General features: G+C 65.2%; 206 protein-coding genes, 2 tRNA genes, 1 other RNA gene and 6 pseudogenes (2 of these 215 only partly in view). 106 read left to right on the top strand and 109 right to left on the bottom strand.

The window, feature by feature from the left end; genetic code table 11:
- The 8 genes from tolQ to FAZ69_RS07025 all read left to right on the top strand — a co-directional run.
- A protein-coding gene (tolQ, locus tag FAZ69_RS07060; RefSeq protein ID WP_136893234.1) for a protein TolQ crosses the window boundary here: on the top strand, positions 1 to 526 show its 3' portion. Its footprint begins 152 nt before the window's first position; 526 of the gene's 678 nt are visible here — the last part of the coding sequence; the start codon falls outside the window, past its left edge; its stop codon occupies positions 524 to 526.
- Positions 527 to 536: 10 nt separating this feature from the next.
- Positions 537 to 986 (top strand): protein TolR, encoded by a 450-nt coding sequence (gene tolR, locus FAZ69_RS07055; protein ID WP_136893233.1) that lies wholly within the window; start codon positions 537 to 539, stop codon positions 984 to 986.
- A complete protein-coding gene (gene tolA, locus FAZ69_RS07050) occupies positions 983 to 1,993 on the top strand; it encodes a cell envelope integrity protein TolA (RefSeq protein ID WP_136893232.1) in 1,011 nt (336 codons plus the stop codon). The genes tolR and tolA overlap by 4 nt, the downstream gene beginning before the upstream one ends.
- Positions 1,994 to 2,119: 126 nt before the next feature.
- A complete protein-coding gene (gene tolB, locus FAZ69_RS07045; RefSeq protein WP_136893231.1) occupies positions 2,120 to 3,412 on the top strand; it encodes a Tol-Pal system beta propeller repeat protein TolB in 1,293 nt (430 codons plus the stop codon).
- 19 nt (positions 3,413 to 3,431) lie between these two features.
- Entirely contained in the window at positions 3,432 to 3,941 is a 510-nt protein-coding gene (pal, locus tag FAZ69_RS07040; RefSeq protein WP_136893230.1) for a peptidoglycan-associated lipoprotein Pal, read from the top strand.
- Between the two features lie 15 nt (positions 3,942 to 3,956).
- Positions 3,957 to 4,706 (top strand): tol-pal system protein YbgF, encoded by a 750-nt coding sequence (gene ybgF, locus FAZ69_RS07035; protein ID WP_136893229.1) that lies wholly within the window; start codon positions 3,957 to 3,959, stop codon positions 4,704 to 4,706.
- A 193-nt stretch (positions 4,707 to 4,899) separates the two neighbouring features.
- Positions 4,900 to 4,975 (top strand) — tRNA-Lys (locus FAZ69_RS07030).
- 413 nt (positions 4,976 to 5,388) lie between these two features.
- A complete protein-coding gene (locus FAZ69_RS07025; protein ID WP_136893228.1) occupies positions 5,389 to 6,846 on the top strand; it encodes a sensor histidine kinase in 1,458 nt (485 codons plus the stop codon).
- Here FAZ69_RS07025 and FAZ69_RS07020 read toward each other — a convergent pair.
- Positions 6,843 to 7,340: an acyl-CoA thioesterase gene (locus FAZ69_RS07020; protein ID WP_136893227.1), complete on the bottom strand. Its 498-nt coding sequence runs from the start codon at positions 7,338 to 7,340 to the stop codon at positions 6,843 to 6,845. The genes FAZ69_RS07025 and FAZ69_RS07020 overlap by 4 nt on opposite strands.
- 266 nt (positions 7,341 to 7,606) lie before the next feature.
- On the opposite strand from FAZ69_RS07020, the gene FAZ69_RS07015 reads away from it, so the two are divergent.
- Entirely contained in the window at positions 7,607 to 8,566 is a 960-nt protein-coding gene (locus FAZ69_RS07015; RefSeq protein ID WP_136893226.1) for a response regulator, read from the top strand.
- A 244-nt stretch (positions 8,567 to 8,810) separates the two neighbouring features.
- Positions 8,811 to 10,094, top strand: coding sequence for an alpha-hydroxyketone-type quorum-sensing autoinducer synthase (gene cqsA / locus FAZ69_RS07010; RefSeq protein WP_136893225.1), 1,284 nt, complete (start codon positions 8,811 to 8,813; stop codon positions 10,092 to 10,094).
- Positions 10,095 to 10,122: 28 nt separating this feature from the next.
- Here cqsA and FAZ69_RS07005 read toward each other — a convergent pair whose 3' ends face one another.
- Together FAZ69_RS07005 and FAZ69_RS07000 are read right to left on the bottom strand one after the other, a co-directional pair.
- A complete protein-coding gene (locus FAZ69_RS07005; protein ID WP_240702130.1) occupies positions 10,123 to 11,151 on the bottom strand; it encodes a response regulator in 1,029 nt (342 codons plus the stop codon).
- Between the two features lie 2 nt (positions 11,152 to 11,153).
- The gene (locus FAZ69_RS07000) at positions 11,154 to 12,497 is read right to left on the bottom strand and encodes a sensor histidine kinase (RefSeq protein ID WP_240702129.1); all 1,344 of its coding nucleotides are present in this window, start codon (positions 12,495 to 12,497) and stop codon (positions 11,154 to 11,156) included.
- A gap of 519 nt (positions 12,498 to 13,016) precedes the next feature.
- Between FAZ69_RS07000 and FAZ69_RS06995 the strand changes: the two genes are divergently transcribed.
- Positions 13,017 to 13,331 carry a hypothetical protein gene (locus FAZ69_RS06995; RefSeq protein ID WP_136893223.1) on the top strand — a complete coding sequence of 105 codons (315 nt, stop codon included), beginning with the start codon at positions 13,017 to 13,019 and terminating at the stop codon, positions 13,329 to 13,331.
- Between the two features lie 52 nt (positions 13,332 to 13,383).
- Here FAZ69_RS06995 and FAZ69_RS06990 read toward each other — a convergent pair whose 3' ends face one another.
- Positions 13,384 to 14,448: an aldose epimerase family protein gene (locus FAZ69_RS06990; RefSeq protein WP_136893222.1), complete on the bottom strand. Its 1,065-nt coding sequence runs from the start codon at positions 14,446 to 14,448 to the stop codon at positions 13,384 to 13,386.
- A 55-nt stretch (positions 14,449 to 14,503) separates the two neighbouring features.
- Positions 14,504 to 15,715: a XylR family transcriptional regulator gene (locus tag FAZ69_RS06985; RefSeq protein WP_136893221.1), complete on the bottom strand. Its 1,212-nt coding sequence runs from the start codon at positions 15,713 to 15,715 to the stop codon at positions 14,504 to 14,506.
- A 326-nt stretch (positions 15,716 to 16,041) separates the two neighbouring features.
- Here FAZ69_RS06985 and xylA point away from each other — a divergent pair, with 326 nt between their 5' ends.
- From xylA to FAZ69_RS06960, 5 genes are all read left to right on the top strand, one after another.
- Positions 16,042 to 17,364, top strand: a complete 1,323-nt coding sequence (gene xylA, locus FAZ69_RS06980; protein ID WP_136893220.1) for a xylose isomerase — start codon at positions 16,042 to 16,044, stop codon at positions 17,362 to 17,364.
- A 51-nt stretch (positions 17,365 to 17,415) separates the two neighbouring features.
- Positions 17,416 to 18,897 (top strand): xylulokinase, encoded by a 1,482-nt coding sequence (gene xylB / locus FAZ69_RS06975; protein ID WP_136893219.1) that lies wholly within the window; start codon positions 17,416 to 17,418, stop codon positions 18,895 to 18,897.
- Positions 18,898 to 19,053: 156 nt separating this feature from the next.
- Positions 19,054 to 20,082 carry a D-xylose ABC transporter substrate-binding protein gene (gene xylF / locus FAZ69_RS06970; protein ID WP_136893218.1) on the top strand — a complete coding sequence of 343 codons (1,029 nt, stop codon included), beginning with the start codon at positions 19,054 to 19,056 and terminating at the stop codon, positions 20,080 to 20,082.
- A gap of 89 nt (positions 20,083 to 20,171) precedes the next feature.
- On the top strand, positions 20,172 to 21,731 hold the full coding sequence (xylG, locus tag FAZ69_RS06965; protein ID WP_136893217.1) for a D-xylose ABC transporter ATP-binding protein: 1,560 nt from the start codon (positions 20,172 to 20,174) through the stop codon (positions 21,729 to 21,731).
- Positions 21,728 to 22,927, top strand: a complete 1,200-nt coding sequence (locus FAZ69_RS06960; protein WP_136893216.1) for a sugar ABC transporter permease — start codon at positions 21,728 to 21,730, stop codon at positions 22,925 to 22,927. The genes xylG and FAZ69_RS06960 overlap by 4 nt, the downstream gene beginning before the upstream one ends.
- 3 nt (positions 22,928 to 22,930) lie before the next feature.
- Here the strand turns inward: FAZ69_RS06960 and FAZ69_RS06955 are convergent, their stop codons facing one another.
- The 3 genes from FAZ69_RS06955 to FAZ69_RS06945 form a co-directional block, all read right to left on the bottom strand.
- Positions 22,931 to 23,461, bottom strand: a complete 531-nt coding sequence (locus FAZ69_RS06955) for a cytochrome b (RefSeq protein WP_136893215.1) — start codon at positions 23,459 to 23,461, stop codon at positions 22,931 to 22,933.
- Between the two features lie 99 nt (positions 23,462 to 23,560).
- Positions 23,561 to 24,187, bottom strand: coding sequence for a ParB-like protein (locus FAZ69_RS06950; protein WP_136893214.1), 627 nt, complete (start codon positions 24,185 to 24,187; stop codon positions 23,561 to 23,563).
- An 89-nt stretch (positions 24,188 to 24,276) separates the two neighbouring features.
- Positions 24,277 to 24,966, bottom strand: coding sequence for a VTT domain-containing protein (locus tag FAZ69_RS06945; RefSeq protein WP_136893213.1), 690 nt, complete (start codon positions 24,964 to 24,966; stop codon positions 24,277 to 24,279).
- 225 nt (positions 24,967 to 25,191) lie between these two features.
- Here FAZ69_RS06945 and mutL point away from each other — a divergent pair, with 225 nt between their 5' ends.
- Both mutL and miaA read left to right on the top strand, forming a co-directional pair.
- Complete coding sequence (gene mutL / locus FAZ69_RS06940) at positions 25,192 to 27,279, top strand: DNA mismatch repair endonuclease MutL (RefSeq protein WP_136893212.1); 2,088 nt, start codon at positions 25,192 to 25,194, stop codon at positions 27,277 to 27,279.
- A gap of 13 nt (positions 27,280 to 27,292) precedes the next feature.
- On the top strand, positions 27,293 to 28,246 hold the full coding sequence (gene miaA / locus FAZ69_RS06935) for a tRNA (adenosine(37)-N6)-dimethylallyltransferase MiaA (RefSeq protein WP_136893211.1): 954 nt from the start codon (positions 27,293 to 27,295) through the stop codon (positions 28,244 to 28,246).
- A gap of 119 nt (positions 28,247 to 28,365) precedes the next feature.
- Here miaA and purM read toward each other — a convergent pair whose 3' ends face one another.
- Entirely contained in the window at positions 28,366 to 29,427 is a 1,062-nt protein-coding gene (purM, locus tag FAZ69_RS06930) for a phosphoribosylformylglycinamidine cyclo-ligase (RefSeq protein ID WP_136893210.1), read from the bottom strand.
- A 147-nt stretch (positions 29,428 to 29,574) separates the two neighbouring features.
- Between purM and FAZ69_RS06925 the strand changes: the two genes are divergently transcribed.
- The 7 genes from FAZ69_RS06925 to panB all read left to right on the top strand — a co-directional run bounded on the left by FAZ69_RS06925 (position 29,575) and on the right by panB (position 35,898).
- Positions 29,575 to 30,651, top strand: a complete 1,077-nt coding sequence (locus FAZ69_RS06925) for an AI-2E family transporter (RefSeq protein ID WP_136893209.1) — start codon at positions 29,575 to 29,577, stop codon at positions 30,649 to 30,651.
- 17 nt (positions 30,652 to 30,668) lie between these two features.
- Positions 30,669 to 31,427 carry a DnaA regulatory inactivator Hda gene (hda, locus tag FAZ69_RS06920; protein ID WP_136893208.1) on the top strand — a complete coding sequence of 253 codons (759 nt, stop codon included), beginning with the start codon at positions 30,669 to 30,671 and terminating at the stop codon, positions 31,425 to 31,427.
- A 25-nt stretch (positions 31,428 to 31,452) separates the two neighbouring features.
- A complete protein-coding gene (locus tag FAZ69_RS06915; protein ID WP_136893207.1) occupies positions 31,453 to 32,139 on the top strand; it encodes a histidinol-phosphatase in 687 nt (228 codons plus the stop codon).
- Positions 32,136 to 33,713 carry a polynucleotide adenylyltransferase PcnB gene (gene pcnB, locus FAZ69_RS06910; protein WP_136893206.1) on the top strand — a complete coding sequence of 526 codons (1,578 nt, stop codon included), beginning with the start codon at positions 32,136 to 32,138 and terminating at the stop codon, positions 33,711 to 33,713. The genes FAZ69_RS06915 and pcnB overlap by 4 nt, the downstream gene beginning before the upstream one ends.
- A 90-nt stretch (positions 33,714 to 33,803) precedes the next feature.
- Complete coding sequence (gene folK / locus FAZ69_RS06905; RefSeq protein WP_136893205.1) at positions 33,804 to 34,358, top strand: 2-amino-4-hydroxy-6-hydroxymethyldihydropteridine diphosphokinase; 555 nt, start codon at positions 33,804 to 33,806, stop codon at positions 34,356 to 34,358.
- The gene (locus FAZ69_RS06900) at positions 34,355 to 35,041 is read left to right on the top strand and encodes a deoxynucleoside kinase (RefSeq protein WP_136893204.1); all 687 of its coding nucleotides are present in this window, start codon (positions 34,355 to 34,357) and stop codon (positions 35,039 to 35,041) included. The genes folK and FAZ69_RS06900 overlap by 4 nt, the downstream gene beginning before the upstream one ends.
- A gap of 41 nt (positions 35,042 to 35,082) precedes the next feature.
- Positions 35,083 to 35,898 carry a 3-methyl-2-oxobutanoate hydroxymethyltransferase gene (gene panB, locus FAZ69_RS06895; RefSeq protein WP_136893203.1) on the top strand — a complete coding sequence of 272 codons (816 nt, stop codon included), beginning with the start codon at positions 35,083 to 35,085 and terminating at the stop codon, positions 35,896 to 35,898.
- A gap of 184 nt (positions 35,899 to 36,082) precedes the next feature.
- On the opposite strand, the gene pabB is transcribed toward panB, so the two are convergent.
- The 4 genes from pabB to grpE form a co-directional block, all read right to left on the bottom strand.
- On the bottom strand, positions 36,083 to 37,996 hold the full coding sequence (gene pabB / locus FAZ69_RS06890; protein WP_136893202.1) for an aminodeoxychorismate synthase component I: 1,914 nt from the start codon (positions 37,994 to 37,996) through the stop codon (positions 36,083 to 36,085).
- A 49-nt stretch (positions 37,997 to 38,045) separates the two neighbouring features.
- On the bottom strand, positions 38,046 to 39,182 hold the full coding sequence (gene dnaJ / locus FAZ69_RS06885) for a molecular chaperone DnaJ (protein ID WP_136893201.1): 1,137 nt from the start codon (positions 39,180 to 39,182) through the stop codon (positions 38,046 to 38,048).
- 228 nt (positions 39,183 to 39,410) lie between these two features.
- Positions 39,411 to 41,369, bottom strand: coding sequence for a molecular chaperone DnaK (gene dnaK, locus FAZ69_RS06880; protein WP_136893200.1), 1,959 nt, complete (start codon positions 41,367 to 41,369; stop codon positions 39,411 to 39,413).
- A 238-nt stretch (positions 41,370 to 41,607) separates the two neighbouring features.
- Positions 41,608 to 42,183, bottom strand: a complete 576-nt coding sequence (grpE, locus tag FAZ69_RS06875; RefSeq protein ID WP_136893199.1) for a nucleotide exchange factor GrpE — start codon at positions 42,181 to 42,183, stop codon at positions 41,608 to 41,610.
- Positions 42,184 to 42,560: 377 nt separating this feature from the next.
- On the opposite strand from grpE, the gene FAZ69_RS33210 reads away from it, so the two are divergent.
- Complete coding sequence (locus FAZ69_RS33210; protein WP_169708582.1) at positions 42,561 to 42,722, top strand: hypothetical protein; 162 nt, start codon at positions 42,561 to 42,563, stop codon at positions 42,720 to 42,722.
- Here the strand turns inward: FAZ69_RS33210 and FAZ69_RS06870 are convergent.
- From FAZ69_RS06870 to hrcA, 3 genes are all read right to left on the bottom strand, one after another.
- Positions 42,694 to 43,101, bottom strand: a complete 408-nt coding sequence (locus FAZ69_RS06870) for an RNA-binding S4 domain-containing protein (RefSeq protein WP_136893198.1) — start codon at positions 43,099 to 43,101, stop codon at positions 42,694 to 42,696. The genes FAZ69_RS33210 and FAZ69_RS06870 overlap by 29 nt on opposite strands.
- A 64-nt stretch (positions 43,102 to 43,165) precedes the next feature.
- On the bottom strand, positions 43,166 to 44,233 hold the full coding sequence (gene hemH / locus FAZ69_RS06865) for a ferrochelatase (RefSeq protein ID WP_136893197.1): 1,068 nt from the start codon (positions 44,231 to 44,233) through the stop codon (positions 43,166 to 43,168).
- Between the two features lie 137 nt (positions 44,234 to 44,370).
- Positions 44,371 to 45,390 carry a heat-inducible transcriptional repressor HrcA gene (gene hrcA, locus FAZ69_RS06860; protein ID WP_136893196.1) on the bottom strand — a complete coding sequence of 340 codons (1,020 nt, stop codon included), beginning with the start codon at positions 45,388 to 45,390 and terminating at the stop codon, positions 44,371 to 44,373.
- Positions 45,391 to 45,686: 296 nt separating this feature from the next.
- Between hrcA and FAZ69_RS06855 the strand changes: the two genes are divergently transcribed.
- Together FAZ69_RS06855 and recN are read left to right on the top strand one after the other, a co-directional pair.
- On the top strand, positions 45,687 to 46,589 hold the full coding sequence (locus tag FAZ69_RS06855; RefSeq protein WP_136893195.1) for an NAD kinase: 903 nt from the start codon (positions 45,687 to 45,689) through the stop codon (positions 46,587 to 46,589).
- Between the two features lie 12 nt (positions 46,590 to 46,601).
- On the top strand, positions 46,602 to 48,260 hold the full coding sequence (recN, locus tag FAZ69_RS06850) for a DNA repair protein RecN (protein ID WP_136893194.1): 1,659 nt from the start codon (positions 46,602 to 46,604) through the stop codon (positions 48,258 to 48,260).
- Positions 48,261 to 48,283: 23 nt separating this feature from the next.
- On the opposite strand, the gene glnE is transcribed toward recN, so the two are convergent.
- Positions 48,284 to 51,073, bottom strand: coding sequence for a bifunctional [glutamate--ammonia ligase]-adenylyl-L-tyrosine phosphorylase/[glutamate--ammonia-ligase] adenylyltransferase (glnE, locus tag FAZ69_RS06845; protein WP_136893193.1), 2,790 nt, complete (start codon positions 51,071 to 51,073; stop codon positions 48,284 to 48,286).
- Between the two features lie 147 nt (positions 51,074 to 51,220).
- On the opposite strand from glnE, the gene FAZ69_RS06840 reads away from it, so the two are divergent.
- From FAZ69_RS06840 to aroG, 5 genes are all read left to right on the top strand, one after another.
- Positions 51,221 to 55,462 (top strand): YhdP family phospholipid transporter, encoded by a 4,242-nt coding sequence (locus tag FAZ69_RS06840; protein WP_136893192.1) that lies wholly within the window; start codon positions 51,221 to 51,223, stop codon positions 55,460 to 55,462.
- Between the two features lie 87 nt (positions 55,463 to 55,549).
- Positions 55,550 to 56,377, top strand: a complete 828-nt coding sequence (locus tag FAZ69_RS06835; protein ID WP_136893191.1) for a carbon-nitrogen hydrolase family protein — start codon at positions 55,550 to 55,552, stop codon at positions 56,375 to 56,377.
- Between the two features lie 140 nt (positions 56,378 to 56,517).
- Positions 56,518 to 57,984, top strand: coding sequence for a metalloprotease TldD (tldD, locus tag FAZ69_RS06830; protein ID WP_136893190.1), 1,467 nt, complete (start codon positions 56,518 to 56,520; stop codon positions 57,982 to 57,984).
- Between the two features lie 15 nt (positions 57,985 to 57,999).
- On the top strand, positions 58,000 to 58,221 hold the full coding sequence (locus FAZ69_RS33205; RefSeq protein WP_240702128.1) for a hypothetical protein: 222 nt from the start codon (positions 58,000 to 58,002) through the stop codon (positions 58,219 to 58,221).
- 180 nt (positions 58,222 to 58,401) lie between these two features.
- Complete coding sequence (gene aroG, locus FAZ69_RS06820; RefSeq protein ID WP_136893189.1) at positions 58,402 to 59,475, top strand: 3-deoxy-7-phosphoheptulonate synthase AroG; 1,074 nt, start codon at positions 58,402 to 58,404, stop codon at positions 59,473 to 59,475.
- Positions 59,476 to 59,496: 21 nt separating this feature from the next.
- Here the strand turns inward: aroG and FAZ69_RS06815 are convergent, their stop codons facing one another.
- On the bottom strand, positions 59,497 to 60,042 hold the full coding sequence (locus FAZ69_RS06815; RefSeq protein WP_136893188.1) for a cob(I)yrinic acid a,c-diamide adenosyltransferase: 546 nt from the start codon (positions 60,040 to 60,042) through the stop codon (positions 59,497 to 59,499).
- A gap of 156 nt (positions 60,043 to 60,198) precedes the next feature.
- Here FAZ69_RS06815 and FAZ69_RS06810 point away from each other — a divergent pair, with 156 nt between their 5' ends.
- From FAZ69_RS06810 to glcF, 4 genes are all read left to right on the top strand, one after another.
- Positions 60,199 to 61,614 carry an FAD-binding oxidoreductase gene (locus FAZ69_RS06810; RefSeq protein ID WP_136893187.1) on the top strand — a complete coding sequence of 472 codons (1,416 nt, stop codon included), beginning with the start codon at positions 60,199 to 60,201 and terminating at the stop codon, positions 61,612 to 61,614.
- 28 nt (positions 61,615 to 61,642) lie between these two features.
- Complete coding sequence (locus FAZ69_RS06805; protein ID WP_136893186.1) at positions 61,643 to 63,136, top strand: FAD-linked oxidase C-terminal domain-containing protein; 1,494 nt, start codon at positions 61,643 to 61,645, stop codon at positions 63,134 to 63,136.
- Positions 63,137 to 63,285: 149 nt separating this feature from the next.
- Positions 63,286 to 64,374, top strand: a complete 1,089-nt coding sequence (gene glcE / locus FAZ69_RS06800; protein ID WP_136893185.1) for a glycolate oxidase subunit GlcE — start codon at positions 63,286 to 63,288, stop codon at positions 64,372 to 64,374.
- An 8-nt stretch (positions 64,375 to 64,382) separates the two neighbouring features.
- The gene (glcF, locus tag FAZ69_RS06795; protein ID WP_136893184.1) at positions 64,383 to 65,609 is read left to right on the top strand and encodes a glycolate oxidase subunit GlcF; all 1,227 of its coding nucleotides are present in this window, start codon (positions 64,383 to 64,385) and stop codon (positions 65,607 to 65,609) included.
- A 17-nt stretch (positions 65,610 to 65,626) separates the two neighbouring features.
- On the opposite strand, the gene FAZ69_RS06790 is transcribed toward glcF, so the two are convergent.
- Genes FAZ69_RS06790 through FAZ69_RS06780 form a run of 3 tightly spaced genes read right to left on the bottom strand, consistent with a single transcriptional unit; the run spans position 65,627 to position 67,409 of the window.
- Entirely contained in the window at positions 65,627 to 66,013 is a 387-nt protein-coding gene (locus tag FAZ69_RS06790) for a DUF7079 family protein (protein WP_136893183.1), read from the bottom strand.
- A complete protein-coding gene (locus tag FAZ69_RS06785; RefSeq protein WP_136893182.1) occupies positions 65,998 to 66,795 on the bottom strand; it encodes a hypothetical protein in 798 nt (265 codons plus the stop codon). Before FAZ69_RS06785 ends, FAZ69_RS06790 begins: the two co-directional genes overlap by 16 nt.
- Positions 66,795 to 67,409 carry a PAAR domain-containing protein gene (locus FAZ69_RS06780; RefSeq protein WP_136893181.1) on the bottom strand — a complete coding sequence of 205 codons (615 nt, stop codon included), beginning with the start codon at positions 67,407 to 67,409 and terminating at the stop codon, positions 66,795 to 66,797. Before FAZ69_RS06780 ends, FAZ69_RS06785 begins: the two co-directional genes overlap by 1 nt.
- Before the next feature lie 305 nt (positions 67,410 to 67,714).
- On the opposite strand from FAZ69_RS06780, the gene FAZ69_RS06775 reads away from it, so the two are divergent.
- A complete protein-coding gene (locus FAZ69_RS06775; protein ID WP_136893180.1) occupies positions 67,715 to 68,413 on the top strand; it encodes a YggS family pyridoxal phosphate-dependent enzyme in 699 nt (232 codons plus the stop codon).
- Between the two features lie 58 nt (positions 68,414 to 68,471).
- Positions 68,472 to 69,284, top strand: coding sequence for a pyrroline-5-carboxylate reductase (gene proC / locus FAZ69_RS06770; RefSeq protein WP_136893179.1), 813 nt, complete (start codon positions 68,472 to 68,474; stop codon positions 69,282 to 69,284).
- Between the two features lie 12 nt (positions 69,285 to 69,296).
- Here proC and ubiA read toward each other — a convergent pair whose 3' ends face one another.
- The 6 genes from ubiA to recG form a co-directional block, all read right to left on the bottom strand.
- On the bottom strand, positions 69,297 to 70,160 hold the full coding sequence (ubiA, locus tag FAZ69_RS06765; RefSeq protein WP_136893178.1) for a 4-hydroxybenzoate octaprenyltransferase: 864 nt from the start codon (positions 70,158 to 70,160) through the stop codon (positions 69,297 to 69,299).
- Positions 70,161 to 70,274: 114 nt separating this feature from the next.
- A complete protein-coding gene (locus tag FAZ69_RS06760; protein ID WP_136893177.1) occupies positions 70,275 to 70,763 on the bottom strand; it encodes a Dps family protein in 489 nt (162 codons plus the stop codon).
- Positions 70,764 to 70,895: 132 nt separating this feature from the next.
- On the bottom strand, positions 70,896 to 71,057 hold the full coding sequence (locus FAZ69_RS33200) for a hypothetical protein (RefSeq protein ID WP_169708581.1): 162 nt from the start codon (positions 71,055 to 71,057) through the stop codon (positions 70,896 to 70,898).
- Between the two features lie 34 nt (positions 71,058 to 71,091).
- Positions 71,092 to 71,232, bottom strand: a complete 141-nt coding sequence (locus tag FAZ69_RS33195) for a hypothetical protein (protein WP_169708580.1) — start codon at positions 71,230 to 71,232, stop codon at positions 71,092 to 71,094.
- A 122-nt stretch (positions 71,233 to 71,354) separates the two neighbouring features.
- The gene (locus FAZ69_RS06755; protein WP_136893176.1) at positions 71,355 to 72,314 is read right to left on the bottom strand and encodes a hydrogen peroxide-inducible genes activator; all 960 of its coding nucleotides are present in this window, start codon (positions 72,312 to 72,314) and stop codon (positions 71,355 to 71,357) included.
- A gap of 136 nt (positions 72,315 to 72,450) precedes the next feature.
- Positions 72,451 to 74,661, bottom strand: coding sequence for an ATP-dependent DNA helicase RecG (recG, locus tag FAZ69_RS06750; RefSeq protein WP_136893175.1), 2,211 nt, complete (start codon positions 74,659 to 74,661; stop codon positions 72,451 to 72,453).
- A gap of 197 nt (positions 74,662 to 74,858) precedes the next feature.
- Here recG and queA point away from each other — a divergent pair, with 197 nt between their 5' ends.
- The 5 genes from queA to secF all read left to right on the top strand — a co-directional run bounded on the left by queA (position 74,859) and on the right by secF (position 81,002).
- Entirely contained in the window at positions 74,859 to 75,914 is a 1,056-nt protein-coding gene (gene queA / locus FAZ69_RS06745; RefSeq protein WP_136893174.1) for a tRNA preQ1(34) S-adenosylmethionine ribosyltransferase-isomerase QueA, read from the top strand.
- Between the two features lie 107 nt (positions 75,915 to 76,021).
- On the top strand, positions 76,022 to 77,209 hold the full coding sequence (gene tgt, locus FAZ69_RS06740) for a tRNA guanosine(34) transglycosylase Tgt (RefSeq protein WP_136893173.1): 1,188 nt from the start codon (positions 76,022 to 76,024) through the stop codon (positions 77,207 to 77,209).
- A 354-nt stretch (positions 77,210 to 77,563) separates the two neighbouring features.
- Positions 77,564 to 77,893, top strand: a complete 330-nt coding sequence (gene yajC / locus FAZ69_RS06735; protein WP_136893172.1) for a preprotein translocase subunit YajC — start codon at positions 77,564 to 77,566, stop codon at positions 77,891 to 77,893.
- Positions 77,894 to 77,999: 106 nt separating this feature from the next.
- Positions 78,000 to 80,036, top strand: coding sequence for a protein translocase subunit SecD (gene secD / locus FAZ69_RS06730; RefSeq protein ID WP_136893171.1), 2,037 nt, complete (start codon positions 78,000 to 78,002; stop codon positions 80,034 to 80,036).
- Positions 80,037 to 80,051: 15 nt separating this feature from the next.
- Positions 80,052 to 81,002 (top strand): protein translocase subunit SecF, encoded by a 951-nt coding sequence (secF, locus tag FAZ69_RS06725; protein ID WP_136893170.1) that lies wholly within the window; start codon positions 80,052 to 80,054, stop codon positions 81,000 to 81,002.
- 94 nt (positions 81,003 to 81,096) lie between these two features.
- Here secF and FAZ69_RS06720 read toward each other — a convergent pair.
- The 4 genes and pseudogenes from FAZ69_RS06720 to FAZ69_RS06705 all read right to left on the bottom strand — a co-directional run.
- Positions 81,097 to 81,343: pseudogene (locus tag FAZ69_RS06720) on the bottom strand (MFS transporter); the annotation flags it as partial.
- A 196-nt stretch (positions 81,344 to 81,539) separates the two neighbouring features.
- Positions 81,540 to 82,106 (bottom strand): YceI family protein, encoded by a 567-nt coding sequence (locus FAZ69_RS06715; RefSeq protein ID WP_169708590.1) that lies wholly within the window; start codon positions 82,104 to 82,106, stop codon positions 81,540 to 81,542.
- A gap of 75 nt (positions 82,107 to 82,181) precedes the next feature.
- Complete coding sequence (locus FAZ69_RS06710; protein ID WP_136893168.1) at positions 82,182 to 82,745, bottom strand: YceI family protein; 564 nt, start codon at positions 82,743 to 82,745, stop codon at positions 82,182 to 82,184.
- 8 nt (positions 82,746 to 82,753) lie between these two features.
- Positions 82,754 to 83,311 (bottom strand): cytochrome b, encoded by a 558-nt coding sequence (locus FAZ69_RS06705; protein WP_136893167.1) that lies wholly within the window; start codon positions 83,309 to 83,311, stop codon positions 82,754 to 82,756.
- Between the two features lie 328 nt (positions 83,312 to 83,639).
- On the opposite strand from FAZ69_RS06705, the gene FAZ69_RS06700 reads away from it, so the two are divergent.
- The 8 genes and pseudogenes from FAZ69_RS06700 to FAZ69_RS06665 all read left to right on the top strand — a co-directional run.
- On the top strand, positions 83,640 to 84,278 hold the full coding sequence (locus tag FAZ69_RS06700; protein WP_136893166.1) for a paraquat-inducible protein A: 639 nt from the start codon (positions 83,640 to 83,642) through the stop codon (positions 84,276 to 84,278).
- Positions 84,279 to 84,286: 8 nt separating this feature from the next.
- A complete protein-coding gene (locus tag FAZ69_RS06695) occupies positions 84,287 to 84,949 on the top strand; it encodes a paraquat-inducible protein A (protein ID WP_136893165.1) in 663 nt (220 codons plus the stop codon).
- Positions 84,942 to 86,633: a PqiB family protein gene (locus tag FAZ69_RS06690; protein ID WP_136893164.1), complete on the top strand. Its 1,692-nt coding sequence runs from the start codon at positions 84,942 to 84,944 to the stop codon at positions 86,631 to 86,633. Before FAZ69_RS06695 ends, FAZ69_RS06690 begins: the two co-directional genes overlap by 8 nt.
- Positions 86,630 to 87,448, top strand: a complete 819-nt coding sequence (locus tag FAZ69_RS06685; RefSeq protein WP_136893163.1) for a PqiC family protein — start codon at positions 86,630 to 86,632, stop codon at positions 87,446 to 87,448. The genes FAZ69_RS06690 and FAZ69_RS06685 overlap by 4 nt, the downstream gene beginning before the upstream one ends.
- Positions 87,449 to 87,596: 148 nt before the next feature.
- Entirely contained in the window at positions 87,597 to 89,735 is a 2,139-nt protein-coding gene (locus tag FAZ69_RS06680) for a site-specific recombinase (protein WP_136893162.1), read from the top strand.
- 52 nt (positions 89,736 to 89,787) lie between these two features.
- Entirely contained in the window at positions 89,788 to 91,083 is a 1,296-nt protein-coding gene (locus tag FAZ69_RS06675) for a THUMP domain-containing class I SAM-dependent RNA methyltransferase (protein WP_136893161.1), read from the top strand.
- A 133-nt stretch (positions 91,084 to 91,216) separates the two neighbouring features.
- A complete protein-coding gene (locus tag FAZ69_RS06670) occupies positions 91,217 to 91,615 on the top strand; it encodes a VOC family protein (RefSeq protein ID WP_136893160.1) in 399 nt (132 codons plus the stop codon).
- Positions 91,616 to 91,635: 20 nt separating this feature from the next.
- A pseudogene (locus tag FAZ69_RS06665) lies at positions 91,636 to 92,386 on the top strand (helix-turn-helix transcriptional regulator); the annotation flags it as partial.
- Between the two features lie 26 nt (positions 92,387 to 92,412).
- Here FAZ69_RS06665 and FAZ69_RS06660 read toward each other — a convergent pair.
- Genes FAZ69_RS06660 through FAZ69_RS06650 form a run of 3 tightly spaced genes read right to left on the bottom strand, consistent with a single transcriptional unit; the run spans position 92,413 to position 95,351 of the window.
- Positions 92,413 to 93,867, bottom strand: a complete 1,455-nt coding sequence (locus FAZ69_RS06660) for an NAD(P)(+) transhydrogenase (Re/Si-specific) subunit beta (RefSeq protein WP_136893158.1) — start codon at positions 93,865 to 93,867, stop codon at positions 92,413 to 92,415.
- Positions 93,868 to 94,197, bottom strand: coding sequence for an NAD(P) transhydrogenase subunit alpha part 2 (locus FAZ69_RS06655; RefSeq protein ID WP_136893157.1), 330 nt, complete (start codon positions 94,195 to 94,197; stop codon positions 93,868 to 93,870). It lies immediately after the preceding gene.
- A gap of 11 nt (positions 94,198 to 94,208) precedes the next feature.
- The gene (locus FAZ69_RS06650; RefSeq protein ID WP_136893156.1) at positions 94,209 to 95,351 is read right to left on the bottom strand and encodes a Re/Si-specific NAD(P)(+) transhydrogenase subunit alpha; all 1,143 of its coding nucleotides are present in this window, start codon (positions 95,349 to 95,351) and stop codon (positions 94,209 to 94,211) included.
- 195 nt (positions 95,352 to 95,546) lie between these two features.
- On the opposite strand from FAZ69_RS06650, the gene FAZ69_RS06645 reads away from it, so the two are divergent.
- The 3 genes from FAZ69_RS06645 to FAZ69_RS06635 all read left to right on the top strand — a co-directional run bounded on the left by FAZ69_RS06645 (position 95,547) and on the right by FAZ69_RS06635 (position 99,166).
- A complete protein-coding gene (locus tag FAZ69_RS06645) occupies positions 95,547 to 96,059 on the top strand; it encodes an NUDIX hydrolase (RefSeq protein ID WP_136893155.1) in 513 nt (170 codons plus the stop codon).
- Between the two features lie 61 nt (positions 96,060 to 96,120).
- On the top strand, positions 96,121 to 97,320 hold the full coding sequence (gene mnmA, locus FAZ69_RS06640; RefSeq protein WP_136893154.1) for a tRNA 2-thiouridine(34) synthase MnmA: 1,200 nt from the start codon (positions 96,121 to 96,123) through the stop codon (positions 97,318 to 97,320).
- Positions 97,321 to 97,552: 232 nt separating this feature from the next.
- Positions 97,553 to 99,166, top strand: coding sequence for an FMN-binding glutamate synthase family protein (locus FAZ69_RS06635; protein ID WP_136893153.1), 1,614 nt, complete (start codon positions 97,553 to 97,555; stop codon positions 99,164 to 99,166).
- 175 nt (positions 99,167 to 99,341) lie between these two features.
- On the opposite strand, the gene FAZ69_RS06630 is transcribed toward FAZ69_RS06635, so the two are convergent.
- Entirely contained in the window at positions 99,342 to 99,953 is a 612-nt protein-coding gene (locus FAZ69_RS06630; protein ID WP_136893152.1) for a glutathione S-transferase family protein, read from the bottom strand.
- 241 nt (positions 99,954 to 100,194) lie between these two features.
- Here FAZ69_RS06630 and FAZ69_RS06625 point away from each other — a divergent pair, with 241 nt between their 5' ends.
- The 8 genes from FAZ69_RS06625 (at position 100,195) to ruvB (ending at position 108,333) form a co-directional block, all read left to right on the top strand.
- On the top strand, positions 100,195 to 101,598 hold the full coding sequence (locus FAZ69_RS06625; protein ID WP_136893151.1) for an aminopeptidase P N-terminal domain-containing protein: 1,404 nt from the start codon (positions 100,195 to 100,197) through the stop codon (positions 101,596 to 101,598).
- 16 nt (positions 101,599 to 101,614) lie between these two features.
- Positions 101,615 to 102,871 carry a UbiH/UbiF/VisC/COQ6 family ubiquinone biosynthesis hydroxylase gene (locus FAZ69_RS06620; RefSeq protein WP_136893150.1) on the top strand — a complete coding sequence of 419 codons (1,257 nt, stop codon included), beginning with the start codon at positions 101,615 to 101,617 and terminating at the stop codon, positions 102,869 to 102,871.
- A 125-nt stretch (positions 102,872 to 102,996) separates the two neighbouring features.
- On the top strand, positions 102,997 to 104,073 hold the full coding sequence (gene dusB / locus FAZ69_RS06615; protein ID WP_136893149.1) for a tRNA dihydrouridine synthase DusB: 1,077 nt from the start codon (positions 102,997 to 102,999) through the stop codon (positions 104,071 to 104,073).
- Positions 104,070 to 104,303 carry a Fis family transcriptional regulator gene (locus FAZ69_RS06610; RefSeq protein ID WP_136893148.1) on the top strand — a complete coding sequence of 78 codons (234 nt, stop codon included), beginning with the start codon at positions 104,070 to 104,072 and terminating at the stop codon, positions 104,301 to 104,303. Before dusB ends, FAZ69_RS06610 begins: the two co-directional genes overlap by 4 nt.
- Before the next feature lie 37 nt (positions 104,304 to 104,340).
- The gene (gene purH, locus FAZ69_RS06605; RefSeq protein ID WP_136893147.1) at positions 104,341 to 105,906 is read left to right on the top strand and encodes a bifunctional phosphoribosylaminoimidazolecarboxamide formyltransferase/IMP cyclohydrolase; all 1,566 of its coding nucleotides are present in this window, start codon (positions 104,341 to 104,343) and stop codon (positions 105,904 to 105,906) included.
- A 137-nt stretch (positions 105,907 to 106,043) separates the two neighbouring features.
- On the top strand, positions 106,044 to 106,586 hold the full coding sequence (gene ruvC / locus FAZ69_RS06600) for a crossover junction endodeoxyribonuclease RuvC (protein ID WP_136893146.1): 543 nt from the start codon (positions 106,044 to 106,046) through the stop codon (positions 106,584 to 106,586).
- Between the two features lie 71 nt (positions 106,587 to 106,657).
- Positions 106,658 to 107,239: a Holliday junction branch migration protein RuvA gene (gene ruvA, locus FAZ69_RS06595; protein WP_136893145.1), complete on the top strand. Its 582-nt coding sequence runs from the start codon at positions 106,658 to 106,660 to the stop codon at positions 107,237 to 107,239.
- A 29-nt stretch (positions 107,240 to 107,268) separates the two neighbouring features.
- Positions 107,269 to 108,333, top strand: a complete 1,065-nt coding sequence (gene ruvB / locus FAZ69_RS06590) for a Holliday junction branch migration DNA helicase RuvB (RefSeq protein ID WP_136893144.1) — start codon at positions 107,269 to 107,271, stop codon at positions 108,331 to 108,333.
- A gap of 24 nt (positions 108,334 to 108,357) precedes the next feature.
- On the opposite strand, the gene FAZ69_RS06585 is transcribed toward ruvB, so the two are convergent.
- The 3 genes from FAZ69_RS06585 to tyrS are packed head-to-tail and all read right to left on the bottom strand — an operon-like array spanning position 108,358 to position 110,803.
- The gene (locus FAZ69_RS06585) at positions 108,358 to 109,029 is read right to left on the bottom strand and encodes a histidine phosphatase family protein (RefSeq protein WP_136893143.1); all 672 of its coding nucleotides are present in this window, start codon (positions 109,027 to 109,029) and stop codon (positions 108,358 to 108,360) included.
- A gap of 6 nt (positions 109,030 to 109,035) precedes the next feature.
- Positions 109,036 to 109,494, bottom strand: coding sequence for a D-aminoacyl-tRNA deacylase (gene dtd / locus FAZ69_RS06580; protein ID WP_136893142.1), 459 nt, complete (start codon positions 109,492 to 109,494; stop codon positions 109,036 to 109,038).
- A 58-nt stretch (positions 109,495 to 109,552) separates the two neighbouring features.
- Positions 109,553 to 110,803 carry a tyrosine--tRNA ligase gene (tyrS, locus tag FAZ69_RS06575; protein WP_136893141.1) on the bottom strand — a complete coding sequence of 417 codons (1,251 nt, stop codon included), beginning with the start codon at positions 110,801 to 110,803 and terminating at the stop codon, positions 109,553 to 109,555.
- A 187-nt stretch (positions 110,804 to 110,990) separates the two neighbouring features.
- Between tyrS and FAZ69_RS06570 the strand changes: the two genes are divergently transcribed.
- On the top strand, positions 110,991 to 112,151 hold the full coding sequence (locus tag FAZ69_RS06570; RefSeq protein ID WP_304571685.1) for an anhydro-N-acetylmuramic acid kinase: 1,161 nt from the start codon (positions 110,991 to 110,993) through the stop codon (positions 112,149 to 112,151).
- Positions 112,152 to 112,238: 87 nt separating this feature from the next.
- On the opposite strand, the gene erpA is transcribed toward FAZ69_RS06570, so the two are convergent.
- From erpA to rplM, 3 genes are all read right to left on the bottom strand, one after another.
- Positions 112,239 to 112,604, bottom strand: coding sequence for an iron-sulfur cluster insertion protein ErpA (erpA, locus tag FAZ69_RS06565; RefSeq protein WP_136893140.1), 366 nt, complete (start codon positions 112,602 to 112,604; stop codon positions 112,239 to 112,241).
- Positions 112,605 to 112,793: 189 nt separating this feature from the next.
- Positions 112,794 to 113,186, bottom strand: a complete 393-nt coding sequence (gene rpsI / locus FAZ69_RS06560; RefSeq protein WP_136893139.1) for a 30S ribosomal protein S9 — start codon at positions 113,184 to 113,186, stop codon at positions 112,794 to 112,796.
- An 11-nt stretch (positions 113,187 to 113,197) separates the two neighbouring features.
- Complete coding sequence (gene rplM, locus FAZ69_RS06555) at positions 113,198 to 113,626, bottom strand: 50S ribosomal protein L13 (RefSeq protein ID WP_136893138.1); 429 nt, start codon at positions 113,624 to 113,626, stop codon at positions 113,198 to 113,200.
- 448 nt (positions 113,627 to 114,074) lie between these two features.
- Between rplM and FAZ69_RS06550 the strand changes: the two genes are divergently transcribed.
- The 5 genes from FAZ69_RS06550 to FAZ69_RS06530 all read left to right on the top strand — a co-directional run bounded on the left by FAZ69_RS06550 (position 114,075) and on the right by FAZ69_RS06530 (position 118,256).
- Positions 114,075 to 114,506 carry a DUF1090 family protein gene (locus tag FAZ69_RS06550; RefSeq protein ID WP_136893137.1) on the top strand — a complete coding sequence of 144 codons (432 nt, stop codon included), beginning with the start codon at positions 114,075 to 114,077 and terminating at the stop codon, positions 114,504 to 114,506.
- A gap of 79 nt (positions 114,507 to 114,585) precedes the next feature.
- Positions 114,586 to 115,230: a LuxR C-terminal-related transcriptional regulator gene (locus FAZ69_RS06545; protein WP_136893136.1), complete on the top strand. Its 645-nt coding sequence runs from the start codon at positions 114,586 to 114,588 to the stop codon at positions 115,228 to 115,230.
- Between the two features lie 52 nt (positions 115,231 to 115,282).
- On the top strand, positions 115,283 to 116,716 hold the full coding sequence (locus tag FAZ69_RS06540) for a transporter substrate-binding domain-containing protein (protein ID WP_240702142.1): 1,434 nt from the start codon (positions 115,283 to 115,285) through the stop codon (positions 116,714 to 116,716).
- The gene (locus tag FAZ69_RS06535) at positions 116,713 to 117,558 is read left to right on the top strand and encodes a fimbria/pilus outer membrane usher protein (protein ID WP_136893134.1); all 846 of its coding nucleotides are present in this window, start codon (positions 116,713 to 116,715) and stop codon (positions 117,556 to 117,558) included. Before FAZ69_RS06540 ends, FAZ69_RS06535 begins: the two co-directional genes overlap by 4 nt.
- Positions 117,559 to 117,833: 275 nt before the next feature.
- Positions 117,834 to 118,256 carry an OsmC family protein gene (locus tag FAZ69_RS06530; protein ID WP_136893133.1) on the top strand — a complete coding sequence of 141 codons (423 nt, stop codon included), beginning with the start codon at positions 117,834 to 117,836 and terminating at the stop codon, positions 118,254 to 118,256.
- Between the two features lie 67 nt (positions 118,257 to 118,323).
- On the opposite strand, the gene rnpB is transcribed toward FAZ69_RS06530, so the two are convergent.
- From rnpB to pyrC, 3 genes are all read right to left on the bottom strand, one after another.
- Positions 118,324 to 118,738: RNase P RNA component class A (gene rnpB, locus FAZ69_RS06525), an RNA gene on the bottom strand.
- 67 nt (positions 118,739 to 118,805) lie between these two features.
- Positions 118,806 to 119,630, bottom strand: a complete 825-nt coding sequence (locus FAZ69_RS06520; protein ID WP_240702127.1) for a DUF3025 domain-containing protein — start codon at positions 119,628 to 119,630, stop codon at positions 118,806 to 118,808.
- Positions 119,627 to 120,700 carry a dihydroorotase gene (gene pyrC, locus FAZ69_RS06515; protein ID WP_136893132.1) on the bottom strand — a complete coding sequence of 358 codons (1,074 nt, stop codon included), beginning with the start codon at positions 120,698 to 120,700 and terminating at the stop codon, positions 119,627 to 119,629. The genes FAZ69_RS06520 and pyrC overlap by 4 nt, the downstream gene beginning before the upstream one ends.
- A 221-nt stretch (positions 120,701 to 120,921) precedes the next feature.
- Here pyrC and FAZ69_RS06510 point away from each other — a divergent pair, with 221 nt between their 5' ends.
- Positions 120,922 to 121,827, top strand: coding sequence for a class II glutamine amidotransferase (locus tag FAZ69_RS06510; protein ID WP_136893131.1), 906 nt, complete (start codon positions 120,922 to 120,924; stop codon positions 121,825 to 121,827).
- Between the two features lie 93 nt (positions 121,828 to 121,920).
- Here FAZ69_RS06510 and FAZ69_RS06505 read toward each other — a convergent pair whose 3' ends face one another.
- The 6 genes from FAZ69_RS06505 to FAZ69_RS06480 form a co-directional block, all read right to left on the bottom strand.
- Positions 121,921 to 122,646 carry an amino acid ABC transporter ATP-binding protein gene (locus FAZ69_RS06505; protein ID WP_136893130.1) on the bottom strand — a complete coding sequence of 242 codons (726 nt, stop codon included), beginning with the start codon at positions 122,644 to 122,646 and terminating at the stop codon, positions 121,921 to 121,923.
- Positions 122,643 to 123,320 (bottom strand): glutamate/aspartate ABC transporter permease GltK, encoded by a 678-nt coding sequence (gene gltK, locus FAZ69_RS06500; protein ID WP_136893129.1) that lies wholly within the window; start codon positions 123,318 to 123,320, stop codon positions 122,643 to 122,645. The genes FAZ69_RS06505 and gltK overlap by 4 nt, the downstream gene beginning before the upstream one ends.
- Positions 123,320 to 124,060, bottom strand: coding sequence for an amino acid ABC transporter permease (locus FAZ69_RS06495; RefSeq protein WP_136893128.1), 741 nt, complete (start codon positions 124,058 to 124,060; stop codon positions 123,320 to 123,322). Before FAZ69_RS06495 ends, gltK begins: the two co-directional genes overlap by 1 nt.
- A 75-nt stretch (positions 124,061 to 124,135) precedes the next feature.
- Positions 124,136 to 125,029 carry a glutamate/aspartate ABC transporter substrate-binding protein gene (locus FAZ69_RS06490; RefSeq protein ID WP_136893127.1) on the bottom strand — a complete coding sequence of 298 codons (894 nt, stop codon included), beginning with the start codon at positions 125,027 to 125,029 and terminating at the stop codon, positions 124,136 to 124,138.
- A gap of 212 nt (positions 125,030 to 125,241) precedes the next feature.
- On the bottom strand, positions 125,242 to 126,546 hold the full coding sequence (locus tag FAZ69_RS06485) for a Glu/Leu/Phe/Val family dehydrogenase (protein ID WP_136893126.1): 1,305 nt from the start codon (positions 126,544 to 126,546) through the stop codon (positions 125,242 to 125,244).
- Between the two features lie 144 nt (positions 126,547 to 126,690).
- On the bottom strand, positions 126,691 to 127,650 hold the full coding sequence (locus FAZ69_RS06480; RefSeq protein ID WP_136893125.1) for a LysR substrate-binding domain-containing protein: 960 nt from the start codon (positions 127,648 to 127,650) through the stop codon (positions 126,691 to 126,693).
- A gap of 170 nt (positions 127,651 to 127,820) precedes the next feature.
- On the opposite strand from FAZ69_RS06480, the gene purB reads away from it, so the two are divergent.
- A complete protein-coding gene (gene purB / locus FAZ69_RS06475; RefSeq protein WP_136893124.1) occupies positions 127,821 to 129,209 on the top strand; it encodes an adenylosuccinate lyase in 1,389 nt (462 codons plus the stop codon).
- A 146-nt stretch (positions 129,210 to 129,355) separates the two neighbouring features.
- Here purB and FAZ69_RS06470 read toward each other — a convergent pair whose 3' ends face one another.
- From FAZ69_RS06470 to edd, 5 genes are all read right to left on the bottom strand, one after another.
- Positions 129,356 to 129,778: a hypothetical protein gene (locus FAZ69_RS06470; protein ID WP_136893123.1), complete on the bottom strand. Its 423-nt coding sequence runs from the start codon at positions 129,776 to 129,778 to the stop codon at positions 129,356 to 129,358.
- Between the two features lie 109 nt (positions 129,779 to 129,887).
- Positions 129,888 to 130,379: a gluconokinase gene (locus FAZ69_RS06465; RefSeq protein ID WP_136893122.1), complete on the bottom strand. Its 492-nt coding sequence runs from the start codon at positions 130,377 to 130,379 to the stop codon at positions 129,888 to 129,890.
- A gap of 29 nt (positions 130,380 to 130,408) precedes the next feature.
- A complete protein-coding gene (locus FAZ69_RS06460) occupies positions 130,409 to 131,770 on the bottom strand; it encodes a GntT/GntP/DsdX family permease (RefSeq protein ID WP_136893121.1) in 1,362 nt (453 codons plus the stop codon).
- 243 nt (positions 131,771 to 132,013) lie between these two features.
- On the bottom strand, positions 132,014 to 132,649 hold the full coding sequence (gene eda / locus FAZ69_RS06455; protein ID WP_136893120.1) for a bifunctional 4-hydroxy-2-oxoglutarate aldolase/2-dehydro-3-deoxy-phosphogluconate aldolase: 636 nt from the start codon (positions 132,647 to 132,649) through the stop codon (positions 132,014 to 132,016).
- A gap of 12 nt (positions 132,650 to 132,661) precedes the next feature.
- Positions 132,662 to 134,527, bottom strand: coding sequence for a phosphogluconate dehydratase (gene edd, locus FAZ69_RS06450; RefSeq protein ID WP_136893119.1), 1,866 nt, complete (start codon positions 134,525 to 134,527; stop codon positions 132,662 to 132,664).
- A 337-nt stretch (positions 134,528 to 134,864) separates the two neighbouring features.
- On the opposite strand from edd, the gene FAZ69_RS06445 reads away from it, so the two are divergent.
- On the top strand, positions 134,865 to 135,707 hold the full coding sequence (locus FAZ69_RS06445; RefSeq protein WP_136893118.1) for a MurR/RpiR family transcriptional regulator: 843 nt from the start codon (positions 134,865 to 134,867) through the stop codon (positions 135,705 to 135,707).
- 178 nt (positions 135,708 to 135,885) lie between these two features.
- Here FAZ69_RS06445 and FAZ69_RS34535 read toward each other — a convergent pair.
- From FAZ69_RS34535 to FAZ69_RS06395, 11 genes and pseudogenes are all read right to left on the bottom strand, one after another.
- Positions 135,886 to 136,425, bottom strand: a pseudogene (locus FAZ69_RS34535) (YadA family autotransporter adhesin); the annotation flags it as partial.
- Positions 136,426 to 136,653: 228 nt separating this feature from the next.
- A pseudogene (locus tag FAZ69_RS34530) lies at positions 136,654 to 136,773 on the bottom strand (hypothetical protein); the annotation flags it as partial.
- Between the two features lie 698 nt (positions 136,774 to 137,471).
- Positions 137,472 to 137,888 carry a CopD family protein gene (locus FAZ69_RS06435; protein ID WP_136893116.1) on the bottom strand — a complete coding sequence of 139 codons (417 nt, stop codon included), beginning with the start codon at positions 137,886 to 137,888 and terminating at the stop codon, positions 137,472 to 137,474.
- A gap of 21 nt (positions 137,889 to 137,909) precedes the next feature.
- Entirely contained in the window at positions 137,910 to 139,190 is a 1,281-nt protein-coding gene (locus tag FAZ69_RS06430) for a glutamate-5-semialdehyde dehydrogenase (RefSeq protein ID WP_136893115.1), read from the bottom strand.
- Positions 139,191 to 139,378: 188 nt separating this feature from the next.
- Positions 139,379 to 140,488: a DNA polymerase III subunit delta gene (holA, locus tag FAZ69_RS06425; protein WP_136893114.1), complete on the bottom strand. Its 1,110-nt coding sequence runs from the start codon at positions 140,486 to 140,488 to the stop codon at positions 139,379 to 139,381.
- Between the two features lie 39 nt (positions 140,489 to 140,527).
- Positions 140,528 to 141,073: an LPS-assembly lipoprotein LptE gene (locus tag FAZ69_RS06420; protein WP_136893113.1), complete on the bottom strand. Its 546-nt coding sequence runs from the start codon at positions 141,071 to 141,073 to the stop codon at positions 140,528 to 140,530.
- A 64-nt stretch (positions 141,074 to 141,137) separates the two neighbouring features.
- Complete coding sequence (gene leuS / locus FAZ69_RS06415; RefSeq protein ID WP_136893112.1) at positions 141,138 to 143,732, bottom strand: leucine--tRNA ligase; 2,595 nt, start codon at positions 143,730 to 143,732, stop codon at positions 141,138 to 141,140.
- 218 nt (positions 143,733 to 143,950) lie between these two features.
- Entirely contained in the window at positions 143,951 to 144,397 is a 447-nt protein-coding gene (locus FAZ69_RS06410) for an ExbD/TolR family protein (protein WP_136893111.1), read from the bottom strand.
- Between the two features lie 18 nt (positions 144,398 to 144,415).
- Positions 144,416 to 145,123: a MotA/TolQ/ExbB proton channel family protein gene (locus FAZ69_RS06405; RefSeq protein ID WP_136893110.1), complete on the bottom strand. Its 708-nt coding sequence runs from the start codon at positions 145,121 to 145,123 to the stop codon at positions 144,416 to 144,418.
- A gap of 49 nt (positions 145,124 to 145,172) precedes the next feature.
- Entirely contained in the window at positions 145,173 to 145,985 is an 813-nt protein-coding gene (gene dapB / locus FAZ69_RS06400; protein ID WP_169708577.1) for a 4-hydroxy-tetrahydrodipicolinate reductase, read from the bottom strand.
- 113 nt (positions 145,986 to 146,098) lie between these two features.
- Complete coding sequence (locus tag FAZ69_RS06395) at positions 146,099 to 146,935, bottom strand: outer membrane protein assembly factor BamE (RefSeq protein ID WP_169708576.1); 837 nt, start codon at positions 146,933 to 146,935, stop codon at positions 146,099 to 146,101.
- A 163-nt stretch (positions 146,936 to 147,098) separates the two neighbouring features.
- Here FAZ69_RS06395 and fur point away from each other — a divergent pair, with 163 nt between their 5' ends.
- Positions 147,099 to 147,527, top strand: coding sequence for a ferric iron uptake transcriptional regulator (gene fur, locus FAZ69_RS06390; RefSeq protein WP_136893107.1), 429 nt, complete (start codon positions 147,099 to 147,101; stop codon positions 147,525 to 147,527).
- Positions 147,528 to 147,642: 115 nt separating this feature from the next.
- Here the strand turns inward: fur and FAZ69_RS06385 are convergent, their stop codons facing one another.
- The 3 genes from FAZ69_RS06385 to FAZ69_RS06375 all read right to left on the bottom strand — a co-directional run bounded on the left by FAZ69_RS06385 (position 147,643) and on the right by FAZ69_RS06375 (position 150,660).
- Positions 147,643 to 148,149, bottom strand: a complete 507-nt coding sequence (locus FAZ69_RS06385; RefSeq protein WP_136893106.1) for an ureidoglycolate lyase — start codon at positions 148,147 to 148,149, stop codon at positions 147,643 to 147,645.
- Positions 148,150 to 148,183: 34 nt separating this feature from the next.
- The gene (alc, locus tag FAZ69_RS06380; RefSeq protein ID WP_136893105.1) at positions 148,184 to 149,194 is read right to left on the bottom strand and encodes an allantoicase; all 1,011 of its coding nucleotides are present in this window, start codon (positions 149,192 to 149,194) and stop codon (positions 148,184 to 148,186) included.
- Between the two features lie 122 nt (positions 149,195 to 149,316).
- Positions 149,317 to 150,660: a C4-dicarboxylate transporter DctA gene (locus tag FAZ69_RS06375; protein WP_136893104.1), complete on the bottom strand. Its 1,344-nt coding sequence runs from the start codon at positions 150,658 to 150,660 to the stop codon at positions 149,317 to 149,319.
- Positions 150,661 to 150,892: 232 nt separating this feature from the next.
- On the opposite strand from FAZ69_RS06375, the gene FAZ69_RS06370 reads away from it, so the two are divergent.
- Positions 150,893 to 151,624: a FadR/GntR family transcriptional regulator gene (locus FAZ69_RS06370; protein ID WP_136893103.1), complete on the top strand. Its 732-nt coding sequence runs from the start codon at positions 150,893 to 150,895 to the stop codon at positions 151,622 to 151,624.
- Positions 151,625 to 151,728: 104 nt separating this feature from the next.
- On the opposite strand, the gene gap is transcribed toward FAZ69_RS06370, so the two are convergent.
- Together gap and tkt are read right to left on the bottom strand one after the other, a co-directional pair.
- A complete protein-coding gene (gap, locus tag FAZ69_RS06365) occupies positions 151,729 to 152,739 on the bottom strand; it encodes a type I glyceraldehyde-3-phosphate dehydrogenase (protein WP_136893102.1) in 1,011 nt (336 codons plus the stop codon).
- Between the two features lie 114 nt (positions 152,740 to 152,853).
- Positions 152,854 to 154,884: a transketolase gene (tkt, locus tag FAZ69_RS06360; protein ID WP_136893101.1), complete on the bottom strand. Its 2,031-nt coding sequence runs from the start codon at positions 154,882 to 154,884 to the stop codon at positions 152,854 to 152,856.
- A 439-nt stretch (positions 154,885 to 155,323) separates the two neighbouring features.
- Between tkt and FAZ69_RS06355 the strand changes: the two genes are divergently transcribed.
- Both FAZ69_RS06355 and FAZ69_RS06350 read left to right on the top strand, forming a co-directional pair.
- Entirely contained in the window at positions 155,324 to 155,740 is a 417-nt protein-coding gene (locus FAZ69_RS06355; protein WP_136893100.1) for a VOC family protein, read from the top strand.
- Positions 155,741 to 155,770: 30 nt separating this feature from the next.
- On the top strand, positions 155,771 to 156,511 hold the full coding sequence (locus FAZ69_RS06350; protein ID WP_136893099.1) for a 16S rRNA (uracil(1498)-N(3))-methyltransferase: 741 nt from the start codon (positions 155,771 to 155,773) through the stop codon (positions 156,509 to 156,511).
- Positions 156,512 to 156,629: 118 nt separating this feature from the next.
- Here FAZ69_RS06350 and FAZ69_RS06345 read toward each other — a convergent pair whose 3' ends face one another.
- From FAZ69_RS06345 to FAZ69_RS06335, 3 genes are all read right to left on the bottom strand, one after another.
- Positions 156,630 to 157,190, bottom strand: a complete 561-nt coding sequence (locus FAZ69_RS06345; RefSeq protein WP_136893098.1) for a barstar family protein — start codon at positions 157,188 to 157,190, stop codon at positions 156,630 to 156,632.
- 16 nt (positions 157,191 to 157,206) lie between these two features.
- Positions 157,207 to 157,641 carry a ribonuclease gene (locus tag FAZ69_RS06340; RefSeq protein ID WP_136893097.1) on the bottom strand — a complete coding sequence of 145 codons (435 nt, stop codon included), beginning with the start codon at positions 157,639 to 157,641 and terminating at the stop codon, positions 157,207 to 157,209.
- Positions 157,642 to 157,992: 351 nt separating this feature from the next.
- Complete coding sequence (locus FAZ69_RS06335) at positions 157,993 to 160,290, bottom strand: NADP-dependent malic enzyme (protein WP_136893096.1); 2,298 nt, start codon at positions 160,288 to 160,290, stop codon at positions 157,993 to 157,995.
- Between the two features lie 218 nt (positions 160,291 to 160,508).
- Between FAZ69_RS06335 and thiL the strand changes: the two genes are divergently transcribed.
- The 3 genes from thiL to FAZ69_RS06320 are packed head-to-tail and all read left to right on the top strand — an operon-like array spanning position 160,509 to position 162,607.
- Entirely contained in the window at positions 160,509 to 161,522 is a 1,014-nt protein-coding gene (gene thiL / locus FAZ69_RS06330) for a thiamine-phosphate kinase (protein ID WP_136893095.1), read from the top strand.
- Positions 161,512 to 162,057: a phosphatidylglycerophosphatase A family protein gene (locus tag FAZ69_RS06325; protein WP_169708575.1), complete on the top strand. Its 546-nt coding sequence runs from the start codon at positions 161,512 to 161,514 to the stop codon at positions 162,055 to 162,057. Before thiL ends, FAZ69_RS06325 begins: the two co-directional genes overlap by 11 nt.
- 49 nt (positions 162,058 to 162,106) lie before the next feature.
- Entirely contained in the window at positions 162,107 to 162,607 is a 501-nt protein-coding gene (locus FAZ69_RS06320; RefSeq protein WP_136893094.1) for a CinA family protein, read from the top strand.
- A gap of 126 nt (positions 162,608 to 162,733) precedes the next feature.
- Here the strand turns inward: FAZ69_RS06320 and pyrF are convergent, their stop codons facing one another.
- From pyrF to FAZ69_RS06265, 11 genes are all read right to left on the bottom strand, one after another.
- Positions 162,734 to 163,558: an orotidine-5'-phosphate decarboxylase gene (pyrF, locus tag FAZ69_RS06315; RefSeq protein ID WP_136893093.1), complete on the bottom strand. Its 825-nt coding sequence runs from the start codon at positions 163,556 to 163,558 to the stop codon at positions 162,734 to 162,736.
- A gap of 89 nt (positions 163,559 to 163,647) precedes the next feature.
- Positions 163,648 to 164,724: an aldose 1-epimerase gene (locus FAZ69_RS06310; RefSeq protein WP_136893092.1), complete on the bottom strand. Its 1,077-nt coding sequence runs from the start codon at positions 164,722 to 164,724 to the stop codon at positions 163,648 to 163,650.
- Positions 164,725 to 164,895: 171 nt separating this feature from the next.
- Positions 164,896 to 165,795 carry an SMP-30/gluconolactonase/LRE family protein gene (locus tag FAZ69_RS06305; protein ID WP_136893091.1) on the bottom strand — a complete coding sequence of 300 codons (900 nt, stop codon included), beginning with the start codon at positions 165,793 to 165,795 and terminating at the stop codon, positions 164,896 to 164,898.
- Positions 165,796 to 165,797: 2 nt separating this feature from the next.
- Positions 165,798 to 166,598 carry an SDR family NAD(P)-dependent oxidoreductase gene (locus FAZ69_RS06300; protein ID WP_136893090.1) on the bottom strand — a complete coding sequence of 267 codons (801 nt, stop codon included), beginning with the start codon at positions 166,596 to 166,598 and terminating at the stop codon, positions 165,798 to 165,800.
- 40 nt (positions 166,599 to 166,638) lie between these two features.
- Positions 166,639 to 167,655: an L-arabinose ABC transporter permease AraH gene (gene araH / locus FAZ69_RS06295; RefSeq protein ID WP_136893089.1), complete on the bottom strand. Its 1,017-nt coding sequence runs from the start codon at positions 167,653 to 167,655 to the stop codon at positions 166,639 to 166,641.
- A 31-nt stretch (positions 167,656 to 167,686) separates the two neighbouring features.
- On the bottom strand, positions 167,687 to 169,210 hold the full coding sequence (gene araG, locus FAZ69_RS06290; protein ID WP_136893088.1) for an L-arabinose ABC transporter ATP-binding protein AraG: 1,524 nt from the start codon (positions 169,208 to 169,210) through the stop codon (positions 167,687 to 167,689).
- Positions 169,211 to 169,298: 88 nt separating this feature from the next.
- A complete protein-coding gene (locus tag FAZ69_RS06285; RefSeq protein ID WP_136893087.1) occupies positions 169,299 to 170,297 on the bottom strand; it encodes an arabinose ABC transporter substrate-binding protein in 999 nt (332 codons plus the stop codon).
- 101 nt (positions 170,298 to 170,398) lie between these two features.
- Positions 170,399 to 171,178, bottom strand: a complete 780-nt coding sequence (locus FAZ69_RS06280; protein WP_136893086.1) for an SDR family oxidoreductase — start codon at positions 171,176 to 171,178, stop codon at positions 170,399 to 170,401.
- Complete coding sequence (locus FAZ69_RS06275) at positions 171,175 to 171,855, bottom strand: 2-dehydro-3-deoxy-6-phosphogalactonate aldolase (protein WP_136893085.1); 681 nt, start codon at positions 171,853 to 171,855, stop codon at positions 171,175 to 171,177. Before FAZ69_RS06275 ends, FAZ69_RS06280 begins: the two co-directional genes overlap by 4 nt.
- A gap of 62 nt (positions 171,856 to 171,917) precedes the next feature.
- Positions 171,918 to 172,970, bottom strand: coding sequence for a 2-dehydro-3-deoxygalactonokinase (locus FAZ69_RS06270; RefSeq protein ID WP_136893084.1), 1,053 nt, complete (start codon positions 172,968 to 172,970; stop codon positions 171,918 to 171,920).
- Positions 172,967 to 173,905 (bottom strand): IclR family transcriptional regulator, encoded by a 939-nt coding sequence (locus FAZ69_RS06265; protein WP_136893083.1) that lies wholly within the window; start codon positions 173,903 to 173,905, stop codon positions 172,967 to 172,969. The genes FAZ69_RS06270 and FAZ69_RS06265 overlap by 4 nt, the downstream gene beginning before the upstream one ends.
- Before the next feature lie 1,206 nt (positions 173,906 to 175,111).
- On the opposite strand from FAZ69_RS06265, the gene FAZ69_RS06260 reads away from it, so the two are divergent.
- Both FAZ69_RS06260 and FAZ69_RS06255 read left to right on the top strand, forming a co-directional pair.
- Positions 175,112 to 175,741, top strand: a complete 630-nt coding sequence (locus FAZ69_RS06260; RefSeq protein WP_136893082.1) for a hypothetical protein — start codon at positions 175,112 to 175,114, stop codon at positions 175,739 to 175,741.
- 5 nt (positions 175,742 to 175,746) lie between these two features.
- Complete coding sequence (locus FAZ69_RS06255) at positions 175,747 to 177,357, top strand: ORC-CDC6 family AAA ATPase (RefSeq protein ID WP_136893081.1); 1,611 nt, start codon at positions 175,747 to 175,749, stop codon at positions 177,355 to 177,357.
- Positions 177,358 to 177,706: 349 nt separating this feature from the next.
- Here the strand turns inward: FAZ69_RS06255 and FAZ69_RS06250 are convergent, their stop codons facing one another.
- From FAZ69_RS06250 to mpl, 6 genes are all read right to left on the bottom strand, one after another.
- Positions 177,707 to 177,931: a SymE family type I addiction module toxin gene (locus tag FAZ69_RS06250; protein WP_136893351.1), complete on the bottom strand. Its 225-nt coding sequence runs from the start codon at positions 177,929 to 177,931 to the stop codon at positions 177,707 to 177,709.
- Between the two features lie 492 nt (positions 177,932 to 178,423).
- Complete coding sequence (mtgA, locus tag FAZ69_RS06245; RefSeq protein WP_136893080.1) at positions 178,424 to 179,146, bottom strand: monofunctional biosynthetic peptidoglycan transglycosylase; 723 nt, start codon at positions 179,144 to 179,146, stop codon at positions 178,424 to 178,426.
- Between the two features lie 69 nt (positions 179,147 to 179,215).
- Positions 179,216 to 180,082: a shikimate dehydrogenase gene (gene aroE, locus FAZ69_RS06240; protein ID WP_136893079.1), complete on the bottom strand. Its 867-nt coding sequence runs from the start codon at positions 180,080 to 180,082 to the stop codon at positions 179,216 to 179,218.
- Between the two features lie 9 nt (positions 180,083 to 180,091).
- Positions 180,092 to 182,212: a ribonuclease catalytic domain-containing protein gene (locus FAZ69_RS06235; RefSeq protein ID WP_136893078.1), complete on the bottom strand. Its 2,121-nt coding sequence runs from the start codon at positions 182,210 to 182,212 to the stop codon at positions 180,092 to 180,094.
- Positions 182,213 to 182,364: 152 nt separating this feature from the next.
- Positions 182,365 to 182,949 carry a YqiA/YcfP family alpha/beta fold hydrolase gene (locus tag FAZ69_RS06230; protein WP_136893077.1) on the bottom strand — a complete coding sequence of 195 codons (585 nt, stop codon included), beginning with the start codon at positions 182,947 to 182,949 and terminating at the stop codon, positions 182,365 to 182,367.
- Complete coding sequence (gene mpl, locus FAZ69_RS06225) at positions 182,946 to 184,343, bottom strand: UDP-N-acetylmuramate:L-alanyl-gamma-D-glutamyl-meso-diaminopimelate ligase (protein WP_136893076.1); 1,398 nt, start codon at positions 184,341 to 184,343, stop codon at positions 182,946 to 182,948. The genes FAZ69_RS06230 and mpl overlap by 4 nt, the downstream gene beginning before the upstream one ends.
- A gap of 143 nt (positions 184,344 to 184,486) precedes the next feature.
- Between mpl and FAZ69_RS06220 the strand changes: the two genes are divergently transcribed.
- The 11 genes and pseudogenes from FAZ69_RS06220 (at position 184,487) to FAZ69_RS06175 (ending at position 192,845) form a co-directional block, all read left to right on the top strand.
- Positions 184,487 to 185,131, top strand: a complete 645-nt coding sequence (locus tag FAZ69_RS06220) for a UDP-N-acetylmuramate--alanine ligase (RefSeq protein WP_136893075.1) — start codon at positions 184,487 to 184,489, stop codon at positions 185,129 to 185,131.
- Positions 185,132 to 185,138: 7 nt separating this feature from the next.
- A complete protein-coding gene (locus FAZ69_RS06215; protein ID WP_169708573.1) occupies positions 185,139 to 185,705 on the top strand; it encodes a TlpA family protein disulfide reductase in 567 nt (188 codons plus the stop codon).
- A 194-nt stretch (positions 185,706 to 185,899) separates the two neighbouring features.
- Positions 185,900 to 186,364: a type II 3-dehydroquinate dehydratase gene (gene aroQ / locus FAZ69_RS06210; protein WP_136893073.1), complete on the top strand. Its 465-nt coding sequence runs from the start codon at positions 185,900 to 185,902 to the stop codon at positions 186,362 to 186,364.
- A 66-nt stretch (positions 186,365 to 186,430) separates the two neighbouring features.
- Positions 186,431 to 186,895 carry an acetyl-CoA carboxylase biotin carboxyl carrier protein gene (gene accB / locus FAZ69_RS06205; protein ID WP_136893072.1) on the top strand — a complete coding sequence of 155 codons (465 nt, stop codon included), beginning with the start codon at positions 186,431 to 186,433 and terminating at the stop codon, positions 186,893 to 186,895.
- 133 nt (positions 186,896 to 187,028) lie between these two features.
- Complete coding sequence (gene accC, locus FAZ69_RS06200) at positions 187,029 to 188,396, top strand: acetyl-CoA carboxylase biotin carboxylase subunit (protein ID WP_136893071.1); 1,368 nt, start codon at positions 187,029 to 187,031, stop codon at positions 188,394 to 188,396.
- 3 nt (positions 188,397 to 188,399) lie between these two features.
- Positions 188,400 to 189,302 carry a 50S ribosomal protein L11 methyltransferase gene (gene prmA / locus FAZ69_RS06195; protein ID WP_136893070.1) on the top strand — a complete coding sequence of 301 codons (903 nt, stop codon included), beginning with the start codon at positions 188,400 to 188,402 and terminating at the stop codon, positions 189,300 to 189,302.
- Between the two features lie 53 nt (positions 189,303 to 189,355).
- Positions 189,356 to 189,421: pseudogene (locus tag FAZ69_RS34420) on the top strand (MJ0042-type zinc finger domain-containing protein); the annotation flags it as partial.
- A 276-nt stretch (positions 189,422 to 189,697) separates the two neighbouring features.
- Positions 189,698 to 190,708 (top strand): DUF3426 domain-containing protein, encoded by a 1,011-nt coding sequence (locus FAZ69_RS06190; protein ID WP_369407733.1) that lies wholly within the window; start codon positions 189,698 to 189,700, stop codon positions 190,706 to 190,708.
- Positions 190,709 to 190,800: 92 nt separating this feature from the next.
- Positions 190,801 to 191,301, top strand: coding sequence for a thiol peroxidase (gene tpx, locus FAZ69_RS06185; RefSeq protein ID WP_136893068.1), 501 nt, complete (start codon positions 190,801 to 190,803; stop codon positions 191,299 to 191,301).
- A 106-nt stretch (positions 191,302 to 191,407) separates the two neighbouring features.
- The gene (locus FAZ69_RS06180) at positions 191,408 to 192,346 is read left to right on the top strand and encodes a carbohydrate kinase family protein (RefSeq protein ID WP_136893067.1); all 939 of its coding nucleotides are present in this window, start codon (positions 191,408 to 191,410) and stop codon (positions 192,344 to 192,346) included.
- Between the two features lie 19 nt (positions 192,347 to 192,365).
- Entirely contained in the window at positions 192,366 to 192,845 is a 480-nt protein-coding gene (locus FAZ69_RS06175; RefSeq protein ID WP_136893066.1) for an outer membrane lipoprotein, read from the top strand.
- Between the two features lie 248 nt (positions 192,846 to 193,093).
- Here the strand turns inward: FAZ69_RS06175 and FAZ69_RS06170 are convergent, their stop codons facing one another.
- From FAZ69_RS06170 to FAZ69_RS06140, 7 genes and pseudogenes are all read right to left on the bottom strand, one after another.
- Positions 193,094 to 193,699, bottom strand: coding sequence for a histone H1-like DNA-binding protein (locus FAZ69_RS06170; protein ID WP_136893065.1), 606 nt, complete (start codon positions 193,697 to 193,699; stop codon positions 193,094 to 193,096).
- 30 nt (positions 193,700 to 193,729) lie between these two features.
- Positions 193,730 to 194,093 (bottom strand): annotated as a pseudogene (locus tag FAZ69_RS06165) (hypothetical protein).
- Positions 194,094 to 194,176: 83 nt separating this feature from the next.
- Positions 194,177 to 195,409 carry a ribonucleotide-diphosphate reductase subunit beta gene (locus FAZ69_RS06160; protein ID WP_136893064.1) on the bottom strand — a complete coding sequence of 411 codons (1,233 nt, stop codon included), beginning with the start codon at positions 195,407 to 195,409 and terminating at the stop codon, positions 194,177 to 194,179.
- A 469-nt stretch (positions 195,410 to 195,878) separates the two neighbouring features.
- Positions 195,879 to 198,902, bottom strand: a complete 3,024-nt coding sequence (locus tag FAZ69_RS06155) for a ribonucleoside-diphosphate reductase subunit alpha (protein WP_136893063.1) — start codon at positions 198,900 to 198,902, stop codon at positions 195,879 to 195,881.
- Positions 198,903 to 199,430: 528 nt separating this feature from the next.
- Positions 199,431 to 200,018 carry a 1,6-anhydro-N-acetylmuramyl-L-alanine amidase AmpD gene (gene ampD, locus FAZ69_RS06150; RefSeq protein WP_136893062.1) on the bottom strand — a complete coding sequence of 196 codons (588 nt, stop codon included), beginning with the start codon at positions 200,016 to 200,018 and terminating at the stop codon, positions 199,431 to 199,433.
- Complete coding sequence (locus FAZ69_RS06145; RefSeq protein WP_136893061.1) at positions 200,015 to 200,344, bottom strand: PP0621 family protein; 330 nt, start codon at positions 200,342 to 200,344, stop codon at positions 200,015 to 200,017. Before FAZ69_RS06145 ends, ampD begins: the two co-directional genes overlap by 4 nt.
- 7 nt (positions 200,345 to 200,351) lie before the next feature.
- A complete protein-coding gene (locus FAZ69_RS06140; RefSeq protein WP_136893060.1) occupies positions 200,352 to 201,272 on the bottom strand; it encodes a cytochrome C assembly family protein in 921 nt (306 codons plus the stop codon).
- An 85-nt stretch (positions 201,273 to 201,357) separates the two neighbouring features.
- Here FAZ69_RS06140 and ffh point away from each other — a divergent pair, with 85 nt between their 5' ends.
- Positions 201,358 to 202,725, top strand: a complete 1,368-nt coding sequence (gene ffh, locus FAZ69_RS06135; protein ID WP_136893059.1) for a signal recognition particle protein — start codon at positions 201,358 to 201,360, stop codon at positions 202,723 to 202,725.
- A gap of 98 nt (positions 202,726 to 202,823) precedes the next feature.
- The gene (locus FAZ69_RS06130; protein ID WP_136893058.1) at positions 202,824 to 203,375 is read left to right on the top strand and encodes a hypoxanthine-guanine phosphoribosyltransferase; all 552 of its coding nucleotides are present in this window, start codon (positions 202,824 to 202,826) and stop codon (positions 203,373 to 203,375) included.
- Between the two features lie 96 nt (positions 203,376 to 203,471).
- Here the strand turns inward: FAZ69_RS06130 and FAZ69_RS06125 are convergent, their stop codons facing one another.
- Entirely contained in the window at positions 203,472 to 204,074 is a 603-nt protein-coding gene (locus FAZ69_RS06125) for a MarC family protein (RefSeq protein ID WP_136893057.1), read from the bottom strand.
- A 12-nt stretch (positions 204,075 to 204,086) separates the two neighbouring features.
- Positions 204,087 to 205,823: a proline--tRNA ligase gene (locus FAZ69_RS06120; protein WP_136893056.1), complete on the bottom strand. Its 1,737-nt coding sequence runs from the start codon at positions 205,821 to 205,823 to the stop codon at positions 204,087 to 204,089.
- A 269-nt stretch (positions 205,824 to 206,092) separates the two neighbouring features.
- On the opposite strand from FAZ69_RS06120, the gene FAZ69_RS06115 reads away from it, so the two are divergent.
- Positions 206,093 to 206,779, top strand: a complete 687-nt coding sequence (locus FAZ69_RS06115) for an RNA pyrophosphohydrolase (RefSeq protein WP_136893055.1) — start codon at positions 206,093 to 206,095, stop codon at positions 206,777 to 206,779.
- 107 nt (positions 206,780 to 206,886) lie between these two features.
- Positions 206,887 to 207,435 (top strand): CNP1-like family protein, encoded by a 549-nt coding sequence (locus FAZ69_RS06110; RefSeq protein WP_169708572.1) that lies wholly within the window; start codon positions 206,887 to 206,889, stop codon positions 207,433 to 207,435.
- Between the two features lie 77 nt (positions 207,436 to 207,512).
- Here FAZ69_RS06110 and proB read toward each other — a convergent pair whose 3' ends face one another.
- From proB to rplU, 4 genes are all read right to left on the bottom strand, one after another.
- The gene (proB, locus tag FAZ69_RS06105) at positions 207,513 to 208,631 is read right to left on the bottom strand and encodes a glutamate 5-kinase (RefSeq protein WP_136893054.1); all 1,119 of its coding nucleotides are present in this window, start codon (positions 208,629 to 208,631) and stop codon (positions 207,513 to 207,515) included.
- 72 nt (positions 208,632 to 208,703) lie between these two features.
- Positions 208,704 to 209,819: an Obg family GTPase CgtA gene (gene cgtA, locus FAZ69_RS06100; protein ID WP_136893053.1), complete on the bottom strand. Its 1,116-nt coding sequence runs from the start codon at positions 209,817 to 209,819 to the stop codon at positions 208,704 to 208,706.
- A gap of 167 nt (positions 209,820 to 209,986) precedes the next feature.
- Positions 209,987 to 210,250, bottom strand: a complete 264-nt coding sequence (gene rpmA, locus FAZ69_RS06095) for a 50S ribosomal protein L27 (RefSeq protein ID WP_136893052.1) — start codon at positions 210,248 to 210,250, stop codon at positions 209,987 to 209,989.
- Positions 210,251 to 210,274: 24 nt separating this feature from the next.
- Positions 210,275 to 210,586, bottom strand: coding sequence for a 50S ribosomal protein L21 (gene rplU / locus FAZ69_RS06090; protein ID WP_006025184.1), 312 nt, complete (start codon positions 210,584 to 210,586; stop codon positions 210,275 to 210,277).
- A 241-nt stretch (positions 210,587 to 210,827) separates the two neighbouring features.
- Here rplU and FAZ69_RS06085 point away from each other — a divergent pair, with 241 nt between their 5' ends.
- From FAZ69_RS06085 to FAZ69_RS06045, 9 genes are all read left to right on the top strand, one after another.
- Positions 210,828 to 211,820, top strand: a complete 993-nt coding sequence (locus tag FAZ69_RS06085) for a polyprenyl synthetase family protein (protein WP_136893051.1) — start codon at positions 210,828 to 210,830, stop codon at positions 211,818 to 211,820.
- A 30-nt stretch (positions 211,821 to 211,850) separates the two neighbouring features.
- A tRNA-Pro gene (locus FAZ69_RS06080) sits at positions 211,851 to 211,927 on the top strand.
- A gap of 168 nt (positions 211,928 to 212,095) precedes the next feature.
- Complete coding sequence (locus tag FAZ69_RS06075; RefSeq protein WP_169708571.1) at positions 212,096 to 213,400, top strand: HlyC/CorC family transporter; 1,305 nt, start codon at positions 212,096 to 212,098, stop codon at positions 213,398 to 213,400.
- Positions 213,401 to 213,483: 83 nt separating this feature from the next.
- A complete protein-coding gene (locus FAZ69_RS06070) occupies positions 213,484 to 214,857 on the top strand; it encodes a GspE/PulE family protein (protein ID WP_439654750.1) in 1,374 nt (457 codons plus the stop codon).
- Between the two features lie 79 nt (positions 214,858 to 214,936).
- Positions 214,937 to 216,154: a type II secretion system F family protein gene (locus FAZ69_RS06065; protein ID WP_136893048.1), complete on the top strand. Its 1,218-nt coding sequence runs from the start codon at positions 214,937 to 214,939 to the stop codon at positions 216,152 to 216,154.
- 26 nt (positions 216,155 to 216,180) lie between these two features.
- Positions 216,181 to 217,110, top strand: a complete 930-nt coding sequence (locus FAZ69_RS06060) for a prepilin peptidase (protein WP_136893047.1) — start codon at positions 216,181 to 216,183, stop codon at positions 217,108 to 217,110.
- 39 nt (positions 217,111 to 217,149) lie between these two features.
- Complete coding sequence (gene coaE / locus FAZ69_RS06055) at positions 217,150 to 217,761, top strand: dephospho-CoA kinase (protein ID WP_136893046.1); 612 nt, start codon at positions 217,150 to 217,152, stop codon at positions 217,759 to 217,761.
- Between the two features lie 165 nt (positions 217,762 to 217,926).
- Positions 217,927 to 218,682, top strand: a complete 756-nt coding sequence (gene zapD / locus FAZ69_RS06050; protein ID WP_136893045.1) for a cell division protein ZapD — start codon at positions 217,927 to 217,929, stop codon at positions 218,680 to 218,682.
- 22 nt (positions 218,683 to 218,704) lie between these two features.
- Positions 218,705 to 218,896 carry a DNA gyrase inhibitor YacG gene (locus FAZ69_RS06045; RefSeq protein WP_136893044.1) on the top strand — a complete coding sequence of 64 codons (192 nt, stop codon included), beginning with the start codon at positions 218,705 to 218,707 and terminating at the stop codon, positions 218,894 to 218,896.
- A gap of 85 nt (positions 218,897 to 218,981) precedes the next feature.
- Here FAZ69_RS06045 and FAZ69_RS06040 read toward each other — a convergent pair whose 3' ends face one another.
- From FAZ69_RS06040 to secA, 4 genes are all read right to left on the bottom strand, one after another.
- Positions 218,982 to 219,413 carry an NUDIX domain-containing protein gene (locus FAZ69_RS06040; RefSeq protein WP_136893043.1) on the bottom strand — a complete coding sequence of 144 codons (432 nt, stop codon included), beginning with the start codon at positions 219,411 to 219,413 and terminating at the stop codon, positions 218,982 to 218,984.
- Complete coding sequence (locus tag FAZ69_RS06035) at positions 219,410 to 220,279, bottom strand: ATP-binding protein (protein WP_136893042.1); 870 nt, start codon at positions 220,277 to 220,279, stop codon at positions 219,410 to 219,412. Before FAZ69_RS06035 ends, FAZ69_RS06040 begins: the two co-directional genes overlap by 4 nt.
- Before the next feature lie 57 nt (positions 220,280 to 220,336).
- Positions 220,337 to 221,578, bottom strand: coding sequence for a bifunctional glutamate N-acetyltransferase/amino-acid acetyltransferase ArgJ (gene argJ, locus FAZ69_RS06030; RefSeq protein ID WP_136893041.1), 1,242 nt, complete (start codon positions 221,576 to 221,578; stop codon positions 220,337 to 220,339).
- Positions 221,579 to 221,783: 205 nt separating this feature from the next.
- Positions 221,784 to 224,591: a preprotein translocase subunit SecA gene (secA, locus tag FAZ69_RS06025; RefSeq protein ID WP_136893040.1), complete on the bottom strand. Its 2,808-nt coding sequence runs from the start codon at positions 224,589 to 224,591 to the stop codon at positions 221,784 to 221,786.
- Between the two features lie 264 nt (positions 224,592 to 224,855).
- Between secA and FAZ69_RS06020 the strand changes: the two genes are divergently transcribed.
- On the top strand, positions 224,856 to 225,341 hold the full coding sequence (locus tag FAZ69_RS06020; protein WP_136893039.1) for a DciA family protein: 486 nt from the start codon (positions 224,856 to 224,858) through the stop codon (positions 225,339 to 225,341).
- Between the two features lie 76 nt (positions 225,342 to 225,417).
- On the opposite strand, the gene lpxC is transcribed toward FAZ69_RS06020, so the two are convergent.
- Positions 225,418 to 226,127, bottom strand: partial view of a UDP-3-O-acyl-N-acetylglucosamine deacetylase gene (lpxC, locus tag FAZ69_RS06015; RefSeq protein ID WP_136893038.1) — the 3' portion only. The gene runs 208 nt beyond the window's last position; the window shows 710 of its 918 coding nt (coding positions 209-918); its start codon lies off the right edge, out of view — the gene reads right to left on this strand; it ends in the stop codon at positions 225,418 to 225,420.

The following is a 226,127-nucleotide window of genomic DNA, read 5'->3' as shown; positions in this document are numbered from 1 at the left end:
AACTGAACGTTTCGAACGCGACTTCTGGTCGGGCGGCGACCTGCAGGCGCTCTACCAGAGCGCCGCGAACAACCGTCACACGATCGGTGCACTCGAACGCATTTTCGAGTCCGGCATGCGCGAGTTCCTGAAAGGCAAGGAAAAACGCCTGAACGATCCCGGTGCGATCCTCGACGGCGCACGCCGCGCGATGCGCGCCGCGTTCCAGCGCGAGATGGACGTGCTCGAGGCCAACCTGGCGTTTCTCGCGTCCGTCGGCTCGGTCAGCCCGTATATTGGTCTGTTCGGTACGGTGTGGGGGATCATGAACGCCTTCCGCGGCCTCGCCAACGTGCAGCAGGCGACGCTCGCCAACGTCGCGCCCGGCATCGCCGAAGCGCTGACCGCCACCGCGATCGGCCTGTTCGCCGCGATCCCGGCGGTGGTTGCCTATAACCGCTACGCGCACGACATCGATCGCCTCGCGATCCGCTTCGAGACGTTCATCGAAGAGTTCTCGAACATTCTGCAGCGCCAGGCGCATTAAGGAGTACTCGATGGCCGGCTCCACCAACCGTTCCAGCATGCGCGGCGGCCGCTCGCGCCGCGCGATGGCCGACATCAACGTCGTACCTTACATCGACGTGATGCTGGTGCTGCTCGTCATCTTCATGGTGACGGCGCCACTCGTGGCCCCCTCGATCGTGAACCTGCCGTCCGTCGGCGGCGCGGCCCCGCAGCAGCAGACACCGCCCGTCGTCGTCAACATCCGTGCCGACGGCAAGATGAGTGTCAAATACAAGGACGACTCGGGCGCGACGCAACAGGAAGACATGACGCGAGCCGACCTCAACAGCTTCGTCACCGATCGAGAGCAGTCGCATCCCGACCAGCCGGTCGTGATCGCCGCCGACAAGACCGTGCAGTACGAAACCGTCATGAACGTGATGTCCGACCTGAAGACACGCGGCGTGAAGCGCGTGGGCTTGCTGGTCAAATCGCAATGAACCGGAAGAAGTCCGTTTATCCATTCCAGCCGCCGCGCGAGCGCGGCACATGGCGAGCGTTCGGACTCGCCGCGCTGATGCACGTCCTGCTCGGGCTGTTTCTCTATCACGGCATCCATTGGCAGAACAGCACACCCTCCGGCGCCGAAGCCGAGCTGTGGACCGAGATTCCGAATCAGCCGGCGCCCGCCCCGGTCGAGACGCCGCCCGTGAAGGTCGCGCCCGCGCCGCCGGTGAAGGACGAGCAAGCCGATATCGCGCTGCAGGAAAAGAAGCGTCAGCAGCAAGAAGCAGCGGCAAAAGCGGCGTTGCTCGCCGAGCAGCAGCGTCTGAAGCTGCAGGCCCAGCAAGAAGCCGAAGCCAAGCGGCAGCAGCAGCTGGCCGAACAGCAAGCGGCGCAGCTCGCTGCGCAGAAGGCAGCGGCGGAGAAGCTGAAGCAACAGCAGGCCCAGGCCGAGAAGCTCAAGCAACAACAGCTGGCCGAGCAGCAAAAGCTGAAACAGCAGCAGCTCGAGCAGCAGAAAGCCGCGCAGCAGGCGCAGCTCGAAGCGCAGCAGAAGGCTGATGCCGACAAAGCCGCGAAGGCCAAGCAGCTGGCGCAGCAGCAGGCAGCCGCCAAGAAGCAGTTGGATCAGGAACGGCGTACGCGTCTTGCGCAGCTGCAAGGCTTGGCGGGCGATAGTCCGACCGGCAACGGGCTCGCGAAAAGCGGCACCGGCAGCGGATCGGGTGGCACGGCGGCGTCGCCAGGGTATGCGGACAAAGTGAAGCGCCGGGTGCGTCCGAACATCGTGTGGGCGGGTGACACAGACGGCCTCGAAACTGTCATTGCGGTACGCTGCTCGCCGACCGGCACGCTGCTGTCCGCGACGGTCCAGCGCCCGAGCAGCAATCCCCAGTGGGACGCCGCGGCGCTGCGCGCGGTCCAGCGCTCGGACCCGATGCCGCTCGACACGGACGGCCGCGCGCCTGCGAGCTTCACGATCACCATGCGGCCAGCGGACTGATCGGGGCCCGCCCCCCCCTGTCCCGCCTGAGCGGGGGGAACGGCCCGGGAACGATTCGAAGGTTTGCCGGTCTCTCTGCTGTTGTGCAGTGGTTGTTACATATCGTTATTCGGGAATTGATCAAGTATGAGTTTGATGACGAAGCTAGGCCTGAGAACACTTGTGGCGTCGTGCCTGATTACGGCGGGCGCTTCCGCCCACGCCCAACTCAATGTCCTCGTGACGGGCGTCGGTTCCACCCAGTTTCCGATCGCCACGGCGAATTTCGCCAGCGAAGTGAATTCCCCCCAGCAGATCAGCACGATCGTGCGCCAGGATCTGGCCCGCAGCGGCAAATTCACGAACGTCGATGCCGGTAGCGCGCCCGTATCCGAAACCGATTCCGTCGATCTAGGCAGCTGGAAGGCCAAGGGCGCCGACGCGTTCGTGTCGGGCAGCGTCACGCGCCTCGCAAACGGCCAGTACGAAGTCCGCTTCAAGCTCTACGACACGGTCAAGCAGCAAAGCCTCGGCGGCCTGTCGCTCGTGAGCCCGGAAAGCGGCCTGCGGATGAGCGCGCACAAGATCGCCGACTACATCTACCAGCAGTTGCTCGGCTCGCGCGGCGTGTTCGCGACACGCCTGTCGTATGTGATCAAGAGCGGCAACAAGTATCTTCTGCAGATTTCCGACTCCGACGGCCAGAACGCGCAATCCGCTCTGACGAGCCCCGAGCCGATCATCTCGCCCGCCTGGTCGCCCAGCGGCACGAAGGTCGCGTACGTCTCGTTCGAAAAGAAAAAGCCGATCGTCTACATCCACGACCTGCCGACGGGCCGCCGCGTCATCGTCTCCGATCAGAAGGGCAACAACAGCGCGCCGGCCTGGTCGCCTGACGGCAACACGCTCGCGGTCGCGCTTTCGCGTACCGGCAATACGCAAATCTTCGCAGTCAACGCCGACGGAAGCGGCCTGCGGCGCCTGACGCAAGGCAGCTCCATCGATACCGAACCTTGTTACTCACCTGACGGACAGTCGATCTACTTCACGAGCGACCGCGGCGGCCAGCCTCAGATCTACAAGATGCCGGCCCAAGGCGAAAACGCCGGCGCGGCGCAGCGCGTGACCTTCAACGGCAACTACAACACGAGCCCGCGCATCAGCGCCGACGGCAAGCAGCTCGCGTACATCTCGCGAGTGGGCGGCGCCTTCAAGCTGTACGTCCAGGACCTGCAGAGCGGCGTGGCAACGGCGCTCACCGACACGACACATGACGAATCGCCGAGCTTCGCGGCGAATGGTCAGTACATTCTTTACGCCACTCAGGTGAACGGCCGTGGCGTGTTGGCCGCAGTATCGACCGACGGTCGGACGCGGCAGGTCCTGTCCGTTCAGGGCGGCAGCGTGCGCGAGCCGTCCTGGGGCCCGTTTATGCAATGACACACAAGGAGAGTAATCAATGATGTCCAAACTTCGTATGGCGTTTGCCGTGTTGCTGGTCGGTGCATTGGCTGCATGCCATTCCGGCGTTAAGCTGAACGAGAATCCGAATCAGGGCGGCGCGGTCAGCACCCAGCCGAACCCGAACGCAGTGGCGCCGGTAGTGGTCGACGAGTTGAACAACCCGAACAGCCCGCTCGCCAAGCGCAGCGTCTACTTCGATTTCGACAGCTATTCGGTGAAGGACGAGTACCAGTCGCTGCTGCAAGTGCACGCGAACTACCTGAAGAGCCACCCGGACCGTCACGTCCTGATCCAGGGCAACACCGACGAGCGCGGCACGAGCGAGTACAACCTGGCTCTCGGCCAGAAGCGTGCTGAAGCCGTGCGTCGCGCGCTGTCGACGCTCGGCGTGCAGGATTCGCAAATGGAAGCCGTGAGCCTCGGCAAGGAAAAGCCGCTGGCGACCGGTCATGACGAAGCGTCGTGGGCGCAGAACCGCCGCGCGGACCTCGTCTATCAACAGTAACGGATGACTAGGCGTATGACGCACCGTTTCCCCTGGCTGCGGATTGCCGCAGCCGTATGCGTGGCCGGCTCGGCGCTTGTCGCGGCGCCGGCGCACGCGGGTTTGTTCGATGACGATCAGGCGCGCCAGGCGATCCTCGATCTTCGCAGCAAGACCGACAGTCTTGCGAGCCAGCTCTCGGCCGCCCAGCGCTCTATCCTCGACCAGCAAAACCGGCTCGACCAGCTCAACCAGCAGGTCGCCACGCTGCGCGGACAGAACGAGGACCTGACGAACCAGGTCGCAACCCTGCAAAAGCAGCAAAAGGACTACTACACCGATCTCGACACGCGCCTCAAGAAGTTCGAGCCGCAGCAGCAGACGGTGGACGGCGTCCAGGGCACGGTGCAGCCGGGTGAAACGGAAGCGTTCAACGCCGCGTCGCAGCAGTTCCGCAGCGGCGACTTCAAGAGCGCGGCCGCGTCGTTCCGCGACTTCATTCAGAAGTATCCGCAAAGCCCCTACCAGCCGACCGCGCAATACTGGCTCGGCAACGCGCTGTATGCACTGCGCGACTACAAGGGCTCGACGGCCACCTGGCAGAGCGTCGTGAAGAACTACCCGCAGCACCCGCGTGCGCCCGAAGCGCTGCTGGCAATCGCAAACAATCAGCTGGAACAAGGCCAGAAGGCGGCTGCCCGCAAGACTTTGCAGCAGATCGTCGACCAGTACGGTTCGTCGGACGTCGCACAGACGGCACAAAGCAAGCTGTCGCAAATCAAATAAACGAAGCCGTTATGACCGTTATGCGCGTGTGGCCTGGCTGATGCAGCCGGTACACACAAGCGCGCCTCTCGCGAGAAAGCCCGGAGCAGTCGATGCTTCGGGCTTTCTTTTTTGCGGCCGTGGACGCGCGCCGTACGCTGAGCCGCTAGCTCTTGACAAAGCCATGATTACGTCGTTATAATTTTGCCTCTTTGGGTCGTTAGCTCAGCTGGTAGAGCAGCGGACTTTTAATCCGTTGGTCACAGGTTCGAATCCCGTACGGCCTACCAAAACAAAGAAGCGAAAAAGCCCGGTCAACGCGACCGGGCTTTTTGCTTTTGAGCTCCGCACAAGCATCATCGCCCGCCAAATCCTACGATTTGGATTTTGGCGAATCGAATCACTTGGTCGCATGCAAAACGAACCGGGAATAATATCGATCAACCGCCGATTACCCTGCTTTGTGTCGCCGCTTTCAGGACAACACGACGCTAGAGAGCGGGCTCTAGACAAACCCGACTACCTAAAAGCGATGGCCGCGGTTAATCGAATATCTGGCAAAATTCGTGATTCCCGAAGGTATTCGGACATTCCGTCGCAATATATCGGGCGCATAACGCAATTTGAAATTTCCCGATTTTCCGGCTGCCGACTTAAGCGGCGACGCCCATCACCTTAAGCAGCGAAACGCGAAACGAGCATCATGTATGTGATCCTGCCTGCGTTCGTATCGGCGATGTTCCTGGGGTTCGGCCTGTATGTGCTGCTGACCGAGGGCATCACGCGCTTGTCCGTGCCGTTCGCGTTGATGTGCATGACCACGTTCGCTTGGCAGGGAACATGGGCTTTCCTGTTCCAGACCTCCAGCCCCGAACTAGCGCATGTGCTCGTCAAGTCGGGCTATCTTTTCATCCTGTTTCTGCCGACCACCTTTTATCACTTCGTAACCGAAGTCGCGGAGCGGCGGCGGGAGCGGCCGCTGCTGATCGCCTCCTACGCGCTGAGCCTTGTCCTGGCCATATTGCTGCTGACCACTGGCGACGTAGTGGCCGGTTTCGGAAGGTACTTTTTCGGCGACTACCCGAAGGCCGGGACGCTGCATCCCGTACACGTCCTGCAGACCCTGTTGCTCGCCGCGAGAAGCGGCTGGCTGCTGCTTGCGGCGAGGCGTCACGCCCGGGTCCGCGAGAAACGCAGGCGCCTCGATCTCTGTCTGCTCAGCCTTTGCGTGTATTCGCTCGCGGCCGCCGACTACGCAGTGAACTACGGCTACGTCTTCTATCCGCCGGGCGCCATTTTCATCGCGACGAGCCTTGGCATTCTTGCCGTAACCATCATCCGCTACGGCTTGATGCGCCCGTTCCTGCTTGCGGCGACAGTCGCGCACGAAGTGACCACACCACTCGCGACGATCGGCCTGCATGCCGAGGAACTCGCCCGTGCTCTGCCCGAGGTGTTGCACGGGTATCAGTTGGCCGTCAAACACCGGCTATGCGCCGATAACCTCTACCCCGGCCAATCCGAGCGGCTCGCCAGCCTCGCGGCGGCGATCCGGCGTCAGGTCGACAGCACTAGCGCGGTAGTCGAGATGTCCCTCGCATCGTTCACGCTGGACCGCCTGGACCGCGAAAGCGTCGCCCCCCATTCGATCCGCCATTGCGTCGATACGGCACTGGACCGCTTCCCGTTCGCGCCGGGCGAGAAGAGCCGGGTGTCCGTGGCGCCGATCGATCCGTCGCTGCACTTTTCGGGCTCCGACTCGCTGATCGTCTTCGTCATCTTCAATTTGCTGAAGAACGCGCTGTATGCGATCAAGACGACCGGCGTGGGCAAGATCGCGATCAGCGCCCATCGCGAAGGAAATTTCTGCGTGCTGCGCTTTTCCGATAGCGGCCCAGGCATTGCACCCGACGTGCTGCCGCACATATTCGATGCTTTCTATTCGACCAAATCGCATGGACGCGGCGCGGGCATGGGGCTCGCATTTTGCCGCCGGGTGGCGGAAATGCTCGGTGGAAGCATTTCATGCGAGTCCTCGCCTGGCGTGCAAACCACCTTCACGCTGCGATTGCCGGTGCCCAAATCGGAGGCGGACCGCGCGCCGCGCGATCCGCCAGGCGAATCCCGGCGCTCACGCGCCGGACGGGACTACGTCAGCTAGTTCGCGAGCGACGGCATCGTCACCTCATATTCCTTGACGCGCTCGATGATTCCGGGCGGGAAACGCCGGATCCGCTTATCCGTGCCTGCGAACAGAATCTGCTGGTAACCCAGCGACACGGGTTTTCCGTCCACGCAGAAGCGAAACAAGAGATACGCCGAGCACTGCCGGACCTGGAACGTGTTGAGATAGCAATCGACACGCTGAAAAGGAAAGGTCTCCCGCACATATTCCTGGTGAGCGCGCTTCGTCACGAACGTGCCGCCGGCGGCGAGCAGGTTGTTATGAATGCACTCGTGAAACCAACGCTCCCGGCACACCCCCTGCCATTCGAAATAACGCGCGAAATAAGTGTTCATGAACGCATTCGAGTCCTTGAGGTAAATATCGATTACATGGTGGAAGGTTTTCTGTGGAGGGGTCTCCAAAACTTCCCCCGAAAACAGTTCGGTCCCGAGGGAAAGCATTTGGGGGATGGCATCTCGCATGAACATGGAAAACTCCGGAGCAGAAATGGCCGCAGGCGGCGGCCTCGCATTCCACCGTTAAATGGAGGAATGCCCCATTCTGTTCTGCCTGCATGCCGCCCCAATGCCCCTCGACGCGAGGCTGCGCTCATGCGATTGAACGCGCCGCGAGGCGTGTGCGGCACAAAGCCGCCAACAGTTGCGAACTCCACGAGTATCACCAGATAATCTGACTCATCCGATCATTTCGCTCAAGCGGGCGCCATGCGTTCGTTACATTCTTCGGGGCACTTATGACTTTCTTTGTCAGACAGCCGGTGTTTTACCCTGTGTCCGTCGTTTTCCTAGACGATAATCCCGACTTCCTGAATGCACTTCGCGGACTTTTTCCTGACGGCCGCACGAACCGTTTTTTTACGAAACCCCAAGCGGCCCTGAGTTTCATGTCGGCCCGCCATCACGAACAGCTGCGCCGCATGCCGAGCCTGGGTTTTTCCGATTTCGAGCAAAACGGCACAACCGCCATCGGACAAGACGTACTGATCGACGATTCGCGGTTTGAGGAGGTGGCGGCGATCGTGGTGGACTACGAAATGCCGGAGATGAACGGTATCGAATTCCTTTCGTCGATCAACAACGTCGCCTGCACAAAGATATTGCTTACGGGGATCGCAGGAGACTCCGAAGCGGTAGACGCCTTCAACTCGGGGCTGATCGATTTCTACTTGAAAAAATCCGATCCGCGGATGGCCGAAAAACTCGCCGCCTATCTCGCGGATGCCCAAACCAAGCACTGCGTCGCGAGGGGCCACATCAGCCTTCACAGTGTCGGCGCCACGTACTGCGATCCGACAACGGTGGCGGTATTGAATGAAATCGTGACGCGTGAACGCATTGCCGAGTACTACTGGCGTCCCGAGCAAAACGCGATCCTGATGTTCGACTTTGCCGGCAATCCAAGCATTTTTCTCGCGTGGGGCAACGCCGACTGGTTGTTCCAGTGCGACATCGTGACTGACGAAGGTGGGCCTGCCACGCTCCGGCAGGAAATGGAGGCGCGTCGAATCATGCCGCTATTTTGGCCACTTCAGGCATATCGACACGGAATGACCAATATGCGATCTGCATCGCCAATCCCCATTCCCGGGCGTAGCGACGCTTTCTATAGCTGGACCAGACTCGATTCGTCTGGACCCAAGCCGGAACCACTTACGTTTGCGAGGTGGAGAGAAAACCGAGACGTCGATCGATGAGCGGATATCGGCATGCTCGGGCAATGCCACGCATGCCGCGATGAATCGTAGTTTCGACTGACATCTCAATAGTCAACCGTGACGAACACACGGCCGCCAGCCAGTTAAGTCAAGTCGATACTCCAAGCATTCGCGATGTCGCAATCGAAATTTTATTAACCCGTATTTGGACTGCCCCCCTCAGAGGCTCACTATCAAAACGCTGCATGCACTCGGCATACAGCCAATTGAAAGGAGCCAAAGAATGAAAGATTTAATCGAACAACACGCGGGGCAATACATTTCCACGACGCCGCTTCCGGCCTTCGTTGCCGCGAGAGTCGCGCGATATTATCGAGAGCGGGTTCAGGAAACCTGGGCTGGCGGTCATATCATGAAGGGACGCATCCCCGGTACGGATGCCCTCCACTTGTCGAGCAACGACTATCTTTCGATTGCCAAGCACCCCGAGATTCTGCGGGCGATGTATGAAAGCATTTGCGAAAACGGTAACGGCTTGTTGATGTCGGCCATTTTCCTGCACGGGGAGTGCCCTCTGCTGCAATTCGAAAAGCGGCTTGCCTGTTTCATGGGCGCCGAGTCCGGCGTTCTTTGCCAGTCCGGATACGCAGCGAACACGGGCCTGATTCAATCCATCGCATCGCCAAGCACCCCTGTCTATACGGACATGATGGCGCACATGTCGCTTTGGGAGGGTATTCGCAGTGCGGGCGCAACCGCTGTCGGCTTCGTCCATAACGACGCCGAGCATCTTGAGCGGCAGATCTGTCGCAACGGGCCCGGTGTCGTCGTGGTGGACTCGGTGTACAGCACGAACGGCAGCGTTTGCCCGCTAGTCGATGTCGCCGATGTCTGCGCAGCGCACGGTTGCGTGCTCGTCGTTGACGAGTCTCACTCCTTGGGGACGCATGGCCCGAAGGGGAGCGGTCTTATCGTAGAGTTGGGACTTGCAGATCGCGTGCACTTTCGCACTGCGAGTCTCGCAAAGGCGTTCGCTGGACGGGCCGGCTTCATAGCCTGCTCCCGCGAATTTCAAGAGTATTTCAAGTTCGAATCCAATCCGGCGATCTTCAGCTCGACGCTGCTTCCGCACGAAATCACAGGGCTCGACGCCACGCTCAGCGTGATCGAGCGTGAGCACTGGCGGCGGACCAAGGTTGCGGAAAACGCGAAGTACCTACGCGACAGCTTGAGTGAACTCGGGTACAACCTCAACGGCAGCCAGAGCCAGATCATTGCGCTCGAGGCCGGCACCGAGCAGCGAACCATCGTCCTACGCGATGCGCTCGAATCCCGCGGGATTTTCGGCTCGGTCTTTTGCGCGCCGGCTACCGCCAAGAATCGCGCGCTGATTCGCCTATCGATCAATGCGACGTTGTCGGCGCAGGAGCTTGAAAAAATCGTCCGCGTCTGCGGTGAGATCCGGCAGCAGGTGGAGCTGGATAAATGGCCGTCGACACGCCGTATGGTCGACAGGCCTCCCGTGCGTAAACAAAGTGGTCGTGAGGTTGTAAGCATGGCCGCCTGATCGCGAAGTCCATGGCTGTTAGTGGGGTTCACAGCTGTGAACCCCACTTTGCAGGCGATCCCCCGTCGAGCACCTCCAGATAGTCCTCGTAGGAAAAAATCGCGTCGAGGTCGAAGCCGGCCGGTTTCTTGACGACGGCATACACATAGCGGCGCTCCCCCTGAAACACGGTTGCCGAGTGCATATAGCTCTTCCATGCCGTGCCGTCTGTCGGATAGTGGCCGTCTGTCCGCCAGAAATAGGGAACGCTACGATGGCTATCGAGCTCCGCCAGGAAATCCACCGAAGCGCCCAGCTCCATCGCGATTTCCCGCACGCTGCGCAACGTCTCGTCTGAATGGACGATCAGCAAGTACGCTGCGCCAAGGCCGTCGAGCATCAGCAACCCGTTAGGCCGGTACGACAAGTAACGCTCGACGATGCCCAACTCGCGGAAGATTTCCGTCACCCGCGCAGCGAATTGCGAGTCCTTGAGAAACGCGTACTCCGTGCCCGTCAGCGTGTCGAGCACGGTTTGACACACCTTGTCGAAATAGGCGTTTTGCATCTCCCCGATCGCGCGGTTGAGGGCAGGAATCGCGTCGACATCATGCTTGCGTATGAATCGATCAATCAGGCCTTCGTTGAAGCTTTTGACAGCAACGTGTTCGTTTGCCTTGCCAGTCAGGATGATCTTCCGGACCGCAGGGTTCTCGATGCGCCGGCAAAACTCCAGGCCGTTCATTTCGGGCATGTCATAGTCGACCACCACCACCGAGGTCGAATCGAACCGCCGTGCGTTGTGAACCTGCCGCCCAATCGCCTCGAAACTCATTGCGATCACGTGATGCGCATCGTTGCCGTCAGCTCGGTCGTGGTACGTGGAAAAAAGCGGTTGGCACTTTTGTGCAGCAGACGAAGAAGAATCGTTCAGCACTTTCAGAGCCTGAGAAGGCGAATTGAAGAGCCGGAAAGCCAGTTGCGAGTCGAGTTGGAGGGTGAGGTTGGCGAGAAACGTCTCGCTGTCGTCGACAAAACCAACCGTCGTCGGAAAAAAGAAAGGTTTGATCGTGTCCATCGTCATGGCTGAGGAAAGGTAAGCACAAATTCGGTGTACTCGCCCTTGACCGACGAGCACGCTATGGTTCCACCCAACCCTCGCATGACGTCGTGGCAAAACGCCAGCCCGATACCAGCACCGAGCGCGACGTCGTCATTGAAGGTCGAGGAGGTGTAAAAGCGAGTGAAGATGTGAGGCAATGCCTCCGGGGCGATGCCCACGCCCGAGTCGCGGAAAATCAGGCAATTGGTACGAATCGAGGCTGCAAACCGTATCGATATCTCAGCGTGCCCGATGCCGCCGATTCCTCGCAGGGCGTTCTTCAGCAGGTTGAACAGCACATGCACCATCAGCATTTCCGAACCCTGGAACGCGAAGTCCGTGCCGGGATCGCACCAAACGCGTGAGCGCTCCTGCTCCCTGAACGGATAGCGTTCGAGCGCTTGTTGTACGCACCGAGCCATCGAACATAGGGTTGAATTGGGCGGACACCCCCCCGTGAACCGTGCATTCGCGAGCAACATGTCGATCATGGTGTTCGAATGCAGCGCTTCTTGTTCGATCCGCTCAAGGACGCCCTGCATCGATTGCAAATGGGTGCCTCGAATCTTTGGGACATCGAGCCCCCGATCTTTGGCAAGCGCGTAACTGTCGATCAGAAGCGGAAGATAGCGAGTCAGCCCGGCAGCCCCGACGCGAATCGCAAGCAAAGGCGTGCGCAATTCATGGGCGACGCTTCCGGCAGTGGCTAGCATCGCGCGCTCCTGCTCGAAGCGGATTCGCTCCTTGTCATAATTTGCGATGGCGCCGATGGCTATCGCAAACGAAAAAATGGCCAATTGCGCGAGATAAGACGTTACGGGTACGGCTGGAGTGGTAGTCAAACAATATGCAAGCACAGCCAGGCCGATCCCTACGGCAAAGTGGAGCAGCAGCATGAACCAGTCCAATAGCAGGACCATCACGAACACCGCAATCAGCGCGCTTTCCACCCATACCTCCGAGCCGTTATTCTTTAGCAGCATGAAGGTAAAGAAGAATGGAAGCGCATAGAGCAGCGCGATATACCAATAGTACGGCAAGTATTTTTGTGAGGCGGCAGGCCAGCGCCGAGGAAAGAGAATCGGGACAAAAAGCGCCGACCCGATGAGCCGCAAAGTGAGATTTTCGTACGGTTGCGGAAAGAGAGAGTGCCAAACGTAGTAGTAAAGCGGAAATCCGACGATCGCCACCACGGCGAACGGCGGAAGGCGCCGCGCGAAATAATGCATATTGAGTAATGCGGGACCGAAGGCCTGAATCAGGCGTGACCTTGCCCAAACACCCGTGCGCGTCATCCACGACAAAACTTTCGGTACACTCATGAGATTCGATTCATCAGCAGCTGAATTTGATTTGCATACTGCGGAGTCATTGCAATCCCAGCCGTCGGAAAAGGCATCGCCAACCACAGCTTGACGAATCGAACAAACCCATTTTCAGTCTCCGTTGAATGATGGTGATTTTCGCTTTTCTACTTCACCCTATAGCCTGCCATAAAACCATCAAAAAGTGCAGTCAAGTAAATCAAGGCTATTTGATGCATTAATTTCGGAACAAATATCAAAATAAATGGCCCAATGCCGCAAGCAAGGGACTGCGGAATCCGGACACAAGCGCTCCAGCCATCTGCCAAGCAGCGGAAAAGAAAGCAAAATGCAAGGTTTTGGCCAGCAACGCAAGCTAACAAATGCTTGCATTGTGCGTCGCACCATACAGCCCGTTTTCCGCTACTATTGAGAACAGGACGCAACTTCTCCAGACCGCAAAGGGCACCTCCAGGGGTGCGTTCGTCGTGTCTGCTGCCCGCGCGCCAATCGGCGCAAAGACAAGGAGAAATTTCCATGTTCGACGCCGAAATCGCAGCCACGCTTCTCAACCGTTGGATTGGCCAGTCATCGACCACCGAGCTGGGGGCTTACCTCGACCTGCTGCGCGAGGGCAACCTCGATTTCGTTCATCAATCGGGTCGCGTGGAGGACGCGGCAGATGGCGGCACGTTCAATATCGAGTCGCTGGTTTTCGTCGACGGCTCGCGCACGTTGCGCATCAAAGCCCCCGATCTCGCGCCGCACTGGACGCGGTGGACGGCGGTCGAGCCCCCCCCGGCCTTCAACCCCGAGGCCGTGGTGTCGCGCCTGCCGTTCACCTCGTGCTGAACGCCCTTTCTTCGCCGCGACGGCGCGGCGCTTTGCTAGCGCGAGCCTGCGCTCAAGCGCCACTCCGCACATCCACGCGATAACGCGTCGCCTGCCGGTAGCGCACGCCGGGGCGCACGACCACCCGCTCCTGCTCAGCCGTGTTGACCTCGTTGGGAAAGGCGCCCGCTTCCAGGCATAGCCCGGCGTGACGCTGGTAGGTCACGCCGTTGCGCCCGCCGACGCCCTGCAGGTAATTGCCCGTGTAGAACTGGAGACCACGCTGGTCGGTGAAGACCGTCAATTCCCTTCCGCTTGCCGGATCGTACAGGCAGGCCGCCTGCCGGACGCCGTCCTGCGCCGAACGGTTCAGCACGTAGCAGTGATCGAAGCCCCCGGCTTGCACCAGCTGCGCGTGCGGCCAGTCGAGCCGCGCGCCGATCGGCGCACCCTGCCGGAAATCGAAGGCGTTGCCCGAGACTTCCGCGAACCGGGTCGGGATCAGCGCGGCGTCGACTTCGAGAAACGCGTCGGCATCGATCGTCATCATGTGGCCGCGGATATCGGCGCCCGCCTCGCCCGTCAGGTTGAAGTAGGCGTGGTTCGTGAGGTTGAGCGGCGTCGGCGCATCGGCGATCGCCTCGTAGTCGATCGACAGCGTGCCGTCGTCGTCGAGCGCATAGCGCACCTGCACTGAGACGCTCCCCGGGAAACCGGCATCCCCCTCGGGTGACTCGAGCGTCATCACGAGCGCGCCGTTGTCTTCCTCCGCATTCCAGATCGCGCGATGAAAACCGCTCGCGCCGCCGTGCAGCAGGTTCTCGCCTTCGTTGCGATCGAGCGTGTACTCGATGCCGTCGAGCACGAACCGCGCGCCGGCGATGCGGTTCGCCCAGCGGCCGACGATCGCGCCCATGTAGGCCATCGCCGTAAAGTAGTCCGCCGGCGTGTCGTGGCCGAGCAGGATGTCGCCGAGCCGGCCGGCGCGATCGGGCGCATGCCACGAGACGAGCGTCGCGCCCAGGTCGCTGATCGCGACCTTCATCCCTTGCGCGTTGCGCAGCGTGAACAGGCGGACCGCGTCGCCGCCGGGCAAGACGCCCCAAGGTTCCGAAGACAGTCGTGCGATGCTGATCATAGGTTGGGATGGCAGAGGTAAAAGAGTGGAAAAGCGGGTGGAAAAAGCGCGCCGCTCACTGCGGCGTCGCCGACGGGCTCACGCGCTCCTGATACTCGCGCGGCGTGCAGCCGAGCTCGCGCTTGAACACCGCGTACATATATTGCAGAGACGTGAAGCCGCAGCGGATCGCCACCTCCGCGCTCGACGCATCTCGCTTGGCGAGCAGCGCCTTCGCGGCATCGAGCTTGTGGCGCAGGATCTCCTGGTGCACCGTGCATTGCAGCTCGCGCCGGAAATACTCTTCGAGCGACGAGCGCGACACGCCGACGTAATCCGCCACCTGCTCGGTCTTGATGCCCTGGCACGCGTACTGGCGGATGAAGTGCCGCGCGCGCATCACATAGGGGCTCGCCAGCGGCTCGTGCTTGGTCGATTCGAGCACATTGATGCCCACCGGCGGCACGAGGATCCGCGTTCCGGGAAAGCGCGCTCCGCGCAGCATCTGATGCAGCAGGTGCGCCGCCGTGCGCCCCATCTCCTCGGTCCCCTGGATCACCGACGACAGCGGAATGCGCGTCAACGTGCGCGTGAGCGGATCGTTGTCGATGCCGATGATCGCGACCTGCTCCGGCACCGGCGTGCCCGAGGTCAGACAGGCCTGCAGCAGCTGCCGGGCGCGGGCGTCCGTGACCGCGATGATGCCCACCGGCTTCTCCAGCGTTGCGAGCCAGGCGGTGAGGCGCTCGATCGCTTCGTTCCAGGCCGGTGCGCTCGTTGGCAAGCCGCGGTAGATCTCGGCTTCGTGACCGTCCGCGGCGCGCAGGCGCTGGAACGCGAGCTCGCGCTGCTGCGCCCAGCGGTTTTCCGGCGCTTCGGGCAGGCTGTAGAGCGCGAAGTTCGAGAGCCCCGCGCCGATCAGATGCGTGTAAGCAAGCGAGACGAGCTTGGCATTGTCGGTCGCGATGTAGGGCAGATCGGGAGGGTAATCAGCCGCGTCCTCGTACGACGAGCCCACCGCGACGACCGGCAGCGGGCAATCGCGCAGCGCCTCGCAGACGGCTGGGTCGTCGAAGTCGGCGATGATGCCGTCGCCCGCGAAACGCTCGATGCCCGCGAGCCGGCAGCGGAAGTCTTCTTCGAGAAAAAGGTCCCACGCCACGCGCGTCGACAGAAGGTAGTTCCCGATGCCGGTGATGATCTCGCGGTCATACACCTTGTTCGCGTTGAAGAGCAACGCGATGCGATGCGGCGTGAGCGGCGTCTGAGGGGCGGGCGGGCGGGTCATCGAGTTATTTTAGGCCCCGAACCGCGCCGCTGTGCCTGCGATCTCAGGCAAGCGGTGAGAAACATCACGGCCGCTGCGCAATTTCGCAATTGCCGGTGCACACCCCGCGCTGGCAGCATGGCTTCACCTTGCGGACCCGCGTGCCCAAGCGGCGCGGGTTGCAGCGCAACATAACAAAGTAACGTGAACAGCCGCCACGCTCTCTGCTTGCTGTGCATGGGGCCGGAGTAAGCGCTGAAGCACTAACTCCGGCCGACACGCTGCCCCCCGAGGGGGCGGTCAGTACGCTTGGGGCGGCCCGGCGCGTACTAACAAAGGAGACGCACATGTCCTACTTCGAACACATTCCGGCGATCCGCTACGAGGGTCCGCAATCGGAGAACGCGCTGGCGTTCCGCCACTACGACAAGACCAAGCGCGTGCTCGGCAAGACGCTCGAAGAGCATTTGCGCATCGCCGTCTGCTATTGGCACACGTTCTGCTGGCCGGGCAGCGACATCTTCGGGCAAGGGACTTTCCATCGTCCGTGGCATCAGCCCGGCGACGCGATGGAACGCGCGCAGATGAAGGCCGATGCGGCGTTCGAATTCTTCACGAAGCTCGGCACGCCCTACTACACGTTCCACGACACCGACGTCGCGCCCGAGGGCACGAGTCTCAAACACTACCGCGAGAACTTCTCGCGGATGGTCGACTATCTCGAGAAGAAGCAGCAGGACACGGGCGTCAAGCTCCTGTGGGGCACGGCGAACCTGTTCTCGCATCCGCGCTACGCGGCCGGTGCCGCGACCAATCCGAACCCGGAAGTGTTCGCCTATGCGGCGACGCAGGTCTGTCACGCGCTCGACGCAACACAGCGTCTAGGCGGCGAGAACTACGTGCTGTGGGGCGGCCGCGAGGGCTACGAGACGCCGCTCAACACAGACCTCGCGCGCGAGCGAGAGCAGCTCGCGCGCTTCCTGAACATGGTGGCCGAGCACAAGCAGAAGATCGGCTTCAAGGGCATGCTGCTGATCGAGCCGAAACCGCAGGAGCCGACCAAGCATCAATACGACTACGACGTCGCCACGGTGCACGGCTTTCTCACGCAATACGGCCTGCAGAACGAATTCCGCCTCAACATCGAGGCAAACCACGCGACGCTCGCCGGCCACTCGTTCCATCACGAGATCGCGACGGCGTTCGCGCTCGGCGTCTTCGGCAGCGTCGACGCCAATCGCGGCGATCCGCAAAACGGCTGGGACACCGACCAGTTCCCGAACAGCGTCGAGGAGCTGACGCTCGCGTTCTACGAGATACTGCGGCACGGCGGCTTCACCACGGGCGGCATGAACTTCGATGCGAAAGTGCGGCGTCAGAGCGTCGATCCGGAAGATCTCTTCTACGGCCACGTCGGCGCCATCGACAATCTCGCGCTCGCGCTCGAACGCGCCGCCGCGCTCGTCGAGAACGACCGGCTCGAGCAGTTCAAGCAGCAGCGCTATGCGGGCTGGGATACGGAGTTCGGACGCAAGATCCTGTCGGGCGGCTACACGCTCGCGACGCTCTCCTCCGACGCGGCCGCGCGCGGCCTGAATCCGCAGCACGCGAGCGGCCAGCAGGAGCGGCTAGAGAACGTCGTGAACCGGACGATCTACGGCGCGCGCTGACGCAGCCTGCACGGCGGCGCCCAAGGAAGACGCGAACAAAAGGACGGAGACATGTTCATCGGTATCGACCTCGGCACCTCGGGCGTCAAGGCCGTGCTGCTCGATCGCGACGGCCGCGTGCGCGGCAGCGCGACGCGCTCGCTCGCGGTCAGCCGGCCGCAGCCGCGCTGGTCCGAGCAGGCGCCGGAAGACTGGTGGAGCGCCACGGCGGAGGCGCTGGCCGCTTTGCTCGGCGAAGCGCGCTCGCAAGGCATCGGCGCCACGCAGATCGAAGCGCTGGGACTCACCGGCCAGATGCATGGCGCGACCCTGCTCGATGCGCAAGGCGGCGTGCTGCGCCCCGCGATCCTCTGGAACGACGGACGCTGCGACGCCGAATGCCACGAGCTCGAAAGCGCGGCGCCTGAGTTGCGCGCCGTGGCGGGCAATCTCGCGATGCCCGGCTTCACCGCGCCGAAGCTGCTGTGGGTCCGCAAGCATGAGCCGGAAATCTTCGCGCGCATCGCCCGCGTCCTGCTGCCCAAGGACTACCTGCGCTACCGCCTGACCGGCGGCTTCGCCACCGATCCGTCGGATGCGGCCGGCACGCTCTGGCTCGACGTCGCCAAGCGCGGCTACAGCGATACGCTGCTGGCCGCCTGCGGCTTGTCGCGCGAGCAGATGCCCGCCGTCTTCGAAGGCAATCAAGTGACCGGCATGCTCAAGCCCGAGCTCGCACGCGAATGGGGACTGCGCGAGATCCCGGTCGTCGCGGGCGGCGGCGACAACGCGGCGGGCGCGGTCGGCGTCGGCATCGTGCGCACCGGGCAGGCGATGCTGTCGCTCGGCACCTCGGGCGTCTACTTCGCGGTCTCCGACGGTTTCCTCGCGAACCCGGCCTCCGCCGTCCACAGCTTCTGCCATGCGCTGCCGCAGACCTGGCACTTGATGTCGGTGATGCTCAACGCGGCAGGCTGCCTCGATTTCACCGCGCAGCTCACGGGCTACGCCGATGTCGCCGCGCTGCTCGCCGATGCCGAGGCGAACGCGGCGCGCACCCGCCGCCCGTGGTTCCTGCCCTACCTGTCGGGCGAGCGCACGCCGCACAACAACGTCAACGCGAAGGGCGTCTTCCACGGCCTCGCGCCCGACACGATCCGCCCCGACCTCGCGAACGCCACGCTCGAAGGCGTCGGCTTCGCCTTGCTCGACGGCATGGACGCGCTGCACGCGGCGGGCCTCGTGCCCGACGACATCTCGTTGATCGGCGGCGGCTCGCGCAGCGTGTACTGGACGCAGATGCTCGCCGACCTCTTCGGCCGGCCGCTGACGCTGCGCGCCGGCGGCGAAGTCGGCCCGGCGCTCGGCGCGGCGCGCCTCGCGCATCTCGCGCTGGAGCCGTCAGCCTCGCTCGATGCGATCTGTCCAACGCCCGAAATCGTCGCCGTGCGCGAGCCGGACGCCGCGCGTCACGCGTGGTATCGCGACGAGCGGCGTCCGACGTTCGGCGCGCTCTATCGTGCGCTCGAACCGGTGTTCGCCGCGAACGCATAGACGCAGCACGCAGCCTCACGACAACAACAAACGAGCGGCCATATGAGCCGCATCACCTATCAGTAATCCTGTGCAGTCGATTCCGCGAGCGGCGTGTCTCGCCACGCCGCTCGACACATCCGGCCTTACCGCCATACAAGACAAAAGGAGTGAGACATGAAATTTTCCAAGCGCCGTTCCGTCCTGAGTTCGCTCGTCTGTGGAGCGATGCTCGCCACCCTGTCGCTGGCCGCGCCGCTCGCGCACGCCAGCAAGGATCGCCCCGAGATCGGCTTTTGCATCGACGACTTGCGCGTCGAGCGCTGGTCGCGCGACCGCGACTACTTCGTCGCCGCCGCCGAGAAGCTCGGCGCGAAGGTCTCCGTGCAATCGGCCGACGCGAGCGAAGCACGCCAGATCTCGCAGATCGAGAACCTGATCTCGCGCGGCGTCGACGTGATCGTGATCGTGCCGTTCAACTCGAAGACACTCGGCAACGTCATCGCCGAAGCGAAGAAGGCCGGCATCAAGGTGATCTCCTACGACCGGCTGATCCTCGACTCCGATGTCGACGCCTACATCTCGTTCGACAACAAGAAGGTCGGCGAGCTGCAGGCCCAGGGCGTCTACAGCGCGCAGCCGAAGGGCAACTACTTCCTGCTTGGCGGCGCGCCGACCGACAACAACGCGAAGATGCTGCGCGAAGGCCAGCTCGAAGTGCTCAAGCCCGCAATCGACCGCGGCGACATCAAGATCGTCGGCCAGCAGTGGGTGCCGGAGTGGAGCGCATCGACGGCGCTGCGCATCGTCGAGGACGCGCTCACGGCGAACAGCAACAAGATCGATGCGATCGTCGCCTCGAACGACGGCACCGCGGGCGGCGCGATCCAGGCGCTCGCCGCGCAGCATCTGGCGGGCAAGGTGCCGGTCTCGGGCCAGGACGCGGACCTCGCGGCCGTGAAGCGCGTCGTGGCGGGTACGCAGACGATGACCGTCTACAAGCCGCTCAAGCTGATCGCGGGCGAAGCCGCCAAGCTCGCGGTCCAGCTCGCGAAGGGCGAGAAGCCGGCGTACAACGCGCAGTACGACAACGGCAAGAAGAAGGTCGACACGATCCTGCTTCAGCCCACGCTGCTCACGAAGAGCAATGTCGACGTCGTCGTGAAGGACGGCTTCTATACGCAGGCGCAGCTCACGAGCCAATAAGCGATCCCGCGCGGCGGGGTTCGAAGCAGGCGACACGCAGCGCAGCGTGTGACGAACCTCGCCGCGCTCTTGCAACGAGGCATGAGCGAATGACGCAACCCCTGCTGGCGATGCGCGGCATCGTCAAGGCATTTTCCGGCGTAAAGGCGCTCGACGGCATCGACCTCGCGGTCGCGCCGGGCGAATGCGTCGGCCTGTGCGGCGAGAACGGCGCGGGCAAGTCGACGCTGATGAAGGTGCTGTCGGGCGTGTACTCGCACGGCACCTGGGACGGCGAGATCCTCTGGGACGGCGCGCCGCTGAAGGCGGCGAGCGTGCGCGACACCGAGCGCGCCGGCATCGTCATCATCCACCAGGAGCTGATGCTGGTGCCGGAGCTGTCGGTGGCCGAGAACATCTTTCTCGGCAACGAGATCACGCTGCCCGGCGGCCGCATGAACTACGCGGCGATGTACCAGCGGGCCGACGCGTTGCTGCGCGAACTCAACATCACCGGCATCAACGTCGCGCAGCCCGTGATGAACTACGGCGGCGGACATCAGCAGCTGATCGAGATCGCCAAGGCGCTGAACAAGCGCGCGAAGCTGCTGCTGCTCGATGAGCCGTCGTCATCGCTGACCGAAGCCGAGACGCGCATCCTGCTCGCCATCGTGCGCGACCTGAAGCGGCGCGGCGTGGCGTGCGTCTATGTCTCGCACAAGCTCGACGAAGTCGAGGCCGTGTGCGACACGATCACCGTGATTCGCGACGGCCGCCACGTCGGCACCGAGCCGATGCGCGCGCTCACCACCGACAAGATCATCGCGATGATGGTCGGCCGCGAGATCAAGAACCTGTTTCCGCGCGAGCCGCATGACATCGGTGAAGCGGTGCTCGAAGCACGCAACGTGACCTGCTTCGACGTCTCCAACCCGCGCCGCAAGCGCGTCGACGGCGTGTCGTTCAGCGTGCGGCGCGGCGAGATCCTCGGCGTGGCGGGCCTGGTCGGCGCGGGCCGCACCGAGCTGATGCAGGCGGTCTTCGGCGCCTATCCGGGCGCGAGCGAGGCGACGGTGCTGTTGAACGGCAAGCCGCTCAGGATCCGCGCACCCATCGACGCGATCCGCGCCGGCATCGCCATGGTGCCCGAGGACCGCAAACGCCACGGCATCGTGCCGCACCTCTCCGTCGGCCACAACATCACGCTCGCTGTATTGCAGCGCTTTGCCAGGCACGGCCGCATCGACGCCGCCGCCGAGCTCGACACGATCCGCACCGAGATGACGCGGCTCACGGTGCGCGCCGCGCACCCGATGCTGTCGATCGCGAGCCTGTCGGGCGGCAACCAGCAGAAGGCCGTGCTCACGCGCATGCTGCTGACCGAGCCGCAGGTGCTGATCCTCGACGAGCCCACGCGCGGCGTCGACGTCGGCGCGAAGTACGAAATCTACAAGCTCATCAACCAGCTCGCGCAGCGCGGCGTGGCGATCGTGATGGTGTCGTCGGAACTGCCGGAGGTGCTCGGCATCAGCGACCGCGTGCTCGTGATCGGCGAGGGCGAGGTGCGCGGCGACTTCGTCAACGACGGCCTCACGCAAGAAGACATCCTCACCGCCGCGATCAGTCCCGCGCAGCGACCCACGATCTCCAACGGAGCGAACGCAGCATGACTCCCGATGTCTCCTCCCCCGGCGCGCAGGACGCCGCCTCGCGCGGCTCCATGGCGGCCGCCCAGCGCTTCCAGCAGTTGTTCGCGCGCTACAAGATCCTGGCGCTGCTCATCGCGGTCGCGGCGATCTGGATCTTCTTCTCGTTCCTCACCGACGGCGCGTTCATCACGCCGCGCAACCTCTCGAACCTGCTGCGGCAGATGGCGATCACGGGCATGCTCGCGTGCGGAATGGTGTTCGTCATCATCTCGGGCGAGATCGATTTGTCGGTCGGCTCGCTGCTAGGCCTGCTCGGCGGCATCGCGGCGATTCTCGACGTGACCCTCCATTGGCCCATCGGCGCGACAGTGCCCGTCGTCATGCTGCTCGGCGTGCTGGTCGGGATGGCCAACGGGTGGCTGTCGGCTTATCGAGGCATTCCGTCGTTCATCGTCGGGCTCGGCGGCATGCTCGCCTATCGCGGCATCCTGCTTGGCGTCACCGGCGGCTCGACGATCGCGCCCGTCTCGGACAGCTTCGTCTTCATCGGCCAGGGCTACCTGCCGCGCGTCGCAGGCGATGCGCTCGCGGTCGCGCTGTTCCTGCTGCTGGCGCTGCTCACGATGCGCCAGCGCCAAAACCGCCAGCGCTATCGGCTGCCTTTGGCGCCGCGCTGGCAGGACGTGGCGAAGATCGCCGGCGCGGGCGCGATCCTGCTCGCCTTCGTCGCGACACTCGACCGCTACGGCGGCATCCCGGTGCCGGTCCTGCTGCTGCTCGCGCTGCTCGGCGTGTTCTCCTGGATCGCGACGCAGACGGTGTTCGGGCGCCGCATCTATGCGGTCGGCTCGAACCTCGAGGCGACGCGCCTGTCGGGCGTCAACACGAATCGCGTGAAGCTCGCGATCTTCGCGCTGATGGGGCTCATGTGCGCGTTCGCGGGCATCGTAAACACCGCGCGGCTCGCGGCGGGGTCGCCCTCGGCGGGCTCGATGGGAGAGCTGGACGCGATCGCCGCGTGCTTCATCGGCGGCACGTCGATGCGCGGCGGCTCGGGGACCGTCTACGGCGCGCTGATCGGCGCGCTCGTGATGGCTAGCCTCGACAACGGCATGTCGATGCTCGATGTCGATGCCTACTGGCAGATGATCGTGAAAGGCGGGATTCTGGTGCTGGCCGTGTGGATCGACGTGGTGTCGGGGTCGAACCGGCGCTGAGGATCAGATCATCCGCCGCAGCGTGTTGTCCTTGAACACGACGTGGTGCCCGATCGCAGCGAGCGCGTGAAGGCCGATCACCCAGTAGAACGCATTGCCGATCAGCTCATGCGCTTCCTTGAGCACCGTGCGCGCGGCGGGGTCGGGTCCCGCCAGCACAATATCGAAAGGCAGGCCGGGGAGCGTCACCGGATGTCCGCCCAGGTTGACGAACAGGATGCCGAGCAGCGGCTGCACGAAAATGAAGAGATAAAGCGCGACGTGCACGAGGCGCGCCAGGAACGCGAGCAGTGGATTCGCTCCGAACTCGGCCGGCGCGCCTTTCCACAAACGCCAGAAGAAACGCGGCACCGCGAGCATGAGCACCAGCGCGCCGCACCAGAAATGCACGTTGCTCCAGAACACGCGGCTATCGGTGCCCTTCGGGCCGCGGACTTCGATCGCGAGATAAGCGAGCGCGACCAGCAGGAAAATCGCCCAGTGAAAAAAGATGGCCGGCTTGGAATACCGCCCGGAACGCATGGTCGATTGCATGAGGACTCCCGTTTTCAGGTTTTATTGGTTTTGTAAGCGCCTGATGATAAACGACAAATCCTTAGGCGAACCTTAACCCGCCGCAAGAATCCGCAAGTTTCAGCGCAACTCGATCTTGCCGGACCAGCCCGGCAGATAGCGCGCGTCCTGCTCGTGCACGACGGCGAGCGCGTCTTTGAGCGCCTTGGCGAAGTCCTTCCTGATGCGCTTTTCCGGAATCCTCGGGCGCAGGTAGTCGGCCCACAGGAACTCGCTGAACGGCGTCGCATCCTTCGCATAGCCGCCCGCGCGGCGCAACTCGCCCGCCAGGCTGCGATAAGGATCGTCGGTCAGGCCGTTGAGCGTGTCGGGCAGGTGCTCGTAGTCGTGGCGCGTGCCGTCCGGGCCGAACGGATGCACCCATTGGTTGTGCTCCATCATGCGCCAGAAGATCACCGGGTCGAGCCACGACAAGTCCCTCAGCACCATCACCTTGACCTCCTTGACGCCCTCTTCGATCAGGGCGAGCCCAAGGTGGTGATGGTCGACCACGTAATAGTCGCGCTTCGGGCCCAGCACGGCGGGGAACCAGTGCGTCGCGATCGCGCTCGCGCGGCCTTTCTTGTCGAGCGTCTTCCAATGGCCACGCTTGGCGGTAACCTCGTGATAGCCGACGGTCATTTGCGTCGGCCGCAGGCTTTCGAGCTCGGCCGAGATCAGGTGGATGTCGGAGTTCGGAACGGTCATCGATGCACCTCTCGTTCTTGGTTGCGGGAGTGCGAAGCGCTTGCGGCGGATATGCGAGGAGGCCTACCGACGGCCGGCCCCGCATCCGCTCAGCGGTTGTTGCCCGGCTTGTGAACCGCGCCGGCCGAGCTCTTGCCGCGCAAAAGCTTCCACAGTGCGCCGATCAGGATCGGCACGATGGCCGCGCCGATGCCGACCAGCACGATCACGTTCAGGTACTGGCGAATGAACGGGATGTTGCCGAAGAAATAGCCCAGCAGGACGAGCAGCAGCACCCAGAAGAGCGCACCAGCCACGTTGAAGAACTGGAAGCGCGTAAAGCGCATCGCCGACACGCCCGCGACGAACGGCGCGAAGGTCCGCACCACGGGAATGAAGCGCGCGAGCACGAGCGTCTTGCCGCCGTGCTTCTCGTAGAAATCGTGGGTTTTCTGCAGCGCGGCCCGGTCGAGGAAGCGCTCGAGAACCGGAATGTGGGTATTGAACACTTTCGGCCCGATCGCCTTGCCGATCGCGAAGTTCAGGCTGTTGCCGCTGATCGATGCGGCCAGCAGCAGGAAAATCAGCAGCTCCAGGTGCATCTCGCCCGTCGCGCAGAACGCACCGCCGATGAAGAGCAGCGAATCGCCAGGCAGGAACGGCAGAATCACGAGCCCCGTTTCGCAGAAGACGATCAGGAACAGCACCGCATACACCCACGCGCCGTATTGATGAATGAAGACACCGAGGAACTTATCGATATGCAAGACCAGCTCGGCAAACTGCAGCAACGTGTTCAAGTGCTTCCCTTTCGAAAAAGTGCGTTGGTGTGGCGTGGAATTCGCGCCGCGCGGCCCACGCATCCCCCAAGGGGACTTCCTCCGGGGCGTCGGCGGGCCCGAACGACGCCAGCGAATTGACCGCGCCATGATACCGAAAGTGCCCTGCATATTTCTCAAAAATGGAACTTGAACGAGCCGCCAGCGCCTGCCGGGCCCATAACTGCGAATCGCTATAATTCCGCAATGTCCGAATTCACCGAACCGCAGCCGGCCAGCGCCCCGAAGGAAGTCTCCGCGGGAAATGCCGAGCCGAACCTCTCCGCGCCTGCTTCAGCGGCGCTCTCCCCGCGCCCGCTCCGCGCCATTCAACCGCTTCCCGACCAGTTGATCAGCCAGATCGCCGCCGGCGAAGTCGTCGAGCGGCCGGCGTCGGTCGTCAAGGAATTGCTCGAAAACGCGCTCGACGCCGGCGCCAAGACGCTGCGCATCGTGCTCGACGAAGGCGGCGTCAAGCGCATCTCGATCGCCGACGATGGCTGCGGCATCCCCTCCGCCGAGCTGCCGCTCGCGCTGATGCGGCACGCCACCAGCAAGATCCGCTCGCTCGCCGAGCTCGAATCGGTCGCGACGCTCGGGTTTCGCGGCGAGGCGCTGGCGTCGATCGCGTCGGTGGCGGAGATGGCCATCACGAGCCGCACCGCCGACGCCCCGCACGCCACGCGCATCGACGCGCAGACCGGCGACCTGACGCCCGCCGCGGGCACCACGGGCACGACGATCGAAGTGCGCGAGCTGTACTTCAACACGCCTGCGCGCCGCAAATTCCTGAAAAGCGAGCAGACCGAGCTCGGCCATTGCCTCGAGATGATCCGCCGCTCGGCGCTGGCGCGCCCGGACGTGGCGATCTCGGTGCTGCACAACGGACGCGCAGTCGAGCACTGGAACGCGAGCGATCCGGCCACGCGCGTCGCGAAGATCCTCGGCGAGACGTTCGCCACTGCGCACCTGCCGCTCGAGGAAGCGGCCGGACCGCTCGCCGTCTACGGCTGCGCCGGCCTGCCGACCGCGAGCCGCGGCCGCGCCGATCAGCAGTATTTCTTCGTCAACGGCCGCTTCGTGCGCGACAAGCTGCTGACGCACGCGGTGCGCGCCGCTTACGAGGACGTGCTGCACGGCGAGCGCTTTCCGTCCTACGTGCTGTTCCTCGACCTGCCGCCCGAGGCGGTCGACGTGAACGTGCATCCGTCGAAGATCGAGGTGCGCTTTCGCGACTCGCGCTCGATCCACCAGTTCGTCTTCCACGCGGTGCAGCGCGCGCTCGCGCGGCACGCGGGCGCGTCGCCGGATACCACGGCGGGCGGCCATGCTGCGCATATCGAGCCGGTGAGGCCGGCTTCGTCCGGGTCGACGCCGCTGGGGGCGGCGGCGGGCGCTGGCGGAGCCGTCGGAGGAAGCGGCGGCACCGGCAACATCGGCCACGGCGGCGAGCCCGGCAGCACCTGGCTGCGGCAGTCGCGCATGACGCAAGGCACGCTGCCAGTCGCGCAGCCGCTTGCGCTCTACGACGCGCTGTTCGGCCGCAAGGACGTTGGCGCGGGCACGGCGCAAGGGGCGACGACGGCTTACGAAGCGCGCGACCCCGCTGCCGAACCCGCCATGCCGTCAGGTGGAATCGCGGAAGGCGCCGGCGCTGCTGCGCCCGCGAGCACGCCATACGCCAGCGCTCCCTCGTTCGCGGCAAGCGACGACCACCCGCTCGGCTTCGCGCTCGGCCAGATCCACGGCATCTACGTGCTCGCGCAGAACGCGCGCGGCCTCGTGATCGTCGACATGCACGCAGCCCACGAGCGCATCCTCTACGAGCAGTTCAAGACCGCGCTCGCCGATCGCTCGATCGCGGTCCAGCCGCTTTTGATCCCCGTCTCGATGCAGGCGGACGCCGTCGAGATCGGCGTCGTCGAAGAGGAACGCGCGACGCTCGACGCACTCGGCTTCGACCTCGCCGTGCTGTCGCCGACGACGCTCGCGATCCGCGCCGTGCCCGCGCTGCTGAAGGACGCCGACCTGCAGGCGCTCGCGCGCGCGGTGCTCGCCGACCTGCACGCCTACGGCGGCTCGCGCGTGTTGACCGAGCGCCAGCACGAGCTGCTCGGCACGCTCGCCTGCCACCACGCGGTGCGCGCGAACCGGCGCCTGACGCTCGACGAGATGAACGCGCTCTTGCGCCAGATGGAAGCGACCGAGCGCGCGGACCAATGCAACCACGGGCGTCCGACCTGGTACCAGTTGACGCTCTCGGACCTCGACCGCCTCTTCATGCGCGGGCAGTAAGCGCGTGGACCACGTGAGCTCGACACCCGCCAAACCGCGCCCGATCGCCTGTCTGCTCGGCCCGACGGCCTCCGGCAAGACCGCCGCCGCGCTCGCGTTCGCGGCGCGGCGGCCGGTGGAGATCGTGAGCGTCGACTCGGCGCTCGTCTACCGCGAGATGGACATCGGGACCGCCAAGCCTACGCTCGCCGAGCGCGCGGTCGCCCCACATCACCTGATCGACATCATCGACCCCGCCGCCAGCTACTCCGCCGCCGATTTCCGCGCCGACGCGCTGCGCCTTACCGGCGAAATCCTCGCGCGCGGCAACGAGCCGCTGCTGGTGGGCGGCACGATGCTCTATTACAAGGCGCTGACGCAGGGCCTGAACGACTTGCCGCCCGCGAACGCCAACGTGCGCGCCGAGCTCGACGCCGACGCCGCCCGCGACGGCTGGCCCGCGTTGCACGCGCGCCTCGCGCGCGTCGATCCGGCGACGGCCGCGCGGCTCGCGCCGAACGATTCGCAGCGCATCCAGCGGGCGCTGGAAGTGTTCATGCTGACGGGCGCGGCGATGTCGACGCTGCTCGCTTCGCCCGCGCGCGAAGCGCAGACGCCCTACCGCTTCGTGCCGATCGCGCTCGAGCCTTCCGAGCGCAGCGTGCTGCACGAGCGCATCGCGCAGCGCTTCGATGCGATGCTCGCAGCCGGTTTCATCGACGAAGTGAAACGCCTGCGCTTGCGCGGCGACCTGCACCTGGGCTTGCCGTCGATGCGCTGCGTCGGCTACCGGCAGGCCTGGGAATACCTCGACGGCGTCACCGACTACCCGACGATGCGCGACAAAGGCGTGTTCGCCACGCGCCAGCTCTGCAAGCGGCAGTTGACGTGGCTGCGGGCAATGCCGGCGCGAATCGTCGTCGACTGCTGCGCGGGCGATGCGACCCAACGGGCACTCGAGGCAATCGAGCGGGTGCTCGCCGCCTAAAAAACGCCACAAACGGAAACGGCGCCTGGCCGCTCCTCTCGGAGCTTCCAGGCGCCGTTTCCCATACTGCGCTCGAAAAGCCTAAGCAGCGCGCACGTCGCCGCGCGCGCTCATCGGCCTCAGACCACCACCGTCTGCGCCTCGCCTTCGCCGCTCGCACGCACCGTGCCGATCTTCCAGACTTGCTCGCCGGCAGCCGTCAATTGGCGCACCGCCTCGTCGGCATCGGCCGCCGCGACGATCACCGCCATGCCGATCCCGCAATTGAACACGCGGTGCATTTCCGCATCGGCGACGCCGCCGTGCTGCTGCAGCCACGCGAAAAGCGGCGGCAACGGCCACGCGTTCTTGTCGAGCTCCGCCGTAAGGCCTTCGCGCAGCACGCGCGGAATGTTCTCGACGAGCCCGCCACCCGTGATGTGCGCCATCCCCTTCACGGCGATGCTCTGCATCAGGGCGAGGAGCGGCTTCACGTAGATGCGCGTCGGCGCCATCAGCGTGTCGGCAAGCGAGCGGCCGTGGAAATCGGCCGACAGGTCCGGGTTCGCGCGCTCGATGATCTTGCGCACGAGCGAGAAGCCGTTCGAATGGATGCCGCTCGAAGCGAGACCGAGCACCACGTCGCCTGCGCCGATCGTGCTGCCGTCGATGATCTTGCTCTTCTCGACCGCGCCCACCGCGAAGCCCGCGAGATCGTATTCGCCGTCGGGATACATGCCCGGCATCTCGGCGGTCTCGCCACCGATCAGCGCGCAGCCCGCCAGCTCGCAGCCTTGCGCGATGCCCTTCACGACCGTGGCCGCCGTGCCGACATCGAGCTTGCCGCATGCGAAGTAGTCGAGGAAGAACAGCGGCTCGGCGCCTTGCACGAGGATGTCGTTGACGCTCATCGCGACGAGATCCTGGCCGACCGTGTCGTGCTTGTTCAGATGAAACGCGAGCTTGAGCTTCGTGCCGACGCCGTCGGTGCCCGACACGAGCACCGGCTCGCGGTATTTCTTCGGCACCTCGAACAGCGCGCCGAACCCGCCGATGCCGCCGAGCACGCCGTCACGCAGGGTTTTCTTGGCAAAGGGCTTGATCGCGTCGACGAGCGCGTCGCCCGCGTCGATGTCCACGCCCGCGTCGCGATACGACAGGCCTTGGGATTGCCCATCGGGGGCGGATTTCGGTTGATTCATGGGGGAAGGGCGAGAAGGTCGGTAAAATGCGATTTTACCTGATGCCGATCCACAGTTAGCGCTTCAGCGCTTACTGTGGTCCCATGCAAAGCTGCCGATCCGCAGTTGGCGCTTTGGCACTTACTCCCACCACATTGGGAAAAACACTTGTCGCTGAACTCTCCCCTCATTACGCCGTACCAGCGCCAGGCCTTCTTCTGGTTCGCCGTCGCGCTCGGGATCGGCATTCTGCTCTGGGTGCTGAGCCCGGTCCTCACACCGTTCCTGCTCGGCGCGATCCTCGCCTACATGCTGCAGCCGGGCGTCGACTGGCTGCAGCGCCACCGCGTGCCGCGCGGCCTCGGGGCGCTGATCATGATGCTGGTCTTCGCGTGCATGATCACGGTGCTCGTGCTGCTCGTGCTCGCCGTGATTCAGAAGGAAGGCCCACAGCTCAAGCAGCAGATTCCCGTCTTCATCGCAAAGCTGAACGCCTGGGTCCAGCCCAAGCTCGTGTTCCTCGGCCTTGGCGATTCGCTCGACTTCGCGAGCGTGCGCGACATGCTCACGAGCCAGCTCGAAGGCAGCGCGCAGACGGTCGCGCTCACCGCATGGAAGTCGCTCCGCACGAGCGGCAACGTAATGATCACCGTGATCGGCAACGTCGTGATGGTGCCGCTCGTGCTGTTCTATCTGCTCTACGACTGGCACAGCATGATCACGCGCATCGAGACCTTCATCCCGCGCCGCTGGCTCGACAAGACGCTGCAGCTTGCCCGCGAAATGGACCAGGTGCTCTCGCAATACCTGCGCGGCCAATTGCTCGTGATGGCCGTGCTCGCCGCCTATTACGCGATCGGGCTCACGATCGCGGGCTTCGAGATCGCACTGCCCGTCGGCGTGTTCACGGGGCTCGCCGTGTTCATCCCGTACATCGGCTTTGCGACCGGCCTCGCGCTCGCGCTCCTCGCGGCGCTGTTGCAATTCGGCGACTGGTACGGCTTCGGCGCGGTCGCGATCGTGTACGGCGTCGGCCAGATCCTCGAGGGGTTCTTCCTGACGCCGCGGCTCGTCGGCGAGCGCATCGGCCTGCATCCGCTCGCCGTGATCTTCGCCCTGCTCGCCTTCGGCCAGCTGTTCGGCTTCTTCGGCGTGCTGCTCGCGCTGCCGGTGAGCGCAATCATCTCGACGGCGCTGCGCGAATTGAAGCGCGGCTATCTGGCAAGCACGCTCTACAAGAACTGACCGACTTCGTTTCCATCGTGACTGTCCAACGTCAACTGACGCTCGATCTCGGCACCCCGCCGCCGTCGACCTTCGACAATTTCTTCGCCGGCGCCAACGCCGAGCTGGTGACGCGCCTGCGCGAGCTCGACGCGGCGCTGGCCGCCGGTCCGCTCGCCGACCGCACGTTCTACATCTGGGGCGACCCCGGCTGCGGGCGCAGCCACTTGCTGCACGCGCTCGTGCACGAAACAGCGCCGCGCCAGGCGCGCTTCCTGAGCCCGCAAAGCGCGCTCGCGGCGTTCTCGTTCGACCCGCGCGTCTCGCTCTATACGGTCGACGATTGCGACCGGCTCTCGAGCGCCCAGCAGATCGCGCTCTTCAATCTCTTCAACGAAGTGCGCGCGCACCCGACTAGCGCGCTCGTCGCCACCGGCAACGCCGCGCCGATCGCGCTCGCCGTGCGCGAAGATCTGCGCACGCGCCTCGGCTGGGGCCTCGTGTTCCACCTCGCGCCGCTGCCCGACGACGGCAAGGCCGCCGTGCTCAAGCACGCGGCAAAGGAACGCGGGATCGCGCTCGCCGACGACGTCCCGGCTTACCTGCTCACGCATTTCCGCCGCGACATGCCGAGCCTGATGGCGCTGCTCGACGCGCTCGACCGCTTCTCGCTCGAACAGAAACGCGCCGTCACGCTGCCGCTGCTGCGCACGATGCTCGCCTCGCCGGACGCGGCGGCCGTCCCGGTTGCCGCCGGCGCGCCCGAGTCCGGCGAGCACCCCGCGCGGTTCAAATGACCCGCTTCAAGTAAAATGCGCCCTCATGACGAATCTCGCCCTTTTTGACCTGGATCACACGCTGATCCCCACCGACAGTGACCACGAATGGGGCCGCTTCATGGTGAAGCTCGGCATCGTCGACGCCGAAAGCTTTGCGCATGAAAACGACCGCTTCTTCGCCGACTACAAAGCCGGCAAGCTCGACATTCATGCCTACCTGACCGCGATGCTCACGCCGCTCGCGAAATATTCGCGCGCGCAGTTGGCGCAATGGCACGAGCAGTTCATGCACGAAGTCATCAAGCCCGCCATGATCCCGGCGGCGCTCGAGCTCGTGCGCGGCCACCAGGACGACGGCGACCTCTGCTGCATCGTCACCGCGACCAACGAGTTCATCACGCGGCCGATCGCCACCGCATTCGGCGTGAAAGCGCTGATCGCATGCGAAGTGGAGACCGTCGACGGCCATCCGCACTCCCAATTCACGGGCCGCGGCACCGGCACGCCGAGCTACCGCGAAGGCAAGATCGTGCGTACCGAAGCGTGGCTTGCCTCGCTCGGCAAGACCTGGAGCGATTTCGAGCGCAGCTATTTCTACAGCGATTCGCACAACGACATCCCGCTGCTCGAAAAAGTCACCGACCCGATCGCGACCAATCCCGACGCCACGCTGCGCGCCCACGCCCAGGCGAAGGGCTGGCGCATCCTCGATCTCTTTGAACCGTCGTGATCAAAAAACTCATCCGCAAGCTGTTCGGACAGGAACCGGTGGCCGACAACGAAGCTGACGCCGACACCGGCGCCACGCCCGACACGCGCACCGAAGAAGTCGCCAAGCAGCGCCGCAAGACGACGAAAAGCGCCGCCAAAACCGCGCGCGCCGGCGCGCGCGATCCAGACGCGCCCGTGATCCTGTCAGCCGACATCCACGGCATCGACCCCGAGCTGATCTCCCGCAACGCCGTGCGCGTCACCGAGACGCTGCAGCAGGCGGGGCACCGGGCGTTCATCGTCGGCGGCGCGGTGCGCGACCTGCTGCTCGGCATCGCGCCGAAGGATTTCGACGTCGCGACCGACGCCACGCCCGACGAGGTGCAGCGCCTCTTTCGCCGCGCGCGCCTGATCGGCCGGCGCTTCACGATCGTGCACGTGCAGTTCGGGCAGGAGATCATCGAAGTCTCGACGTTCCGGGCTCTGGTCGATCCGCCTCCCGCTGACACGCCTGCGCCGAAGCGCCTGAAGCGCGACGAGCTCGACCGCCGCACGCACGCGGTCGACGCGAGCGGCCGGGTGCTGCGCGACAACGTCTGGGGCGAGCAGCATGAAGACGCCACGCGCCGCGACTTCACGATCAACGCGATGTACTACGACCCTGCGACGCAGACCGTGCTCGACTACCACAACGGTCTCGCGGACGTGCGCGCGCGCACGCTGCGGATGATCGGCGACCCGGCGACGCGCTTCCGCGAAGACCCGGTGCGGATGCTGCGCGTCGTGCGCTTCGCGGCGAAGCTCGGCTTCGAGATCGAGGACGCGACGCGCGCACCGATCAAGAAGCTCGCCGACCTCGTCAACAACGTGCCGGCCGCGCGTCTCTTCGACGAGATGCTGAAGCTGCTGCTCTCGGGCCACGCGCTCGCGTGCTTGAAGCAATTGCGCAAGGAAGGCCTGCACCACGGGCTCCTGCCGCTCCTCGACGTCGTGCTCGAACAGCCGCACGGCGAGCGGTTCATCACGCTCGCGCTCAACAACACGGACGAACGCGTGCGCGCGGGCAAGCCCGTCTCGCCGGGCTTCCTGTTCGCGACACTCCTGTGGCACGACATGCAGCAGCGCTGGCAGCAATACGAAGCCAACGGCGAGTTTCCGGTGCCCGCGCTGCATCGCGCGATGGACGACGTGCTCGACATGCAGACCGAAAAGCTCGCGATCCACAAGCGCTACTCGGCTGACATGCGCGAGATCTGGGGCCTGCAGCTGCGTCTCGAGAAGCGCTCGGGCCGCAGCGCGCTGAAGCTCCTGGAACACCAAAGATTTAGAGCGGGGTATGATTTCCTCCTGTTGCGCTGCGAATCCGGCGAGTTGGACTCGTCGATCGGGCAGTGGTGGACAGAATTCATCGACGCAGACGCCGCCGCGCGCGAAGCATTGCTTTCGCAAGGCGGCAGGGACCGGACGCCTAGAAAACGACGGCGGCGCAGCAGTGGCGCTAAAAACCGCAAGCCGGGCGAGCGGATGGAGGGGGGCGAGTCGGCAAGCAGGCAGTCGAGCGACGTGAGCCAAGGCGGCGAGCACGAAGACTGAGACGGCCGCCGCACTCGCTGTCTGACCGACCGTGTCTGACAGACCGTGTCGAACCGACGCTGTCGGACGAATTTCGCAGGAAGCTATGCCATGACGGTTGCTTATCTCGGCCTCGGCGCGAATCTCGGGGACGCGCGCCAGACCTTGAAAGACGCGGTGGTGTGCCTCGCCCAGCAGCACACCATCACCGTGCTCGAAAAATCGAGCCTCTATCGCACTGCCCCGATCGACGCGGGCGGCGACGACTATTACAACCTCGCCGTGAAGCTCGAGACTTCGCTCGGCGCGCACCACCTGCTCGCGCTGTGCCACAAGGTCGAGCACCACTTCGGCCGCGAGCGTCCCTTTCGCAACGCGCCCCGCACGCTCGACATCGACATCCTGCTGTTCGGCGAAGCGTGCATCGAGGAGCCCGACCTGATCGTGCCGCACCCGCGTCTCACCGAGCGCGCATTCGCGCTGGTGCCGCTCGTCGAAATCGATCCGGCGCTCGAGATTCCCCGGCTGGGCCGCGCCGATGCGTTCCTTCCCGCAGTCGTTGGCCAGCGCATCGAGAAGGTGAAGAGCCCCTGCCAGTGCCTGCTCGAAGCGCTGCGCGGCGGCAACGCGCCGGCCAAGGCCGAGAAAGGCGGTGGCTGCCGATGACGAGCTCGCCGCCGCTCACCGTCACCGCGCCGCACTTGCGTCCGCCGTATCCGTACATCGCGGTCGAAGGCCCGATCGGCGTCGGCAAGACCTCGTTCGCGCGCCTGCTCGGTGAACGCTGGTCGATGCAGATGCTCCTCGAGCGTCCTGACGACAACCCCTTCCTCGAACGCTTCTATCGCGACTCCGCGCGCTACGCGCTCGCCACGCAGTTGCAATTCGCGCTGCAGCGCGCACAGGAAGCGCAACAGGTGATCGCTGCGCGCGCAGCCGGCATCCCGCTCGTCGCCGATTTCATCGCGCAAAAAAACGACATCTTCGCGCGCCTCACGCTGCCGGACGACGAATGGCAGCTGTATCGCGCGCTCGCGGCGCGTATCGACACCGCCGCGGCGCCGCAGCCGGATCTCGTCGTCTATCTGCAGGCGAGCCCGGAAGTCTTGTTCGCGCGCATCCAGAAGCGCGCGCGGCCGTCGGAGCTGCAGATCTCCGACGCTTACCTGCGCGCGCTCTGCAATGCGTACAACGAGTTCTTCTACCACTACGACGGCGCCCCTGTGCTGACCGTCAACGCTGAACACCTGAATCCGCTCGAATCGGCGGAAGATCTTGCGCTACTGGTCGAACGCATCGAGACAATGCGCGGGCGCAAGGAATTCTTCGTCAAAGGCACGTCGCTGTAACAGCGGCGGGGCCCTCCTCTTTCTTCAAAACGGAACTTCCCATGACCTATTTGCAGGAAACGAGCCGGCAGGCCATTACGGTGCCGAAACTGCAAACCATGCGCGATGCCGGCGAAAAGATCGCGATGCTCACCTGCTACGACGCGAGCTTCGCGTCGCTGCTCGATCGCGCGGGCGTCGACGTCCTCTTGATCGGCGACTCGCTCGGCAACGTGCTGCAAGGCCAGACGACAACGCTGCCCGTCTCGCTCGACGACATCGCCTACCACACCGCCTGCGTCGCGCGGGCCCAGCCGCGCGCGCTGATCGCCGCGGACCTCCCGTTCGGCACCTACGGCACGCCGGCCGAGGCGTTCGCGAGCTCCGTCAAGCTGATGCGCGCGGGCGCGCAGATGGTGAAGCTCGAAGGCGGCGAATGGCTCGCCGACACGGTGCGCTTTCTCGTGGAGCGCTCGGTGCCGGTGTGTGCGCACGTCGGCCTCACGCCACAATCGGTACATGCGTTCGGCGGGTTCAAGGTGCAGGGCAAGACGGAAGCCGGCGCGAACCAGCTGATGCGCGACGCGCTCGCGATGCAGAACGCAGGCGCCCAGATGGTGCTCATGGAAGCCGTCCCGACGCTCGTCGCCACCGACGTGACGAAGCAACTGCGCGTTCCGACGATCGGCATCGGCGCGGGCCTCGAATGCTCGGGCCAGGTGCTGGTGCTGCACGACATGCTCGGGATCTTCCCCGGCAAGCGGCCGCGCTTCGTGAAGGATTTCATGCAGGGACAGCCGAGCATCTTCGCGGCTGTCGAGGCTTATGTGCGCGCGGTGAAGGACGGCTCGTTCCCGGGGCCGGAACATACGTTCTGACCTCGGCCGGACGGCCGGAAATCAGAGAGCCCTTTTTGCCTGACAGACGTCGCGCAACTTCGCAAAGACGCCACCGCCACCACCCCGAACCGTTTTCGTACGCTCCTCGTGCGCATCGCCGGGTGGATGCTGCGTCTTCGCGCCGAGCGCGTCGCCTGACGCAACGCCAGAAATTGTTGCCCGACTATTTCCGCATCAGCCGCGCAGGCAGCGCTCCGCGCAGCGCGTTGCATACCATCAACGCTTCGGCATCGAACAGATCCGCCTGAACGAGCACCCGCTCGCCCGCTTGAAAACCGGCATCGGCCAGCAGCACCCGGCGCATCACCCCCGGCAGCACACCTGACGACAGCGGTGGCGTCCACCAGCGCCCGTCCAGCTTCACGAACACATTCGACCGGCCGCCTTCGGTCAACTCGCCGCGCTCGTTGAAAAACAGCATGTCGAAGCCGCCGTGCGCCTCGGCTTCGCGCCAGCCTCGGTCATATTCCGCGCGGTGCGTGGTCTTGTGCCGGAGCAGCGGATCGGTCGCCTGCGTCGGTGCGAAACCATGCTCCGGCGCCAGCGCCACGCCGGCCACATCACTGGAAAGCGGCACAAGCGGCGCCGCGACGATCTCGACATGGCCCGACTTCGCCAGCGCCAGGCGAAACCGGTGGTCGACGCCGGCAGGCAACTGCGCGCAACGCTCGGCAATGCGCTCGCGCAAACCAGCCTCGTCGAATGCAAAGCCGAGTTGGTGCGAGCTCGCGCCGAGCCGATCCAGATGCAAATCGAGGTGGCGCACACCCGCCTCGCGGCTCGCATGCATCGTTTCGAATAGTTGCAGGCCGGGATCGGCGCCCGTCAGGAAGCTGGCTTTCAAGCGGCACTCCGTGTATTCATCGGCGGCCACGCTGTCGAGCACGACGCCGCCGCCTACGCCCATCGTCCCGCGCCGCAGCCCTTGAGCCGACGGCGCCGCAAGTTCCAGCGTCCGGATGGCGACCGACATGCAGAAGTCGCCGCAAGCCGGGCCATGATCGGTCGAAGCATCCTCCAACGGCGGCGCGTCCAGCCAGCCGATCGCCCCTGTGTAGAGGCCGCGCGGCGTCGTCTCGATCGCGTCGATCAACTGCATCGTCCGGTACTTCGGCGCGCCCGTGATCGAGCCGCAAGGAAAGAGCGCACCCAACACATCAGCGAACGTGACGCCGTCGTGCGCGTCGGCCTCGACGGTCGAGGTCATCTGCCACACCGACGGATAAGGCTCGATGGAAAACAGCGCCGGCACGCTCACGGACCCTGTCTTCGAAATCCGCGACAGATCGTTGCGCAGCAGGTCGACGATCATCACGTTCTCGGCGCGGTTCTTGGGATCGTTTGCGAGAAAGTCCGCGGCGCGCGCATCGTCGGCGGGATCGGGCGCGCGCGCAGCCGTCCCCTTCATCGGCCGCGCGCGCAGACGCGCACCGGCCTTCTCAACAAACAGCTCGGGCGAGCACGACACGACCCATGCGCCGCCGGGCCGTGCGATCAGCGCGCCGTAGCGCACCGGCTGGCGCCGACGCAGGCGCCGGTACAGCGCGAACGGCGAGCCGAAGACGTCGAACGCCAGCCGGTAGGTGTAGTTGACCTGATAGGACTCGCCCTCGCGCAGCGCCTCGTGGACGGCGGCGATCGCGGCAGCGAACTCGTCTTCGGTGACGCTCTGCGTAACGTTCATCGCCCCGGCCACCGACGGTTCCTGCGTACCGCCGTCAAGACCCGCAAGCCAAGCATCGGCTTCGTCGCGCGACAGCTTATCGCAGCGCGAGAACATCAAAAAATGCAGCGAGGCATTGCCTGGCTGCATTTTTTGCGAGCTTGCGAAGCCGCCTTCCTTCGACAACGACAGGTTACGGCCGAACTCATAGTCGGCGAGCACGGCTGCATGCAGGCCGTGGCGCGCGTCGCCTTCGGCGGCGGCGCAGACTTCGTCGAGCCGCGCGCTGCCGCTGCACACGTGCTCGCGTACAAAGCCCGTGTACAAACGACTCGACCGCACGGCGGCGGTCGAGTCGCAATCGTCGAGCAGCGCGAATACCTCGCTGCCCGCCCTTACCTCATCAGCTGTCATCTACACCACCAGCGTCACGCGCCGCCGAGCTTGCCGCCCGCCATGCCGATCAATCGAAGAAGCTCTTCACGCGGTCGAACCAGCTCTTGCTCTGCGGGCTGTGGCGCGGACCGCCTTCCGAAAGCGACTTCTCGAACTGCTTGAGCAGGTCGCGCTGCTGCTCGGTCAGCTTCACCGGCGTCTCGACCTGGACGTGCACGTAGAGATCGCCCGCGATGCTCGAGCGCAGCCCCTTGATGCCCTTGCCGCGCAGACGGAATGTCTTGGCCGACTGTGTGCCTTCCGGCACCGTGAAGCTCGCGCGGCCAGCGAGCGTCGGCACCTCGATCTCGCCGCCGAGCGCCGCCGTGGTGAACGGAATCGGCATCTGGCAATGAAGGTCGTCGCCGTCTCGCTCGAACACCGAGTGCGGCTTGATGTGGATCTCGACGTACAGGTCGCCCGACGGCCCGCCGTTGATGCCCGGCTCGCCGTTGCCGGCCGAGCGGATACGCATGCCGTCGTCGATGCCTGCCGGGATCTTCACTTCGAGGGTCTTGGTTTCCTTCACCTTGCCCGCGCCGTGGCAATGCGCGCACGGCTCGGGAATATAGGTGCCGCTGCCGTGGCACTTCGGGCAGGTCTGCTGGATGCTGAAGAAGCCCTGCGACATCCGCACCGCGCCGGAGCCGTGACAGGTCGGGCAGGTTTCCGGCTTGGTGCCCGGCTTCGCGCCCGAGCCATGACAGACGTCGCATGAGACCCAGCTCGGCACGCGGATCTGCGTGTCGTAGCCGTGGGCGGCCTGCTCGAGCGTGATTTCCATGCTGTAGCGCAGGTCGGCGCCGCGATAGACCTGCGGGCCACCGCGCCCGCCGCGGGCTGCGCCGCCCGCCGCCTGACCGAAGATATCGCCGAAAATGTCGCCGAATGCATCGGCAAAACCGCCGAAGCCCTGCGCTCCCGCCGCCCCCATGTTCGGATCGACGCCGGCATGGCCGTACTGGTCGTACGCCGTGCGCTTTTGCGAGTCCGACAGCATTTCATAGGCTTCCTTCGCCTCCTTGAAACGCTCTTCCGCATCCTTGTTGTCCGGATTGCGGTCGGGGTGGTACTTCATCGCGAGCTTGCGATAAGCCTTCTTGATCTCGTCGTCGCTCGCGTTCTTCGCGACACCCAGAACCTCGTAGTAATCCCGTTTCGCCATGTCGGTTCAACGCCGGCCGCGCACCTCGCGCGGCCGCTCCTTTCGAATGCTGTGGAGTCTCGCGACTCGTCTGGAAGACGCTTTCACGCCGGGTTGCCGGGGAAAAAGCGCCGCCGTCCATAAAACAAATGTGCCCGGAGGACCCAAAAGTCCGCCAGGCGCGTTCACCGCGGCCGGTCACTCTATCGAGCGCCGGTCGCTCTATTGCTGAAGCTCGTTCTTCGAGCCTCAGTCCTTCTTCACTTCCTTGAACTCGGCGTCGACCACATCGTCTTCCGGCTGGCTCGAAGCACCGCCGCCGGCCGCACCGGCCGATGCGCCTGCCGCACCCGCGGCGCCCGCTGCGCCTTGGGCCGCCTGCATGTCGGCGTACATCTTCTCGCCGAGCTTCTGCGACGCCGTCGCCACGGCTTCGATCTTGGCCTCGATCGCCGCCTTGTCGCTCGAGTTGCTCTTCAGCGTCTCTTCGAGCTCCTTCAGCGCGGATTCGATCTTTTCCTTGTCCGACGCGTCGATCTTGTCGCCGTACTCGGTCAGCGCCTTCTTCGTGCTGTGCACCAGCGCGTCGCCCTGATTGCGCGCATCGGCCAGCTCACGCAGCTTGTGGTCTTCTTCCGCGTTCGCCTCGGCGTCCTTCACCATCTTTTCGATCTCGGCTTCCGACAGGCCCGAGTTCGCCTTGATCGTGATGCGATTTTCCTTGCCGGTCGCCTTGTCCTTCGCGCCGACGTGCAGGATGCCGTTCGCGTCGATGTCGAAGGTCACTTCAATCTGCGGCACGCCGCGCGGTGCGGGCGGAATGCCTTCGAGGTTGAACTCGCCGAGCAGCTTGTTGCCCGCCGCCATTTCGCGCTCGCCCTGGAACACCTTGATCGTCACGGCGCCCTGGTTATCGTCGGCCGTCGAATACACCTGCGAGTGCTTCGTCGGGATCGTGGTGTTCTTGTTGATCATCTTCGTCATCACGCCGCCGAGCGTCTCGATGCCGAGCGACAGCGGGGTGACGTCGAGCAGCAGCACGTCCTTGCGATCACCCGACAGCACTTGGCCTTGAATCGCGGCGCCCACGGCGACCGCTTCGTCCGGGTTCACGTCACGGCGCGGCTCCTTGCCGAAGAACTCTTTCACCGTTTCCTGCACCTTCGGCATGCGGGTCATGCCGCCGACCAGGATCACGTCGTCGATGTCGCCGACCTTCACGCCCGCATCCTTGATCGCGATCTTGCACGGCTCGACCGTACGCGTGATCAGTTCTTCGACGAGCGCTTCGAGCTTGGCGCGCGTGATCTTCAGGTTCAAGTGCTTAGGACCCGACGCGTCAGCCGTGATGTACGGCAGGTTGATTTCAGTCTGCTGGCTCGACGACAGCTCGATCTTGGCCTTTTCCGCCGCTTCCTTCAGGCGCTGCAGCGCGAGCACGTCCTTCGAGAGGTCGACGCCCTGCTCTTTCTTGAACTCGCCGATGATGTAATCGATGATGCGCTGGTCGAAGTCTTCACCGCCCAGGAACGTGTCGCCGTTCGTCGACAGCACTTCGAACTGCATTTCGCCGTCCACGTCCGCGATCTCGATGATCGAAATGTCGAACGTGCCGCCGCCGAGGTCATACACGGCGATCTTGCGGTCGCCCTTTTCGGCCTTGTCGAGGCCGAACGCGAGCGCGGCTGCCGTCGGCTCGTTGATGATCCGCTTCACTTCGAGGCCGGCGATGCGGCCTGCATCCTTGGTCGCCTGGCGCTGGCTGTCGTTGAAGTACGCGGGAACCGTGATCACGGCTTCGGTGACCGGCTCGCCGAGGTAGTCCTCAGCGGTCTTCTTCATCTTGCGCAGCACTTCCGCCGAGATCTGCGGCGGCGCAAGCTTTTCGTCGTGCGCTTCGATCCAGGCATCACCGTTGTCGGCCTTGATGATCTTGTATGGCATCAGGCCGATGTCCTTCTGGACTTCCTTCTCTTCGAAGCGGCGGCCGATCAGGCGCTTCACCGCGAACAGCGTGTTCCTCGGATTGGTCACCGACTGGCGTTTCGCAGGCGCGCCGACGAGGATTTCGTTGTCGTCCATGTAGGCGATGATCGACGGCGTCGTGCGAGCGCCTTCCGAGTTTTCGATCACCTTGACCTGATTGCCTTCCATCAGCGCCACGCACGAGTTCGTGGTGCCGAGGTCGATGCCGATGATTTTGCCCATTTTTCCTAATCTCCTGACTTTTGATCGCTTTGGGGCGGGCCTTGTCCAGCAAGGCCCGCCGCCCGAAATTCAAACCTGCACTCAAAGTAAGTGCGCCCGCATCGATTTCAAGACCCTCCATACGATGCGGTCTTTAATTTTTTCAATCGCCGGCGCCAAAGGCGCGGATTGTCTCACGCGCGGGGTCGAGCGCGGGCTTCCGCTTGCCGCAAAGGTGGGCAGAGGCTCAGGCAGCCGCTTACTTGGGCTGCGCGACGGTCACGAGCGCCGGACGCAGCACGCGGTCGGCGATGACGTAACCCTTCTGCAGCACGGCGACGACAGTGTTGGCCTCCTGCTCGGCAGGCACCATCGAAATGGCCTGATGGCGGTGCGGATCGAACTTCTCACCGACCGGGTTCAGGACTGTGATACGACCCTTTTCCATCGCGCTCGTCAGCTGGCGCAGCGTCAGATCGACGCCTTCGCGGATCTTCGTTTGGTCGCCCGACGAGTCGGCAAGCGCGGCTTCGAGGCTGTCGATCACCGGCAGCAGGCGCTCGGCGAAGCTTTCGATTGCGAATTTGTGAGCCTTCTGCACTTCCTCGTGGGCGCGGCGGCGCACGTTCTCGGTTTCCGCCTTGGCGCGCAGGAAGCTTTCCTGCAATTCGGTGATCTTGGCCTCGGCCTCGGCCAGCGCGGCTTCGGCAGTGACCTCCGACGCGGCCTGCCCAGCAGCGGCGTTCTCCGCCGCCGCGTTTTCGGCAGCCTCGCGCGCGGCCTCGTCGGCCGGCGTGGGGTTCTGGGTCGCTGGATTGTCTTGCGTGTTTTCCATGTCGCTGAAAGTCGTCTAGAAGGTTGAGCCCAAGGCGCGACGGCGAAGCAACTGCCAGGCGCCGCATCACGGCCAATGAGTGTTGCAAAAGCGCAACCCCATGGTTGCGCATTGTTACGCGTCGCGGCGGCAAATGAGGGCTAGAAAGCCGATTTCAAGGGCCTCCCGCCGAGTTTTTGCACCTCCCGCGTGCACCCGAAATAGGCCGTTACATTGATTATCTGTTAGCCGTCACGTCCACATTGAGCACCATACGGGTTTGCCCTAAACTTGGTATAAGCATCGAGAAAAAGGCTGGTTGTCCCCAGCCTCTCATAAGCCGCCAAAACCGCTGAATCGCCCGTTTCCGCAGCACTTTCTTCTCCAGGGGGAGTACCGTGAAACTGACCTTTGCAATAGCGGTGGTCGCGTTGGTACTCATCGCGGGAACCACCACCATCTGTATGTCCGGGGCTGTCAACGACAACACCACCGAATACGGCAGCGTGCATGCCACGTTCGAACAGTTGTTCAACCCCCACCTGAAAGTTTGTCGATGATGCGCCGGTCGCGCTTCGTCGGCCTGCCGTGCAATTCGGCCGCCGGCTCGCGATATGTCTTGCGCCGCTCCAGTTCGGCCGTGCGCCTTTCCCGGCTGTCCGCCGTTTCCGCATAAAGCGTCTGCGCGACGCTCGCCGGACCGCGCACCTCGCAGATCCCCAACACCTGAACCTGCCACACGATCCGCTCGATTTCGATGTCGACGAGATCGCCGACGCGCACGTCCTTGGCCGGCTTGACCGGCGCGCCGCCGATGCGCACGCGGCCCTTCTCGACGGCATCCGCAGCCAGCGAACGCGTCTTGAAGAAGCGCGCGGCCCACAGCCACTTGTCGATGCGCAGCCGTGCGCCCGGTTCGGTCGAAATCTTGTAGTTCATAAAATTCATCTGGGCGCCATTGCGCCGTAATCAAGCCGGTGCGGCAATCCGCGCCGGCGAGGACCTACGCCACCATGTTCAGCGGCGACGCCGCGCGAACCGGCCACCCCTGCAGATTCTGCGCAACGATCTCGCCCAGTGCGTCGATCCACGCCGGCGACGAGTTCAGGCACGCGATCCGGTGAAACTCCTTGCCGCCCGCATGCAGGAATTCGTCACGCACCTCCAGGCCAATCTCCTCGATCGTCTCGAGGCAATCAGCGGTGAAACCCGGGCAGAAGACGTCGGCGCGCCGCACGCCCGCTGCGCCCAACTCCTTGAGCGTCGGCGCCGTATAGGGCTGCAGCCATTCTGCGCGGCCGAAACGCGACTGGAACGTCACCCGGCACTCTAAAAGCGTCAGCCCGAGCTCGGTCATCAAGAGCGCGGCGGTCTGCCGACACTGTTCGTGGTACGGGTCGCCGAGGTCCATCGTGCGCTTCGGCACGCCGTGAAAGCTCAGGACCAGCTTGTCGCCGGCCGCGAAATCCGGGCGGCCGTGCGCGGCCCAATACTGGCGCACCTGTTCGGCAAGCGCGTGGATATAGGCCGGATGGTCGGCATACTGGCGCACCGTGCGAATTTCCGGCTGGTTGCGCATGCGCCTTAGCGCGGCAAAGGCATCGTCGAAGGCGGTCGCCGTCGTCGACGACGAATATTGTGGGTACATCGGCATCAGCAGCACACGCTCGGCGCCCGCGAGCTTCAGTTGCTTGAGCATCGCGGGAATGCCGGGCGTACCGTAGCGCATCGCGTATTCGACGATCACGTGATAGTCGTTGGCGTGCAGCAGCTGGCGCATCGCTTCGGCCTGCTTTTCGGTGTGGACCCGCAACGGCGAGCCTTCCGGCATCCAGACCGCCGCATATTTCTTCGCGGACGCCCGCCCGCGCAGCGGCAGGATCAACAGGCGCAGGATGGCCTGCCAAGCCAGCGCCGGAATCTCGACGACGCGCGGGTCAGACAGGAACTGCGCAAGATAGCGGCGCACCGCGGAGGGCGTAGGCGCATCGGGCGTGCCGAGATTGATCAGCAGCACGGCGACGCGGTGCGACGTGGCGGGCTGCGACGGCAGCTCGAGGTCAAAACGCATAGGCAACAAGCAAAAGCGCGCCGCCCCTCGGGGCAGGCGGCAAAGCGTCGGTTCGGATCCGGCTCATTATAGCGGCGCGGCTGGCCGCGCATACCCGGCCGTTCGGCCGATTGGCAGCGCGTATCGGCGCGTGGAGACTACTGTTGACTGAGCGCCATCGAAAGCAGGCGCGCGGTGATATCGACGATCGGAATCACGCGGTTGTATGCCATCCGCGTCGGCCCGATCACGCCGAGCGTACCGACGATCCTGCCGTTCACTTCGTACGGCGCCGTCACGACGCTCATCTGCTCGATCGGCACGAGATTCGATTCGCCGCCGATGAATATCTGCACGCCTTGGGCATGGCTCGATACGTCGAGCAACTGAAGGAGGCTCGTCTTTTGGTCGAAAACGTCGAACAGCTTGCGCAGCCGCGCCATATCGGACGAAAGGTCCGCCACTTCGAGCAGGTTGCGCTCGCCCGAAATAAGCACCGTCTCGCCGGTGTCCATTTCGTCGGTGCTCGCGGTGACGGCCGCATGCATCAGCGTCGTCATGTCGCCGCGCAGTTGGTCGATCTCTTCGCGCAGGCGCCGCCGCACTTCGTCGAACGAGAGGCCGGCGAAATGCGCGTTGATGTAATTGGAGGCTTCCGTGAGCTGCGACGGCGAATAGTCGCGCTGCGTCGCCATGATGCGGTTCTGCACGTCGCCTTCGGGCGTCACGATGATGAGCAGGATGCGCTTGTCGGACAAGCGCATGAACTCGATCTGCTTGAACACGTGGCTACGACGCGGCGTCAGCACGACGCCCGCGAACTGCGAGAGGTTCGACAGCACGCTCGCCGCGGCGGCCACCACCTTCTGCGGCTCGCCCGGCTGCAGCGTGGTCTTGACCGTCTGGGTGACCGCCTCTTCCTCGGCTGCCGACTCGACGGTCAGCATCGTGTCGACGAACAGGCGGTAGCCGCGCGGTGTCGGAATGCGGCCCGCCGAGGTATGCGGACTGATCACGAGACCCAGCTCCTCGAGGTCGGACATCACGTTGCGGATCGTCGCCGGACTCAGCTCGAGCCCGGAATAGCGCGACAACGTGCGCGAGCCGACCGGTTGACCTTCGGCGATGTATCGCTCGATCAGCGTTTTGAGGAGGGTTTGGGCACGTGGATCTAACATGACGCAAAATTCTAGCTTAACGGCGGCTGCCCGGCGAGCGCGCGGCGTTGACGCGGCGACCTGACGGCCTTGGTGCGCCGGGCCGCCAGGCCAATTGGCGCATCTGCGCGCCTGCCGCGCTCCGGCCCCCATGCGACGCCCCGCGCCGGCGAAGCGCCGGTGCCTAAAATGTCATCAGGGCGACACCATTCTAGCCACAAATCGATGCCGATCGAATACGCGAAAGATAAAGCCGGGGCTCCAGCAGACGCGCTACGACGGTTCTTTTCAAACCGCACCTATGGTGTAATGCCGGCATGGAAATTGGCAGCCAGTTCAAGACCGTTGCGCTCGTCGGGCGCAGCAATACACCGGCCATCAGCGAGCCGCTGATGGCGCTCGCCGCGTGCATCGCAAAGCGCGGGCTCGAAGTCGTGTTCGAAGCGGAGACGGCGAGCGATATCGGCGTGTCGGGCTACCCGGCGCTCACGCCCGCGGAGATCGGTGCGCGCGCGGACGTGGCCGTGGTGCTCGGCGGCGACGGCACGATGCTCGGCATCGGGCGCCAGCTCGCGCCGTACAAGACGCCGCTGATCGGCATCAACCACGGGCGGCTCGGCTTCATCACCGACATCGCGGCGGCGGATATGCAGGAAGTCGTGCCGCAAATGCTGGCCGGCAGCTTCGAGCGCGAGGAACGCTCGCTGCTTGAGTCGCGCATCATGCGCAACGGCGAGCCGATCTATCACGCGCTCGCGTTCAACGACGTGGTCGTGAACCGCAGCGGCTTTTCGGGCATGGCGGAATTGCGTGTATCGGTCGACGGCCGCTTCATGTACAACCAGCGCTCGGACGGGCTGATCGTCGCCACGCCGACCGGCTCGACCGCGTATGCGCTGTCGTCGCAGGGGCCGATCCTGCATCCGCAATTGGGAGGCATCGTGCTCGTGCCAATCGCCCCGCATGCGCTCTCGAACCGTCCGATCGTGCTGCCGGACGACAGCACGGTCAGCATCCAGATCATCGCCGGGCGCGACGTCAACGTGAACTTCGACATGCAATCGTTCACCGCGCTCGAGCTGAACGACACGATCGACGTGCGCCGCTCGCGGCACACCGTGCCGTTCCTGCACCCGGTCGGCTATAGCTATTACGCGACGCTCAGAAAGAAGCTGCACTGGAACGAGCACCCGTCGCACGACGACGACCCGCTGGAGTAACCCCTCGCCCCCATGCTGCGCCACCTCTCGATACGCGACTTCGTCATCGTCGCCGCGCTCGATCTCGAATTCGACCGCGGCTTCACGGTTTTCTCAGGTGAAACGGGCGCCGGCAAATCGATCCTGATCGATGCGCTCGCGCTCACGCTCGGCGCGCGCGCCGACGCGAGCATCGTACGCACCGGCCAGGGCCGCGCCGACATCACCGCCGAATTCGCCGCGCACGAGCACGTCGCGCGCTGGCTCGACGAGCAGGCGCTCGGCGACGGCGAAAGCTCGGACAGCGTGCTGCTGCGCCGCGTCGTCGATGCGAACGGGCGCTCGCGCGCCTTCATCAACGGCACGCCGGCAACGCTCACGCAGTTGCGCGGGGTCGGCGAGATGCTCGTCGACATCCACGGCCAGCACGCGCATCAATTGCTGATGCGCCCGGACGCGCAACGTGAACTGTTCGATACGCACGCGGGACTCACCGCCACTGCGACGGGCGTCGCCCGCGCGCACCGCGCATGGCGCGACGCGGCCCAGGCCGTCGAGCTCGCGCAGGCGCGCGACCGCGAGCTGCAGCTCGAGCGCGAACGGCTCGCGTGGCAGCTCGCCGAACTCGACAAGCTCGCGCCGCAGCCGGGCGAGTGGGAGGAGATCGGCGCCGAGCACCGGCGACTTTCGCACTCGGCGAACCTGATCGAAGGCGTGCAGGGCGCGCTCAACGCGCTATCGGAGTCGGACGAAGCGATGCTCGCCCAGCTCGGCTCGATCGTGTCGAAGCTGCGCGATCTCGCCGAGATCGACCCGGCGCTCAACGACGCGCTCGCCTCGCTGGAGCCGGCCGAGATCCAGCTGCGCGAGGCGTCCTACTCGCTCACGCACTACGCTCAGAGGCTCGAGCTCGACCCGGACCGGCTCGCGCAAGTCGAACACCGGCTCGACGCGCTCCATTCGATCGCACGCAAATTCCGCCTGCAACCCGAGACGCTGCCGGAAGAGCACCGGGCCCGCCGCGCGCAACTCGCGGCGCTCGACGCCGCCGCCGATCTCGACGGCCTGCGCGCCGCCGAGGCCAAGGCGAAGGAAGCCTATCTGGGCGAGGCCAAGCTGCTGTCGAAGGCGCGCGCCAAGGCCGCGAAAACGCTGGGCACGGCCGTGACGGCGGGGATGCAGGAATTGTCGATGGCGGGGGGCAGCTTCGAAGTCGCGCTGCTGCCGCTCGCCGAAGGCGGCGCGCACGGGCTCGAGCAGATCGAGTTCCGCGTCGCGGGCCATGCGGGCGTGCCGCTGCGGCCGCTCGCCAAGGTCGCGTCCGGCGGCGAGCTGGCGCGGATCAGCCTGGCGCTGGCCGTGATCGCGAGCACCGCCAGCCCGACGCCGACACTGATCTTCGACGAAGTCGACACCGGCATCGGCGGCGGCGTCGCCGAAGTGGTCGGGCGTCTTTTGCACCAGCTTGGCCGCGACCGGCAGGTGCTGTGCGTCACGCACTTGCCGCAGGTGGCCGCACGCGGCGACCATCATTTCCAGGTGGCGAAGGCGAGCGATGCTAACGGCGGCACGCTCAGCACGGTCTCGCCGCTCGACCGCGCGAGCCGCATCGAGGAAGTCGCGCGGATGCTCGGCGGCCTGGAAATTACCCCGACGACTCGCAAGCACGCCAAGGAAATGCTGACGGCGTAGCCGCCCACCGTCCCTCTCGGCTCTCAGCCAAACACCCGCTGCCACAGCCGCAGCACGGCTGCCCTCTCGTCGGCGACGCGCTCCGGCGCGATCCGCGCCGCCTCCATCCCGTCGAGACGCAGCTTGTGCTGCATCTTCCGATAGGCCCGGTACGCGCCGCCCGCCGTCTCCGCCTCTTCGGGGCTCATGAGCCCGAAGCGCGACACCTCGCGCAACAGCGCGATATTGCCCGTGTTGCGGATCATCTCCGGGTGCCGCGCCGCATGCAGCAGCACCCAGTACTGGACGATGAACTCGATATCGACCATGCCGCCGCGATCGTGCTTCAGGTCGAAGAGCTCGGTGCGGTTCGGATGGCCGGCGAACACGCGCTCGCGCATCGCGACGATCTCGGCGGCAAGCGGTTCCGCTTCGCGCGGCGTCGTCAGCACCTGCTCGCGGATCGCCTCGAACTGCGCGCCGATCCCGGCATCGCCCGCGCAGAAGCGCGCCCGCGTCAGCGCCTGGTGCTCCCAGATCCACGCGGTATTCGCCGCATCGCCCTCGCGCAGCTGATAGCGGCGGAAAGCGTCGAGATCGGTGATCAGCAAGCCCGATTCGCCGTTCGGGCGCAGCCGCAGGTCGACATCGAACAGCGTGCCCGCGCCGGTCGCCATCGTGAGCCAGGTGATCAGGCGCCGCGTGAAGGTGGCGTAGACATCGGCAGCCGCGTCGTCCGGGTCGTCGTAGAGAAAGATCAGGTCGAGATCGGACGCGTAGCCGAGCTCCTTGCCGCCCAGCTTGCCGTAGGCGATCACCGCGAAGCGCGGCACCTCGCGGTGGTGTTTCGCCAGGTGCTTCCAGACCGCTTCGATCGTCACGTCGAGCACCGAGTCGGCGAGCGCCGACAGCTCGTCGCTGACATGCTCGACCGACAGCTTCCCGGCCAGGTCGATCAGCAGGATGCGGAACACCTCGGCCTGGTGCGCATGGCGCAGCAGGTCCATCTGCTGCTCGACGTCGGCGGCCGCGGCGAGCCGTGCGCGCAGCGACGACTTGAACTCGGGCCAATCGGACGGGCTCGCGATCACCTCGTCGTCGAGCAGTTCGTCGAGCAGCTGCGGATGCCGGATCAGGTAGCCCGCCGCCCAGCGCGATGCGCCAAGCACCGCGAGCACTCGCTCGAGCGCCGCCGGATACTCGTTGAGCAGCGCCAGATATGCGCCGCGCCGGCCGATCGCCTCGAGCAGATCGAAGAGGCGCGCGATCGTCTGGCCGCGCTTGTCGGCATCGAATGCGGCGGCCGCTTCGAGCGCGCGCTGCGCGATCGTGTCGAAGCGCCGGCGGCTCGTCTCCGGCAGCCCTGCATAGCGCGCCGATTGCCAGACCGCCTTCATCCGTGCGAGCAGGTCGGCTGGGTCGCTGAAGCCGAGCTCGGTGAGGCGCTCGAGCAGCGCAGCGCCGGCACTGTCGTCATCGAGCGCGCTGCTCCAGACCCAGGCGGCCGCGCCGTCCTCGGCCACGCCGCAGCCGCCGCTGCCGCGCACCTTGTCGGCAAAGAGCTGGTCGAACTGCGCTTCCACCAGCTCGCGATAACCGTCGAGCTTCGCCATCAGCGCCGCGTAATCGGCGAAGCCGAGCGACGCCGCGAGGCGCGCGCGCTCGTCCGGGTCGACGGGCATCGCATGCGTCTGCGCGTCGTTGCGGTACTGGAGCCGGTGCTCGAGCACGCGCAAAAACTTGTAGGCCTGCGTGAGATCCGCGCACACCTTCGGCGCGATCAGCCCGCGCGCCGCCGCGTGGCGCAGCACCGCAAGCGTCGGACGAATCCGGAAGCCGGCGTCCTGGCCGCCGCGAATCAGCTGGAACACCTGCGCGCTGAACTCGATCTCGCGGATGCCGCCGCGGCCGAGCTTGATGTCGTCGGCCTTGTCGGGACGCATCGACGCGCGGCGCTGCGCTTCCTGGCGGATCTGCAGATGCAGCGACCGAATCGCGCTGATCACGCCGAAGTCGAGATAACGCCGGTAGACGAACGGCTTGACGAGCGCGTCGAGCTGCGTCGCGAGGCGCTTCGCGGCGTCGCTCCCGGGCTCCGAGACGAGCCGCCCCTTGATCCACGCGTAGCGCTCCCACTCGCGGCCCTGCACGTAGAAGTACTCCTCGAGCATGCCGAGACTGCAGACGAGCGGACCCGAATCGCCGTTCGGACGCAGCCGCATGTCGACGCGGAACACGTAGCCGTCGGCGGTCACTTCGGCGAGCGCGCCGATGAGCCGCCGCCCGAGCCGCGTGAAGAATTCCTGCGTCGCGATCGGCGAGCGGGTGCCGCCGGCGGTCTCGCCGTCGTCCTCGTAGACGAAGATCAGGTCGATATCGGACGAAACGTTCAGCTCGCGCCCGCCGAGCTTGCCCATGCCGACCACGCCCAGCGTGAGGCGCTCTCCGCCGGGTCCGCGCGGCTCGCCGTAAAGCGCCTCGAGCTCCTCCGACAACACCGCCAGCGCGCGCTGGATCGTCGCTTCGGCGAGGTCCGTCATCGCGCCGGTGACTTCGGCGACATCCGCGTGCCCGGCGAGCTCGCGCTCCATCACCGCGCAAAACACTTCCGTGCGCAACTGGCGCAGCACGCGGCGCAGCGCGTCTTCCGCCAGGGGCGCGCCAGCGGCGCTCCGATGCTCGGCGACGAGCGCGTCGAGCCGCGCATCGATGCGCTCGCGCGTGAGCGGCTCCTGCGCCCAGCCGGCGATGCGCGCGGCCAGCTCGGGACGCGCCGCGATCGCGCGCGCCGCATAGTTCGAATAGCTGGAACTCAGGAGGGGAACGTCAGTCATGGATTTAGAGACTGGGATGGAACTGCGTAAGAAGTTGGCCGGGAAATGCCCGCGCAACAAGGCGCAGCCGGTGGTTTGAGCGGCCTGCCCGTGTGTTACATTTCGTCGTCAGACTGCAAAACTAACATATTGCCGACTCGCCGCAGCATGTCCGCCCGCAAGGAAGCCGTCGATCCGGCCGAAGCCGCCCCGCCGCCGCGACACGACCACGCGTTGCTCAGGCATGCGCTGCGGACGATGTTGGCCGTCGCACTCGTCCTCTACTTCCTCGTGATCGGCGCATTGGCGGGCCTGCGCTACCTGGTGCTGCCGCGCATCGACGATTTCCGCCCGCGCATCGAAACCCTGGTCTCCGAAAAGCTCCACGCGCAATTGCGGATCGGCAAGCTCGCGCCGCGCTGGTCCGGCTTCCAGCCGGGCATCGACGTGACAGACCTGACCATCCGCGGCCGCGACGGCAAGCTCGCGCTCAACATCCCGCATGCGACGGCCGCCGTATCGTGGCGCTCCCTCATCCATTTGAAACCGACGCTCTCGAGCCTCGTCGTCGACCAGCCGGACGTGCTGGTCGAGCGCTCGGCGGACGGCGCGCTGTCGGTCGCGGGCGTGCAGGTGCCGACGACGCACAAGGGCAACGACACGTTCTCGACCTGGCTGCTCGAGCAGCAGGCGATCGTGCTGCGCGGCGGCACGCTGCGCTGGCAAGACGCGCAGCACGACGCGCCGGAGCTCGCGCTCTCCAACATCCGCCTCGCGATCCTGAACGACGGCGCGAACCACCGCATCGCGCTGCAGGCGCCGCCCGACGGCAACGTGCTGCGCGGCCCGCTCGACTTCCGCGCGCAGTTCCGCCATGCGCATCTGCGGGCCATCGGCAAGCCGGTGAACTGGACCGGTCAGGCCTACGTGTCGACGGGCGAAGTCGATCTGCCCGCGCTCGCACGCTATGTCAGCTTCCCGATCGAAACCTTCGCGGGCCGCGTGGCCAACGCGATCTGGGTGAACTTCTCGGACGGCCACATCCGCTCGGCGAGCGGCGACCTGCAGGGCTACGACGTCGCGCTGCGCGTGCACCCGACGCAGCCGAAGCTCGATGTGCCGGTCGCCCGCTTCTCGTGGTCCGTCGATATCGACCCGCAGCACGACTACACGCTGAAGCTCTCGAACCTGCTGGCCGAGCTCGGCCAGCCGCCGTTGCCGGACGGCACGCCGATCTCGCGCACGCTCGCGATCTCGACGCTCGTCGGCCGCTACCGCGCGCCGACTGTCGAGCATGGGCAATTGATGAGCGTCACGGGCGACCGCGTCGACCTCGGCATCCTCGCCGAATTCAGTCGCGCGCTGCCGGTGCCGCGGCGCTTCCTGAACGAGCTCGTGCGCTTCGACCCGCGCGGGCTCGTCGCGAACTACCAGATCGAAGTCGAGCGCGCGAAGCCCGAGAACGACGAAGCGGCGAGCGAGCAGCGCGTGAGCGGCGCGGCGCCGATCATCCACTACCGCTTCAAGGCCGACCTGCAGGGCATCAGCTTGGCCGCGCAGGAACCGCCGCCGGGCCTCTCGCCGAAGGGCCACCCCCGTGTCGGCATTCCCGGATTCGAAAACCTCTGGGGCACGATCGATGCCGACGAGACGCACGGCACGGTGTCGCTCGACACGGTCAACGCCGCGGTCACGGTCCCCGGCGAGTTCGACGACCCGCGCCTCACGTTCGACCGCCTGAGCGGCCACGGCAACTGGACGATCCTGCCGGCCCAGCCCGGCGAGAAACACAAGCCGTTCGTGATCGCAGTGTCCGATTTCCGCGTGGCGAACGCCGACACCACCGGCACCATCGTCGCGAACTACGCCAACCCGGGCCACGGACGCGGCTCGCTCGACCTGAAGGCCGACATCGACCATGCGCTCGTCGCGCGCATCACGCGCTATCTGCCGACGAGCATCGGCGAGCATCTGCGCGACTACCTCGGCCACGGGCTGCAAGGCGGCATGGCGCGCAACGGCACGATCGAAGTGCACGGCAACCTCGACAAGTTCCCCTACTCGCTCGATCCGAAAGCCGGCATCTTCCGCATCAGGGCGCCGTTCACCGGCGGCAAGTTCGACCCTTCGCCGTGGCCGCCCAAGAAGCTGAAGAACGGCACGCCCGACATCTGGCCCGCCTTCGACGACATCGACGGCGTGTTCACGCTCAAGGAGAACGTGCTGCGCTTCGATATCGACAAGGGGCGCTACAAACGCGTGCTCGTCACCAAGGTGGCCGGACACATCGACGACCTCGGCAACAAGGAAGGCTCGCCGCTCGTCATCGAAGGCGCGGCGCACGGGCCGCTCGCCGATTTTCTCGATTATTCGAACAACAGCGCGATCGCCGGCCTGATCAATCACGCCGGCGACAAGGTCCAAGGCAGCGGGCCGGCGACGCTGGCGCTGAAGCTGACCATTCCGCGCCATCCGAAACCGCACACGGCCGTCGCGGGAGCGATCGGGCTGCGCGGCAACGAACTCGAGGCACCGGGCGTGCCGCCGCTGTCGCGGCTCACGGGGACGGTCGGCTTTACCGAGCACACGCTCACGCTCGACCGGATCAACGGACGCTGGCTCGGCGGCGAAGTGCGCGCCGACGGCGGCTATAGCGCGCTGAGCGGCACGTACGCGTTCAACGTGGCAGGCCGCGTGGAGGTCGATGCCGCGCGCCGTCTCGATCTGCGCGGCCCGGCTGCGGATCTGCTGACGCACGTCTCGGGCAGCGCACCGTACTCGGTGAACGTGCGCGGCGCGAAGGGCCATCTGCCCGAGGTGACCGCGAACTCCGACCTCACCGGCCTCGCGCTCGACCTGCCCGCGCCGTACGACAAGCCGCTCGGCACGCCGATGCCGTTCTCGTTCACGATCAAGCCGCTCGACGCGAGCGAAGGCCCGGACCTGCAGCGCGCCGACCTGACGTTCGGCCAGCTCTCCGCGGCGTACGTGGTGCATCATCCGCCACACGAAACCCCGACCGTCGTGCGCGGCGCGATCGGCTTCAATCGTCCGGCCGACCTGCCCGACGAGGGCGTGAGCGCCAACATCGATATCGGCGAGTTCGATGCGGACGCATGGCGCACGTTCTACAGCGGCTTGCACGCCGCCAAGGCGCCCGCGACGGCCGATTCGGCCAACGCCGCCAGCAGCGCCGCAGCACCGCCGGGGCCGGCTGCGGGCACGAGCGGCAGCACCGCATCGCAATTCCTGCCGAGCCGCTTCGCGCTCCACTTCGACACCCTGAAGCTGCTCCATCGCCAATGGGAGAACGTGGTCGTCGGCGCATCGCGCATCGACCGCGACTGGCAGGCGAACATCGCTTCGGACCAGGTCTCCGGCTACCTCTCATGGAAGCCAAGCGCCGGCCGCAACAACGCCGGACTGCTGCAGGCGCGCTTCGCCAAGCTCGTGATTCCGGGCGCCATGGAGCAGGAGCTGGTCGGCCAGGTCATGCACGCGCCCGCCGCGCAAATGCCGGCCATCGATCTCGTCGTCGACGATCTCACCGTGCGCAACCGCAACATCGGCAAGCTCGAAGTCGACGCGCACAACCTCGACGACAACGGCGTGCCGGTCTGGCAGCTCGACAAGCTCGAAGTGAGCAATCCGGCCGCCAAGCTCTCGGCGACCGCGAACTGGCGCGCCTCGCGCCGCCTGGGTGTCGACGCGACCGACGACTCGCCGCGGCGCACCGTGATCGACTTCAAGCTCGACATCGCCGACGCCGGCGCGCTGCTCGAGCGCTTCGGTCTGCCCCGCACGGTGAAAAAGGGCTCGGGATCGTTCTCGGGGAAGGTCGGCTGGCGCGGCGGCCCGACGGCAATCGACTACCCGACGCTCACCGGCAACGTCGCGCTCGACCTGCACCACGGGCAGATCCTCAAGGTCGATCCGGGCGTGGCGAAGCTGCTCGGCGTGCTGAGCCTGCAGAGCCTGACGCGCGTCCTGACGCTCAATTTCAAGGACGTGATCGGCGAAGGGCTGCCGTTCGAGAGCGTGACGGGCACGGGGCAGATCAAGAACGGCGTCGGCCGCACCGACGACTTCAAGATGGTGACCGCGCCCGCCCGCGCCAGCCTGAAGGGCACGGTCGATCTCGCGCACGAGACGCAGGACCTGCACGTCGAATTGACGCCGACCGTGAGCGCCGGCTCCGCCGTGATCGCCGCGACGATCATCAACCCGCTGCTCGGGCTCGGCGCGCTCGCCGCCAACTTCGCGCTCTCGGAATCGCTCGCGCACGCGTTCGCGCGCCAATACCAGATCACCGGTTCCTGGGCCCACCCGCACATCGAGCGGGTGCGCGGCGATCGCGGTAAGATGGGTGCTCCGGCCGAGGCGGTCCCGGACGGGGCCCCCGCCCAGTAAAGGACTGCGGCGGCCAACGGCCCCTGCGCCGAGGCCCGGATCAGCCGCCGTCCTTCTGCGATTCGAGCGAGTGCCACAGTTCACGACATGAGCGAGCCACACCCCAGTTCCACGCCCTACCGCGTCGCCGCGCTGCAAATGGTCAGCACGCCCGATCGCGAACGCAATCTCGACGCCGCCGGCCAGTTGATCGCCGAGTCGGCCGCCGCAGGCGCCAAGCTCGTGCTGCTGCCCGAGTACTTCTGCTTCATGGGCTTCAAGGACACCGACAAGCTCGCCGTGCGCGAACCCCACGGCGACGGCCCGATCCAGCGCTTTTTGGCCGACGCGGCGCGCCGGCACGGCGTCTGGGTGATCGGCGGGACGCTGCCGCTGGTGGCGCCCGAGCCGTCGCGGGTGCTGAACACCACGCTCGTCTTTTCCCCCGACGGCGCGGAAACGGCCCGCTACGACAAGATCCACCTCTTCAACTTCGAGAAAGGCAGTGAATCGTTCGACGAGGCGCGCACGATCCGTCCGGGCGAGACGGTTCGGACCTTCGAGGCGCCGTTCGGGCGGGTCGGCCTGTCGGTCTGCTACGATCTGCGCTTTCCGGAGCTGTATCGCCGCATGGGCGACTGTGCGCTGATCGTCGTGCCGTCCGCGTTCACGTATACGACAGGCCGTGCGCACTGGGAAATGCTGCTGCGCGCCCGCGCGGTCGAGAACCAGTGCTACGTGCTCGCCGCAGCCCAGGGCGGCACGCACGAGAACGGCCGCCGCACCTGGGGCCATAGCATGCTGGTCGACCCGTGGGGCGAGATCGTCGCGGTGCGCGACGAAGGCGCGGGCGTCGTGGCGGGCGATATCGACCTCGCCCGCATCGCCGAGGTGCGCCAGAGCCTGCCCGCGTGGCGGCATCGCGTGCTGGCATGACGAACCTGCGCCACACCCCTTGCCCGAACCCCATCCACCCCCATTTTCCCGATATAAGCTGACATAAAACGAAGCAGCCAACGAACCGAAGCCGAACCGCCGCGACCCCAACCGTTTTTATCGATTCCACGCACACACGCATGAACATCATCGAACCCGGCATCCGCAATCTCGCGACCGCGAAAGACGTCCTTCTCACGCCCTACGGGCTCGACGAAGCGTTGCTCACGCGCACGCTCGCCGACATCTTCACGCATCGCGTCGACTACGCCGATCTGTACTTCCAGGCGACGCGCAGCGAAGCGTGGAGCCTCGAGGAAGGCATCGTGAAATCGGGCAGCTTCAGCATCGACCAAGGCGTCGGCGTGCGCGCCGTGTCCGGCGACCGCACCGCGTTCGCCTACTCCGACGACCTCTCGCCGCAAGCGCTCGCGCAGGCCGCCGAGGCCACGCGCGCGATCGCCAAGGCCGGCGGCGGCAAGCAGAAGGTGAAAGTGGCGTCGTCGCTGACAGGCGTGGCCGGGCGCGATCTCTACCTGCCCTCCGATCCGCTCGCCTCGCTCGACGCCACCGCCAAGGTGAAACTGCTCGAGCGCGTCGAGCAGATGGCGCGTAGCCGCGACCCGCGCATCACGCAGGTGATGGCGGGCCTCGCGGGCGAATACGACGTCGTGCTCGTCGCGCGCAGCGACGGCGCGCTCGCGGCCGACATCCGCCCGCTCGTGCGCGTCTCGGTGACGGTGATCGCCGAGCAGAACGGCCGGCGCGAGATCGGCAGCGGCGGCGGCGGCGGCCGCTTCGACTACGGCTACTTCACCGACGCCGTGCTCGAGCGCTACGTCGACGACGCTGTCCACGCCGCGCTCGTGAACCTCGACGCGCGTCCGGCCCCGGCCGGCGCGATGACCGTCGTGCTCGGGCCGGGCTGGCCGGGCGTGCTGCTGCACGAGGCGATCGGCCACGGGCTCGAGGGCGACTTCAACCGCAAGGGCTCGTCGGCGTTCGCCGGGCGCATCGGAGAGCAGGTCGCGGCCAAGGGCGTGACGGTCGTCGACGACGGCACGCTGCCGAACCGCCGCGGCTCGCTGAACATCGACGACGAAGGCAACCCGACGCAGTGCACCACGCTGATCGAGGACGGCATCCTGAAGGGCTACATCCAGGACACGCTGAACGCGCGCCTGATGAAGATGCCGGTCACCGGCAACGCGCGCCGCGAGTCGTACGCCGCGCTGCCGATGCCGCGCATGACCAACACCTACATGCTCAACGGCGACAAGGACCCGCAGGAGATCATCGCGTCGGTGAAGAACGGCCTGTACGCGGTGAACTTCGGCGGCGGCCAAGTCGACATCACGAACGGCAAGTTCGTGTTCTCGGCCTCCGAGGCGTACATGATCGAGAACGGCAAGGTCACCTACCCGGTGAAGGGCGCGACGCTGATCGGCAGCGGTCCGGAATCGCTCAAGTACGTGAGCATGATCGGCAACGACATGGCGCTCGATACGGGCGTGGGCGTGTGCGGCAAGGAAGGCCAGAGCGTGCCGGTGGGCGTCGGCCAGCCGACGCTGCGGATCGACCGGATGACTGTCGGCGGCACTGTCTGACGCGGCGCCCGCGTCATGCTGCCGCAGGCAAACGCGCAAATTTATTGCACATTTGCCTTGATGCATGCGGATAATCCGCATTTTCAGGGGTTACGGGTTGTCAGCCGCGCCCTGCCGGGTTATAAAGCCGAGTACCTTTTTCGACGAGCCGTTTCACTTATCAACGCCATGCTGTCCGCCAAGTTTTACTTTTACTTCTTTTGGTATCTCAGACCGCTGGCGGATCGAGAGGAGTGATAGTGCACGAAAAGGCACCCGGAATTCCCGAAAAACCGCCAGCGAGTCTGGCGGTTTTTTTTCGCCCGGTGCCTCGGCCCCGATCAACCAATTGCTTAACCACCACGAATTTTTGAACGCCTTTTTGAATACTGTGCGCCCCTTGCGTTGAGCGCACGAGCACCACACCGGAGAACCAGAATGCCCCCGCACAATACCGACGATGTCCGAATCCGCGAACTCAAAGAGCTCACGCCGCCTGCGCACCTGATCCGCGAGTTCCCCTGCACCGAGCCAATGTCGGACCTGATCTTCAACGCCCGCCAGTCGATGCACCGCATCCTGCACGGCATGGACGACCGGTTGATCGTCGTGATCGGCCCGTGCTCGATCCACGACACCAAGGCGGCGATGGAGTACGCGGGGCGGCTCGTCAACGAGCGCAAGCGCTTCGCCGACGAGCTCGAGATCGTGATGCGCGTGTACTTCGAGAAGCCGCGCACGACGGTGGGCTGGAAGGGTCTCATCAACGATCCGTACCTCGACAACAGTTTCAAGATCAACGACGGCCTGCGCACCGCGCGCGAGCTGCTCGTCGGCATCAATGAACTGGGGCTGCCGGCCGGCACCGAGTACCTCGACATGATCAGCCCGCAGTACATCGCGGACCTGATCTCGTGGGGCGCGATCGGCGCGCGCACGACCGAGTCGCAGGTGCACCGCGAGCTGGCGTCGGGCCTCTCCTGCCCGGTCGGCTTCAAGAACGGCACCGACGGCAACGTGAAGATCGCCGTCGATGCGATCAAGGCGGCGTCGCAGCCGCACCATTTCCTGTCGGTGACGAAGGGCGGGCACTCGGCGATCGTGTCGACGGCCGGCAACGAGGACTGCCACATCATCCTGCGCGGCGGCAAAGTGCCCAACTACGACGCGGCGAGCGTCGACGCGGCCTGCACCGATATCAGCAAGGCCGGCCTTGCTGCGCGCCTGATGATCGATGCGAGCCACGCGAACAGCTCGAAGAAGCATGAGAACCAGATCCCGGTGTGCGCCGACATCGGCCGCCAGATCGCCGCCGGCGACGAGCGGATCGTCGGCGTGATGGTCGAGTCGCATCTGGTCGCGGGACGGCAGGACCTGAAGGAAGGCTGCGCCCTGACCTATGGCCAGAGCATCACCGATGGCTGCATCAACTGGGAAGACAGCCTCGGCGTGCTCGAAGGGCTGGCTCAGAGCGTCAAGCAGCGGCGCATTGCGCGCGGCAGCGGAAACTGATGGGGTGAGCAGCAGCAGGCGTCAGCGATCGTGCTTCCAGAGCACGTCGCTGCCGCCATCCGCGCGGTTGAGCACGCGCGCGAGCACGAACAATAAATCCGACAGCCGGTTCACGTAGCGACGCGGCGCTGCGTTGAGCGCCTGCGTCTCGCCGAGTGCGACGATCGAGCGTTCCGCCCGGCGGCACACGGTGCGGCAAACATGTGCAAGCGCCGCAGCCCGCGAGCCGCCCGGCAGGATGAATTCCTTGAGCGGGGGCAGGTCCGCGTTGCACTGCGCAAGCCAGCCGTCGAGCTGCGCCAGTTGCGCTTCGGTGATCATCGTGTGGCCGGGGATGCAGAGCTCGCCGCCCAAATCGAACAAATCGTGCTGGATCGCGGTCAGCATGCCGCGCACGTCGTCCGGCAGCGATTCGCAGAGCAGCACGCCAATCTGCGAGTTCAGCTCGTCGACATCGCCGATCGCGGCGATGCGCACATCGTCCTTGCGCACCCGGCTGCCGTCGCCGAGACCGGTGGTGCCGTCGTCGCCGGTGCGGGTGACGATCTTGCTCAAACGGTGTCCCATCCTGGCTCCTTCCTGTTGTCGAATACGGGGTGCACAGCGGCCACCATTATAGGTTTCCGGGATATCTCGAGGGTCTGGCGGGGGCGATCGGCGTAGAATGGATCGCCTAGAAGGCAAGCTTCGCCACAACACGCTGTACCCCGCGAGGAGACATCAGTGAACCACCCCGTGCCGCCGGCCCCCGTTCGCCGTCCCGTTCCCGCCGAATTGCTCCAAGCGCTGCAAGCCGCGTTCGGCGAGCGCGTCTCGACGTCCGAAGCCGTGCGCGCGCACCACGGCCGCGACGAATCCCCGTTCGATCCGCAATTGCCCGACGCCGTCGTCTTCGCACGCTCCACCGAGGAGGTGCAGACCGCCGTCAAGCTATGCGGCCAGTATGGCGTGCCGATCATCCCTTATGGCAACGGTTCGTCGCTCGAAGGGCATCTGCTGGCAGTCGAAGGCGGCGTGTCGATCGACTTGTCGGAGATGAATCAGGTGCTCTCGATCGCGGCGGAAGACCTCACCGCCACGGTCCAGGCCGGCGTCTCGCGCAAGGCGCTCAACGAGGCGCTGCGCGGCACCGGCCTCTTCTTCCCCATCGATCCGGGCGCCGACGCCAGCATCGGCGGCATGTCCGCGACGCGCGCCTCCGGCACCAACGCCGTGCGCTACGGCACGATGCGCGAAAACGTGCTCGGCCTGACCGTCGTGCTCGCCGACGGCCGCATCGTGAAAACCGGCACGCGCGCGCGCAAATCCTCGGCCGGCTACGACCTGACGCGGCTCTTCGTCGGCTCGGAAGGCACGCTCGGCGTCATCACCGAAATCACCGTGCGCATCTATCCGCAGCCTGAGGCAGTCTCGGCGGCGATCTGCGCGTTTCCGTCGATGAGCGGCGCCGTGAAGTGCGTCATCGAGACGATTCAGCTCGGCGTGCCGATTGCGCGCGTCGAGTTCGTCGATTCGCTCGCGGTCCGCGCGATCAACCGCCATTCGAACCTGACGCTGCCCGAGTCGCCCACGCTTTTCTTCGAGTTCCACGGCACCGGGGCCGGCGTCAAGGAGCAGGCGGAAACGGTCCAGCAGATCGCCGCGGACAACGCCGGCAGCGGCTTCGAATGGGCGACCCGGCCGGAAGAGCGCAACCGCCTGTGGAACGCGCGGCACAGCGCCTTTTTCGCGATGCTGCAGCTGAAACCCGGCTGCCGGGCGGTCACGACCGACGTCTGCGTGCCGATCTCGCGTCTCGCCGAATGCGTCGTCGAGACGGAGCAGGACTTGAAGGGCTCGCCGCTGCTGTGTCCGATCGTCGGCCATGTCGGCGACGGCAACTTCCACGTCGCGATGCTGATCGACCCGGCCAAGCCCGAAGAATTGGAAGAAGCCGAGCGGCTGAACCGGCGCATCGTCGAGCGCGCGCTGCGCATGGACGGCACCTGCACGGGCGAGCATGGCGTCGGGCTGCACAAGATGGGCTTCCTGCTCGATGAGCATGGCGCGGACGCTGTCGACGTCATGCGCTCAGTCAAGCACGCGCTCGATCCTCGCAACCTGATGAACCCGGGTAAGATTTTTTCTTATAAGGCCTAGCGCCCACAATTAGTTAGCCGGAGACATCATGAACGCCCCCACCGAGCTGTCAGCCGAAGCACTCGCCGAGCGCCAGCGCGAAGTCGTACAGGCGCTGATGGCCGTGCTGCCGACGCATTGCCTGCTCTACCGCGAAGAAGACACCACGCCCTACGAATGCGACGGCCTCGCCGCCTACCGGCGGCTGCCGCTCGCGGTCGCGCTGCCGGAGACCGAAGCGCAGGTCCAGCGCATCGTGCAGATCTGCAGGCGCCTCAACGTGCCGATCGTGCCGCGCGGCGCGGGCACCGGGCTCTCGGGCGGCGCCATGCCGATTCGCAACGGCATCGTGCTGTCGCTCGCGCGCTTCAAGAAGATCGTCGAAATCGATTCGTATGCGCGCACGGCCATCGTGCAGCCGGGCGTGCGCAATCTCGCGATCTCCGAGGCCGCCGCGCCCTACGGGCTCTACTACGCGCCCGACCCGTCGTCGCAGATCGCCTGCACGATCGGCGGCAACGTCGCGGAGAATTCGGGCGGCGTGCATTGCCTGAAGTACGGCCTGACTGTCCACAACGTGCTGCGCGTGCGCGCGGTCACGATGGAGGGCGATATCGTCGAGTTCGGCTCGCTCGCACCCGATGCGCCGGGGCTCGACCTGCTCGCGGTCCTGATCGGCAGCGAAGGGATGTTCGCGATCGTCACCGAGGTCACCGTCAAGCTGATTCCGAAGCCGCAGACCGCGCAGGTCGTCATGGCGAGCTTCGACGACGTCGTGAAAGGCGGCGACGCGGTGGCCGGCATCATCGCGTCGGGCATCATCCCGGCCGGCCTCGAGATGATGGACAAGCCCGCGACGCGCGCCGTCGAGGAGTTCGTCGGCGCGGGCTACGATCTCGACGCCGCCGCCATCCTGCTCTGCGAATCGGACGGCACGCCGGAGGAAGTGGCCGAGGAGATCGTCCGTATGACGGCCGTGCTGCGCGAGCATGGCGCGACGCGCATCCAGATCTCGCGTTCCGAAGCCGAGCGGCTCAAGTTCTGGTCGGGCCGCAAGAACGCGTTTCCGGCCGCGGGCCGAATCTCGCCCGACTACTACTGCATGGACGGCACCGTGCCCCGCCGCAGCATCGGGCCGCTCCTGGCGCGCATCGAGGAGATGGAGCGCAAGTACCGCCTGCGCTGCATGAACGTGTTCCATGCGGGCGACGGCAACATGCATCCGCTGATCCTCTTCAACGGCAACGATCTCGACGAATGGCACCGCGCCGAGGCGTTCGGCGCGGACATCCTCGAGACCTGCGTCGAGCTCGGCGGCACGGTGACGGGCGAGCATGGCGTCGGCATCGAAAAGATCAACTCGATGTGCGTGCAGTTCTCGCCCGCAGAGCGCGACGCGTTCTTCGCGGTCAAGCATGCGTTCGATCCGCTCGGCCTGCTCAATCCCGACAAGGGCATTCCCACGCGTGCCCGCTGCGCCGAGTACGGGAAGATGCATGTGCGCGGCGGCCTGCTGCCGCACGCCGAACTGCCGCGCTTCTGAGCGCCCCCGGGCCCACCCCTGCGCGCCAAGCCCCGCTTCACCGCGCAACGAGGATTTACCCGGGGCCGGGCGGACCCGGCTTGCTTGCCCCGGGTCGCCCGGTACAATCGACCCCATATTCGACAGACTACAAACATAAGCGGAGCGCCATGGAAGAGGACGACATCGTCGCCGAATGGTCGGAACGCATCCGCGCGGCCACGGCTGACGGACGGCCGCTGCGCATTCGCGGCGGCGGCACGAAAGACTGGTACGGCCAGGCACTCGAAGGCGACATCCTCGACACGCGCGCCTATCGCGGCATCCTTTCGTACGACCCCGCCGAACTCGTGATCACGGCGCGTTGCGGCACACCACTCGAGGAAATCGAAGCGGCGCTCGCCGAGCACAACCAGATGCTCGCGTTCGAGCCGCCCCACTTCGGCCGCGCGGCGACCTTCGGCGGCTGCGTCGCGGCGGGCATCGCCGGGCCGCGGCGCGTCGCGGCCGGCGCGGTGCGCGACTTCGTGCTCGGCGTCGTGCTGATGAACGGCGGCGGCGAGACGCTCCACTTCGGCGGGCAGGTGGTGAAGAACGTCGCCGGCTACGACGTCTCGCGGCTGATGGCAGGCTCGCTCGGCACGCTCGGGCTGATCCTCGAAATCTCGATGAAAGTGCTGCCGCGCCCCGCCGCCGAGGCCACCATCAAGTTCGACATGAACGGCACCGACGCCGTGCGCAAGCTCAACGAATGGGGCGGCCGGCCGCTGCCGATCACCGCGAGCGCGTGGCGCAACGGCACGCTCGTCGTACGGCTCGGCGGCGCGGAGAGCGCGGTGAAGTCCGCGCGGACCGCGCTCGGCGGCGAGGTCGTCGACGCGGTCGAGGCCGAGCGCTTCTGGGACGGCCTGCGCGAGCAAACCGATCCGTTCTTCTCGGCGATTCCGCCCAAGGCGGCGCTCTGGCGGCTCGGCCTGCCGTCGATCACGGAGCCGCTGCAGCTGCCGGGCGCGCAGCTCGTCGAGTGGGGCGGCGCGCAGCGCTGGTGGATCACCGACACCGATGCGCAGACCGTGCGCATGAGCGCGAAGCAGGCGGGCGGCCACGCGACGATCTTCCGCACCGGCCACGGCTACGACCGCAGCGCCGGGGTCTTCACGCCGCTGCCTGCGCCGCTGATGAAAGTCCACCGCGGCCTGAAGGCCGCCTTCGATCCGGCTCGCGTGTTCAACCGCGGCCGCCTCTACCTTGATTTCTGAGCGACGCGATGCAGACCAATCTCGCGGACTTCATTCGTAACACGCCCGACGGCGAGGAAGCCGACGCGATCCTGCGCAAATGCGTGCATTGCGGCTTCTGCACGGCGACCTGCCCGACCTACCAGCTGCTCGGCGACGAGCTCGACGGCCCGCGCGGACGCATCTACCTGATCAAGCAGATGGTCGAGGGCGCGCCGGTCACGCGCAGCACGCAGCTGCATCTGGACCGCTGCCTCACGTGCCGGAACTGCGAGACGACGTGTCCGTCGGGCGTGCAGTATGGCCGGCTCGTCGAGATCGGCCGCAAGCACGTCGAGGAGCAAGTGCCGCGGCCCGCGGGACAGCGGCTGCTGCGGCGCCTGCTCGCGAGCTTCGTGCCGAACAGCGCGCTGTTCTCACCTGCGATGCGGATCGGCCAGTACGTGCGGCCGCTCCTGCCTCGCAAGCTGCGCGACAAGGTCCCGGCCCGCCAGCGCCAGCTCGAATGGCCGACCACCACGCACGATCGCAAGATGCTGCTCTTGGCCGGCTGCGTGCAGCCGTCGATGCTGCCCAACATCAACATCGCGACGGCGCGCGTGTTCGATGCGCTCGGCGTCGAGCTCGTCGTCGCGCCGGAAGCCGGCTGCTGCGGCGCGATCCGCCTGCACCTCGGCTACCACGAGGAAGCGCTCGACGACGTGCGCCGCAACATCGACGCCTGGTGGCCGCATGTCGAGGGCGGCGTCGAGGCGATCGTGATGAACGCCTCGGGCTGCGGGGCGACGGTGAAGGAGTACGCGCATCTGCTGCGCCACGACCCGACTTACGCGGAAAAGGCGCGGCGCATCGCCGAGCTCACGCGCGACGTCGCCGAGATCCTGCCCGAGTTCGAGCCGGAGCTGGCCGCGCTGACGCGCCGGCGCGGCGTCCACACGGTCGCGTTCCATCCGCCGTGCACGCTGCAGCACGGGCAGCAGATCCGCGGCAAGGTCGAGCACTTGCTGAATTCGCTCGGCATCGAAGTGCGGCTGCCCGCGGACAGCCACCTCTGCTGCGGCTCGGCGGGCACCTATTCGCTGACGCAGCCGGCGCTGTCGTACAAGCTGCGCGATCAGAAGCTCGACAGCCTCTACGCGCTCGACCCGCAGATGATCGTGTCGGCGAACGTGGGCTGCATCGCGCATCTGCAAAGCGGGACGCCGGTGCCGGTCGCGCACTGGATTCAGCTCGTCGAGCATTTGGTGTTCGGGTGAGGACAGAGGGCGAGTTCTCAATCCCTCTTTCCTGAGTCCTTTTGACGTTTGATCGCCTGTTCGACTTCCGGCCATATGTGTCTAAGCGTGGCACGAAAATATAGAACATTGAGTTCGTGACGTATCCGGAACAAAGGAGACTTCCTACACTTCGAAAGCAGTTCTTTAACTTCGCGGACGACCCATTCATCGTCGAAAGAAAGCCAGACTGGGGGGATCGGAGTTAGGATGTTTGGGCCGCACACGGGGGCGACTTCACGAAAGAAAATCTCCTTCAAATCTTGCAGGGGGTATGCGCATATCTTGGCGGCGTGGTAGTCGTAGTCAATTTCATTGTCAACGAAGAATTCCGCCATCGTTGCCCAGATACGCTCTTTTTCCTTCTCGTCTATCGGATTCCCCATGCACGGAATTCCTCCAGTTCGTCGAGATATGCGTCGTAAGCCGTCTGCGTGGCGACCGAACCAAGCGTCGAACCTATCAACACCACGCCAATAGCACAGATCGGAGCACCAACTCCGCAGATTGCGGATACCGCCAGGCCCACAAGCGTGCCGCCAATCAGACCTCCTTCGATAGAGGCAGTCTGTCGTTGGGTTTCGCGTATTTTGTCTCCTGCGTTCAGAATTTCATATCCTGCCAGCGCTCCCGTCATCAATAGGCCGACCTTGCCCATCGTTCTCATTCGAGCAGTTTTAGCATTGACTTTGGCGTTGCTTCTTCCTGCCGACTCGATTATTGCGTAGTAGGCACGGTTCTTTTCCGCCTCAGCCAATACACCGAACGGCTTGGAGAAGTTTTTGCTCGAATACTTGTCGAGAAGCATTTCCAGGTTAGCCCCTCTGACTTTCTGGGCCTGCGCTCTTGCCAAGCCTGCGGGCGACGTCACCTTTCTTGCTTCCTCCATGATGCGATTGCGCATGTCTTGACAGAAGGCAGCGCCTTCAGCAGCAGTCATGTGACCAGCGTTGACTTCGGATTGCACGCCCTCGCTCATCCGCTTGATGCCAGCAGCATAACGTGTTCTTACGTTCGCATCGCTGATAGCGGCTTGAGAAAAATAGACTCCAGCTCCTTCCAAAGCGGCACGCGCGTCAGCGAGAATCCGTGTCTCAATCTGATGATCCCTGTTCGTTTCGAATGAACCTCGAACAGTGCTGCTAACCGGTACTTGGGTGTTTGACATTACTGTGCAATTGCTGACAAGAGCGCTTCGGATACGGCCGTCCCGTCTGTCGAGGAATAGTTCGCCACAATTTCGATGCGCTTGCATGCACTGTCATTTGCTCTCGTGAATCGGACATTGTTTCTAGCGTCGATCACGCCGCGTTCGCTGGAGCCATCGGTGAAGTGTGCAACGCATGACATGCCTTCATAGCTTGCGGATTCACTAAGCGTAAAGCCGATCCAGTGAGTTGCATTGAGCGCCGCCAATGAATTGGTAGAAGCTCTACCCAATGGGGAGCGCGTTTCAGGAGGGCTGTCGAATATTTTGCATCGCTTCCCGTGAACCGGGTAGATGCTCGGTGGCGTAGCGCACTTGCATAAAACGATATCTCCACCGAGTGCCCAATCGACGCCTCGATGTTTCGGCCTTCGGCCCGGAGCCAAGATAACGCCATAGGCAATTTCTCCGGTGGCTCCACAGGTCGCACAGAAAGCAAAGTCCCCGATCAATGCACCTTCGCGAAGCTTTCCGCTCTCGTCTGCAATGGTGCGGTTACGCGGCTTCGCGATTACGTAGCTTCCGTCGTTTCCAGTGAGAGGATCACCGTCGACAGCCGCGTAGTAAATCGTCATAGAGTCAACCCTTCACGTGTGTGTCGATGATGAACATATCGAGCGATGCTACGCCTCTGACAATAAATGTAAGCATAACAGAATAATTATCCAAAACCTGTTGCAGACCACTGACAGCACGCCTATTCTGCCGCATTCGGAATAGCACCCGGTATCGGCAACCCTACTCCATCCGCCGGTACAAACGGCGGGCAGCCCCACCGAAGAAAGGCATCGCTACCCAGAGCGACGCATCCCTCGATAACCACGCAGTATCCGTATAATTCGAAGCATCGCGTCCCCCGCAGCTTCTCGCCACACGCCCCATGTCCGATCTCACCCACAACCTCGACGCCGTGCATCGACGCATCGAGCGCGCCGCCCAGTCCGCGGGGCGCGACGCCGCGTCGATCGCGCTGCTAGCGGTCTCGAAGACGTTTCCCGCCGACGCCGTTCGCGAGGCGCATGCCGCCGGCCAGCGCGCGTTCGGCGAAAACTACGTGCAGGAATCGATCGCGAAGATCGAAGCGCTCGCCGACCTGCGCGCCGGGCTCGAATGGCATTTCATCGGCCCGCTGCAATCGAACAAGACCAAGCCCGTCGCCGAGCATTTCGACTGGGTGCATTCGGTGGACCGCCTGAAGATCGCGCAGCGGCTCTCGGAACAGCGGCCCGACAGCCTGCCGCCGCTCAACGTCTGCCTGCAGGTCAACGTCAGCGGCGAGGAAACCAAGAGCGGCGTCGCGCCCGCCGACGCGCCGTCGGTTGCGCGCGAGATCGCCGCGCTGCCGAAACTGCGCCTGCGCGGCCTGATGTCGATTCCGGAGCCGGCCGGCGACCTCGAGGCGCAGCGCGCGCCGCACCGTGCGCTGCGCGAATTGTTCGAGCGCCTGCGCGCGGACGGCATGGCGCTCGATACGCTGTCGATGGGCATGTCCGCCGACCTCGAAGCCGCCGTGCTCGAAGGCGCGACGATCGTGCGCGTCGGCACCGCGATCTTCGGCGCGCGCGATTACTCGCATTGAGCGTGGCTTGACGCGCGTATTGCCCGCTTCCCTCTTTCTCGCCTCACTCTAGGACATCATGAAGATTGCATTCATCGGCGGCGGCAACATGGCCGCGGCCCTGATCGGCGGCCTCATCAAGCGAGGCGTCGCGCCTGCGGACATCTACGCGATCGACGTCAATGAAGACGCGCGCGAGCGCACCGCACAGCAGTTCGGCATCAAGACCGGCGCCGCGGCGGATGCGGCGCTCGGCGTATACGACGCGATCGTGTTGGCGGTCAAACCGCAGGTGCTCAAAGCGGTGAGCGAAGCGCTCGCGCCGCATCTGTCGACGCAGCTCGTCATCAGCATCGCCGCCGGCATTCGCGGCGCCGACCTGTCGCGCTGGCTCGGCGGCTATGCGCGCATCGTGCGGACCATGCCGAACACGCCGGCGCTGATCGGCATGGGCGTGACCGGACTCGCCGCCTTGCCGGGCGTCGACGAAGCGAGCCGCGCGCTCGCCTCGCAAGTGCTCGGCGCGGTCGGGGAAACGGTCTGGTTCGACGACGAAACAATGATCGACGCGGTCACCGCGATCTCCGGCAGCGGCCCCGCCTACGTGTTCTATTTCATCGAAGCGATGCAGGAAGCAGCGCGCCAGCTCGGCATGGACGACGCCCAGGGCCGCGCGCTCGCGGTCGCGACCTTCACCGGCGCGGCGCAATTGGCCGCGCAATCGGGGGAGCCCGCGAGCGTGCTGCGCGAGCGCGTGACATCGAAGGGCGGCACGACGGCCGCGGCGCTGGCGTCGTTCGACGCGCAAGGCGTCAAGGACGCGATCGTGCGCGGCCTGCTGGCCGCCGACGCGCGCGCAAAGGAAATGGGCGACGAGCTGGGCAAGCAGTAACGCAGAGGTAACTCAGAGCCCCGCCACCGCGTAATGGGCGGCAATGCCGACGAACAGCGCACCGCCCAGCCAGTTGTTGTGCCGGAACGCCGCGAAGCACGGCATCCGCTCGCGGCCGCGGATCAGCGTGTAGTGGTAGATCGCGCAGCCAAGCGCCGCCGCCCAGCCGAGCCAATACAGCGCGCCAAAGCGCAGCGTGACGCCGATCCACACGTAGATGCCGAGCGTCGCTGCATAGCAAAGCATGATCGCGAGCACGTCGAAGCGGCCGAACGTCAGTGCCGAGGTGCGGATGCCGATCTTGATGTCGTCGTCGCGGTCGACCATTGCGTACTCGGTGTCATAAGCGACCGACCAGAACACGTTCGCGAGCAGCATCACCCAGGCAAGCGTCGGCACCTGATCCTGCACGGCGGCGAACGCCATCGGGATGCCGAAGCCGAACGCGATGCCAAGGTAGGCCTGCGGAATCGCGAAAAAGCGCTTCGTGAACGGATAGGAGCCTGCCACGAACAGCGCCGCCACCGACAGCTCCTTCGTCAGCGCATTGAGCGGCAGGATCAGCAGGAACGCGATAATCGACAAGCCTGCCGCGAGCGCCACGGCTTCCCACGCCTTGATCTTGCCGGAAGTGATCGGACGATTCTCCGTGCGCTTCACGTAGCGGTCGAAATCGCGGTCGGCGTAGTCGTTGATCGCGCAGCCCGCCGAGCGCATCAGCACCGTGCCGAGCACGAAGATCACGAGCAGCGGCAGCGACGGGCGTCCGTTCGACGCGATCCACAGGGCGTTGAGCGTGGGCCAGAGCAGGAGCAGGCTGCCGATCGGCTTGTCCATGCGCACGAGGCGCAGAAAGAGGGGGAGTCGGGCGAACATGGGCGGGACGGTGAAGGCAATCCCGATATTTTAGAGCCGAAATGAACAAGGCCTCCCGAATACGGGAGGCCTTGTTCTTGTTGCCGCCGGCGAACCGCCGGCAAGCCCAGCCGCTTAAGCCAGCATCGCGCGCAGCATCCACGCGGTCTTCTCGTGCGTCTGCATGCGCTGCGTCAGCAGGTCGGCGGTCGGCTCGTCGTTGGCCGCTTCCGTTGCCGGGAAGATTTCGCGCGCCGTGCGCGCCACCGCTTCCTGGCCTTCGACCAGCTGGCGGATCATCTCTTCCGCGGCCGGCACGCCGTCCGCCTCGGGGATCGACGACAGCTTCGCGAATTCCTTGTAGCTGCCCGGCGCCATGACGCCCAGCGCGCGGATGCGCTCCGCGATCGCGTCGACGGCGAGCGCCAGTTCGTTGTACTGCGTCTCGAACATCAGATGCAGCGTGTTGAACATCGGGCCCGTGACGTTCCAGTGGAAGTTGTGGGTCTTCAGGTACAGCGTGTACGTATCGGCGAGCAGCCGCGAGAGGCCCTCGGCGATCTTCTTGCGGTCCTTGTCGCTGATGCCGATGTTGATTTGTGGTGCAGTGTCTTTTTTCGCCATGACAACTCCATGAGAAAGGGGATGCGAACCCGCTGGAGCGGCCCGCCGGCCCATGGCCGTGGCCCGCTCAGGCGAGCGACAGTGTAGCGTAGAACGATGAAACGCCGCCCGCAGGCTGCACGCTTTGCACGCTCATCCGCCGATCGCGAAATGCACGCCGTAAGCGACGATCACCGCGAATCCGCTGCCGACAATCGCGAGGCCCACCGCCTTCTGCGCGAACGAGATGCTGCTCCTGCGCGTCGCGGATTGCGCGAACAACGCCTCGCCGATATTCATCATCACTTGGGTCATGATCTGGACTCCTTCAGCTTTGCGACAGCGAGGCTCAAGCAGCGAGCGCGCGATCGACCAGAAGCGAGAACGCCACGGTGCGCGCGCCGCGGAACATCGAGGCGACCTTGGCGCTGGCGCTGGCAAGCGCTGCGGCGCTCGATTGGGCCGGGTTCGGGACAAGCGGCTGGTTCATGACTTCCTCCACGGGTATCGGATTCGAGATCCATGGAGCAAAGTTTAGCCACACCTATCGAATTACTAAATTTGATTGATTTTATCTATTCAATAGGCAGTGGCTAAATACCGCCTTGGGGGTTAGTTGAGTGCGACCGGCATGTCGAGCTTGTTGACGCCCGGTAACTCGCATGAGGCGATCGCCTCGCTGATCGCCTCGATGGCCGGCATCCGCGTGAAGCTCTTGCGCCAGGCCAGCACGACGCGGCGATCCGGAATCGGCGCCTCGAACGGCACGTAGCTCAGGAGCCCCGCGTCGACGCCCGGCGCATTCGCTTTCACCTCGAGCACCGACATGCGCGGCAGCACCGTAATCCCGACGCCGCTCGCGACCATATGCCGGATCGTCTCCAGCGACGAGCCTTCGAAGGTCTTCTGGATCCCGTCCGCGTTCTGCGAGAAGCGCATCAGCTCCGGGCAGACGCCCAGCACGTGATCGCGGAAGCAATGCCCGCTGCCGAGCAGCAACATCGTCTCCTGCTTGAGGTCAGTGGCGTCGATCGACTTGCGCGTTTCCCACGCATGCCCCGACGGCAGCGCGACCACGAACGGCTCGTCGTAAAGGGGACGCACCATCAGGCCAGTCTCGGGAAACGGCAGCGCCATGATCGCGACGTCGATCTCGCCCTGCTTCAGGAGCTCGATCAGCTTGAGCGTGTAGTTCTCCTGGAGCATCAACGGCATCTGCGGGACGGTCTTGATCATCTGCTTGACCAGAGTGGGCAGCAGGTAGGGCCCGATCGTGTAGATCACGCCGAGCCGCAGCGGCCCGACGAGCGGGTCCTTGCCCTGCTTGGCGATTTCCTTGATCGCGAGCGTCTGCTCGAGCACGCGCTGCGCCTGCGTGACGATCTGCTCGCCGATCGGCGTCACGCTGACTTCGCTCGTACCCCGCTCGAAGATCTGCACGTTGAGTTCGTCTTCGAGCTTCTTGATCGCGACCGACAGCGTCGGCTGGCTGACGAAGCAGGCCTCGGCCGCGCGGCCGAAGTGCCGCTCCCGGGCAACGGCGACGATGTATTTCAATTCTGTGAGCGTCATTGAGGGATCAATCAATGCATTGGATTCGATAGGTTTAAGTTATACACCGATGCGAGCGATTCGCCAACCTTCAAAGGTCCGTATCAGGCCGATCCATGCCGTCCGGCCTATAAAAATCGGCGTCGCACAGCCGGCGTCAAGCCTTCAGGAATTGCTCGCGAGCGCCCAACCAGCGCGCCAGATGCTGGGTGACGACATCGGGATGCTCGGCCAGGAGCTGCGCCGCTGCTTCGCGCGCGGGCTCGATCAGCCAGCCGTCCTGCTGCAGGTCCGCAAAGCGCAGCATCGCCTCGCCCGACTGCCGCGCGCCCAGGAATTCGCCCGGGCCGCGGATCTCGAGGTCGCGGCGCGCGATTTCGAAGCCGTCGGTGGTCTCGCGCATCGTCTGCAGGCGCGCGCGCCCCGCCAGCGAGAGCGGCCCGCTGTAGAGCAGCACGCACGCCGACGCCGCGCTCCCCCGCCCGACCCGGCCGCGCAGCTGGTGCAATTGCGCAAGGCCGAAGCGCTCGGCGTGCTCGATCACCATCAGCGAGGCGTTGGGCACGTCGACGCCGACTTCGATCACCGTCGTCGCCACCAGCAGTTGCACTTCGTTGCGCGAGAACGCGTCCATCACGGCGGCCTTCTCGGCGGGAGCGAGCCGCCCGTGCACGAGGCCGACACGCAGCTCCGGCAACGCGGCGGCGAGCGTCTCGTAAGTCTCCACGGCGGTCTGGAGCTGCAGCGTCTCGCTTTCCTCGATCAGCGGGCAGACCCAGTACACCTGCCGCCCTGTCAGCGCCGCCTCGCGCACGCGGCCGATCACCTCGTCGCGGCGCGCGTCGGAGATGAGCTTCGTCACGATCGGCGTGCGGCCGGGCGGGAGCTCGTCGATGGTGGAGACATCGAGGTCGGCGTAGTAGGTCATCGCGAGCGTGCGCGGGATCGGCGTCGCGGACATCATCAACTGATGCGGCTGGAAGCTTTGCGCACCGTCGGCGGCGTTCTGCGCCTTTGCGCGCAGCGCGAGCCGCTGCGCGACGCCGAAGCGGTGCTGCTCGTCGACGATCACGAAGCCGAGCCGCGCGAACTCGACCGCGTCCTGGATGATCGCGTGGGTGCCGATCACGAGCTGCGCCGTACCCAACGCCGCCGCTTCGAGCGCCGCGCGCTTCTCTTTCGCCTTCAGGCTGCCCGCGAGCCACGCGACCGTGACGCCGAGCGGTTCGAGCCAGCCGCGCAGCTTCCGCGCGTGCTGCTCCGCCAGGATTTCGGTCGGCGCCATCAAGGCCGCTTGGTAGCCCGCGTCGATGGCCTGCGCGGCCGCGAGCGCGGCCACGATGGTCTTGCCGCTGCCGACGTCGCCTTGCAGCAGGCGCTGCATCGGGTGCGGCTGGGTCAGGTCGGCGGCGATCTCGGCGCCGACGCGCTGCTGGGCGCGCGTCAGCGCGAACGGCAGCGCGCGCGCGAGGCGCGCCGCCAGCGACTCGGGATCGTGCGCCGCGCGCTGCGGCATGACGGGCGCCGAGCGGGTGCGGCGCTCCTCGTGCGCGCGCTTGAGCGAGAGCTGCTGCGCCAGCAGTTCCTCGAATTTGATGCGCGACCACGCCGGATGCGTGCCGTCGATCAACGCGGTTTCGTCGGCGTCGGCGCTCGGGTGGTGCAGGGTGCGGACCGCCTGCATCAGCGGCGGCAGGTTCAGAGGCTTGAAGTACGCGTCGGCGATCGGCGGCGGCACGAGCTCGGGCAGCGTGGTGCGGGCGAGCGCGTTGTCGATCGCCTTTCTCAAGTACGCCTGCGAGACCCCCGCCGTGCTTGGATAGACCGGCGTGAGCGCCTGCGGCAGCGGCGTGTCCTCGTCGACGGGCCGCACCGCCGGGTGCACCATCTCGAGGCCGAAGAAGCCGCCGCGCACGTCGCCGCGCACGCGCAGGCGCGTACCCGCCGCCATCTGCTTGACCTGCGAGCCGTAGAAATTCAGGAAGCGCAGCGTGAGCTCTTCGCCGGCGTCGTCGCGCAGCTTGACGAGCAGCTGGCGGCGCGGCCGGTAGGCGATCTCGTTGTCGAATACGACACCCTCGGTCTGCGCGGTCTCGCCGGGCAACAGCTCACCGATCGGCGTGAGCGAGGTCTCGTCTTCGTAGCGCATCGGCAGGTGCAGCACGAGGTCGATGTCGCGTTTGAGGCCGAGCTTGGCGAGCTTGTCGGCGGTTTTCGGGAGCTTGGCCGGAGCGTCCGGGTTGCCTTGCTTGTCTGCAGGCTGAGCGCCAGCGCGCTTGGCCGCCGCCTTGCCCTGCCCCGTGCGCCGTTTCGGCTTCAGAGGCGCATCGTCGTCGGAATCGGGCAAGCGGCGTTCGGGCAAGGGCATGAGTCTCCAGGCAAGTACAATGACGGCTTTAACAGGGTTGGCGGATCACACCGGCAAGCCGGCTCGCGCAGCATCCGGCCGGACATCCGGTTCCGCGTTCGGCGCGCCTCGCGCGCCACGCCATCATAGCGGCTCGCCGGCCCGTCCGGCCGCCTCGCCGCGCAGTGGCGCCTCCCGCAGCAAACCAGTGCAGCAGCATGTTCACTCTTTCCGATTTCGATTTTAATCTGCCGCCCGAGCTGATCGCGCAGACAGCCCTCAAGGAGCGCAGCGCGAGCCGCCTGCTCGAAGTGGACAACTCGAGCGACCCGGCGCGGCTCGTCGACCGCCAGTTCGCCGAGCTGCCCGAGTGCATCGCGCCGGGCGACCTGCTCGTCTTCAACGATACCAAGGTCCTGAAGGCGCGCTTCTTCGGCCAAAAGGCCAGCGGCGGCAAGGTCGAGGTGCTCGTCGAGCGGCTCACGGGCGAGCGCACTGCGCTCGCGCAGATCCGCGCGAGCAAGAGCCCGGCGGCCGGCACCACGATCAAGCTCGCCGGCGCCTTCGACGTGACGGTCGGCGAGCGCGTCGAGCCGTTCTACACGCTGCACTTTCCCGATGACTGCCTGACGTTGATCGAGCAGTACGGCCGCCTGCCGCTGCCGCCCTATATCGAGCACGACCCCGACGCAACCGACGAGACGCGCTACCAGACCGTCTTCGCGCAAAACCCCGGCGCGGTGGCCGCGCCGACCGCGGGCCTGCATTTCGACGACGCCCTGATCGCGCGGCTCGACGCGCGCGGCGTCGAGCGCGCGACGCTGACGCTGCACGTCGGCGCGGGCACGTTCCAGCCGGTGCGCGTGGAGAACATCGCCGAGCACAAGATGCACAGCGAGTGGTACCGGCTCCCGCAAACGCTCGTCGACAAGATCGCCGCGACGCGCGCGCGCGGCGGCCGCGTGATCGCGGTGGGCACGACCTCGATGCGCGCGCTCGAAGCCGCCGCGCGCGGCGCCGAAGCCGCCGGCCGGCAGCTCGCCGCGACCACCGCCGAGACCGATATCTTCATCACGCCGGGCTATCGTTTCCGCGTGGTCGACCGGCTGGTGACGAATTTCCATTTGCCGAAGTCGACGCTGCTGATGCTGGTGTCGGCGTTCGCGGGCGTGGAGACGATCCGCGGCGCGTACCAGCATGCGATCGAGGAGCGCTATCGCTTCTTCAGCTATGGCGATGCGATGCTGCTCACGCGGCGCGAGGATCGCGCGTAACATCCGCGCTTAGCCATTTCCGGCTGTTTCAACGGCCGCCGGGCCATGTCCCGGCGGCTTTCATTGTCTGCGCCGGGCTGTTTTCCCGGTGGCACAGGAGCTTAAGCATGACCGAAGGTCATACCCGCGCCAGCACGCCTCAAACCCACGAAGCGCCCGCCAACGGCCTCAAATTCGACCTTCTGACGACCGACGGCCAAGCCCGCCGCGGCCGCCTCACGCTGAACCACGGCGTCATCGAGACGCCGATCTTCATGCCGGTCGGCACCTACGGCACGGTGAAGGCGATCCAGCCGCGCGAGCTCGAGGAGATCCGCGCGCAGATCATCCTCGGCAACACCTTCCACCTGTGGCTGCGCCCCGGCCTCGACACGATCGCCGCGCACGGTGGCCTGCACGGCTTCATGGGCTGGAAGCGGCCGATCCTCACCGATTCGGGCGGCTTCCAGGTCTTCTCGCTCGGCGACCTGCGCAAGATCACCGAGGACGGCGTCACGTTCGCCTCGCCGATCAACGGCGACAAGCTGTTCCTGTCGCCGGAGGTCTCGATGCAGATCCAGAAGGTGCTGAACTCCGACATCGTCATGCAATTCGACGAATGCACGCCGTATGCCGTGAACGGCGTGCCGACCACGCGCGACGAGGCGGCCGCCTCGATGCGCATGTCGATGCGCTGGGCGAAGCGCTCGATTACCGAATTCGACCGGCTCGGCAACCCGAACGCGCTGTTCGGGATCGTCCAGGGCGGCATGTTCGAGGACTTGCGCGACGAATCGCTGGCGGGGCTCTCCGAGATCGGCTTTCACGGGCTCGCGGTGGGCGGCCTGTCGGTGGGCGAGCCGAAGGAGGACATGATGCGCATCCTCAACCACATCGGCCCGAAGCTGCCCGCCGGCAAGCCGCACTACCTGATGGGCGTCGGCACGCCGGAGGACCTGGTGGCGGGCGTCGCCGCCGGCATCGACATGTTCGACTGCGTGATGCCGACCCGCAATGCGCGCAACGGCTGGCTCTTCACGCGCTTCGGCGACATCAAGATCCGCAACGCCACGCACAAGAACTCGCTGCGCCCGCTCGACGAGACCTGCGGCTGCTACACGTGCCGCAACTTCTCGCGCGGCTATCTGCATCATCTGCATCGCGTCGGCGAAATTCTCGGCGCGCAGTTGAACACCATCCACAACCTGCACTATTACTTGGAGTTGATGGGCGAAATGCGCACGGCGATCGAGACCCATACGTTCGACGCGTTCCGGAAGCGCTTCGCCGAGGACCGCGCGACAGGCGTCGATTAGACCGGGTCGCGATCGACCGGGTCGCAACAGACCGGGTCGCGATCGAATCGAGCGCGGACTCAACACCATGGCTTAAGTCCTTGTGAGATATGGTCGCTATCTCCATTTCGCCGCCCGATTGAAAGGACGAGACCATCGCCAGAGCACCGGCATCGGATTAAACCTTACAATTCACCTTCGCTACGCTGCACGGCAGCGGGCGACGCGCGCACGAGGGCCCCTGAACAACCTTCAGGCATGCGTTAAAAGCTTGATCCCAAAGCCGATTTACCCTACCGTCGCGAGCCGGGGCCGGTACCGGCAGTGGTAGAATACCCGGCTAACTTTTTTGATCGTCATAACGGAGAGACCAACGTGTCGTTCATTTCCAATGCGTTCGCGCAGGGCGCAGCAGGCGGCGGCGCCGAATCGAGCTTGATGAGCTTCTTGCCCCTGATCCTGATGTTCGCGGTGCTGTACTTCATCATGATCCGCCCGCAAATGAAGCGTCAGAAGGAACATCGCAACATGCTCGCGGCAATGGCGAAGGGCGACGAAGTCGTGACCAACGGCGGCATCGTCGGCAAGGTGACGAAGGTCGGCGAAGCGTATGTCGGCGTCGAGATCGCCGAGGGCACGGAAATCACCGTGCAGAAGGCTTCGGTCACGACGATTCTCCCGAAAGGCACGATCAAGTCGCTGTAAGGCCACTCCTCTTGCGTCCGGCGCGGCCTCGCCGGGTTGAGTTCTCCACCCGCGCACATCGCCGGACGCAACGCCCCCAAGCCAACTTTCCCGTTCGGCCTATCCCATGAATCGTTACCCCCTCTGGAAATATGTCGTGATGGCCGTGGCGCTCGCCATCGGCCTTCTCTACACATTGCCCAATTTCTACGGCGAAGCGCCGGCGGTGCAGGTGCTGAGCGGCAAGGCGACGGTCCGGCTCGATGCGTCGACGCTCAGCGCGGTCGAATCGGCGCTCGCCGCCGGCAGCGTCAAGCCTGACGACATCACCTTCGACAACGCCCAGACCAACGCGAACATCCGCGTGCGCCTGAAGGACACCGACACGCAGCTGCGCGTGAAGGACATGCTGCAAAAGGCGCTGAACCCCGATCCGAGCGATCCGCAGTTCATCGTCGCACTGAACCTGCAAAGCGCGTCGCCGCACTGGCTGACCGCGCTGCACGCGCTGCCGATGTACCTCGGCCTCGACCTGCGCGGCGGCGTCCACTTCCTGATGCAAGTCGATATGGCCGGCGCGCTCAACAAGCGCCTCGACTCCGATGCGTCGGATGCGCGCACCTTCCTGCGCGACAAGAACATCCGCGACGGCGGCGTGAACCGCGCCGGGCAATCGGTGGTCGTCAATTTCGCCGACCAGGACGTCGCCAACACCGCGCGCCAGCAGCTCTCGTCGAGCATCGGCGAGCTCCAGTGGGTGACCCAGCCCGCGCCGGGCGGCGGCTTCCAGGTGACCGGCACGTTCACGCCGGCCGAGCAGAAGGCCGTCCAGGACGCCGCGGTCAAGCAGAACATCACCACGCTGCACAACCGGGTCAACGAGCTCGGCGTGTCGGAGCCGGTGATCCAGCAGCAAGGCGCCGATCGCATCGTGGTCGAGCTGCCCGGCGTGCAAGATACCGCCAAGGCGAAGGACATCATCGGCCGCACGGCGACGCTCGAAGCGCGCCTCGCCGACCCGGTCAACACCTATCTCCAGAACCCGACCGACCCGGTGCCGGCGGGCGACGAAGCGTTCAAGGAAGCCAACGGCCTCACGGTTCTGCTGCGCAAGCAAGTGATCTTCACGGGCGACAGCATCATCGACGCGTCGGCCGGCTTCGACGAGCACAACCGTCCGTCGGTCAACATTCGCCTCAACTCGGCCGGCGGCCGCGCGGTGCGCAGCGTGTCGCGCGACAACATCGGCAAGCCGATGGCGATGGTGCTGTTCGAGAAGGGTAAGGGCCAGGTGCTGACAGTCGCGACGATCCAGTCGGAGCTCGGCGACCGCTTCCAGATCACCGGCCAGCCGACCCCGCAGTCCGCCGCCGACCTCGCGCTGCTGCTGCGCGCCGGCTCGCTCGCCGCGCCGATGGACATCATCGAAGAGCGCACGATCGGCCCGAGCCTGGGCGCCGACAACATCCACAAGGGCTTCGATTCGGTCGTCTACGGCTTTGCCGCGATCGCCGTCTTCATGATCGCGTACTACATGCTGTTCGGGCTGGTGTCGATGATCGGGCTGTCGGTGAACCTGCTGCTCCTGATCGCGATCCTCTCGCTGATGCAGGCCACGCTGACGCTGCCGGGCATCGCCGCTATCGCACTCGCGCTCGGCATGGCGATCGACGCAAACGTGCTGATCAACGAGCGCGTGCGTGAAGAGCTGCGCAACGGCGCGGCGCCGCAGCTCGCGATCCAGAATGGCTACGCGCACGCCTGGGCGACGATTCTCGACTCGAACGTGACGACGCTGATCGCCGGTCTCGCGCTGCTCGCGTTCGGCTCCGGTCCGGTGCGCGGCTTCGCGATCGTGCACTGCATCGGCATTCTCACGTCGATGTTCTCCGCGGTGTTCTTCTCGCGCGGTCTCGTGAACCTCTGGTACGGCGGCAAGAAGAAGCTGAAGTCGCTCGCGATCGGCCAGGTGTGGAAGCCGGCCACGGTCGAAAGCGGCGCCTACCTGGGCGCTGAGGACGCGGCCACCGATACCGGCCGCGCCGTCGCCGCCGCCAGCGCGCCGAAGGCAGCCCCCGCGCGCGCCGGCAAGCCGGCCCTGCGCCGCCGCTCGCAACCGGGCCAACCCAACGTTTCGCCCAAGAAGCCGGATTCGTCCCGCTGAGCCCCGGAGAAGCACATGGAATTTTTCCGCATCCATAAAGACATCCCGTTCATGAAACGGGCGTTGATTTTCAACGCGATCTCGTTTCTGACGTTCATTGCCGCCGTGTTTTTCCTGGTACATCGAGGGCTGCATCTCTCGGTCGAATTCACGGGCGGCACGGTCGTCGAAGTGCAATACCCGCAAGCCGCTCAGCTCGAGCCGGTGCGCGACACGCTCGGCAAGCTCGGTTACCCCGACGCGCTCGTGCAGAACTTCGGCACCTCGCGCGACGTGCTGATCCGCCTGCCGCTCAAGGCAGGCCTCACGTCCGCCCAGCAGAGCGAGCAGGTGATGACCGGGCTGAAGGCGCAGAACGCGGACGTGCAGCTGCAGCGCGTCGAGTTCGTCGGGCCGCAGGTCGGCAAGGAGCTGGCTACCGACGGCCTGATGGCGCTCGCCTGCGTCGTGGCCGGCATCATCATCTACCTGTCGTTCCGCTTCGAATGGAAGTACGCGGTAGCCGGCGTCATCGCGAACCTGCACGACGTCGTGATCATTCTCGGCTTCTTCGCGTTCTTCCAGTGGGAGTTCTCGCTGTCGGTACTGGCAGCCGTGCTTGCCGTGCTGGGCTACTCGGTGAACGAATCGGTCGTGATCTTCGACCGGATCCGCGAGACGTTCCGCCGCGAACGCAAGATGACGGTCATGGAAGTCATCAACCATGCGATCACGAGCACGATCTCGCGGACCATCATCACGCACGGCTGCACGCAGATGATGGTGCTGTCGATGTTCCTGTTCGGCGGCCCGACGCTGCACTACTTCGCGCTGGCGCTGACGGTCGGCATCTGCTTCGGTATCTACTCGTCGGTGTTCGTGGCCGCGGCGCTGGCGATGTGGCTCGGCGTGAAGCGCGAGGATCTGCTCAAGGAAAAGAAGACCCAGCACGATCCGAACGATCCCAACGCGGGCGCGCAGGTTTGATCGCCTGGTTGATCATCCAGCAACGCTGAACGCACCAAAAGAAATGGCCGGTTCTGACTGAACCGGCCATTTTGCTTTTGGAAGATCGAAGGCGCTATTTGAATCCGAGCACGCGACGCGCCGCAACCAGCGCCCCCAGGCTCACCAGCGCGGCGAAGATCATGTAGAAGCTCGGCGATGTTATAGGCGAGCGACATCCCGGTCGTGCGCGTCTGCACCGGGAAGATCTCCGAGAGCAAGCCTGGCAGCGCACCGAAATACCCGGTCATCGAGAGGCCCAGCACGATCTGCACGGCAATCGGCGTGCCGAACGTCGGATGCGCAACGAGAAACACGAACGCCACCGACGGTGCGCCAAGCATGACCGCGTGCCTCCTCGGCAGCCGTCGACAACGTTTCACTCATGCAAGTCTCCTGGAAGGATGACTCCGCGCCGATCGTACAGCGCACAAAAAACCGCTTCGTCGCCAAGCGAACGAAGCGGTTTCTCACCGGTTTTGCGGCCCGAAAGCCGCAGGGAAGTGCAATCCCTTCGGCTTACTGCTTGATGCCTTCTGCCTGGATATGCAGCTTGGTCACCAAGCTGAAGCCGTAATTCTTGCCGAAGTCCATGCCCCAGTCGGCACGGTTGAACTCGGCGCTCGCTTCGACGCCGCAGTCTTCTTTCTTGAGCATCGGGTGCATGATGCACTTGAACGACTCGATCTTCAGGTTCAGCGGCTTGGTCACGCCGTGCATCGTCAGCGTGCCGACCACTTCCGAAGGCTTGTCGCCGTCGAACTTGATCTGCGTGCCCTTGTAGGTCACGTCCGAGAACTTCGCTACGTCGAAGAACGCATCGGTCCTCAAGTGCTCATCGAGCTTGCCGTTGCCGGTCTGGATCGAAGCCGGGTCGACCGTCACCTCGACGGTGCCGGTCTTCGCCGCGCGATCGAGCGTCACGGTGCCGCTCGACTTCGTGAACTTGCCGCGCCAGGTCGATACGCCGCCCAGGTGGTCGGCTTCGAAGCTCGGGTAGGTATGGTTCGGATCGAGCTGGTAAGTGTCGGCGGCAAACGCGCCGAACGACACCGACGAAGCCAGCACGCCAACAGCAATCAACAGGTTCTTCTTCAAGTCAGTCTCCTAAAGCATGCCGCCTGCCCTCGCAGGCGGCGATTCCAAGATTCCAAAAGGGATTCAGCGTTTTGCGACAACGAGGTGAAACTTGATCGACACGTCGTCGGCCACCGTCGACGTATCCTTCCACTCCCCGGTGCCGATATCGAATTGCAGGCGCTTGATCGGCAGCGTGCCGTCGAACGTCTGCGTCGCGCCCTGCTGCGCGACCGTGACCGGCACCGTGATCGTCTGCGACTTGCCCTTGATCGTCAGCTTGCCCGTCACCTTGAACTGGTTGCCGCCCGACGGGGCGATCGCGCTCGACACGAAGGTCGCCGTCGGATACGTCTTCGCGTCGAACCATTCCTTGCCGGCCACCTGCTCGTTGTAGCTCGGGTCGCCGAGATCGTAGCTGCCGACGTCCACGGTGATCTGCGCACTGCCCGCCGCCGGCTTGGCCGGATCGAAGCTCACCTGCGCCGAGAACTTCTTGAAGGTCCCTTCGACCGGCACGTTCATCTGCTTGGAGACCGCCGTGACCGTGCTCTTGGCCATATCGACCTGGGCCAGCGCGCTGCCGGAGGCCACGAACGAGGCTGCGGCGAACGCGGCCAGCATGTAGCGGGAAAACGAGGCTTTCATGTTTATCCTTATTTGAGGAAAGGGATCATCCGGGACAGCAGACCGTCGCGGTCGAGCCATTGGTGCTTGACGGCACCCGCCACGTGCAGAGCGAGGAGTCCGAGCAGACTGTAGTTGAGCACCACGTGCACGGCCTTCAGGATGACCTTGAGCTCCGGATTTGGCGCGATGAGGCGCGGCAACGGCACGATGCCGAGATAAACGACCGGCACGTTGGCCGCCGAGCTGTACAGATAGCCGGACACGGGAATCGCGATCATCAGCGCGTAAAGCAGCACGTGAACGAGGTTGGCCGCGAGTTTCTGCCAGTGGGGCATGCGGCGGGGCATCGGCGGCACGGCGTGGGTCGCGCGCCAGATGATGCGCACCACGGCGAGCGCAAACACGGTCACGCCAATCCACTTGTGCCACGAGAAGTACTTGAGCTTGGTGGGCGTGAAGCCCGGGATATCGGTCATCACCCAGCCGAGCGCAAAGCCGCAGACGATCAAGAGCGCGATCAGCCAGTGCAGCGCGATGGCCGTACCGGAATAGGAGTCGGATTCGGCGAAGGAAGGTTGTTCCATGGACGGACACCAGAGGTTGAGCGGTAAACGAAACGGCCAGTGCATTTGTTCCGCCCGCCCGTGATACGTTCTACGGGCGCCATCCTAACTCAAGCAGAAAATTCCGACTTAAGCGAACGGGACAATCAGCCGCCTGGATAAACCGGAAAGCCTGCCGGCTTCCGAAACCGGCGCCCGTCGGAATCGTCCTAAAAGCGCTTTCGCCCTGCACGCCTGAACGTTCGTGCGGAGCACCATTTGGTAACATGGGCGCGGGTTCCAGCCACATGGCCGGTGTGCCGAAGGCGGCCCGAAAGCCGCGCGGCCCATCAAGCAAACATGAGCGCCTATGAATCGAACCGACCTGATTGCCTGTCATGAATGCGACGCACTGTTGCGAAAACCGCTACTAAGCGCGAAGTCGAGTGCGCGCTGTCCGCGCTGCGGGGCAACCCTTTTTCGCAGCAGCTCGATTCACCTCGAACGCATCTGCGCGGTCACGCTCGGCGCGCTGATCACGTTCCTGATCGCGCAGGCGTTTCCGATCGTCGAGCTCGAAATCAACGGCATCACCTCCCAGACCACGCTGATCGGCGCGCTCGTCGCGCTATGGAACCAGGACATGGAGATCGTCGCGGCGTTCGTGTTCTGCTCGACGATCCTGTTCCCGCTGACCGAGCTGCTCGCACTGCTCTACGTGCTGGTGCCGGTGCGCGCGGGCTTGGTGCCGCCGGGCTTCAACCGGGTCCTGCGGGCCATCCAGTTCGTGCGGCCCTGGGGCATGATCGAAGTGTTCATGCTCGGCATCCTGATCACGGTCGTGAAGATGGTCAGCCTCGCGCGCGTCATTCCCGAGGCCGCGCTGTTCGCGTTCGGCGCGCTCACGCTGATGTTCGCGGTCGTCGTGATGTTCGACCCGCGCACGCTGTGGGACATCGCCGACGGCCTCCCCCATCGCAAAGCGCGCAGCGCTCCCGGCCTCGGCTGACCCCGACGATGACCTACATCACCGCGGCCCAGGCGGGCCTGATCGCATGCCATTCCTGCGGCAACGTCGACGAGCGGGCGCCCCGCCCCGCCGGCGCCATGCCGCACCGGCGCCTGCCGGCGCAACATTGCTCGCGCTGCGGCGCGCCGCTCCATCAGCGCAACCTCGACAGCATCCCGCGCACCTGGGCGCTCCTGATCGCGGCGGCGCTGCTCTATATCCCGGCGAACCTGCTGCCGGTGATGCACACGTCGTCGCTGGTCGGCAGCCAGGACGACACGATCATGAGCGGCGTCGTCTATTTCTGGACCTCGGGCGACTGGCCGCTCGCGATCGTCATCTTCATCGCGAGCATCCTCGTGCCGATGCTCAAGCTCGCCACCCTGTCGCTGCTCGCGATCACCACCCAGCGGCGCTCGCCCTGGCGCCCGCTGCAACGCACGAAGCTCTACCGGATCGTCGAGCGGATCGGCCGCTGGTCGATGCTCGACGTGTTCGTGATCACGCTCACGGTCGCGCTCGTGCGCTTCAATTCGCTCGCCGTCATCACGGCCGGCTGGGGGGCGCTCGCGTTCGCTTCGGTCGTCGTGCTGACGATGACCGCCTCGATGCAATTCGACCCGCGGCTCATCTGGGACAACGTCGAACACTCAGGACAACACCATGAATAGTCCGCAAGGACCGAATCGCGACCCTCATGCCGGGCCTGAATCCGGCGCATCGGGAGGCAACCCGGGCGGCGGCTCGGGCCTGCCGCCCGATCTTCCTGAGCCGATCAACGTGCCGAGGAGCGGCTGGCTGCCGTCGCTCGTCTGGCTGATCCCGCTGATCGCGGCGCTGATCGGCGTCGCGCTCGTCGTCAAGTCGGTGGTCGACCGCGGGCCGACCATCACGATCAGCTTCTCGAGCGCCGAGGGCCTCGAGCCGGGGGGCAAGACCAAGGTCAAGTACAAGGACGTCGATATCGGCTCGGTGCGGACCATCACGCTGTCGAGAGACCATTCGCGCGTGCTCGTCGACGTGCAGCTCACGAAGGAAGCGTCCGACTTCGCGGTCAAGGACACGCGCTTCTGGGTCGTGCGTCCGCGCATCGGCACGAGCGGCGTGTCGGGCCTCAACACGCTGCTCTCGGGCGCGTACATCGGCGTCGACGCGGGCAAGTCGGCCGAAGGCCGCACCGACTTCGCCGGACTCGAGACCCCGCCCCCCGTGACGGGCGACCAGAAGGGCCATCAATACACGCTGCGCGGCGAATCGCTCGGCTCGATCGACATCGGCTCGCCCGTGTTCTACCGGCGCGTGCAGGTCGGCCAGGTGGTGGGCTTCTCGCTCGACAAGGACGGCACCGGCGTGACCATCGGCGTCTTCATCAACGCGCCGTACGATCAGTACGTCGGCGCCAACTCGCGCTGGTGGCATGCGAGCGGCGTCGACCTGCGCCTCGATTCGAGCGGGCTCAAGCTCAATACGCAGTCGCTCGCGACGGTCATCGTCGGCGGGCTCGCGTTCCAGTCGCCGCTGGGGCAGCCGGTCGGCGAGCCGGCGCCCGGCAACAGCGTGTTCCGGCTGTCGGCCGACGAGTCCTCGGCGATGCGCGAGCCCGACGGCCCGGCGCTCACCGTCGTGATGAAGTTCAACCAGTCACTGCGCGGCCTCTCGCCGGGCGCGACGGTCGATTTCCGCGGCATCGTGCTCGGCGAAGTGACCAACATCGGCATCGACTACGATCCGAAAGCGCGCAACTTCACCATGCCGGTGACGATGAACCTCTACCCCGACCGCCTCGGCAAGCGTTTCCGCGAATCGGTGGAGAGCGGCGGCACGGTGGCTGGCAAGGAGCTGCTCAAGGAGCTCGTCGCGCACGGCCTGCGCGGGCAGCTGCGCACCGGCAACCTGCTGACGAGCCAGCTCTACGTCGCGCTCGACATGTTCCCGAAAGCGCAGCCCGTGACGATCGACGTGAACCGCACGCCGCTCGAGCTGCCGACCGTGCCGAACACGCTCGACGAGCTGCAGCTGCAGGTGGCGGACATCGCGAAGAAGCTCGACCAGGTGCCGTTCGATCAAATCGGCGCGAACCTGAACAGCACGCTGAAGAACGCCGACAACCTCTTCAAGCAGCTCGACACGCAAGTCGCGCAAATCGGACCGCAGGCGCGTGATACGCTCGCCGCCGCCAAGCAGACGTTCGGCACCGCCGAGGCGACGCTGCAGCAGGATTCGCCGCTGCAGTCGGACGTCCACCAGGCGCTGACCGAGCTCACGCGCACGCTGCAGTCGCTCAATGCGCTGTCGGATTATCTGGAGCGTCACCCCGAATCGCTGTTGCGCGGCAAACCAGGAGATAAACCATGATCGTCGACCGGCTCACCTCCGCCGCGCGAGACACCGGCCGGACACCGCGGCCGAAGGGCAAACCGGCGGCAAAAACCGCGCTGCGAGCCGCGGCATGCGCGGCGGCGCTGGCAGCGCTCGCGGCGTGCTCGTCGCCTCCGAGCCGTTTCTATACGCTTGGCGCGGGCAGTGCGCCTGCAGCCGTATCCGGAGCCGTTGCGGCAGCGGCGCCGGCCGGCGCGGCGGGTGCGGCGGGTTCAGCCAACCCCGCCGCCCTGTTGATCGAGGTGCCGCCCGTCGATGTGCCTTCGCAGGTCGCGCGCAACCAGATGGTCGTGCAGGCGGGCGCCTCGCGCGTCGACGTGCTCGAGCAAGAGCGCTGGTCGTCGCTGCCGGGCGACGAGATCCGCCGCGCACTGTCGGGCGATCTCGCGCAGCGGCTCGACACCATCGACGTGTTCGGCTCGCCCTATCCCGCCGGCGTGCCGGTGTACCGGATCAGCGTCAACGTGCAGCGCTTCGAATCGTGGCCCGGCTCGCAGGCCGTGCTCGAAGCGGTCTGGAGCGTGCGCGCGGTTGGCTCGCGTGCGGTGCTGACGTGCCGCACGCTCGCCGCCGAACCGGTCGGACCGGACTTCGATGCGCTCGTCGAAGGACACCGGCGCGCCGTCGATCGGATGTCTGCGCAGATCGCGGCGGGCGTGCGCGCCCTCGCCGCGAGCGGCCCGGTACGCGGCGCCGCGTCGGAGACAGCGGCCACGCTGCCGGCGCCCGTGCCATGTCCCAGCGCGAGCCCGGCGCCCGCGGCCAGCAACACCACATCGGCCGCAGGCTGAGACGACCGATGGGCGCCGCCAAGCCGGCGCCCATCGAGCAACAAGCCAACCTGTGCAGCTTTCCGAGCGCTTTCAGGTCTTCGTTTTCCTAACCATTGAAATGAGATCGTCTGGCCTCTTTGCCGCCGCGATCTCCAAGAGCCAGCTTATGTTTCGATCTCTCACCACGCTCGTCAGGAAATGGCGAGCCTCACGCAACGCCGGCCATCAGCTCGATGCGCTGCTGGCAATCGCCAATGCGGACGCGCCCTATGCCGAACGCAGTGAATGGCTCATCGAGCTCGCGCACTGGATTCGCCGCAAAGGCACCGTACAGCCCGTCGCGAGCGACAGCGGCGACCCGAACGCCGCGCCGCGCGACGAAACGCGCCCCAAATCGGAGCACACGCGGTTGCGCTACCTGTTTCGCGTGCTCGATCGCAATCCGGAGTGGAAAGCGAACGTCGCAGGCATCCTGCAGGCAACGCTGCACGAAAGCGACAGCATTTCGCTGCTGTGCGACGCGGGCATGCCGGTCCAGTCGGGGTTTTTCGGGGCGATCTTCGAGCGCCTGCAGGCGTCGCTGATTCCGCCCGCGCCGAACCAGCGCAACCTGAGCGCGCTCGTCACGCTGATGTTCCCCGAGGAAACCGACGCCGGATGGATCGAGTCGCTGCCGCTCGACGTGCTGGCGCAGCTGCGCGCGCTGCTCGAGTTCGACGTCGCGGGCAGCGGCAAGCACAAGCCGGTGGCGCTGTCGGGCGACCTGCTGACCGCGCTGCACAGCCTGATCTGCCAGATCAGCTCGACAGGGCTCTCGCAGACGGTGCGCAGCCGTCTCGACGACGAAGACTCGCGCATGCCGCTCGACAAGCAGCCGTTCTACCGGCTCACGCGCGCGATGCTCGCGGTGGAGGCCGCCAACGCCGCCGTCGACGAAGGCCGCGAAGAAGAGCTGCAGCTGCTGCACGAGGTGAACTACCTGCGCGTGCTGCTCGACGAGTGCCGCGCGGCGGTCGACCGCGTGTTCGCGCATCTGTATCGCAACGGCGTGAGCGTCGACATCGTGTTCCAGGTCGAGCGGATGCGCATGCGCATCCTGCGCGCCGAGCACCTGCTCGACGCCTGGATGGCCGACGACAACCTGCACGAAGGCGCGCGCCTCGCCGCCGAGCTCGTCAACGCCAACCAGGCGAGCCAGAGCGTGGCGCACCTTTTCCGCAGCAACTTCGCGTTGCTCGCGCGCAAGATGGTCGAGACGAGCGCTGACGTCGGCGAGCACTACATCGCGCGCGACCGCCGCGAATACCTGACGATGCTGCGCATGGCCGCGGGCGGCGGCCTCGTGACGGTCGTGACGGTCTGCGTCAAGTTCTGGATCACGGGCGTGCATCTGCAATCGATGATCGAAGGCCTGTTCGCCGGCATCAACTACGCGGCGAGCTTCACGCTGATGCACTTCCTGCATTTCACGCTGGCGACCAAGCAGCCGGCGATGACGGCCCCCACCATCGCGCGCGAGCTCGACGGCGCGGGCACGCCGCAAGGCCTCGAGGCGTTCGTCTCGTCGGTGATCGCACTGATCCGCACGCAGTCGGCGGCGATCTTCGGCAACGTCATGCTCGTGGTGCCGTTCTGCCTGCTGATCCAGATCCTGTTCCACACGGTGCTGCACACCGACCTGATCTCGCCGGAGAAAGCGCACCACACGCTGCAATCGTTCTCGCTGCTGGGGCCGACGCCGTTCTACGCGGCGCTGACGGGCGTGCTGCTGTGGTCGTCGAGCCTCGTGGCGGGATGGGCGGACAACTGGTTCGTGCTCCATCGCGTCGGCGATGCGCTCGCCTACAACCGCCGCTTGCGGATGACGCTCGGCGCGGCCGGCGCCGCGAAGCTCGCGAAGTTCTGCCGCTCGAACATCTCGGGCGTGGTGGGCAACGTGGGGCTCGGGTTGATGCTCGGCCTCGTGCCGTCGATCCTGACCGCCTTCGCATTCAGCTTCGAAGTGCGCCACGTGACGCTCTCCTCGGGCTCGATCGCCATCGCGGCCGGCGTGCTCGGCACGGGCATCCTGCGCACGGGCGAATTCTGGTGGGCCGTAGCGGGCGCAGGCAGCATGGCGATCCTGAACGTCGCGGTCAGCTTCGCGCTCGCGTTCTACATGGCCGTGCGCTCGCGCAGCCTGCGGCCGACCGCTGTGCGCTCGCTGATCGGCGCGGTGCGCAATGCGGTGCTCCGCAATCCGCTGCAGCTCGTGTGGCCGGTGAAGGCCGCGGGCGAATCGGTCGGCGGGCTCAAGACGGATTGAGGCCAGCGGCGCCGCGTACAATGGCGTACTTTGCATTGACCGGCGCCGCCTCATGTCCTCCCCAGCTCTCTTCGACTTCTTCCTCCCCTGCCCGCGCGGACTCGAAGCCGCACTCGCCGCCGAGCTCGCGGAAATCGGTGCGCGCCACACCGGCGCGGCCCAGTTCGAAGCGGGCGCCCAGGTGCCCGGCGGCGTGCATTTTCGCGGCAACTGGAAGGCCGGGATGGCGGCGAACCTGCATTCGCGGATCGCGAGCCGCGTGCTCCTGAAAATCGCGCACCGCCCGTATCGCAACGAACAGGACGTCTACGCGCTCGCTCTCGAGCAGCGCTGGGAGCAGTGGTTCTCGGCGAACGAGACCATCCGCATCGACCTCACCGCGATCAAGTCGCCGCTGAAGAGCCTCGAGTTCGCGACGCTGCGCGTGAAGGACGCCGTCTGCGACCGCCTGCGCGAAGTGAGCGGCGCGCGCCCGAGCGTCGACACCGCGCAGCCCGACGTGCGCATCTTCGCGTTCCTGACGGCGACCGATTGCACGCTCTACCTCGACACCTCGGGCGAGCCGCTCTTCAAGCGCGGCTGGCGGCTCGACAAGGGCGCCGCTCCCCTGCGCGAAAACCTCGCCGCGGGCATCCTGCGCTTGACGGGCTGGACGGCCGACACGCCGCTCTACGATCCGATGTGCGGCAGCGGCACGTTCCTTGCCGAAGCGGCGCAGGCAGCGCTGAATATCGCGCCGGGCGTCGATCGCCGCTTCGGCTTCGAAAAGCTCAAGCAATACGACATCACGGCCTGGCAGGCGCTGAAAGTCGAGGCAATGGATGCGAAGCGCAAGGCGCTGGCCTCGCGCGCGGACCTGGCGATCTTCGGCAGCGATATTTCCGGCGACATGCTCGAGAAGGCGCGCGCCAATTTCGAGCGCGCGGGCTTGCCGCGGATCCAGATCAAGCAGGTCGACGCGCGCGCGATGACGCCGCCCAGCGCGGCGCCGGGCGTGCTCGTCGCCAATCCGCCGTATGGCGAGCGTATCGAAGTGCGCGGCCGCGGCCCGCGCGGCGAGATCCGTGAGACACGCCGCGGCGAGAACGACGAAGGCTTCCGCCGCGCCCATGCCGATACGCCCGACAGCGAGTTTTTCCAGTCGCTCGGCGACGCGCTCAAACAGCGCTTCTCCGGCTGGCGCGCGTTCTTCCTCACCTCCGATCGCAAGCTGCCGGGCCAGCTGCGCCTGCGCGAATCGGCGAAGACGCCGCTTTTCAACGGCGCGCTCGAGTGCCGCCTGTTCCGCTTCGACCTCGTGACGGGGAGCGTCAAGCAGCGTCCGGCAGGCGATACGCCGGCTGCGTAACGGCAGCACCTCCAGACAGCTTCCTCTGATGCCAGCCTGCTGACAGAACGTTGTCAGCAGGCTGGCTGCAGACTTCAGTTACGCGCCATCGGGCGCTTTGTCCGGCTTACCGCCACCGTTCCTGGAGACTGTCATGACTGCTGCCACCCTCGCATCCACCCGCGTGCTGTCCTGGTTCGAAATTCCCGCGCTCGACTTCGAGCGCGCCGTCCGCTTCTACGAAACGGCACTCGATATGCCGCTCAAGCGCGAAATCTTCGGCGGCGTGCCGATCGCGGTGTTCGCGCACGACGAAGGCGCGACCGGCGGCGCGATCGTCTTCGACCCGCAGCAGGCGAAGCCGGCCGCCGGCGGCGTGCTCGTGTACCTCGATGCGTCACCGTCGGTATCCGATGCGCTCGCGCGCGTCGAGCGCGCCGGCGGCAAGAAGCACGGCCCGGCCATCGAGTTGCCCAACAGCATCGGCTACATCGCGTTCTTCACCGATAGCGAAGGCAACCGCATCGGCCTTCATTCACCGAAGCTCGCCTGAGCGGACGGTCCGGCCGGATAGCACGCGCGGCGCTATCATCGCGGCATCGCCGCTGTCCGGCCCCCGTCATTCTTCGCACCTGCCATGACCCGCCGCGCCGACCGCCTGTTCCAGATCGCCGAGCTGCTGCGCGGCCGGCGTCTCACGACCGCGCAGCAGTTGGCGGAATGGCTGTCGGTATCGCTGCGCACGGTCTATCGCGACGTGCGCGACTTGCAGCTCTCCGGCGTGCCGATCGAAGGCGAAGCGGGCATCGGCTACCGGCTGAGCCGCTCCGCAAGCCTGCCGCCGCTCACCTTCACCGCCGACGAGCTCGCCGCGCTCGCCGCCGGCGCTCGCATGATCGAGACCTGGGGCGGCGCGGGGCTCGCGGGCGGCGCCCGCAGCGCGCTCGCCAAGATTGCCTCGGCGATGCCCGCCGACAAGCGCGCGACGCTCGAACGCATCGCGGTCTTCGCGCCGTCGTTTCACATCGGCCGGGATTTTTCGGAAAAAGTGGATACGCTGCACCGGGCTGTCGATACGCATCACGTCGTAAGCTTCGCGTATCGCGATCGCCTCGGACAGGAGACCGAGCGGCGCGTCTGGCCGCTCGGTCTCGTCTATTGGGGCGGGCGCTGGACCATCGGCGCGTGGTGCGAACTGCGCTCGGACTTCCGTAATTTCGACATCGCGCGCATGACGGGCGTCGGGACGCACGAGGCGTTTCCCGACATGGAGGGAAGACGGCTCGCGGATTATCTGCGGCGCGTCCACGCCCCTGTGAATTGACGCGCCGCCATGCGCCCGCGCAGACGTCAATCCACCGACTTCACCATATCCTCGATCACCTTCTTCGCATCGCCGAAGACCATCATGGTCTTGTCCATGTAGAAGAGATCGTTGTCGAGCCCGGCATACCCCGCCGCCATCGACCGCTTGTTGACGATCACCGTGCGCGCCTTGTACGCCTCGATGATCGGCATGCCCGCGATCGGCGACTTCGGGTCGTTCTTCGCGGCCGGGTTCACCACGTCGTTCGCCCCGAGCACGAGCACCACGTCGACCTGGCCGAACTCGCCGTTGATGTCCTCCATCTCGTGGACGATCTCGTACGGCACTTCGGCTTCCGCCAGCAGCACGTTCATGTGACCCGGCATCCGTCCCGCGACCGGGTGGATCGCGTACTTCACATCGATGCCCTTCTCGACAAGCTTGTCGGTCAACTCCTTCAGCGCATGCTGCGCGCGCGCCACCGCCAGACCGTAGCCCGGCACGATCACCACCGTCTCCGCGTTGCCGAGCATGAACGACGCATCCTCGGCCGAGCCCGACTTCACCGGCCGCTGCTCGGCCTGGCCGGCCGCCGCCGCGGTGCCGGGCTCGGCGCCGAAACCGCCCAGCAGCACGTTGAAGAACGAGCGGTTCATTGCCTTGCACATGATGTACGACAGGATCGCGCCCGACGAGCCCACCAGCGACCCGGCGATGATCAGCATCGCGTTGTTCAACGAGAAGCCGATGCCCGCCGCCGCCCACCCCGAGTACGAATTGAGCATCGACACCACCACGGGCATGTCCGCCCCGCCGATCGGGATGATGATCAGCACACCGAGCGCGAACGCGATCAGCGTCATGATGATGAACGGCAGCCACGACTGCGTCAGAAAGAAGATGACGCCGAAGCCGACCATGCCGAGCGCGAGCATCAGGTTGATCAGATGCTGTCCCGGGTAGACCACGGGCGCGCCCTGGAACAAGCGGAACTTGTACTTGCCCGAGAGCTTGCCGAAGGCGATCACCGAGCCGCTGAACGTGATCGCGCCGACGAAGGTGCCGATGAAGAGCTCGATGCGGTTGCCGTACGGCAGGAAGCCCGGCACCGGATTGTCCGGGTCGACGAGCCCGAACGCGGCCGGCTCCGAGACCACCCCGTACGCGATGCAGACGGCCGCGAGACCGATCAGCGAGTGCATCGCCGCGACGAGCTCCGGCATCTTCGTCATCTCGACACGCGCCGCGATATACGCGCCCACCGCGCCGCCCACCACCAGCGCCGCAAACACCAAGCCCAGCCCGAGACCCAGGTTCGAGCCGAGCGCAAACGCCTGCTTCATGATCAGCGTGACGGTCGTGCCGATCGCGATCGCCATCCCCACCATGCCGAACAGGTTGCCGGCGCGCGCGCTCTTCGGATTCGACAGCCCCTTGAGCGCCTGGATGAAGCACACCGAGGCCACGAGGTACAGCAGCGTAACGACGTTCATGCTCATTTACGCGCCCTCCTTCGAACCACCAGGACCCGCGATCTTCTTGGGCTCCTTCTTCTTGAACATCTCGAGCATTCGCCTCGTGACGAGGAACCCGCCGAACACGTTGACCGCCGCGAGCGCCACGGCGACCGTGCCGAAGAACTTGCCCGGACCGACCGTCAAACCCGCCGCGAGCATCGCGCCGACGATCACGATCGCCGAGATCGCGTTGGTGACCGCCATCAGCGGCGTATGGAGCGCGGGCGTCACGTTCCAGACGACGTGATAGCCGACGTACACCGCCAGCACGAAGATGATGATGTTGATGACCGTGTGATTGATGACTTCCATCGCCGTCCCCTTCAAGCCTTGCGCGTGACTTCCCCGTCGCGGGCCAGGAGCGTGGCCGCGACGATGTCGTCCGCGAGATCGATGTTGAGCGTGCCTTCCTTCGTGACGATCAGCTTCAGGAAGTCGAGCAGGTTGCGCGCGTAGAGCGACGACGCGTCGGCCGCGACCATCGCCGCGAGGTTCGTGAAGCCGACGATCGTCACGCCATGCCGCGTCACGACTTGATCGGCCTCGGTCAGCGGGCAGTTGCCGCCGCGCCGGCCCTCGAACTCGGCGCCGCGCCCGGCCGCGAGATCGACGATCACCGAGCCCGGCCTCATGGCCCGCACGGTCTCGACGGAGATCAGCGTCGGCGCGGCCCGGCCCGGGATCAGGGCGGTGGAAATGACGATGTCGGCCTGCTTGGCGCGCTCGTGAACCGCGACGGACTGGCGCGCGAGCCAGCTCGGCGGCATCGGCCGCGCGTAGCCGCCGACGCCTTCCGCGGCCTCGCGCTCCTCCTGCGTTTCATAAGGCACGTCGATGAACTTCGCGCCGAGCGACTCGATCTGCTCCTTCACGGCAGGCCGCACGTCGGAGGCCTCGATCACGGCGCCCAGGCGCTTGGCGGTTGCGATCGCCTGCAGGCCCGCGACACCCGCGCCCAGCACCAGCACGCGCGCCGCCTTCACGGTGCCGGCGGCGGTCATCAGCATCGGCAGGAAGCGCGGATAGCGCTCGGCGGCGACCAGCACCGCCTTGTAGCCCGCGATATTGGCCTGCGAGCTCAGCACGTCGAGGCTCTGGGCGCGCGTCGTGCGCGGCGCGGCTTCGAGCGCAAACGCGGTAACCCCGGCGGCGGCGAGCTGCGCGGTGTTCTCGGCGTTGAACGGATCGAGCACGCCGACGAGCACGGCGCCGCGCTTCATCAGCGGCAGTTCGGCTTCGGTTGGGGATTGGACTTTGAGAACGAGGTCGGCGCTGAACGCGGCCGCCGCATCGACGAGCTCCGCGCCCGCCGCGGCGAACGCTTCGTCGGTGAAGCTCGCGGCGACGCCTGCGCCCTGCTGGACCGTGACGCGATGTCCCTGGGCGACGTACTTCTTGACCGTCTCGGGCGTCGCGGCAACGCGCGTTTCGTTCGCACGCGCCTCGGCTGGCACTCCGATGTGCATCGTTGGTTCCTCCTCTGCCTTCTTGTTGTCAAGCGAAGATGGGCCGGCGCGCGCCGGCGCTGGGTACAACGGATACCGCGTCACTTTAACCGAAACCGCGCCGGGAGCCGAAATCCGGTTTGCCCCCGGAAAATCCGCGGCGCGCGTCCGAGCCCGTCCGGCAGCCCGGGCGGGCAACCGGTAAAATGCGCGTCTATGAAACCGGAAACCTGGGCCCCGCATGTGACGGTGGCCGCCATCGTCGAACGCGACGGGCGCTTTCTCGTGGTCGAGGAGCATACCGCCGACGGCCTGCGCCTCAACCAGCCGGCCGGCCATCTCGAGGCCGGCGAAACGCTGCTGGACGCGGTCGTCAGGGAAACGCTCGAGGAAACGGCGCATCCGTTCGCGCCCGAAGCGCTGGTCGGCGTCTACATGGCGCATTTCGGCCGGCCCGACAGCGACGGCGCCACCTACCTGCGCTTCACCTTCTGCGGAACGAGCGGCGCGGCGTTTGCCGAGCGCGCGCTCGATCCGGACATCGTCCGCACGCTGTGGCTCACCGCCGACGAACTGCGCGCGTGCCCCGAGCGGCACCGCACGCCGCTCGTGATGCGCTGCGTCGACGATTACCTCGCCGGGCGGCGGGTCCCGCTCGACTTCGTGCACGCGCATTCGGTCGGGCCCAAGACATCGTCAGTGCGCGCCGGGCCGCCCCAAGCGCGCTGACGCCCCCCTCGGGGGGCAGCGAACGCAGTGAGCGCGGGGGCCGTTTTAATTCAGTGAACTTATGAGCAAGCAACGTGTAGTAGTGGGCATGTCGGGGGGCGTCGATTCGTCGGTGACCGCCTGGCTGCTCAAGGAACAAGGCTATGAAGTCGTCGGCCTCTTCATGAAGAACTGGGAGGACGACGACGACAGCGAGTACTGCTCGACACGGCAGGACTGGATCGACGTCGTCTCGGTCGCCGACCTGATCGGCATCGACGTCGAAGCGGTCAACTTCGCCGCCGAATACAAGGACCGCGTGTTCGCGGAGTTCCTGCGCGAGTACTCGGCCGGCCGCACGCCGAACCCGGACGTGCTCTGCAACGCCGAGATCAAGTTCAAGGCGTTTCTCGATCACGCGATGTCGCTCGGCGGCGAGACGATCGCGACTGGCCACTATGCTCGCGTACGCGAGATCGACGGCCGCTTCGAGCTCTTGAAGGCGCTCGACCACACCAAGGATCAGTCCTACTTCCTGCACCGCCTGAACCAGGCGCAACTGTCGAAGACGCTCTTCCCGCTCGGCGAAATCCCGAAGACGAAAGTCCGCGAGATCGCCGCGCAGATCGGCCTGCCGAACGCGAAGAAGAAGGATTCGACAGGGATCTGCTTCATCGGCGAGCGCCCGTTCCGCGACTTCCTGAACCGCTACCTGCCGACCCAGCCGGGACCGATGAAGACGCCCGACGGCAAGACCGTCGGCGAGCATATCGGGCTCGCGTTCTACACGTTCGGCCAGCGCAAAGGCATCGGGCTCGGCGGCAGCAAGACGGGCAGCGGCGAGCCGTGGTTCGTCGCGGGCAAGGACATCCCGTCGAATACGCTCTATGTCGTGCAGGGGCACGACCATCCGTGGCTGCTGTCCGAGACGCTGATCGCGGGCAACACGAGCTGGGTCGCGGGCGCGGCGCCCGAGCCGGGCATGCGGTGCGGCGCGAAGACCCGCTACCGGCAAGCCGACGCTGGCTGCACGTTCGGCGCGGCCGGCTTAGGCGCGGCCGGCTTAGGTGCGGCCGGCTTAGGCGCGGCCGAGGCGTTCAGCGCATCCGGCGACGCCCATTTCGAGCTGACGTTCGATGCGAAGCAATGGGCGGTCACGCCGGGCCAATCCGCGGTCCTCTACGACGGCGACGTGTGCCTGGGCGGCGGCATCATCGAGCACGCCAGCACGGCACAGCCGGCCGCGAACCGTCCCTCGGCTGCGCTTCTCGAAGCACGCTGACAAATAGCGCGCCCCCACGCTCACTTCGTTCGCTGCCCCCCGAGGGGGCTGTCAGCACGCTCGGGGCGGCCCAGCGCGTGCTGACCGCATTACGGGTAGACTTGCGCAACCCCGGTGACGGCGGCCGTTGGCCGCACCGGCGTGTTGTCCCACCCGCGACCGAGGCCGCCCGCGCCCCCGACCGACACAAGACGGCCCTGTCGCGGCGATCCGTTACCGCCTTGGAGCCCTCATGTTTTCTCGACGCTATCTCGCGATGTGGTGCGCCGTGCTGCTCTTCGCGGCCTGCGCCGTCCTGGCCGCGGCGCACTCGATCTCGTGGCTGTGGATCGCGATCCCGCTTGCCCTCGTCGCGCTTGGCCTCTTCGACCTGAACCAGGAACGCCACAGCATCCTGCGCAACTACCCGATCTGGGGCCACCTGCGCTTCATGTTCGAGTTCATCCGGCCGGAGATCCGTCAGTACTTCGTCGAGGACGACACCGACGAGAAGCCGTTCTCGCGCGCCCAGCGCAGCATCGTCTACCAGCGCTCGAAGAACGAGGTCGACAGCCGCCCCTACGGCACCGAGCTCGACGTGAAGGCGGTCGCGCACGAATGGATCAGCCATTCGATCGCGCCGACCAAGCTCGACGGCCACGACTTCCGCATCACGGTCGGCGCCGATCGGGCGCAGCCGTATTCGATGTCGATCTTCAACATCTCGGCGATGAGCTTCGGCTCGCTGTCGGCGAACGCGATCCGCTCGCTCAATCTCGGCGCGAAGAAGGGCAACTTCGCGCACGACACCGGCGAAGGCTCGATGTCGAAATATCACCGCGAGCATGGCGGCGACATCATCTGGGAGGTCGCATCGGGCTACTTCGGCTGCCGCAACGACAACGGCACGTTCAACGCCGACAAGTTCGCCAAGCAGGCGCGCGAGCCGCAAGTGAAGATGATCGAGGTGAAGCTCTCGCAAGGTGCGAAGCCCGGCCACGGCGGGGTGCTGCCGGCCGCCAAGATCACCCCTGAAATCGCCGAGACGCGCGGCGTGCCGATGGGCCGCGACTGCATCTCGCCCGCCTCGCACTCGGAGTTCTCGACGCCGCGCGGGCTGCTCGAATTCGTCGACCGCCTGCGCACGCTGTCGGGCGGCAAGCCGACCGGCTTCAAGCTCTGCATCGGGCATCCGTGGGAGTTCTTCGGCATCGCCAAGGCGATGCTGGAGACCGGGATCGTGCCGGACTTCATCGTCGTCGACGGCGCGGAGGGCGGCACGGGCGCGGCGCCGCTGGAGTTCACCGACCACGTCGGCGTGCCGCTGCAGGAGGGGCTGCTGCTCGTGCACAACACGCTCGTCGGCATCGGCTTGCGCGACAAGATCCGCATCGGCGCGAGCGGCAAGATGATCACCGCGTTCGACATCGCGCGCACGCTCGCGATCGGCGCCGACTGGGTCAACGCGGCGCGCGGCTTCATGTTCGCGGTCGGCTGCATCCAGGCGCAGACCTGCCACACCGGCCGCTGCCCGACCGGCGTCGCGACGCAGGACCCCGTGCGCCAGCGCGCGGTCGTCGTGCCGGACAAGGCCGACCGCGTGTTCAACTTCCATCACAACACGCTGCACGCGCTGCAGGAAATCGTCCAGGCGGCGGGCCTCCGGCATCCGACCGACTTGCGCGCGCACCACATCGTGCGGCGCGTGTCGTCGCATGAGGTGAAGCTGATGTCGGAGCTGCTCTGCTATCTGCAGCCGAACGACCTGCTCAACGGCAACCATCGTTTCGCGATGTACGAGAAGTGGTGGCCGCTCGCGCGCAGCGATTCGTTCGCGCTGAAGGAAGACGGCGCGTTGACGGCCTGAGCGTCAACGCCAATGCCTCACCGACCGCTGCTGGATCGCTGTCGGCCTCTCCTGGCCTGGAACCTGTGGCCGGTGGAAAGACCGTAAACATCAGCTCAAAAGCGTTCCGTGCGCAGACGCACAGATGCTTGCCACTGCAAGAGAGATCTCAGACGGGCGACCGGCGCCCGCCCGCTCAAGCCGGGATCGTATCGACGAACGACTGCCGTTGCGACAGCTTCATGAAGTGCTTGTCGAGATTGGGATGCTTGTCGCGCCAGCTCAATTCCGGGAAGCGGAAGTCGAGATAGCCGAGCACGCAGCCGAGCGCGATGTCGGCGAGCGAATAGTGATTGCCGGAACACCAGGCGTTCCCGCCGAGGCCTTGCGACATCGCGACGAGCCCTTCGTCGATCTTGCGCTGCTGGCGCTCCACCCACGACTCGACGCGATGCTCCTCGGGACGCTGCGTGCTCTCCAGGCGAATCAGCACTGCGGCGTCGAGAACGCCGTCGGCGAGCGCCTCCCAGCAGCGCACCTCGATGCGCTCGCGCCCGGACTGCGGAATCAGCTTGCCGACCGGCGACAAGGTATCGACGTACTCGCAGATCACGCGCGAGTCGAACACGGCTTCCCCGTCCTCCATCACCAGGCACGGCACCTTCCCGATCGGATTGAACTGGTGGATGGTCGAATCCAGCGCCCAGACATCCTCGAGCACCAGTTGGTAGTCGATTTTCTTTTCAGCGAGCACGACCCGGGCCTTGCGGGTGAAGGGGCTGCTGAGCGAACCGATTAATTTCATCATCTGCCTTTCTCAAAATAGCGAGGAAGAGTATACGTTGCCGACGATCATACCGGCGGTCGCGCGCCGCCATCATATCGGCCGTTTCGGGCGTGTGGATGGAATGCAACAGCGTCGCCGGCAAGACGCGCCCCCTGAGCCGGGCACCCCTAAACCGGGTGTCCTTAACGACAACGCGGCACGGCGTCCGTCGGATGACCGGCACGCCCCTGAGGGTTCATGAATTGAGCGCTACAATCGCACGATGAATCAGCCGACCGAACTCTCCATCGCCACGGACGTCTACCGCAGCCGCCGCGAGCGCTTGCTCGACGCGCTGCGCGCCGCGGGCGGCGGCATCGCCATCGTCCCGACCGCGCGCGAAGTGCTGCGCAACCGCGACGCCGATTATCCATACCGCCACGACAGCTACTTCTACTACCTGACCGGCTTCACCGAACCCGAAGCCGTGCTCGTGCTCGATGCCGGCGCAAAGTCCGGTAAACCCGCGTCGACGCTCTTTTGCCGCGCGAAAGACCCGAAGCGGGAGACGTGGGAAGGCTTCCGCTTCGGCCCGGAAGGCGCGCGCGAGGCCTTTGGCCTGGACGCCGCCTTGCCCGTAGACGAACTCGACACCCAGATGCCGCGCCTCGTCGCCGACGCCCCCGCGCTGCACTACGGGTTCGGCGCGTCGACGGAACTGGACGAACAGCTGCGCCGCTGGCTCGACACCGTGCGCGCGCAAAGCCGCAGCGGCGTGACGGCGCCGGCCGTGCTGCACGACCTGCTGCCGGTGCTCGACGAGATGCGGCTCTTCAAGGACGAGCACGAGCTCGCGATCATGCGCCGCGCCGCCCGGATTTCCGCCGAGGCTCACCGCCGCGCGATGCAGGCCTGCCGGCCCGGCGTCCGCGAGTACGAGCTCGAAGCGGAACTGCTGTACACCTTCCGGCGCCGCGGCGCCCAGGCGCCCGCCTACGGATCGATCGTCGCAGCCGGCGCCAACGCGTGCGTGCTGCACTACCCGGCCGGCAACGCAATCGCCCGGGACGGCGACCTGATCCTGATCGACGCCGCCTGCGAACTCGACGGCTACGCCTCCGACATCACCCGCACCTTCCCGGCCAACGGCCGCTTCTCGCCGGCCCAGCGCGAGCTGTACGACATCGTGCTCGCCGCGCAGCAGGCGGCCATCGACGCAACCCGCGCCGGCGCGAATTTCGACACGCCCCATCGGGCAGCCGTGCGCGTGCTGTCGCAGGGCTTGCTCGACACCGGGATCGTCGACCGCCAGCGCTTCTCGTCGGTCGACGACGTGATCGCCGAGCGCGCCTACACGCCGTTCTACATGCACCGCACCGGCCACTGGCTCGGCATGGACGTGCACGACTGCGGCGACTATCGCGAGCGGCACGCCGCGCCGGACGAAACGGGTGCGCTGCCGTCGCGCGTGCTTCAAGCCTCGATGACGCTCACGATCGAGCCTGGCCTCTACGTGCGTGCGGCCGAGAACGTGCCGGAGCGCTACTGGAACATCGGCATTCGCATCGAGGACGACGCCATCGTCACCGCCGAAGGCTGCGAGCTGATGACGCGCGACGTACCGGTCGCGGCCGGCGAGATCGAGGCGCTGATGCGCGACGGCCAGGCCGGCGCGCCACAAGCATAAGAACCGTTTCCGTACGATGAAAGAAGCCCCAGCCCCTGCCGGCGCGCATCCCGACGCCGGGCAGCCATTCGATTTCGACGTGACGATCGTCGGCGCCGGGCCGGTCGGCCTTGCGCTCGCGGCATGGCTCGCGCGGCGCAGCGCGACGCAGGCGCTGTCGATTGCGCTTGTCGACGCGCGCGAGCCGGAGCAAGCCGCCGGCGACCCGCGCGCGATCGCCGTGTCGCAAGGCAGCCGCATGCTGCTCGAGCCGCTCGCGGCATGGCCCGCGGACGCCACCGCGATCGAGCGCATCCACGTGTCGCAGCGCGGCCACTTCGGACGCACGCTGATCGAGCACGGCGAGCACGAGCTGCCCGCGCTCGGCTACGTCGCACGCTACGGGTCGATCGTGCGGACGCTCGCGCAGGCCGTGCGGCGCACGCAAGTCCATTGGTTGACGTCGACCGCGGCGCTGCCGCCGCTCGCCGAGCACGACGGCATCACGTTGCCGATCGAGAACGCGCAAGGCGCGCGCAGCCTGCGCACGCGCCTGCTCGTGAACGCAGAAGGCGGCCTCTATCAGGATCAGCGCCGCAACGGCTCGAGTCTCGAGCAAGCGGGCGCGAATTCGGGCGCCGGCAAGCCGGGCAGCACGCGCGACTACAAACAGACGGCGCTGGTCGGCACGGTCACCGTGTCGGCGCCGCAGCCGCACGTCGCCTGGGAGCGTTTCACGCCGGAAGGGCCGATCGCACTGCTGCCGATGGGCGGCGCGCGTAACGCCGACTACGCGCTCGTCTGGTGCTCGGACCCAGAGGAAGCCGCGCGCCGCGCGCGGCTTTCGGACGCGGAATTCCTCGCCGAACTGGGCACGGCGTTCGGCTCGCGCATGGGCCGCTTCGAGGCGATCACCGGCCGGGCTTCATTCCCGCTCGGACTGAACGCCGTCGACACGCTCGTCAAAGGCCGCGTCGTCGCCATCGGCAACGCGGCGCAAACGCTGCATCCGGTCGCGGGCCAGGGGCTGAATCTCGGCTTGCGCGACGCGCATGCGCTCGCCGACGCGCTCTCCGTGCACGGCGCAACGCCGCTTGCGCTGGCCTCGTTCGCCGAGCGCCGCGCGCTCGACAGGCGTCTGACGATCGGCGCCACCGACACGCTGGCCCGCCTCTTCACGATCGACTTCGGCCCGCTCGCGACGCTGCGCGGACTCGCGCTCGCCGGGCTCGAGCTGATGCCGGCGGCAAAGACGGCGCTCGCGCGGCAGATGATGTTCGGGCAGCGGCGCTGACGGCTGCGGAATTCGTACCGAGCCCGACACGTAGCGACCGGTCTGACGCGCGCCGTTAACGCTAAAATATGCGTTTCCCGTCGCACCACGCTCCCGGCGCCGCCCGCGCGCCTGCCCGCTCAGCCATGCCTACGCTCGGATCCCACAATCTGCGCAACAACCTGTTCGTCGCCCCGATGGCCGGGGTGACCGACCGGCCATTCCGCCAATTGTGCAAGCGGCTCGGAGCGGGCTATGCGGTCTCCGAGATGGTCGCGTCGAACGCGCAGCTGTGGAAAAGCGAGAAAACCATGCGCCGCGCGAACCACGCGGGCGAAGTCGAGCCGATCGCGGTCCAGATCGCGGGGGCCGACCCGGCGATGATGGCCGAGGCCGCACGCTACAACGTCGCAAGCGGCGCGCAAATCATCGACATCAACATGGGCTGTCCGGCGAAGAAGGTCTGCAACGTCGCGGCGGGCTCCGCGCTGTTGCAGAACGAGCCGCTCGTCGTGCGCATCGTCGAAGCCGTGGTCGCGGCGGTCGGCACGGGGCCGGACGCCGTGCCTGTCACGCTGAAGATCCGCACCGGCTGGAACCGCGAGAACAGGAATGCCGTCAAGGTGGCGCGGCTTGCCGAAAGCGCCGGCATCTCGATGCTGACCGTGCACGGCCGAACGCGCGCCGATCTCTACCACGGCGAAGCCGAGTACGAGACGATCGCCGCGGTAAAGGCCGCGGTGCGCATCCCGGTCGTCGCGAACGGCGACATTACGTCGCCGCAAAAAGCCAAGGCGGTACTGGCGGCCACCGGCGCCGACGCGATCATGATCGGCCGCGCGGCGCAGGGGCGCCCGTGGCTGTTCCGCGAAATCGAGCATTTCCTGCAAACCGGCGAATTGCTGCAGCCGCCGCGCATCGACGAAATCCAGCAGGTGATGAACGAGCACCTGGAAGACCACTACGCGTTCTACGGCGAATTCACCGGCGTGCATACTGCGCGCAAGCACATCGGCTGGTACACTCGCGGCCTTTCGGGCGCCAACGCATTCCGTCACCGGATGAACACGCTCGATACGACACGCGAGCAACTGCTCGCCGTCAATGCGTTCTTTGACGAGCAGAAAACGCTCTCCGATCGTCTCGTCTACGTCGATGACGAGGCAAGCGACGAAGCCGGCAAAACCGGCGAGCCGAACAAAACCGACCGACTAGCAGCATGAGCAAGCACAACATCGAACAATGCGTCCGCAACAGCCTGGGCATGTACTTCCAGGATCTTGACGGCTCGAATCCGCACGACATCTATGAAATGGTGATGTCGTGCGTCGAAAAACCCATGCTCGAGGTGGTGCTCGAGCAAGCGGGCGGCAACCAGTCGCTCGCCGCCGAATATCTCGGCATCAACCGCAACACGTTGCGCAAGAAGCTGCAGCAGCACGGCCTGCTGTAATTCCGCGCCGCTCTCGACCCTCCTCGGCCTTTTCATCATGATCAAGCAAGCGCTCATCTCCGTTTCCGACAAGTCCGGCATCGTCGATTTCGCCAAATCGCTGTCGGAGCTCGGGGTCAAGATCCTGTCGACCGGCGGCACCGCGAAACTGCTCGCGGACGCGGGCCTTTCCGTCACCGAAGTCGCCGACTACACCGGCTTTCCGGAAATGCTCGACGGGCGCGTGAAGACGCTGCACCCGAAGGTGCACGGCGGCATCCTCGCGCGCCGCGACCTGCCAGAGCACATGGCCGCGCTCGAGAAGCACGACATCCCGACGATCGACCTGCTCGTCGTGAACCTGTATCCGTTCGTCGCGACCGTGTCGAAGGACGAATGCACGCTGGAAGACGCGATCGAGAACATCGACATCGGCGGCCCGACGATGCTGCGCTCCGCCGCGAAAAACCATCGCGACGTGACGGTCGTGGTCGACCCGGCCGACTACGCGGCGGTGCTCGACGAAATGCGCGGCAACGGCAACAAGGTCGGCTACAAGACGAACTTCCGCCTCGCGACGAAGGTTTTCGCGCACACCGCGCAATACGACGGCGCGATCACGAACTACCTGACGAGCCTGACCGAAGCGCTGTCGCACAAGGAGCGCAACACCTATCCGGCGACGTTCAACCTCGCGTTCGAGAAAGTGCAGGACCTGCGCTACGGCGAGAACCCGCACCAGAGCGCGGCGTTCTACCGCGACATCGCCGTGCCGGCGGGCGCGCTCGCGGACTACCGCCAGCTGCAGGGCAAGGAGCTGTCGTACAACAACATCGCCGACTCCGACGCCGCCTGGGAATGCGTAAAGACCTTCGACGTCCCGGCGTGCGTGATCATCAAGCACGCGAACCCGTGCGGCGTGGCTGTCGGCGCGAACCCGGGCGAAGCCTACGCGAAGGCGTTCCAGACCGACCCGACCTCCGCGTTCGGCGGCATCATCGCGTTCAACCGCGAAGTCGACGAGGCAACGGCGCAGGCCGTCGCGAAGCAGTTCGTCGAAGTGCTGATCGCGCCGGCGTTCTCGGACGCCGCGACGCAGGTGTTCGCCGCCAAGCAGAACGTGCGTTTGCTGGAAATCGCGCTCGGCGAGGGGCATAACGCGTTCGATCTGAAGCGCGTCGGCGGCGGCCTGCTCGTGCAATCGCTGGATGCGAAGAACGTGCAGCCGCGCGAGCTGCGCGTCGTCACGAAGCGCCACCCGACGCCGCAGGAAATGGATGACCTGCTGTTCGCCTGGCGCGTCGCGAAGTTCGTGAAGTCGAACGCGATCGTCTTCTGCGGCAAAGGCATGACGCTGGGTGTGGGCGCGGGCCAGATGAGCCGCGTCGATTCCGCGCGCATCGCGAGCATCAAGGCGCAGAACGCGGGGCTGTCGCTGAACAGCTCGGCGGTCGCTTCGGATGCGTTCTTCCCGTTCCGCGACGGCCTCGACGTCGTGGTCGCGGCGGGCGCGACCTGCGTGATCCAGCCGGGCGGCTCGATGCGCGACGACGAAGTGATCGCCGCCGCCGACGAGCACAACATCGCGATGGTCGTGACGGGCGTGCGGCACTTCCGCCACTAAGCCCGGCGCGTTTCCTGCGCCTGTCAAGGAACCCAGCGGCTTCGCGGCGGCTGGGTTTTTTGTTGCCGTTTCCGCCGCCCGCCGGCGGTCCCCGCGTTCGTTGTAGTATCGCAAGCACTCTCCTCGCCTCGTATCTCATGAGAATCCTCGGCATCGACCCCGGCTTGCGCGTCACCGGCTTCGGCGTGATCGATCAGAACGGCCATCAGCTCACCTACGTGACGAGCGGCGTGATCAAGACCGCCGATGCCACCCTGCCCGAGCGTCTCGGCACGATCTTCGCCGGAATCTCGACGCTGATCCGCGAGCACCGGCCCGATCAGTCGGCCATCGAAAAGGTGTTCGTCAACGTCAATCCGCAATCGACCCTGCTGCTCGGCCAGGCGCGCGGCGCAGCGATTTGCGGGCTCGTCGCGGGCGGCGTGCCGGTTGCCGAATACACCGCGCTCCAGTTGAAGCAGGCCGTGGTGGGCTACGGACGCGCGACGAAGGAGCAGATGCAGCAGATGGTCGTGCGGCTCCTGAATCTCTCCGGGGTGCCCAGCACCGATGCGGCCGACGCGCTCGGCATGGCGATCTGTCACGCGCATGGCGGCGGCACGCTGAATACGCTCGGCGGCATTGCACCCGCACTGGCGAAGAAAGGCTTGCGCGTGCGGCGCGGCCGGCTGATCGGCTGACTGCTCGGCTAACCGCGCCCTGCGCTACACTCGCGCTTTATTTCACCGCTTCCCTCACGATTGAACCCGCCATGATCGGTCGCATCGCCGGCGTCCTGCTGGAAAAAAATCCGCCTCACCTGCTCGTCGACTGCAACGGCGTCGGTTACGAAGTCGACGTGCCGATGAGCACGTTCTACAACCTGCCCTCGACCGGCGAAAAGGTGGTACTGCTCACGCAACTGATCGTGCGCGAGGACGCTCATCTGCTCTACGGATTCGGCAGCGCGCAAGAGCGCTCGACCTTCCGCGAGCTGCTGAAGATCACCGGCATCGGTGCACGGATGGCGCTCGCGGTGCTGTCGGGCATGAGCGTGCACGAGCTGTCCCAGGCCATCACGCTGCAGGACGCGGCACGCCTGACGCGCGTGCCCGGCATCGGCAAGAAAACGGCGGAGCGGCTGCTCCTCGAGCTGAAGGGCAAGCTGGGTGCCGACCTGGGCGCGACGGCCGGCGCGGCGCCGGCACCCGGCCACGCGAACGACATCCTGAACGCATTGCTCGCCTTGGGTTACTCCGAAAAAGAAGCGCTTGCGGCCATTAAGAACGTACCGGCGGGCACGGGCGTCTCCGAAGGCATCAAGCTGTCGCTCAAGGCGCTGTCGAAGGCCTGAGGCGCCACCCCGCGCGGTACAATGCCGGCATGATCGAAACCGACAAACTCGCCGCCGAGCGCATCATTTCCGCGACGCCCGCGTCCTCGCATGAAGAGGCGTTCGAGCGCGCGCTGCGCCCCCGCCAGCTCGACGAATACGTCGGACAGGAAAAGGTGCGGGGTCAACTGGAAATTTTCATCGAAGCCGCCAAGCGCCGCTCGGAAGCGCTCGATCACGTGCTGCTGTTCGGCCCGCCGGGGCTCGGCAAGACCACGCTCGCACACATCATCGCGCGTGAAATGGGCGTGAATCTGCGGCAGACGTCGGGCCCCGTGCTGGAGCGCGCCGGCGACCTCGCCGCGCTGCTCACGAACCTCGAAGCCAACGACGTTCTTTTCATCGACGAAATCCACCGGCTCTCGCCCGTCGTCGAGGAAATCCTGTATCCCGCGCTCGAGGACTATCAGATCGACATCATGATCGGCGAAGGGCCGGCGGCACGCAGCGTCAAGCTCGACCTCCAGCCGTTCACGCTGGTCGGCGCGACCACGCGCGCCGGCATGCTGACCAATCCGCTGCGCGACCGCTTCGGCATCGTCGCGCGTCTCGAGTTTTACGATGCCGAGCAGCTCTCGCGCATCGTGCGCCGTTCGGCGGCGCTCCTGGGCGCGCAGATTCATCCCGACGGCGCGCTCGAAATCGCGAAGCGCTCGCGCGGCACGCCGCGGATCGCGAACCGCCTGCTGCGCCGCGTACGCGATTACGCCGAGGTCAAGGCCGACGGCAACATCACCGCCAAGGTGGCGGACGCCGCGCTCGCGATGCTCGACGTCGACCCGGTCGGCTTCGACCTGATGGACCGCAAGCTGCTCGAAGCGATCCTGCACAAGTTCGATGGCGGCCCGGTCGGTGTCGACAACCTGGCAGCGGCCATCGGCGAAGAACGCGACACGATCGAGGACGTGCTCGAACCCTACCTGATCCAGCAAGGCTTCCTGCAGCGCACGCCGCGCGGCCGCGTGGCGACGCTCCTGACCTACCGCCACTTCGGCCTTGCCGCGCCGGATTCGTCCAGCACCGTGCGCGGTCTCTGGGACTCGGGCAACAGCTGATCGCCACGGCCCGGCCACCGTCCGTCAGCGAAACAGCTCCGGATCCTTCACGAATCCGTCGTCGCCGCTGCCGTTGGCGAGGTGATCGATGTCCGCCCAGGCCAGCACCCGCGTTCGGCCGCCGTCGAACTCCACCGTATTGATGCTCGTGTTGAGCAGCGCGTAGTTGCGCGGCGCGTCGAGCGGAAGACGGTTGACGAAGCGATAGACGCAATCGAGCACGCCGCCGTGAGCGACGCAGGCGATACGCCCTTCGGGATGCTCGGCGACGATCGACTCCACCGCATGCAGGACACGGTGATAGAACACGCGAGACGACTCGCCGCCCTCCGGCGCAAAGCCCGGGTCACGCGTTTGCCAGACGGCGTATTCGTCGGGAAAGCGCGCCTCGATCTCCGCACTGTCGTGACCTTGGAAAACGCCGTACGCACGCTCGCGCAAGCCCGGCTCCAATTGCAGCGGCAGGCCGAGCGCGGCGGCCGTCGGCTGCGCGGTTTGCTGCGCGCGCTGCAGGTCGCTCGAATAGATCGCGTCGAGCCTGCCGCCCGCCTTCGCCTCGCGGGCAAGACGCGCGGCCAGTTGCTGCGCCTGCGCAATACCGCTCTGCGCCAGCGGGATGTCGATGTGGCCCTGGATGCGCTTGATGCGATTCCAGTCGGTCTCGCCGTGCCGAATGAAGAGGACTTGGGTAGGCATGGGTGATTAGCCGCGCGTCTGCAGCCAGAACGTAACCGGGCCGTCGTTGACGAGCGAGACCTGCATGTCGGCGCCGAACTCGCCGGTCTCGACGACAGGATGCTTCGCCCGCGCCGCTGAAACGAAGTAGTCGAACAGACGCTTGCCCTCGCCGGGCGGCGCTGCAGGCGTGAAGCTTGGCCGCAAGCCGCTGTTGGTGTCCGCGGCAAGCGTGAACTGCGAGACGAGCAGCAGGCCGCCAGCGCGACCCTCGCTGTCGATGTTCGTAACCGGCAGATTCATCTTGCCGGCCGCATCGCTGAATACGCGATAGCCGAGGACCTTGGCGAGGAGCTTGTCGGCAATCGCGTCGGTGTCGCCACGCTCGGCGCATACGAGCGCGAGCAGGCCCGCGTCGATCGCGCCCGTGACGCGCCCGCCGACGCGCACCTCGGCCTGCTTCACGCGCTGGATCAGCGCGATCATGCGCGCCACCCGCCTCGGCAGCACGACGGCGCTGCCGTCGAAATACGCCGAGCCATCGTCAAGCCGACAACGTCACGCGCGCAAACCGGCGCTTGCCGACCTGCACGACGTATTCGCCGGCTTCGACCTTGAGCCCCTTGTCGGAGACGGTCGCGCCGTCGATCTTCACACCGCCCTGCTCGATGTTGCGCAGCGCTTCGCTCGTCGAGGGCACGAGCCCCGCCTGCTTGAGCAACTGCCCGATCGCGAGCGGCGCGCCCGCGATCGTCACCGCCGGAATGTCGTCCGGCACGCCGCCCTTCGCGCGGTGGTTGAAGTCTTCGAGCGCACGCTCCGCATCGGCCTGCGAGTGGAAGCGCGCAACGATCTCCTGCGCGAGCAGCACCTTGAAGTCGCGCGGGTTGCGCCCTTCCTCGATTTCGCGCTTGAAGCGCGCGATCTCGTCCATCGGACGGAACGACAGCAGCTCGAAGTAGCGCCACATCAGCACGTCGGAGATGCTCATCAGCTTGCCGAACATCTCGTTGGGCTTCTCGCTGATGCCGACGTAGTTGCCCTTCGACTTCGACATCTTCTCGACACCGTCGAGCCCCTCGAGCAGCGGCATCGTCAGGATGCACTGCTGCTCCTGCCCATACTGCTTCTGCAGTTCGCGGCCCACGAGCAGGTTGAACTTCTGGTCGGTGCCGCCGAGCTCGAGGTCGGCGTTGAGCGCGACCGAGTCGTAGCCCTGCATCAGCGGGTACAGGAATTCGTGGATCGAGATCGGCACGCCGCCTTGGAAACGCTTCGTGAAATCCTCGCGCTCGAGGATCCGCGCGACCGTGTAGCGCGACGCGAGCTTGATCATGCCGTCGGCGCCGAGCGGCATCGACCATTCGCTGTTGTAGCGGATCTCGGTCTTGGCGCGATCGAGCACGAGCGACGCCTGCTCGAAGTAGGTCTTCGCGTTCGATTCGATCTGCTCACGCGTGAGCGGCGGGCGCGTCGCGTTGCGTCCGGACGGATCGCCGATCAGCGAGGTGAAATCGCCGATCAGGAAGATCACCGTGTGGCCGAGATCCTGCAACTGACGCATCTTGTTCAGCACGACGGTGTGACCGATGTGGATGTCGGGCGCCGTCGGATCGAGCCCGAGCTTGATGCGCAGCGGCTTGGCCGTAGCCGCGCTTTTCGCGAGCTTCTGCGCGAACTCCTCTTCGATCAGCAGTTCGTCGACGCCGCGCTTGGTGACGGCAAGCGCGTGACGGACCTCGTCCGTGATCGGGAATGGCGAGGCGGGCTTGGCGGAGGTGGACTCGATGCTCATCTTTGAAGGGATATTCGGGACGTTGCAAAAGACAAGATTCTCCCATATCTCGCGGCCCCCCCTTTGTCGACGCTTAACGATTGCTGCGGTTACCAGGATAATCTGACGCGAGCCAACGGCAATCGGCGGCAACGGGCGGCCAAGAACGGCCGACGGTCCCGCCGCCAACGACAGAGAGGAGCGAAACGTGGCGCACAGCACGGTCAAGAACCCCGCGGACGGCGTGTATTTCGGGCTGATGTCCGGCACCAGCATGGACGGCGTGGACGGCATCGCGGTCCAATTCGCCGAAGGCAAGGCGCCCGTGGTGCTGGGAGATGCCTTCGTCGGCTTCGCCGAAGGGTTGCGCGAGGCGCTGTTCGCGCTCCAGCAGCCGGGCGAAAACGAAATCGAGCGCGAGGCGCTCGCCGCGTGCGCGCTCGCGACGCGTTACGCGGTCTGCTGCCACGAGCTGCAGCGTTCGGCGAACCTATCGCCATCGCAGGTGCGGGCGATCGGCGCGCACGGCCAGACGGTGCGGCATCGGCCGGAAAAAGGCTACACACGCCAGATCAACAACCCGGCGCTGCTCGCGGAGATGACCCATATCGACGTCGTCGCCGATTTTCGCAGCCGCGACGTCGCCGCGGGCGGCCAGGGCGCACCGCTCGTGCCGGCCTTCCACGCTACGGTGTTCGGCGCCGCGGACGAAACACGCGTCGTCTGCAATCTCGGCGGCATCAGCAACATCACGATCCTGCCGGCCGGCAGCGGCCAGGGCGGCGAGGCGAACGTGCGCGGCTTCGATTGCGGCCCCGCCAATGTATTGCTCGACGAATGGGCGCACCGGCATCTGAGGACGCCTTTCGACGAAGGCGGCCGCTTGGCCGCCGGCGGCCAGGTGAACCAGGCGCTCTTGAACGCCCTGCTCGACGAACCCTTCTTTGAAGCCGCGCCGCCGAAGAGCACGGGCCGCGACTTGTTCAACGCGCAATGGCTCGACGGAAAACTCGTCGCGTTTCCAGGGCTCAGCCCGGCCGACGTGCAAGCGACGCTCGCCGCGCTGACCGCGACGACCGTCGCGCGCGAAATCGAACGGCATGCATCGGATTGCCGCGCGGTTTATGTCTGCGGAGGAGGCGCGCGCAACCCGGAACTTCTGAAGGCACTGGAGACGGCGCTCGCGCAGACCGGCGTCAGCGGCGTGCCGGTGAAGACGACCGACGCTCTGGGCGTGCCGCCGCATCACGTAGAAGCACTCGCCTTTGCGTGGCTCGCGATGCGTTGCGTGGACCGCGCGCCGGGCAATTTGCCGACGGTCACGGGCGCGTCGGGCGATCGGGTACTGGGTGCGATCTACCCGCGCTGAGTGCGCCAAAGAGAAACGGGGCGTAAAGCCCCGTTTGCCCGGCAATCGATCTTCCGGCCGAATCGATCAGCCGGACTACTCCGTCTATCAGACCGAGAACGACGAGCCGCAACCGCAGGTAGTCGTGGCGTTCGGGTTCTTGATGACGAACTGTGCGCCGTTGAGGTCGTCCTTATAGTCGATCTCGGCGCCCACCAGGTATTGATAGCTCATCGAATCGATCAGCAACTGGACACCACCCTTGTTCATCACGGTGTCGTCTTCGTTGATCGCCTCGTCGAACGTGAAGCCATACTGAAAGCCGGAGCAGCCGCCACCTTGCACGAACACGCGCAGTTTCAGGTCGGGATTGCCTTCCTCGTCGATCAGTTGCTTGACCTTCTCGGCCGCTGCGTCGGTGAAGACGAAGGGACTCGGCATCTCGGTCACGGGGGTGTCGGTGACAGCGTTCATTCGAACTCTCCAAAAAAGCTTCTACCCACTATTGTAGGGCTGATCTCGATATCGTGCCGAAGTCCATGAAATCAATAGGTTCTTCGCACCAGCATGCGCCCGAAAATGAAAAAAGCCGCCAGCGCGCATGCGCGCTGGCGGCTTTTCCGCAGCCGTTGCGCCGTCGAAACGAGCGCAACGCCAAAGCGATTAACGCTTCGAGAACTGCTTGCGGCGGCGTGCCTTGTGGAAGCCGACCTTCTTACGCTCGACTTCACGTGCATCGCGCGTCACGAAGCCAGCGTTCGACAGTTGCGACTTCAGCGTTGCATCGTAGTCCATCAGCGCGCGGGTGATGCCGTGACGAACCGCACCGGCTTGACCCGTTTCGCCGCCGCCCGACACGTTGACCTTGATGTCGAACGTGGTGGCGTGGTTCGTGAGTTCCAGCGGCTGGCGCACGATCATCAGCGACGTTTCGCGCGAGAAGTAGTCGGCGATGGGCTTGCCGTTCACGACGATATCGCCCTTGCCTGCCTTGATGAAGACACGAGCGACTGCGCTCTTGCGGCGGCCCGTACCGTAGTTCCAATTACCGATCATGTGGGCTCCCCTTAGATCTCGAGCGCTTTCGGCTGCTGAGCCGTATGCGGATGCGTGGCTTCTGCGTAGACCTTCAGCTTCTTGATCATCGCGTAGCCGAGCGGGCCCTTCGGCAGCATGCCCTTGACCGCCTTCTCGAGCGCGCGGCCCGGGAAGCGTTCTTGCATCTTGCCGAACGTCGTTTCATAGATGCCGCCCGGGTAGCCCGAGTGACGGTAGTACTTCTTGTCGGTGGTCTTGTTGCCCGTGACCTTCAACTTGCTCGCGTTGACGACGATGATGAAATCACCGGTGTCGACGTGCGGGGTGAACTCAGGCTTATGCTTGCCGCGAAGACGGCGTGCCACTTCGCTGGCGACACGGCCGAGAACCTTATCCGTCGCGTCAATCACGTACCATTCGCGCGTCACCTCATGGGCTTTTGCGGAAAACGTCTTCATGATCGATCCAATAAAAATGCTGTGCCCTGTGTTTTTTCCTGCTTGAATATCGCGCTCGCTTATTGGTCCTCGCGGACCCCGGCGCCGTTGTGCAGGCTCTCCCTGATCTTCTCCCGCGGGCATGAATGCGGAAAAGCCTTGAATTATAAACGAAATTCTGCGCGCGGGTCAAAAACTCCCTGCATTGCGTAGCGCCATCCGGCGGCGAGCGGAAAATTGCACAGCCCGAGCCTCTGCTGAGGGCCTCCCCCGGCAACCGGGGCACCAGTTCCGGACCGCCGAGAACGGAACCAGACCTGATTTTGAGACGTGGCCGGCCGGCTTTGGAGTAGAGTCCGACCTTTCATCCTCATTTCAGCGGCAAACGGCGCGGCAGTCTCCCGGGCGGCCGCGCGCGGCGCAATCCCTCGCGCCGCCCTTGTTGGCCCAAGCATAGAAAGTCTCGACCGTGAAAAAAGTCCTGGCCGCCTCCCTCGCCCCGCTCGTCCTGCTGACCGCCCCGGCCGCGTTCGCCTACTCGCCAAGCTGCACTGCCCGGATCAGCGCGCTTCAAGCACAAATCGACGCGGCCAGTCAGGCCGGCAACACCGGCAAGCTCGCCAGCCTGCAAAGCACGATGACGAAAACAAAGGCCAAATGCACGCTCGAAGCCCGTGATTTGCACGCCGGACGCAAGGTTCGCAACGGCCAGAGGGAGGTGCTCAAGGCGCAGGACGAGCTCAGCAAGGCCGACGGCGAGCTCCACGACGCGCAAGCCGCGGGCGACGTCAAGCGGATCAGCCACGCGCAGAGGAAGGTGGCCGAGAAGCAAGACAAACTGCGCGAGAAGACGGAGGAGTTGCGCAGCGCGCAGGCCGATCTGGAGCGGCTGAAGGGCTGACGCCCCCACCCACCGCCAGCGCCGCTGCCAGCGTTTGATCCGGCGGATTCGAATCGACGCTTTCACGAGCATTTCAACTATGACCACGCGCCTGATCGGCCTTGCAGACGACTACCCGGTGATCATAGATGCCCTCGCGGGCAAACTCGCCCAGGCAGGCGGTTTTGGCGTCGCGTTCCAGGCCCGCACCGGCGAGCAGTTGCTGCAAGCGTTAAAGGACAAGCCGTGCGAACTGCTCGTCACCGACTATTCGATGAAACAGGGCACGCTCGGCGGCGACGGCCTGGCGATGGTCGAGCGCGTGCTGCGCCAGTGTCCGGGGCTGAAGGTCGTCGTCTTCACGATGCTGTCCAATCGCGCCCTCTTCAGCCAGCTCACGAAGCTCGGCGTGCACGGCATCGTCAGCAAGAACGACCAGATGAGCGAGGTGCTGGCGGCGATCCGCGCGATCGACGCGAACAGCGCGCCGCCCTACTGCTCGCCCAGCGTACGGGAGCAGGTGGCGATGCCGGCGGTCGGCAACGCGCCGCTCCAGCGGCTCAGCCCGAGCGAGCGGGAAGTGGCGCGCCTCTTCGCGGAAGGCAAGACGCTCGACGAAATCGCTGCGCATCTGCACCGCGCGAAGAGCACGATCGCGACGCACAAGCAAAACGCGATGCAAAAGCTCGGCATCGCCAATAACGCCGACCTGATCTGCTACGCGTATGAGGTTGGCATTGTCTGAACGGCTTCTGGCGTGCGTCCGGGTCATTGCCGCGACCGCTGCCATCTTGGCCATGATGCTCGCGGGCGCCGCGCATGCCGGGCCTGCGCAAACGCCGCATCCTCCCCACACGTTGCCCGCGCCCGAGGCGCCACCGCGCGCCAAGCTGCTCGAGCTCGCCAGCCAGTTGGCGCCGGCACGCTTTCCCGCCCATCTTTCTGCCGCGGACGCCGCGTGGCTGCGCGAGCGCGGCGCCATCATCGTGGGCATGTGGGGAGACGATTACGCTCCAATCCAGTTCCGCCCCGACGAAAGCACCGTCAAAGGCATCGCCGCCGACTACCTGGTCCTGCTCGGCAACGCCTTGCAGACACCCGTGCGGGCGCGCTGGTTTGCCAACCGCGCCGAGGCCGTCCCGTCGTGGCTGCGCGCCGGGGTCGTGAGCCGCTGGGCCGCAGGCGCCGCTCAAGACATGGGCGACAGCCCGCTCGCCCTCACCGAAGCCGAACGCGCCTGGATCGCGGCGCATCCCGTGGTGCGCGTCGGCGTCGACACGGACAGCGCGCCCTACACCTTCATCGATTCGCACGGTGCATTCGCGGGGATGTTCGCGGACCTGCTCAAGCTGATCAGCCACCGCACGGGACTGCGCTTCGAAGCCGTCCCGCGCAACACGATCGACGCACTCGAAGGCGATCTCAAGAGCGGCCGCACGAGTCTCGTCACGACACTGGCGCCGACGCCCGAGCGGAAACGCTTTCTCGCGTTTATCGACGACGTGACGCCAATGGCATGGGCGCTCGTCGCGCGCCGCGACGACACGTCGATCACCGGGCTGCGCAGCCTGCGCGACAAACGGCTGGCGCTGGTGAGCGGCCACGGGCTGACAAACGAATTGAGTGCAAACCACCCCGAGATCCACCTCGTATTCGCCCCCACCGCGACCGAAGCGATCCGGCTCGTCGCGCAAGACAAAGCCGACGCGTCGCTGCAAACCATGGCCGCCGCGAACCTGGCGATCGAGCGCTATCTGAGCGATCCACTGCGCATCGCCGCGACCCTCTCCGACGCGCCGGCTTCGGCGCGCTTTGGCGTCACGAACGCATCGCCGGAGCTGCTCGACATCCTCGACAAGGCGCTTGCAGGCATGGCGCCCGCAGAGCGCGCGATCATCGCGTCGAAGTGGCTCATGAGCACCGACTACCGCGCCAGCATCTGGGAGAGCGTGCGCTATTGGGTCTTCCGGTGGCTGCCGTGGGCGGCCGGGGGGCTGGCGTTGATCGTCGGATGGAACAGCCTGCTGCAATACCAGATCCGCCGCCGCAAGCAACTGGAACGCGAGCTGCGGCTCGCGAAGGACACGGCGGAGCGCGCCAGTGTGGAGAAATCCGATTTCCTCGCGGTGATGAGCCATGAAATCCGCACGCCGATGAGCGCCGTGGTCGGCCTGCTCGAGATGGCGAACCGGCGCGCGCGGCGCCGTTCCTCGATGTCGGCGTCTACGTGAATGCCCACTGGCAGGGTTACTCGCGGCTACAGATAGGGGACGGCGGCAAGCCCTGCGTACAAGTCGCCGGCTGGCTCGAATGGGGTGTCGCACCGGGTGCGCTGTTCGCTCCGGATAACGGCTCCGGCAGCAGCCTGCATTGTGTGATGCCGGCCGAGCAGCAGAAGGAATCAGGCGACGCGTCCGACGAAGCTGAAGACGACAGCGAAGACCCCGTGCGGCTGCGCTACGACGTGCGCCGCCAGAGGCTGTCGGTCCGCATCGACGCATCGCTGATGAGCCCTTCGCGCGGCTATGTGCCGCCCTCGCGCCTCGACGACGGCATCCCCGCCGTGTGGCTCGACTATCAGGTGAAAGCCGCGCAAAACAACGGCGCGATGTTCGCCGGCGTCGAACGGCGCACGACGCTGTTCGGCACTTTCAACCTCGGCGCGAACGCCGGCCCGTGGCGGATCCGCTCGAGCCACATCTACTCGCGCTACACCGACGGCAAGCCGGAGTGGGAGCACATCGACGCCTACGCGCAGCGCGACATCGCACGCTGGCGCGGACGGCTGCGCGTAGGCGAAGGCTATACCGACAACCTCCTGTTCGACAGCATGCCGTACACGGCGATGCCGCTCGTCGTCCACGGCAAGGTCTGGAAATACGCGTTCGACGTGGGAGCTTTTCATTTCACGCCGTACAGGCGAAAAAAAGCCCAAACGCTCGGTTCGGGCTTAATCCACCTAAGGAGGAGGGTGGAGGAGACATGCGGAGATTGTCGAACAGCGACAACCAATGAGTCGCATTATACGAACGGAGCTTTTGCGGCGCAAGAAGATTTATATTGCGAAATATAAATCCACATTATGAAATTCACAGCCAATCACCAGACAAAATAGATTTCCATTAAAAATCAATAACAACCCGCGAACCACCCATCGCCCGGCAGCTCGGAAACTAGAGTAAAACCCCTAAAACCTATGGGGAATCCCTAAGTGGACGAGCGCAGAAGTGGAACAATTCATCCATTTGACGTCAAGACCGTTACGTCTGCCTTCGATCCCGCCCGGCGAAGCTCATGTCGGCGGGCTACAATGCCCGTCTTGATTTCGCGATTTGCCGGAGCACACGCATGGAATGCAAAGTAAGCTGGATGGGTCAGGACGGCATGTCGTTCGCGGCGGAGACCGGCAGCGGCCATCTCGTCGCGATGGACGGCGCGCCCGAGGGCGGCGGCCGCAATCTCGCGCCGCGTCCGATGGAAATGGTCCTGCTCGGCACCGGCGGCTGCACCGCTTACGACGTCGTGATGATCCTCAAGAAAAGCCGCCAGGACATCTCCGGCTGCTCGGTCACGCTCAAGGCCGAGCGCGCGAGCGAAGACCCCAAGGTCTTCACGAAGATCCACTTTCACTTCACCGTCACGGGCAAGAATTTGAACCCGTCGACCGTCGAGCGCGCGATCAACCTGTCGCACGACAAGTACTGCTCGGCATCGATCATGATGGCGAAGACCGCTGAGCTGACCCATTCGTTCGACATCGTCGCGGACTGAGAACCGAGCCCACGCGAAGGACGAAAAAAGCCGGCGTCGATCACGACGCCGGCTTTTCTCATTTGAACGGCAAAGCGGGCCGATAAGCCGGATTCTGTGCACGCCCGGCGCTGCAAGAGCGCCGGGCGCGTGGCAGCCATTCCTCTAGGCGCGCCATTGCTGACGCGCTCAAGCTTCCTACCCGCAGACGAGACGGGGGCCCCGTCCTGCATCGCGAAGATGCGCGCCTGCCTACTTGGAATTGCTCCGGGTGGAGGTTACCGTGCCGGACTGCGTCGCCGCAGCCGCGGTGCGCTCTTACCGCACCGTTTCACCCTTACCTGATCCCGGCGTTGCCGGGCCATCGGCGGTTTGCTTTCTGTTGCCCTGTTCCGCGTGTCGCCACGGATGGCCGTTAGCCATCACCCTGCCCTATGGAGTCCGGACTTTCCTCGCCCTCTCCGGCTTGAAGCCGGAAAAGCCGCGACTGCCTGGCCTGCTTTGCAAGCGGCGATTTTATCACGCGGGGTTGGCATGGTTGGCGTGGCGCGACGGGAGGACCGCAAGCGCTCAGCGCGCACGGCGGCCGGGGCGGAAGACCTGTTTGTCGTCGTAGAACGCGGGGTCGCCGTTGGCAGGCCACCAGCCTGGGATGCCGAGCACCGGCAGCGGCGAGAACATCCGGCTTTCGAGCGGCCCGTCCGCGATGGCGGCGCTGATGGTCTCGTCGAGCAGCGCCCGCTGCTGCGCGTCGGGCCAAAAGAAGTACTCGGCCGGGACTTCGACGATCCATGCGTGCCCCGTGCACGCCTTGTACGGCGCGATCAGCTTTTCGAGCAACGCGTGGCCGAACGAACGGACTTCGCAGCGTACGCCCCAGGCGGCGCGGTTCGCCACCAGCAAGCCCTGCCAGTCGAAATTGCGCAGCGCAGCGGCAAGCACCGGATCGGCCGTCGCGAAGATCAACGCGTTTTCGTCGAACAAGGTGAGCATGTCGCGCACGCCGCCGCGCGTCGGGCCGACGCCCAGTTGATCGATCGCCTCGGATTGCCGGGCGTTCAGCGCCGCCTTGACGCGCGGAAACATGAACCACATCAGCGCGTTGAAGAAGTCGTGCAGGTTGTGCCGCGTCGGCACGCAGCCCGTCGCGCCGATATGCGCCTCGTAGGCGGCGCCGGGCGGCAGCTGCGCCTGCGCGATGAACGCCAGCGACTTACGGCGCCCCGTCATCTGTGCGCTCGCGCGCGCATCGCGGTTGAGCTCGGCGAGATAGGCGGCTTCGCTCTCGAGCGCAGCCCGCTGCCAGCGTTCGCCGCGCTCGGCAAGCGGCGCAAACCACGGCTTCGACCAGTCGATGTCTTCGAAGCCGGCAGCGCTCCCTTTCACGACGCTCAAACGAGCCGCCAGCCGATTTCCTCGCCGCCGCGCAACGGCACCACCGGCGCGCCACCGGCTTCGATCTCGGCCGGCAGCGTCCAGGTCTCGCGCCGCAAAGTCACGCGCTCTTCGCTGCGCGGCAACCCGTAGAAATCGGCGCCGAAGAAGCTCGCGAAACCTTCGAGCTTGTCGAGCGCACCCGCTTCGTCGAACGCTTGCGCGTAAAGCTCGAGCGCGTGAAGCGCCGTGTAGCAGCCCGCGCAGCCGCATGCGTGCTCCTTCAGCCCCTTCGGGTGCGGCGCACTATCCGTGCCGAGGAAGAAGCGCGGGTTGCCCGACGTCGCGGCCGCGACAAGCGCCACGCGATGCGTCTCACGCTTCAACACCGGCAAGCAGTAGTAATGCGGGCGAATGCCGCCCTGGAAGATCGCGTTGCGGTTGAACAGCAGGTGATGCGCGGTGATCGTCGCCCCCAGCAGGCCGGACGCGGCGCCCGCATCGCGCACGTAGTCAGCGGCGTCCTTCGTCGTGATGTGCTCGAACACCACCTTCAGCGCCGGGAAGTCACGGCGCAGCGGCGTCATCACGCGATCAATGAAGACCTTCTCGCGATCGAACAAGTCGATTGACGGATCGGTCACCTCGCCATGCACGAGGAGCGGCATGCCGGCTTCCTGCATCGCCTCGAGCGTCTTCGCGCATTTCGCGAGGCTCGTCACGCCCGCGTCAGAGTTGGTCGTCGCGCCTGCGGGGTACAGCTTCACGCCGTGCACGAAGCCGCTTTCACGCGCGCGGTGGATTTCGTCGGCCGGCGTGTTATCGGTGAGATAGAGCGTCATCAGTGGCTCGAACTTCGCACCCGCCGGCAGCGCGGCCAGGATGCGCTCGCGATACGCGCGCGCCTGCTCGGTCGTCGTCACGGGCGGCTTCAGGTTCGGCATGACGATGGCGCGGCCGAACTGGCGCGCGGTATGCGGCAGCACAGCCGCGAGCATCGCGCCGTCGCGCACGTGCAGATGCCAGTCGTCGGGACGGGCGAAGGTGAGCGTGTCTTGCGCGGCGATGGAAGCGGGAATGGAAGCGGTCATGGCGAGGGTGTGACGAGAGTGACGCCCCGCGCGCAGCGAAACCCGGCTAATACCCCGGATGGCGACGTGGAAAAACTGCAACGTGCGCGCCGCGGCACTGGGAATTTCGCTTTTTGCCGCTTGGGGCTCGGTGATATGCTTCAAAAAACACATTGTAACGGGTTCGCCTTTCGGTTTACCCGTTGGTTCATCCGCTTCACACGCTCCGCCTTATCCGCACCATGTGCCAACTTCTCGGAATGAACTGCGCCGCGCCGACGGACGTCACGTTCTCTTTCACCGGCTTCGCGGCGCGCGGCGGCGTCACCGACCATCATGCGGACGGCTGGGGCATCGCGTTCTTCGAAGACAAGGCCTGCCGCCTCTTCATCGATCATCAATCGTCGGCCACCTCGCCGATCGCCGAGATGGTCAAGCGCTACCCGATCAAGTCGAAAAATACGATCGCGCACATCCGCAAGGCGACGCAGGGGCACATCCTGCTCGAAAACTGCCACCCGTTCATGCGCGAGCTGTGGGGGCGCCACTGGATCTTCGCGCACAACGGCGACTTGAAGGACTACCAGCCGGAGATGAACGGCGTGTATCAGCCGGTCGGCACCACCGATAGCGAAACCGCGTTCTGCGCGCTGATGCAAGGCCTGCGTGCGGCGTTTCCCGGCTCGCAGCCGCCGCTTCCCGAGTTGTTCGCGGTGCTCGGAGAGCTCACGCGTGAGATCACGCAATACGGCGTGTTCAATTTCCTGATGTCGAACGGGCAAGCGCTCTTCGCGCATTGCTCGACGCATCTGCATTACTTGGTGCGCAGCTGGCCGTTTTCGACGGCGCATCTGATCGATGCCGACATGTCGATCGATTTCGCGAAGTACACGACGCCCGAAGATCGCGTTGCGGTCATCGCCACGCAGCCGCTGACCGACGACGAAGTCTGGACCGCATTCCGGCCGGGCGACCTGCTGATGTTCCAGCACGGCGAAGTCGTCGCGCGGACCCACATCCCCGTGCCGCAGTTCGTGCTCGACAAGGCGCGCAATCCGGCGTGCGACGAAACGGCGTCGGCGTCGATGCTGCCAACGCCAGCCGAGCTCGATATCGAATCGGACGACGCCGCCGCGTACGAATCGTGATCCCTCGCTAGCCTGCTGCCAGCGCCTCACGCAAAAAAGCCGCGTCTGCTGAAGAGCGCGGCTTTTTCGTTTTGCGGCGCGGCGGCCACCCGCTCAATGCAGGATCTTCGCCAGAAAATCCTTCGCCCGGTCCGACTTGGGGTTCGCGAAGAAATCCTCCTTGCGATCGTCCTCGACGATGATCCCCTTGTCCATGAAGATGACGCGATGGGCGACCTTCTTCGCGAAGCCCATTTCGTGCGTCACGCACATCATCGTCATGCCTTCCTGCGCGAGCTCGACCATCACGTCGAGCACCTCGTTGATCATCTCGGGGTCGAGCGCCGAAGTCGGCTCGTCGAACAGCATCGCGATCGGGTCCATCGACAGCGCCCGCGCAATCGCCACGCGCTGCTGCTGGCCACCCGAGAGCTGCCCCGGAAACTTCTCCGCATGCGCCTTGAGCCCGACGCGATCGAGCAGCTTGAACCCTTTCTCGGTGGCTTCGTCCTTCGAGCGGCCGAGCACCTTGATCTGCGCGAGCGTCAGGTTCTCGACGATCGACAGGTGCGGAAACAGCTCGAAGTGCTGGAACACCATGCCGACCTTCGAGCGCAGCTTCGAGAGGTTGGTCTTCTTGTCGCCGACGGACTGCCCATCGACCAGAATCTCGCCCCGCTGGAACGGCTCGAGGCCGTTCACGGTCTTGATGAGCGTCGACTTGCCGGACCCCGACGGCCCGCACACCACCACCACCTCACCTTTTTTCACTTCCGTCGTGCAGTCGGTCAGCACCTGAAAGTGACCGTACCACTTCGATACGTTCTTGATAGAAATCATCTTGCGACCTTTTTCTGAAGACCTTTGACGAGGCTCGACGCGATCACGCAAATCACGAAATAGCACGCACCGGCGAACAGTACCATCTCGACGATGGAACCGTCGCGGTCGCCAATATTCGTTGCCGTGCGGAAGAAATCAGCGAGGCTGATCACGTAGACGAGCGACGTGTCCTGAAACAGCACGATCGCCTGCGTCAAGAGCAGTGGGACCATCGCGCGAAACGCCTGCGGCAGCACCACGAGCCGCATCGCCTGCGCGTAGCTCATGCCGAGCGCGAACGACGCGTTAAGCTGCCCGCGCGGCACCGCCTGAATGCCGGCCCGGATGATCTCGGAGTAATACGCGGCTTCGAACAGCGAAAACGCCACCATAGCGGAGGCAAGGCGGATGTCGATGTCAGGCGAGAGCCCGAGCACATTCTGCAACACCTGCGGGACGATCAAAAAAAACCACAGCAGAACCATGACGAGCGGGATCGAGCGGAACACCGTCACGTAGCCGTGTGCGAACCATTGCAGCGGCTTGACGCTCGACAGCCGCATGATCGCGAGCACGGTGCCCCAAACGATGCCGACGACGATCGCCAACACGGTGATCTTGAAGGTGACGACGGCGCCGGTCCACAGCGTCGGCAGCGCCCCGGGAATGCCACTCCAGTCGAAATGATGCATTACTTGCCTCCGATGTAGCCGGGCAGCCGGGTGCGGCGCTCGATCCAGCGCATGAGATTCATCACGACGAGGTTGACAAGCACGTAGGCGAGCGTCACCGCGATGAACGACTCATAGGCTTGCGCCGTGTAGTCGACGAGCTGGCGGGCCTGCGCGGACAGGTCGAGCAGGCCGATCGTCGAGGCCACAGCTGAGTTCTTGAAGATGTTGAGAAACTCGGACGTGAGCGGCGGCACGATGATCCGGTAGGAGACCGGCAGCAGCACGTAGCGATAGGTCTGCCATTCGGTGAAGCCCATCGCGAGACCGGCCGCGCGCTGCCCGCGCGGGAGCGCTTCGATGCCCGAGCGCACCTGCTCGCACACCCGCGCCGACGTGAACAGCCCGAGACAGACGATCGACGCCGAGAAGAACTGCACGCCCGGCGGCAATTGCTTGAACCAAGTGCCGGCCGACGCCGGCAGCAGCTCCGGCACGACGAGATACCAGATGAAGAACTGCACGATCAGCGGGATGTTGCGAAAGATCGCGACATAGACCGTGCCGATCGCCGCGAGCCGCCGGTTCGGCACAGTGCGCAGCACACCGAAGAACGACCCGACGACGAGCGCGATCACCCACGCCACGAGCGACACGCTGACCGTGACCCAGAGCCCGGACAGCAGCCAGCCCAGGTAGGTGGTCGGCTCGCCGGTGGAGACCGGGCTCAGCAGAATGCCCCAGTTCCAGTGATAGGACATGACGAGACTCCAAAAAAAGAGACGGGAGAGGCCTTCACCCCCTTCCGTCTCGTTCAACGCATGGTCCAGCGATAGTTAGTCGATCGCCTTGTCGTTCGGGCTCTTGAAGAGCGCCTTGATGTCCTCGCTCTCGGGGAAGTTCAGGTTGAGGCCCTTCGGCGGAATCGGCGATTCGAACCAGCGCTGGTAGATCTTGTCGGCTTCGCCGGACGTTTCGACCTGCGCGATCGCCTCGTCGATCACCCTTTTGAACTCGGGATCGTTCTTGCGCATCATGCAGCCGTATGCTTCGCGCGACTGCGGCGTGCCGACGATCACGTACTGGTCGGGGGTCTTCGACTTGGCGCGCTCGCCGGCGAGCAGCGCGTCGTCCATCATGAACGCCACCGCGCGGCCCGTTTCCAGCGTCAGGAAGGAATCGCCGTGGTCCTTCGCGCTGATGATGTTCATCCCCAGGTTCTTGTCCTGGTTCATCTTGCGCAACAGGCGCTCCGACGTGGTGCCCGCCGTCGTCACGACGGTCTTGCCCTTCAGGTCGGGGAAGTCCTTGATGCCGGAATCCTTCTTCGTCATCAGGCGCGTGCCGACCACGAAAATCGTGTTCGAGAAGGCCGCCTGCTGCTGGCGTTCGACGTTGTTGGTCGTGGAGCCGCACTCGATGTCGACGGTGCCGTTCTGCACGAGCGGAATCCGGTTTTGCGAGGTGACCGGCGTCATCTTGACCTTCAGGTTCGGCAAGTTGAGCTTCTTCTTGACGGCGTCGACCACCTTCATCTGAAACTCATACGAATAGCCGATCACGTTCTGCTTGTCGTCGTAGTAGGAAAACGGGATCGACGACTCGCGGTGGCCGAGCGAGATCACGCCCGTGTCCTTGATTTTCTTCAGCGTCCCGGCATCCTGGGCGTGCGCGCCGCCCGCGACGAGTCCCAACGCCACCAGCACCCATGCAGCTTGTTTAGTCTTCATTTCTGGTCTCTCCTTGGCTGGAATCTTTCAAGTTTAGCAAAAGTAAAAATATTGAAAGATTAAATATGATCAATCGAAAGGTAGACCTGTATGCCGGGGAGCATGAGAAATAAAAAAACGGGCGGCATCTCATCGATGCCGCCCGCCTCTCAGGTGCTAGCGCGGTCTTGTGGACCGCGCCGGTAGGAACTGATCTTTCGATCAGAAGGGGATCAGGGGTACAGGCCGCGCATTTCGCGCGCCATCAGGATCCGCTTGCACGCGACGATGAACGCCGCTGTGCGCACGGACACGTTGTTCTCGCTCGCCACTTGCCACACCGCGGCGAACGCTTCGCGCATCACGCGCTCGAGACGCTGGTTGATCTCCTCTTCGGTCCAGAAGAAGCTCGAGAAGTCCTGGACCCACTCGAAGTACGAGACCGTCACGCCGCCGGCGTTCGCGACCACGTCGGGGATCACGAGCACCCCCTTGTCGCGCAGGATGTCGTCGGCTGCCGTCGTGGTCGGGCCGTTCGCGCCTTCCACGATGATCTTCGTCTTGATCTTCGACGCGTTCTTTTCCGTGATCTGGTTTTCGAGCGCGGCGGGGATCAGGATGTCGGTCTCGACCGTCCAGAACTCGTCGTTCGCGAGCGGCTCGGCGCCCGAGAAACCGCCCACGCCGCCGGTCTTGGCGACGTGCTCGAGCAGCGCCGCGGCATCGATGCCCGACGACTTGTAGAGCGAGCCGGTGTGGTCCTGCACGGCGATGATCTTCGCGCCGGCTTCCTGGAACAGACGCGCCGCGATGCCGCCGACGTTGCCGAAGCCCTGCACCGCAACGCGCGCGCCTTCGATCGAGAGACCGGTGCGGCGCGCCGCTTCGGTGCCCACCACGAACACGCCGCGGCCGGTCGCTTCCTTGCGGCCGAGCGAGCCGCCGAGCGAGATCGGCTTGCCGGTCACGACGCCCGTGGCCGTCTGGCCCTGGTTCATCGAGAAGGTGTCCATCATCCACGCCATGATCTGCTCGTTCGTGTTCACGTCCGGCGCGGGAATGTCGGTATTCGGTCCGATGATGATGCCGATTTCGCTCGTGTAGCGGCGCGTCACGCGCTCGAGCTCGCCGCGCGACAGCTTGCGCGGGTCGACGCGGATACCGCCCTTCGCGCCGCCGTACGGCACGTTCACTGCGGCGTTCTTCACCGACATCCACGCGGACAGCGCCATCACTTCGGAAAGCGTCACGTCCTGGTGGTAGCGCACGCCGCCCTTGCCCGGGCCGCGCGACACGTTGTGCTGCACGCGGTAGCCCTCGAAGTGGGCGACCGTGCCGTTGTCGAGCTCGATAGGCACGTCGACGACGAGGATGCGCTTCGGACGCTTCAGCGTTTCGAGCCAGCGCGACAGCGAACCGAGGTACGGCGCGACGCGATCGACTTGTTGCAGATAGTTGCCCCAGGGGCCGAGATCGTCGCTATGCAGATACGAGGGAATGGATTGCGCAGCGGACGAGGACTGCAGTTGGGAAGACATGAAATCTCCGACGGTCAACAGGTGAGCGCCATTGTCGGGAAGGCGATTTCTGAAATCCAATGCCGATTCATTATCCGATTATGTTTTTTATGCATAACGATAACCCGAGGCTTGTGCGCGTCCGCCGCGGCGCGAAACGGCGAACTACGCGCTCTGCTGCTGCGTCAGCTCCGCAGCGACGACGTCCCACAGGCGCCGCACGAGTGCCTGACGCGGATCGTCGCCGGCCGCTGCGAGCTTGTCGCGATAGAGGCGGATCTCCATCGTCAGCGTGAACGGATTGCCGGACGAGCCGCGCGTCGCGCGATCGAGGCGGATCAGCTTGCCGTTGGCGACGGCGTCCTCGACCGCGCTGTGCGGCAGGAACGCGACGCCGTGGCCGGCCAGCGCCATCGCCTTCAGCCCTTCGGCCATGTCGGTCTCGTAGACGCGGTTCAGGTAGAGCCGCGCCGACGCGTTGGCGATGATGACTTCGGTCATGCGCCCGAGGTAGGCGTTCGGCGTGTACGAGAGGTAGGGCACGGGCGCCTCTGGCGTGCCGGGCAGCGTGTAGCGCGCGCGCCCCGGGCGCGACGGCGCGGAGAACGGGCTGATCGGCTCGGTGCCGAGCGTCAGCGTGTCGTAGCGCGCCGGGTCGAGCGCGATCGGATGGCTCGGATGGTGATAGCCCATCACGAGGTCGCAGCCGCCCTCGACGAGCGACAACACCGCGTCGTGCACATTGAGCGCCCGCAGGCGCGCGTGCACCTGCCCCATCTGCGCCTCGATGCGATGCAGCCAGCGCGGGAAATACGTGAGCGAGAGCGTATGCGGCACCGCGAACTCGATCGTCGCGGCCGGCGCGCCGCTATGGCCGCGCAGCACCGTGCGCGCCTCGCGGAACTGCGACAGCATCGTGAGCGCCTGCTCGTAGAACACCTGGCCTGCGGACGTGAGGCGCGTCGGATACACGGAACGGTCGATGAGCTCGGTGCCGAGCCACGCCTCGAGCGCCTGGATGCGCCGCGAGAACGCCGGCTGCGTGACGTGCCGCAGCTCGGCCGAGCGGCTGAAGCTGCGCGTCTCCGCGAGCGATACGAAGTCTTCGAGCCATTTCAGTTCCATGCGGACCTTTGCGAATGCGGGCGATGCAATGAGCAGCGAAGCCGGCATTTTACCGGCGCGGCCGCGGGCAACGCCGCACCTTGTCGCGCCGCGGGCCGCGACACGCGCCAGTGGTAAAATTCGCGGTTCTCCCCTGTTCGAACTGGCTATCGAGCCATCCCGCCCTCATCATGTCCGACACCCGCCCCGACACCCTCTTCGCCCTCACCGCCCTGTCGCCGCTCGACGGCCGCTACGCCGCCAAGACCGAAGCGCTGCGCGACTGGCTCTCCGAAGCCGCGTTCATGCGCCACCGCGTGACGGTCGAGGTCCACTGGCTGATCGCGCTGTCGCGCGCCGGCTTCGCCGAAGTGCCGCGCTTCTCGGAGGCGTCCGAGCAGTTCCTGCTGCAGCTCGTCGAGCGCTTCACCGCGCACGACGCCGCACGCATCAAAGATATCGAGCGCGTCACGAACCACGACGTGAAGGCCGTCGAATACTGGCTCAAGGAATCGGTGAAGGGCCAGCCGGAGCTCGAGCGCGCGAGCGAGTTCATCCACTTCGCGTGCACCTCGGAAGACATCAATAACACCTCGCACGGCCTGATGCTCGCCGGCGCGCGCGAGCACGTGATCCTGCCGGCGCTGCGCTCGGTGCACCAGCGCCTCGTCGCGCTCGCGCATGCGCATGCGGAGCAGCCGATGCTCTCCCGCACGCACGGCCAGCCCGCCAGCCCGACCACGCTCGGCAAGGAAATCGCCAACGTCGCCGCGCGCCTTGCACGCGCGATCGAGCGCATCGCGCAGGTCCAGCTGCTCGGCAAGATGAACGGCGCGGTCGGCAACTTCAACGCGCACCTGTCGGCGTATCCGGAGTTCGACTGGGAAGCGTTCTCGCGCGAAGTCGTGGAGCAGCGCCTGAAGCTCACCTTCAATCCGTACACGATCCAGATCGAGCCGCACGACTACATGGCCGAGCTGTTCGACTCGATCGCGCGCGCGAACACGATCCTGCTCGATCTCGACCGCGACGTCTGGGGCTACATCTCGCTTGGCTACTTCAAGCAGAAGACCAAGGCCGGCGAGATCGGCTCGTCGACGATGCCGCACAAGGTCAACCCGATCGACTTCGAGAACTCCGAAGGCAACCTCGGCCTCGCGAACGCGACGCTGCGCCACCTCGCCGACAAGCTGCCGGTGTCGCGCTGGCAGCGCGACCTCACCGATTCGACCGTGCTGCGCAACATGGGCGTGGCGTTCGGCTACTCGCTGCTCGCCTACGACGCGCTCAACCGCGGCCTCGACAAGCTCGAAGTCAATCCGCAACGTTTGAACGAAGACCTCGACAACTGCTGGGAAGTGCTCGCCGAGCCGGTGCAGACCGTGATGCGCCGCTACGGCATCGAGAACCCGTACGAGCAATTGAAGGAGCTGACGCGCGGCAAGGGCATCACGCGCGAGGCGCTGCAGCAGTTCATCGGCGGCCTGGCGATTCCGGCCGATGCGAAGGAGCGCCTTCTGGCGATGACGCCGGCTTCGTATGTCGGCAAGGCGGTGGAGCTGGCGAAGCGGATCGGCTGAGCGAATCAGGCGAAAAAACGCCGGGCAGTGCAAATGCCGTTCAGCCACGCGCTGAACGGTTTTTTTTCTGAAGCAAGCTGAAGCAATGCGAGTAAGCGGCATTCCGAAGAACGCTCGCTCGATCGCCACGATGGGCGATTCGGCGGTCAGAGTGCGATGCGCAGGCTCACGAGCTTATCGCCAACGTCGATGTCGTACTGCCGCGATTTTCCATCCTTCGACACGATCAGCTTGTAGTGGCTAGATGGCAAGCTATAGGGCGGACGAACGTAGAAAAGCGGTCCTTTCGAAATCGCATCTACGATCACCTCGCCCTTGGCGTTGACAAGCCGGACATGAACACCGGATTGGTAAGCTCCGTTCTTGTTCACAAACGTCAGGTGTACGTTGTAGTGATAGCGAGCCTGCCGCAGGTACGCCGAATCCGAGTCTTTGCCCATTCCTCCGCTGGCAAACATCAAGGGGTCTTTCGGTTCCGAATCGACACCTGCTGCAAAACCCGCCGATGCCGCGAACATGAGCATCGCTGTACCGCCGATCAAATACTTGTTGACTGCCCGTATCTTCATGAACATCCCCTATTGGCCGCCCGGAATGGGCAGCATCGAGATGCTTGGATTCGACAGTCATTCGATTTGTTCTACCAAGGTTTAGGCATCTAATCCGAGATGAGCAATCTCAAAACTCAGTCTGCGCGATCACGCTATCGACCATCTGCTCCGGCGTCAGATCAATGCTCACCTCGATCGCTTCGTCCGGCCCCGGCTCCTCGAGCGTATCAAGCTGGCTCTCAAGCAGCGACGAATTGAAGAAGTGGCCGCTGCGCGCGCCGAGCCGCGCCTTCAGCACGTCGAACGTGCCCTTCAGATAGACAAAGCGAACATCTGGATCGCCGCCGCGCAGGATGTCGCGATACGAACGCTTGAGCGACGAGCAGGTGAACACCGCCGTCTCGCCCGCACGCTCCTTCGCCTCGATCGCCGCGCGAATCGTCCTGAGCCATGGCCAGCGGTCGTCGTCGGTCAGCGGGATGCCGCGGTGCATCTTCTCCTTGTTGGCCTCGCTGTGAAACGCATCGCCGTCGGTGAAGCTGCACGACAGGCGCTCCGCCAGCAGTTCGCCAATCCGCGTCTTGCCCGCGCCCGACACACCCATCACGATGAAAATCATGCCCTGCTCCTGAAACTTCCTGAAACGCCTTAGAGCACCGTCGCCAGCGCGAAGGTCAGACCCAAACCCAACAGCGAGATGATGGTTTCGCACAGCGACCACGTCTTGAAGGTCTGTCCGACCGTCATCCCGAAGTATTCCTTGATCAGCCAGAAACCGCCGTCGTTCACGTGCGAGAAGATCAGAGAGCCCGAGCCCGTCGCGAGCACGAGCAGCTCGGGCTTCACCACGATGCCGCTCGCGGAGGCGATCGGCGCGACGACACCGCAAGCGGTCGTCATCGCCACGGTGGCCGAGCCCGTCGCGAGCCGGATCAACGCCGCCACGAGCCAGCCGAGCATCAGCGGCGAGAGATGCGCGTGTTTCGCCGTCTCGACGATCTGGCTCGAAATGCCGCTATCGCGCAGCACGCCGCCGAAACCGCCGCCCGCGCCGACGATCAGCGTGATCCCCGCGATCGGCGCCAGGCACTCGCTGCAGAACTTCTGGATCTGGTCGCGATTGAAGCCGCGCCGCACGCCAAACGTCCAGAAGCTGACCAGCACCGCGATCAGGAGCGCGACATCGGAGTTCCCGACGAAGTGCAGCAGGTTGTTGGCGAGCGTCTTCGGCGTGAAGACGAGATCGGCCCAGCTGCCGACGAGCATCAGGATCACCGGCAGCAGGATCGTGAACAGCGTGACGCCGAAGCCGGGCAATTCACGCTGCCCACCCTGAGCATGCGTCTCGACGAACTGCGCGGCGAGCGGATTGTTCTCCGGCAGCTTCACCTGACGATGGACGAGCAGCGCGAAGAGCGGACCGGCGACGATCGCCGTCGGCACGCCGATGATGAGGCCGTACGCAATGGTCTTGCCGATATCGGCGCCGTACGCCTGCACGGCCAGCAGCGCAGCCGGGTGCGGCGGGATCAGCCCGTGGACGACGGAAAGCCCCGCCACCATCGGCAGGCCGACGAGCAGCAGCGACTTGCCCGTGCGCTTCGCGACGTTGAACGCGATCGGGATCAAGAGCACGAAGCCGACCTCGAAGAACACCGGCAGGCCGACGATGATCGCGACGAACATCATCGCCCAGTGGATGTTCTTCTCGCCGAACCAGTTGATGAGCGTCGTCGCGATGCGCTCCGCGCCGCCCGACTCCGCCATCATCTTGCCGAGCATCGTGCCGAGACCGACCACGATCGCAATGTGGCCGAGCGTGCCGCCCGTGCCGGTTTCGAACGACTTCACGATCTTGTCCATCGGCATACCGACCGCCAGACCGAGCAGCAGCGAAACGATGATCAGGACCAGGAACGGGTAAACCTTGTAGCGCGCGATCAAGAGGATCAGCGCCGCGATGGCGATCACCGTGTAGACCAGCAGCGTGCTGCCTTGGACAGTTCCCATGAAGCTCCTCCTTTTGATTATTCGGCCGGCATGCGAAGCGTTGTCGGCCCCTAGCGTACAACGGGCCGCGCCTCCCGGCGCGCGGACGTTGCATTCTACTTTTGTTTAATCGTCAGCGATAGAACCGGTTCCATAAGCGAAAACCCTCATCGAACTGCGCAATTTGCGCGTTTGACGAGGGTTTTGAGATAAGACGGGGGCGAGGCCTGCCGATACGGATCGCAGGCCTCGAGGCAAGCGGGATTAGCTGCGGTGTGCGGCCAGCTCGGTGGCGGCGTGTGCGAGGCGGGTCACTTCGTCCCAGTTTTGCGCCGCGAGCGCGGCCTTCGGCGTCAGCCACGAGCCGCCCACGCAGACCACGTTCGGCAGCGCGAGGAAGGTCGGCGCCGATTCGGCGGTGATGCCGCCCGTCGGGCAGAACTTGAGCGTCGGGAACGGCCCCTGGAACGCTTGCAGCATCGGCACGCCGCCCGCCTGCTGCGCCGGGAAGAACTTGACGATCTCGTAGCCGAGCTCGAGCGCGACGATGATGTCCGACGGCGTCATCACGCCGGGCAGGAGCGGCAGGCCGGCGTCCACCGCAGCCTGGTGGATGTCCTTCGTGAGCCCCGGCGACACGCCGAACTGCGCGCCGGCCTTCTTCGCGAGCGCGCACTGCTCGGGCCTCGTGATCGTGCCGACGCCGACCACGATATCCGGCGCCAACTGGCTCGCCCGCTCGATCGCTTGCAGGCCGGCCTCGGTGCGCAGCGTGATTTCGAGCACCTTCACGCCGCCCGCGTGCAGCGCGCGCGAAACGTGCTCGCCCTGCTCGGCCGAGTCGAACGCCAGCACCGGAATCACGGGACCCAGACGTACGATTTCGCTTACCGTCTTCATTTGCAAGACTCCTTATTGCTGTACGTGAACAAGTCGATCGGCCGTCTCGCCGACGAGCGGACCGAACACCGAAGCGCCCATTTCCGCTGGCGCCGCGGCCGACCGGAAGACGCCGAACAATTCGCGGCCGAAGCCGACTTCGTTTTCTGCCTGATGGGCAGGCGCTTCGACTTCGCGCGCATCCCACTCGGCGGCATCGATCTCGATGTCGAGGACGCCCGCTTCGGCGTCGATGACGATCGTATCGCCGGTGCGCATTCGCCCAAGCGGCCCGCCGAGCAGCGCCTCGGGCGAGACGTGGATGACCGCCGGCACCTTGCCCGATGCGCCCGACATGCGCCCGTCGGTGACGAGCGCGACGTGGAAGCCCTGGTCCTGCAGCACGCCGAGCAGCGGCGTCAGGCGATGCAGCTCGGGCATCCCGTTCGCGCGCGCACCCTGGAAGCGAACCACGGCGACGAAATCGCGCTTCAGCTCGCCATTGTCGAACGCTTCCTGCACGGCCTCCTGCGAATCGAAGACGATCGCCGGCGCCTTCACCTTTCTGTGATCGGGCGAGACCGCCGAAATCTTGATCACGCCGCGGCCCAGCTTGCCCTGCATCAGGCGCAGGCCGCCATCCGGCTGGAACGGCTCGCCGATCGGACGCAGCACGTTGGCGTCGCCGCTTTCGGCCACGCCCGGCACCCACTTCAACTGGCCATCGATCAGCTTCGGCTCCTCGGTGTAGCGCGCGAGGCCCTTGCCTGCGACCGTCGTCACGTCGTCGTGCATCAGGCCGCCTTCCAGCAGATTGCGGACCAGAAACGCCATGCCGCCGGCCGCATGGTAGTGGTTCACGTCGGCCTTGCCGTTCGGGTAGATCTTGGCGAGGAGCGGCACCGCTTGCGAGAGCGTGTCGAAATCGTCCCAGTCGATCAGGATGCCGGCCGCGCGCGCAATCGCGACGAGGTGCAGCGTGTGGTTGGTCGAGCCGCCCGTCGCGAGCAGCGCGACGATGCCGTTGACGATCGCCTTTTCGTCGATCACGTGGCCGATCGGCGTGTAGTTGCCGCGCTCGGCCGTCAGGTCGAGCACGCGGCGCGCCGCCTCCGCGGTCAGCGCGTCGCGCAGCGGCGTGTGCGGGTGGACGAAGGCCGAGCCCGGCAGGTGCAGGCCCATCACTTCCATCAACATCTGGTTGCTGTTGGCGGTGCCGTAGAACGTGCAGGTGCCGTGCCCGTGGTAAGCCGCCGATTCCGCCTCGAGCAGCGCGTCGCGACCCACCTTGCCGGTCGCGAATTGCTGGCGGATCTTGGCCTTGTCGTCGTTCGAGAGGCCGCTCGTCATGGGGCCTGCTGGCACGAAGATCGTCGGCAGATGGCCGAACTGCAGCGCGCCGATCAAAAGGCCAGGCACGATCTTGTCGCAGATGCCGAGGCACAGCGCGGCGTCGAACATGTTGTGCGTGAGCGCGACCGCCGTGCTCATGGCGATCACTTCGCGCGAAAACAGGGACAGCTCCATACCCGCGTTGCCCTGCGTGACGCCGTCGCACATCGCCGGCACACCGCCCGCGAACTGCGCGACGCCGCCGCTTTCGCGGGCGGCTTCCTTGATGATGTCGGGATAAGTCTTGTACGGCGCATGCGCCGAAAGCATTTCGTTGTAAGCGGACACGATGCCGATGTTCGGCTGGCGGATCTGCTTGATCACGAGCTTGTCGTTGCCTTCGAGGCCCGCGAAGCCGTGCGCGAGATTCGCGCACGAGAGCGCGCCGCGCGCCGGGAACCGGCCTTGCGCCGCGTCGATGCGCGCAAGGTAGGCCGAGCGCGTCGGCTTGCTGCGTTCGACGATGCGTTTGGTGACCGTGGTCAGCGTGGAATGCGGCGAGGTCATGGAAAGACGCTCCTGAAAGACCGCGCAGCGGTGAGGCGCGCGAGTAGGTGGGATCGCGGGGACGTCCACAAGTTCGATCGGACTTGCGGAGTTTAGTAGAAAAACTACAAGCAAGCAATGAGGGAGAGAGGGGATTGCGGGAGAAATTCTGGCCGATGTCGTCCGGCCTGGATGGGCTTTCCGCTCAATCGCTACTTGTGCATTGCACAATCACACATCGGGACTGGCTCTGTTCCAGTGAGTCTGCCACATCAAGATATGTAGATTTTCTACATCAAAACAGCGATACTCTACCGAACGATTTCCCTTCGCCGCGCCGCGCGCGGCCACCCTCGCCATGCTCTCTCGAATCGAAGCGATGCGCGCCCAATTGCGCCCATCCGAACGCAAACTGGCCGACTACGTGGTCGACGCGCCACGTGAAGTGCTCGATCTCGCGATGACCGAACTTGCTCAACGCGCCGACGTCAGCCAGCCGACCATCGCGCGCTTCTGCCACGCGCTCGGCTGCAGCGGATTTCGCGAATTCAAGATCCGGCTCGCGCAGAGCATCGCGCACGGCGTGCCGTCGGTGTATCGGGACGTGCGTCCGGACGAGCCGGCGCCGGGCGTCGTCGCGAAGGTCTTCGACCGGACCATCGGTGCGTTGATCGAAGTGCGCAACAGCCTGTCGGCGGACAGCATCGCGACTGCGATCGAGCTGCTCGCACGCGCGACGCGCATCGAGTTCTACGGCGCGGGCGGCTCGGGGATCGCCGCACAGGACATCCAGCACAAGTTCTTCCGGCTGGGCATACCGAGCGTCGCTTATGCCGATCCGCATACCTATTCGATGTCGGCGGCGCTGCTGGGCGACGGGGACGTGGTCGTGACGATCTCGAACACCGGCCGCACGCGCGATATCGTCGACGCCGCCCGCTCGGCGCTCGCATGCGGCGCGAAGGTCATCGCGATCACGCATAGCAACTCGCCGCTTGCGCAAATCGCGACTGTCAGCCTTTCGGCGAACATCGCCGAGGAAGCGGATGTGTTTTCGCCGATGACGTCGCGCATGTCGCATCTCGCAATCGGGGACATCCTCGCGGTGGGCGTCGCGCTGCGGCGCGGGCCCGATCTCGTCGACAGGCTCGGCAAGGCGAAGGAAACGATCACGCGGCGGCGAATTGGAATGGAGGACTGACGAGCGATCGGCTCGCCGCGGGATTGCTTTCGCGCTGATCGATCCCCTGATGCAAAACGGGCTGCCCGAATTCGGGGCAGCCCGTTTTGTTTCGACACGGCACGCCGGCCAGCCGAAACGCGGAGAAATGCTTTCGAGGCCATTCACCACGCTCGCGGCGCCGACGCGCCGGCACGCATCACCACTGATACGACGCGCCGCCGCCGACCGTCGTGCCGGCAGCGCTCATGCCCGCGCCGACTTTCAGCTTCAGGTTCGGCGTCACGCGCGCCGATGCACCGACAGCTGCCGCCTGATAGCCCTTGAAGTTCGCCGTGCCGATGCCGACGGCGATCGTCTTGCCCGGATCGACGTCGGGGATCATCGTCAGTGCGGTGGCTGCCGCGACGCCGCTGTACGCCGCGCGGGCGACCGAGGCGATGCCGTCCTGGAACTGGCGCATGTTCACGGCGTCGGTTGGCGCCACGCCGTTGTCGACATTCGTGATGCGGCGCTCGTTGCCGGCGGAGCCGACGGAGACGGTTTTCTCCTGGTCGGCGACCGAACCGGCGCCGAGCGCAACCGCGTTATTCGCCGTTGCCTGCGCGCCTTCGCCGATCGCTGTCGAGTTGTTGCCGCTCGCCTGCGCGCCTTCACCTATCGCCGTCGAGTTGGCGCCGCTCGCCTGCGACCCGCCGCCGATCGCGACGGCGCCCGAACCCGTCGCCGAAGCGGCCGCATTCGTCGAATTGACCGAAACGTACTGGTTTGCCGTTGCTTGAACGTCGGTCACGCGCTGGTTGACGGCATCGATCTGCTGATTCGCGTTGTTGATTGCATTTGTGTTCGCCGTCACTGCATTTGTGTTCGCCGTCACGCGATCGTCGAGATTCTTGAGCGCATCGCCGACGTTGTTGTAAGCGTTTCCGCCGATGCTGTAGCTGGGCGGAATGACATTACCGTTCGCATCGATTCCAGCGCCGCCGCCCAAGCCCGCCAACACCCCGCGCAATTGCGCAACGTTCACGCCATCCGTGTCAGCCGTACCGGGAGCCAGATCGATGAGCTTGTTGTTGCTCAAGCTCATCGTGCCGTTGATCTGCATCTTGTTGTTCAGGAACAGGCCGTTGCCGTTGAGAACCATGCCTCCCAGCTCGGAAATGCCTGCTGCACTCGTAACGTTACAGTTTGCACTGGTTACAGGGGACCGGAAATCACTCGTCCCCGCGCCCCCATCCACAATCTGTACGCAGTTCCTGTCTGTTCCATCGTTCATATAAAACGTGCCGATAGCAGACGCCGAGGGCACCCAACCCGCCAATCCCGATACAGCAATCAACACCGTACCCAGCAGCCTAACCGCGGCGCCGCCCCGCCCTCCCTTGGCCGCCCTTGGCGCAGCCGGCGACAAGCGGCCAGTCAAATTTTGGCTAACACGATATTTTTTATTCATTATGCCATCCTAAATAAATGTCACAGAACGTGACAAACACGGCCCTCGATCATTCAATGGAATTACCAGCACGCACGGCGGCGAAGCGCCGCCGTGCGATAAAAAACAATTGATCCGGCTATTGCGGCGCACTGACGAATAGTGCAATAGCAACCGGTACGATCGAATGGAATCAGCCGCTCAGATTGAAGGGGCGGACAGATTGATTAGATATCCAATCAAATTGGCCAGGCACCAATATAAGGATGGGGTAGGATTTGAGAAATCGGACTACTCTTAAAAAGCAACGCGCCGCAGAACTTTTGGATTCGCGGCGTGACGCCAATACCGCCTCAAAACGGCTTGAGCACCACCAACGCCACCGCAGCGAGCATGCCCAGCACGGGCAGCTCGTTGAAAAAGCGATACCACTTGTCCGAGCGACGGTTCTCGCCGCGCTCGAATACGGCCAGCAAATGCCCGCAATACGCGTGATAGATCACGAGCAGAACTACCACGCCGAGCTTCGCGTGCATCCAGCCCTCCCCGCGGCCGATGCCAATCACAAGCCACAGCCATAGTCCGCACGCAATCGCCGGCACGGCAATGAGCGTCATGAAGCGATAGAGCTTGCGCGCCATCGTGAGAAGCCGCCGCACCGCGGCAGGCTCCGTCTCCATGGCGAGATTCACGAAGATGCGCGGCAGGTAGAACAGACCGGCAAACCAGGAAGCGATGAGGACGATGTGAAAGGTTTTGATCCAGAGCATCGGATGGTCTTGGTCTCGTTATTATTGACGCCCTTCACCGTGCCCGAGCACGACGTACTTCAGCGAAGTGAGCCCGTCGAGCCCCACCGGCCCGCGCGCGTGGAGCTTGTCATTGGAAATGCCGATTTCCGCGCCGAGGCCGTATTCGAAGCCGTCGGCAAAACGCGTCGAGGCGTTGACCATCACGCTCGCCGAATCGACTTCGCGCAGGAAGCGCATCGCGCGATCGTGGTCTTCGGTCACGATCGCATCGGTGTGCGCCGAGCCGTACGTGTTGATGTGCTCGATCGCCTCGTCGAGGCCGTCGACGATCTTGATCGCGAGAACCGGCGCCAGGTACTCGGTGCGCCAATCCTCTTCGGTCGCGTCGACGAGCAAGCTCGGAGCAATGCCCGGCGCGCCGCTCAGCACCTTGCGCGCCTCCGGATCGACGCGCAGCTCTACGCCCTTCTCCGCATACAGCGCGCCGAGCGGCGGCAGCACTCGAGCCGCGATATCGCTTGCCACGAGCAACGTCTCCATCGTGTTGCAGGTGCCGTAGCGATGCGTCTTCGCGTTATCGCAGACCGTCAGCGCCTTCGCGAGATCCGCGCGGTCGTCGACGTAGACGTGGCAAATGCCGTCGAGGTGCTTGATCATCGGCACGCGGGCCTCTTCGATGAGGCGCGCGATCAGGCTCTTGCCGCCGCGCGGCACGATCACGTCGACGTATTCGGTCATCGTAATCAGCTTGCCGACCGCCGCTCGGTCGGCCGTCTCGACGACCTGCACCGCGTCCTGCGGCAAACCGGCCGCGGCGAGCCCTTCGCCGATCAGCTTCGCGAGCGCCGTGTTGCACTCGAGCGCCTCGGAGCCGCCGCGCAGGATCGTCGCGTTGCCGGACTTCAGGCACAGCGCCGCTGCGTCGATGGTCACGTTCGGACGCGATTCGTAGATGATCCCGATCACGCCGAGCGGCACGCGCATCTGGCCAACCTGGATGCCGCTCGGACGGTACTTCAGGTTGCTGATCTCGCCGATCGGATCGGCCAGCGACGCCACTTGGCGCAGGCCCTCGACCATCGTCTTCAGGGCTTTGTCGGAAAGCGTCAGGCGATCGATGAAAGCGGCGTCGTGGCCTTTGTCGCGGGCGCGCGCGACGTCGCGGGCGTTCGCTTCCTTGAGCCATTGAGCGTCGCGCTCGATTCCGCGCGCCACGGCTTCGAGGGCGGCGTTCTTCGCCGCGGTCGAGGCGCGCGCCATCGCGCGCGATGCCTGGCGTGCCCGGCGGCCGAGGCCGGTCATGTAGTCGTCGATATCCATGGTGATTCTCGTCGTGCCGAAGAAAGGCGCATGGGCACGTGCATGCAAATTGCCGAAATGCCGAAATAGATGGCGCTCAGGCGATGCCGCTTATCGCGACGCAATTCACCTATACGCCAGCAATGGAATCTGAATAGGAATCGATTGTAGCGTGGCGCGATGCGTTCCGCTCGCGCCGGTAACGGACGCTAGGCCGCGCGGCGCGCAGCCGGGCGCGGCGGCATGCCGGACGGCGGCGTTGCGGCCCTGCCCGGCGCCGCAACGGTCATCGCCAGCTCGAACAAGCCGTCCCACGGGTTGGGCGGCGGGTCGTTGCGGCGGTCGCCGTTCGAGCCGGACAGGCCCTTGACCTGGCGATCGAGACGCGCGGCGAGCGACAGCGCTTTTTCCAGCGCGCTTTCGGTCACACGCGACAGCGCCGGCCCGACAAGCCGTTCGCGCGGCCCCCAGACGCGGTTCTCGCGCAGCAGCATCGCGAGCGGCTTGCCCGCCTCGACGCCGCGCTTGATGCGCAGGAGCGTGCGCAGTTCCTCGACGATCGCCCACAGCACGAGCACGGCGGCCTCGCCCTCCCCCTTCAGGCCGTCCAGCATCCGCGCCAGCCGGCCGACATCGCCCGCGAGCATCGCCTCGTTGAGCTTGAAGACGTCGTAGCGCGCGACATTGAGCACGGCATCCTGCACCTGCTCGAAGCTCAGCACGCCTTGCGGATAGAGCAGCCCGAGCTTCTGAATTTCCTGATGCGCCGCAAGCAGATTGCCCTCGACGCGCTCCGCGATGAACTGCAGCGCGCGCCGACCTTCCTCGCCCGCGGCCACACGCTGGCCTTGCTGCGCGAGGCGCTGCCCCACCCAGTTCGGCAGCTGCGCGCGCTCGACAGGATCGATCTTGAGCGCCACGCCCGCGTCGGCGAGCGCGGTGAACCAGGCGGCTTTCTGCGTCGCCGCATCGAGCCGCGGCAGCGTGACGAGCGTGAGGACGTCGGGGTTGCCGGCCGAGGCGAGCGTCTTCAGCGCGTCGGCACCGTCCTTGCCGGGCTTGCCGGACGGAATGCGCAGCTCGACGAGCTGCCGGTCGCCGAACAGCGACATCGACTGGCTCGCGCCAAGCAGCGAGCTCCAGTCGAAGCCGCGCTCGACGGTGAACACCGAGCGATCGGTAAAACCGGCGGCGCGCGCCGCCGCGCGGATGCGGTCGCACGCTTCCTGCGCGAGCAGGTGCTCGTCGCCGTACACGACGTAGAGGCCGGCCAGCCCCTTCGCGAGATGCGCTTCGAGCGCGTCAAGTCGCAGTTGCATCGCGGCGTCCGGATAGCGAAAGCAAGGTCGTCGAATCGATCAAAGCGGCGGCGACGGCAGCGGCGTGGTCGGCGAGACGCTCGGCGCCGGCTGCGCCGGATGCATCGAATGCACGAGCGAAAGCCGGCGCGTGAGCTGATCGACGGCGTCGTTCTGCATGTCCGCGATGAGCAGCTCGGATTCAGCCTGTTTCGCCGTTGCGTACTGGTCGCTATATGTCATCGCCCGGTTCAGCACGATGACGCTCGGCGCAATCAACGCGGTGCCGTCCTTGCCGACCAGCTGGTAGTACAGCGAATAGGTGATCTGATACTCCTCGACGACGCCCGATGAGTTCATCGTCAGCGTGCTCTGCCCGCGCGCCTCGGACATCGTCAGGATCGCATCGGCGTTGTCCGTCGAATTGACGACAACCGTATCGCTGCCGCCCTGAACCATACGCGTGAGACGCGCGGCGACCGGCGGCTGCGCACCGACGATGACGAGGCGCTTGAACGCGTAGTCCTGTTGCCCGCGCAACTGGAAGCCGCATGCGGACAGCATCATCACACCGCACGCAAGCGTCAAAAACGATCTGCGAGTCACATTGGCTCCTAGGTTCGCAGTCGCGATGCGCACGCGGCCAAGGGCTGCGGCGCGTCGCTCAATCTCACGCCACGATGTTCACGAGGCGGCCCGGCACGATGACGACCTTCTTCGGCGGGCGGCCCTCGGCGAACTTCTCGAACATCTCGTGCGCGAGCGCCGCTTGCTCGATGGCTTCGCGCGGCGCATCCTTCGCGACCGTCAGCGCGCCGCGCACCTTGCCGTTCACCTGCAGCACGAGCTCGATCTCGGCCTGCTCGAGCGCCTTCTCGTCGACCTTCGGCCATGGTGCGTCGAGCAGCCCGCCGAATTCGCCGGCATACCCGAGTGCGCCCCACAGCTGATGCGTAACGTGCGGCACCACCGGGTACAGCACGCGCAGCAAGATGCCGTAGGTTTCGCCCAGCACGGCGGCCTGCGCACCCTTCGCGCCTTCGAGCGCGTTGAGCATCTTCATCGCCGCCGACACCACCGTGTTGTACTGCAAACGCTGGTAGTCGAAATCGGCCTGCTTCAGCACGCCATGGATTTCGCGGCGCAGCGTCTTGTCGGCGTCGCTTTGCGCAGCTGCGTCGAACGCGCCGCGCTCGCGCAGCACCGCCTGGTTCGCGAAACCGAACGCCCATACGCGGCGCAGGAAGCGGCTCGCGCCTTCGACGCCCGCGCCCGACCATTCGAGCTGCTGCTCGGGCGGCGCCGCGAACATCGTGAAGAGGCGCGCGGTATCGGCGCCGTGCTGGTCGATCAGCATTTGCGGGTCGACGCCGTTGTTCTTCGACTTCGACATCTTCTCGATGCCGCCCAGCACGACCGGCTGGCCGTCGGCGTTCAGCGTCGCGCCGATAGGGCGGCCCTTGTCGTCGTGCGCGACGGTGACGTCGGCCGGGTTGTACCAGGTCTTCTTGCCCGAGGCGTCCTCGCGATAGAACGTCTCGTTGAGCACCATCCCCTGCGTGAGCAGGTTCTTCGCCGGCTCGCCGAACTTCACGAGGCCCAGGTCGCGCGACACCTTCGCCCAGAAGCGCGAATACAAGAGATGCAGGATCGCGTGCTCGATGCCGCCGATGTATTGGTCCATCGGCATCCAGTAGTCGGTGCGTGCGTCGACCATCGTTGCCGCATCCGGCGACGCGTAGCGGTAGAAGTACCACGACGAATCGACGAAAGTATCCATCGTGTCGGTTTCGCGCTTGGCGGGCGCGCCGCACTTAGGACACGTGCAGTTCACGAACGCGGCCGACTTCGCGAGCGGATTGCCCGTGCCGTCCGGCACGAGGTCTTCCGGCAGCACGACAGGCAGGTCCTCTTCCGGCACCGGCACGTCGCCGCAGGTCGCGCAGTGGATGATGGGGATCGGCGTGCCCCAATAGCGCTGGCGCGAAATGCCCCAGTCGCGCAGGCGCCACGTGACTTGCTTGTCGCCGAGGCCAAGCGCCTTGAGATCGGCAGCGATCGTATCGACGGCCTGCTCGTAGTTCATGCCGTCGTACTTGCCGCTCGCCACGCAGACGCCGGCTTCCTTGTCGCCGTACCATTCTGCCCAAGCGTCGGTCGAATACGTCTGCCCTTCGGAGGCGATCACCTGCCTGATCGGCAGGCCGTATTTCTTTGCGAACGCGAAGTCGCGCTCGTCGTGCGCCGGCACGCCCATCACCGCGCCCTCGCCGTAGGTCATCAGCACGTAGTTGCCGATCCATACCTCGACCGGCTCCTGCGTCAGCGGATGCTTGACGAAAAAGCCCGTCGCCATGCCCTTCTTTTCCATCGTCATGACGTCGGCCTCCGCGACGCCGCCGCGCTTGCATTCGTCGATGAACGCCTGCAACTCGGGATGGTCTTTCGCGAGACGCGTGGCGAGCGGATGCTCGGCCGCCACCGCGCAGAACGTGACGCCCATGATCGTGTCGGCGCGCGTCGTGAACACGCGCAGCAGCTTCTCTTCGCCGTCGAGCTCGTAAGGGAACCCGAAGTTCACGCCGAAGCTCTTGCCGATCCAGTTCTGCTGCATGATCTTCACGCGCTCCGGCCAACCGAGGCCGTCGAGGTCGTTCAGCAGCTCATCGGCGTATTGCGTGATCCGCATGTAGTACATCGGGATCTCGCGCTTTTCCACGAGCGCACCCGAGCGCCAGCCGCGGCCGTCGATCACCTGCTCGTTCGCGAGCACGGTCTGGTCGACCGGGTCCCAGTTGACGGTGCCCGTCTTCTTGTAGGCGATGCCCTTCTCGAGCATCTTCAGGAACAGCCACTGGTTCCACTTGTAGTACTCGGGCTTGCAGGTCGCGATCTCGCGCGACCAGTCGATCGCGAGACCCATCGACTGCATCTGGCCCTTCATGTAAGCGATGTTGTCGTAGGTCCACTTCGCGGGCGGCACGCCGTTGGCCATCGCGGCGTTTTCGGCGGGCATGCCGAAGGCGTCCCAGCCCATCGGCATCAGCACGTTGTAGCCGTTCATCCGCAGATAGCGGTACATCACGTCGTTGATCGTGTAGTTGCGCACGTGGCCCATGTGCAGCTTGCCCGACGGGTACGGCAGCATCGAAACGCAATAGAACTTCTGCTTACCGGCGATTTCCGTGGACTGGTAGGCATCGGTGGCGCGCCACTCGCGCTGAGCGGCGGCTTCGACGTCGGCGGGTAAGTATCTTTCTTGCATGGTGTGGTTCGGGCTGGCTGTGCGTTCGCACCCTGTTCGTCCCCTTTGGCGTCCGGCGGCGCGGACGGCTCAGGGTGCTTCGGGCGTGGCTGTCAATGTGGAAAAGCGGGCTCCCCGCCGCATGGGTCAAGCGCGGGGAAAGGGCTGATTATACCGTTCGCGCCGGATGCGAAACCGTCGGCATCGACGACGCAGGCGCGCTCAGGGCGCTGGCCATGCTAAGGCTGGGCGGCGCCGGGTGCGCTCGCCGCGGACGGCGGATCCGTCACGAAGCCGATGCGCTCCAGGCCCGCCTGCTGCGCCGCGCCCATCACCTGGGCGATCACCTCGTAGCGGGTCGCGCGCGCCGCGCGCAGGTGGATCTCAGGCGCGTCGGCCTGCTTGCCCGCCGCAGCGAGCTTCGCGCGCATCGCCTCGAGCGTGACGGGCTGGCCGTTCCAGTAGATCTTGCCGGCGGCGTCGATCGACAGCGAGATGGTGGTGGGCGTCTGCCGCGCCGGCGCGGCAGCGACCTTCGGCAAATCGAGCCGGATCGCGTGCGTGAAGAGCGGCGCCGTGATGATGAAGATGACGAGCAGCACGAGCATCACGTCGATCAGCGGCGTCATGTTGATGTCCGCCATCGGTGCGGCCGTCTGCTTCTTTTCGAGTCCGCCGAATGCCATGGGCGCTCCCTCGATCACTCAGGAAGCTTCGACGCGCCGCGCCGCCGCCTCGCGCGGAGCGGACTCTTGCGGCGCGCAAACGTACGCGTGCAAGTCGTGCGCAAAACCGTCGAGCTCCTCGGACAACTGCCGCGCCATGCGCCCGAGCACGTTGTAGGCAAGCACCGCCGGAATCGCGACGACGAGGCCGAACGCGGTCATGATGAGCGCCTCGCCGACCGGCCCCGCGACGTTCTCGATCATCGCCTGGCCGCTCGCGGCGATGCTGCCGAGCGCGTGATAGATGCCCCAGACGGTGCCGAGCAGGCCGACGAATGGCGCCGTGCTGCCAACCGACGCGAGCAGCACCTGCCCGAACTCGAGCCGGCGCTGCGAAGCGGTGAGCGCCTGGCGCAGCGCGCGCAGCACGCGTTCGCTGCGCTCGACGCGCCCAAGCAGCGCGCCCGGCATATGGGCTTCGGCCGATTCGAGCGCGGCCTCGGCAAGCGGCGCGAACACGCGCTCCTTGTCGGCGAGGCGCAGCGCCAGCACGCCGTCGGAAAGCGTCGCGGCCTGCCAGAACAGCGTGAGCGCGCGCGGTGCCTGACGCTTCGCGCGCGCGAGCATCCAGCTCTTCACGATCAGGAAGCACCAGCTCGCCACCGACATCGCCAGCAACAGGTACGCGACGCCGTGCGTGACGGCGTCGCTCGTTTGCAGGTAGTGAAGAATGCCGGTATTCGCCATCTGGGGATTCAAGCGCAGTGTGGCAGTCGGAGTCGGACTCGGCCGGCGGTCACGCCTGATGCGCCGAGCGCAGGCCGAGCACATCCTGCATGTCGTAGAAGCCGGTCTCGTGGCCGGCGAGGAAACGCACCGCGCGCAGCGCGCCCTGCGCATACGACACGCGGCTCGCCGACTTGTGCGTGATCTCGATGCGCTCGCCGATCCCGGCAAACAACACCGTGTGGTCGCCGACGATATCGCCGCCGCGAATCGCAGAGAAGCCGATAGTCGACGGATCGCGCTCGCCCGTCACGCCCTCGCGGCCGTACACGGCGCAGTCCTTGAGATCGCGGCCGAGCGCGCCGGCGACGACCTCGCCCATCATCAGCGCGGTGCCCGAAGGCGCATCGACCTTGTGGCGATGGTGCGCCTCGATGATCTCGATGTCGTAGCCGGTCGCGAACGCGCGCGCGGCGAATTCGAGCAGCTTCAGCGTGACGTTCACGCCGACGCTCATGTTCGGCGCGAACACGATGCCGATTTTCTCGCCGGCGGCGCGCAGTTCGGTTTTTTGCGCATCGTCGAAACCAGTGGTGCCGATCACGAGCTTCACGTTGTGGCGCAGCGCGGCCTCGAGGTGCGTCATCGTGCCTTCCGGCCGCGTGAAATCGATCAGGCAGTCGGCAACGGCAAAGACGCGCTCGATGTCGTCGGTGAGCAGCACGCCCGTCTCTTTACCGAGGAACGCACCGGCATCCTGGCCGAGCTGAGGGGAGCCTGCGCGTTCGAGCGCGCCGGCAAGCGTTGCGTCGGGGTCGTTCAGGACCGCTTCGATCAGCATCCGGCCCATCCGGCCCGATGCGCCAGCAATGGCAATTTTCATGGGCAACACACGTAAAGACTACGAGTAACGACGAATACCGGCGGCGACACGGCACCGCCCAAAGAACGAAGGCGGGCTGCACGCTGCGTGCACCCGCCTGCTGTCGGCAACGCTCAGTTGCCGGTACCTTGCACGCCTTGCGGCGACGCGGCAGCCGGCTGGTTGGACGAGGCAGAGGCATCGCTGCCTTGCGAGCCCGTCGGTCCGACCGGATTGCTGTTGTCCCCCGAGCTGGGCGGCGGCGGCCGGTGGAACTGAAGCTGCGGCTGACCCGGCAGCGGCGATGCACCGGGCGTCGTGCCCCCGGCGGACGGCGCCACCGCCACCGACGGCCGGTTGGTCGGCGTCGACGTGATCTGGCTCGTCGCGCGATTGGCCGCCTGCGCGGCCTGCGCGTTGGCCGCCGTGGCCGGCAGCGCGCCGGCCTGGGCGGCCTCGCCCGTCGGCGAAGCGACCGTATCGATCGGCGCCGGAGACGCCGCCGCATTGACGCCGCTTGCCGAGCTCGCCGCAAGCGCTGCTTCCGCAGCCTTTGCCTGAGCGGCCTTCTTCTTGCCGAGCTTGTCGCCGTCGATGTCGGCGAGCAGCTCGAGCTCGGAAGGCAGATTGTCGCCGCCCGACCAGCTCGCAACCCGGTCGCTCTGGAAGTTCACGATGAAGTTGCGCTGCTGAACGATCGAAGTCGAACCGCGCTTGAAATAGAACAGATAGTCCCAGCGGTCCGCATGGAACATGTCGGTGAGCAGCGGCGTGCCGAGGAGCGCCCTCACCTGGTCGCGCGACATGCCGGCCTGCATCTTCGCAGCCATCTCCGCCGAGACGAAGTTGCCCTGCACGACGGTGATGCGATAGGGCGTGATGGATTGGGCAATCCGCTGCGTGACGCTGTTATAGGTCGAGCATCCTGCGAGAGCCGCCACTGCGGCGGCAACGATCAAGGTACCTCGCACGCGGCTCCCCCGGTTTGTTAAAAGAAAAGTTGGAATCATTGCACTCACCGTGCGGGCCTGCTTGCCTAGGCACTAAGGCCGCGCGAGTTACACCGAAGATGACCGGAACAGCAAAAACACATTACTATTAGAACCTTGCATTGTACTCCAGGGATGCCTACCCATGACCAATCCGACCGATCTCAAGAATATCGGGCTCAAGGCGACCCTACCGCGCCTCAAGATTCTCGAGATTTTCCAGCATAGTCCGGTGCGTCACCTCACCGCCGAAGACGTCTACCGGAATCTGCTCCATGAAGAGCTCGACATCGGGCTCGCCACCGTCTATCGCGTGCTGACGCAGTTCGAGCAGGCAGGGCTCCTGTCGCGCAGCAATTTCGAGTCCGGCAAGGCTGTGTTCGAGCTGAATGAAGGCTCGCATCACGATCACCTCGTCTGCCTCGACTGCGGTCTCGTCGAAGAATTCTTCGACCCCGAAATCGAAAACCGCCAGCAAGCGATCGCCAAGGAGCGCGGCTTCAAGCTGCAAGAGCATGCGCTGGCGCTGTATGGCGCATGCACGAAGGAAAACTGCCCGCACCGCAAGCACTGAGCCGGCGCGCCCCGCCTGAGTGCGCGAAAGCCGCCCGAGGGCGGCTTTTTTGGGCGCGGCTCGGCGCCGCTGTTCTACCTCTGGCTTGCCGCAGCCACAACGGGCCGCTACGCATTCAACCAGCAAACGTCTCGTCGAACGCCAGCCGATAAGGTGCGGTAAGCGTCACCTCGTCGCAATTCGGCTGGCTTCCGCCACGGTCGACGACGATGAAATCCCCTTCCCGCTCGAGCACGATCAGCGGATGGTGCCAGATCCCGCGCGCGTAGTTCACACCCTGGAACCCCTCCCCCGCGAACGCGCGCATGCGCGCCGGATCGAACTCGCCGGCCGGCGCGACGACCACGAGGTACTTCACGTCGCCAAGCGGAATGAACGCTTGGCTGCCGAGCGGGTGCCGCTCCATCAGCGCGACATCGAGCGGCAGATTGCGCGGCTGCCCGCGGAACACGTTGATGAGCGGCCGGCCGCCCGCTTCGCTCACATCGACCGCCGCGAGATCGTGATAGCGCTCGGTCGTCCCGCCGTTGATCGGGAAATGCCGTGCGCCCGCGAGCTCGATCACGTCGCCGAACGGCGCGAACGCTTCGCGCGTCAGCCGCTGCACTTGGAGGGTATTCATCACTGCCTCACCATTTGACGATTCGACGACTCGATTACTCGATTTCGCCCCACAGACGCAGGCGCGACACGCCGCCGTCCGGGAAGATGTTCAAGCGCACGTGCGTGACCGCTCCGAGTCCTGACAGCTCGGCCTCGAAGGTGTGCACGTTGTCCATCTTGAGCGGCTGCTCCTGCAGCAGGACCGGCCAGAACATCGCCTGCGTGACGAGCGACTCGTCGGTGCCGCCCTCGACGCGCGCCGCCTGGATCGAGCAGCGGTCGGGGAAGTTGCCCTTGAAGAACGCGGTGTCCACTTCGACGCGCCGGATCACCCCCGGATGCGCCAGCGCGACGATCGCCCAGTCGTTGCCGGGCTCGCGGCGGCGCCGCGTCTCCCAGCCGTCGCCCATGTTGACGCCGCGACCCGGCATCAGGATGTTCGACGCCAAGCCGAAGTGCTGGTTGTTCGCCGCGACCACGTAGGCGCCGTTTTCCGCCGCCGCGAGGTCGACCGCCACGCCGCGCGCCATGCGGCTCCAGTCGACCGTCGGCTGGCCGTACACGCGCAGACGCGCGATCCCGCCGTCGGGGTAGATGTTCACGCGCAGGTGCGTGTAGGGACGCACGTCGCTCACTTCGAGATAGTGGTGGCTGTTGCCTTGCAATGTCGTCGCGGGGACGATCGTGCGCCATTGGGCGTTGTCGGGCGGGGTCTCGGTGTCGGCGTGGCAGGCATCGATCGACGCGGCCGGCGGGAAGTTGCCCGTGAAGTGGCTCGTATCGAGATCGACGCCGTACACCGTGCCCGGCCGCGCGAGCTTGACGATGCAGTAGTCGTAGCCGGTCGTGCGCTTGCGGCGCGTTTCCCAGCCGTCCATCCATTTACCGTGATCGTCGTATTTGCCCGGGATGAAGACGGCAGGCTGCGAGTCGAGCATGCGCTCCTTCGGCGCGAAGAATTCGTCGCTCGCGAAGATCGCCTTCGCGCCAAGGCGCTGATCGGCGAGGTTCAGATAGCGGCGCGTAAAGGACGGGGCGTTGGGGTCGAGCGTCGGGATGGCCATGATGCGGTGAGTCTCCAGTGAATTTCGGCAGGCGGGCTCGTGGGCCCGCCGGTTCGGATAGTGAGTCGCCAGCAGTTGGCGAGTGACGAGTCGATTCGTTCGGCGAGCGCCGCGGGCCGCCCTCAGACAGCAGGCGCAGCAGGCGCAGCCGGCGCACCGTGCACGCCTTCGGTCGCGCCGCCTTCGTCGACGCCTGGAATGAAGCGCACGTCCGGCTCCTGGTTCAGCACGCGGCGGGCACGCGCGCGGTCGATATCGCTCTCCCACACCGCGACGACCACCGTCGCGACGCAGTTGCCGATCAGGTTCGTCAGCGCCCGGGCAATTCCGACGAACCAATCGACCGGCAGGATCAGCACGAGGCCGAGCACGGGGATCGCGGGAATCGCGGCGAGCGTCGCGGCGAGGATCACGATCGCCGAGCCCGGAATGCCGTGCGCGCCCTTCGACGTGACCAGCGACACGAGCACGACGACGACGAGGTCATGCATCGACAGCGGCGTGTTGGTGGCCTGCGCGATGAAGATGACGGCGAGCGTGAGATAGATCGAGAAGCCGTCGAGGTTGAACGAATAGCCGGTCGGGATCACGAGACCCACCGTCGAATCCTTCACGCCCATCCATTCGAGCTTGCGCATGACCTGGGGCAGCACGGCGTCCGACGAAGCGGTGCCGAGCACGATCGACAACTCCTCGCGCAGGTAGCGAACCAGCTTGAAGATGTTGAAGCCGGCGAGCCGCAGCACGATGCCGAGCACGACGAACACGAACAGCACGCAGCTCGCGTAGAACACCAGCACCAGCACGCCGAGCTGCTTGAGCGAGGCCACGCCGTACTCGCCGGTCGTGAAGGCGATCGCGCCGAGCACGCCGAGCGGCGCGAGCTTGATGATGAAGCCCATGATGCGGAAGAACACGTGCGCAAGCTCGTCGATCAGCGTGCCGACCTTCTGCGCCTTCTCGCCGAGCAGCGACAGCGCCGAGCCGAACAGCACGGAAAACACCAGCACTTGCAGGATGTCGCCCTTCGCGAAGGCGTCGGCGGCGGTATCGGGGATGATCTTCAGCAGGAAGCCGGCCACGTCCTTGAGGCTCTTCGCGTGTTCGGTGTAGGTGTTGAGCGCGGACGCGTCGAGCGTATGCAGATCGACGTTCATGCCGACGCCCGGCTTCGTGACGTAGGCGAGCACCGCGCCGATCACGAGCGCAATCGACGTCATGATCTCGAAGTAGATCACCGCCTTGGTACCGACGCGCCCGACCTTCTTCAGGTTACCCGCGCTGGCCATGCCGCTCACGACGACACAGAACACGATCGGGGCGATGACCATCTTGATCAGCTTGAGGAAACCGTCGCCCAGTGGCCGCAGCGATTCGGCGAAGTGCGGAAAGAACGCGCCGATCACGATACCCGCGACTAGCGCGATCATCACCCGGCCAAACAGCGAATTGAAGAACTTCAGCACGGCTTTCTCCTAATGAGAAGGGATCGAGTCCAACTGTTCATACTGGTCTTACCATAACAGTTATGCTGAATAGTAGGAAGCCGATATAGTGAAGTCAAGACGCTTCACGGAGGTGTTTACCCGCGCGGAATCAGGCACTTCGGTTGCAGTCCAGGCCGGTTAGACCAGTTCGATTTGCATGCTGCCAGCAGGCGACTACAATGGCGGTCAGACCAGTTGATTTCTCAGCAAGATGAAGAACGTCACGCACACCGTTACCGACGCCGCCACCACCACGATCCGCGAACGCATCGAGTCCGGCATCTATCCCGTGGGCAGCCTGCTGCCGGCGCAGCGGCAATTGTCGGAGGAACTGGAGATAAGCCGCGCCTCACTGCGCGAAGCGCTGTCGACGCTTGAGGCCCTCGGCATGCTGACTATCCGCGCGGGCAAGGGCGTCTATGTGGAAAGCACCAAGGCGATGAACGGGCAAGCATGGCGCTTTGCGAACCAGTCGTCGCTGCCCGACACCTATCAGATGCGCTACGCGCTCGAAGGCTTTGCCGCGCGCATGGCGGCGCTCGCGATCAGCGACGCCGACAGCGCCTGGTTCGACGAGAACCTGGAAGCGCTCCACGGCGCGCTCTCGGCCGGCGAGCTCGACGAAGCCGCGCAGCTCGACTTCGAGTTCCATATGCGCATCATCGGGATCGCGGGCAATTCAGCGATCGATACCGTCCTGCGCGGCAGCGCTGAAATCATGAAGGAAAGCCAGCGCCTGCCGTTCTATCAGCGCGAGCTGCTGCTCTCGACTTATCACGAGCACTGCGCGATTTTCGATGCGCTGAAGGCGCGCGACAGCGAGGGCGCGGGACGAGCGATCGAGGCGCACATCACGGCGGCCGCGCAGCGCGCGGGCGTGCATTTTCCGACGCCGCCGCGCGCGGCCGAAACGAGCGAATCGCCGCCGCCGGATTCGCCATGACCGGCGCGAACGTGCCGCAAGCGTGAAAAAACCGCTCCGAGGAGCGGTTTTTTTGCGCCGGCGCAGCGCGATGCCGCACCGGCGAGAACTGCAGCGAATGCCGCTTACTGCGCGTTCGCGAGCGCGACGGCCGTATCGAGCATGCGGTTCGAGAAGCCCCACTCGTTGTCGTACCAGCTCGACACCTTCACGAGACGGCCCGACACCTTCGTCAGCGTCGCGTCGAACGTCGACGACGCCGGGTTGTGGTTGAAGTCGATCGACACGAGCGGCGCCGAGTTGTAGCCGAGGATGCCCTTCAGCGCGCCTTCCGACGCTTCCTTCATGATCGCGTTGACTTCATCGACCGTGGTATCGCGCTTGGCGATGAACGACAGGTCGACGATCGACACGTTGATCGTCGGGACGCGGATCGCGTAGCCGTCGAGCTTGCCGTTCAGCTCCGGCAGCACGAGGCCGACGGCCGATGCGGCGCCCGTCTTGGTCGGGATCTGGCTGTGCGTGGCCGAGCGCGCGCGGCGCAGGTCTTCGTGATAGACGTCGGTCAGCACCTGGTCGTTCGTGTAGGCGTGGATCGTCGTCATCAGGCCGGTTTCGAGGCCGATCTTGTCGTTGAGCGGCTTGACGAGCGGAGCCAGGCAGTTCGTCGTGCACGATGCGTTCGAGATCACCGTGTGCTCTTTCTTCAGCGTGTGGTGGTTCACGCCATAGACGATCGTCGCGTCGACATCCTTGCCGCCCGGCGCCGAGATAATGACTTTCTTCGCGCCGCCCTTGATGTGCGCGCTCGCCTTTTCCTTGGTCGTGAAGAAGCCCGTGCATTCCATCACGACGTCGACGCCGAGGTCGCCCCACGGCAGCTCGGCCGGGTTGCGGTTCGCGAGCACGCGGATCTTGTCGCCGTTCACGACGAGGTAGTCGCCGTCGACCGTCACTTCGCCCGGGAACTTGCCGTGCGCGGTATCGTATTGCGTCAGGTGGGCGTTGGTCTTCGCATCGCCGAGATCGTTGATCGCCACGAACTCGATGTCGTGCTTCTTGCCGTTTTCATAGAAGGCGCGCAGCGTGTTGCGGCCGATCCGGCCGTAGCCGTTGATTGCAACGCGAATCGTCATGTTTATCTCCTGATACCTGATGGCTGAAAAAAAACCTTCTCGCTTGCCGCTTTGGCGTTCGCGCAGGCGTTGGGGCGCGCCAGACGCGAACGCCGTTCGTTCTTGCGTTCTGGATTAGGCGAGCGTGGCCTTGGCCGTCGCGACCACGTGCTCGACGGTAAAGCCGAAGTGCTTGAACAGCACGCCGGCCGGAGCCGATTCGCCGAACGTGTCGATGCCGACCACGCCGCCTTCCAGCCCGACGTACTTGCGCCAGTAATCGGTCACGCCCGCTTCGATCGCGACGCGACGCACGCCCGTGGGCAACACGCGCTCGCGGTACTCGGCGTCCTGCTTGTCGAAGACGTTGGTCGACGGCACCGACACCACGCGCGCCGCAATGCCTTCGCGCGCGAGCGGCTCGATCGCGTTGAGCGCGAGCTCGACTTCCGAGCCGGTCGCGATGAGGATGATCTTGCGGGCCGGCACGTCGTCGTTCCAGTCGCGCAGCACGTAGCCGCCCTTGGCGATGTTGGCGATCTGCGCGTCGGTGCGCGGCGCGAACGCGAGGTTCTGGCGGCTGAAGATCAGGCACGACGGGCCGTGATGCTCGACCGCGTGGGTCCAGGCCACCGCCGTCTCGACGGTATCGGAGGGACGCCACACCTGCAGGTTCGGAATCAGGCGCAGGCTCGCAACGTGCTCGATCGACTGGTGCGTTGGGCCGTCTTCGCCGAGGCCGATCGAATCGTGCGTGAACACGAAGATCGACGGCGACTTCATCAGCGCGGCCACGCGCAGCGCGTTGCGGCTGTAGTCGGAGAACGTCAGGAACGTGCCGCCGAACACCTTGTAGCCGCCGTGCAGCGCGATGCCGTTGATCGCGGCGCTCATGCCGAACTCGCGCACGCCGTAGTTGATGTGGTTGCCCCACTGGATGCCGGTCTCGCCGTTCTTAGGCGCGCGCACGGGCTTGGAGGCCTTCCAGTTGGTGAGGTTCGAGCCGGTCAGATCGGCCGAGCCGCCGAGCAGCTCGGGCAGCACCGCTGCGAGGCCTTCGATCGCCTGCTGCGAAGCCTTGCGCGTCGCGACCGTTTCGCCGCGCTCGTTCGCGCCGGCGATGATCGCTTGCGCCTTCTGTGCCCAGTCGGCCGGCAGCTGCTTCGAGACGCGGCGCTCGAAGTCGGCCGCTTCGGCCGGGTACTTCGCGCGGTACTGCGCGAACGCCGTGTCCCATTCCGCTTCGCGCCTCGCGCCCAGCTCCTTCGCGTCCCACGCTGCATACACTTCCTGCGGGATCACGAACGGCTCCCACTTCCAGCCGAGCGCCTCGCGCGTCGCGGCGATTTCCGCAGCGCCCAGCGCCGCGCCGTGCACGTCGTGGCCGCCGGCCTTGTTCGGCGCGCCCTTGCCGATCACAGTCTTGCAGCAGATCAGCGTGGGCTTGTCCGACAGCTTCGCCTTCGCAATAGCGGCGTCGATCGCGCCGACGTCATGGCCGTCGATATCTCGGATCACGTTCCAGCCGTACGCTTCGAAGCGCTTCGGCGTGTCGTCGTGAAACCAGTGGACCACGTCGCCGTCGATCGAGATGCCGTTGTCGTCGTAGAGCGCGATCAGCTTGTTCAGCTTCAGCGTGCCCGCGAACGAGCAGGCTTCGTGCGAGATGCCTTCCATCAGGCAGCCGTCGCCGAGGAACACGTAGGTATGGTGATCGACGATCTTCGCATCGGGCTTGTTGAACTCGGCGGCGAGCAGCGCCTCGGCGAGCGCCATGCCGACCGCGTTCGCGAGACCCTGGCCGAGCGGGCCCGTGGTCGTCTCGACGCCGGCCGTGATGCCGTATTCCGGGTGGCCCGGCGTCTTCGAATGAAGCTGGCGGAAATTCTTCAGCTCGACGATCGGCAGGTCATAGCCGGTCAGATGCAGCAGCGAGTAAAGCAGCATCGAGCCGTGGCCGTTCGACAGCACGAAGCGGTCGCGGTCGGCCCATTGCGGATTGGCCGGGTTGTGGCGCAGATGGCGCGACCACAATGCCACCCCGATCTCGGCCATGCCCATCGGCATGCCGGGGTGGCCGGAGTTCGCTTGTTGAACGGCATCCATGGAAAGCGCGCGGATCGCGTTTGCCATCAGGGTGGTCGGGGCGGGAGACGAGGTCGTCATGTCGAGTCCGGAGAACGAGTCCAAAAAGCGGGCGGGCGGCGGACCGGTTGCTCGTTTTTCAGCCGCTTCGGCCCCGGTTCGGGCGCGCCGCGTGGGCGGTGGAACCAGCGGGGCTGGCAGAGCAAACGGACAAGGCTGCAAAGCCTGTCATTCTAGCAGATGGCGGGGCACCTCCCCCGCCGTTCGACGGCGCCGCAGGGCCCTGTGCAAAGGGACGGATGACGGTTCCGTCTTCATCTCGAAACGCCGCAAAAGCGTCCGCACCGCTACAATGCCGCGCTGCTTCATACGCACGCCCACTGCTTCGCGCTGCGCGTGCGCGATACACTCGGGAGCCGTCGGCAGGCTGTGTGAATCCGGCCGCCTCGGCGCGCACCGGCGAATCGAACGCTTCGCGCCAGCCCCGATCCAATTTCACCGACACTGTACGGAGAAACGCATGACCGCCACGCGACCAGCCAACGTTTCCTGGTTGACGCCCTACCTGACGGTGCGAGATGCGCTCACTTCCATCTCGTTCTTCGAAGCGGCGTTCGGCTTCGAGTTGCGCGACAGCGTGCAGGACGAAGGCGTCGTCATGCATGCCGAGATGACTTACCAAGGACAGTTGATCGTGATGTTCGCGCCCGAGGGCGCGTTCGGTTCGACCGCGAAGACTCCGAAGAACGCCGGCGCCATCGCGCCGCAGTCGTTTTATCTGTACGTGCAAAACGTGGACGAAGTCCATGCGCGAGCCATCGCCGCCGGCGCAAAGTCGCTCTCCGAGCCGCAAGACCAGTTCTGGGGCGACCGCTTCGCGCAGGTCGAAGACCTCGACGGTTATCGCTGGGCGCTGGCCCGCCGCGTGTCGGGCTGACTCTCGAACCAGAACGCCGAACCGATCACCATGCCCCGCTTCTTCCTCGATTCGACCTACGCCGCCGGCGACGTCATCACGCTGCCCGACGACGTCGCGCGCCATGTCCAGGTACTGCGCTTGCAGGCAGGCGATGCGCTCGTCGTCTTCAACGGCCGCGGCGGCCAGAACGAGGCCCGGCTCGTCGAGATCGGCAAGCGCCGCGCGCTCGTCGAAGTCGGCGAATTTGCCGACATCGAGGCCGAGCCGCCGTATCGCATCAGGCTTGCTCAAGGCATCGCGGGCGGCGACAAGATGGATTGGCTGATCGAAAAGGCCGTGGAGCTCGGCGTGTCCGGCTTCGTGCCGCTGGCGGCCGCGCGCAGCGTCGTGCGCCTGACAGGCGAGCGCGCCGAACGGCGACACGCGCATTGGCAAGGCATCGTGCAGGCGTCGTGCGAGCAATGCGGGCGCAACCGGTTGCCCGAAGTCGCAGCGCCCGTCGACCTGGACGCGTGGCTCTCTGCCATGCCGCCCGCGCCCAGGGACGGCGAATTGCGGCTCATGCTGTCGCCGCGCGCGAGCGTCCCGTTTGCCAAGCTTCCGGCCGAAGCGCCGCTGGGCAATGTAACCTTGCTGATCGGGCCGGAAGGCGGCCTGACGCCGGCCGAAGAAGACGCGGCGCTCGCGCAGGGCTTTGCTCCGCTGGGACTCGGCCCGCGCGTGCTGCGCACGGAGACGGCGGGCATCGCCGTGCTCGCTGCGCTGGCCGCGCGCTGGGGCGGCTGGTAGCCGACGGAACCGTTGGTCCGGATCCAGCTCCCCAATGCAAAAGGCCCGCGCATCCGGCGGGCCTTTTTCTGTGATCGACTTGCGACTCGAGCGCCAAGCGGCGCCCGGCCCGAAGCCATCAAGCAAACGAGTAAAACACGCGGAACGGGACCTTGCGCTCGGCCCAGAACTCCGCGGCTTCGCGGAACACGTCGAGCAGGGTTTCGCGGCCTTCCTTGTCGAATTTCTGCGCGATCGGCAGTGCTTCGAGCACGATCACGAAGCCCGGCTGCAAGCCCGCCTTCTGGACGAGGTCGGTCAGGCAGTCGTACAGCGCGTCATAGTTCTTGCCGAAATGCTTGGGAAACAGAAACGAGGTCGCGATGGTTTCCAGCACTTCCTGCTTGCTCTGCGCACTCCCGCAATAGGCATAGAGGAAATGCTGCTCGAGCTGCAGCGCTTCATCCGCGAGATCCTGCACGCGGAAGGCGCGAATCGACTGCACGATGTTCGCTCGCACGGTCCTGAAAAGACTCATAGGCTCCTCGTTCGATGAAAGCCCGGGGCTGGCTTCGTCTGGGGCAGTCTGGCCGTGCTCGGCCATGCGCATCTGCATGACACGCTGAAACAGATTGCCGTCGCCGGCCGCGAAAAGATCCGTCGCGACCTGGGGGTCGTGCGCGTAGATGTTGTCGCTCATGCCGCTCATCCCAATATCATTCAACAATGCGTTTAAAACTGTTGTAGTGGTCGTCCGTATAGAAACAATTGTCGACCTGCCTCAACGCCCCGCCGCAAACGATGCGGCGGGCGCCGCGATTCTTCGCGCGCGGCGTCGGAACGGTGTATTCGTGGTAGTAGCCGCGCGGACGCGCCGGCAGCTGCCGTTCGTAGTTGCCAAAAACGACGCCATCCTTCGGATACGGATAAGGCCCGCCGGCTGCGATCAAGTTCAACGTGTTGGCGGCTTCTTTCGGTAATTGCCGAACCGCGATGGCGCCTTCAATCTGCCCGGTCGGCGAACCCGATTGCGAATAGTCGCGCGCTAGGGCGCTGGGGACGAAGCCCCCGCTGACAATGCCAGTGCTTCCGAGACTGCCGATCGCGAGGACGGCCGCGAGCGCGCCGTTGCGGAGCCACTTGCGTGCCATGAACCAGAGTTCCCGCTGATTGGATGAAATTGACGACCACGAAAGACGTAAGGTTATCGCTAATGGCACCCGGAAGCAATCTTCGTCATGAAAATGAAAGATTTAGCGCCTGCCGCACCCCCTGCCGATGCGACATTCTTACGCACCCGCCCAAGCCTTTCGATAGGATTTTTTTAGCCCGAACAAGATAAAATCCCGGTGACGGTGCTCGCTCGTGACGAGTCTCTGCCTCCTCGTCTTTTTGCTTCCGGCGAAACGAACACCGTTGGTATCAAGCCTTTTGGAGCAATATCCCCAACTTGCTCCGCGGCGTGCCCATTGCGGGCACGCCGTTTTTTTACCTGGCGGAGATCAGCGCGCAGCGCTGGCGTCCGCCACGAGCAGCGCCGTCATGTTGACGATACGGCGCACCGTCGCGGATTCGGTCAGCACGTGCACCGGCTTGGCCGCGCCAAGCAAGATCGGCCCGATCGCGATGTTGTTGCCGGCCGCGGTCTTCAACAGGTTGTACGAGATGTTGGCCGCATCGATGTTCGGCAGCACGAGCAGGTTCGCGTCGCCCTCGAGCGTCGACTCGGGCAGCACTTCCTTGCGCAGATTGGCGTCGAGCGCGACGTCGCCGTGCATCTCGCCGTCGACCTGGAGATCCGGCGCGCGCTCCCTCAGGATCGCGAGCGTGTCTCGCATCTTCTGCGCGCACGGCGCGTTACTCGTGCCGAAGTTCGAATGCGACAGCAGCGCGACCTTCGGCACGATGCCGAAGCGGCGCACTTCGTCGGCCGCCATGATCGTGATCTCGGCGAGCTCTTCCGGCGTCGGGTCGACGTTGACGTGCGTATCGACGAGGAAGATCTGGCGGCCCGGCAGCACCAGGCCGTTCATCGCCGCGTACACCTTGCAGCCTTCGCGCTTGCCGATCACCTGGTTGATGAAGTGGAGGTGGCGGTGCGGCGTCGAGACCGTGCCGCAGATCATGCCGTCGGCCTCGCCCTTCTGCACGAGCATCGCGCCGATCAGCGTCGAGCGGCGGCGCATTTCCACGCGCGCCATGCGCTCGCTGATACCCTTGCGCGCCATCATCTTCGCGTAGCTCTGCCAGAAGTCCTTGTAGCGCTCGTCGTGCTCGGTGTTGACGACCGTGAAGTCGACACCCGGCGTCAGGCGCAGGCCGTAGCGCTCGATGCGGTGCTCGATCACCGCGGGGCGGCCGATCAGGATCGGCGTCGCGAGCTTCTCGTCGACCGCGATCTGCACCGCGCGCAGCACGCGCTCTTCCTCGCCCTCCGCGAACACAACGCGCTTCTTCTCCGGCGCGACGCTGCGCGCCTGCTGGAAGATCGGCTTCATCGTCGTGCCGCTGTGATAGACAAACTGCTGGAGGTGGACCTTGTACGCCTCCATGTCCTCGATCGGGCGCGTCGCGACGCCCGAATCCATCGCCGCCTGGGCGACGGCCGGCGCGATCTTGACGATCAGGCGCGGATCGAAGGGCTTCGGAATCAGGTACTCGGGGCCGAACGAGAGATCCTGGATGCCATACGCGGTCGCGACGATGTCGCTCTGCTCCTGGCGCGCCAGGTCAGCGATCGCGTTGACCGCAGCGATCTCCATTTCGCGCGTGATCGTCGACGCGCCCGCATCGAGCGCGCCGCGGAAGATGAACGGGAAGCACAGAACGTTGTTGACCTGGTTCGGATAGTCGGTGCGGCCCGTGGCGATCACCGCGTCGGGACGCACTTCGAGCGCGAGCTCCGGCAGGATTTCCGGCGTCGGGTTGGCAAGCGCGAGGATCAGCGGCTTGGCGGCCATCTCCTTGACCATCTCGGGCTTGAGCACGCCGCCCGCCGACAAACCCAGGAACACGTCCGCGCCGCCGATCACCTCCGACAGCGAGCGCGCGCTGGTTTCCCGCGCGAAGCGTTCCTTGTCCGGGTCCATCAGTTCCGTGCGGCCCTTGTAGACCACGCCGGCCAGATCGGTCACCGTGATGTTTTCCAGCGGCAGGCCCAGATCCACGAGCAGATCCAGGCAGGCCAGCGCCGCCGCGCCGGCGCCCGACGTGACCAGCTTCACTTCCTTGATGTTCTTGCCGACCACCTTCAGGCCGTTCGAGAACGCCGCCGCGACGACGATCGCCGTGCCGTGCTGGTCGTCATGGAAGACCGGGATCTTCATGCGCTTGCGGCATTCGCGCTCGACGATGAAGCAGTCCGGCGCCTTGATGTCTTCGAGATTGATGCCGCCGAAAGTCGGCTCGAGCGCCGCGATCACGTCGACGAGCTTGTGCGGGTCGGACTCGTTGAGCTCGATGTCGAACACGTCGATGCCGGCGAACTTCTTGAACAGCACCGCCTTGCCTTCCATCACCGGCTTCGACGCGAGCGGCCCGATGTTGCCGAGACCGAGCACCGCGGTGCCGTTCGTGACGACGCCGACCAGATTGCTGCGCGCGGTGAAGCGCGCGGCGTTCAGCGGGTTCTCGACGATCTCCTCGCAGGCGAACGCGACGCCGGGCGAATACGCGAGCGCGAGATCGCGCTGATTGATCATCTGCTTGGTCGGCGCGATCGCGATCTTCCCCGGAGTCGGGAACTCGTGATAATCGAGAGCGGCTTCGCGGAGCTTGGATTTGGCGGGATTCGTTGACATGGAGGGGTCGGTCTTGAGTGCGGATTAGAATAGCTATTCGGACGCATTGTAGCGCCATTCAACGGGCCGATTCCTTCGCGGCGGGTACAACTGCTGCGACTGAAATACGAGGAAGACGGGCTCCGGGCGACATTGCCGCAGCGCACAATCCGTGCTCACCAGTTAGTTAACGCATTGTTTTTTCAACGCCTTTTTCGGGCCACCTTCACGCACCTTCCGTGAGCCAGACCTCCCTTTCCGAGTTTTCCCTGATCGAGCGATTTTTCGCGCGCCGCGCGAGCCGTCACCCACATGGAGCGGAGCTCGGCATCGGCGACGATTGCGCCCTGCTCGCGCCGCGTGCCGGCCAGACGCTGGCGATTTCGACGGACATGCTCGTCGAAGGACGGCATTTCTTCGCCGATGTCGATCCGCATGCACTCGGCCACAAGACGCTCGCCGTGAACCTGTCGGACCTCGCCGCGATGGGCGCCAAGCCGCGCGCCTTCACGCTCGCGTTCGCGTTGCCCGACGCTCGCGAAGCGTGGCTTGCCGCCTTCAGCGACGGCCTCTTCGAGCTGGCGGAGCGCTTCGATTGCGCGCTGATCGGCGGCGACACGACGCGCGGGCCGCTCAACCTCTGCGTGACCGTGTTCGGCGACGTGCCGCCCGAAACCGCGCTGCGGCGCGACGCGGCGCGCCCCGGCGACGACATCTGGGTCTCGGGCGCGCTCGGCGATGCGCGCGCCGGGCTCGGCGTGGCGCGCGGCGAGTGGACCGTGAGCGGCGCAGACGCCGCGCGCGATGCGGCCGCCTTTCGCCACGCGCTCGAACGCCCCGAGCCTCGCATCGCGCTCGGCCTCGCGCTGCGAGGCGTGGCGCGCGCGGCGCTCGACATCTCGGACGGCCTGGCCGGCGATCTGCTGCACATCCTCGAGCGCTCGCGTGTGAACGCCTCGGTCGATGCCGGCGCGGTGCCGCGCTCGGCCGCGCTAAGCCGGCTGCCCGGCGACGTGCAGCGCCGCTGCACGCTCAGCGGCGGCGACGACTACGAGCTCTGCTTCACTGCCGCCGCGGAAAACCGCGCCGCGATCGCAGCGATCGGCGAACAGGTGAACGTGCCGGTCACGCGCATCGGTACAATAAGCGCCTTGAAAGCTCCGGCGGACCAGCCCGCGATTGCCTGGCACGACTCGGCCGGCGCTCCGCTTTTCCTGACGTTGCAAGGCTTCGACCATTTCCATGCAGACTGACCCCACGCTCGGCGGCAGCCCCGCCGGCACGGGCGGCGCCCCGAGCGCCTCCAAGAGGCGCGCCAGCTCGCGCTTCATGCTCACCCATCCGTTCCACCTGATCTCGCTCGGCTTCGGCAGCGGGTTGTCGCCGATCATGCCGGGCACGGTCGGCACGCTGTTCGCGTGGGCGTCGTTTGCGGTGCTGAGCCGCTACCTGACCGTCATCGAGTGGGCCGCGCTGCTCGTCGCCGGCTTCGTCGCGGGCTGCTGGATCACCGGCTTCACCGCCCGCAAGCTCGGCACCGACGATCCGTCTCCGGTCGTCTGGGACGAGATCGTCGCGTTCTGGCTCGTGCTCCTCTTCGTCACGCCGGAGACGTTCACCGGCCAGCTCTGGGCGTTCGTCGTCTTCCGCTTCTTCGACATGGTGAAGCCGCCGCCCATCCGCTACTTCGACCGTCGATTGAAAGGTGGCTTTGGCATCATGTTCGACGACTTGGTGGCGGCGTTCTTCACGCTGCTCGTCATCGCGCTCTGGCGCATGACGGTCTGAGCGCGCCGCCGCAGCTCCACCGCACGCATCACGCCATCCGGACTTTGCAATGCCAACCGATTCCGTCGTCCATCAACTCGCCATTCGCGCAGGCAACAAGCTGCGCGACGAACGCCTGACGCTCGCCACCGCCGAATCGTGCACCGGCGGCATGGTGGCGACCGCGATCACCGATATCTCCGGCAGCAGCGGTTGGTTCGAGCGCGGCTTCGTCACCTATTCCAACCAGGCCAAGCACGAGATGATCGGCGTGCCCACCGACATGCTCGACAAGCACGGCGCCGTCAGCGAGCCGGTCGCGCGCGCGATGGCCGAAGGCGCGCTGCGCAACAGCCGTGCGCAGGTGTCGCTGGCGATCACGGGCGTCGCCGGGCCGGGCGGCGGTACAAAGGAGAAGCCCGTGGGCATGGTCGTGTTCGGGTGGAGCAACCGCCTGCATACGGAGGTCGAAACGGTCGTGTTCAAGGGCGACCGCGAGCAGATTCGCGTGCAGGCCGCGACGCATGCGCTGCGCGGGCTGCTCAAGCTGCTGGATGAAAAGGAGCGTTGAGCCCTAAGAGGCATGCCGGCAACGAGTGCAATCGTCGCCTGACGGCGTGGCGAACTGCGCTGCGCCACAAAGGAAATGCCGCGCGGGTTACACGACCCGCGCGGCATTTTGCTTTTCCAGCGCGCCTTAGAGGTACGCGTTGATCTTGTCGCGCGTCTCCTGAGCAGCGCGCGCGGCAACCGCCGCGAAATCATCGCCCTTGCCCGCATAGAGAATCGCGCGCGACGAGTTGATCATCATCCCCGCGCCCGCGGCCGTGCGGCCCGCGCGCACCGTCGCCTCGACGTCGCCACCCTGCGCGCCGATGCCGGGAATCAGAAGCGGCATGTCGCCGGTAATCTGCCGCACGATCTCGATCTCCTTCGGAAAGGTCGCGCCGACCACGAGCCCAAGCTGGCCGCTCGCGTTCCATTTTTCGGCTGCGAGCTGCGCGACCACCTGATACAGAGGACGGCCGCCCGTCTCGAGGAACTGCAGATCCGAGCCGCCCGGGTTCGAGGTCCGGCACAGCACGATCACGCCCTTGCCCGCATGCGCCAGATACGGCTCGATCGAGTCGAAGCCCATGTAGGGGTTCACCGTCACGGCGTCGGCGCGATAGCGCTCGAACGCTTCGCGCGCGTATTGCTCGGCGGTGCTGCCGATGTCGCCGCGCTTCGCATCGAGAATCACCGGCAAGCCGGGGTGCCGCTCGTGGATGTGCGCGATCAGCGCTTCGAGCTGATCCTCCGCGCGATGCGCGGCGAAGTAGGCGATTTGCGGCTTGAACGCGCTCGCGTAGGGCGCCGTCGCATCGACGATCGCCCGGCAGAATTCGAAAATCGCCTCGGGACGGTTCGCCAGCGCGCCCGGGAACTTGACCGGCTCGGGATCGAGGCCGACGCACAGCAGCGAGTTCGTGCGCTGCCAGGCGCCGGTGAGCGTTTCGATGAAGGAAGGTGTGGAAGACATGGAGAAATGGCGCTGCCGGCCGGTAATGACGGAAGAGGCCGTATTTTAACCGCGCCGACTCGCGCGAAACACGGCCCCTGGCCCGCCCCTCACTCGCCCTGCCCGCGCCGCTTCGGCCGGCGCCCGTCGGCGCTCGCCCGCACGCCCATGCGCTCGACCGTGAAGCTGAACTGCCTCACAAGCCGCTTGCCCGGCGCCAGCTCGGTCATACCGTTCGCGGCGGCGCCGCCCGGCAGGTTCAGCGCGTTGATCGGATGGTCGACTGGCTCGAAGCAGAAAAAGTCCTCGCCGGGCGGCGTGTACAGCACGTAATACTCGGTGTTCGCCGCGATCGTCAGCGACAGCCGGCGCTTCGGCCACACGACCGACGCATAGCCGCTCCAGCCCGTGAACGCGTGGTTCACCATCGCCGCGGGCAACGGATATGCAACGCCGAATTGCCACGCGGGTGGCGCCGGGACGTGGCGCACCGGCAGCCAGTCGTCGCCGGGAAGCCAGAGGCCGGCCGCGCCGGCGGACAGTTCGGTGTCCTCGTCGCGGACCAGGAACGGATGCAGCCCGAGGCCGAACGGCAGCCGCTCGCGCCCCGCATTCTCGATCTCGAGCGTGACGGCGAGCGTCGAGCCTTCGAGCACGAATTTCTGCACCGCGCGATACGCATAGGGCTTGCCGCGGCTGCGGTCGAGCGTGAGCCGCGCGCTCGTGTCGTCGCTTTGCGCGAGCTGCCAGTGGGAGAGCCAGCCGTCGCCGTGAATCGGGCACGCTTCCGTCGCGCGGTTGGGCGGCACCTGCACCTCACGATCCGCAAAGCGGAAGCGTCCGCCGCCGATCCGGTTCGAGTACGGCAGGAGCGGATAGCAGGCAAGCTCGTTCGGATCGGTGTTCGCGCGCACGGTTTCGCAGCGGCGGAAGATCGGCGTCAGCACCCCGCCGTCGCCGCGCCAGTCGAAGCGCGCGATTGCGCCGCCGAGCCCCGGCGCGAGGTCGAGCCGCAAGTCCGCGTTGGCGAGCGTGACGAGCTCAGCGTTGGCCGAAGCCGCCGCGCCGCGCGCGACGACCGCGGTGCTCGGCCCGGGGCGCACGGGTGGCTGAGTCAGTCCCGCCAGCTTGGCGCGGCGCGATTCGGAAGGAGAAACGGGTATGGCATCAACATTCGCAGCGGTCATGGTTCGCTCCATCGAGAGGCGTAGATCGTCGTCGTGCAGACCGAATGACTTGAGGCGATGTCGGGCGGCTAGGACCAGCAGGGCCGCCTCTGGAATTGTCGTGATGCATGCTGCATACGGCGTGTGAAACGCGAGGTCCGCGGCCTCGGTTGATACTGCTTCGAAACGTTTTCAAGTGCGCGGCTCACCGAGGAACAGCGGCTCCGGCAAACCGCGCCGCGCAACGCGTGCGGCATAAACGCCGCCGGCATGCGCGTCTTGCGACAGCGCGGACTCGTCGAGCCCGATCCGCGCTGTCGTAATGTACAACGTATCGAGCTGCGCGCCGCCTAGCGCCACGCAGCTTGGTTGCTTCGACACCACGCTCAGGCGCTCGGTTTCCACACCGTCGGCGTCGTAGCGCACGATGCGCGCGCCGCCCCACTGGGCATTCCACAGGCCGCCGCCGGCGTCGACGGTCGAGCCGTCGGGCTCGCCGTCCGCGTCGGTCAGGCGCGCGAAGATGCGGTCACCGGCGATGCGGCCGTCGGCGAAGTAGTCGCAGGCACGGATTTCGCGCGTGGGCGAATCGCAGTAATACATCGTCGCGCCGTCCGGGCTGAACGCGATGCTGTTCGAAATCGCGGGCGACGGCAGCGGCAGCCGTTCGAGCGACAGGTCGAGATTCAGCCGGTAGAAGCCGCCAATCGCCCGGATCGGCTCGCCTTCGTCCTTCGTGCCGAACACGAAGCGCCCCTGGCGGTCGCAGCGGCCGTCGTTGACGCGCGTGTTCAGGCCCGGCTCCACGCCGACGATATGCTGCGCCGCACCGGTTGTCAGGTCGAAGAACGCGAGCTGCGTCGCGAGGCCAAGCAGCAGCCGGTTCGGATCGGCGGTCAGCGCGAAGGTTGCGAGCCGCTCCGGCATCGTCCACGACTGGCTCTCGCGCGTCGCCGGGTCATGGCGCCACAGGCGGGCGCCTTCGATGTCGACCCAATAGAGTTGCCCGCTCGTCACGCACCACGTCGCGCCTTCGCCGAGCGTGCACTTCGCGTCGACGGCGAGCGCCGCGCCGTCCTGATTCGTAGCCATGTTCAAGCCCATCCCGCATCGACGATGAAATCCTGCGCGGTCACCATCCGGCTGTCGTCGGCGGCGAGAAAGAGCGCCATTCGCGCGAGGTCTTCCGGCATCAGTTCGCCTTGCAGGCACTGTCCTTCCTGCAAGGCGCGCCGGCCCTCGTCGTCGAGCCACAAGCGCCGCTGCTTTTCCGTCAGCACCCAGCCCGGCAGCAGCGTGTTCACGCGAATCCCGAACGGGCCGAGGTCGCGCGCGAGCGCATGCGTGAGCCCCTGCACCGCCGCCTTCGACGTCAGGTACACGGGCATGTTGGGGGTCTTCAGCAGCCAGCTGATCGAGCCGAGATTGATGATCGAGCCGCCGCCGTGCTGCTTCATGTCCTCGGCGACGGCCTGCGCCGCGAAGAACTGGTGCCGCAGGTTGACGGCGATGGCCGCGTCGAAGAACTCGGGCGTGACTTCGGCGATCGAGTGACGCTTGTCGTTCGCCGCGTTGTTGACGAGCACCGCGATCGGGCCGAGCGCGCGCTTCACGTCGGCGATCGCTTTCTTGAGGGCGTCGACGTCGGTCAGGTCGCAGGCGAGAAAGCGTGGCGCGTGGCGCGAATCGCCGAGCTGGCCGGCGAGCGCCTCGCCCGCGGCCACGTCGATGTCGAAGAACGCCACGCGCGCGCCCTGCGCCGCGAAGTGCTCGACGAACGACGCGCCGATCCCGGTCGCGCCGCCCGTGATCAGCACCGTGCGATCGACAAGGCTCGGATAGCGCGCATAAGCCTGGCCCGCTTGGGCGCCGGCCGCATTGGCTGGGGACGTCATCGTTGCAGCTTCCTATCTGTGAGCGGGTGAGCGATGCGCGTCAATCGCGCGCGCCGCGGTTCTTCAGCTGGTCGAGCAGCACCGCGGCGAGCAGGATCGCGCCGCGCACGAGGTACTGGTAGAACGCATCGATGTTCAAGAGGTTCATCACGTTCTCGACCGTGCCCATGATCAGCACGCCGATCACGACGCCCGAGATCGTCGCGCGGCCGCCCAACAGCGACACACCGCCGAGCACGCACGCCGAGATCACGTTGAGCTCGAAGCCTTGAGCCGCATTCGGCTGCCCCGAGGTGATGCGCGAGGCGAGGATCACGCCCGCGAGCGCCGTCACCGCGCCCTGGATCAGGAAGATGTAGACGCGCGTGCGCTCGACGTTGATCCCTGCGAGACGCGAGGCTTCCGGATTGCCGCCGATGGCGAGCGTGTTGCGGCCGTAGACGGTCTTGTTGAGCAGCACGCCAAACGCGACGAAGCACAGGAGCGTTACCCAGATCGGCAGCGATACGCCGCCCATCGTGAGATTGCCGAGCGCGATGAAGGTATCCGACGACACCCCGACCGCCTGCCCGTGCGAGGCGATGAAGCCGAGGCCGCGCACGATCTCCATGGTCGCGAGCGTGGTGATCAGCGCGTTGATGCGCAGGTAGGCGATGACCGCTCCGTTCACGAAGCCGATCACGGCGCCCGCCGCGACGGCCGCGGCGATCGCGATGAAGGTGTTGTCGGTGGCGTTGAGCACCATCGCGCAGAGCACGCCCGCGAACGCGACCGTCGAGCCGATCGACAAGTCGAAATCGCGCGACGCGAGGCAGAACATCATCGTGCACGCGACCATGCCGATCTGCGAGATCGACAGCGCGAGGCCGAGCATGTTCTCGATCGAGAAGAAGTGATCGACCGTCAGCGACATCGTGATGAACATCACCCCGAAGATCAGGATCAGGCTGTACTCGGTGACCTGCTGCCACCACTTCTGCTTGTCGCTGGCTTGCGGGATCAGCGCGTCGGCGGCGCTCTTGGTGGCCGACTGCACTAGGTTTTCTCTGGCTTGCATTTGATGGCTCCTACCGTGTTCTATGTATTCGTCACGCCGCCTGCGCGGCCGCCTCGGGCGTCGAGCTCTGCGGCAGCGCGAGGCCCAGCACCGCGTGCTCGTTCGCTTCGCTGCGCGGCAGCTCGCCGGAGATGCGCCCCTGGCGCATCACGACGATGCGATCCGACACGCCCAGCACCTCCGGCAATTCGGAGGACACGATCACGACCGCGCAGCCGCGCTCCGCGAGCTGGTAAATCACGTTGTAAATCTCGTGCTTCGCACCGACGTCGATGCCGCGCGTGGGCTCGTCGAGAATCACGACCTTCAGCTCCGGCTCGGCGAGCCAGCGCGACAGAATCGCCTTCTGCTGGTTGCCGCCCGAGAGGAAGCGGATCTTCTGCCGGCGATGCGGCGTCTTGATCTTCAGCAGCTGGATGAAACGGTCGGCGGTCTCGGCTTCCTTCTTGCGGTCGAGAAAGAGCCCGGCGCGCAGATAGTGGCGCCGGCAGCTGATGTTGATGTTCTCGGCGACCGACGCAATCGCGACGATCCCCTCTTCCTTGCGGTCCTCGGGACACAGCACGATTCCGTGGCGGATCGCCTCGCCGGCGCTCTTCACGGTGATCGGCTGGCCGTCGAGCGTGAGTTGTCCGGCCTTCTTCTTCTCGGCGCCGTAGACGAGGTGCATCAGCTCGCTGCGCCCCGCGCCGACGAGCCCGAAAAAGCCGACGATCTCGCCCGCGCGCACCTCGAAGCTCGCGGGCGCGGTCAGGCCGTGGCCTTCGACCGACTGTACCGCCAGCCGCACCGCGCCATGCTCGCGCGGCGTGTAGTTGTAGATGTCGGAGATCTCGCGCCCGACCATCTCGGCGACGATCGTCTCGCGCTTCACGCCTTCGAGCGTCGGATGCGAGGCGACCTTGCGGCCGTCGCGGAAGATCGTGCAGGCGTCGCAAAGCTCGTAGATCTCGTCCATGCGGTGCGAGATATAGATGAGCGCGCGATTGTCGGCGCGCAGGTCGCGCACGAGCTTGAACAGCACCTCGGTCTCGCGGTGCGAGAGCGAACTCGTCGGCTCGTCGAGCGCGATCACGCGCGCGTTGCGCATCAGCGCCTTGCAGATCTCGACCATCTGCCGCTGCGCGATCGACAGCCGCCGCAGCTTCGCATTCGGGTCGAGATCGACACCCATCGCGGCGAGCCGCTCGCGCACGAAGCGCTTGGCGTCCTGCTTCTTCACCCAGCCGAACGTGTTGGGCAGCCGCCCGAGCATCAGGTTTTCGGCCACGGTGAGATCGGGCACGTATTGCAATTCCTGGTGGATCACCGCGATGCCCGCCGCGATCGAAGCGGCCGCGCTCGAGAAATGCACCTCGCGGCCGTCCATCATCACGCGGCCGGAATCCGGCTGGTACTCGCCGCCGAGCACCTTCAGGAGCGTCGACTTGCCCGCCCCGTTCTCGCCCATCAGGCCGTGCACCTGCCCGACGTTGACCTCGAAGGACACACCGTCAAGCGCGCGCACGCCTGGAAACACCTTGCCGATATTGTCAAAACGCAGCGTCGCTGACACATCGCCTCCATTGCACTGTCTCTTAGGGCCGGCTCACGGCGGACACACACATACGCGCCGCGAGCCGGCCGTCTTTCAGGCCGATCGCTTACTTCGATGCGAGGCCCATCTTCTCGCGCACTTCACCCACGTTGTCGCGCGTCGCGAGCATGCCGGTCGTCAGCGTCAGCTTCGGCGGCTCCTTGCTTTCGGTGATCCACGCGTACATCAGGGTCGACGTCTCTTCGCCGTGGCGCTTCGGGCTGATGATGACGGTGCCGAAGAAGCCCGTCGGCTGCGGCTTCTTGAACTCGTTCAACGCCGAGTCCGAGCCGCCGATGCCGATGCCGATCATGTTGTCCGCCTTGAAGCCGCGGCCTTCGGCGGCGCGCACGGCGCCGAGCACGGCTTCGTCGTTCAGGCCGTAAGCGATCCAGTGCTTGAACTGCGGATTCTTGGTGAGCGCGATGTTGGCCGCGTTGAACGCGTTCTCGGTATCGGTCTTCGCTTGCGGCGCGGCGATCACGTTCGCCTTCGGGAAGCCCGCGGCGAGGAGCCCGTCGGTCGCGCCGGTCGTGCGGTCGTGGGCGGTCGGCAGTTGCTCGTAGGTGACGTCGATCGCGCCCACGTCCTTCATGTCCCAACCGCGCTTCTTGATCTCGGCGGCGAGGCCTTCGCCCACTTGCTTGCCGATGTTGTAGGCCGAAATGCCCATGTGCGGCACCGCCTCGATCGGCTTGCCCGAGCCGTCGACGAGACGGTCGTCGACGGTCATCATCTTCAGCCCGTCGGCCTTCGCCTTCGCGACGATGCCCGGCCCGAGCTTCACGTCAGGCGTGCAGATGATGAAGCCCTGCGCCTTCTGCGCGGCAAGGTTGTCGATCGCGCTCATCACCTTCTCGCCTGAGGGCGCGCCGATCTTCACGAGCGTGAAGCCCTTTTCCTTGGCGGCGATTTCCGCGAATTTCCACTCGTCCTGGAACCAGGGCTCTTCGGGCTGCTTGACGAGAAAGCCGATCTTCACGGGGTCGGCTGCCTGCGCAACAGGCGCGTTGAACAGCACCGCCGTGGCCGCCGCGGCGAGCGTGAGGAAAATTCTGCGCTTCATAGTGGTGTCTCCTGTCTGCATGGAAAAGTTCGGCCGCGTGTTCTAGTTGCGGGATAACGCACGCGGCCGGTGCGCCATCCGATTCCTGCTCAGATTCCTGATCAGTCGTGGTAGAGCGCCGAGCGCCCGCCGTCGACCGTGATACAGCTTGCGTTGATGAACGGCGCTTCGTCGGAAGCGAGAAACACCGCCGTCATCGCGACTTCGTCGGGCCGGCCGATCCGCTGCATCGGCTGCAGATCGAGCGTCGCCTGGCGCGCGGCGGCCGGGTCGGGCTGGCCGTTCCACCAGTCGTGCGTCAACTGCGTTTCGATGTAGCCCGGCGCGATCGCGTTGACCCGCACCTGGCGCGCCGCATATTCGATGCCGAGCGCGCGCGTGAGGCCGATCACGCCGTGCTTCGCCACCGGGTACGGGAAGCACCCGGGGATGATCTTGAACGCGTGCGTCGAGGCGATGTTCACGATGCTCCCGCGACCGCGCTCGACCATTCCCGGCAGCACCGCGCGGCAGCCGTTCCAGACGCCGTCGAGGTCGACCGCGAAGCAGCGGCGCCAGTCCTCGTCGGTCATCGTGAGCGGATCGCAGAACACGTTGATGCCGGCGTTGTTCACGAGCACGTCGAGCGGGCCGAAGGCGCGCTCGCCTGTGCTCACCGCATGTGCGACCGAGGCCGATTGCGTCACGTCGGTTTGCACCGCGAGTACGCGCGCGCCGGGCACGGCCGCCTCAATCTCCTTCGCCGTGCGGTGCGCCGCATCGAGATCGAGCTCGGCCAGCACCACCGACGCGCCTTCCTTCGCGAACGCCAGCGCGATCGCCGCGCCGATGCCGCGCCCGGCACCGGTGATCAGCGCGGCCTTGTCCGCGAGACGATTCATTCCCACGCTCCCGCTTTCGCGGCCTGCAAGCCGTCGATGAACGCCTTCGCATGACCCTCGGTCGTCGCCGCGCTCTGACCCGGCTTGTAGAGCGCCGATCCCAGGCCGAAGCCGTCGGCCCCGGCTGCGAGGAACGGCCCCATGTTGTCCGGCGCGATGCCGCCGACCGGCACGAGCGGCACCTGCGACGCGATCACCGCGCGCCACGCCTTCACCACCTGCGCGCCCAGCTGCTCGGCGGGGAACATCTTCAACACGTCGGCGCCGTTCTTGAGCGCGGCGAACGCCTCGCCCGGCGTCGCGACGCCGGGCGCGCACGCGAGGCCCTGCGCCTTGGCGGCCAGCACCACCTCGGCATCGCTGTGCGGCATCACGATCAGCTCGCCGCCGGCGCGCTTCACTTCGTCGACATAGCTCGGATGCAGCACCGTCCCCGCGCCGACGATTGCGTCGAGCGGCAGCGCTGCGCGGATCGCGGCGATGCTCTCGAACGGCTGCGGCGAATTGAGCGGCACTTCGACGATACGAAATCCCGCCTCATAGAGCACGCGGCCGTGCTCGGCGGCATCGGCGGGCGTCACGCCGCGCAGGATCGCGATCAGCGGGCACGCGGCAAAGGCAGCGGCAAGGCCCGCGTGCGGCTGATACGGTGCAGGCAGGTTGATGGGCGGTTGCATGTCGACTCCGTGAAATCCTGGGTGTTTAGTCCGGCCGGCTCGCGCCAGCGCGGCCGCTTCGCTCAGCCGGCCGGCTGCGCGATGCCGGCTGGGCTGGCCGGACTGGCCTGGCGCGCTTCGCCGACCAGCCCGGCCAGCGTCGCGATCCGCCACAGACCGCGCTCGGTCGCGTCCTTGACGAGCGTCGTCTGCAGGCAGCCGAGCTCCGCAAGCGCGAGGCGATAGCGATCGCACAGCGCTTCGTTGCCGATGAGCCGCAGCGGTTCGCTCGTGAACTGTGGGTGCACCGCGGCCAGTCCGCAGAGCTCGTGGCCGATCAGGAGGCCGGACAGATAGTCCGCCTGCTCATCGGCGGAAAGCTGCGCGGTGAGGCCCAGCGTGCGCGTGCTGAAAATCGTGGCGAGCAGGCCCGCATGGTCGTTGCGCTTCGCGACCGCGACGCCCCGCAGGAACGCTTCCGTGCTCGGCGCGGCGGGCTCGGTCATCGTGCGCCCGAGGATCGTGTGATCGCGCAGCGCGGCGAAGACCTCGCCGGTCATGAACGTGTAGAAGCACTCGATGCGTCCGCCGCGCACGACGGCCCACTTCGCGTGCGTGCCGGGCAGGCCGATCAGCGCGCTCGCGCTGCCGTTGCCGAGCGCCGCGCCGTCGGCGAGCGCGCCGACGATCTGCGTTTCCTCGCCGCGCATCACGTTCGGCAGCTCGCCGCGCTGGATCACGCCGGGCACGATATGAAGCGCGACGCCGCGATCCGTGCCGACGCGCACGATGCCCGCGGCGAGCGTATCGGCATCGGCGGGCGCATCGACGTAGGGCACTTCGGCCCAGCCCTGCGCGCTGCCGACCATCCCCGCGGCGATCACCGGCACGCGCGGCGCGCGGTCGAGCCAGACGCCGCACGCATCCTCGAAGGCGGCGTCGAAGCCGCCCGCGCTCACCGAGCGCGGCAGGTTCATGATGCCGGCCGCCGACGCGCACGTCGCGAGCACATTGCCGCTCGCATCGAGCAGGTAGGCGCGCAGCGACGTCGTGCCCCAGTCGAGCGCGATCAGCGCGGCGCGCTCCAAGGCTGTATCGACGACGGTGAAGGTCGTGGCTAAACGCTGCTCTGTCATCGTTTGATCCTGCGGGTAGTCTGGGGCGCGCGCCAGCCGAGCTCCTCGGAGATCGCGCGCGCTTCGCGCTGCACGACCGGGACGAGCTCGTCCATCCGTTCGAGCGGCATGTAGGGAATCGTGCTCGCGACCGACACGGCGGCAACGATCGCGCCCGACGCATCGCGCACCGGCGCGGCGACGCAGCGGATCGACGCTTCGTTTTCCTCGAGATCGAGCGTGAAGCCGCCGGCCGCGTAGGTCGCCATGCGCTGCAGGAAGGTGGGCGCGTCGGGACGGTTGTCCGGCTTGAAGCTGACCGACGCGAGCGCGCGGCGCGAGGCGTCGAAGAGCGACTGCCAGGCGTCGGGCTTGAGGTCGAGCATCATCGCCTTGCCGATGCCGGTCGATGCGAGCGGCATCCGGTGCCCGACGCGCGAGCGCATTTCGAGGCCGCGCTGGCCGGGGATCTTGTCGATGTAGAGCACGTCGTCGCCGTCGCGCACGCCGAGGTGAATCGTGTCGAGCGTCGCTTCGGCGAGCCGTTCGAGATGCGGGCGTGCGACAGCCGTGAGCGGCATTTGCTCGAGCGCGATGGTGCCGAGCTCGATCAGCTTCGGACCGAGGAGATAGCCGCCCTGCACCTGGCGCAGATAGCGCGCCTGGACGAGGCTGCTCACGAGCCGATGCGTCGTGCTGCGCGTCGTGCCGAGCGCGGCGCCGAAGCTGCGCAGGTCGCGGGCACCCAGTGCGGCGGCTTCGAGGATCGCTAGGCCGCGCAGGAGCGTCTGCGTGCCGGCTTGCTGCGGCGTGATGTCGAGGAGCGTGCTGGGCAGCGCGATGCCGTCTACGGCGGCGGGCGTTGCCGCTGACGCGGCGGGCTTGCCGTTTGACGTTGGCGTTGCCTGCTGGGCTTGCTGCAGCGCGTCGGCGTGCTGGGCCAAGGGTTTGTTCATGGCGCTCGATCCGGTCAAGTCCGCTGCGCGGGCAGGGCTTGGGCTTGGACTTGAGCTTTCAGCGGATATGAGCAGGGGCCAGATCCGGCCTGGCAATCGATCGATGGCATTGGCGTTGTCTCCGTGTCGGCTGTTGGCCGCGTTCCGCGGCTCTTTGTTGGTCTGGATTGTAGGGCGGGTTTTTTGTTATCTCCAACATTTGAGTTGATGATTCATATTTTGGGATTTTTGGGCGCCTTTTTTTGCCTTTCGGCGGTTGGTTGCTTTCGCTGAGGCTTTCGCGAAAACTTTGAATTCGCGGCGGTGCGTATAGTCCGTCCCTCCCCGGGACCGGGGTCACTTTTGTCCTTGCCAAAAGTAACCAAAAGCGCGTCCTGGGCGGACGGCCTCGGCCCGTTAGCACTCAGTCCTGTTGGCCGTAGCGGTCTTTGGGTTCCCGCGTCTCCGCACGCCGAACCGCCGAAGCGCACGCGGCTCGTGGTCGCCTCGGCTTCGAATCAAACCCATGGCGGCGGTCGGGAAGCGCCTGAAAAGGCTCGTACTGCGACGCATGCGCCACAAAACCTAAATCCGCCCTCTTGGGTCTGGCCTTCCGTTCAGTTGGGTTTGAGGTTCATGCGCGAGGCCCGGACCGCGGCGCGCGAAGATTTGAGGCTCATGCGCGAAGCTCGGACCGCGGCGCGCGAGGCTTTGAGGCTCATGCGCGAAGCTCGGACCGCGGCGCGCGAGGCTTTGAGGCTCATGTGCGAAGCTCGGACCGTGGCGCGCGAGGCTTTGCGGCTCATGCGCGAGGCTCGGACCGCAGTGCGCGAGACTTTGAGGCTTGTGGCCTGGAGGTATCCGTAATTCTGTGTGGGGGGCGGGTTAAGAATCAGACCCCGGCGCTGAATCGTTGCGGAGCCTATCCATTTTGTATGCGGCGCAGCAAATCGGCGGGAAACAGAAAGCCATCAGTGGGTCGCAGAACTACCATGACCGGCCATTCGACATCTGCCTCTAAATCGTCGACAATCGGAAGCGATGGCGGATATGCCGCAACTGAGCAGGCCCACGATTCAACCATAGATCATTTCTGGTTGTTCTGGCTCTATACAGATTTACGACAAGGGACGGCTTATGGATGTAGTCGAGCATTATCGCGCTCTTATAAGGAACACCGATTCCGTCTTGGGAATAATGGTCGACTCGAATAGAGCGAGTGAGGCGTTGACGACGTCCCACAATTACCTTCTCGATTACGACGCAATAAAATTGGCGATCGCGGAGCGGCCGGAGGCGTCCGTTCTCGATTCGGCAGTAAAGGAATATCAGTTCGCCCTTTTTGCATTGGTTTCAGGCCAGTATAGGCATGCCTTTGGTGGGCTCAGGCTTTTTTTTGAACTCATGCTTGCCACCGTGCAATTTTCCGCGCACGAAATCGATTACAGGATGTGGGTAAAGGATTCGAAAGATATTAACTGGAATGCATTGAAAGATGTCCAGAGCGGCGTATTTTCCGTAAACTTCATTCGAGCCTTCAATCCGGAGTTTTCAGACAGCGCCAAACAATATTTGGCGATCGCTGAAGTTGTATATCGTGAGTGTTCAGAATTCGTTCACGGAAATGCTGGTACTCATTCAATGCTTCCTTCTGACATCACATTTCAAGAGAAGGCATTTTTTTCTTGGCATGAGAAGGCTGCCACAATGCGGTTGGCGATCATTTTCGCTTTCTCGGCTCGGTATCTAAATTACGTTACCAAAGAGGCAACGGACCGAATGGAACCAATAATCACGGATGTTCTCGGAAACTTGCCACCAGTTCAGGCAATTTTCTCGCAACTATCGGGGGGCTGATACCCATGGCGGACTTTTTCTTTCGGACCGAGGATATTCGGCCGGACGAGGTGCTTGACTATTTCGTCGAAACATCGAAAGACCGACAAATCGTTGATGCGTTAAAGAATAGAAATCCTGCCGTGCTGATAGGAAGCCGGGGTGTGGGCAAGTCGTTCCTGCTTCGGGTGGCACAAAAGGAACTCATGGATACATTCGAGACAGATCGTGTCTTCCCAATCTATATTAGTTTCGTAAGGAGTTCCTTACTTCAGTCGTCCGATCCCGACCAGTTTAAACACTGGATGTTGGCAAGAATTTGCTCGTCGGTGATGAGAGGCCTGACAAAAGCTGGACTGCTAGGCGGCGTTCCAAAGAGTATTGGGTTGCTCGCCGGGGGAACTATCGCAACGACGATTGGGCGAACCAAGGTCGAGGAAATCGCTGATGCCTATGAGGCGTCGTGGAAAACGCCGCAGGTCGCTGTGAGCGCTGACGGTCTTCCCACCATCGATGACTTCAAGGAGGCGTTAGAAGATCTGGGCGATGAGCTCAGTATCTCCCGTTTTGCCCTCCTTTTCGATGAGGCGGCGCATATTTTCTTGCCGGAACAACAGCGACAGTTCTTTACAATGTTTAGAGATCTGCGCTCACACTGCATTACTTGCAATGCCGCGGTCTACCCGGGCGTAACAACGTTCGGCGAAACTTTTCAGCCAGTGCACGACGCAACGATGCTCACTATCGACCGAGATATTCTCTCCCCCGACTATGTTGAGAATATGAGGGAAATCGTTCAAAAACAGGCAGATAGCAATCTTCTCGCTCAAATTGCCCAATATGGAAGGAATTTCGCAATCTTGGCATATGCGGCGACTGGTAACCCGCGCCTGCTGCTGAAGACGATTGCTCGGTGTCCGAAAGTTAATTCTCAACAGGTGAACGAGACAATTAGGGAATTTTATAGGACAGAGATTTGGGCGGAGCACTCTACTCTGTCGGAAAAATATGTGGGGCACAAGGCTTTGATTGATTGGGGTAGAGAATTTATCGAATCCCAGGTTATCTCAGACATCAAGTTAAAAAACGATCAATACCTTTCTTCCGATAAGGCCACTTCCGCATTTTTTTGGATTCATAGAGATGCACCGGAAATCATCAAAGAGGCTTTGCGAGTTCTCGCGTACACCGGGATTGTGATTGAGCACGCGGTGGGCATCAAAGCAAGCCGCGCAGAGATTGGAAAGCGCTATGTGATTAATCTTGGCTGTCTTTTTGCGCTTGAGGTATCGCCGACGAGTTCGGCATTTGAGATTGCCAAAGAATTGACCCCGAAGAGGATGACAGAATATGGTTCGAATCATCCTTCATATAAAAAACTTACGGATCAGGCAGCGCTAATTACGAACGAAGGCATCGCATTGGCGCTCAACATCCAGCTGGATAGGCCAGCTACCGTACTGGATTTGACAGCGTGGCAACTGGAAAAGCTGGCTGAGCTTGGACTGAAGACTGTGGGAGATGTCTTAAATGCGACAGAGGAGAAGCTTAAGGAGGCGAATTATGTTGGAGACGTGAGAGCGCGTCGAATGCGCAACGCGGCGGTCGCCGCAGTGCTCGAGTACCTATCAGGCTAATGCTGCCACAGCCAAAAGCAGGCATCGAGAAGGCGACTGGGTTTATCGGCATGCGCACAGCTGATAGACATGAGTTTGCTTCATTCGCGCATGACCTTCGGATTGAATGTGCGCTGGCGGTTTCTCCGGATGGCCGGTTCGGGGTCGAAATGGATCCGTCGAGCAACGCACAGTCAGCGCCCAAATTTCCGCAATACAGCAGAGTTTGTCGACATCAACCACGAAATGCGGATACCCAAAATCTGACAAGCTCTGTTGCCTTGACGCTAGGGCATATTAAATTCTCCTCCGCCGGACAGCCGCAGGGAGACGAACCCGGCCTCGCCGGGTTCGCTGCCGATGCGATCACTCACGCAGGCGTGATCACAAGCCGTTCTTGTTGGACTTCGATCTTGAGTTGCTGGCGGGGTTTGAAACCGGCGTGCTCGAGCCATCGCCCGGAGAGCTTGAACCAGAGCATGAGGGGCGGGCCATTACGGGGCCGAGGCGAGTAGGGCCGCCAGCGACGGGATTGCTGAATCGTGACGCGGCGCTCGGAGAGAGCGGGACGTGAGGTAACATTGGCGTCAGCCATGATCGACTCCTGTCTTGAGTTGATGGTGGTCAGCGGGTCGTGAGTGTTCGAGCACTTGCGGCCCGCGCTGCGTTTACGGCGTCAAATGTGCGTGCGCCTCCTGTGTGAGCGGTGGAGTTGGGTGAAAGTCACCGGACCACTGTATGGGTGATCAGTTATCCGATCAACCTATCCGTTCGGCCATGTGGCCGGAAGGCGAAGAAGGGATCGGAGCGCTGCCAAATCGACGCCGTCAATGTGTTTCGAAGCTGGGCGACCACGAGCCGCGTGCGCTTCGGCGGTTCGGCGTGCGGAGACGCTGGAACCCAAAGACCGCTACAGCTAACAGGACTGAGTGCGCTTCGGCCGAGGCCGTCCGCCGAGGACGCGCTTTTGGTTACTTTTGGCAAGGACAAAAGTGACCCCGGTCCCGGGGAGGGACGGACTATACGGACCGCCGCGAAATCAAAGTTTTTACGAAAACCTAGGCGCAAGAAACCAAAGGCCGAACGGTTAATGCGGCAATTCGGCCGCCCCCATCCTTCGCGCAATAACACCCGCCCGCTGCGAGAGATAAGGCGCCCCGCGATGCTCATCAAAATACTTGGGCCGCGGCAGCATGACCGCCATCCTGGCCGACTGCCACGCGCTCAGCTTGCTTGCGGAGCTCTTGTAGTAATACTGGGCCGCAGCCTGCGCGCCATAAACGCCATTGCCCCACTCCACCGAATTCAAATAAATCTCGAAGATGCGCTCTTTATCCATCAGCGTCTCGAGCATCCAGGTGATGATGAGCTCCTGCCCCTTGCGGATATAGCTCTTCTGCCGCGATAAAAACAAATTGCGCGCCAACTGCTGCGTGATCGTCGAGCCACCCGCCACGATCTTGCCGCGCGCCTTGTTCTTCTCCCAGGCCTGCAGGATCGCGTCGGTCTCGTAGCCGTTGTTGTTCACGAAGTTGGCATCTTCCGACGCGATGATCGCCCGCTTCAAATTCCGCGAAATCTGCTCGTACGGCACCCACGTATGCTGGATCTCGAGATCGGGACGGTCCTGCGCCAGGCGCCACGCGTCCGAACGCATGAAGGCCGTCGAGCGCGGATTCACGAAGTTCCAGACACCGATCTGCGCGAAGTAGTAAGCCTGCGTCGCGAACCACGCGAGCGCGAACACCGCTCCGGCGTAGACCACCCACCGGGCCAGCCCCGGACGGCTCGTGCTTTTCGTTTTCGTCATCTCCGCCGATCCGGGTTCGCTCAGTCGAAAGGCCATGGTCGCCTACGCTTTCGCAAGCACCATCATCGATCAGCGCTTGGCCGCCGCGGACAGCATGCCGCGCAGCGCCGCCAGCACCGGCGCGCCGTCGGGCCGCACGCCGCGCCAGATGAAAAACGATTCCGCCGCCTGCTCCACCAGCATCCCGAGGCCGTCCGACGCGCGCGCACCGAGCGCCTGAGCGTGGCGCATGAAGACGGTCGGCTGGGCGCCGTACATCATGTCGTACGCGAGCGTGCCGCTGCCGAACGCCCGGTCGTCGCACTCGGGCAGCGACGCATCGAGACTGCCCGCCGTCGCGTTGACGATCACGTCGTACGGGTGTGCGCCCACCGCTTGCGCGCCGCCGCCCGTCAGCTCACAGCCAGCGGCAGCGGCCGCAGCGGCGAACTGCTCCACGAGCGCGTCGGCTTTGGCCGCAGTGCGGTTCACGATCGCGAGCGCGCGCGGCGCGCGGTCGAGCATCGGCAGCACGACGCCGCGCGCCGCGCCGCCCGCGCCCAGCAGCAGCACGCGCGCATCCTTCAGGCTCACGCCGAGGTTCGCTTCGATGTCGCGCACGAGGCCGACACCATCGGTGTTGTCGCCAAAGATGCCTTCGGCGTCGAAGCGCAGCGTGTTCACCGCGCCGGCCGCCGAGGCGCGCGGCGAGAGTGTGTCGGCAAGCGCGTGCGCCTCCAGCTTGAACGGCACGGTCACGTTCAGGCCGCGCCCGCCCTCGGCGATGAACGCGCGCACGTGATCGGCGAAGCCGTCGAGCGGCGCGAGCAGGTGACGGTATTCGACGGGCTCGCCCGTCTGCTCGGCGAAGCGCGCATGGATGAACGGCGACTTGCTGTGCGCAATCGGGTTGCCGATGACCGCGTACAAGTCGCGCGGCGTGGGGATCGTGCTCATGGGCGTCGGTTACTCCGTGGCGTGAGCGGCCGGCTTGGCGCCGAGATCCGAGCCGTGGGCCGGGGCATTGTCGTCCGAAGCGCTTTCCTGCTCTGCGTCAACCGCCGCTTCGGCGTCGGCGCCGGCCTCGACCTGAGCTTCGGCTTCGCTTTCCGCGCTTTCATCGGCGACGTCGATCAGCTCCTCGGCCTCGTCTTCCTCTTCTTCGGCCTCCGCGCCGCTCGTCACCGCCGGCGCATCGATCACATGCATCGGGCGCACCGACGCCTCGACCGTCAGCTCATCCACCGACATCACTTCGAGCATCACCTTGGTTCCGCGCGCGTGCACGCCGAGCGCCGGCACGTGCAGGAGCAGCGGCACTTCATCGAGGCGCACGAGATCGCCCTTCACCACCGACGCCACCACCTGCTTCCTGCCTTCCTGCGTGATCCAGCGCAAGCACCAGAAGTACTCCATGCGGCGCTGATGGTCGGCATACGCGCTGTAGGTGTCGTCGAAGCCCTGCACGACGGCGTAGAGATCGGCGTCCTTCGGCTTGAACGGCGCGACGAGCTTCGCGGCCACGCCATGATTGACGCACGCGAGCAGCTGCCACTGATTGACGAGGTCGACATAGCGGCGCAGCGGCGAGGTGCTCCAAGCGTACTGCGCGACGCCGAGCCCCTCGTGCGGCGCGGCCGTCGTCTGCATCCGCGTGCGCTTCGGGCCCGCGGCCGCGAACGTGCGCTGCGACCGGTAGATGCCCGGCACGCCGTGGTCGTGCAGGAATGCGCCCCAGGTCGAGTTCGCGAGGATCGCCAGCTCCGCGACGATCAGGTCGAGCGGCGAGCCGCGGCGGCGAGGCGTGATCGTCACGTGCTCGCCGTCGACGTAGAAGTTGTAGTCGGTATTGCTCTGCACCTCGCGCCTCAGGCCATAGCCCGCGCGCGCCTGCTGACGCTTTTCGTGGAGCGCCTGCGCGAGCGGCCAGAGCACCGCGATGTCGTCCTTGTGCGGATAGTCGCCGCTGCCCTCGGCGAGTGTCTCTTCGGTCACGAGGGCGTCGAGCGTGTTGTGGCGCAGGTTGCTCTTCACGAACACGAGCTCGGCGCGCGTCTCGTTCGCGACGATCTCCTGCGTCGCGCGATTCACGATGATGTAGAGCGACAACGCTGGACGCAGCCCGCCCTCCTTCAGCGTGAACGCCTCGACGACCTCGTCGGGCAGCATCGTGATCTTGTCGCCCGGCATGTAGACGGTGGACAGGCGCGAGCGCGCGATCGCGTCGACCGTGTCGCCACGCGCGATGCCGAGCGCCGGCGCCGCGATGTGCACGCCGATCCGCACGCGGCCGTCGGCCAAGTGCTCGACGGAGAATGCGTCGTCGATTTCGGTCGTGGTGATGTCGTCGATCGAGAACGCTTGGACGTCAGCCGTCGGCAGATCGTCGGGCAGCGCACCGGGCGTGACGGCGGGAAAGCCCGTGCCGTGCGGGAAATACTCGGCCAAAAAGCGCGCCTCGTGCAGCGCGCGCGCCGACGCGACCCCGCCGCATTCGAGCATCAGTCGCGCGGTCGAAATCCCGCGCGCCGCGGCGGCCGCTTCGAGCGCCTTGTATTCGATCGAGTTTTTGTCGGGCTTCGTGAGCAGCGACAGTGCCTTGCCGTCGAACGCGGCCGGCAGGCGCCCCGCCTTCAACTCCTCTTCGTATTCGGCCTGCACGAGCGCCTGCTGGCGCTTGCGCTCGAGCGAGGCGAGCGCCATCTTCAGCTGCTCTTCCGGCGCGCGCTGGTATTGCCCGCGCCCCTTGCGGCGGAAGTAGACCGGCGAGCCGTGCATGCGCAGCACCAGCGCCGCGCGCTCGATCGGACCGGACGACTCGCCGTAATAGTCGCTCGCGAGCGTCGCGAACGCGAACTCGTCGGCGGGCGCGCATTCCCACAGGAAGTCGAGATCGATCTGCTGGGCGGCCTCGTCGGCCTGCTGCATCAACTCGGCGGCGGTGGGCTTTTCGAATTCGATCAGCACGTCCTTGGCGCGCACCTTCGCGCGCCGGCCGCCCGGCAACTCGACTTGAAACGCGTCACCCTGGCGCGACAGCACGCTGCCGGCCTTGAAACTACCCGATTCCTCAAAGAAAACGTTCACTCAATACTCTCGTTCAGGCTTGCCATTGCAGACGCGCCGCGATGCAGGCGCCTGCAATGTGTATATATATGTGGTGTGTGCCGCGCGGCTCGCCTGCGCCATGCCCGCCCTCCATCGACAGGAACCCGGCACGGCATGCTCCGGCGTTTCGATCACGACCGCGCCGGCAGCTTCATCCCGCAAAAGGCGAGAACATCGTCGACATAATCCTCAAACTCGCTGATCGCATGATCGCTGCCCTCGATCAGCTTCGTCCGCACGCCCGGGTAGTGCGTCAGCATCTCGCGATAGTCGAGCACTTCGTCGCCGGTCGCGGCCATCAAATAATAGCGTTCGGGCTGCGTGATCGCGGCGACACCCAGCGCGCGCAATTCGTCCAGGTGATGCGGCTCGACGACGATGCTGCCGCCGCCGTGCCAGAGCGGCTGCTCGCCGAGATACGCAGACAGGTCGCGCTGCGGCACCGTCGCCGGATTGAGCAGCACCGCGCGCCAGCCGTGCTTCTCGGCGAGGTGCGTCGCGAAGTAGCCGCCGAGCGAGCTGCCGATGACAGTCACGTCAGCGGCCCCGGCCGCCATCACCTGCGCTTCGGCAAGCGCGATCGCCTCGAACGGCGACACCGGCAGCATCGGGCAGCGCCACTCGGCGCTCTTGCCCAGCTCTGCAATCCGCGCCGCGAGCACGCGCGCCTTGAACGAATTCGGCGACGAACGGAATCCGTGCAGATAGAGAATCACGCGGCGCTCCGCCCGCGCATGTCGAGCGCATCCAGGAGCTTGTGGTGGACGCCGCCGAAGCCGCCGTTGCTCATCACGAGCACGTGGTCGCCCGGGCGAGCCGCCGCCGCGACTGCCTTGACGAGCGCGTCGAGGTCGTCGAACGCCTGCGCCTTGCCGCCGATCGGCGCGAGCGCTTCGGCGAGATTCCAGCCGAGCGCGTCGCGGCCGGCCGGCGCGCCGTAGCCGAACACGAGATCGGCATCGGCGAGGCTGCCCGGCAGCTGCGCCTTCATCACGCCGAGCTTCATCGTGTTCGAGCGCGGCTCGAGCACGGCGAGAATCCGCGTGTTTTCCCGGCCGATACGCGCGCGCAGGCCGGCGATCGTGGTTTCGATCGCGGTCGGGTGATGAGCGAAGTCGTCGTAGACGGTCACACCGTCGACGCTCCCGCGCACCTCCATGCGCCGCTTCACGTTGCGGAACGCGCCGAGCGCCTTGGCTGCCTGCGCCGGCGGCACGCCGACGTGCCGTGCCGCCGCGATCGCAGCGAGCGCGTTCATGCGGTTGTGCTCGCCCTGCACCTGCCAGTCGACGACGCCCGCGCGCTCGCCCTGCCAATAGACGGCGAACTGCTCGTCCACAGGCACGCCATCAGCCGCAGACAGTGCCTGCCAGCCGCCGTCGACGCCGAAGCGCTCGACATCGCTCCAGCAGCCGCGCGAGAGCACGCGTTCGAGCGCGTCCTCGCGCCCGTTGACGACGAGCCGCCCGACGCCGGGCACCGTGCGCACGAGGTGATGGAATTGGGTTTCGATCGCGGCGAGATCAGGAAAGATATCGGCATGATCGAATTCGAGATTGTTCAGGATCGCGGTGCGCGGCCGGTAATGGACGAACTTCGAGCGCTTGTCGAAGAACGCGGTGTCGTACTCGTCGGCTTCGATCACGAAGAAGCTCGAATCGGTGAGCCTCGCCGAGACGCCGAAATTGAGCGGCACGCCGCCGATCAGGAAGCCCGGGTTCAGGCCCGCATCCTCGAGCAGCCAGGCGAGCATCGAGCTCGTGGTCGTCTTGCCGTGCGTGCCGGCCACGGCGAGCACCCATTTGCCGTTGAGCACATGCTCGCCGAGCCATTGCGGCCCGGACACATACGGCAGCCCGCGATCGAGAATCGCCTCCATCAGCGGATTGCCGCGCGACACGACGTTGCCGATCACGAAGAGATCGGGATTCAGATCGATCTGCTCGGCGCCGTAGCCTTCGATGAGCTCGATGCCTTGCGCCTCGAGCTGGGTGCTCATCGGCGGATAGACGCCGGCGTCGCAGCCGGTCACCTTGTGTCCCGCGCCGCGTGCGAGCACCGCCAGACCGCCCATGAACGTGCCGCAGATGCCGAGAATATGGATATGCATAAAAGCGTGGCGAGCAGCGTACGGAAAGGCCGCTATTGTAACCGACGGCCCCGGCCAAAATGCGCGCCGCCGACCGTCCCGCGCGGCCAGCGCGCCGGCCTGGCCCGCCAAAGCGCGTAATCAATCTCTTGTATGATTGCTGGATGGTTCGCAAATCTCATCTTGATCCGCAGCGGGTGCGGGAAGAAATCGCGATCGCTGCCGCGCGGATGATCGCCGAGGATGGTCTCGACTACTCGACCGCCAAGCGCAAAGCGGCGCGGCAGGTGGTCGGGGAAGTGCGCGTCGCCGGCGATTGGCTGCCCGACAACGATCAGATCGAAGAGGAAATCCGCGAATACCAATCGCTGTTCCAGAGCGAAAGCCAGCCGGCGATGCTGCGCCGCCTGCGCGAAATCGCGCTCGAATGGATGGAGCGGCTTGCCGCCTTCAACCCCTACTTGACGGGCGCGGTGCTCAACGGCACAGCGGGCGAGCACTCCGACGTGCACCTGCAGATGTTCTGCGACAACGCCAAGGAAGTCGCGATCTACCTCTTGAACGCGAATATCCAATATGACGTGTCGGAGACCCGGCACTTCGCCGGCCGCGGCATGATCGAGACCTTGAGCTTCCTGTGGCGCCCGTCGCGCGGCGAGGAGCCGGTCGGCATGCATATTGCCCTCTACGACACTGACGACCTGCGCGGCGCCGTGCGCGCAGACGCCCGCGGCAAGCTTTCCCGCGCCAATGCGCAAGCCGTGCGGTCGCTGCTCGACGAGAGCGGCGAAACGCCAACCACCAATTGATCAGACGATGGATATGAAACGAATTCTGGCAGTCGCGGCCGTCGCGATCCTCGCCGTCGCGGGCGGCATCGGCGCCGGCCACTGGCTGCGGCACGACGATGCGGCCCCCTCCCCCGAAGCCGCGGCGCCGCAAGCGGGCGCAGGGCAGGCCAACGCAGTCGAAGCACTCTGGGGCTCGACGATGATGCACGACGCTGACGGCAAACCCGAGTCGCTCGCGCAATTCAGGGGACAAACCGTCGTCGTCAACTTCTGGGCCTCGTGGTGCGGCCCGTGCGTGGAGGAAATGCCGGCGCTCACGCAGCTCAACGACGAATACGCGAAGAAGGGCGTGAAGTTCATCGGCATCGGCGTCGACTCGGAAAAGAACGTCAAGGCATTCCTGCAGAAGGTCAAGGTCGACTATCCCGTTTACGTGAGCGGTTTCGGCGGCGCCGACCTCGCGCGCAATTTCGGCAACACGGCGGGCGGCCTTCCGTTCACCGTCGTTATCGACGCAAAAGGCGCCGTACGGTCGACAAAATTAGGCCAAATCCAGCCGGAAGAGCTCAAAAAGACCCTCGACGCCCTCTGATTTGATACGACAAATCAACTTCAGATACCGGCTTTTTGAGCCGAGTTGGACACGTTTTAGCGGAATTTAATGAGATTCCTATGGACAAAGGGGCGATTTTTACCGCGCTTTCTCTGGTCCGAAGCATGCGCTGCTAGACAAGTTTCTCTAAACAGCGCTAAAGTGCGCGCAATTCCGCTGAAAACGAAGCGACCATGACACGACTGCTGCTACTACACGGACCCAACCTCAACCTTCTCGGCACCCGGGAACCCGAGGTCTATGGGCGGGTCACGTTGCAGCAGATCGATCAGGCGTTATCCGAACGAGCGGCGCAGGCCAGCGCCGAGCTCACCTCGTTTCAGAGCAACCACGAGGGTGCGCTCGTCGACCGCATCCAGGCTGCCCGCGCGGAAAAAGTCGACTTCATTCTGATCAATCCCGCCGCGTACACGCACACGAGTGTGGCGATACGGGATGCGCTGGCCGGCGTCGGCATTCCGTTCGTCGAGATTCATCTCTCGAACGTGCATCGCCGGGAACCGTTCAGGCACCACTCCTACTTCTCCGACCAGGCCGAAGGCGTCATCTGCGGCCTGGGCTGGAAGGGATATCTGTACGCGCTCGAGTTCGCGCTCGACCGGCTTGCGCCGGTGCAAGCGGGCGGCAGCACGCGCTGATTTCCAGAACACCAATTCAGCGCCGGCTTCGCGCCGGCACTTCACGCATTGAAAGGGGAATTCCCGATGGATCTTCGTAAACTGAAAACTTTGATCGATCTCGTCTCCGAGTCCGGCATTTCGGAGCTGGAGGTCACCGAAGGCGAGGGCAAGGTTCGCATCGTCAAGAATGCGCCGCCGGTTTACGTGCAACCGTCCGCTTCCTACGCACCGCAGATCGCCGCTCCCGCACCGGCCGCGGCCATACCGAGCGAAGCGCCCGCGGGCGCAGCGGCTCCGGCCGCCGCCGCGCCGCAGGGCCACGTCGTCACGTCGCCGATGGTCGGCACCTTCTACCGCGCCCCGTCGCCGGGCGCCGACCCGTTCATCCAAGTGGGCGACACGGTCAAGGAAGGCCAGACGCTCTGCATCATCGAAGCGATGAAGCTCCTGAACGAGATCGAGTGCGACAAGGCCGGTGTCATCAAGGAAATCCTCGTCGACAACGGCCAGGCCGTCGAATACGGCCAGCCGTTGTTCGTGATCGGCTAAGCGCGCGGGCTCCATCCCGCCCCAGCCGCCCGGCGCGCCATTCCAGGCTGCGCGCCGCCGATCCTCTGAGGCGCGTCTCGCATGTTCCCTATCTTGGTCGAGCGCCGCGCCCTTCGAAGAGTCGAATAACGCTATGTTTGAAAAAATCCTCATTGCCAATCGCGGCGAGATCGCGCTCCGAATTCAGCGCGCGTGCCGCGAGCTCGGCGTCAAGACGGTCGTCGTCTATTCGGAAGCCGACAAGGAAGCCAAGTACGTGAAGCTCGCCGACGAGGCGGTCTGCATCGGGCCGGCGCCGTCGAACCTCTCCTATCTGAACATGCCGGCGCTCATCAGCGCGGCCGAAGTCACCGACGCCGAAGCGATCCACCCCGGCTACGGCTTCCTGTCGGAGAACGCCGATTTCGCCGAACGCGTCGAGCAGTCGGGCTTCACCTTCATTGGCCCGCGCCCCGACACGATCCGCATGATGGGCGACAAGGTCACCGCCAAGCAGACGATGATCAAGACCGGCGTGCCGTGCGTGCCCGGCTCGGAAGGCGCACTGCCCGATGACCCGAAGGAGATCGTCAAGATCGCGCGCGCGATCGGCTACCCGGTCATCATCAAGGCCGCGGGCGGCGGCGGCGGACGCGGCATGCGCGTCGTCCACACGGAGGCGGCGCTCGTCAACGCGGTCAACATGACCCGCGAGGAAGCCGGCCGTGCGTTCGGCAATCCGCAGGTCTACATGGAGAAGTTCCTCGAGAACCCGCGGCACATCGAGATCCAGGTGCTGTCGGACTCGTTCAAGAACGCGATCTGGCTCGGCGAACGCGACTGCTCGATGCAGCGCCGCCACCAGAAGGTGATCGAAGAGGCGCCCGCGCCAGGCATCGCGCGCCGCCTCATCGAGCGCATCGGCGACCGCTGCGCCGACGCCTGCAAGAAAATGGGCTACCTCGGCGCCGGCACGTTCGAGTTCCTTTACGAGAACGGCGAGTTCTACTTCATCGAGATGAACACGCGCGTGCAGGTCGAGCATCCGGTGACCGAGCTGATTACCGGCGTCGACATCGTGCAGGAGCAGATCCGCATCGCGGCCGGCGAGAAGCTCAACATCCGCCAGCGCGACATCGAATTCCGCGGCCACGCGATCGAGTGCCGGATCAACGCCGAAGACCCGTTCAAGTTCACCCCGTCGCCGGGACGCATCACGTCGTGGCACACGCCGGGCGGCCCGGGCGTGCGCGTCGACTCGCACGCGTACAACGGCTATTTCGTCCCGCCGAACTATGATTCGATGATCGGCAAGCTGATCGCCTACGGCGCCACGCGCGAGCAGGCGATCAGCCGGATGCGGATCGCGCTGTCGGAGATGGTCGTCGAAGGCATTCTGACCAACATTCCGCTGCACCGCGAACTGATGCTGGACGGCAAGTTCGTCGAAGGCGGCACGAGCATCCACTATCTCGAGCAACGGCTTGCCGCGAAACAGCAAGTCGCAAGGGAAGAAGCGTAAGCAATGAGTTACCGGGAACTGGTCGTCGAACTCGATCGCGAGCACGCGGAAGCGCTGTCGGACGCGCTCATCGAACTGGGCGCGCTGTCGGTATCGGTCGAAGACGCCGACGCGGACACGCCCGACGAGCAACCGCTTTTCGGCGAGCCCGGACTCACGCCCGAGCGCACGGCCTGGCAGCGCTCACGCGTCGTCGCGCTGCTCACGCCCGAGCAGGAGCCCGGGGTGCTGGCGGCCGCCGCGGCCAATGAGATCGGCCTCGCCGCCACGCCGCAGTTCTCGGTGCGTGAGGTCGAAGAGCAGGACTGGGTGCGTCTCACGCAATCGCAGTTCGAGCCGATTCCGATCGGCAAGCGCATCTGGGTCGTGCCGTCATGGCACGACGCGCCCGATCCGGACGCGCTCGTGCTCGAGCTCGACCCAGGTCTCGCGTTCGGCACGGGCAGCCATCCGACCACGCGGCTTTGCATGGAATGGCTCGAAGCTTCGGTGCAAGCAGGGCAATCGGTGCTCGACTACGGCTGCGGCTCGGGCATCCTCGCGATCCTCGCGAAAAAGTGCGGCGCCGACCCGGTGTACGGCATCGACATCGACAGCCAAGCGGTCGAATCGGCGCGCCACAACAGCGAACGCAATCGCGCCGAGGTCATCTACGGATTGCCCGACCAGTGCCCGGCCGGCCCGTTCGATATCGTCGTCGCCAATATCCTGTCGAATCCGCTCAAGCTGATGGCGTCGATGCTGTCGTCGAAGGTGAAGCCCGGCGGGCGCATCGCGCTGTCGGGCATCCTCGCGCGGCAGGCCGAAGAAGTCGCGCGCGTCTACGAGACCTGGATCGACATCGGCGTCTGGCGCGAGCACGAAGGTTGGGTCTGTCTCGCCGGGACGCGGCGGGAAAGCCATTAGAATAGTGCGTATCGCTATCGTTACGCACCGGCCCGCACGCCATTCGGCTCACTATGCTCCTTGCGACGCGCTGTCCCCACTGTGAAACCGTCTTTCGTCTTCAAGAGACGCAGCTTGCGCTGCGCGGTGGACTCGTGCGCTGCGGACATTGCCAGTCCGTATTCAATGCGTCTGAACATCTCGTCGATGCCGAGACCGGCGAGAAGCGCGTAGAAGGCGGCGCGCCTGCTGAAGCGCCGCGCGACATGCCGGCCGAAGCGCAAGACGCTCCTCACGCCACTGCGGCCGAATCCATCGCTACCGCTGCCACGCCTGCTCCTGACACCGCCGCGGCGTCCGGCGAACCTGCCGAACCTGCGCGTCGCGGGCCGAACTTCGGCTCCGGCGCATGGGACATGTGGGCGCCTGCAGCCGATGCGAAGATCGATCCGGCGCTACATCACGACATCGATACGGTCAGCGGCCCGCACGTAGAGGTGCCCGGCGCGATAAAACCCGAAACGGCGCGCGAGCCGGAGCAAGAAACGGATCGCGCAGCCGAAGCGCACGCGGCGCACGGCGCGCCGGATTCGTCTACCGAATCCTCCGAGTTGCGCGAACCGAGCTTCACTGCGTGGCGCGGTCCCGCGACGCGCCCGGAGTTCGAGGAGTACGCGTCCACCGCCGCGTCTGCGCATGCAGCCGAACCCACGTTGCCGAAATCGGCGGCTCCCTGGGCAGCCGACCCCGAACCGCATTTCGGCACACCCGCCGCCGAGCCCTCCGCGGACGAGCCTGCTGCAGCCGCCGAGCCATTCACCGCTCAACCGGCCGCGACGCAATCTCCCGCCGAAAAACCGTTCGCCGAACCGTTCGCCGCCGCCCCCGCTGACACGAGTGCGCGCAGCTTCGTCGTCACGCGCGAGGAGCGCGCTCCCGAGCCGAGCCGCATCGTCTGGCGCATCCTGGGTACGCTCGTCGCGCTCGTGCTGGCTGTGGTGCTCGTCGCGCAACTCGCCTGGTGGCGCCGCGAAACGGTGATGGTGTATTGGCCGAGCTCGCAGCCGCTCTTCGTGCAAGTTTGCGCGCAGCTCGGCTGCCAGATTTCGCCGCCGCGCGATATCGACGGCTTGCAAGTCGAACCGTCGGAGCTGCGCCAGGTCGACGGCCCGCACCGGCTCGAGTTGCGCGTGCCGCTGCGCAACCGCTACAACATCGCACTCGCGTACCCGGCGATGGAGCTCACGCTGCTCGACGAGAAGAACAACGTCGCGATCCGGCGCGTCCTGTGGCCGCAGGACTATGTCCGCCCAGGCACGCCGATCGCCGCCGGATTGCCCGCGCGCAGCACTCAGACGATGATCGTGCGGCTCGATACCGGCAGCGCCGTCGCCAGCAATTTCCGCGTTCAGATCTTTTACCCGTAGCGCACGCCGAGCGCGTCCGGTCGTCGACATGGACAGGCGCGCCCCCTTCGCAGTCAATCGCATCAATCTCAGACGAACCTTCGGAGCACAACATGAGTCAAGTCACGCTGGGTGGCAACCCGATCGAAGTCAATGGCACATTCCCGGCCTCGGGACAGCAAGCGCCCGAGTTCTCGCTCGTCGGCAAGGATCTCAAGACGCTGTCGCTCGCCGATTTCGCCGGCAAGCGCAAAGTGCTCAACATCGTGCCGAGCCTCGATACGCCGACCTGCGCCACCTCGACGCGCAAGTTCAACGAAGCGGCTGCCAAGCTCGCCAACACGGCGGTGATCGTCGTCTCGGGCGACCTGCCGTTCGCGGCGTCGCGCTTCTGCACGACCGAGGGCATCGAGAATGTCGTGACCGCGTCGACCTTCCGCGGCCACGAGTTCGCGAAGGCCTACGGCGTCGACATCACGAGCGGCCCGCTCGCCGGTCTGACAGCGCGCGCCGTGGTTGTGCTGGACGAGCAGAACAAGGTGCTGCACGCCGAGCTCGTCGACGAGATCAAGAACGAGCCGAATTACGACGCAGCGCTTGCCGCTCTGAAGTAACCGGGGTTCGCTTCACAAGGCGCCGCGCCTTCCGCGCGGCGTTTTGCATCGTCCCGGGCGCATCGCCGTCGACACTGCCCACGACACTCATCGAAAGGAATCTGCTTTGGCCACGCTGATCTGCGGCTCGCTCGCCTACGACAACATCATGACCTTCCAAGGCCGCTTTCGCGACCACATCCTGCCCGAGCAGGTGCACATCCTGAATGTGAGCTTCCTCGTGCCGACGATGCGCCGCGAATTCGGCGGCTGCGCGGGCAACATCGCCTACGCGCTGAAGCTGCTCGGCGGCGACGCGCGCATCATGGCGACGCTCGGCGCCGTCGACGCGCAGCTCTACATCGACCGCCTCGACAGCCTGGGTCTCTCGAAAGCGCACGTGCGCGTGCTGCCGGATACTTACTCGGCGCAGGCGATGATCACGACCGACCTCGACAACAACCAGATCACCGCATTCCACCCCGGCGCGATGATGGAATCGCACCTGAACCGCGCAGACGAAGCACCTGGCATCAAGCTCGGCATCGTCGCGCCGGACGGCTACGACGGGATGGTCCAGCACTCCGAGCAGTTCGCCGCCGCCGGCATCCCCTTCATCTTCGATCCGGGCCAGGGCTTGCCGCTCTTCGACGGCGCCCAGTTGCGTCGTATGATTGAACTTGCCACCTACGTGGCGGTCAACGACTACGAAGCGAAACTCGTCAGCAACAAGACGGGCTGGTCCATCGACGAAATCGCCGGCCGCGTGGAAGCGCTGATCGTCACGCGCGGTGAGCACGGTTCGCAGATTCATCACGCAGGCCATTGCGAAGAGATCCCAGTCGTGCCGGCCGCACGCGTGCTCGACCCGACTGGTTGTGGCGACGCCTTCCGCGGCGGCCTCCTGTACGGCATCGAGAAGGGGCTGGATTGGGCCACCACCGGCCGTCTCGCGAGCCTGATGGGCGCGCTCAAGATCGAGCAGCAAGGACCGCAAAACTACGCGCCTACGCGCGACGAAATCGATCAACGATTCAGGCAGGCATTCAGATACAGCCTGCAGTAATTCAGTGGAGTAACAGAAAATGAAAACAACGACGACCCGTGTGGTTCTGGCAACGGTGCTCGCTGGCTCGCTCGCGATGAGTGGCTGCGCGTACAACAGCAGCTCGTCGGACGTCTACACGTCCTCGCAGGCACAGCGTGAAGCAACCGTGCGCTTCGGCACCGTCGAAAGCGTGCGCGCCGTGAAGATCAGCTCGAACAACGGCCAGCCGAGCGGCCTCGGCGCGGTCGGCGGCGGCGCGCTCGGTGCCGTCGCTGGCAGCGCGATCGGCGGCGGCAAGGGCTCGATCGCCACCGCTATCATCGGCGGCATCGCCGGCGCTGTAGCGGGCAACGCGGTCGAAAACGGCGTCGCGGTGCAAAACGGCGTGGAAATCACCGTGCGGCTCGATAACGGCGACCTGCGCGCCATCACCCAAAGCGCCAACGGCGAAATCTTCCAGGCCGGCGAGCGCGTCCGCCTGCTGTCGAGCGGCGGCGTTACCCGCGTCACGCACTGATCGCCCCACCCTCCTCTTGGCTGCTTGCGCAAGCGCCGCCTCGGCGGCCGCGCAGGCAGGCGAAGCACACCTCGAACATTCCTCCCGCAAGCCTCGTCCGCCAGCTCTGCATGGGACCCAAGTAAGCGCTAAAGCGCTAACTCGGGTCGACATAAAAAATCCCGCCACCGGAAACCGATGGCGGGATTCAGCTTGAGTAGCGCTACTCAAACGTGGCACGTCGCGACGTGCCGATTTACCGCTAGTTGTTACGGACGGCTGCCGGTCGGGAACGGCCATGCAGCAGCCGGATTCAGCGCGGTCTTCACGGTAGCAGCAGGAGCCGTCGACGCTGCGGGAGCAGCGGCAGGCGCAGGAGCCGCTGCAGCGGCCTTCTTGGCGGCAGCCTTCTTCGCAGGCGCAGCCTTCTTGGCAGCAGGAGCAGCCTTCTTCGCAGGGGCGGCCTTCTTGGCAGCAGGGGCAGCCTTCTTCGCAGGCGCAGCTTTCTTCGCCGCAGCCTTCTTCGCAGGCGCAGCCTTCTTCGCCGCAGCCTTCTTCGCAGGCGCCTTCTTAGCCGCAGCCTTCTTCGCCGGTGCGGCCTTCTTCGCAGCAACCTTCTTCACGGCGACTTTCTTCGCGGCAACCTTCTTCACCGCGACTTTCTTCGCTGCGACCTTCTTCACCGCGACTTTCTTCGCTGCGACCTTCTTCACCGCGACCTTCTTCGCTGCGACCTTCTTCACCGCGACCTTCTTGGCGGCAACCTTCTTCACCGCTGCCTTCTTGGCCGGAGCAGCCTTCTTCGCTGCGGTCTTCTTCACGGCCGGTTTAGCCGCGGCTTTTTTAGCAGCAGGTTTTTTCTTGGCGAGTGCCATCATTTTCTCCTTCAGGTTTTCAGATGAGAGTTAATTCAAACTACACCCTTCGTCAAAACCCGCTTCCCGCTGCACGCTTATCAAGGCGTGCGCTGCGAAGCGGGCTATTCATCGGCGTACGCGCTTCCCGCTTGCTTACGCTAATGAATACGGTAAGGCGCGCCGTGCCCGCGGGCACCGCACGCCAAGTCCAGTCGGCTTCGAGGGGCTCTCCTGCGCGCTTTTGCGCCGTCAGGCAGCTCTCGATTGCCGGCAATCGTTTGATCAAGCCGGCAGCACGGCCGCCGGCTTTTTCCGGGGGGAAGTTTGCCCATCCCACTGAAGGGTTCGCAAAGTGCCTGTCATGTTTGTGGGCCGCGGATCGCACCGCCAAGCCACTGGGCACGCTTTGCATCAGGCGTTTCTGCTCCTTGCTTGTCTGCCGGGGCTCTCGCCGCCGGCATCCCCATCAATTTCGTTGTCGAGGCACGCGCCGGGTCACTCCCAGGACAGCGCACCGCCAGTCTGATATTCAATAACCCGCGTCTCGAAGAAGTTGCGCTCCTTCTTCAGGTCGATCATCTCGCTCATCCACGGGAACGGGTTTTCCTCGTTCGGGAACAGCGGGTCGAGGCCGATCTGCTGGCAACGGCGGTTGCAGATGAAGCGCAGATAGCTCTTGAACATCGACGCATTGAGGCCGAGCACCCCGCGCGGCATCGTATCTTCTGCGTAGCGATATTCGAGGTCGACCGCATGCTTGAAGATCTCGCGGATCTCCTCGCGGAATTCAGCCGTCCACAGATGCGGATTCTCGAGTTTGATCTGGTTGATGAGGTCGATGCCGAAGTTGCAGTGCATCGACTCGTCACGCAGGATGTACTGGTACTGTTCCGCGGCGCCCGTCATCTTGTTCTGCCGGCCGAGCGCAAGAATTTGCGTAAACCCGACGTAGAAGAACAGGCCCTCCATCACGCAAGCGAACACGATCAGCGACTTGAGCAGCTTCTGGTCGGCTTCGAGCGTACCGGTCTTGAAGGCCGGATCGGTCAGCGTGTGGATGAACGGAATCAGGAATTCGTCTTTGTCGCGGATCGACTTGACTTCGTGATACGCGTTGAAGATCTCACCCTCGTCGAGACCGAGCGACTCGACGATGTACTGGTAGGCGTGCGTGTGGATCGCTTCCTCGAACGCCTGGCGCAGCAGGAACTGCCGGCACTCGGGCGCCGTGATGTGGCGGTAGGTGCCGAGCACGATGTTGTTGGCGGCGAGCGAGTCGGCCGTCACGAAGAAGCCGAGGTTGCGCTTGACGACGCGGCGCTCGTCTTCGGTGAGGCCGTTCGGGTCCTTCCACAGCGCGATGTCGCGGGACATGTTGATTTCCTGCGGCATCCAGTGGTTTGCGCAACCCGCCAGATACTTTTCCCACGCCCACTTGTACTTGAACGGCACAAGCTGATTGACGTCAGTCTGGCCGTTGATGATGCGCTTGTCGGCGACGTTCACGCGCGCTTCGGAAGCACCGGTCGGCGCCGCTGCCTGAGCAGCACCCGAGAACGGGGCGACCGGGAGGTCGCCTGCGAAAACATCCATCGCCGAGGGAGCTTGAGTGGCGGCGCGCGTCACTGCTTGCACTCCGACAGCCGTTCCCGCGGGGTTGCGCAACGCGTTGTGTTGCGAACCGCTCGAGGGAGTTACGGCAGTGATCTCGTCATCCCAGTTGAGCATAAATTCTCACCATCAATTTAGAACGGTTTGTACCATCTTTTCGTTAGCGATAAAAGGGTTCGCTCACGAAAAATCCTGTTTTCGATTCGCGTTGCGACCTACATACAACACTTTGATCTTCGCGTTGTGTTCATCGCTTCGCATGATGTGTTCGAAGCGTGAGTCTTAGAGGTGCTTCACATCCTCGAGCGGGTATCGAAGCGCGGTGTTTCCGATACCCTTGAGCACGCACTTCGACGAGCGTCGAGCAACGTCAGTCGATGTGTTGCCGAGTCCTTATCGTTAGGGTCCCAGCGGCTCGTCGAAGTTCAAAGATTCGGTGCCGCGCTGCGTCGGCTTCTTGAGTTGCGCCAGACTTTTCGCCGCTTCGTTACTTCGGCTGACTGCTGATCGCGACGAGCGGCGCGCTTCGACTTCGTGTTGCGCGCCGCTCGGCTCATCGCATGGGTGCGTTAGCGCTCGGCTGCGATCACTGGCAGGCTTCGCACTCGTCGAAGCCCGGGTCGCCCGGACGCATCATGCAAACGGGGCCGTCCACCTCCACCTCCGGTTGAGCGGCAACCGGAACGCCGGCCGCCGGAACGCCGGCCGCCGCCGCGTTGAAGCCGCCTGCCGAAGACACGCCGCCCATCGCACCACCGCTCACGCCGAAGCCACCGGCCGCGCCGCCCGCACCACCCGCGCCGCCGTCCGAGCTCGGCACCGCATTGAGCGCGCCGTGCGCAACCGTCGACTTCTCGACGTGCGTCGCCGCCATCGTGCGCAGGTAGTAGGTCGTCTTCAGGCCGCGCAGCCACGCGAGCTTGTAGACCTCGTCGAGCTTCTTGCCCGATGCGCCCGCCATGTAGATGTTGAGCGACTGAGCCTGGTCGATCCACTTCTGACGGCGTGACGCCGCCTCGACGAGCCACGTCGCGTCGACTTCGAACGCCGTCGCGTAGATCGCGCGCAGGTCGGCCGGGATGCGGTCGATGCGCGAGAGCGTGCCGTCGAAGTACTTGAGGTCGGCGACCATCACCTCGTCCCACAGGCCACGCGCCTTCAGGTCGCGCACGAGGTAGTCGTTGACCACCGTGAACTCGCCCGACAGGTTCGACTTCACGTAAAGGTTCTGGAAGGTCGGCTCGATGCACGCGGACACGCCGATGATGTTCGAGATCGTCGCCGTCGGCGCGATCGCGACGCAGTTCGAGTTGCGCATGCCGAAGTTGGCGATGCGCGAACGCAGCGCCGGCCAGTCCATCGACTCGCTCATATCGACCTCGACGTAGCCGCCGCGCGCTTCTTCGAGCAGCTTCAGCGAGTCTTGCGGGAGGATGCCGCGATCCCACAGCGAACCGCGGTAGCTCGAGTAGCGGCCGCGCTCCTCGGCAAGCTCGGTCGACGCGTAGTAGGCGTAGTAGCAGACCGCTTCCATCGACCGGTCGGCGAACTCTACGGCCGCCTCAGACGCGTACGGCGTGCGCAGGAGGTGCAGGCAGTCCTGGAAGCCCATGATGCCGAGCCCGACCGGGCGGTGCTTCAGGTTCGAGTTGCGCGCCTTCGCGACGGCGTAGTAGTTGATGTCGATGACGTTGTCGAGCATCCGCATCGCGACGCTGACCGTGCGCTTGAGCTTGTCGTGGTCGAGCGTGTAGCTGCCGTCGGCCTGCTTCGCCAGGTGCGCGACCAGGTTCACCGAGCCCAGGTTGCAAACCGCGATTTCGGCGTCGCTCGTGTTCAGCGTGATCTCGGTGCACAGGTTCGACGAGTGGACGACGCCGACGTGCTGTTGCGGCGAACGCACGTTGCACGGGTCCTTGAACGTGATCCACGGATGGCCGGTCTCGAACAGCATGCCGAGCATCTTGCGCCAGAGCTGCGCCGCCGGGATCTTCTTGAAGAGCTTGAGCTCGCCGCGCGCGACCTTGTCTTCATATCCGGTGTAGGCCGCCTCGAACTCGGCGCCGAACTTGTCGTGCAGGTCCGGGCAGGTCGACGGCGAGAACAGCGTCCAGTCGCCGCCTTCCATCACACGCTTCATGAACAGGTCGGGAATCCAGTTTGCCGTGTTCATGTCGTGGGTGCGGCGGCGGTCGTCGCCGGTGTTCTTACGCAGCTCGAGGAACTCCTCGATGTCGAGGTGCCACGACTCCAGGTACGCGCAGACGGCGCCCTTGCGCTTGCCGCCCTGGTTCACGGCGACCGCCGTGTCGTTGACGACCTTCAGGAACGGCACGACGCCCTGCGACTTGCCGTTGGTGCCCTTGATGTGCGAGCCGAGCGCGCGCACGCGGGTCCAGTCGTTGCCGAGGCCGCCGGCGAACTTCGAGAGCAGCGCGTTTTCCTTCAGCGCCTCGTAGATACCGTCGAGGTCGTCGGCAACCGTCGTCAGGTAGCACGACGACAGTTGTGAGCGGCGCGTGCCCGAGTTGAAGAGGGTCGGCGTCGAGCTCATGAAGTCGAACGTCGAGAGCACGTCGTAGAACTCGATCGCGCGCGCTTCGCGGTCGATTTCGTTGAGCGCGAGGCCCATCGCGACACGCATAAAGAATGCCTGCGGCATCTCGATGCGCGTGCCGTCGACGTGCAGGAAATAGCGGTCATAGAGCGTCTGCAGGCCGAGGTAGCCGAACTGCAGATCGCGGCTGGCGTCGAGCGCGGCGCCCAGACGCTTCAGGTCGAATTGCAGCAGCTTCTCGTCGAGCAGCTCGGCTTCGACGCCGCGCTTCAGGAACTGCGGGAAGTACTCGGCATAGCGCTCGCCCATCTGGCCTTGCGTGACTTCCTCTTCGAGGATCTCGCGGCGAATCGTGTGCAGCAGGATGCGTGCAGTGACCTGGCTGTACGCCGGGTCCTTCTCGATCATCGTGCGCGCGGCGAGGATGGCCGAGTCGTAGACCTGGCTCATCGGCACGCCGTCGTAGAGGTTCTTGACCGTCTCGGCGACGATCGGCTCGGCGGAAACCGCGTCGCCCAGGTTCGCGCAGGCCGACTCGATCAGCGCCGTGAGCGCCTTCAGGTCGAGCGGACGGGTGATGCCGTTGTCGACGACGTTCAGGCCCAAGCCCGGCGCGCTTTCTTCTTCGTGCGCGTGACGCTCCTGGTTGCGCTTCTCGCGGTACAGCACGTAGGCGCGTGCGACGTTGTGCTCGCCGCCGCGCATGAGCGCCAGTTCGACCTGGTCTTGGATGTCTTCGATATGGAACGTGCCGCCGTTCGGACGGCTGCGCAGAAGCGCGCGCACGACGCTCTGCGTGAGCTGCTCGACGAGCTCGCGCACGCGCGCCGACGCGGCGCCCTGCCCGCCGTTGACGGCCAGAAACGCCTTCGTCACCGCGATCGCGATCTTCGACGGCTCGAACGACACCACGCTGCCATTGCGCCGGATCACCTTGTAATCCGCGAAGGTCGCCTGTGGCGCGAGCGCTTGCGCGCTCTGTGCTTGCCCGCCGAGGGTGCGGCCGGTAGGCGCGCCTTCGTGCTGGCTCGTCACGTTGTCGGTCGTTTGCATGTGCAAAGCTCCTGGTCTTGTAGGATGGTGCGGAGAGTCCCGCGGGTTAAAACACTCGCCGCGCAGCCCTGTGCGCGAACGAATAGCGGGAAGAAAAACGGCGGCGCCGAACCAACGAAAGGGCCGCATGGGAGACGGAACAAGACAACGTAGATCCGGCGTGGATGCTCTTCATCTTGATTATCACCATTCCCCGATTGCGCTTTTCTTCTTTGATGATGCCGCGCCGGCAGTGGTTGCCTGATCGCAGCGCCTCTTTGATTGCTAACGCTGGCAATGCTTGCGGCACCGGGCTCAGGGCCGGGTGCCGCCGGGTCAGAGACACAAGATCTTGTGCAAGTGCGTCTGACTGGCACCAAGTATAGTGGACTCAGGCGCTATCTCAAAAGCCTTTATTTGGCTCCGGATGCTTGACATTTCACACGGCAAGGCGAGACAAGGCGCGGCCCGGAAAGCAAGGCTCAGCAACGTTCTTCGCCCTGCCCAAGCATTGAGCAATGGACGTGCATGGGCCTGCGAATGAGCCCTTCAACCCTGCTGTCGATAGGGAAAATACCGGGCGGGCAACGCGGCGTCTTGCGCGAGGCGCTGCCAATCGAAGTGCGGACCGGGGTCGGTCTTGCGGCCCGGTGCGATGTCGGAATGGCCGGCGAGCGCGTCGATCGGATAGCGATCGCGAAGCGCCGTCACGAGCGCGGCGAGCGTCGTGTATTGGGGCGCCTCGAAGGCCGTATCGTCGCGGCCCTCCAGCTCGATGCCGATCGAAAAGTCGTTGCAGCGCTCGCGGCCGAAGAAGTTCGACGCGCCCGCATGCCACGCGCGCTCGTTGCACGAGACGAACTGCTCGAGCGCGCCGTCGCGGCGGATCACGAAGTGCGACGACACCCGCAGGCCGCGCAGATGGGCGTCGTAGTAGGGATGTGCGTCGCAGTCGAGACGGTTCAGGAAGAGATCGGCGATCGCGCTGCCGCCGAACTCGCCGGGCGGCAGGCTGATGTTGTGGACGACGATCAGCGTCAGCACCGCGCCGTCCGGCCGCGCCTCGCAGTTCGGCGACGGCAGCGCGCGCGCCGCGCCCACCCAGCCGTCGGCGCCGACGGTAAAGCCCGCGCTCATCGAGCGGTGCGCCCGCTCGGCCGCGCCGCGTAGCGCTCGGCGTGCTCGGTGCAGCAGAAGCGCTGCCCCGCCACGAGAATCGACTCGCTTTGCGGCGTGTGCACGCCGCACGTCGCGCAGCGCACCATCGGCTCGGCGAGCCGGCGCGAGCGCGTTTGCGCGCCGCCGCCCGCAGCGTCGGCGTTGCCGTTGTTCGCGCCGGGCCCGCCGGCGGCGTCGAACGGGCCGTTGCGGGGCGCGTCGGCGGCATTGCCCGCGCGCCGCAAGGTCTTCACGAGCCATTGGCCGGCGAAGAACAGCAGGATCAGAAGAAGAAGTTGTCGCATGAAACGTTCAAACCACGGGACGGTGCAGCAGCACCTCGAAGACGAAGCGGCTGCCGACATAAGCGAGCAGCAGCGCGACGAACGACGCGAGTACCCAGCGCAGCGCAGCGCGGCCGCGCCAGCCGGACACCTTGCGGGCGGTGAGGAGCGCGCCGAACATCAGCCACGACAGGATCGCGAAGACGGTCTTGTGATCGAGCTTGATCGCGCGATCCACCAGTTGCTCACTAAATAGAATGCCCGACAGGAGCGTGAGCGTGAGCAGCACGAAGCCCGCCGAGATCAGACGGAACAGCAGCTTTTCGAGCGTGAGGAGCGGCGGCAGCGTATCGAGCCAGCTCGAAAGCCAGCCGTCGCCGTTGCCCCGGCGCGCGGCGCCGCGCATCGCGTGCAGGCGCCGCTCCGCGAACAACATCAGCACCGCGTGCAGCGCGGCGATCGCGAAGAGGCCATAGGCGACGTTCGCGATCAGGAAATGCAGCTTGAACATCGGCGCGGCCGCGTACGAGAGCACGCGCACACCGCCAAACGCCAGCGGCAGGAGCGACGCGACGCACGCGAGCGGCAGCACCAGGAGCCGCAGGCCGTCGAGCGGGAAAAAGAAACTCTCGATCCAGTAGATGCCGGCGCCGAGCCAGAACATCGCAGAGAGCGCGAACGCGAAGCCGAACACCATCGCGTTCTGCGGAAAGATCGTCATGTGCAGCAGGAGCCCGTGCACGAGCAGCGCGACGAAGAGCAGCGCGCGGCCCTGCATGCTCATGCCCGACGCCGCCGACACCGTCGGCGAGCGCAGCGGCGCGCCGGCCGGCACCGGCGGCGCGCTGGAGAGCATCGTTTGAGCCTCGCCGTGCCGATGGGCGCGCCAGCCCGCGACGGCAAGGCCGCCGTAGAGGAGCGCGGTGAGGGCATACAGTACAATATCCATGTTCGAAGTTTACACTAGGGCCCTCGCCCGCGACGTCTCCTCGTTCGACGCGCGCCCCAGGTGCCCGCACTGTCCATCGCTCCCCATGCTCGACAATCTCACACAACGGATGGCGCGCGTCGTCAAGACGCTGCGCGGCGAAGCCCGGCTCACCGAGTCGAACACGCAGGAGATGCTGCGCGAAGTGCGCCTCGCGCTGCTCGAAGCCGACGTGGCGCTGCCCGTCGTGCGCGACTTTATCGCCAAGGTGAAGGAGAAGGCGCTCGGCGAGGAGGTGCTGTCCAGCCTGTCGCCAGGCCAGGCGCTCGTCGGCGTGGTGCAGCGCGAGCTGACCGCCGTGATCGGCGGCGATTACGAAGGCAAGGCGGCCGAACTGAATCTCGCCGTCACGCCGCCCGCGATCATCCTGATGGCCGGCCTGCAAGGCGCCGGTAAAACCACGACGGTCGGCAAGCTCGCGAAGCTCCTGCGCGAGAAGCACAAGAAGAAAGTGCTCACCGTTTCCTGCGACGTCTACCGCCCCGCCGCCATCGCGCAGCTCAAGACAGTGACGGAGCAGGTCGGCGCCGATTTCTTCCCGTCCGAGCCCGACCAGAAGCCGGTCGACATCGCGCGCGCCGCGGTCGATTGGGCCAAGCGCCACTATCACGACGTGCTGCTCGTCGATACGGCGGGCCGCCTCGGCATCGACGAAGCGATGATGCAGGAGATCAGCGCGCTGCATGCTGAGTTGAAGCCGGCGGAAACGCTCTTCGTCGTCGACGCGATGCTCGGCCAGGACGCCGTCAACACCGCGAAGGCGTTCAACGATGCACTGCCGCTCACCGGCGTCGTGCTCACCAAGCTCGACGGCGACTCGCGCGGTGGTGCCGCGCTGTCGGTGCGCCACGTGACCGGCAAGCCGATCAAGTTCGTCGGCGTCGCCGAGAAGCTCGACGGCCTCGAGGTGTTCTACCCCGACCGGATGGCGAACCGGATCCTCGGCATGGGCGACATCCTCGCGCTCGTCGAGGAGGCGCAGCGCGGCGTCGACGTGCAAGCCGCGCAGAAGCTCGCCGACAAGGTCAAGAAAGGCGGCGACTTCGACCTCAACGACTTCCGCGCGCAGCTTTCGCAGATGAAGAACATGGGCGGCCTGTCGTCGCTGATGGACAAGCTGCCCGCGCAGTTCCAGCAAGCCGCGGCTGGCGCCGACATGGGCCAAGCGGAAAAGCAGATGCGCCGCATGGAAGGCATCATCAATTCGATGACGCCCCAGGAGCGCGCGAAACCCGAGCTCATCAAGGCGACTCGCAAGCGCCGCATCGCGACGGGCGCCGGCGTGCAGGTGCAAGAAGTGAACCGGATGCTGAACCAGTACGAGCAGATGCGCACGATGATGAAGAAGCTCAAGGGCGGCAATCTGCAGAAGATGATGCGCGGCATGAAGGGCATGCTGCCCGGCATGCGCTGATCGGTACGTTCTAGGCGGCCGGCGCGCGGGTATATGCTGTAGCGCGCGCCTCCGCTCTCTCCCACACTAATGTATACAGTCACCGTCCGTCAGACGTCATGAATCGCGAAGAAGCCCTCCACGTTTTCCGCCACTCCGAAGAGATCGTTTCGGCCGCCGAGGTCAACGCATCGATCGGCAGGATGGCGCAAGCCATCCGCACCGAAATGAGCGAGGACTTTCCGCTCGTGCTGTCGGTGATGGGTGGCGCGGCGGTGTTCACAGGCATGCTGCTGCCGCACCTCGATTTCCCGCTCGAATTCGACTACATCCACCTGACCCGCTACCGCAACACCACGAAGGGCGGCAGTGAAATGCAATGGCGCGTCGCGCCGGCCGAGTCGGTGAAGGATCGCGTCGTGCTCGTGCTCGACGATATCCTCGACGAAGGCGAGACGATGGCCGCGATCCGCGACCGCATCCTCGCGATGGGCGCGAAGCGCTTCCTCTCCGCCGTGCTGTGCGAGAAGCTGATCCAGAAGGACAAGCCGCTGCGTCCCGACTTCTGCGGCTTCCAGGTGCCCGACCGCTATGTGTTCGGCTGCGGGATGGACGCGAAAGGCTACTGGCGCAACCTGCCGACGATCCGTGCGCTGACCGACGGCGCGTGACACTTGCTTGATCCGCTCGGGCGAGCGATCAAGTCAGCGCAACAAAAAAGCGGCCTGCAGGCCGCTTTTTTGCGTCTTGCCGCAGCCCCCGCCCGGCTACAGTTGATGGACGAACACCCGAATCCCGCCCAGCATCATCTCGACCGAAATCGCGACCAGCACCAGCCCCATCAGCCGCTCGAACGCCATCACCGTGCGCTCGCCGAGCCATTGCTGAATCCGCTCGGCCAACACCAGCGCGATTGCGCAGACGATCATCGTCACGGTCAGCGCGCCGATCCACTCCGGCACCTGGCCGGGCGATTGCGACGTCAGCAGCATCACGGTGGCTAGCGCCGACGGGCCCGCCAGCGCGGGAATCGCGAGCGGCACGATGAATGGCTCGCCGCCCGCGCGCGGATCGTTGCCGAACGCGCCATCCGGGTGCGGAAAGACCATCCGCAGCGCGATCAAAAACAGCACAATTCCGCCGCCGATGCGCAACGACAAATCGGTCAGATGCATCATCCGCAAGAAGCGATCGCCAACCACCATGAAGACGAGCAGGATCACGAAGGCGATCGCCACTTCCCGCAGAATAACCTTGACCCGCCGGTCCTTCGGCACGTTCCGCAGCGCCGAGATGAAGAGCGGAATGTTGCCGAGCGGATCGGTGATCAGGAGCAGCAGGACCGTCGCGGAGGCAAAGTTGTACTCCAACGCGTCCCCCGCTTACCGGGCGAGCGCAGCGCGCACCTTCTCCGCGACCGTCGCAGCGGCTTCGTCCACCGGCAGCAGCGTCGGCTCGACGTCGCGGCGGCCCTGGTATTCGATCTTGCCTTCCTTCAGGCCGCGATCGCCGATCACGAGCCGGTGCGGCACGCCGATCAGCTCCCAGTCGGCGAACATCACGCCAGGCCGCTCGCCGCGGTCGTCGAGGATCACGTCGATGCCCGCGTCGACCAGCTGCGCGTAGAGCTTGTCGGCCTGCTCGCGCACGGCCTCGCTGCGGTCGTAGCCCATCGGACACAGCACGACCTCGAACGGCGCGATCGCTTCCGGCCAGATGATGCCGCGCTCGTCGAAATTCTGTTCGATCGCCGCGCCGAGAATCCGCGTGATGCCGATGCCGTAGCAACCCATGATCATCGGCTGCGGCTTGCCGGTCTCGTCGAGGAACGTCGCATTCATCGCTTCCGAATACTTCGAGCCGAGCTGGAACACGTGACCGACCTCGATGCCGCGGCAGATCTCGAGCGCGCCCTTGCCGTCCGGCGACGGATCGCCGGGACGCACGTTGCGGATGTCGGCGACGACCGGCTCCGGCAGGTCGCGGCCCCAGTTCACGCCGGTCGTGTGGAAGTCGGCTTCGTTCGAGCCTACGACGAAGTCGCTCATCTTCACGACCGTGCTGTCCGCGATCACCTTGACCGGCTTCTTCGTATTGAGCGGCCCGAGATAGCCCGGCGGCGTGCCGAACCACTCGACGATTTCCTCCTCGGTTGCGAAGCGGTGGTCCGCCAAGCCCGGCAGCTTGCTCGCCTTGATCTCGTTCAAATCATGGTCGCCGCGCAGCATCAGGAGCCAGATGGTGGGCTCGGCGCCTTCGTTGTCAGTCGCGAGGACGATCGACTTGATCGTGCGCTCGAGCGGAATGCCCAGGTATTCGGCGACGGCCTCGCACTTCGCCTTGCCCGGCGTCGAGGTCTTCTTCATCGCTTCCTGCGGCGCCGCGCGTTCGGCGATGAGCGGCAGCGCATCCGCCGCTTCGACGTTCGCGGCGAAATCGGACGTCGGGCAATAGGCGATCGAATCCTCGCCAGTCTCCGCTATCACGTGGAACTCATGCGAGCCACTGCCGCCGATCGAGCCGTTATCGGCCGCCACCGCGCGAAACTCGAGGCCGATGCGCGTGAAGATACGCACGTACGCCTCGTACATCTTGCGATACGACTCCTGCAGGCCAGCCTGGTCCTTGTCGAAGGAGTAGGCATCCTTCATCGTGAACTCGCGTCCGCGCATCACGCCGAAGCGCGGACGGATCTCGTCGCGAAACTTGGTCTGGATCTGGTAGAAGTTGACCGGCATCTGCCGGTAGCTCTTGATCTGGTTGCGCGCGATGTCGGTGACGACTTCCTCGTGCGTCGGCCCGATCACAAAGTCGCTCTGCTTGCGGTCCTTCAGGCGCAGCAGCTCGGGGCCGTACTTCTCCCAGCGGCCCGACTCCTGCCACAGCTCGGCCGGCTGCACGGCCGGCATCAAGAGCTCGAGCGCGCCCGCCCGGTTCATTTCCTCGCGCACGATCGCTTCCACCTTGCGAATCGAGCGCAGGCCTATCGGCAAGTAGTTGTAGATGCCGCCGGCGACGCGGCGAATCATCCCCGCGCGCACCATCAGTTTGTGGCTGACGATCTCGGCGTCGGCCGGAGCTTCCTTCAGGGTGCCGATAAAGAAACGGGAGGCTTTCATTCAGAATTTTCCAAAAACGGCGGCCCTCGGCGAGCCGCCCGAAAGAAGTAGAACGTATGAGTATAGGTGATAGGGTCGCAGCGGTTTTACGGGGCCACATTAGGCAAGAAGCAGCAGCGGCACCGCACGCGCCGGATCGCCAGACAACTTCCAAGTCTCTTAGCGGTACGCACCTTGCTGTAAATCGGCCCGTCCTGGTGCATGCCGGTGCGTAAGACCCATTATCTGTTTATAATCAAAGCAATTTTAAAGGATTCGAAGGTGGTTGTATGCTGGATCGTGAAGGCTTTCGCCCGAACGTCGGCATCATCCTCTTGAACGCGCACAACGAGGTGTTTTGGGGTAAGCGGCTGCGTGAACATTCCTGGCAGTTTCCGCAAGGGGGCATCAAGTATGGCGAGACCCCCATGCAAGCGATGTATCGGGAGTTACACGAAGAAACCGGCTTGCTTCCGGAACACGTCAAGATCATCGGTCGCACGCGCGACTGGTTGCGTTATGAGGTGCCGGACAAGTTCATCAAGCGTGAAGTACGCGGTCATTACCGCGGCCAGAAGCAGATCTGGTTCCTGCTGCGGATGGTTGGACGCGATTGCGACATTTGCTTGCGCGCGACCGATCACCCGGAGTTCGATGCCTGGCGCTGGAACGAATACTGGGTGCCGCTCGACGCCGTGATCGAGTTCAAGCGGGATGTGTATCAGTTGGCATTGACGGAACTGTCGCGGTTCCTGCGTCGCGTGGCGCCTCGCACTGAGAAGCCGCGCGGGCATCACGGGCAGCGGTATCCGCGCGTGTCGGCATCGGTGGCTGCGTCGATAAGCGCTACCGAGGCGGTCACGATTGAAGCGTCGATCGTGACCGGCGGCGTAGTCAGCCCGCTAGGCGCGACGGATAGCTCCGATTGCCTGTCTGCCGATTCGTCCGGCGAGCAAACGCGCACTCTGCGCGGCTAATCGACACACCGCGCGACACACGGCGGCGTGTTCCCACGCAGATGCCACAACCGCGGGCGCTGATCCGGTCATACCGTATCGCGCCCGTTTTTTTCGAGGAAGTCACATTGAAAGCGATTGCTCTCGCTGCGGCATGCGCTGCCGCCGGCGCCCTACTGGCGGGTTGCTCGAATACGCCCTCCAACAAGGACGACAGCGTCTTCACCTATCTGCTGGACCGCCAAGGAACCTGGGTCGAAAACAAAGTCGATACCTTGCCGCCGCTGCCGCAAGCAGGCGACCTGCTGCCGTTCAACGTGTCGCAGAACACGCCGCTGAAATTCTCCGTCGATGCGAAGTCGCTGACGGTAGGCTCGGACGGCATCGTGCGCTATACGGTCGTGGTGACGAGCCCTGGCGGCGCTCGCAACGTCAACTACGAAGGGATTCGCTGCGACACCTACGAGTGGCGTCTCTACGCGGGACTGAATGCGGATCACGACGGCTGGGACCGCACCGTGCAGAACGACTGGCGGCGCATCGAGAACGGCAACCTGAACGCGTACCAGGCGTCGCTCTACCAGGACTACTTTTGCGCAAACAAGATGCCGACCGGCTCGGCCAAGTCGATCGTCAACAACATCCGCTTGAACCACATTGCATCGGATATCCGCTAACGCGGTCCGGCGCATGACAGCAAAAAGCCCGCGGCAATCGCGGGCTTTTCTACGCACATCCTAAGCAGGTTCTCGATTCAGACGAGCACGAGATTGTCGCGATGGATCAACTCGGGCTCGAGCATATAGCCGAGAACCGTCTCGATCTCGGTGCTCGGCTTGCGATGAATCAGCTTCGCCTCGGCGCTGCTGTAATTCGTAAGTCCGCGCGCGACTTCACGCCCGTCGCCGTTCAAGCAGGCAATGACTTCGCCGCGCGCAAACGCGCCCTGCACCTCGACGACCCCGATCGGCAGCAAGCTTTTGCCGCCGACGGTGAGCTTGTCGACGGCCCCATCGTCGATCACGACATGCCCGCGCACCTGCAGATGATCGGCCATCCATTGCTTGCGGGCAGCCATGCGCGCCGTACGCGCGATCAATTGCGTGCCGATCGCCTCGCCCGCGGCCAGGCGGGCCAGCACCTCGGGTTCGCGGCCGCTCGCAATCACGGTATTCGCACCGCTGTGTGCGGCGCGCTTCGCCGCGAGGATCTTCGTCAGCATTCCGCCCCGGCCGATACTCGACCCGGCGCCGCCGGCCATCGCCTCCAGCTCCGGCGAGCCCGCGTCGGCCTGCTCGACGAGCGTCGCGCTCGGGTCCTTACGCGGATCGGCGGTGTAGAGGCCTCGCTGGTCAGTGAGGATGATCAGTGCGTCGCCTTCGATCAGGTTCGCCACGAGAGCACCGAGCGTGTCGTTATCGCCGAACTTGATTTCGTCGGTGACGACGGTGTCGTTCTCGTTGATGATCGGCACGACGCCCAGGCGCAGCAGCGTCAGCAGCGTCGAGCGCGCGTTCAGATAGCGCTCGCGGTCGGCCAGATCGGCGTGCGTGAGCAGGATCTGCGCGGTGCGGATCGAATGCTCGAAGAAGCGGCTCTCGTAGACCTGGGCAAGCCCCATCTGGCCGACGGCGGCGGCGGCTTGCAACTCGTCGATTTCACGCGGGCGCTTGGTCCAGCCCAGACGCTGCATCCCTTCCGCAATCGCGCCCGAGCTGACGAGCACCACTTCCTTGCCTTGCGCGCGCAACTGCGCGATCTGCTCAGCCCAGCGGCCGATGGCCTCGTGATCGAGCCCGCGCCCGTCGTTCGTCACGAGACTGGACCCTACTTTCACTACCAAGCGTTTCGAATCGGCGATGACTGAACGCATCGTGCGCGGTCTCCGTTGATGGCGCGATGGTCCGCCGCGCAACGCGGCGGGCACATGACGGATGAGTCGAATTCAATCGTTCGGTACGGCGGCGCCGCTCTCGGTGCCGGGCTGCGCCTCGTCGCGAAAGCGGACATCGGCGGCGAGGTCCTCTTCGTGCGCTGCGCGGTGGGCATCCGAGTGCGCGGCGAGATAGTCGTACACCGCGTAGCAGAGGTTTTCGCAACCCTGGCCGGTCAGCGCGGAGATCTCGAACACCGGGCCGCCCCACTCGAAGCGCTTGAGAAAATCGGCGACGCGCGCTTCGCGTTCGTCCTCCGGCACCATGTCGAGCTTGTTCAGCACGAGCCAGCGCGTTTTTTCGTACAACGTCTCGTCGTACTTGCGCAGTTCGTTGACGATCGCCTTGGCTTCCGCGACCGGGTCGACGTTCTCGTCGAACGGCGCGAGGTCGACCAAATGCAGTAGCACGCCGGTGCGCTGCAAATGGCGCAGGAACTGGTGGCCAAGCCCGGCGCCTTCCGCCGCGCCCTCGATCAAGCCGGGGATGTCTGCGATGACGAAGCTCTTGCTCGGCCCGACGCGCACGACGCCGAGATTCGGCGCAAGCGTCGTGAATGGATAGTCGGCAATCTTCGGCTTGGCGTTCGACACCGATGAGATGAACGTCGACTTGCCCGCGTTCGGCATGCCGAGCAAGCCCACATCGGCCAGCACCTTCAGCTCGAGGCGCAGCATCCGGCGCTCGCCTGGCTTGCCCTCGGTCTTCTGGCGCGGCGCACGGTTCGTGCTCGACTTGAAATGCAGGTTGCCAAGGCCGCCTGCGCCGCCCTTCGCGACCTGGACCGATTGTTCATGCTCAGTCAGATCGGCGATCAGCTCGCCGGTATCCATATCGGTGATGACCGTGCCGACCGGCATGCGCAGCGTGATATCGTCGCCGCCCTTGCCATAGCAATCCGAGCCGCGGCCGTTTTCGCCGTTGCGCGCCTGGTGCTTCTTCGCGTACCTGTAGTCGATCAGCGTGTTGATGTTGCGGTCGGCGACCGCATAGACGCTGCCGCCGCGCCCGCCGTCTCCGCCGTCCGGACCACCGAACGGGACGAACTTCTCGCGGCGCATCGACGCGCTGCCATCGCCCCCGTCACCGGCGATGACTTCGATCCTCGCTTCGTCAATGAACTTCATGCGTTGCTCCGTCCCATGCTTATTGCTCTGTATTCGCTATTTTGCCGCTTGCCGCGAGCGTTGACCAATCGGCCGAACAGCCAATGCCCGCAGGCACGCCAATAAAAAAAGGCCCCGCACGTTACGCGGGGCCTTTTTTCGGTCGGTTCCGCCGTGTCTGATTAAGCTCAGACCGCAGCCGGAATCACATTGACCATGTGCTTCTTGGCGGCGCCTTTCGTCGTGAACTGCACGTGGCCGTCCGTCAGGGCGAACAGCGTGTGGTCCTTGCCGATGCCGACATTGTCGCCCGGGTGCATGCGCGTGCCGCGCTGACGCACGATGATGCCACCCGCGTTGATCGCCTGGCCGCCGTAAACCTTGACGCCGAGGCGTTTCGACTCGGAGTCGCGGCCGTTGCGGGAAGACCCGCCTGCTTTTTTGTGTGCCATCTGATTGCTCCTTGACCGGTGCGCTTACGCGTTGATCGCGTCGATGCGCAGTTCGGTGTAGTTCTGGCGGTGGCCGCCGTGCTTCTGGTAGTGCTTCCGGCGACGCATCTTGAAGATGGTCACTTTGGCATGACGACCGTGCGAGACAACGGTAGCCTTGACGGAAGCCCCACTCACCAGCGGCGTACCGAACTTAATCGATTCGCCTTCGCCTACTGCGAGAACCTGGTCGAGCGTGATTTCAGCGTCAATGTCTGCCGGTATCTGTTCTACTTTGAGTTTTTCGCCAACGGCAACCTTGTACTGCTTGCCGCCGGTTTTTATGACCGCGTACATTGAGAACCTCACTCTGTGTTCATTCTTTCCGACGCACCGCGCGCGGAAACGCGTGATTATACATAGAGTTAGCTTCGCGGTCAAAGCCTTCTGCGGATTCGCCCGGCGCGGCGACATCGGCGGGACGGATGACACGGACGGTCCGGCCAATCGACCCGGAACAGGCTCCGGCCTCAGCCGCCATCTCACGGCGCTCGGGCGATTCGCCTTATAATCCGCCGCACTACCCATTTTTTTCATCATGTCGTCGACCGCCACCTCCTCCCCCAGCGCCGCCACCCTGCTCGCTCCGATCGCCCAAGACATGGAGCAGGTGAACCGGGTGATCCGGCACCGTTTGGCCTCCGAGGTGATGCTGATCAACCAGATCTCGGAATACATCATCGGTGCCGGCGGCAAGCGGCTGCGCCCGGCGCTGCTGCTGCTGATCGCCCGCGCGCTCGGCGACACGACGAGCCACCGGCATGAGCTCGCCGCCGTCGTCGAATTCATCCATACCGCCACGCTGCTGCACGACGACGTCGTCGACGAATCGGACCTGCGGCGCGGACGCCAGACGGCAAACGCGCTGTTCGGCAATGCGGCGAGCGTGCTGGTCGGCGATTTCCTGTATTCGCGCTCGTTCCAGATGATGGTGGGCACCGGCAAGATGCGCGTGATGGAGATCCTCGCGGAAGCGACCAACATCATTTCCGAAGGCGAAGTGCTGCAGCTGCTCAACATGCACGATGCCGACGTCGACGAAGCGCGCTACATGCAGGTCATCCGCTACAAGACCGCAAAGCTGTTCGAAGCCGCGGCGCAGCTGGGCGCGGTGCTCGCAGGCGTGGATGCGACAGCCGAAGCCGCCGCGGCCGAGTTCGGCCGCCGCATCGGCACGGCGTTCCAGATCATGGACGACTGGCTCGATTACACCGGCACGGCGGAGTCGATGGGTAAGAACGCCGGCGACGACCTGCGCGAAGGCAAGCCGACCCTGCCGCTCATCTATTTGATCGAACGCGGCACGCCCGAGCAGTCGGCGCTGGCGCGCGAAGCCATCGAACAAGGCGGCACGGACCGTTTCGATACGATTTTCGAGGCGATCACGCGTTCGGGCGCCCTCGATCACACGCTTCAGTGTGCCCGGCAGGAAGCCCAGGCAGCCGCAGCAGCGATTTCTTCGTTTCCCGATTCCATTTACAAAGAAAGCCTGCTAGAATTATGTTCTTACTCGACGACAAGGCAGTCCTAATCGGGACTAAATAGTCGTCAGAGTCCAGATCGGGGTGTAGCTTAGCCTGGTAGAGCGCTACGTTCGGGACGTAGAGGCCGGAGGTTCGAATCCTCTCACCCCGACCAGATTTTTGAAAAACCGCGCACGTGTTGCGCGGTTTTTTTTCGTCCAGCCGGCGCACTCCGTTGTTGCCGCGGTCTCGTGCGGCAGCACGGCGAGTCGCCCATTCGGCCAATTCGGCGTGCCAGCCCGCTCTGCTATATTCTCGCCATCCCCTTCTCCTTCGACACCGCGTGGAACAAATCCCGATATGGGCGCAGGTTGGCGCCATCTTCGTCCTGCTTTTCTGCTCCAGCTTCTTTTCGATCTCCGAGACGGCGATGATGGCGCTCAACCGCCACCGCCTGAAGCACCTGACCAACAAAGGCGCGCTCGGCGCGAAAACGACCCAAAGCCTCCTTTCCCGCACCGACCAGTTGCTCGGCGTGATCCTGATCGGCAATAACCTGCTCAACACGATCATCCCGGTGCTGACGACGTCGATCGCTCTTCACACCTTCGGGCACAACAGCCTGGTGCTGTCGATCGCGACCGGCATCGTCGCGTTCCTGATCATCGTGTTTGCGGAAATCACGCCGAAGATCGTCGGCGCGACCTACCCGGAAAAAATCGCGCTGCCGGCGAGCCTGATCATTGCGCCGTTGATGCGCGTCCTGAAGCCGTTTGTCTGGTTCGTGAACCTGTTCGCGAACGCGATCCTGAGCGTGCTGCACATCAATACGAAGGCAGGCCGCGACCAGCGGCTGTCCACCGAGGAACTGCGCACGATCGTCCTCGAATCCGGCAGCTTCATGCCGACCAAGCACCGCAGCATCCTCCTGAACCTGTTCGACCTCGAGAACATTTCCGTCGACGACGTGATGATCCCGCGCCGCCGGATCGAAGCGCTCGACTTCGAAGCGCCGCTCGAAGAGATCCTGCATCAGCTCGAAACCTGCTATCACAACAAGCTGATCGTCTATCAGGGCGACATCGACCGCGTGCTCGGCGTGCTCCATGTGCGCAAGACACTGGCCGCGCTGCACAACCAGGAGCTCGAGCGGGAAACCCTGCGCGAGCTGCTCGCCGAGCCCTATTTCGTGCCGTCGGGCACGCCAGTGTTTCAGCAGCTTCAGTACTTCCAGGAAAGCCGGCAGCGCACGGCGCTCGTCGTCAACGAATACGGCGAGCTGCAAGGGCTCGTCACACCCGAAGACATCATCGAGGAGTTGATCGGCGAGTTCACGACGTCGATTCCGCGTAGCGCCGGCTCGAGGAGCGGCTGGGACGAAGACGGCGAATGCATCGTCGCGGGCAGCATGCCGCTGCGCGAGCTGAACCGCTGGCTGAAGCTGAGCCTGCCGACCGACGGGCCCAAGACGATGAACGGCTTGATTCTCGAGGCCCTCGAGGAGATTCCCGAGGGCGACGTCTGCGTACAAATTGCCGGCGTGCGGATCGAAGTGCTGCGCAGCGACGATCAGGCGATTCGCACCGTCAAGATCTTCAAGCCGAAGGCTTCGGGTTCGGCCAAGCCCGCCAGATCGGCGCTCGATTAGCCGATCGGCCGACTGCCGGCCCGGCGCCGCTCGCGCGACGATGGGTTCATCGTGTTCTACAGGCGGCGCGTTGCCGGCATCCCATGTCCTCCATCCTCGACGCTGCGCGGTCTCGTGCAGCAGGCGCCGGCGAGCATACCGAGCCGTCGCCGCAGCGAAAACCCGTTGCGATTCCGCCCCCCGCGACGGAAGGGGCGCCTGATTTCGCGCCCGCCTTACGCGCCGCCCCCGGCGCTTTCGCGTCGACACACGCAGGGGAACCATCGTCTCGATTGAACAGCGCCGACGACGCGCCCGCAGTGCGCCTCCTCGCCGAGTTGCTGCAAGACGCGTCGCAACGCAACGCATCGGACTTGCACGTCGAGCCTGCCGAGCACGGCTGGCGCATCCGCTTGCGAATCGACGGCGTCCTGCATGAAGTCGCGCGGCCGCCGGCCCATTTGCGCGATGCGTTCGTCACGCGCATCAAAGTGCTGGCCCGGCTCGACATCGCCGAGCGCCGGGTGCCCCAGGACGGACGCCTGCGTCTCGCGGTCACGCCCGGCAAAGTCGAGGACTATCGCGTGAACTCGTTGCCAACCCTGTTCGGCGAGAAACTCGTGTTGCGCCGCCTCGATGCGCTCCCCCCGGATCTTTCGCTCGATTCACTGGGACTCCTCGATACGAAGCAAGCTGCGCTCGTCGACGCTGCCATCCGCTCGCCGCACGGCCTCGTGCTCGTGACGGGACCGACCGGCAGCGGCAAAACGCTATCGCTGTACTGTTTCCTGCAGATGCTCAACAGCGAGTCGCGCAACGTGTGCTCGGTCGAAGATCCCGCCGAGATCCAGCTCGCCGGCATCAACCAGGTCGGCGTGCGCGAAAAGGCCGGACTCACGTTTGCCGTCGCCCTGCGAGCATTCTTGCGGCAGGATCCGGACGTCATCATGGTCGGCGAGATCCGTGACGAAGAGACAGCCGACGTCGCGCTCAAGGCGGCCCAGACCGGCCATCTCGTACTCTCGACGCTGCATACGAACGACGCGCCGGCCGCGATCACGCGCCTGATCGATATCGGCGTCGCGCCATACAATCTGGCGGCTGCATTGCGGATGGTGACCGCACAACGGCTCGTGCGACGCTTGTGCGCGAATTGTCGAAGGCCGGCGGCGGAATCCCCATCGGCGCTGCGCGCGGCCGGTTTTGCCGGCGACGCCCTGACCGGCTGGACGCCCTTCGCCGCGACAGGCTGCGCCGCATGCCACGGCATCGGATATCGCGGCCGGGTCGGCGTGCATCAGGTGATGCCCGTCTCCGATGCAATGCGCGAATTGATCGTCGCCCGCGCGAGCGCGCATGCGATTGCACGGCAAGCTCGGACCGACGGCGTCCTGACTTTGCGCGAGGCGGCGCTCGCCCGCGTGCGCGATGGCACGACCAGTCTCGCCGAAGCATTCAGCGCGACGGAGGCGTCATGAACGGCCCCCACGCTCTCTATCGTTCGCGGTCCCCCAAGGGGGCGGCTGCCTGCCTCGGGGCGACCCGGCGGCAGGCATCATGAGCACCCCGGCACCGCCAGCCACCTCAGAGTTGCGCTTTGCCTGGCAAGGCGTCGAGGCAGACGGCACCCGCAAGCGTGGCGTCATCGTCGCGCCCGATGCCGCGACCGCCCGTACGATGCTCAAGCGCGATCGCATCACGGTCATCGAAATCGAGGCGCGCGGAACGGCCGCCAAGCCGAAGGCAAGAGCGAGCGAGGTCACGTCCTTTACGCGGCAACTCGCGAGCCTCCTCAGGGCAGGCCTGCCGCTCGCCCCGGCGCTCGACCTGATCTCGCAGACGCCCGGCCGCAGCGGCATGCCGCGCATCGTCGGCGGCATCGCCCGTCAGATCGTCTCCGGCACGGGATTTTCCGCTGCGCTCGGCCGCTATCCAGCGCAGTTCGACGCCCTCTATTGCCAGCTCGTCGCGGTAGGCGAGGCATCCGGCGCGCTCGCCTCGGTGCTGGCGCGCGTCGCCGACGACCGCGAACGCGCCGCCGCCCAGCGTGCGAAAGTGCGCGCCGCGCTGACCTATCCCGTCGCGGTGCTGCTGCTCGCCTTCGCCATCACCGCCTCGCTACTCGTCTGGGTGGTGCCGACGTTCAAGCAGATCTTCGACGGTTTCGGCGCCCAGCTGCCCGCGCCGACGCAACTGGTACTCGCGCTCTCCGACGCGGCTGCGCGCTGGTGCGGCCCCGTGCTCGCCATCGCCGCCGCCATCGGCTCCGCGACCGCCAACGCATTGCGCCGCTCGGCATCCGCCCGCGCCGCATTCGATCGCATGACGCTGCGGCTGCCCGTGGTCGGGCCGTTGCTCGCCACGCTCGCCGCCGCCCGCTGGAGCCGTGCGCTTGGCACGTTGCTCGCCGCCGGCACGCCGCTGGCCGACGCCTTCGATTCGCTCACGCATGCCACGGGCAACGCGGTGTTCGACCGAGCGACCGTCGATATCGCGAGGCGCTTGCGTCGCGGCGAGCGCCTCGCGGCAGCCATGCGCGCGTCGCACTGCTTCCCGCCGCAAGTCGTCCAGCCGATCGCCGTCGCCGAAGAGTCGGGAGCGCTCGACGCAATGCTGCTCGATGTCGCCACACTCGCCGATCGTCAGGTAGACGAAAAAATCGGCCTGCTGGCGAGCCTATGCGAGCCGCTGATCGTCATCGTTCTCGGCGCGCTGGTCGGGGCGCTCGTGATCGCGCTCTATCTCCCCATTATTCAACTCGGCAACGTGGTGTAGCATCCAGCCGAATCCAACCTTCAGTCATGAACGGTACCCAGCCTGTGTTCGATCTCTCACTCAGCGATCCGCTCGCCCGCCATTCGGCCGGCCTCGCCGCCGCCTTCGGCGCGCTGCCGACCGGCGTGCAGTTCGCGTTCGCCATTGCGCTCGGTCTCGTGATCGGCAGCTTCCTGAACGTCGTGGCGCACCGCCTGCCGATCATGCTCGACCGCGCATGGCGCGCCGAAGTCAGTGACACGACCGGCATTCCCGCTGCCGACGACGGCCTGCCCGAGCGCTACAACCTGTACGTGCCGCGCAGCGCGTGCCCGCACTGCGGCCATGTGCTGCGCGCGTGGGAAAACATCCCCGTCGTCAGCTATCTGCTGTTGCGCGGCCGATGCTCGCACTGCAAGGCGCCGGTCAGCCTCCGCTATCCGCTGATCGAGCTTGCCAGCGCGGCGCTCGCGGCGCTCTCCTTGTGGTCGTTCGGGCCATCGTTCGGCGCGCTCGCCGCATTCGGCCTGTGCGCCACGCTGCTGGCGATGAGCGCGATCGACATCGACACCCGCCTGCTGCCCGATTCTCTGACGCTGCCCCTGCTGTGGGCAGGGCTTATCGTCAACTTCGGCGATACGTTCGCGAGCCTGCGGTCCGCAGTCATCGGCGCGATCGCCGGGTATCTTTTCCTGTGGTGCGTCTATTGGCTGTTCAGGCTCGTGCGCGGCGTCGAAGGCATGGGCTACGGCGACTTCAAGCTGCTCGCGGCGATCGGCGCATGGCTCGGCTGGGCTGCGCTGCCGCAAGTCGTGCTGGTTGCCGCCGTGGCAGGCGCTGTCGTCGGGATCGCGGCGACGCTGACCGGGCGCATGCGCTTCGAGGAACCATTGCCGTTCGGGCCGTTCCTCGCCGCGGGGGGCGCGGCGACGCTCTTTCTCGGCACCCCGTTCTACCAGGTATTTGGAGGCTCATGAATTACCCCCAGGCTCACTTGCTTTGAGGAGGCATAGGCGATGTTTGCTGTAGGACTGACCGGCGGCATCGGCAGCGGCAAGTCGACCGTCGCGGACTTCTTCGCGGCGTACGGCGTGCCGATCGTCGATACGGATTTCATCGCGCACCGCATCACCGCGCCGAACGGTGTCGCGATGCCGCTGATCGCAAAGGAGTTCGGCGCCGATTTCGTCGCCGCGGACGGATCGCTGGATCGAGCCAGGATGCGCGCGCTCGTATTCAGTGACAACACCGCGAGAGCGCGGCTCGAAGCGATCACGCATCCGCTGATTCGCGCCGAAACCGAGCGCGAACGCAACGCGGCGACAGGGCCCTATCTGATCGTCGTCGTGCCGCTGCTCGTGGAATCGGGCACCTGGAAAGCACGTGTCGACCGGGTGCTGGCAGTCGATTGCAGCGTCGACACGCAGATCGCACGCGTCATGCGCCGCAACGCGTTTTCCCGCGAACAGGCGCTCGCGATCATCGACAAGCAAGCCACGCGAGAAGCGCGTCTTGCCGCCGCCGACGACGTCATCGTCAACGAAGATGCCGGCCTCGACGAACTCCCGGTGCAGGTGGAACGCCTGCACCGCCAGTACCTCTCGCTTGCCGGCGGCCCGTCTGCGTAGCATTTATCGAACCCGGCCGCCGAGCTTGCTCGCAACGCTTGAGGCCCCCCCTGCAATTCGGAAACCGTCGGCAAAGTGCCAAAAAAGCGCATGATTGCGGGGGCAATCATGCAGCATTAGAATGTCCTGCAATTCCTTCACCTACAACGCCAGGGGCGAGCGCGCTTGATCCTTTACGAGTATCCGTTCAACGAACGAATCCGCACCCTGCTGCGCCTCGAAGATCTGTTCGAGCGCTTTACGTTCTTCCTGACTCAAGACGATGCTCGGGAACATCACGTCGCGCTCACCACGCTGTTTGAAATTGCCGAAGTCACAGGCCGCGCGGATCTGAAATCGGATCTGATGAAGGAGCTCGAGCGTCAGCGGCAAACGCTTGCGCCGTTCCGCGGCAATCCTGGCATCGAACAAAACGCACTCGAAGCAGTGCTGGGTGAAATCGAGCAGACGCTTGCAGGCCTTGCGCAGATGCAAGGCAAGACCGGCCAGCATCTGGCCGACAACGAATGGCTCGCGAGCATCCGCAGCCGCGCGATCATCCCCGGCGGCACCTGCAAATTCGACTTGCCGTCTTACTACGCGTGGCAGCAACTTCACCCCGATCAGCGCCGCGAAGACATCGCCAAGTGGATCATGCCGCTCCTGCCGCTGCGCGACGCCGCGACGATCGTGCTGCGCCTCGCGCGCGAATCGGGCCAGGCATCGAAAGTGATGGCGATGCAGGGCAGCTATCAGCAGATGCTGTCCGGCCGCACGTATCAATTGATGCAGGTGCGCGTGCAGCCGGAGTTGCGGATGATCCCCGAGGCGAGCGCCAACAAGTACATGCTCTGGGTTCGCTTTACGGTGCAGGACGGCAGCTTGCGGCCGCGCGCGGTCGATGTCGACGTGCCGTTCCAGCTCACGCTCTGCAGCCTGTGATTGCCAGAAAACGCCTTAACGTATGACTACCGTCGTCAAATGCCCGACTTGCGGCAAGCCGGTCCGCTGGGTGCCGGAAAACCGCTTTCGCCCGTTCTGCTCGGAACGATGCAAACAGATCGATCTTGGCGCATGGGCCAATGAGAAGTACAAGATCGGCGGCACCGACGAGGAGCCGCCCTCGGAAGACGATTCGCGCGGCGATCTCAACTAACCCGGCACGCTGGTGTCTGCGCTTCCGAATGCGAAACGCCGACGGCGTTTCGCATTCGGCGCGAGAGTGCCGGGGAAGCACCGGATCAATCGGCCGCCAGCCACTCCAGAACCGGAATCGTCGCCGGCAATAGCGGTTCGACCGCAGCCGGCAGCCGTTCCCAGCTGAACGCCTGTCCTTCGCGGCCGTGCGGCTCGCCGGTCCAGCCCGTCACCTTGCAGAAGTAAAGCCGGACGTAGGCATGCGGGTAGTCGTGCTCGAGCGTGTGCCAGCGATGGCATGCGGTGACGACGATGCCAAGCTCCTCGTGCAGTTCGCGTGCAAGCGCCGCCTCGACGGTTTCGCCCGGCTCGAGCTTGCCGCCCGGAAACTCCCAGTAACCTTCGTACGGTTTGCCCGCCGGCCGTTGCGCGAGCAAGTAGCGGCCATCCGGCTGCACGAGCACGCCGACGGCGACTTCCGTCACGGGCCGCGACGGCGCGGCGGCGCCTTCCGGAGTCTTCGCGGCGGCCGTCATGCCTGCGCCTTCCGGCCCGACCAATCGCGCGCAAACTGCCACGCGACGCGGCCCGAGCGCGATCCGCGCTCCAGCGCCCAAACGAGCGCATCGCCGCGCGCGCTTTCGATCTCGGCGTCGTCACAGCCGAAATGGCGCAACCAGTGCGCGACGATCCCCAGATAGTCGTCCTGTTTGAACGGGTAGAAGCTGACCCACAACCCGAAGCGCTCGGACAGCGAGATCTTCTCCTCCACGACCTCGCCCGGATGGATCTCGCCATCGGCCGTGTGCTTGTAGGTCTCGTTGTCGCTCATGTACTCGGGCAGCAGGTGGCGGCGGTTCGATGTCGCGTAGATCACCACGTTGTCCGACTGCGCAGCGACCGAACCGTCCAGTGCGACTTTCAGCGCCTTGTAGCCCGATTCGCCTTCCTCGAACGAGAGGTCGTCGCAGAACACGATGAAGCGCTCGGGACGCTGCGAAATCAGCTCGACGATGTCGCCGAGATCGTGCAGATCGTCCTTGTCGACTTCGATGAGGCGCAGGCCGTCGGCCGCGTGCGCGTTCAGGCACGCCTTGATCAGCGATGACTTGCCTGTGCCGCGCGCGCCCGTCAGCAGCACATTGTTCGCCGGCTGCTTGCGCACGAACTGGCGCGTGTTCTGTTCGATCAGCGCCTTCTGGCGATCGATGTTCCGCAGATCGTCGAGGGTGATCGTCGAAATGGCCGGCACCGGCTGCAGATAGCCGCGCCCTTGGCGCTTGCGCCAGCGAAACGCGACCGCCGCCGACCAGTCGATCTGCTGCGAAGCCGGCGGCAGCATGGCTTCGAGGCGGCCGAGCAACGCTTCGGCGCGGGTCAGGAATTGTTCGAGTTTGTCCATGGTTGCATGCGACCGGGGCGGCCTGCTCGGCTAAGCAGGCTTGGCGCCCTCGATCGATCAGGAACGGTAATCGGCGTTGATGCTCACGTAATCGTGCGACAAGTCGCAAGTCCAGATCGTCGCTCGCGCATCGCCGCGGCCTAGCAGCACGCGAATCATGATCTCGCTTTGCTTCATGACGCGCTGGCCGTCTTCCTCGCGGTAGTCGGGATTGCGTCCACCCTGCTTCGCGACGAGCACGTCGTCGAGATAAAGGTCGATCTTGCCGACGTCAAGATCCGTCACGCCGGCATAGCCGATCGCCGCGAGAATGCGGCCGAGGTTGGGGTCCGAGGCGTAGAAGGCCGTCTTCACGAGCGGCGAGTGGCCGATCGCGTAGGCGATCTGGCGGCATTCGGCGACGCTCGAGCCGCCCTCGACCTGCACCGTCATGAACTTCGTCGCGCCTTCGCCGTCGCGCACGATCAGTTGAGCCAGCGTTTGCGCAACTTCGGTCACGGCGTCGCGCAACGCGGCGTAGGCCGCGCTGTCGGTCGAGGTCACGGCCGGCAGGCTCGACTTGCCCGATGCGATCAGGATGAACGAATCGTTGGTCGACGTATCGCCGTCGATCGTGATGCAGTTGAACGAGCGATCGGCAACGTGCTTGACGAGCGCATCGAGCACCGGCTGCGACACGGCCGCGTCGAATGCGAGGAAGCCGAGCATCGTCGCCATGTTCGGCTTGATCATCCCGGCGCCCTTGCTGATGCCGGTCAGCGTGACCGTGTGGCCGTCGATCGTCACTTGGCGCGATGCCGCTTTCGGCAGCGTGTCGGTCGTCATGATCGCTTGCGCCGCGTCGTACCAATGCGCGGCCTTGCGATTCTCGAGCGCAGCGGGCAGGCCGGCCTTCAGGCGGTCGATCGGCAGCGGCTCGAGAATCACTCCCGTCGAAAACGGCAGCACCTGCTCCGGTGCGATGCCGGCGAGCCGCGCCAGCTCCTCGCAGGTTTCGCGCGCGTGCGCGAGCCCCGGCTCGCCGGTGCCCGCATTCGCGTTGCCGGTGTTCACGACGAGCGCGCGAATGCCCTTGCCGCCCACGCGCACGCGGTCGAGATGCTCGCGGCACACCGTGACGGGGGCCGCGCAGAAGCGGTTCGACGTGAATACGCCCGCCACCGCCGCGCCTTCGTCGACGGAAATCACGAGGACATCCTTGCGATTCGGCTTGCGGATATTCGCTTCGGCCCAACCCAGCGTGACGCCGGCGACGGGATGCAGTTGCTCAGGGGCAATCGAGGGGAAATTGACAGCCATGGTCGGGACCTATCGGACAGTGAAATGCCGGCTCAGGGCGAAGGAGAAAGAGCCGACATCGATTGGTCGAGGCTAGCGGCTCGCGAAACGGCCGAACCGCCACGGAATCACGGGCGCGGATTGCGCGCTCGATCCACGATCGATCGTTCGCGCAAAAGCTCGTGCACAAACAAAACGGCGCGCATTATGCGCGCCGTTTTTGCTGTTACGCAAGCTTGCCGTGGCACTGCTTGTACTTCTTGCCGCTGCCGCATGGGCACGGGTCGTTGCGGCCCACCTTCGGCATGCCGTCGGCGGACGGCGCGGCGCCCGCCGGCGCATGCGCGCCGTGGCTCATGGCCTGGCTGACCATCTCGGTGGCGGCGTCGGCCGCCACCGCGCCGCCGGCCGCGGCTTCGGCGAATTCGGCGTGGCGGAACTCGACGTTCTCAAGGTGGCTGCCCTGCTCTTCGAGTTGCTCGGCTGCCTGCTCCAGCTGCTCCGGCGACTGGATCTGCACGTTCATGACGATGCGCGTGACTTCCGTCTTCACCACGTTGAGCAGCGCCTCGAACAACTCGAACGCCTCGCGCTTGTACTCCTGCTTCGGATTCTTCTGCGCATAGCCGCGCAGATGGATGCCCTGGCGCAAGTGATCGAGCGCGGCGAGGTGCTCGCGCCAGCAGCGGTCGAGCGTCTGCAGCATGATCGAGCGCTCGAACGCGCTGAACGATTCGCGGCCGACGAGCGCAACCTTCGTTTCGTAGTTCTCGTCGGCGGCGGAGGTCACGGCCTCGAGAATCTCCTCAGCGGCGATCGACTGCGACTCGTTGATCATTTCCTGGATCGCGAGGTCGAGCTGCCAGTCGTTGCGCAACACTTCCTCAAGTTCCGGTGCATGCCACTGCTCCTCGATGCTGCCCGCCGGGATGAATTCGCGCACCACATCGGCGACCACGGCGTGGCGCATCGCGCCGATCGTCTCGGCGATATCGTGCGCCTCTAGCAATTCATTACGCTGCTGGTAGATCACCTTGCGCTGATCGTTCGACACATCGTCGTATTCGAGCAATTGCTTGCGAATATCGAAGTTGCGCGCCTCGACCTTGCGCTGCGCGGACTCGATCGAGCGCGTGACGATGCCCGCCTCGATCGCCTCGCCTTCCGGCATCTTCAGACGGTCCATGATCGCGCGCACGCGGTCGCCGGCGAAGATGCGCAGCAACGGATCCTCGAGCGACAGATAGAAGCGCGACGAGCCCGGGTCGCCCTGACGGCCGGCACGGCCGCGCAACTGGTTGTCGATACGACGCGACTCGTGGCGCTCGGTGCCGATGATGTGCAGGCCGCCCGCCGCCTTCACCTGGTCGTGCAGCGTCTGCCATTCGTCATGCAGCTTCTGGACGCGGCTTACCTTTTCCTCGGCGGGGATCGCTTCGTCGGCTTCGATGAACGCGGCCTGCTTCTCGGCATTGCCGCCGAGCACGATGTCGGTGCCGCGGCCGGCCATGTTGGTCGCGATCGTGACACGCTTCGGACGGCCCGCTTCCGCGACGATCGCCGCTTCGCGCGCGTGCTGCTTTGCGTTCAGCACTTCGTGCGGCAGGCCGGCCTTGGTCAGCAGGTTCGACAGCAACTCGGAGTTCTCGATCGACGTCGTGCCGACGAGCACAGGCTGGCCGCGCTCGTAGCATTCGCGGATATCGCGAATCACGGCGTCGTAGCGTTCCTTGGCGGTCTTATAGATCTGGTCCTGCTTGTCAATTCGCTTGGGCGGCCGGTTGGTCGGAATGACGACCGTCTCGAGCCCGTAGATCTCGTTGAATTCGTACGCTTCGGTATCGGCCGTGCCGGTCATGCCCGAAAGCTTCGAATACATGCGGAAGTAGTTCTGGAACGTGATCGAGGCGAGCGTCTGGTTTTCGCTCTGGATCTTCACGTGCTCCTTCGCCTCGACGGCCTGGTGCAGGCCGTCCGACCAGCGGCGGCCGACCATCAGGCGGCCCGTGAATTCGTCGACGATGATGACTTCGTTGTTCTGCACGACGTAGTGCTGGTCGAGGAAGAACAGCGTGTGCGCGCGCAGCGCGGCGTACACGTGATGCATCAGCGTGATGTTCTGCGGCGCGTAGAGGCTTTCGCCCTCGCCGATCAGGCCCCACTCAGCGAGCATGCGCTCGGCCTTCTCGTGGCCCGATTCCGTCAGGAACACCTGGCGCCCCTTTTCGTCGAGCGTATAGTCGCCCGGCTTCTCGACGCCGGTGCCGTCCGCCTTCTCCTCGCCGATCTGGCGCTCGAGCAGCGGCGGCAGCGCGTTCATCCGCACGTAGAGCTCGGTGTGGTCCTCAGCCTGGCCGGAGATGATCAGCGGCGTACGGGCTTCGTCGATCAGGATCGAGTCCACTTCGTCGACGACCGCGAAATTGAGCGGCCGCTGCACGCGCGCGTCGGTCTCGTAGACCATGTTGTCGCGCAGGTAATCGAAGCCGAACTCGTTGTTCGTGCCGTAGGTGATGTCCGCCGCGTAGGCCGCCTGCTTCGTACCGTGGTCCATCTGCGACAGGTTGACGCCCACCGACAGGCCCAGAAAGTTGTACAGCTTGCCCATCCACTCGGCGTCGCGCTGCGCGAGGTAGTCGTTGACGGTCACGACGTGCACGCCGCGGCCCGACAGCGCGTTCAGGTACGCCGCGAGCGTCGCGACGAGCGTCTTGCCCTCGCCGGTGCGCATTTCGGCGATCTTGCCGTAGTGAAGCACCATGCCACCGATCAGCTGGACATCGAAGTGGCGCATCTTGAGCACGCGCCGGCTCGCTTCGCGGCAGACGGCGAACGCCTCCGGTAGCAGTTTATCGAGCGATTCGCCGCTCGCGACGCGCTGGCGGAACTCCCCCGTCTTCGCGCGCAATTGGTCGTCCGTCAGCTGCTCGATCTGCGTCTCGAGCGCGTTGATCGCCCCGACGGTCTTTTGATACTGCTTGACGAGGCGCTGGTTGCGGCTGCCAAAGATTTTTTGGAGAAAACCGGTGGTCATCGGATCGGGTGTGCGTCGCGGCTTCGGACGGGTTCGCACAGCGGGTGCGCCCGGGTTCGGAGGGCCTCGGCGGCTTATTCCATGAGTGAATTCGAATCGGGCATTTTAGCACGCGAGCTTGCATCCGCCGGTGTCGCCGGCTAGACAGCCAAATACGCGCCGCCCCCCGTGGACGCTTGCCTCACGGGTTTGCCCGCCCCTATGCACGGTACAATGCGCGCATCGTCGCACGCATCCGCCGCGACTGGGTGACATGAGTGTGAAATGAGCCGTTTTTCGTCGTTTTCAAGGCCGTTCGGGCCGCCGCGGCCGCAGCCGCTCGCCGAGGTCCTGAGCCGCACCGACGCGTTTGCCGCGCTGCGCGCCGGCGTCGAGCAGATTGCGGCTCTCGAGCGTGATCTGGCTCAAATGCTCCCCGATTATTTGGCGACGAGCGTCGAGCCCGGCTTCATCAAGGACGGCGTATTGACGCTTTTTGCCGCGCACAACGCGCTGGCTGCTCGCTTGCGCCATCTCGAGCCGAGCCTTCTTTCGGACCTGCAGCAGCGTGGCTGGGCCGTCAACACGCTGAAAGTGCGCGTGCGGCCGAAGCCGCTCGAGGAGCCGCCGCCCCTCAAGCAAGCGCGCATGACGCCGGCCGGCGCCGATGCGCTGCGCGAATTGAGCGAAACTCTCGCACCGTCTCCGCTGCAGGCTGCGCTAGCGAAGATGGCGGCGCGACATCAAAAGCCGCGCGGCGAAAAAAAATGAGCGGCCCTGTCGGGCCGCTCATTTTTTCGTCTTCAACCGCGCCGCCGGTCAGCCCGGCAACGCGCCATCCCGGGAATCAGGCAAACGCCGTCTGCGCTTCATAACCGAAGCCGCGCGGCGCGTGCTTCACGTCTTCGAACGTGACGAGCTCGTACGCATCCTCGTTCGCCAGCAACTCGCGCAGCAGCGCGTTGTTCAGGCCGTGACCCGACTTGTATGCCGTGTACGACGCCAGCAGCGGATGGCCGACCACGTACAAATCGCCAATGGCGTCGAGCATCTTGTGCTTCACGAACTCGTCGTCGTAGCGCAGGCCGTCGTTGTTCAGGATGCGGTACTCGTCGAGCACGATCGCGTTGTCCATGCTGCCGCCGCGCGCCAGTCCCAGCTCGCGCATCATCTCGACTTCGTGCGCGAAGCCGAACGTGCGCGCGCGCGCGATGTCGCGCACATACGAGGTGTGCGCGAAGTCGACTTCCAGCGCCTGGCCGGTCTTGTCGACAGCCGGATGACGGAAATCGATCGTGAACTTGAGCTTGAAACCGAAATACGGGTCGAGTCGCGCGAACTTGTCGCCGTCGCGCACTTCGACCGGCTTCTTGACCTTGATGAACTTCTTCAGTGCGTTCTGCTCTTCGATGCCTGCCGACTGGATCAGGAACACGAACGAGGCCGCGCTGCCATCCATGATCGGGATTTCCTCGGCGGTCACGTCGACGTAGAGGTTATCGATGCCGAGGCCGGCGCAAGCCGACATCAGGTGCTCGACCGTCGAAACTCGCGCGC

It is taken from the genome of Trinickia terrae (genome assembly GCF_005144415.1).
GTDB classification, from domain to species: domain Bacteria; phylum Pseudomonadota; class Gammaproteobacteria; order Burkholderiales; family Burkholderiaceae; genus Trinickia_A; species Trinickia_A terrae.
This window is presented reverse-complemented; position numbering and strand designations above follow the sequence as displayed.

Excerpts from the sequence above, each read along its gene's own strand:
- tolR (WP_136893233.1), top strand. The coding sequence starts at position 537 with ATGGCCGGCTCCACCAACCGTTCCAGCATGCGCGGCGGCCGCTCGCGC.
- tolA (WP_136893232.1), top strand. The coding sequence starts at position 983 with ATGAACCGGAAGAAGTCCGTTTATCCATTCCAGCCGCCGCGCGAGCGC.
- tolB (WP_136893231.1), top strand. The coding sequence starts at position 2,120 with ATGAGTTTGATGACGAAGCTAGGCCTGAGAACACTTGTGGCGTCGTGC.
- pal (WP_136893230.1), top strand. The coding sequence starts at position 3,432 with ATGATGTCCAAACTTCGTATGGCGTTTGCCGTGTTGCTGGTCGGTGCA.
- ybgF (WP_136893229.1), top strand. The coding sequence starts at position 3,957 with ATGACGCACCGTTTCCCCTGGCTGCGGATTGCCGCAGCCGTATGCGTG.
- FAZ69_RS07025 (WP_136893228.1), top strand. The coding sequence starts at position 5,389 with ATGTATGTGATCCTGCCTGCGTTCGTATCGGCGATGTTCCTGGGGTTC.
- FAZ69_RS07020 (WP_136893227.1), bottom strand. The coding sequence starts at position 7,340 with ATGTTCATGCGAGATGCCATCCCCCAAATGCTTTCCCTCGGGACCGAA.
- FAZ69_RS07015 (WP_136893226.1), top strand. The coding sequence starts at position 7,607 with ATGACTTTCTTTGTCAGACAGCCGGTGTTTTACCCTGTGTCCGTCGTT.
- cqsA (WP_136893225.1), top strand. The coding sequence starts at position 8,811 with ATGAAAGATTTAATCGAACAACACGCGGGGCAATACATTTCCACGACG.
- FAZ69_RS07005 (WP_240702130.1), bottom strand. The coding sequence starts at position 11,151 with ATGGACACGATCAAACCTTTCTTTTTTCCGACGACGGTTGGTTTTGTC.
- FAZ69_RS07000 (WP_240702129.1), bottom strand. The coding sequence starts at position 12,497 with ATGAGTGTACCGAAAGTTTTGTCGTGGATGACGCGCACGGGTGTTTGG.
- FAZ69_RS06995 (WP_136893223.1), top strand. The coding sequence starts at position 13,017 with ATGTTCGACGCCGAAATCGCAGCCACGCTTCTCAACCGTTGGATTGGC.
- FAZ69_RS06990 (WP_136893222.1), bottom strand. The coding sequence starts at position 14,448 with ATGATCAGCATCGCACGACTGTCTTCGGAACCTTGGGGCGTCTTGCCC.
- FAZ69_RS06985 (WP_136893221.1), bottom strand. The coding sequence starts at position 15,715 with ATGACCCGCCCGCCCGCCCCTCAGACGCCGCTCACGCCGCATCGCATC.
- xylA (WP_136893220.1), top strand. The coding sequence starts at position 16,042 with ATGTCCTACTTCGAACACATTCCGGCGATCCGCTACGAGGGTCCGCAA.
- xylB (WP_136893219.1), top strand. The coding sequence starts at position 17,416 with ATGTTCATCGGTATCGACCTCGGCACCTCGGGCGTCAAGGCCGTGCTG.
- xylF (WP_136893218.1), top strand. The coding sequence starts at position 19,054 with ATGAAATTTTCCAAGCGCCGTTCCGTCCTGAGTTCGCTCGTCTGTGGA.
- xylG (WP_136893217.1), top strand. The coding sequence starts at position 20,172 with ATGACGCAACCCCTGCTGGCGATGCGCGGCATCGTCAAGGCATTTTCC.
- FAZ69_RS06960 (WP_136893216.1), top strand. The coding sequence starts at position 21,728 with ATGACTCCCGATGTCTCCTCCCCCGGCGCGCAGGACGCCGCCTCGCGC.
- FAZ69_RS06955 (WP_136893215.1), bottom strand. The coding sequence starts at position 23,461 with ATGCAATCGACCATGCGTTCCGGGCGGTATTCCAAGCCGGCCATCTTT.
- FAZ69_RS06950 (WP_136893214.1), bottom strand. The coding sequence starts at position 24,187 with ATGACCGTTCCGAACTCCGACATCCACCTGATCTCGGCCGAGCTCGAA.
- mutL (WP_136893212.1), top strand. The coding sequence starts at position 25,192 with ATGTCCGAATTCACCGAACCGCAGCCGGCCAGCGCCCCGAAGGAAGTC.
- purM (WP_136893210.1), bottom strand. The coding sequence starts at position 29,427 with ATGAATCAACCGAAATCCGCCCCCGATGGGCAATCCCAAGGCCTGTCG.
- FAZ69_RS06915 (WP_136893207.1), top strand. The coding sequence starts at position 31,453 with ATGACGAATCTCGCCCTTTTTGACCTGGATCACACGCTGATCCCCACC.
- folK (WP_136893205.1), top strand. The coding sequence starts at position 33,804 with ATGACGGTTGCTTATCTCGGCCTCGGCGCGAATCTCGGGGACGCGCGC.
- FAZ69_RS06900 (WP_136893204.1), top strand. The coding sequence starts at position 34,355 with ATGACGAGCTCGCCGCCGCTCACCGTCACCGCGCCGCACTTGCGTCCG.
- panB (WP_136893203.1), top strand. The coding sequence starts at position 35,083 with ATGACCTATTTGCAGGAAACGAGCCGGCAGGCCATTACGGTGCCGAAA.
- pabB (WP_136893202.1), bottom strand. The coding sequence starts at position 37,996 with ATGACAGCTGATGAGGTAAGGGCGGGCAGCGAGGTATTCGCGCTGCTC.
- dnaJ (WP_136893201.1), bottom strand. The coding sequence starts at position 39,182 with ATGGCGAAACGGGATTACTACGAGGTTCTGGGTGTCGCGAAGAACGCG.
- dnaK (WP_136893200.1), bottom strand. The coding sequence starts at position 41,369 with ATGGGCAAAATCATCGGCATCGACCTCGGCACCACGAACTCGTGCGTG.
- grpE (WP_136893199.1), bottom strand. The coding sequence starts at position 42,183 with ATGGAAAACACGCAAGACAATCCAGCGACCCAGAACCCCACGCCGGCC.
- FAZ69_RS06870 (WP_136893198.1), bottom strand. The coding sequence starts at position 43,101 with ATGAACTACAAGATTTCGACCGAACCGGGCGCACGGCTGCGCATCGAC.
- hemH (WP_136893197.1), bottom strand. The coding sequence starts at position 44,233 with ATGCGTTTTGACCTCGAGCTGCCGTCGCAGCCCGCCACGTCGCACCGC.
- hrcA (WP_136893196.1), bottom strand. The coding sequence starts at position 45,390 with ATGTTAGATCCACGTGCCCAAACCCTCCTCAAAACGCTGATCGAGCGA.
- FAZ69_RS06855 (WP_136893195.1), top strand. The coding sequence starts at position 45,687 with ATGGAAATTGGCAGCCAGTTCAAGACCGTTGCGCTCGTCGGGCGCAGC.
- recN (WP_136893194.1), top strand. The coding sequence starts at position 46,602 with ATGCTGCGCCACCTCTCGATACGCGACTTCGTCATCGTCGCCGCGCTC.
- glnE (WP_136893193.1), bottom strand. The coding sequence starts at position 51,073 with ATGACTGACGTTCCCCTCCTGAGTTCCAGCTATTCGAACTATGCGGCG.
- FAZ69_RS06840 (WP_136893192.1), top strand. The coding sequence starts at position 51,221 with ATGTCCGCCCGCAAGGAAGCCGTCGATCCGGCCGAAGCCGCCCCGCCG.
- FAZ69_RS06835 (WP_136893191.1), top strand. The coding sequence starts at position 55,550 with ATGAGCGAGCCACACCCCAGTTCCACGCCCTACCGCGTCGCCGCGCTG.
- tldD (WP_136893190.1), top strand. The coding sequence starts at position 56,518 with ATGAACATCATCGAACCCGGCATCCGCAATCTCGCGACCGCGAAAGAC.
- FAZ69_RS33205 (WP_240702128.1), top strand. The coding sequence starts at position 58,000 with ATGCTGCCGCAGGCAAACGCGCAAATTTATTGCACATTTGCCTTGATG.
- aroG (WP_136893189.1), top strand. The coding sequence starts at position 58,402 with ATGCCCCCGCACAATACCGACGATGTCCGAATCCGCGAACTCAAAGAG.
- FAZ69_RS06815 (WP_136893188.1), bottom strand. The coding sequence starts at position 60,042 with ATGGGACACCGTTTGAGCAAGATCGTCACCCGCACCGGCGACGACGGC.
- FAZ69_RS06805 (WP_136893186.1), top strand. The coding sequence starts at position 61,643 with ATGAACGCCCCCACCGAGCTGTCAGCCGAAGCACTCGCCGAGCGCCAG.
- glcE (WP_136893185.1), top strand. The coding sequence starts at position 63,286 with ATGGAAGAGGACGACATCGTCGCCGAATGGTCGGAACGCATCCGCGCG.
- glcF (WP_136893184.1), top strand. The coding sequence starts at position 64,383 with ATGCAGACCAATCTCGCGGACTTCATTCGTAACACGCCCGACGGCGAG.
- FAZ69_RS06790 (WP_136893183.1), bottom strand. The coding sequence starts at position 66,013 with ATGGGGAATCCGATAGACGAGAAGGAAAAAGAGCGTATCTGGGCAACG.
- FAZ69_RS06785 (WP_136893182.1), bottom strand. The coding sequence starts at position 66,795 with ATGTCAAACACCCAAGTACCGGTTAGCAGCACTGTTCGAGGTTCATTC.
- FAZ69_RS06780 (WP_136893181.1), bottom strand. The coding sequence starts at position 67,409 with ATGACGATTTACTACGCGGCTGTCGACGGTGATCCTCTCACTGGAAAC.
- FAZ69_RS06775 (WP_136893180.1), top strand. The coding sequence starts at position 67,715 with ATGTCCGATCTCACCCACAACCTCGACGCCGTGCATCGACGCATCGAG.
- proC (WP_136893179.1), top strand. The coding sequence starts at position 68,472 with ATGAAGATTGCATTCATCGGCGGCGGCAACATGGCCGCGGCCCTGATC.
- ubiA (WP_136893178.1), bottom strand. The coding sequence starts at position 70,160 with ATGTTCGCCCGACTCCCCCTCTTTCTGCGCCTCGTGCGCATGGACAAG.
- FAZ69_RS06760 (WP_136893177.1), bottom strand. The coding sequence starts at position 70,763 with ATGGCGAAAAAAGACACTGCACCACAAATCAACATCGGCATCAGCGAC.
- FAZ69_RS33200 (WP_169708581.1), bottom strand. The coding sequence starts at position 71,057 with ATGACCCAAGTGATGATGAATATCGGCGAGGCGTTGTTCGCGCAATCC.
- FAZ69_RS33195 (WP_169708580.1), bottom strand. The coding sequence starts at position 71,232 with ATGAACCAGCCGCTTGTCCCGAACCCGGCCCAATCGAGCGCCGCAGCG.
- FAZ69_RS06755 (WP_136893176.1), bottom strand. The coding sequence starts at position 72,314 with ATGACGCTCACAGAATTGAAATACATCGTCGCCGTTGCCCGGGAGCGG.
- recG (WP_136893175.1), bottom strand. The coding sequence starts at position 74,661 with ATGCCCTTGCCCGAACGCCGCTTGCCCGATTCCGACGACGATGCGCCT.
- queA (WP_136893174.1), top strand. The coding sequence starts at position 74,859 with ATGTTCACTCTTTCCGATTTCGATTTTAATCTGCCGCCCGAGCTGATC.
- tgt (WP_136893173.1), top strand. The coding sequence starts at position 76,022 with ATGACCGAAGGTCATACCCGCGCCAGCACGCCTCAAACCCACGAAGCG.
- secD (WP_136893171.1), top strand. The coding sequence starts at position 78,000 with ATGAATCGTTACCCCCTCTGGAAATATGTCGTGATGGCCGTGGCGCTC.
- secF (WP_136893170.1), top strand. The coding sequence starts at position 80,052 with ATGGAATTTTTCCGCATCCATAAAGACATCCCGTTCATGAAACGGGCG.
- FAZ69_RS06710 (WP_136893168.1), bottom strand. The coding sequence starts at position 82,745 with ATGAAAGCCTCGTTTTCCCGCTACATGCTGGCCGCGTTCGCCGCAGCC.
- FAZ69_RS06705 (WP_136893167.1), bottom strand. The coding sequence starts at position 83,311 with ATGGAACAACCTTCCTTCGCCGAATCCGACTCCTATTCCGGTACGGCC.
- FAZ69_RS06700 (WP_136893166.1), top strand. The coding sequence starts at position 83,640 with ATGAATCGAACCGACCTGATTGCCTGTCATGAATGCGACGCACTGTTG.
- FAZ69_RS06695 (WP_136893165.1), top strand. The coding sequence starts at position 84,287 with ATGACCTACATCACCGCGGCCCAGGCGGGCCTGATCGCATGCCATTCC.
- FAZ69_RS06690 (WP_136893164.1), top strand. The coding sequence starts at position 84,942 with ATGAATAGTCCGCAAGGACCGAATCGCGACCCTCATGCCGGGCCTGAA.
- FAZ69_RS06685 (WP_136893163.1), top strand. The coding sequence starts at position 86,630 with ATGATCGTCGACCGGCTCACCTCCGCCGCGCGAGACACCGGCCGGACA.
- FAZ69_RS06680 (WP_136893162.1), top strand. The coding sequence starts at position 87,597 with ATGTTTCGATCTCTCACCACGCTCGTCAGGAAATGGCGAGCCTCACGC.
- FAZ69_RS06675 (WP_136893161.1), top strand. The coding sequence starts at position 89,788 with ATGTCCTCCCCAGCTCTCTTCGACTTCTTCCTCCCCTGCCCGCGCGGA.
- FAZ69_RS06670 (WP_136893160.1), top strand. The coding sequence starts at position 91,217 with ATGACTGCTGCCACCCTCGCATCCACCCGCGTGCTGTCCTGGTTCGAA.
- FAZ69_RS06660 (WP_136893158.1), bottom strand. The coding sequence starts at position 93,867 with ATGAGCATGAACGTCGTTACGCTGCTGTACCTCGTGGCCTCGGTGTGC.
- FAZ69_RS06655 (WP_136893157.1), bottom strand. The coding sequence starts at position 94,197 with ATGGAAGTCATCAATCACACGGTCATCAACATCATCATCTTCGTGCTG.
- FAZ69_RS06650 (WP_136893156.1), bottom strand. The coding sequence starts at position 95,351 with ATGCACATCGGAGTGCCAGCCGAGGCGCGTGCGAACGAAACGCGCGTT.
- FAZ69_RS06645 (WP_136893155.1), top strand. The coding sequence starts at position 95,547 with ATGAAACCGGAAACCTGGGCCCCGCATGTGACGGTGGCCGCCATCGTC.
- mnmA (WP_136893154.1), top strand. The coding sequence starts at position 96,121 with ATGAGCAAGCAACGTGTAGTAGTGGGCATGTCGGGGGGCGTCGATTCG.
- FAZ69_RS06635 (WP_136893153.1), top strand. The coding sequence starts at position 97,553 with ATGTTTTCTCGACGCTATCTCGCGATGTGGTGCGCCGTGCTGCTCTTC.
- FAZ69_RS06630 (WP_136893152.1), bottom strand. The coding sequence starts at position 99,953 with ATGATGAAATTAATCGGTTCGCTCAGCAGCCCCTTCACCCGCAAGGCC.
- FAZ69_RS06625 (WP_136893151.1), top strand. The coding sequence starts at position 100,195 with ATGAATCAGCCGACCGAACTCTCCATCGCCACGGACGTCTACCGCAGC.
- FAZ69_RS06620 (WP_136893150.1), top strand. The coding sequence starts at position 101,615 with ATGAAAGAAGCCCCAGCCCCTGCCGGCGCGCATCCCGACGCCGGGCAG.
- dusB (WP_136893149.1), top strand. The coding sequence starts at position 102,997 with ATGCCTACGCTCGGATCCCACAATCTGCGCAACAACCTGTTCGTCGCC.
- FAZ69_RS06610 (WP_136893148.1), top strand. The coding sequence starts at position 104,070 with ATGAGCAAGCACAACATCGAACAATGCGTCCGCAACAGCCTGGGCATG.
- purH (WP_136893147.1), top strand. The coding sequence starts at position 104,341 with ATGATCAAGCAAGCGCTCATCTCCGTTTCCGACAAGTCCGGCATCGTC.
- ruvC (WP_136893146.1), top strand. The coding sequence starts at position 106,044 with ATGAGAATCCTCGGCATCGACCCCGGCTTGCGCGTCACCGGCTTCGGC.
- ruvA (WP_136893145.1), top strand. The coding sequence starts at position 106,658 with ATGATCGGTCGCATCGCCGGCGTCCTGCTGGAAAAAAATCCGCCTCAC.
- ruvB (WP_136893144.1), top strand. The coding sequence starts at position 107,269 with ATGATCGAAACCGACAAACTCGCCGCCGAGCGCATCATTTCCGCGACG.
- FAZ69_RS06585 (WP_136893143.1), bottom strand. The coding sequence starts at position 109,029 with ATGCCTACCCAAGTCCTCTTCATTCGGCACGGCGAGACCGACTGGAAT.
- dtd (WP_136893142.1), bottom strand. The coding sequence starts at position 109,494 with ATGATCGCGCTGATCCAGCGCGTGAAGCAGGCCGAGGTGCGCGTCGGC.
- tyrS (WP_136893141.1), bottom strand. The coding sequence starts at position 110,803 with ATGAGCATCGAGTCCACCTCCGCCAAGCCCGCCTCGCCATTCCCGATC.
- erpA (WP_136893140.1), bottom strand. The coding sequence starts at position 112,604 with ATGAACGCTGTCACCGACACCCCCGTGACCGAGATGCCGAGTCCCTTC.
- rpsI (WP_136893139.1), bottom strand. The coding sequence starts at position 113,186 with ATGATCGGTAATTGGAACTACGGTACGGGCCGCCGCAAGAGCGCAGTC.
- rplM (WP_136893138.1), bottom strand. The coding sequence starts at position 113,626 with ATGAAGACGTTTTCCGCAAAAGCCCATGAGGTGACGCGCGAATGGTAC.
- FAZ69_RS06545 (WP_136893136.1), top strand. The coding sequence starts at position 114,586 with ATGACCACGCGCCTGATCGGCCTTGCAGACGACTACCCGGTGATCATA.
- FAZ69_RS06540 (WP_240702142.1), top strand. The coding sequence starts at position 115,283 with ATGATGCTCGCGGGCGCCGCGCATGCCGGGCCTGCGCAAACGCCGCAT.
- FAZ69_RS06530 (WP_136893133.1), top strand. The coding sequence starts at position 117,834 with ATGGAATGCAAAGTAAGCTGGATGGGTCAGGACGGCATGTCGTTCGCG.
- pyrC (WP_136893132.1), bottom strand. The coding sequence starts at position 120,700 with ATGACCGCTTCCATTCCCGCTTCCATCGCCGCGCAAGACACGCTCACC.
- FAZ69_RS06510 (WP_136893131.1), top strand. The coding sequence starts at position 120,922 with ATGTGCCAACTTCTCGGAATGAACTGCGCCGCGCCGACGGACGTCACG.
- FAZ69_RS06505 (WP_136893130.1), bottom strand. The coding sequence starts at position 122,646 with ATGATTTCTATCAAGAACGTATCGAAGTGGTACGGTCACTTTCAGGTG.
- gltK (WP_136893129.1), bottom strand. The coding sequence starts at position 123,320 with ATGCATCATTTCGACTGGAGTGGCATTCCCGGGGCGCTGCCGACGCTG.
- FAZ69_RS06495 (WP_136893128.1), bottom strand. The coding sequence starts at position 124,060 with ATGTCCTATCACTGGAACTGGGGCATTCTGCTGAGCCCGGTCTCCACC.
- FAZ69_RS06490 (WP_136893127.1), bottom strand. The coding sequence starts at position 125,029 with ATGAAGACTAAACAAGCTGCATGGGTGCTGGTGGCGTTGGGACTCGTC.
- FAZ69_RS06485 (WP_136893126.1), bottom strand. The coding sequence starts at position 126,546 with ATGTCTTCCCAACTGCAGTCCTCGTCCGCTGCGCAATCCATTCCCTCG.
- FAZ69_RS06480 (WP_136893125.1), bottom strand. The coding sequence starts at position 127,650 with ATGGAACTGAAATGGCTCGAAGACTTCGTATCGCTCGCGGAGACGCGC.
- purB (WP_136893124.1), top strand. The coding sequence starts at position 127,821 with ATGTCCGACACCCGCCCCGACACCCTCTTCGCCCTCACCGCCCTGTCG.
- FAZ69_RS06470 (WP_136893123.1), bottom strand. The coding sequence starts at position 129,778 with ATGAAGATACGGGCAGTCAACAAGTATTTGATCGGCGGTACAGCGATG.
- FAZ69_RS06465 (WP_136893122.1), bottom strand. The coding sequence starts at position 130,379 with ATGATTTTCATCGTGATGGGTGTGTCGGGCGCGGGCAAGACGCGGATT.
- FAZ69_RS06460 (WP_136893121.1), bottom strand. The coding sequence starts at position 131,770 with ATGGGAACTGTCCAAGGCAGCACGCTGCTGGTCTACACGGTGATCGCC.
- eda (WP_136893120.1), bottom strand. The coding sequence starts at position 132,649 with ATGAAGACGGTAAGCGAAATCGTACGTCTGGGTCCCGTGATTCCGGTG.
- edd (WP_136893119.1), bottom strand. The coding sequence starts at position 134,527 with ATGACCTCGCCGCATTCCACGCTGACCACGGTCACCAAACGCATCGTC.
- FAZ69_RS06445 (WP_136893118.1), top strand. The coding sequence starts at position 134,865 with ATGCTCTCTCGAATCGAAGCGATGCGCGCCCAATTGCGCCCATCCGAA.
- FAZ69_RS06435 (WP_136893116.1), bottom strand. The coding sequence starts at position 137,888 with ATGCTCTGGATCAAAACCTTTCACATCGTCCTCATCGCTTCCTGGTTT.
- FAZ69_RS06430 (WP_136893115.1), bottom strand. The coding sequence starts at position 139,190 with ATGGATATCGACGACTACATGACCGGCCTCGGCCGCCGGGCACGCCAG.
- holA (WP_136893114.1), bottom strand. The coding sequence starts at position 140,488 with ATGCAACTGCGACTTGACGCGCTCGAAGCGCATCTCGCGAAGGGGCTG.
- leuS (WP_136893112.1), bottom strand. The coding sequence starts at position 143,732 with ATGCAAGAAAGATACTTACCCGCCGACGTCGAAGCCGCCGCTCAGCGC.
- FAZ69_RS06410 (WP_136893111.1), bottom strand. The coding sequence starts at position 144,397 with ATGGCATTCGGCGGACTCGAAAAGAAGCAGACGGCCGCACCGATGGCG.
- FAZ69_RS06405 (WP_136893110.1), bottom strand. The coding sequence starts at position 145,123 with ATGGCGAATACCGGCATTCTTCACTACCTGCAAACGAGCGACGCCGTC.
- dapB (WP_169708577.1), bottom strand. The coding sequence starts at position 145,985 with ATGAAAATTGCCATTGCTGGCGCATCGGGCCGGATGGGCCGGATGCTG.
- fur (WP_136893107.1), top strand. The coding sequence starts at position 147,099 with ATGACCAATCCGACCGATCTCAAGAATATCGGGCTCAAGGCGACCCTA.
- FAZ69_RS06385 (WP_136893106.1), bottom strand. The coding sequence starts at position 148,149 with ATGAATACCCTCCAAGTGCAGCGGCTGACGCGCGAAGCGTTCGCGCCG.
- alc (WP_136893105.1), bottom strand. The coding sequence starts at position 149,194 with ATGGCCATCCCGACGCTCGACCCCAACGCCCCGTCCTTTACGCGCCGC.
- FAZ69_RS06370 (WP_136893103.1), top strand. The coding sequence starts at position 150,893 with ATGAAGAACGTCACGCACACCGTTACCGACGCCGCCACCACCACGATC.
- gap (WP_136893102.1), bottom strand. The coding sequence starts at position 152,739 with ATGACGATTCGCGTTGCAATCAACGGCTACGGCCGGATCGGCCGCAAC.
- tkt (WP_136893101.1), bottom strand. The coding sequence starts at position 154,884 with ATGACGACCTCGTCTCCCGCCCCGACCACCCTGATGGCAAACGCGATC.
- FAZ69_RS06355 (WP_136893100.1), top strand. The coding sequence starts at position 155,324 with ATGACCGCCACGCGACCAGCCAACGTTTCCTGGTTGACGCCCTACCTG.
- FAZ69_RS06350 (WP_136893099.1), top strand. The coding sequence starts at position 155,771 with ATGCCCCGCTTCTTCCTCGATTCGACCTACGCCGCCGGCGACGTCATC.
- FAZ69_RS06345 (WP_136893098.1), bottom strand. The coding sequence starts at position 157,190 with ATGAGCGACAACATCTACGCGCACGACCCCCAGGTCGCGACGGATCTT.
- FAZ69_RS06340 (WP_136893097.1), bottom strand. The coding sequence starts at position 157,641 with ATGGCACGCAAGTGGCTCCGCAACGGCGCGCTCGCGGCCGTCCTCGCG.
- FAZ69_RS06335 (WP_136893096.1), bottom strand. The coding sequence starts at position 160,290 with ATGTCAACGAATCCCGCCAAATCCAAGCTCCGCGAAGCCGCTCTCGAT.
- FAZ69_RS06325 (WP_169708575.1), top strand. The coding sequence starts at position 161,512 with ATGCAGACTGACCCCACGCTCGGCGGCAGCCCCGCCGGCACGGGCGGC.
- FAZ69_RS06320 (WP_136893094.1), top strand. The coding sequence starts at position 162,107 with ATGCCAACCGATTCCGTCGTCCATCAACTCGCCATTCGCGCAGGCAAC.
- pyrF (WP_136893093.1), bottom strand. The coding sequence starts at position 163,558 with ATGTCTTCCACACCTTCCTTCATCGAAACGCTCACCGGCGCCTGGCAG.
- FAZ69_RS06310 (WP_136893092.1), bottom strand. The coding sequence starts at position 164,724 with ATGACCGCTGCGAATGTTGATGCCATACCCGTTTCTCCTTCCGAATCG.
- FAZ69_RS06305 (WP_136893091.1), bottom strand. The coding sequence starts at position 165,795 with ATGGCTACGAATCAGGACGGCGCGGCGCTCGCCGTCGACGCGAAGTGC.
- FAZ69_RS06300 (WP_136893090.1), bottom strand. The coding sequence starts at position 166,598 with ATGACGTCCCCAGCCAATGCGGCCGGCGCCCAAGCGGGCCAGGCTTAT.
- araH (WP_136893089.1), bottom strand. The coding sequence starts at position 167,655 with ATGCAAGCCAGAGAAAACCTAGTGCAGTCGGCCACCAAGAGCGCCGCC.
- FAZ69_RS06285 (WP_136893087.1), bottom strand. The coding sequence starts at position 170,297 with ATGAAGCGCAGAATTTTCCTCACGCTCGCCGCGGCGGCCACGGCGGTG.
- FAZ69_RS06280 (WP_136893086.1), bottom strand. The coding sequence starts at position 171,178 with ATGAATCGTCTCGCGGACAAGGCCGCGCTGATCACCGGTGCCGGGCGC.
- FAZ69_RS06275 (WP_136893085.1), bottom strand. The coding sequence starts at position 171,855 with ATGCAACCGCCCATCAACCTGCCTGCACCGTATCAGCCGCACGCGGGC.
- FAZ69_RS06270 (WP_136893084.1), bottom strand. The coding sequence starts at position 172,970 with ATGACAGAGCAGCGTTTAGCCACGACCTTCACCGTCGTCGATACAGCC.
- FAZ69_RS06265 (WP_136893083.1), bottom strand. The coding sequence starts at position 173,905 with ATGAACAAACCCTTGGCCCAGCACGCCGACGCGCTGCAGCAAGCCCAG.
- FAZ69_RS06255 (WP_136893081.1), top strand. The coding sequence starts at position 175,747 with ATGGCGGACTTTTTCTTTCGGACCGAGGATATTCGGCCGGACGAGGTG.
- FAZ69_RS06250 (WP_136893351.1), bottom strand. The coding sequence starts at position 177,931 with ATGGCTGACGCCAATGTTACCTCACGTCCCGCTCTCTCCGAGCGCCGC.
- mtgA (WP_136893080.1), bottom strand. The coding sequence starts at position 179,146 with ATGACGAAAACGAAAAGCACGAGCCGTCCGGGGCTGGCCCGGTGGGTG.
- aroE (WP_136893079.1), bottom strand. The coding sequence starts at position 180,082 with ATGAGCACGATCCCCACGCCGCGCGACTTGTACGCGGTCATCGGCAAC.
- mpl (WP_136893076.1), bottom strand. The coding sequence starts at position 184,343 with ATGCATATCCATATTCTCGGCATCTGCGGCACGTTCATGGGCGGTCTG.
- FAZ69_RS06220 (WP_136893075.1), top strand. The coding sequence starts at position 184,487 with ATGGTTCGCAAATCTCATCTTGATCCGCAGCGGGTGCGGGAAGAAATC.
- FAZ69_RS06215 (WP_169708573.1), top strand. The coding sequence starts at position 185,139 with ATGGATATGAAACGAATTCTGGCAGTCGCGGCCGTCGCGATCCTCGCC.
- aroQ (WP_136893073.1), top strand. The coding sequence starts at position 185,900 with ATGACACGACTGCTGCTACTACACGGACCCAACCTCAACCTTCTCGGC.
- accB (WP_136893072.1), top strand. The coding sequence starts at position 186,431 with ATGGATCTTCGTAAACTGAAAACTTTGATCGATCTCGTCTCCGAGTCC.
- accC (WP_136893071.1), top strand. The coding sequence starts at position 187,029 with ATGTTTGAAAAAATCCTCATTGCCAATCGCGGCGAGATCGCGCTCCGA.
- prmA (WP_136893070.1), top strand. The coding sequence starts at position 188,400 with ATGAGTTACCGGGAACTGGTCGTCGAACTCGATCGCGAGCACGCGGAA.
- FAZ69_RS06190 (WP_369407733.1), top strand. The coding sequence starts at position 189,698 with ATGTGGGCGCCTGCAGCCGATGCGAAGATCGATCCGGCGCTACATCAC.
- tpx (WP_136893068.1), top strand. The coding sequence starts at position 190,801 with ATGAGTCAAGTCACGCTGGGTGGCAACCCGATCGAAGTCAATGGCACA.
- FAZ69_RS06175 (WP_136893066.1), top strand. The coding sequence starts at position 192,366 with ATGAAAACAACGACGACCCGTGTGGTTCTGGCAACGGTGCTCGCTGGC.
- FAZ69_RS06170 (WP_136893065.1), bottom strand. The coding sequence starts at position 193,699 with ATGGCACTCGCCAAGAAAAAACCTGCTGCTAAAAAAGCCGCGGCTAAA.
- FAZ69_RS06160 (WP_136893064.1), bottom strand. The coding sequence starts at position 195,409 with ATGCTCAACTGGGATGACGAGATCACTGCCGTAACTCCCTCGAGCGGT.
- FAZ69_RS06155 (WP_136893063.1), bottom strand. The coding sequence starts at position 198,902 with ATGCAAACGACCGACAACGTGACGAGCCAGCACGAAGGCGCGCCTACC.
- ampD (WP_136893062.1), bottom strand. The coding sequence starts at position 200,018 with ATGAGCGCGGGCTTTACCGTCGGCGCCGACGGCTGGGTGGGCGCGGCG.
- FAZ69_RS06145 (WP_136893061.1), bottom strand. The coding sequence starts at position 200,344 with ATGCGACAACTTCTTCTTCTGATCCTGCTGTTCTTCGCCGGCCAATGG.
- FAZ69_RS06140 (WP_136893060.1), bottom strand. The coding sequence starts at position 201,272 with ATGGATATTGTACTGTATGCCCTCACCGCGCTCCTCTACGGCGGCCTT.
- ffh (WP_136893059.1), top strand. The coding sequence starts at position 201,358 with ATGCTCGACAATCTCACACAACGGATGGCGCGCGTCGTCAAGACGCTG.
- FAZ69_RS06130 (WP_136893058.1), top strand. The coding sequence starts at position 202,824 with ATGAATCGCGAAGAAGCCCTCCACGTTTTCCGCCACTCCGAAGAGATC.
- FAZ69_RS06120 (WP_136893056.1), bottom strand. The coding sequence starts at position 205,823 with ATGAAAGCCTCCCGTTTCTTTATCGGCACCCTGAAGGAAGCTCCGGCC.
- FAZ69_RS06115 (WP_136893055.1), top strand. The coding sequence starts at position 206,093 with ATGCTGGATCGTGAAGGCTTTCGCCCGAACGTCGGCATCATCCTCTTG.
- proB (WP_136893054.1), bottom strand. The coding sequence starts at position 208,631 with ATGCGTTCAGTCATCGCCGATTCGAAACGCTTGGTAGTGAAAGTAGGG.
- cgtA (WP_136893053.1), bottom strand. The coding sequence starts at position 209,819 with ATGAAGTTCATTGACGAAGCGAGGATCGAAGTCATCGCCGGTGACGGG.
- rpmA (WP_136893052.1), bottom strand. The coding sequence starts at position 210,250 with ATGGCACACAAAAAAGCAGGCGGGTCTTCCCGCAACGGCCGCGACTCC.
- rplU (WP_006025184.1), bottom strand. The coding sequence starts at position 210,586 with ATGTACGCGGTCATAAAAACCGGCGGCAAGCAGTACAAGGTTGCCGTT.
- FAZ69_RS06085 (WP_136893051.1), top strand. The coding sequence starts at position 210,828 with ATGTCGTCGACCGCCACCTCCTCCCCCAGCGCCGCCACCCTGCTCGCT.
- FAZ69_RS06070 (WP_439654750.1), top strand. The coding sequence starts at position 213,484 with ATGTCCTCCATCCTCGACGCTGCGCGGTCTCGTGCAGCAGGCGCCGGC.
- FAZ69_RS06065 (WP_136893048.1), top strand. The coding sequence starts at position 214,937 with ATGAGCACCCCGGCACCGCCAGCCACCTCAGAGTTGCGCTTTGCCTGG.
- FAZ69_RS06060 (WP_136893047.1), top strand. The coding sequence starts at position 216,181 with ATGAACGGTACCCAGCCTGTGTTCGATCTCTCACTCAGCGATCCGCTC.
- coaE (WP_136893046.1), top strand. The coding sequence starts at position 217,150 with ATGTTTGCTGTAGGACTGACCGGCGGCATCGGCAGCGGCAAGTCGACC.
- FAZ69_RS06045 (WP_136893044.1), top strand. The coding sequence starts at position 218,705 with ATGACTACCGTCGTCAAATGCCCGACTTGCGGCAAGCCGGTCCGCTGG.
- FAZ69_RS06040 (WP_136893043.1), bottom strand. The coding sequence starts at position 219,413 with ATGACGGCCGCCGCGAAGACTCCGGAAGGCGCCGCCGCGCCGTCGCGG.
- FAZ69_RS06035 (WP_136893042.1), bottom strand. The coding sequence starts at position 220,279 with ATGGACAAACTCGAACAATTCCTGACCCGCGCCGAAGCGTTGCTCGGC.
- argJ (WP_136893041.1), bottom strand. The coding sequence starts at position 221,578 with ATGGCTGTCAATTTCCCCTCGATTGCCCCTGAGCAACTGCATCCCGTC.
- secA (WP_136893040.1), bottom strand. The coding sequence starts at position 224,591 with ATGACCACCGGTTTTCTCCAAAAAATCTTTGGCAGCCGCAACCAGCGC.
- FAZ69_RS06020 (WP_136893039.1), top strand. The coding sequence starts at position 224,856 with ATGAGCCGTTTTTCGTCGTTTTCAAGGCCGTTCGGGCCGCCGCGGCCG.